Here is a 229,244-nt window from a genome sequence, read left to right as displayed (position 1 = left end):
CTTCAGGGAAAGAACGCCACCGGCGTGGAGATCCCCATCAACGTCTCCGGCGCCCAACTCCATTCCCCCGATTACAAGGGGTGGGCCCAGATGGTGGTGGACGAGGACCGGAAAGTTCTGCTGGGAGTAACCTTTGCCGGGCCCGGAGTTGCTGAGCTGCTGCATTCCGCCACCATTGCCATTGTTGGAGAGGTGCCACTGGGCAGGTTGTGGCACGCGGTCCCCTCCTACCCCACCATCAGTGAGGTGTGGCTGCGGCTGCTCGAAAAGTACGGGCTCTAGAATTCTATTTGAACTGACCAGTCAGTTCAGTTAGACTTTTCGCAGACACCAGTTCTGCGAAAGGCTTCATTGTGCTGTCCGTACAGCAACTTCAGATCAACGGCCGCAGGGACGATCTCCTCCCGGCAACCTCCCTTCAGGTTCGCCGTGGCGAACTCATGCTCGTCGCCGGAGAAGGGCAGGACCAGCGGACCGCCCTGGCCCTGGCACTCAGCGGCCGGATGAAGCCCAGCAACGGAATCCTGAGCTGGGACGATGCCACCAAGACCAAGAAGGTCCGGCTCGCCAGCGCCTTGGTGGACTCCCCCAACGTCAACGAACCCGAGCAACACCTCAGCGTCCGCGACCTTGTCACCGAGGACCTCTCCCTCATCCCACGCCGCTACCGTGGCGCACTGCTCAGCAAGCCGTGGCTGAAGGTCAACAGCTTCGAGGACATCGCCGGCCTCTGGATCGAGCAGCTTGCTCCGCACCGTCGCCTTGAACTCCTGACTGCGCTCGCCTTGGCAAATCCGGCCACCGACCTCCTGGTGGTGGACTCGCCCGATCGCCACAGCGCCGATCCCGCCGCGTGGCTGCCCCGCCTTGAGGCATTGGCGTCCGACGCCGGGCGGCCGCTCGCCGTCGTCGCCGTAGTTGGCGCCCTCCCGGACAACTGGACCGGCCCCTCCGCAGTGATCGGCAACGCAGTGCCGAAGCAGCCTGAACCGGAACCGGCGCCCAATCCCGAAGCAGCGGAACCCCATCCCAAGCACGCGGCCCCTGCCGCGCCGGATACCGCGTTGACGCCGGATACCGCGTTGACGGAAACCCCGGACCCTCAAACCACCACCGTCCAAAGGATCGCAAAGTGACTGTTCTGCGGCTTGCCCGCTCCGAACTCAAGCGCATGACCGGCGGGCTCCTGCCCAAGCTGACCATCCTGGCCCTGACCATGGTTCCGTTGTTGTACGGCGCCGTGTACCTGTACGCCAACTGGGATCCGTACGGGAACCTGAACCAGATCGACGCTGCCCTGGTGGTAGAGGACACCGGCGCCACCGCCAAGGACGGCTCGGAACTCCAGGCCGGCAAGAAGGTGGCAGACAGCCTGGAGGAGGGCCACGTCTTCAACTGGAAGCAGGTCTCCAGCGCCGACGCTGCAGATGCGGGCGTCAAGTCGGGCGAGTACGCGTTTGCCCTGCGCATCCCCAAGGATTTCTCCGCCAATCTGGTGTCCCCGGGCAGCTTTGATGCCGCCAACCAGGCCATGCTCCACGTCACCACGAACGATGCCAACAACTACCTCCTGAGCACCATCGTGGACAAGCTCACCACCGCCGTGCACTCCACCGTGGCCAAGGAAGTGGGCGAAGAAACCGCCAACCAACTCCTCACGGGTTTCGGCACCATTCACGCCTCCATAGTGAAAGCTGCGGACGGCGCCTCGGAGCTTGCCACCGGAGTGGGAAAGCTCAAGGACGGCGCGGTCACCCTGCACGACGGAACCTCCCAGCTGGTCACGGGAGCGGACCAATTGGTAGCTGGACAAACCCAGCTCCGTGACGGCGCCGTTCAACTCAACACGGGCGCGGGCCAACTGAGCTCCGGCCTGACCGAGCTCAAGAACAAAACCGCCACGCTGCCTTCGGATTCCCAGAAACTGGCCGACGGCGCCGCTCAAGTAGCCGCGGGAAACGCCCAGCTGAACGCCAAGGTGCAGGACGTCGTCGGGCAGCTTGAAGCAGCGGACAAAGGCCTCCGGAACCGTGTGGTCGAGTCCAACGCACGCTTGGTCTCGGCAGGCGTTCTGACGCAGGAACAGGCAGACAAGGTGCTGGCCGACTTTGATGCGGCTGCTGCTTCCAGTCCCGTTACTGATGCCAAGGCAAAGATCTCCGGAGACGCCGCCAAGATCCAGCAACTTTCCGATGGGTCCGCTGCAGTCAGCGCAGGCGCCTCCAAGCTGGCTGCCGCCACTCCCACACTGACTGACGCGATCTCCAAGGCAGCCTCCGGGGCGGGCCAGCTCAGCACCGGCGCATCAACCCTTGCCGCAGGTCAGCAGTCCGCCGTGGACGGTGCCGTAAAGCTCGACGACGGCGCACACAAACTCGACGACGGCGCCGGGCAGCTCGCCAGCGGCGCAGTCACCGCAGCCGATGGCTCCAACACCCTGGCCACCGAACTGGCCAAGGGGGCAGGCGACATCCCCAACCCGAACGACGACCAGAAGAACAGCGTCTCCAAAGTCATCGCCGATCCCGTGGCCGTGGACAACGTTTCCCAGGCAAAGGCAGGCTCCTACGGGGCAGGGCTGGCTCCGTTCTTCCTTACACTGGCCCTGTGGATCGGCGTCTTCATGCTGGTCCAGGCCATGCGGCCCATCACCCAACGGGCCTTGGCGTCCAACGCCGCCGCCTGGAAAATAGCCGTTGGGGGCTGGCTGCCGTTCTTCGTGGTCTCCGTCCTCCAGGCCACCATCCTCACAGTGGTGGTGGACGTGGGCCTTGGCCTGAACCCTGCCCACCCCATCGGCATGTGGCTCTTCATGCTGGCTGCCGTCATGGCGTTCAGCGCGATCATCCAGGGCATCGTGGCGCTGCTGGGCACTCCGGGCAAGTTTGTGGTGTTGGTCCTGCTGGTCCTCCAGCTGGTTTCCTCCGGCGGCACGTTCCCGTGGCAGACGACGCCGATGCCCCTGCACGTGGTGCACCAGGTGCTGCCCATGGGCTACGTGGTGACCGGCATGCGGCACCTGATCTACGGCGGTGAGTTGTCCATGATCTGGCCTACGGTCCTGGGCCTGCTTGGATACACTTTGCTGGGAATGGCGTTGTCCACGCTCGCCGTTCGGAAGCACAAGGTGTGGACCCTCAAAACCCTGAAGCCGGAGATCGCAGTATGAGCAGCACCGAGCCCGCCACCTCCGGCGCTGCCGGAACCGCAGGAACCGCTGGAACCGCTGGAACCAACAAGAAGCTCCGCCCCGAGCGGACCAACGCCACCAAACAGCGCCTCTTCGAGGCGTCCATGGAGCTGATCGGTGAGCGCGGCGCGGCAGGTGTGACCGTGGATGAGATCGCCGCCGCAGCAGGTGTTTCCAAGGGAACGGTCTACTACAACTTCGGCAGCAAGTCGGATCTGATCGCGCAACTTCTGCGGCACGGCGTGGACATCATGCTGGTCCGATTGCAGGACGTTCGCGGGCAGAGCAACGATCCCCTGGAGTCCATGACCAACATGGTGGGCCAGGCCATGGAGTTCATGGACGACTACCCCTCCTTTGCGCGCTTGTGGGTCAGCGAGAACTGGCGAACCCCGGGCGAATGGAGCGCAGTCTTCGCCGAGTTAAGGGCCGAGCTGCTGGCCGTCATCGGGTCCGCCGTGGAGAGCGTTGCGGCAGGCTACAAGGTGAACGAGTCCATAGCCAGGGGAAGCCTGGAAGCAGCAATCTTCGGCGCCATCTTTGTGGTGGGACTGGACCGGCAAACATACAATCCGGAGCGGACCCGCGATCAGAGCGTGGCCGCCGTCATGACCATCATGCACGGATATGTGATCAGGTAACCCTGCTCCCGCAACGGTATTCAACTGCAATGTACGACGGCGTGGCGTGGCCGCTTGGTCGGGGATGATTAACCTCATGCGTCACATGGGGAACAGCGGGAAGCTCGCGATAGTAGCGGCCTTTGTGTCGTTGGGCTTGCTGGCTTTGGCCGCAGCGGTGCTGGAGGAACTGGTCCTCTACCTGTTCCTGGGCAGCGTGTTGGTCTGCTACCTGGCGTGCATAGTGCAAGTCTTCAACCGCCGCAGATACCTGGTGGCGTTGCTCGGCGCGGCGGGAACAAGCCTGTTTATCGGCTTCGGCATTGCGTTCCTGCGGATGTGGGGCCTTGCCTTCACCCAGGGGGCCAGCGCAGTGGATGCGGAGTCCGCGGGAGCCTCGGCATTGGCGGGCCTGATCGGCAGCAGCAGCCCCGACACCTACTTCTATTTGGCTGCTGCTTCCGGTGTGGGAACGTTGGCCGTGATGTTCCTGGGGGCCGTGGTGCCGTCCTGGAAGTCACGCGCTCCTGAGCCTGCCAAGCGCGCACCAGCCAAGCGACCGGCGTCGAACGCTTCCGCCCAACGCAAGCCCGCCCAACGCAAGCCCGCCCAACGCAAGCCCGCCGCGAGACGCTGACACCCCCAAGTAACGTTGCGGGGCCGGCTTTGCGTGCTTTGGCAGCATTCAGAGCCGCAGAGCGGGCCTCACAACGGGGGTTCCGGGGCGTTTCCTGCTGACACCCAGCACTGCTGTGGCCACGCCCAGGAGCAGGATGAGTCCACCCACGATCTCCGTCAGCGTGGGAACTTCGTGGAGCACCAGCCACGCGGCCGTCATGCCCACCACCGGGACCAGAAGCGTGAACGGCACGACGTCGGACCCAGGGTAAATGGCCAGCAACCGGTTCCAGATGCCATACCCCACCAGGGACGCGAACACAGCTGTATAGATGGCGCTCAGGATGGTGGCGGGTTGCAGGTCCCCCAGGGTTGTCCACACGGCGTCCGGCCCATCAACCACCAAGGACAGCGCAGCCAACGGTACCGGCACCACTGCGCCGGACCACACCACCAGGCCCAAGCCGGAAGCCGCTTTCGAATGCCGCGCCACCACATTGCCGATCGCCCACGACAACGCAGCCGCCAGCACAATCATCAACGGGAGCACGGGAGCAACCGCGCTGCGCCCCATGGCCACCACTGCCAACCCGGCTACCCCCACAACAACTCCGGCCAATTGGCGCGGACTGGGCTTCTCCCCCAACACCCGCGAGGCCAGCAGGATGGTGAACAGGACCTGCGCCTGCAGCACCAGCGACGCCAACCCCGCCGGCATACCCAACGCCATGCCCAAGTACAGCAGCCCGAATTGTCCTGCGCTCATGAAGAGCCCGACGCCGGCAATCGCCTTCCAGCCCACGTCCGGTTTGCGGATAAAGAAGATGCATGGGAAGACCACCAGGAGGAAGCGCATGGCCACGAACAGCAACGGAGGCACCTCACGCCCTGCGGGGTGGAGACCAAGGTCAATGGCGACGAAGTTGACGCCCCACAGGACGGCCACCAGAACGGCGAGAAGGGAGTGTCGAAGGTTCACCCCTTCACTTTGGACCAGATCAGAATGAAGCACCAGCGTTGATTTCACCATGGAACCACGTAGATTTGCTTCATGATCGATATTACGGCCCTGCGGGCACTGGTAGCCGTGGAACAGCATGGTTCCGTGATCGCTGCCTCCGACGTCATGGGGTACAGCCCGTCGGCAGTTTCACAACAGATCAAAAAGCTGGAGAAACAAACAGGCGTGACGGTCCTGGAACGCAACGGACGCGGGGTGCTGCTCACCGAACGTGGCCTGGCCTTGGCAGAGTACGGACGCCGGATCATGGGCGAGCTTGAAGAGCTCCATGCAACCCTCCTGGCCGATCCCTCCACGCCCTCCGGCGTGCTGCGCATGGCCGCCTTCTCCACGGCATGCCGTGGGCTGGTGGGGCCGGCCTTGGGCCACATGGCCGCAGCCGGGTCTGCCCTGCGGGTTACCGTCCTGGCGGAGGATCCCCGTGAAGCGGTGCAGCGGATTGCGTCCGGTGGCGCCGAGCTCGCCGTGGTCCACAACTGGAATTCAGTGCCCCTGGTTATCCCGGACAACCTCGTTCATGAGGACCTCTGCGTCGACCGCGCCGATGTCCTGGTCAACAGCAGCCATCCCCTGGCGGGCCGGGCCGCCGTCGAACGTGCTGACCTGCTGGACGAAACCTGGATCAGCACCCCCGCGGGGGCCATTTGCAACGAGGCCCTCCTGCAGATCTTTGCAGGGCTGGGCAGGGTGCCGGACATCCGCGTGTACGACCCCGACTTTTCAACCCACATCGCCATGGTGGAGCAGGGCGTGTGCGTCGCGCTGGTGCCCAGGCTCGGGCGGCCAACCTTGCCCCCGGGCGTTGTGGCCATACCGGTGGTCAACCCCGTGCAGGAGCGTTCCGTGGGCGTAGTGTTCCGGAAGACCATGACAGCGAGCCCCAACATCCAGCACGTGGTGGGCCTGCTTCGCGACGTGGCAGCCCGGCAACTCCCGGAGATCTGAACCGGCGCTGGCTGCGTGGAACCTAGCTGCGTGGAACCGTAAAGTGGGTCAACCGCGCGTCTTGGCCATCAAGCTCAGCCCATGGTTTTTCCGTTTCCATGACCGTCAGGGCGCTGGTGGGATACCGGGTGGCGGCGTCCATGTAGGCATCGTGGTCCGAATCCCTGGATGCCAGATGCATGGCCAGGTCCTGGACGCCGGGCAAGTGGGAAATGATCATCAAAGTTGTGACGGTGTCCGGCACATGGTTGATGACCTTCAGCATCCGGTGTGCGGAGGCAGCGTACAGCCCATCTTCGAGCTTTGGGGTGGGAGCTTTCTCGCCCAGTTCATCGCACACCCAGGTGCAGGTCTGCCTGGTGCGCACGGCGGACGAACACAAGATGAAATCCGGGACCACGCCATGGGCCAGCAACCATTTACCGGCCAAGGGCGCCTCGCGGTGCCCACGTTCCTCCAAGGGGCGCTCATGATCCGGAACACCCACCGGCCAGTCGGCCTTGGCATGCCGCATGATCACGAGTCGCTTCAGGTGATGATCACTCATTACCCAACCCTATAGCCGAAAAAAGGCGGCGCCATCCCTCCGTCCGGAGGAATGGCGCCGCCTTCGGAGCCTCAGGCTAGATGGAGTATTCCGGAGCGGCCCAGACAATCACTTCGGGGTGTTCGTAGAACCGGTAGCCCTGCCCACGGACGGTGCGGACGGTGTTGGCCAGGCGGCCCAGCTTGGAGCGGAGGCGGCGGATGTGGACGTCGATGGTCCGCTCGTTGGGAACTTCTTCGGCATTGCGCCACAGTCCCTCAAGGAGTTCATCGCGGCCCACGGTGCGCGTGCCGTTCTCCACAAGGTAGTTGAGGAGTTCGAATTCCTTGAAGGTCAGGTTGAGCGACTCGCCATCCAGGTGCACCTCGCGGCGGGCCAGGTCGATCAAAACACCGGAGGGGCGGGATTCCTGCTGCGGCGCCGGGCGGACGGGCTCCGGGCGCTGGCGGGTGGCAACGGTGGGATCACCGAAGGTGGAGCGGACGACGTCGAGTGCGGACCCGGGTGCGCCGGCGGGGGCCACCGCTACGGCAGCGTAGCTCTCAGCGCCAGTCACCAGGGACTGGGCGTAGGCGCGGATTTCCTGTGCCAGCTTGGCGATGGAGGTACCTGCAGCTGCGGCGGTTTCTTCGTCAATCCCCATGTACAGCACAAATCCGCGGGCCACATTGTCGTTGGCTACGGGACGCAGCCTGTCCGACTGGGCAACCACGGGGGTGGGTGCCGTCATGGGAGCCGGCTCGGCGGCGGGGACGGCGCGCAACTGGCCGTAGGAGTTGGGGTTGTATCCCTGGGGCACGTAACCGGGGGCCTGCTGGCCCGCGCTTTGGGAAGCGGGGGCGTAGCCGGGGCGGTTGCCGAAACCGGGACGAAGCCCTGCGTTTGACGCGGCCTTGTTGGCGTTACGGACGGAGATGTGGACGTATCCGGATGCAACTGACATGGAGTGCTTACCTCAAAAGTGAATAGCCGTCATCGCGGCTTCGAATGCTGGTTGTCCCCGCAATGAGTTTGGGGATGGGCGCCCAACGCTGGGCTAGGGGGCGAATGCCTGAAACTTCTTTGGGGTGGAAAGTTAGGCTTGCATTCGACAACAGCGGGACTCGTCGCCAGCGGGTGCGCTGGACCAGATTGCTGCGGCTGCAGGTGCTGTTGAGTTCTTGTTCACATTGGAAGTGTGCATCGTAACAATGGCAACACGCAAGTAACAAAGCTCAGAACCGTCCACATTTTGAGACACGGAGGTCTATTGTGCCGCGAATCACAATTCACTCGCCCCTCAAAATGAACGCCATTTCATTCGACACGAACCATACAAATACCGCTTCTGGTGAAGATTATTCGGGAATTTGCCCACTCTGGCCATCACACTTCCCGTGAAGTACCCCACCGCGGAATCTCACGATCTGAAACATATGTTGTCCAATCGGAGATCCGGACCGGGCTTCTTCAGGGCCAAAAATCCCCGCCATGGACTCCCACCTCGCTAATGTTGACTTCACAGCGTCCTCACAGGACCGGCATAGCGTTGGCTAACCAGCAGAACGGAGAGTTGTGCCATGGCCTCCCCGCACTCCATGACCAACAACCTGCCCCAACTCACCCACCCGGACGGTTCACCCATCCGCGCCCTGGTGGTGGACGACGAACCCAGCCTTGCCGAACTGATGAGCATGGGCCTTCGCATGGCCGGCTGGTCCGTCGCGGTGGCCGGCGACGGACCTGAGGCCGTGAAGGTGGCCAAAGAGTTCCGGCCGGACGTCCTTGTCCTGGACGTCATGCTTCCCGGCTTTGACGGCGTGGAAGTGCTCACCCGGGTCCGCGCCTTCGCTCCGGAAGTACCAGCCTTGTTCCTGACTGCCAAGGATGCAGTCCAGGACAGGATCGTTGGCCTGGCCGCCGGCGGCGATGACTACGTGACCAAGCCCTTCAGCATGGAGGAAGTCCTCCTGCGGCTTCACCGGCTGGTCCAGCGCTCCGGCGTTGCCGCCATGGACACCGCTGAGCTGGTGGTGGGAGACCTCACCCTCAACGTGGACACCAGGGAAGTGACGCGCGCCGGGGAGGACATTCCGCTCACCGCCACGCAGTTCGAGCTCCTCCGCTACCTCATGGAAAATCCCAAACGGGTGATCAGCAAAGCCCAGATCCTGGACCGCGTGTGGGACTACGACTTTGGTGGACAGGCCAACATTGTGGAGCTCTACATTTCCTATCTGCGGAAGAAGATCGAGGCTAACCACCCACCCATGATCCACACCATCCGCGGTGCCGGGTACGTCATCAAGCCTGCGGACTAGGACTTGAGCACCCTCTCCGGAGTAGCCAAACGCACAGGGCGCAGCTGGCTCAACCCCTCCACCTGGCACCTGCGGACCCGCTTGGTCCTGGTGGCCATGGCACTCCTCGTGGCCATCTGCGGAGCTGTGGGCATTGTCAGCTACGCCTCCATGGACAACGTGTTCAACCGTCAGTTGGACAGGCAATTGGAGCAGGCCTCCAGCCGCGCAAATACTTTCGGCAGGCCGCCGTCGAACTTCCCGAACTCCGGCAGGCCGGATCCCCTGGAGGCCCGCGGACAGGCCGCCGGCACACTGAACGCAAGGATTGACGGATCAGAGGTCAGCAGCTCGGGACTGATTGACGCCAAGGGCAACCGCGTCTCACTGTCCGCCGCCGACCAGCAGGTCCTGCTGAGCCTGCCCACCAACAGCCAGCCGGCGGACCGCTCCCTGTCCAACGGTGATTACCGGCTGGTGGCCGTCGGCACCAACGATGGCGATGTAATTGTTACCGGCCTGCCGCTGTCCGACAAGCAAAGCGCCGAGGCCTCACTGGTGTGGACCATGGTGGTGGTATCGCTGGGCGGCTTGTTGGTGATTGGCCTGCTAGGCACCGTGATCATCCGGCGGACCATGCGGCCCCTGGAACAGCTCTCCGAAGTAGCCACGAAAGTCTCGCGGTTGCCCCTGGACGCCGGTGAGGTGGCACTTGCGGTGCGGGTACCACCATCCGCCTCCCATCCGGGGACGGAAGTGGGCAGTGTGGGCCACGCCCTGAACCTGATGCTCAACAATGTTGCCAACGCACTGGAGGCCAGGCAGGAAAGCGAGACCAAAGTCCGGCAGTTTGTTGCTGATGCCTCGCATGAACTCCGCACTCCCCTGACAGCCATCCGTGGGTACACCGAGCTGATGAGGATGACCGAGACCTTCACCGACGATGGCCGCAAGTCGCTGGCAAGGGTCCAGAGCCAATCGGAGCGCATGACCACGCTGGTTGAAGACCTGCTGCTGCTGGCCAGGCTGGACGAGGGGCAGCCCGTCAAAATGGCGGATGTGGACCTGACACAGCTGGTGATCGAAACCGTCAGCGACGAGAAAGTCATGGCGCCGGACCACACCTGGCAGCTGAAGCTTCCCGATGAACCCATCACAGTGCGCGGTGACGCCACCCAGCTGCACCAGGTCCTGGCCAACCTGCTGTCCAACGCCCGCAAGCACACGGACCGCGGAACCACGGTGGTCACGGGCGTGATGCTCTCCGCCGATGGCAGTGCGGTGGTGACCGTGACGGACAACGGCCCCGGCATTCCGGAAGACTTCCAAACCCGGATCTTCTCCCGTTTTGCCCGCGCTGACGCAGCGAGATCGGGGTCGGAAGGGACTTCCGGACTGGGCCTTTCCATTGTGGATTCGATTGTTGCCGCCCATGGTGGCACCGTGGAAGTGACGTCCCGGCCCGGGCGCACAGAGTTCGCCCTGCGACTTCCCACCGTAAGCACCGGGGAAAGTCAGCCGGGCCTGCAAGGCGACTCACCGGCGTCGTGATCTCTGTTACCTAAATGTGACTTCCGGGGAATCCTCCTGTACCGTCGAAAGGGTGGGTTTCCCCAAGGACCCACATCCGGGATGCGCCGAGCTCTGCCACTTCCCGGAGTCCGTTCTTCTTTGAGGCAGAGACGGGGGACCCACAGTCTCCGGGCCTGGCAATGTGCCGCCCTAGGGGTGAAGCCGCAGCGTGACGCGCGGCCGGATGACCTCATCCGAACCCGACAGCTAACTCCGCAGGCGCTGAGAGGTCACAACACATGTCTGAATTTAACGATCCGGCGCGCCCTTCTGCGCGCCACCGCGATGAAAACAACAAGTCGCAGGCAGTCCTTAAGAACGCCGCCCGCCAGGGTAAGTCCAGCCACCGCATGTCGGTAGTTGCCGGTGTGGTTGCTGCCGCACTGGGCGTTGCATCGCTGGGAACGGCCGCCAACGCTGCCCTGAACCTCCCCGAGGCCACCCGTGTTGCCGGGACGCAGGCAGCTGCCAACGTGAGCACCAACAAGTCCGCCGAGATCTCTGCTTCCATGGACGCCGCCGCCGCAAAGGGTGCCGCCGACCGTGCTGCTGCGGACAAGGCCGCCGCTGAGAAAGCTGCTGCCGACAAGGCCGCCGCTGACCAGGCCGCAGCCGAAAAGGCTGCAGCAGAGAAGGCCGCCGCAGATCAGGCAGCCGCCGCTCAGGCCGCAGCTGACAAGGCTGCTGCTGATGCCGCTGCCAAGCAAGCCGCCGACGCCGCTGCTGCCGCCGCCGCTGAGGCAGCCGCCGCAGCCGCAGCTCCCAAGGCAGTTGACGATCCCGCCGCCGCCAAGGCCTACGCTGCAAGCATCCTGGGCAGCTACGGCTGGGGCCAGGGCGAAATGACCGCCCTGAACACGCTGTGGGAGAAGGAATCCAACTGGAAGACCACTGCTACCAACGCGTCCAGCGGCGCATACGGCATTGTCCAGTCCCTCCCGGCTGGCAAGATGGCCTCGGCCGGCGCTGACTGGCAGACCAACTACCAGACCCAGATCAAGTGGGGCCTGAACTACATCAAGGAGCGTTACGGTTCGCCGTCCGCTGCCCTGGCTTTCCACTTGTCGCACAACTGGTACTAAGCCACACCCTTTCGGATCGCCGCTCCCTTTTCCGCCATTCGCACCGGTTCCCACTGGTGCGGACAGCGGAAAAGGGGGCGGCTTTCGGCTTTTAAGGTGCTCACAGTGGAGTCACAGCTTGCGCCTACAGCACACATAAACGGCGGTTCCATGCTGAATGCATGACGCTCACTCATCCAGCACCCGTTCCCCAGCGGCAACGGCCGGTGAACACCATGGTCCCCGTGCCGGTGGTGGACCTGACCGTGCCCGTCTTCAATGAGGAGAGCCGGATTGAGGATAACCTCCGCCGGCTGCACGGGCACCTGAAAAACTGGCTGCCGTACTCGTTCCGCATCACTGTGGCTGACAATGCAAGCACCGACGGCACGTTGCGGATAGCGGAGCGCCTGGCCCGTGAACTTCCAGAACTGGTGGTGGTCCGGCTCGCGGAAAGAGGCCGGGGAAAGACCCTTCGGCATGTTTGGTTGGCATCCCCGTCACCGGTCCTGGCCTACATGGAAGCCGATATGTCCACGGACCTCTCCGCGTTGGCTCCCCTGCTGGCCCCGCTGATTTCCGGGCACTCCGATCTGGCTATCGGAACCCGTTCAGCCTCATCCTCGCGCGTGACCTGCAGTGCCCTGCGCGCGGTTATTTCCCGTAGCTGCAACTCGCTCCTGCGCGGTACCTTGGGGGCACGATTCTCCGACGCCCAGTGCGGTTTCAAGGCCATCCGTGCAGATGTGGCGCAACGCATCCTGCCGTACACCACGGATGACGGCTGGTTCTTCGACACCGAACTGCTGGTCATTGCGGAACGCTCCGGCCTCCGTATCCATGAAGTCCCCGTCGACTGGACCGAACAGCCCGACCCACGTGTCGACGTCGTACGTACTGCGCTTGCGGACTTGCGCGGAATGGTGCGCCTGAACCGAAGCCTCCGCCGCGGCGATGTCCCCGTCAGGGAGTTGCAGGCTGCTTTTGGTGGGGCCCCGGGCCGGACCGGTTGGCCGGGGCGCCTCCTCCGCGCCGGTGCTTGGGCCCTGATGTACGCGGGAATTTTCCTTGCCTGCGGCAGTTTCATGAGCCCACTCCCGGCCAACCTTGTGGGACTGGCACTGGCCACGTGGGCCGGATATCTGTTGCGGAACCCTACGGGTCGGCCCTAACGGCACCCCGGACCGCTTCGATGGACGCTGCAACATCTTTGGCATCAGTGGTCCAGTTGCTCACCGAGATCCTGAGGATGTCCCTGCCCCGCCATGATGAGCCGGACATCCACACGGCTCCTTCAGCCATGAGCCGCTGGGTGACGCGGTGGGTCCTGTCGTCGCTGCCAAAGCTGACCGAGACCTGCGTGAAGGCGACTTCGTTGAGGACTTCCACCCCGGGAATCGCGGCCAAGCCCTCAGCCAAGGCCCTCGCATTCGACGCCAAGCGTTCAACCATGGCAATCACACCGCTCTTGCCCAACTGGCGGAGGGCAGCCCACACAGGAATCCCCCGGGCCCGGCGCGACATCTCCGGCACCTTCTCCAACGGATCTCCCAGGCCCGTTTCGGTGGCTATCAGGTAACTGGTATGGACACCGAAGGCCCGCCTGAGTGCTTCAGGGCGGGACACGATCGCGAGCCCGCAGTCGTAGGGAACGTTCAGGGTCTTGTGCGCATCCGTGGCCCAGGAGTCGGCGTCCTCCACCCCGGCCAGCCGCTCCCTCATCACCGGGCTGACGGCCGCCCACAAGCCAAAAGCACCGTCCACGTGCACCCACGCGCCACGGTCATGGGCCACAGCAACCGCCTCCGTCATGGGGTCGAAGGCGCCCGAGTGAAGGTTGCCCGCCTGCAGGCACACCAACGATGGTCCGGGTTGTTGGTCCATGGCTTCCGCCAACGCGTCCGGCAGGATCCTGCCCTCCTGATCCGCCTCCACGGGAACGCAGGCACCCAGGCCCAGATAACGCAGCGCCAGATCCACAGCCGCGTGTCGTTCCCGGCCCGCAAAGGTGGTGATGCGGGGCGCGCCCGTGAGCCCCAGGGATTCCAAATCCCACCCGGCCTCATCCATCAGGTGCTGGCGCCCGGCGGCAAGGCCCACAAAATTGGCGGTGGTAGCGCCCGTGGTGAAACCGACGTCGGCTGTCGCCGGGAGTTGGAGAAGGTCCAGGAGCCAGGCCGCAGCAGATTCCTCGATGGCTGCAGCGGACGGAGTGGCGAAACGGAGACCGGCGTTCTGGTCCCACGCGGTGACAAGCCAGTCGGCGGCCATGGCTGCGGGAAGGGTGCCGCCCATGACCCATCCAAAGAACCGCCCGGACTGGATGGCCATGAGCCCGGGCTCCGCCAGCGCGGCCAGTTCATCCACCACGTCGGCCGGATCAATGGCTCCATCCTGCAGCTGCTGATCAATGCTGGAAGCAACGTGATCGGCGTCCATTGCGGGGCGGACAGGACGGGAAGGAACCGACGCGAGCCAATCACCGGCGTGGACCATGGCCCGCTCCAATGCAGCACCGTACGTCTCCGGCATCGCAGACATGGGCACAGCTTACGCCCGCCTGGCTGACCCGAACAGTACTAAAGGGTGAGAGTGATGAGGTTCCCGCCGTCGTCGTCCTTCACCGCGGTGACGGTCACTTCCGAGTAGTCCGGGATCCGCCACATACCCTCCTCCAGCTCCCCTCCGCCGTCTCCCACCACCACGGTGCGCATCCCGGCGGCACGTGCGGCCGCGATGCCTGCCGGGGCATCCTCGAAAACCACGACGTCGGACGGCTCGGCTCCCAGCAGCGCGGCGGCTTTGAGGTAGCCCTCCGGGTGCGGTTTCCCGTGGGTCACGGACTCCGCCGTCACCGTGGTGGAGGGCATGGCCAAGCCCGCGGCGCGCATGCGGATCCCGGCCAGGATGCTGTCTGCGGAGGTGACCAGGGCAATCGCGTCACCCGGAAGGGCGGCCAGGAGCTCCGCGGCTCCGGGCAGGGCAACCACGCCATCGGTCCGTGAGCGTTCCATGCAGCCAAGCTCCGCCGTCAGCGCGTCAAAGTCCGCGCCCGCGGGGGCGTACCGGCGCACGGTATCGCCAGCCTGGACGCCATGGGAGGTGCGCAGAATCTCCTTGAAATCCAGGCCGTAACGCTCTGAGAACTCCAGCCAGACCTGCTCGACGATCGCTGTGGAATCCACCAATGTCCCGTCCATGTCGAAGAGGATGGCACGGACAGTCAGCGAGGGCGCGGCAGGGTGGCTCATGGTTCCATCCTGCCGCACAATGGCACCCCGCGGCGTCCTGCCGCACGGTGACGGGACGTCAGCCGTGCGGCCGCTGCGGGAGGTATTGGATGGCCCACTTGTTGCCGTCCGGGTCAGCGAAATACACAAAGTGCCCCCAATCGAGGACCTCCACATCGCTGACGTCCACGCCGTTGGCTTTGAGCTCGCTGTGGGCTTTGGTGATGTCGCTGACCACTACCTGGAGGTTGGGAGCCGATCCGGGAGGGGCGTCAGTAAGCCCCTCCCCGATCGCGATGGAGCAGGCCGAGCCCGGAGGCGTCAACTGCACAAAGCGGATTCCCTCTGTGGGACGCTCATCAAAATCGGCGTTGAAGCCCACCTTGTTGACGTAGAAATCCTTGGCGCGGTCAACGTCGGATACAGGGACAAATACCAGTTCGAGTTTCCAGTCCATGCGCCACAGGCTAGCGGGCTGGTTTCAAAACCGGTAGGGACTTTCCTAGCCGGCCACGCCGTACAGCCGGTCACCGGCGTCGCCCAGACCGGGAACAATGTACGACTTCTCGTTCAATTTCTCGTCAATGGAGGCCAGTACGATCTTCACGTTGGCGTCGGAAAGCTCTTCTTCAAGCTTGGCCAGGCCCTCCGGGGCAGCCAACAGGCAGATGCAGGTAACGTCCGAGGCTCCGCGCTTGAAGAGGAACTTGATGGCCTCTCGCAGGGTTCCGCCGGTAGCCAGCATGGGGTCCAGAACGAAGATCTGGCGGCCGGTGAGGTCCTCGGGGAGACGCTCGGCGTAGGTGATGATGTCCAGCGTTTCTTCATCGCGGGCCATCCCCAGGAAGCCAACCTCGGCCGTGGGGACCAGCTTGGTCATGCCCTCCAGCATGCCCAATCCGGCGCGCAGGATGGGAACCACCAACGGGGTGGGCTTGGTGAAAGCCGTACCAATGGTTGTTGTCACCGGGGTCTCGATTTCCACCGGCTGCGTCTTCACCTCACGGGTGGCTTCATAAGCCAGGAGGGTGACAAGTTCTTCGGTGAGCTGCCGGAAGACGGGCGAAGGGGTGTTCTTGTCCCGCAGAACGGTGAGCTTGTGAGCGACCAGCGGGTGGTCCACGACGTGTGTGCGCATCCCCCAAAACTATCATTGAGACATGAGCCCCACCGAGCCGTATCACGCAGATCACCTTGCCTGGATGGGCCTTGCCCTGGACCAGGCACGGCTGGCACTGGCCACCGGGGACGTACCGATCGGCGCCGTGGTCTTGGGGCCCGACGGCGGCGTGCTGGGTTCCGGCAGGAATGAACGCGAAGCCCACGGGGACCCTACAGCCCACGCGGAGGTGGTGGCCATCCGGCAGGCGGCCGCAGCGCTGCGTCGTCGTTCCGCTGAGGCCGGTGTTTCCGGTGATGGTTGGCGGTTGGAGGATTGCACCCTGGTGGTCACGCTGGAGCCGTGTGCCATGTGCGCCGGGGCCATTGTCCTGGCGCGGATTCCCCGGGTGGTTTTTGGCGCGTGGGACGCCAAGGCCGGCGCTGCCGGCTCAGTGTTCGACGTCCTCCGCGAGCGCCGCCTCAACCATTGGGTGGAGGTCTACGCCGGGGTTCGCGAGGACGAATGCGCAGTGTTGCTCAAGGATTTCTTCGCTTCCCACCGGACACAGTAGTCCCCGCCCGCGGACTTGTCAGGGCATCCAGGACCGTTCCGGCCGTGGCGTCCCAGCTGTGGAGGTTCCCCCGGGCTTGGAGTGCGTTGCTGCGCCAGCGTTCTTGCAGGGCGGAGTCGGTGACCCAACGCCGGAGTGACCCGGCCAGTGCACCCTCCCGTGTCAGGTCCAGCGCCGCTCCGGCTCCGCTGGCACCGAGCGCTTCAACGGCCCCGGTCCCTTGCCGGACAAGGACCGGAACCCCATGCGCCAGCGATTCGGTCACCACCATGCCGAACGACTCTGACTTCGACAGCAGCACACTGAGGTCGGCTTTATGCCATTCCTCCTCGAGTGCCTGGCCCGTCAGTTCGCCCGTCAAAGTGACACGCTGCTGCAGCCCATAATGTTCGACGACGTCCCTCACCTTGGCTGCGTATGCAGGGTCTGCGTGGTGGGAACCTATCAGGGATGCAGTCCACTCCAGGTCCTGCAGCTGGGACAACGCTTCCACCAGCTCGGTTTGGCTCTTATTGGGAAGCAAAGCAGCCACCGCAACGATGTGTTTCGGTTCAGATCCAGCGCTGACACCGGCCGCTGCCGTCCCCGGCGTGGCCACCACCACCTCCAGCGCCCCATGCTTGGCACGCAGCTCCCCTGCCGAATGGGCGCTGGGGCAAATGATCCCGGTGGCGGCGGCCAAGGATTGTGCTTCCAGGGCGTGGTGGTCCGCCAGCGCCATGTGGGACAGGATCCAGACGTCGGTTCCGCCCATCACGGCACTGGCTACCTCCTCTGGCGCCCCGCTCGCCACCAAACCGTCGGCAATGACTGGAGTGCCGCCGTCGAGCGCTTCTGCCAACCGCCGGCGGTCCTCCGCGCTGCCAACCGGCCAATCGCCGTCCACGGCGACCGTTTCCACGCGTGCGCCCAAAGCAATCAAGTGCGCCGCCAAGCTGGCGTTGTACCTGTTGCCGCCGGAGCCGTGGCGGACGTTCCCGGGAACCAGCAGGCGGAGCTTCACGCTAGTGGCCCTGAAGCTCCAGCGAGTAGGAAGCCCAGGCATCGGGGTTTTCGCGCAACGTGACGTCGATCCCGGCCAGTGCCGGACCGTCGTCTGTGCTTTGGATGCGGGCTGCCATGGCGTCGGCAATGTGCTTGGCGAGCGCCTCAGTGGTGGACAGCTTGCCCTTGAACGCCGGGTGCTCATCCAGGTTCTTGTAGTTCAGGTCTTCCAGGATTTCCTCAAGGATGCCGCTGGCCGCGCCGATGTCCAGGACGATTGCGTCGTCATTAAGTTCACGGCGGCGGAAGCTGACCTCGGCAACGAAGGTGGCTCCGTGAAGGCCCTGCGCTGGCCCGAAAGCTTCGCGCGGCAGGCTGTGGGCGATCATGAAGTGGCGGCGAACGGTAAGGCTGAACAAGCTAGACCTCCGGGGTTGGGTAGGCGACGACGTGGCAGAAGCCACCGGGCTCTTCGAACAATCTAACGAGCGTTGCGGGCAGGTTCTGGAACTGGCATTCGCTGGTGAGGAACGTGTCGAACAGCGGATCCTTGAGCTGGTTGGCCGCTTCCTGCAGGCGCTCCGCGTTGCTCCGGCGGTGCCGGCGCGGCAGGGCAACGGCGCCCACCTGGCTGGAGCGGATGTTCAGCCTGCGGGCGTGGAAATCCTCGCCCAACGGGAGGGTGACCTCCTTGTCCGCAAACCAGGACAGCTCGATCACGTCCGAGTCGTCGCCAGCCAGTTGGAGGCTCAGTTTGAGGCCTTCGTTGGAGGCTGAGCAGTGGAAGACAATGTCGTTGTCGTCCTGCGCGTCTTCGGGCCCGGCGAATCCGATGCCCAGCTTTTCGGCGAGATCTCGCTTTCCCGGGTCCGCGTCCACCAGTTGGAGGCGGGACAGCGGATACTTTCGCAGCAGCGTCGCCAGGACGCCGCCCACCAAACCGCCACCGACCACCGCCACCCGGTCACCCAGGCGCGGCCCGGCTTCCCAGAGTGCGTTGATGGCGACCTCGACGATGCCCGTAAGCACTGCGCGTTTGGCTGGAACGTCCTCCGGGATGACGGTGAGGGCGTTGGTGGGGACCACGTAGAGATCCTGGTGGGGATGGAGGCTGAAGACCGTTTTCCCCATCAGCTCTTCAGGGCCTTCCTCCACTGTGCCCACGCTGAGGTATCCGTACTTGACTGGGCCGGGGAAGTCGCCTTCCTGGTGCGGGGCCTGCATCAGGTCCGCCACGCGTTCCGGCACACGTCCCTGGTGGACCACGCTTTCAGTACCGCGGCTGATGCCTGAGTACAGGGTCCTGACCAGGGATTCCCCGTCCTGGCGTGCCGGCAGGGCCTCCGGGCGCAGCTCTCCATCGCCGTTCTCAGTAACCCAGTAAGCGTGGGCCTTGTGTTCTGCTTCGCTCGGAATAGTCATGATACTTACGAATCTATCCCCATGCCGCTGCGGACGGAAGCCGGCCGCGTTTTGGCCTTTCGTCCTGCGCGGCGGTGGGGCCTCGTTTTGGGGAACCGACCCGAACTCCGGTACCCTATTTCAGTTGGTGACGTGTCCGAGCGGCCGAAGGTGCAACACTCGAAATGTTGTTTGGTGTAAAAGCCAACGTGGGTTCAAATCCCACCGTCACCGCCAATGAAAAAGGCCCTGCTTCCCTGTGTTTATGAGGGAGGCAGGGCCTTTTGCTTTGCCCCGGAACGGTGGCCGACGTTCCGTCCCGGTTCCCTCATCCCCCACCCCGGCCGCGCCCCGGAATTACGCCAGTTCAAGCCTGGCAAGGCGCCAGGAAAACGTGGGTAAGTGGGGAGGAACGCAGCAACGTGCCCACGGCGCCCATCCAGGGCACGGGCGGCGCCGAACTCCCGATAGAATCAAGACGCTGACAACCAGCCGATCCGGGAAGACAGATGGGAGGACCCGTGCGCGCATCACAGCTCCGGGCTCCCTTCCATGCGTTCCGCTCGGGAGCCATCTCGCTGGTGATCGTCCTGTTGGCTGCCGGAGCCCACGTGGTGGGTGGGGGCACTCTTCCCACTGAGCCCGTGCTGCTGGCGCTGATTGCGTTGACGGCACTGGCAACCACCTTGGCCACGCGATTCAAGCTGAACGTGGTCACGCTGGGTGGACTGCTGGGAGCGGGCCAACTCGGATTGCACGAGGCTTTCTCAGCATTGAGTCCAGTGTCGGCCGCAGCGCCCGTCAGTGGGCATCACCTGATGGCCGAGCCCCTGAGCCCGGCCTTGTCGACGGCCCATACCCATGAAATGGGCACCACTTTTGGCACGTTGATGCTGGTGGCCCACGTACTGGCTACGCTCGCGTCCGCTGTGGTCTTGGCCAAAGGCGAAGCTGCGCTGTGGCAGCTGGCAGCATGGCTGCGCCCCCTGGTGTCGCTGCCCACCCTGCTGTTCAGGCCCGACGCCGGGTCCTCACCCCTCGCTGTCGGCACCCCTGACGTCTTCATCCCCCGCCCGTGGCGGAATCTAAGGCAAGACAGCCGCCGCGGCCCACCGGCCGGCGTCGTACTTCCCTAATTCCGCCCGGCACCACAGCTGCACCTCAGCGCATGCCTTTGTATGGTGACGGGCCATCAACCCGTACCCCCGCGCCCCCTTATCAGGCGCACCCGAAAGGCAATTCCATGAAGAAGTCCTCGCTCCGTCGTACCCTGACCGCAACCGCTGCAGCAGGCGGCACCGCCGTACTCATGATGGCTGGCATCGCCGGCGCTTCGGCCCATGTTTCCGTTGACCCCAACAAGACGGCAGCAAACTCCTACGCCCTGCTGACCTTCGGTGTCCCCCACGGCTGCGACCAGTCCGGCACCACCAAGATCGCCATCAGCCTTCCCGACGAGCTGACCGACGCAACCCCCACGGTGAACGCCAACTGGACGGTTGAAAAGGTCACCCAGACCCTCCCCGAGCCGAAGAAGCTGGCCGATGGAACCACCATCACCAAGCGCACCAGCCAGATTGTCTACACGGCGAAGGCTCCGCTGGATCCGCACATGCGCGATGCCCTGGTTCTCTCCGTCAAGCTCCCGGACGCGGCTGGCAAAACCATCTACTTCCCCACCTACCAGACCTGCGAGACGGGCAAGACGGACTGGATCGAAATCCCCAAGGATGGCCAGAGCGAGGATGACTTGAAGTCGCCCGCACCCGCAATCGCCATCACTCCGGCTTCGGCCGACGGCGACCACCACGCGGCCGCCGCGGTGTCCACCGAGCAAGCTGCGTCCGTCACGGACGACGGCTCGAAGGCGATGAGCTGGGCGGGCCTCATTGCCGGCCTGGCGGGCTTGGCCTTGGGCGGCGCTGCGTTCTTCCGCAGCCGTTCAACCAAGCCGGCAGCAGCCAAGGCAGACAGCAAGTAGTCAGCTGAACCCTGCGGATTGGCGCCCGGAAGATCACGATCCGGGCGCCAATCCCGCGTCAGGTCCGTGGCTGAATTGACTCAGGTCAACGCCACGGCAAGGCTGTAGCCCATGTGGACTCAGCGCATCAAAATCGGATTCGTGACAACATCAGCGGCCGCTTCGTTGCTGCTTCTCGCAGCCTGCGGACCCAGCCCCAGCCCCTCAGGCAGCAGCAGTGCCCCGCCGGCATCTCCCAGCCCGTCGGCGTCGGCCTCCGCCACCCCGTCGTCAACAGCATCAACCTCCGCCGCTCCTTCACCGTCGGCTCCGGCTACGTCCGCCGCCCCGGCAGCGCCTGCGCTGTGCAAGGCAGCGTCCTTGACCGCCACCACTGATTCCACGGGCGGGGGCGCGGCAGGCAGCATCTATGAGAAATTGATCCTCACCAATTCCGGCACAGCCGCCTGCATCCTTGAAGGATTCGCCGGCGTCTCCCTGACCGCCGATGCCAACGGAGAGCCGATCGGCGAGCCCGCCACCCGCGAAAGCACCACCCCCGTCACCAAGATCGAACTGGCTCCGGGCAAATCCGCATGGGGTGAAATCCGGTACACACAGGCCGGCAATTACGGCGACTGCACCCGGGTTCCGGCTGCAGGTTTCCGCATCTACCCACCCAACGACACTGCTTCGTTGTTCGTGGCCGAACCGCATGATGCGTGCAGCAATGCAGGGATCAAGCTGCTGACCATCACCGCATTCCAAGCAGTCTGATCATCTCCCCGCGGCTCCGGCTTATTCTGTCGGAGCCGTGGGGCATGATGGAGGGATGCAGGAGCCGCAGGTGCCGGATGGCGCCATCAGCCGTTTCAGCCAGGCAACCAGAGAATGGTTCCTGGGCGCCTTTACCGAGCCCACGCCGGCGCAGGATGGCGCATGGAATGCGATCTCCTCAGGCTCCCACGCCCTGGTGGTGGCTCCAACAGGTTCGGGTAAAACCCTGGCCGCTTTCCTTTGGGCTTTGGATCGCCTTCACGCGAAGCCCAGCGACACCCTGCCTGGCCTCGAATCCGTTCCGGCCAACGGCAAGGGCAAAGCAAAACGCCCCAAAACCAAAACCCGCGTCCTGTACATCTCGCCCCTCAAGGCCTTGGGTGTGGACGTTGAACGCAACCTGCGCGCCCCCCTCATAGGCATCACCCAAACCGCCAAACGTTTGGGACTGCCGGCACCGCTGGTGACGGTTGGCGTGCGCTCGGGAGATACGACGGCGGCAGATCGCCGGACGCTGTTGACCAGCCCTCCGGATATCCTCATCACCACTCCGGAGTCCCTGTTCCTGATGCTGACGTCCCGCGCGCGGGAGACGCTCACCGAAGTGGACACCATCATCATTGATGAAGTTCACGCAGTGGCAGGGACCAAGCGTGGCGCGCACTTGGCAGTGTCTTTGGAACGCCTGGATGCGCTGCTGCCCAAGCCGGCGCAGCGCATCGGGCTCTCGGCGACGGTCCAGCCGCGGGAACTGGTGGCACAGTTCCTTGCAGGGCAGGCACCGGTTGAGATTGTGGCTCCGCCTTCCAAAAAGAACTGGAACCTCACAGTGACCGTGCCTGTGGAGGACATGTCAGACCTCCAGGGAGCCGCAGGAGCTTTCGACTCGGGTCCGGCGTCGGGCCTGCAGCCCCAGGCATCCATCTGGCCGCACGTCGAAGAACAAATTGTGGACTTGGTGTTGTCCAAGCAATCCACCATCGTTTTTGCCAACTCCCGGCGGCTCTCCGAACGGCTGACCGCACGGCTGAACGAGATCTACGCCGAGCGCCAACTGATGGCTGTGGGAGCTGATGCGTCGTGGGCCAATCCCGGGGAAGAACCGCAGGGTTCCAGCGGAAGTCCAGCGTCCACGGCAACCCCGGCGCACATGATGGCGCAGGCCGGCAGCACCACGGGAGCCGATCCCGTGCTGGCGCGCGCCCACCACGGCTCAGTTTCCAAGGATCAGCGCGCATTGATCGAGGACGACCTCAAATCCGGCCGGCTGCGCTGCGTCGTTGCCACATCGTCACTGGAACTGGGCATCGACATGGGGGCCGTGGACCTGGTCATCCAGGTGGAGTCGCCGCCTTCGGTAGCCAGTGGCCTCCAGCGTGTGGGGCGCGCCGGGCACCAGGTGGGCGAAATCTCGGAAGGCGTACTCTTCCCCAAGCACCGCGCTGACCTTCTCCACACCAGCGTCACGGTGGAGCGGATGCTCAGCGGCCAAATCGAGCGCCTGAGTATCCCGGCAAACCCCTTGGACATCCTGGCCCAACAAACCGTGGCGGCCACCGCCCTGGGCAGCATCGACGTAGAGGACTGGTTCAGCACGGTGCGTCGATCCGCACCGTTTGCCGGCCTTCCGCGCTCGGCCTTCGAAGCCACTCTGGATCTCCTGGCCGGCCGCTATCCATCGGACGAATTCGCCGAGCTCCGGCCACGAATCATCTGGGACCGGCACGCAGGAACCATCGAAGGCAGGCCAGGCGCCCAACGGCTCGCAGTCACCTCAGGCGGCACCATCCCGGACCGCGGCCTGTTCGGTGTGTACATCATCGGCACGGAAGTTGAGGGGTCCGCCTCTCCAGCCAGTGCCGATGGCAGCGAACCAACTGCCTCGGCACGTGCGGCCAAGGGAGGCCGGCGCGTAGGCGAGCTCGACGAAGAAATGGTGTACGAGTCCAGGGTGGGGGACGTCTTTGCGCTCGGTGCCACCAGCTGGAAAATCGAGGACATCACCCACGATCGCGTGCTGGTGTCCCCGGCGTTCGGGCAACCCGGAAAGCTCCCCTTCTGGAAGGGTGATTCGCTGGGCCGTCCCGTGGATCTGGGCCGTGCGCTGGGTGCCTTCATCCGCGAATTGTCAGCCGCGGACGAAGGCCCTGCCATGGAACGATGCCAGGCGAGCGGCCTGGACGCCTACGCCGCCGGCAACCTGATCCAATACCTCAGGGAGCAGCGGGAAGCCACGGATATCGTCCCCAATGACCGCACCCTGGTGGTGGAACGGTTCCACGACGAACTGGGCGACTGGCGGGTGGTCCTCCACAGCCCGTTCGGAATGCCTGTGCACGCTCCCTGGGCGTTGGCTGTGGGCCAGCGGCTGCAGCAACGCTACGGCCTGGACGGGTCAGCCATGGCGGCCGACGACGGAATTGTCCTCCGCGTCCCCATGATGGAGGACGAGCCCCCGGGCGCGGATCTGTTCCTGTTCGACCCCGAGGAACTCGAGCAGATCGTCACCAGCGAGGTAGGCGGGAGCGCTTTGTTCGCCTCACGGTTCCGCGAGTGCGCTGCCCGTGCTTTGTTGTTGCCGCGCCAGAACCCGGGCAAACGCCAACCCTTGTGGCAGCAACGCCAACGCTCGGCGCAGTTGCTGGACGTCGCCAAGAAATACCCCTCGTTCCCCATCGTGCTGGAGGCCGTCCGCGAGTGCCTGCAGGACGTTTACGATCTTCCTGCGCTGAAGGACATTGCCTCCTCCGTGGAACGGCGCGAGCTGAGGATTGTGGAAACCACCACCCAACAGCCTTCACCGTTCGCCAAATCGCTGCTCTTTGGGTACGTGGCACAGTTCCTTTACGAGGGCGATTCACCCCTGGCCGAACGCCGGGCGGCTGCACTGGCCCTGGACTCCACCCTCCTGAACGAGCTGCTGGGCCGGGTTGAACTGCGGGAGCTACTGGACGCCGCAGTCATCGACAAAACCGAGATGGAACTGCAGCGGCTTGTCCCGGACCGGCGCGTCCGGGGAATGGAAGGCGTCGCGGACCTTCTTCGCTTGCTGGGCCCGCTCAGTGTGGAAGAAGTTGCAGAACGGCTGGAGGGGGCGGTGGCCCCGGACGCCGCACTCCCCAGCGGGGACACCCTTGAGGGGGACACCCTTGATACCGAAGACGACGAACCAAAGGACTCCCCTGCCCCACCGCACGGGAGCATTGACGACGCCGGAAATCACCTTGCCGCCCTCCTCAAGGCCAACCGCGCACTCAAGGTGACGATCGGCGGCGTCGAGCGTTTCTCGGCCGTGGAAGACGCCGCCCGGTTGCGGGACGCTATCGGCGTTCCGCTGCCCATGGGCGTGCCGCTGGCTTTCATCGAACCCGTCCAGGACCCGTTGGGCGATCTGGTGTCCCGTTATGCCAGGACGCATGGACCCTTCACTGCATCAGAGGCCGCCGCACGCTTGGGCCTGGGTGTTGCGGTGGTGAATACAGCCCTGAAGCGGTTGGCCGACGACGGCCGGGTTGTGGAGGGAGAATTCCGTCCCCATGCCGTGGCCGAGCAGCCCGCAGAGTCCACGGACTCCACCGTCATGTCCCTGGATGCCCCGCCGTCCAGCGAATGGTGTGATGCGGAAGTCCTGCGGAAGCTCCGGCGTCGCTCCCTGGCTGCACTGCGCGCGGAAGTCGAGCCCGTGGACACCGCGGCCTACGGCCGGTTCCTCCCTGCCTGGCAGAACGTGACGGCGCCAGGAAAGTCGCGCAGCCAGGCTCTCCGTGGCCTGGACGGAATCATCACCGCAGTGGATCAGTTATCCGGCGTGCCGATTCCTGCCTCTGCGTGGGAGCCTTTGGTGCTGTCCAGCCGCGTGGCGGACTACAAACCCGCCATGCTGGATGAACTGATGGCCGCTGGCGAACTTCTGTGGTCCGGCGCGGGCTCGTTGCCGGGCAACGACGGCTGGATCAGTCTGCATGTTGCCGACTCCGCGGAGCTGACGCTGAACCCGTCACCGGAATTCGAACCCGGTGACGCGCAACAACGGTTGCTGGATCACTTCAGCGCGGGAGGCGGGTACTTCTTCCGTCAGCTCACGGACGTGGCCGGGGGCATGGACGCTGTCCTCAGCGACGACGCCGTGGTCACAGCCCTGTGGGATCTTGTGTGGGCCGGCCGCGTCACCGGTGACACGTTCGCCCCGGTCCGCGCCATGATCTCCGGCGGCAAAACCGCCCACCGCCAGGTTGCAAAAGCCCCTAGGGCGCGGGCTCCACGCATGAGCAGGATCGGCCGCTCCCACGGGACCGGGCTGCTGGGGTCTCCCGGGCTGACGGGCGGACGTTACGGGGCCACCTCCGGTGGTGTCGCAGCTGCCCCGCCGTCGGCTGTGGGCCGGTGGTCAGCGCTGCCCGCGCCGGAGTTGGACCCCACCATCCATGCCAGGGGAACGGCTGAACTTCTCCTGGACCGGTATGGCGTAGTGACCCGCGGCTCGGTGATGGCAGAGAACATCATTGGCGGTTTCGGGCTCATGTACAAGGTGCTGGCCCGGCTGGAAGAAGCCGGACGGTGCCGCCGTGGCTACTTCATTGAGCACCTGGGCGCGGCCCAGTTCGCTGTTCCGGCAACCGTTGACCGGCTGAGGTCCTTCACCGAGGACGCCCGGATTTCCAAGGCTGAGCCGTACGCACTGGCTCTTGCCGCCACGGATCCCGCGAACCCCTACGGAGCGGCGCTGCCATGGCCGGCGCTGTCCGTCGACGCCGGCTCCGGTCACCGTCCGGGGCGAAAGGCCGGTGCACTGGTGGTGATGGTCGACGGCGCGTTGGTCCTCTACGTGGAACGTGGCGGCAAGACTCTGCTCACCTTCTCCCCCGACGAAGCCGTCCTGGCAGTGGCTGCGCAAGCTTTGGTGGATGTGGTGCGGCGCGGTGCCGTGGACAAGCTGTTCATGGAAAAGGTCAACGGACACGATCTTCTGGACACCCCCATTGCCGGCGCCCTGGCCGCAGCTGGCGCTTACTCCACACCGAAGGGACTAAGGATCCGTGCCTGAAGGCGATTCCATCTGGCGCGCTGCTTCGCGGCTGAACGAGGCACTGGCGGGGCGGATCATCACCGCTTCCGATTTCCGTGTCCCCCGGTTTGCCACGCTGAACCTGACGGGGTGGACCATGGCGGAGGTTGTTCCCCGCGGGAAACACCTGCTCATGCGGCTGACGGGACCCGTGGACGAGGATCCCGGTGCCAGCAGGAAACCGCGGGCGCTCACCATCCATTCGCACCTCAAAATGGAGGGCAGCTGGATTGTGTACCCGCCACGGGGCCGGTGGACCAAGCCCGGCCACACAGCCCGGTGTGTCCTCCGTACGGCGGACGCTGATGCCGTGGGATTTTCCTTGGGGATCCTGGAAGTGGTCCCCACAGCGGATGAGGACAAAATCGTGGGCCATCTGGGGCCCGATCTGCTGGGCCCCGATTGGGATGAAGAGGAGGCCCTCCGACGGCTCAACGCGGAACCGGAGGTCACCGTGGGCTTCGCGTTGCTTGACCAACGGAAGCTCGCAGGCATCGGCAACATCTACCGCAACGAAGCCTGCTATCTATCAGGGGTCCACCCCACCATGCTGGTAGGCGATGTTCCTGATCTGACCAAAATTGTCCGCGACGCCAAGCGTCTGCTGGGCGAAAACCTCGGCCCGGGACGCCGCACCACGCTGGGCCCCCGCGCTTTGCGGCCAGGATACTGGGTGTACGGCAGGGAACGTCAACCCTGCCGGCGATGCGGCGCAACCGTCCGGCGCGGCCTTTTGGCTGCCCCTGACGGGACCGAGGAACGGGACATCTACTTCTGCCCGCGCTGCCAACCGGCACCGTAGCCAACCGGAACCGTAGCCAACCGGCACCTGAAACCGCGGCCCGGCCAGGTACTCCACACCTGCCCGGCCGGGCACAACGGTCACCGCCGCGACGGCAGCGCGCCCCAAGCCCGGCCCGCCGACTACTCCAGGAAGCTCCCCAGCCGCCCCAGCAATAGTCGCCGGCCCCGCAGGACTGCGCGCCGCCGTCGGACGTTTTTTACACCATCCGCCACCATTTCTGGTTGGCGGACCCGGCGCAATCCCAGAGCTGCAAGCGGGATCCATTGGTTGCGGACCAGTCGGCCACGTCCACGCATTTGTTCGCTTGCGGATTCACCAAATCTCCCGCGGAATTCAGCACGAAGTGTTGCGCGGCATTCCCGTTGCATGTGGCGAGCTGGATGCGGGCGCCGTTACTGGTGGAACCCCACGCAACGTCAAGGCATTTGCCCAGGGATCGCACGGTTCCGTTGTTTCCAAAAGTCCATTGTTCCGATGCAGCCGTATCGCAGTCCCACAGTTGAACCTGGGCACCATCGGTGGCTTGGCGTCCGGCGACGTCGATGCACTTTCCTGCATAGCCTTGGATCCGGGAGCTGACGGGACCCGCTGGTGCCGGAGCGGCTGCGAGCTCGTACACGCGGACGTAGTCAACCAGCAGGGATTGCGGGAAGGCCGTGCCTGCGTCGGGAGCCCCTGGCCAGTGCCCGCCCACTGCGAGGTTCAAGAGCAGGAAGAAGTCATGGTCGAAGACCCACGGACCGGGCGTGTCCGCCTTGGTTTTCCGGGAGTAGGGAATGCCGTCGATGTACCAGGTGATGGAGTCCGGGCCCCAGTCGGCAGTGAAGGTGTGGAATGCGTCCCCCAGTGCCTTGCCGTTGGGCAGGGTGTAGCCGGCATTGGCCGCGTTGGCGCCGGAGTAGCCCGGTCCGTGGATGCTTCCCCAGACCGTTCCGGGTTCTTTGCCGATGTTTTCCATGACGTCGAGCTCGCCGCTGTTGGGCCACCCGTCGGTGAATACGTTGTTGCCCAGCATCCAGAAAGCCGGCCACATTCCTTGTCCTTTGGGCAGTTTGAGCCGGGCTTCAAAGCGGCCTTGAGTCTTGCCGAATTTGCCGGCTGTGAGCAGGCGGGCGGAGGTGTACTGGCACGTTCCGTAATGGCATTGGTACCCGGATGGGTTTTCCCGTCGGGCGGTGAGGGCCATGTTTCCCTTCCCATCCAGGGCGGCGTTCCGCGTGCTGCTGGTGTAGTACTGCAGCTCGCCGTTACCCCAGCCCGACCCTCCCGTGTCGTGAACCCATTTGCTGTTGTCCGGAGCGGTTCCGGCGGGGCCGTCGAATTCATCGCTCCACACCAGCGCACCGGGGGCCGGCATGGCAGCAGCCGCCAACGCCGGAGGTTCAGGAGCGATCAGTGTCGCCGTGAGCGTTAATCCGACGATGACCATCACCAGTGGCATGAGTCTTCGCTGCATGAAAGCCACTCTGACGGCCCTCCCACGTAGCGTGCAAGGCTTTCCGGCAAGACACGCAAAACGTCACCGGCAGGAAATAATCAACGCGAAAGTACTTATCAGTCCCGTAACGGCGACGAAATGTGGGCGGGGGAAAGTGGGATAAGGAACCGGTAAATTCCGTTCGCAACTGAGTTCCTTCCTCTGAGCATCGACGATGCATGCTCCAGGCGCGTCAGCCGTGTCCTCCCAACTTTCGCCGTCATGGCGTTTGGACAGCCTGCCGCGCCTTTGCCTTTTCCCCAGCAGTTACCGGAGGCTAAATATGGGCATTCACAAACAGATATTGGTAAGAATCCTTGCCGTCCTGGTGGTTTCCTTTGGTGTGATCTACATCAGTTGGCGGTGGTCAGGAACCGTTGCGTGGGATGCGTGGTGGATCTCCCTGCCCCTTGTGCTGGCGGAGACATACAGCCTGGGCGAGTCGGCGCTCTACGCGGTCACCATGTGGAATGCACGACGGCGGCCCCCTCCCCCACCTGCCCTGCCGGGCCGGACGGTGGATGTCTTCATCGCCACCTACAACGAGCCACTTGAACTTGTTCTCCGGACCGCCATCGCGGCCAGGGACATGGAGTATCCGCACCAAACCTGGATCCTGGACGATGGTGACCGCGGCGAGTTCGCGAGCGCAGCACGGCAGATCGGCGTCGGCTACATTACCCGAGGTCCGGAGTGGGACGGCCGGCAACGGTTTGCCAAGGCCGGCAACGTCAATAACGCACTGTCCATGACCACCGGCGAGTTCGTGGCCATTCTGGACGCGGACCAAGTCCCGGAGCCCCGTTTCCTGGACCGCGTCCTGGGTTACTTTGACGCCGAAGAAGTGGCTTTTGTCCAGACACCGCAGCATTTTTGGAATGTTCCGGACCGTGATCCCCTGGGCAGCCAGGCCGAACTGTTCTACGGTCCCATCCAGCAGGGCAAGGACGGTTGGGACGCAGCGTTCTTTTGCGGTTCGAATGCCGTCCTGCGCCGGGAGGCCCTGATGGCCCTGGGCCTGACGCGCTACACCCGGACGGCCACAGAACACACCTGGAGTGCCCTCCGGAGGGGCCGCTCGCGGTTGCAGGACCTTCTGGGCGAGCTGGGCAGGCGTCATCCGTCAGCCATGCCTGTGGTGGAACAGTCCTTGGAAGCGATCACCCGCGCCGAACAACAGCTCCGCCGGGGCGAGGTGCTTGCGGAGATCACTTTCGAGCTCCGGGTGTCCTTCCATGCGGCCGCATTGGCTGTTCCGGATGCCATGGATGACGTAGTGCCGGAGCTCGATGCGGTCCTGGAATCGGTGGATGTTGCCCATACCGACCAAGCACTGGCCATCCACCCGATGGACACCACCACCATTACCGAGGACATGGCAACCGCCATGCACCTTCATGCCATGGGATGGGGAAGCGTTTACCACCACGAGGTCCTGGTCCACGGGCTGGCCCCGGAGGACGTTTCCACCATGTTGTCCCAACGCCATCGCTGGGCTGCAGGCACCATGCAGGTGTTCTTCAATGACAATCCGCTGTTTCTGCGCGGACTGACCCTTGCGCAGCGCCTCATGTACCTGGGCACCATGACCAGCTACCTCAACGGTTTCGCCGCGCTCAGCTACATTGCGGCGCCGGTGGTGTTCCTGGTGGCGGGCACCTATCCCCTCACGGCGAGCCCGGTGGTGTTCTTCTGCCTGTTCCTGCCGTTCTTCCTTTCCTGCCAACTGCTGTTCCAAGTGGCGGGCAACGGGTCCAAGGGCCTGTGGCGGGGCCAACAATGGTCCTTCGCCCTCTTCCCCACGTGGATTGCGGCTACCTGTTCAGGTGCTGCGGCAGTCTTCCTGGGCAAGCACCTGACCTTCTCCGTCACGGCCAAAAGCAAGCAGGCAACCGGACGGGGCTTCCGCCACGTCAAGCTGCAAATAGTGGCGATGGCCGTCCTGGTGGTCGCGTCCGGCATCGGCATGGCCCGCGCAGCTACTGGCGAGGCGCCGCTCTACCCCACGCTCATCACCCTCGCGTGGGTTGCCTTGGACCTTGCCCTCTTGAGCGTGGTGATCGCCGCGGCAAGGTACCGGGGCCCGGAGGACCATCAGGTGGATCCCATGCCCACGCCCACGGAACTCAGCAGCGTCCTTGCTGCAGGATCGAGCACCCTGCCCCCAAGCAAGGGCTGATCCACTACCTACCCACACATACGCCGTTCCAACCCCCAGCCAGGAGCGACCATCATGTCCACTCTTTCCCCTGTTTCCAACACCATGCCCACGTCCTTGGCTTCCTTGGACCTGACACTCACCGGCGCTTTGGACGCAGCAACCGTCCTCGCCATCCGGCACGACTCCGCAACGGCCGCAACCGATGGGCCCATTGTGGTCCTGCTGGATGTCGCCGCAGTGACCACCGTGGGCGCGTCCGGCGTTGTTGGTCTTCTTGAGGTACTCCACGTGCTCCGCGCCCGCGGCGGAGACCTGCGCCTTTTCGGCACGTCAGAGGCCTTGGAGAATACCCGTCTCCAAGCCCATCTGGGACAGGTGGCCCGCATCTATGGAACCCGTGAGGAAGCCGTCGACGGCGGCACGTCACTGATGCGGGCACGTCACCTGGCGCCGAAGCTTCGTGGGATCAGCCTGTTCGCGCGACGACACCGTACCTTCGGTTGGGGCTGACATGGCCCGGACAGCCCTGCCAACGCCACGCCCGCCCCGGCAGAAGCCGGTTCCGCCCACCTTCACGGGCCACCCGAACCGCAAACGGAGGCGCGCCAGTTTGCTGGTTCCCCTGCTGGCAACAGCGCTGGCGGCTACCGGCCTGGGCTTCGCCTCCAAGGAAGTGGTTCCCATTGTCCAAGCACTGTCCCTGTGCAAGGCCGGGGATGCCTCAACGTTGATACCCAAGGACGGAGTGCTCCTGGGCGTCAACCTTGACTGGGACTCCGAGACCTTGGCCGAACACCGCACCAACCTGGGTCATGGTCCCGCGGTGGTGGTCCAGTTCTCGGACATACCCTATGACGACCAAACGTGGTCCCACACCACCAACGCGGTCACCCAGGTCCGGGCAACGGGCGGCGCGCTGCTCCTGACCCTTGAGCCGCACGGTGGGCTGGCCACCATGAGCGATGACGTGATTGCAAAGCTGGCTGCCGATTTACGTGCCATCAACGATCAGGGGACGCCCGTCGTCGTGCGCTTTGCGCATGAGATGAACGGGTCCTGGTACGCGTGGGGCCAGCAGCCGGGCCGCTACGTGGAGGTTTTCCGCAAGGTGGCGGCAGCGGTGCATAGCCAAGCCCCTGGTTCGTCCATGATGTGGGCGCCCAACTATGGGGGCGGCTATCCGTTCACTGGTGGCCAGTACGCGGCCAAACCGGGCACCCCCGATTTCGCAGCCTTGGACACCGACCACAATGGCGTCCTCACCATGGCCGACGACACCTACGCACCGTACTACCCCGGGGATGACGCCGTGGACTGGGTGGGGGTCTCCTTGTACCACTGGGGCAACCAGCGCCCCTGGGGAAACAACGACATTGCCGAGCCCGGAAAATTCCTGGCCATGCTGACCGGAACGTACAGCGGTACCGCAGGTGATGACAGCCCGGTGCCGGATTTCTACCAGGTGTACGGAGTGGACCATGACCGGCCTGTCGCCATTCCGGAGACCGCCGCGATTTTCACGCCTGCGCGCGGCGGGGCCTCCGAACTGGACGTCAAAAGGACGTGGTGGCGTCAGGTCTTCTCTGCAGAAACGCATGAAAAATTCCCGCAGTTGAAAATGATCAATTGGTTCGAGTGGAAAAAGAACGAGATCGAAATTAACGACGACGTCGATTGGCGGAGCGCTGGATCGCCCGCCATCCGCGATGCGCTGGTCCAGGACCTGCCGGACTGGCTGCGGTACGGCGAGGATCTGCAGGCGTGCCGCTAGGCGGCGGGCGCGGCCTCCACGACTTCCGTGGGGGCCGTTCCCTTCTCCTTTTCGGGCACCATGAACAAGGGCAGCAGCACTTGCACGATTGGCCCGATGGCCAGCGCATACACCACAGTGCCCACGCCCACGGAACCACCCAGGAAGAATCCCACGGCCAGCACCAGGACTTCGATCCCTGTCCGCACCACCCGCACGGACCAGCCAGTGCGGCGGACCAGGCCAGTCATGAGGCCGTCCCGGGCCCCCGGGCCAAAGCGGGCACCGATGTAGCAAGCGGACGCGATGCCGTTGAGGATCACGGCGCCGGCCAACATGGCAACCTGCCCGCCCAGGTGTGAGAACGCGGGAATCAGCAACAGGCCAAGATCCGCGAACAATCCCACCAGCACAGCGTTGGCTATGGTTCCGATCCCGGGCATCTGCCGCAGCGGAATCCACAGGAGCAGGACCAGGAAGCTGACGGCTATGACCACAACGCCAATGCTGTAGCCGGTCTTCTGCGCCAAGCCTTGGTGGAACACGTCCCAGGGGTCCAAGCCCAGGCCTGCCCTGATGAACATGGCCAGGGAAATGCCGTACATGGCCAGGCCGATCAGGAGTTGGGAGATTCTTCGGGTCATCATGGAATACATCATTGCTCAGAACTGGCCTTGTTTTACATAGCCAGTTTGAGATACTGGTCTTATGCCCGCTTCCCTGAATGCCAGTGCCCTCACCCGACTTCTGGGTCCATGGAATTCCGGCGCCCTGCCCGCCTACCGCGAGCTGGCCGACGTCGTGCGTTTGCTGGTGATGGATGGGCGCATCCCGCTGGACGTCGCGCTCCCCAGCGAACGCGCCCTTGCGGAGACCCTGGGGCTGAGCCGGACAACCGTCACCGCAGCCTATGCAAACCTGCGGGAGCAGGGATTTCTCACCTCAGGGCAAGGTAGCCGCGGCCGCACTTGCATTCCCAGCCGATCGGTTCCGGCGAGCATGCCCGGCCTGGCCGCCCCGGAAGGCCTGTTGGACCTCGCCTATGCGTCCCTTCCGGCAGCCGGCGAAATGGTGCACCGGGCTTTCGCCGACGCTTTGACCGAACTTCCCGCCCTCCTGCCGGGCTTCGGGTACGACGCCCTGGGATTGCGCGCGCTTCGGGAGGCGATCGCCCGAAAGTATGCAGCCGAAGGCGTGCCCACCACCCCTGAACAAATCCTGGTGACATCGGGCGCCCAGCATGCGCTGAACATCGTGCTGAAGACCCTGGCATCCAGGCAGGACCGGGTCCTGGTGGACCACCCCACCTACCCCAACGCATTGGATGCCATCCGTGCGGCGGGTTGCAGGCCGCTGGCAGTCGCCCTTCCGGCAGAGGGATGGGACATCGATGCCATGGTGGGCGCCATGAACCAGCAGCGTCCCGCCATGGCGTACCTGGTCCCGGACTTCCACAACCCCACGGGGCGCATCATGACTGACCTGCAACGCCGCCGGCTGGTTCGCGCGGCCGGGTCAGCGGGGACCGTCCTGGTGGTGGATGAAACGCTCCGTGAAGTGAACCTCGACGGCGTCCGGACCCTTCCCTTGTCAGCCTTCGGTCCTGCCGTGGTGTCCATTGGATCGCTCAGCAAGTCACACTGGGCAGGCCTCAGGACCGGGTGGATCCGGGCCGAGGAGTCCATGATCACCAGGTTTGTTGCCACCCGGACCACCATGGACCTGGGCGGCCCCGTGGTGGAACAGTTGGCCGCGGCCCGGCTGGTGGACCGCTACACCGAACCTTTGGAAACGCGCCTGGCGGAGCTCCGCCTGAACCGGGAAGCGCTCCTGGAGTTGCTCCCCGAGCACTTGCCAACATGGGAAGTTGAGCGGCCCCGCGGCGGGTTGACAGTGTGGTGCAGGATCCCCAGCCCCTGCAGCACCGCCCTCACCGTCCTGGCGCCGGACTTCGGCGTGCGGTTGGCAGCCGGGCCCAGGTTTGGCGTGGGCGGGGCTTTCGAGCACTACGTTCGCGTGCCTTATACGCTTCCGCCCGCCAGGTTGGAGGACGCCGTCCTCGCCCTTCGCGACGCACAGCACAGGCTGGACGCCTCACCGCACCTGCGCCGAACCCTGAAGCCCAAGGAGCCGGCCGCCGTCGCGTAGCAACCTACTGGGCGGACCGTCCCGCGGCACCCATCCGCTGCTTGGCGGTATTGCTCCCGGGGCCGATCGGAACATGGGACGTGGCCTTCGCCAGGCCGAACAGAGGCATGCCGTTGTAGATGACCTCGACGCCGGCGGCCGGGACCTGGTAGGTCTCGTGCCACACGCCAATATCGCCGCTGCCCGCGACTTCCTTCATGAATGCCCGCCAGGGTCCCAGGTGCGGCGAGTCCTTGTCCGCAGCGAAGCGCCTCAGGTGCTCGGGGCTCTCCCAGTACGTGAGCATGATGGTGGTCCGCCCGAACCATTGCTCGCTGCCCAGCAGGCCTGATTCCGGATTGTTCGCCAGATGCTGCATCATGACGGGCATGGACGAGGCCACCTTGGCGAGCCGACCCATTTTCCACCAGCGGTTGGCCCGCATGCCGATCAGGAAGACGGTGACGGAATCGCGTTCAATGTCCGCCGTGAATCGGCCCGCAAATACTTGCTGTGCCATGCGAATCCTTTGGGTAGGGAAGCTCTGGAGGAGTCTCCGCGTTCCGCCATGGTGTTCCATAACGGTGTTATGAAACAAGGTTATGAAACAATGGACAGTATGGCAAGACCCATTGTTCACGATCAACAAGTGCGGCAGCGGCTGCTCTCCGTCACCGCGGACCTGGTGGACCGGGACGGCCCCAGCCGCGTCACCCTGCGGGACGTGGCCGCAGCGGCTGAAACGTCCACCACGGCCATCTACTCGCTGTTCGGCGGCAAAGCGCAACTGCTCACCGCCGCCGTCGACGACGGTTTCCGCAGCTTTGGTGCGTCGCAGCGGGAGGCCGCGGACGAAGGGCTGCTGGGACTGGGCCGTGCCTACCGGGTGTGGGCGCTGGATCATCCCGCGCTGTACCGGCTCATGTTCAGCAGTGCGCTGGCGGGCATTGTGGAATGCACCCCGACGCCGGATGTCACCTCTGATGCGATGCTTCCGTTGGTGGAGGCAGTCGGGATGGCACAGGCGGCGGGACAGCTCCGGACTGGAGACACCATGGTGATAGCCATGGCTATCTGGGGTCAGGTCCATGGACTGGTCAGCCTGGAGCTGGCCCGGATGAACCATCCCGCCACCGACTGGGCGGGCATCTACGAGTCCGCACTGAACGCAGTGGCCAGGGCGTGGGCGGCCTAAGCGCCCGCGTAGACCTTGTCAAAGAAGGAGCCCCACTGCTTGGCGGTGGGTTCGGAGTCCCCTGCCCCGCTGAAGTCGTGAACGGTCATGCCCACCGGGGCGCCGAACGCGTTGCGGCCAAAGAACCGGTAGAGGGTGTCCGCCGTGCGGAGGCCCAGGAAGTTCTCATTGGAGAAGTCCACCTCGCCGCGGAGTGGCCCCACGCCGTCAACCTCCACATCAAAGGCTGAACCTGCCGCGAGTCCGTCCACGCCGAGCGCTTGCTTGAACCGCACAAAGCCGTCCGGGGCCTGGGATGCCGCAGGAGCCTGGATGTCGGTAAACACCACGGGCTTGCCATCAAAGTGCTGCAGGTACTGCCCCAGCGTGTGGAGGTAGAACTCGGTGTGCTTGCTGGCGCCGTCATATTGGGCATCCCAGTTGTCCGCAAAGATTCCACTGTGCACGTAGTGCAGCTTGGCGCGTCCGCCGTCCACGGGCTCCACCACGTGCTCAAGCTGGTTGAACCAACCGTCCGGCCCATCCATGCGTGAGACCAAATGTTCGGGGTACTCTTCCACGGTTTTCAAGGCGGGCCATTGGTCCGTGGGGAACATCCAGGCCGGAGTGTCTTCCGTGACGGCCTGCCACACCCGCTCCGGAGTGGCAGGCAGCTCAGTGTCAGCCACGATTTCGAAGTTCCGCTTGTCAGTCATTGCTGTGATCCTTTTCTGCTGTGCGTTCAGTTTCAGTGGTTTTCAGTGCCGGATGAAGTACGACGACGAGCCTGTGCTTGCGTGCCCCGCCCGCCAGTGCGGCAGCACCGCCGTCGTGGTATTTGTCCACCAGATGGGTCACCGCTACTCCCAGTTCCTCCGCGAACGCAGCGCGTTCCGCGGCCGAACGGAAAGTGATTTCGCCGTCGATGGCGAAGCTGGCGAGTTTCTTTTTGGCCAAGGCCGCGCCCGTGATGAGCTTGCCCACTTCCTGCACGGTCCGGGAAGCCAGGGACAGCAGCCAGAAAGCTGAGAACCTGTCGGCGAACCGTCGCGGGTCCGGTGCAACGGAGGCCAAAGCGGCCGGAGAGATGACGTAGGAGGCTGCGGTGGCCCGGAGGATGCGCTCGGTGACGTTGCCCTTCCGGCGCTCCTCCATCAACTCCACCAGCCCATGCCGCTCCAGCGCTTTGAGGTGGTAGTTCACCTTCTGACGCGGGAGGCCCACCTTGGCCGCCAACTGCGTGGCGGAGGCCGGCTCCACCAATTCCTGGAGGATTTTGGTGCGGATGGGGTCCAGCGAAGCTTCGGCCGCGGCGGGGTCCTCGATGACTTCGATATCCAACATGGCCCCATTCTGCCAACCGACAACTTTTATTGTCAAGAACTTTTTTGCGTTCGGTGCGATTGTGGCCACGTAGAATTATCCGGTGATGCAATCCCCTCTCCCCGTGCGCGACGGCGTGAACGCAACCCGCCTTCGGCTCCCGGACGAGGGCCCATGGGACACCGCCATGGACTACATGATGCACCGCTGGGGCCATATCGACCCCCAAGGCATTGAGGACCGCTTCGACGCAGGCGAAATCGTGGGCGAGGGCGGCGTGCCCCTGGACCGCAACACCAAGCTGAAGGACCACACCTTCATCTGGTACTACCGGACCCTTCCCCCGGAAACGCGCCTACCGGTGGAGATCACCATCCTCCACCAGGACGATCACATCCTGGTGGTGGACAAGCCCCATTTCCTTCCCACCACACCCGGCGGGACCTACATCCAGGAATCGGCACTGGTCCGCCTCCGGAATCTTTTGGACCTCCCGGACCTCATCCCCATGCACCGCCTCGACCGGATGACCGCGGGCTTGCTGCTGCTTTCCACCAATCCTGAGACGCGCGGAAAGTACCAAGTGCTGTTCGAAAAGCGGCAGGTCCAGAAGGAATACGAATGCGTGTCCGCCGCGACGCCCGCAGCAGGCTATCCCGCCGTCGAGTTCCCGGCAGTGGTCCGAAACCGCATGACCAAATCCCGCAGCTACCTCCTGGCGGAGGTGGTGGACGGCGACCCCAACGCGGAAACGCGGATTGAACAGACAAGAACGTTCGACGCCGGCTCCAGCCAACGCGCGCTGTACCGGCTGGAGCCGCACACCGGAAAGACCCACCAGCTCCGCGTGCACATGGCATCACTGGGCCTGGGAATAGTGAACGACGCCTTCTACCCGGACCTGCTGGACAAGGCCCCGGACGATTACAGCAAGCCACTCCAGCTTTTGGCACGCGGCATCACATTCGTGGACCCCATCACCAAGCTGCCCGTGGAGTACCGCAGCCAGTTGGAACTGAGCGAAGCCAAGGACTGACCCCGTCAGTCCCCCGGCGTCAGATGGTCAAACACCAGGTTGGTCTGGGTATTGGCGATGGCCGGATCGGACGCCAAATGGACGGCGATGAAGTCGCGCAATTCCTTGGGTGTCCCGCACGCCACATGCATCATGAAGTCCTGGTCCCCGGCCAGGAGGAACACGCTTTGAACATTCGGCAGCGTGCGCAGGCGCTGGCCAATGGCCAACATTTTGTTCCTCGCCTGTGAGTTCACCCGGACCGAGATCAGCGCATAGACCACCAGGCCCAGGGCTTCCAAGTCCACCGCAGCATGGAAGCCACGGATCACGCCGGAGTCCCGGAGGGCGCGGACGCGGCCCAGGCAGGTGGAGGGTGCAACGCCGGCCCTGGCGGCCAGAACATTGTTGGGAATCCGGGCATCAGCCATCAGTTCCCTGAGGATTAGACGGTCGGTTTCGTCGAGCCGAACCCGGTTCGGAAGTGAGCCCAACGGGCGCGGGCTGGATGAATCGGACACTATCCCACCTCAAATACTTTTGTGATTCTTCGAAATCGTTGGCACGGAGTTGAGCCGGATTCTATCTTGAAGCGATTTGTAGAATCGACAAGGAGGTCGGATTGGCCAGTTTCAGCGAGATCCAAGAACGTGAAGGTGGGCTCAAGAGGCAGCTGACATCACGGCAAATGACCATGATCGCCCTGGGCGGCGCGATCGGCACCGGGCTGTTCCTGGGCAGCAAGTTCGCCATAGGTTTCGCCGGTCCCAGCGTGATCATCAGTTACGCGATCGGAGGCTTCATTGCCCTGTTGCTTATGGGTTCCCTCTCGGAAATGACCGTGGCACACCCCACGTCCGGTTCCTTTGGCGCTTTCGCTGAGCACTATGTCAGCCCACTGGCAGGGTTCCAGGTCAAATACATGTACTGGTCCTGCATTGTCCTGGCCGTTGGCACGGAGGTGACCGCCGTGGGCGAATACATGAAACTGTGGTTCCCGGACGTTCCGTCCCTGCTGTGGGTGATCCTGTTCTCGGCCCTCCTCATCGGCGTGAACACCATGAACGTCAAGGTCTTTGGAACCCTAGAGTACTGGTTCTCCAGCATCAAAGTGTTCGCGATTGTGGCCTTCATCCTGCTGGGCGCATACATAGTTTTCGGCGCCCGCACTGAAGGGACCGGTTTCCAAAACTACTCGGCGGAAGGTGGCTTCTTCCCCAACGGCCTGTCCGGGACATGGTTCGCCGTGATCGTCTCCATCTTCAGCTACCTCAGTATCGAGATGATCGCCATCGCAGCCGGCGAAGCAAAAGACCCCGCCACTGCGGTGAAGAAAGCGTTCCGCACCACCATTGCCCGCCTGTTGCTGTTCTACATCGTGACGTTGGCATTGATTCTGGCAATCGCTCCGGTGAGCCAGATTCTCGCAGGAGGCAGCCCCTTCGTCACCGTCATGCAGAACCTCGGCATCCCCTTCGCGGACAGCCTGCTTACCTTCGTGGTGATCATCGCCGCCCTGTCAGCCATGAACAGCCAGCTCTACATCTCCACCCGCATGATTTTCAGCCTCTCCCGCGGCGGAGACGCACCTGCCGTGTTCGGCAAGCTCCGCTCGAATGGAGCACCGGTCAACGCCTTGGTTCTTTCCACAGCCGGCATCGCGATTGCCACGGTGGTGTACGCCATGTTCCCCGAAACGGCCTTCACGTTCATGATGGCCATCTCCATGTTCGGGGCCATGTTTACCTGGTTCATGATCTTTGTGACGCACTGGTTCTTCCGCCGCAGCATCAAACGGTCCGGAAGCGAGTTGACGTTCAAAACCAGGTTCTTCCCCGCCGGCACCATCCTGGGCGCCATCCTCATGCTGGCAATCGCCATCAGCACCCTGGGGACAGAGGCCTTCGGAATGACACTGGTATTCGGGCTGCCTTCCTTGGCGCTGGTCACCGCCCTCTATTACGTGCTGCGGCGACGCAAACGCCAAGCCCTGATCCCAGAGCGGGGTGAGAAGTCCTACGCAGGCTGGGCGGCGAACACCGAGCGGAACACCGCCGTCGTCTCCGCCGAAAACAGCACAAATTCCACCACCTCAAGAGGGCTGCCTGACGCGGCACCCGCGGCATGGGACCGCTCGAACCGGTTCACGGCGTCGAGCGCTGTTTCCGCAACCTGGCGGGCATCCCAGCCGTAGATCCCGGCGCTGATGGCAGGAAAGGCAACGGACCGGGCTCCGAGGTCCGTTGCCACCTTCAGGCTTTCGGCGAAACATGATTCCAGGAGTTCAGGATCCGTCTGGCCGGCGTGCCGGTTGGGTCCCACCGTGTGGACCACCCAGGTGGCAGGCAACAGAAATCCCGGGGTCGCCACGGCGGCACCCACCGGCAAGCCGTCGCGCAGCTCCCCCTCCCGCAGGGCCCGGCACGCCGCCAACAACCCGGGTCCCGCAGCCCGGTGAATCGCGCCATCCACTCCCCCGCCACCCAGCAGGGAGGAATTGGCCGCATTGACGATTGCATCCACGGGCCGTTGAGTAATATCCCCGTGCAGAACTTCTCTCCGCATGCCACCAGTCTTTCGCCGCAGCCGCACAGGTGGCAAGTGCGGTACCTTGTGGCCATGGACATCACCGCCCCGGCCTCGTGGGGATCCGCGATTTACCTGTGGATCGTACCCATTGTGGTGGGCGACGCCATTTTCCCGCCGATTCCCTCCGAAATGGTGGTCATCACCGGCGGAGCGCTGGCCGCCGACGGCCACGCCAATATCTGGCTGGTCCTGGTCCTCGCCGCAGTGGGTTCATGGCTGGGCGACATGGCGGTGTACATGCTGTTCAAACGGCGCATCAGCCACGTCCTGGACCGCTGGGCATGGGGCCGTAAAGTGCACAGCGGGATCCACTCCGCCATCGCCAAAGCCGGCCGGTCGTCAGCGTACGGCGCCATCATCGGTGCACGTTTTGTCCCCGGCGGCAGGCTGGCCACGTCAGCCGCCGCGGGGATCGCCAACGTGTCCGTCCGTGGTTTCAGCCTCTGCGCCGGGCTCGGTGCCGTGTTGTGGGCGGTGTGGCAGGTAGGCCTGGGCTACTTCACCGGCTCCACCACCAAGCTCCCTTTCTGGGCCAGTTCCCTGATAGGCGTGGGCGTGGGCCTGGTGATCGGAGTGGTGGTCGGCTTCATTGTCACCCGCAGGCGCGGCGATCCCTCACCTGTCGAAGAACCTTACGACGGCGAAGCCCCCCAGCCCTGAGGTTGCCCCGCTTGCACGGGTGCTTTGGTTACACGGGCGCGTGGTTATACGGGTGCCCAGCGGCCGCGGTTGCGCCGCAGCACATACATGCTGCCGGTCAGCGCAACACGCTCGACGGCGTCACGCATCATCGCTGCCGACGTTCGGGCGTCGTCATTCTCGCCTGCGTAGTCCCTGTCGTCCACGGTGAACCTCAGGCTCAGCTGCGGGACCCCGCCAACAATGTCGAGTTGGTTCGACTCCACATGGTGGCGGGTCTCCAAGGCCTCCACGGCTGCTGCCATGACGGCCTCAGGAGCATTGCCCGGCTTGAGCCCAGTGATTTTCAACTTGGTCTGGAACGACGGCATCCCACCACTTTAGCCAGTGTTGCGCAGGCCGGCCGCAACACCATTGACGGTGATGAGCATGGCCCGCTGCAGGCGCTCATCGATCTCAGCCCCGGACACCGATTCCTCACGCACGCGGCGCAGCAACTCCACCTGCAAGTAGCTGATGGGGTCCAGGTACTGATCGCGGATTTCCAATGAACGCTTCAACGTGGGCTGCGCATCGAGCAATTCGGTTTCACCGGTGAGGCGCTCGATTTCGGCCACGGTGAGCTCGTATTCGTCACGGATCATGTGGAACAGGCGGTGCAGCTCCTCCGGGACCAGTGAGGAAACGTAGTGTCCGGCAATCTCCATGTCAGTCTTGGCCAGCGTCATCTCAACATTGGAGATCACCGAGCGGAAGAAGTGCCACCGCTCCATCATTTCCACCAGCTGATCCTTGTTACCGGCCTCGCGGGCGGCTTTCAGGCCGGAGCCAACGCCGAACCAGCCGGGAACGATCTGACGGGACTGGGTCCATCCAAATACCCACGGGATGGCCCGCAAGCCACCCAAGCCGGCACCGGAATCGGGTCGCTTGGAAGGACGCGAGCCGATGTTCAGCGACCCGAGCTGCTCCACCGGCGTCGAGGCCAGGAAGTAGGCGGGAAGCTCAGGATCGTCAATCAGTGTGCGGTACCGGTCAAAGGCGGCGTCGGAAATGGTTTCCATGACGTTGGCGTAGCGTTCGCGCTCATCTTCGGAGGTACGGGGAGTCCTGTGCAGCGCGGAACCCTGCATGACCGCAGCCAAGGACAACTCCAGGTTTTCCCGGGCAAGGTCCGGCAGCGAGTACTTATCCGAGATGACCTCGCCCTGCTCGGTGAACTTGATTTCACCTTCCAGGACGCCGTTGGGCTGGGCCATGATCGCGTCATAGGTGGGTCCACCGCCGCGGCCCACGGAACCACCACGTCCATGGAACAACCGGACGCGGACGCCGTGCTTGGTGGCAATGTCCCGGAGCTTGCGCTGGGTCTTGTGGATTTCCCACTGGCTGGTCATCACTCCCGATTCCTTGTTGGAATCGGAGTAGCCCAACATGACTTCTTGGACGTTCCCGCGGAGGCGGACCAGCTCGCGGTAGGACGGATCAGACAACAACTGGTCCACGATCTCCGCCGACGCCCGCAGTTCCTCCACGGTTTCCAACAAGGGGGCGAACCCGATCTTTGCGTGTGGCTTGGAACCGAACAGGTCAATCAGGCCCGCTTCACGGGCCAACACAGCAGCTGCCAGAACGTCATCAGCACCGCGTGTCATGGAGATGATGTAGGTCTCCACAACATCCGGGCCATAGGTGTGCAGTGCCTGGCGGATGCTGCGGAAAACGTCGTAGGTGCCGTCAGCTGTCCCCTCCAGCTTGATGGGGTGGCCGGACAACGGGCGACGGGACGCGAGTTCGGCGCCGAGGTACTCGAAGCGCTCCTCACGGCTCAAATCGCCGTACGGCTTTTCCGTACCAAGCCGGTCCACCAACTGCCCCACTGCATCATGGTGGTAGTCCGCGTGCTCGCGGATATCCAAGGTGGCCAAGTGGAGACCGAACGCTGAGATGGCCCTTCGGACGCGGGCAAGAGCACCGTCTGCCACCAGTTCTGCTGAATGGTTGCGCAGGGACGTCTCCAGAAGGCCGAACTCAGCCAACAATTCAGCTGTTGTGGCGTAGTCGCGGCCAGGCTCATGGTAGGTGGATCCCGCTACGCGGCGGCCGGTGTTGATCAGCTTTGCCTTGATACACGTCAGCTTCAGGCGGTACGGCTCCTGTGCATTCAGTTCCAGGACGCGCTTGTCCAAACCGGGGAGGTTCTTGAGGTCTACCTCGATCGAGTCCAGCAACTCCTGGTCTGCGCCGAAGAGCGCAGTGGAGTTGGACAGCACGGAGATGAGCTCGTCAATCAGGGCGATGCTGATCCGCACTGCGTTCTGGTTCTGCAACTGCAGAATTTCGCGGGTTACCGCTGCGGTGACGTTCGGGTTGCCGTCACGGTCACCACCAATCCAGGATCCGAAGCGCAACGGCGCAGCAGCGGTAGGCAGGGTCACACCGTGCTCAGCCAGCAGTTCGGAGAGGTCGGTCAGCATCTCCGGCATGGCGTCGGTGAGGATGCTGTTCAGGTAGTAGATGGCATTCCGGGCCTCATCAACGGGGGTGGGGCGCACCTTCCGGAGCTCATCGGTTTGCCACATCTGGTCGATGATTTCAGCCAACTGGCGGTCCTGGCGGCGGCGGGCCGAGGTTCCCTCAGCCGTAGGTTCGGCCAGTACGTCGGAAAGCTTGCGGACCTTGTCCAGAACGGATCGGCGCGAAGCCTCTGTGGGGTGGGCCGTGAAGATGGGCCGGACATCCAGCTCATTGATGACGTCCTGCAACACCTGGGGGCCCGCTTGGCCGGCGATCTCCGTGACAGCCTTGGCCAACCAGCCGTCCTTCTCCTGCCGGGTACGCAGGCCACGCACACGGTGAACTTGCTCGGCCGCGTTGCTGAGGTGGAAGTAGAACGCGAAAGCGCGCACCAGATCAGTCGCCTGGTCCAGTGGCAGGGAGGCGAGCAGTTCGCGGACCTGGGCTACGACGTCGTGCGCGCTCCACGGCCCGGTAGCGTCCGCGCCGCCGCGGGCCGCTTCCTTGGATTCCTTGGTCAGCAGCCGTACCTGCTCCACCAATTCGAGCAATTCGGGGCCGTGCTGGCGTACCAAGGACTCGCCCAGCAGGGTGGAAACGCGACGCACGTCGGCCCGCAATTCAGCGGCCAGGTCAGTGTCAAGATGGGCAGTGTGAACCATGGATACAACCTTCGGATCAGGTGTGGCCAGTACACTGCGCTGGATACTGTGAGCCGGATTACTTGTGTTTCCTAGGGATCTTACCTGCTTGAAACACGAGCAATGGAATGCGTCTCAGATTTTGGCATCGCCTTTCCAGACGCTCTTGGAACGGCTGGGCAGGACGATCTTTCCGGCCAGCAGCTCGTCGTGAATACTCCCCGACCCGGCAGACAAGTGCTCGTGCCGGCGTTGCCGCAGCTCTTCCAGCGCAGCGGCAGCTTCCATGCGGGTGGGCGCACCGGTGGCGGGCTCGATCATGGAAAGAACGCTGCCCAGGGTGCCCGTTGCCCCTCTGGCAGGGATTCCTTTCTGCACTATTCGGTTGCCCGCCCAGATAGCCCCACAAATGATAGCCAAGCCGATCATCACTGGAAGTACTGCATCCGTCCCCATGCGGTCAGGGTACTCCGCAGCCAACCGTCGGGCTAGGATCCCCCGGGATTCCACACCTCCTTGAGGACGTCCCAGTGATCTTCCGTCATCAAACTGGCCGGCGTCACGGAGACGGACGCCACCCCACCACTGGCAGCATCCACCAGTGCTGAGCGGAAGCGTTCCGGCGGGATCACACCCGGCTCGGCCCACAGCCCCACGGACAACGACATCCGGTCTCCCCCGCGCTCCACCAGCGTCCGGGAGAGCTCACTGGTCCTGGGCGAGCGTTCCGTGTTCAGTCCGACGTACTCCCACACATGAAGCCGGTCCAGGTTCTTGAGGAGAAGATCGTAGTCCTGCCCGCTGTCCGCCCGGTCCGCAGAAGCTGAATCACGCGGCGAGCGCACGTCCATTTCAAGCCGGACGTTGTAAGGCTCGACGGCGGCCCGCACCTTACGGACGATGTCCGCCATCGCCTCACTCCGCCAGGTGCTGATCCGGGGATCCGATACATCGATGTTCCCGTCGCTTTGCCGAGGCCAGTCCGCGACGTTCAAGGTTGCCCGGTAGTCCGCGAGGTCGTCACTGCCGAACGTGAAGTCATCAAACATCAGTTCCGTGAGGTTGACCGCATCCGGACGATAGGTGGCTGCCACTGCAGCCGCCAGCGACGCCAGACGTGAACCCGCTGCACCGTGCCGCAAGGCTGTCACGCTGGGAAAACTTGGTGAGGATTGCCCGGTGACGCTCCGGCCTGCCAGTGACGGGTCATCCACCAAAGCGCGGCCCAGCAGAACATCGATCGTGAGAATGACCTCCCGGTGTCCGCCCCGAGCCGGGTTCTTCAGCGTCTGGATTGCCTCCGCCACAAAATCCCTTCCAGTCTTGACGGCTACTGTGGAGGTGGCGTCGCCGTGGCCCCGCCAAGGGAAAGCGGTCCAGTCCGTGCGGCCAACAGCAATGGAAACCGCGGTGGCGTCCACTGCATCCACATGCCTCGCCAGCTCATGGAGGTGGGCGGGATCGGTGTTGACTACGTCTTCGAACCCCAGATTCACCATTCGATCTGCCGGGCGGGACGGGGCTGCCGATGGCGTAGAACAGCCGGTCAAGGCAAGCAGCAATCCCAGGGTCACCACTGTGGCAACTGTGGCCACAGTGGAGAGTGAACTCCAGAAGGCGTTCAAGCATTCACCGCCCCGGCTGGCACTTCGGAACTCGCCACGGAGATGATCCCGGTTCGCTGCAGCTTGTTCCACCGGGCCGGGCTCCCGCGAACCTCCTTGATGATCGCGCTGCTGAGGGCCAGCCCCACGAATACTGAATAGAAAGGCCACAGCGGAAGAGTCCACAGGAACCGCAGGTCCCGCCACGAGCGGTTGAGACCAATGGAGAAGACGATCAACAGCAATGAGACGAACAGCCCCAGCCATCCCAAAATGGCCATGATGTCGTTTGGCACGGGTCCCCGTCCGGCCAGATAAAGGAACGGAAGCACCGCCAGGATCACCAACTGCAGCACCGGGATCACCACCATGGTGAAGGCGTTGAAAAGGAGGAAGAATCCGAACATCCCGTAGCGCGGGCGCCCCACCATCCCCCTGTGCTCGCGCAGCGTCTGAAGGAGTCCGCGGGACCACCGGACGCGTTGCCGCCACAAGCCGCCGAGGGTGGAGGGGGACTCGGCATAGACCAACGCCTTGGGTTGGAACCTCACCCGGTATCCCGCCTGGTAGACGCGCCACGTCAGTTCAAGGTCTTCCCCGAGGGTGTCCTCATGAAAACCACCCAGTTGATGCACCAACCCGGCTCGGAATGCGCCGATGTTACCCGAGACAATGGGCAGGCAGTGCAACAGCGAGAGCGCCCTCCGGACAAGCCCGGTGCCCACATGGCTGAGGACGGCCAGCATCATGGTTTGAACGCGATTCAGATTGACGGGCCTGTCGTCACCGCAAACGGCCCCAACCTTGGGATGGTCAAAACCCTCGAGCATCTGATGCAGAGTATCCGGAGCGAACAAGCCGTCAGCATCGACGAACATCAGGATGTCTCCCCGCGCCTTGGAGATCCCGTGGTTGAGTGCCGCTCCCTTGCCGGCGTTCGGCTGTGTATGGAAACGGACTCTCTGGTTCCTCTCAGCCAGTCCGGACATGATCTCCAGCGTGGAGTCCGTGGAGCCGTCGTCCACCAAAATGACTTCCAGGCGCGGGTAGTGGCTGGCCAGGATCGATTCAACGCACTTGGTCAGGACCACGGCCTCGTTGTAGCCGGGAACAATCACTGAGACCAGGGGCTGATCGCTCACCAACGAGTAGCGGTGCCTCGCATCGCTGGCGCGGTACACACGGTTGAACAGCAAGGCCAAGGGAACGTAGGCGATTTTCACCAAGCCGAAGCCCAGGATCATCAATCCACCCCATTGAACAAAGGCCTCGGCACCATCCAGGAATGTCACACGGTTCCTGCCCGCGCCGGCGAGTGAACGTAAGGATAAAGAACGCTGGCCAGCAACTCCGGAGCATGCGCACTGTTGGCGCCGAATCTGGCGTTGACTTCCAGCACCACCGGACGTCCGTCGCTCAGCCGGCGAATGTCCACATCAACGGGCCCCGACAAGCCCAAAGCGGCCACAGCAGCCAGTGCCTGGTTGGCAACGTCCGCGGCAGACGCCGTCTCCACACGCTCGACCGACACTGCGTTACCGATCCGCCCACCCTTCAGTTCCGTCTTCTCCAGCACTACCACCAGATCATCCGGAGACGTTGGTACAGCGGAATGAACCACGGGCGCATACTCGGTGCCGGAAGCGAAGCGTTGGACAATCCAAGAGTCATCCAATGCGGACCAGATGTCGGCTGCGGCCCTGGACCCATCCGCCGAACGTTCCAGGATCTGCACTCCCCGCCCGCCCCGGGATACACGGGGTTTAACCACCAACGTGCCGCCCATCAGGGCCATGGCTTCATGGAGCGAAGCGAAGTCACCCGGAAGCGCGAAAGGAGGAACCGCGACTCCAGCGGCGGCAAGTGTGTTCATGGTCAAATACTTGTCGTTGGCCAGGCGCACGGGGCCGGACTCAGAAATGAGGACGTCCACTCCGGGGGCAAAGCCTTCCCTGGCAGCGGCCACTGCCACGAGTTCGTCGCTCACGGTGGGGATCAGAAGCTGGATGCCATGGGTGGCCACCAAGCCACGCAACTCCCACAAATACTGCGGAGATTCGGACGGTGAAACCACAGCAACCGAATCGGCCGCGGAGGTGGGGACCGGCCGCATATCGACGCCAAGCACCCAATGCCCCAACGTTCTCAATTGCGCTGACAGGGAGCTTCCCGCAGGACCGCCCACACCTGTCACCAGGACACGCACCATCAGAACTCCCCTACTGCGGACCCAAGCAACCGGACTGGTTCAAAGCCCTCGGCGTAGATGGTTTTCACTTGTGAACCACGGAAGGCCGCCAGACTGCGGACCCTTTCGGCGGTCATGTATGGCTTTCCCTTCTGATCACGATGCATGGCCACGGCATGGACTTTGACGTCCACGTACCCGGCAATATCCACGAAAACGCTGGGATCAAATTGCCTTGTTGACGACGGACTCTCAAAGCACAGGATGGACGAGTGCTGCCGTGCGGCCCGCATGGTGGCGCTGTGCACGGCCAAGTGATCCTGGTGGTAATCATGGCGGGAGTGGGTCATCACAACGTCCGGTTGGAAGTCCTCCATGATGGCCTCGATCGCCTGGACCATCTCCAGTGCGTGCTCGGACAGGCTGGTGTCAGTGAAGTCGTGTACTTCCACTGCAGCAGCCCCCATGAACTCGGACCCCGACGCCGCTTCCGCCACCCGGACAGTGCTGTTTCCGCCCTCACTCCCGGAGCTCATCACCATGGTGCGGACTTCGTGGCCGGCGTCAGCCAACTTGGCAAGGGTTGCACCGCATGCCAATTCCAAATCATCCGGGTGGGCCCCAATAGCCAAGACGCGCCTGGGTTGGGCAACGACGCCCGCACGAATCCGGAACGCCGGCGCCAAGAGGCAGGCAAACAACAGCGCAGCCAGTGCCAGGAAAGCTACGATTTGGCCCCAGAGGGGATTCTGGTGCCCCACCATGCAGCAACCCACCGACGTCAGGAGCAGCGCCCCCAGAATCACCGCTGCCCACCGAAGGCGATGCGGCGAATGAAACTTGCGGGCAAACCAGCGCTGGCCGGTCGGAGTCAAGGCCCACACTGCCACCCCAGCGCCCAGCAGGCCAGCCATGGCAACCATGGTTCCCTTCATTTTTCCCCTATTTATTACTTGGAAAGAGCGCGGCCATTTTCACGCCGCCGATTATTGAGTGGCATCAACCGCTCCTTCGTGACGGCACATGCCCGCCCCAACTGAACTAGTACCCGTAAGCGAAGAGGTTGGGCACGATCCGTTCCCCCACCAGTGAGTACGTGAGCAGTCCGTGGTCCTTGTGGCTTTTGGACTCCACAGACACATGGAAGTGGAGGTCAGACCTCCTGGCGTTTTCCGTGCTGCAGACCAGCACCTGCCGTTTTGCCAGCGAACAGCTCCAGCCCTCAGGGGCCCGGACGGAGCCTTCTTTGATGAAGCCAAACGGCCCCACCGAGAAGACCGCCTTGCCTGCGCCCAACGATTCCGATCCGTAAGCATCGAAATCTATGTCCAAGGCTTTATCGCCATCACTGCGGTCGCGGTTCCATTGGGCTGAGCCCGTCACCCTGGTCTTGGCCAGAGGCACAGGAGTTGGTGTGGGCTTGGGAACGGATGAAGGCTGGGGTTGGAGCGTGGGTCGCGGCGTGGAGGTGGGTGCGGGTGGGGTCGGCTTGGGGGCAGCAGGCGACGCTGGAGCGGGCGTCGTGTCCGGGGCAGGCGTTTCCAAGGGATCCGGAGTAACTGGCGCCGATGGGACGGTCGGAGAAACTGACTCCGAGGGAACGACCGGGGAAACCAGCTCCGAGGGAACGGCCGGGGGCAAAGGTCGCTCCGCAACCGGGGGCGATGAATGGTTATCGGGCGCTGAAGCAGCGCTTGTCGTCGGGGTAGGGGCTGTGGTGCTCGGGGCTGCGGTGTTCGAGGACGTGGTGGAAGGAGCCGCAGTTGTGGGTGGGGCAGCCGTGGGTGAGGCAGGGTACTCAACGGGTCTGGTGGAACCAGCGTCCAGGGCTTGGGATTCTGAGTAAGAGCTCGCAGCGGACTGATTGATGATGCCGACCGCGCCGAGTATTACGCCCACACCTGCAGCGGTCATCATGGCTATCACGGCCGGCTGCGCCAACCCCGGCAGTCCCAGCCCCTTCGACTGCAGGACGCCACCAAGTGCACCAATCCCGGCCCCTTTGCCGGCCCACGCTGCCACGGGGATCCCCGTCATCAGCGGAAGAAGGACGGCCCTCATACTGCCTTGGACATCACGCAACTCAGCCACCGCGGCGGTGCAGGATTTACAGCCCCGCACGTGGTCTGCCACCTTCCGGTCAGCGATTCTGGCCAGTCCACCGCGGACGTAGTTGCCCAGCTTGGAGACGTACTCTGCACAGCCGTCGTCCTTGTGGTCCGCAAGGTGCGATTGCAGGTATTGCCGCCTCAGCCCCTCCCTGGCGCGCAGTGCCAGGGCCGATACCGCGTTGGGTGACATCCCCAGGATCGGCGCCACCACTGCGGGCTTCATCCGTTCCACGTCCACGTACCACAGCACGGCCTGCCATCTTTCAGGGAGTGCCCGGAAGGCTTTCGCCACTGTTTCGGATTCGAAGGCATCAATAGCGGGATCATGGGTGGTGAGTACCTGATCCAACACGGTGTCGTCGCTGCTTGGCAGGACCCGGCCAGCCTTGCGGTTCCGTTGGTGGGAAAGCCTCGTGACCGTGGACAGGAGATATGCCCTGAAAAAGGATTCGGGCCCTTTCCCTGCCATCAAACTTTGGAGGACGGATTGGAAGGCCTCCGCCACCACATCCTCCGCATCACTGGGGTTGTCAACATTGCGTCTGGCAACCTTCGATGCGATGGGAACGTGTCGTTCATAAAGCGCGTCGAAGGCAGATATGTCGCCTCCCCTCACCAGAGAGATCAGATGGCCGTCGCTCCCGACGTCCTCATGACTATCCGGATGTGCTTCCCGTGCCATCTACAGTGCCCCCAAAAACATCAACAACATGCCCATGTTTAAGAAGTGCACCTACCTGCGCGGTCGTGACGCGGTTTCTACACTGAATTGAGCAACAATCTTCACGTCACAGCTTCGTCACGAATTGCCCGATTTGTGCACTTTCCGGGTATGACACTGTTCCGGACAAAATCCAACGCAGACTGCACGTTTTCCCGTCATCTCCTTCTCCGCAGGTGGCAGAGCAACAGTTACCGGGCAGGATGGCGTTTCAGGGCAGATTGGTTTCTCCCCGAGGTCCGGACCGTGGTTGCGTCGTTGACCGTGGACTCGACGATCCCGGCTCCCACCGCCAGATCCCTCGGTGCTGCCAGGGCACGGAACGGCGTGAGCATAGGGGAAACCATGACTGATTTCAGGGCTCTGTTTGCTGCGGCCGAACAGAACCTGGACGTCAATGCGTTCCAATCATTGGCTGAAGGATGGGCGGAGGTGGCGGAGGCTGCACCTCCCATCTCCTGTACTGACGTGTATACCGGCCTGGCCACGCCCGCGCACTTCCAGCGGCGCATCCACGAGCTCTCGACCTTCGGATCGGATTCGCCCGCCGGCCATGCCTTGGCGATCATTACCATCAGTGGCCCCTCCGACAGCCGCTGCCACCGCTGGACTGTCTTGGCCAAGCTGGGGGAAACCATCGACCATCAGCTGCGGGGTACGGGCGCCGTCGCCATGTTCCAAAATTCCGCAGTGCACGTCCTCTTCCCCGTCAATGAACAGAACATGTCACGGCTCATGGATTGCAAAACTGCCACAGAGGCCGTGGCCGGCGGGATCCTGGCCCCGGCCCGGATGAAGTTCTACCCGCTGTCCACGGTGGCCCTGGCGCGAGCCACCGCATCCACCAGACAGCGCGACAAGGAAGCAAACTGACGCGCGTTGCCATGGGGCCGCGTCACGAAGTGCAGGGTCCGGACACTCATCTTTCGACGGAACATTTCTCTTCGGATCCAAAGGACCATCCACGCCATGAAGAAACACCACCAGTTGAGGACTCTGTCCTGGACGGCAGCAATCCTGGCAGTTTTCATGACCCTCCTTGGACTGGGCCTGACAGCCGTGCCTGCGAGCGCAGCCAGCATTCCAGGTGCCAGGATCTCCATCACCACTGAGTCCACCGTGACCAGCCAGTGGGACCAAGTGGATCTCTCCTGCCAGTGGTCCGTTCCGAACAATTCACTGGCAGGTGACACGTTCACTCTTCAGCTCCCGGCCGAGCTGCGCTGGTTCGGATCGAAGTCCTTCGACCTGAAGAACCCGGACGGCATTGCGGTGGCTACGGGGATGGCCGACGATTCCGGCTCGGTTGTTTTCACGCTCACTGACTTTGTCACGGCGCATCCCCTCGATATCGGGGGAACATGTCATTTCACCACTCAGTATTCCGTGGACCCGGGGACCGCCGGGCATGAAGAGCTGAGCTTCACAGTGGGCTCCTCCGTGGTCCGCGTCCCCGTCTCCGTGAGCCCCTGCGTAGCCGACTGCGGGCCCTCCGTTCCCACGTCACCGGGCAAGGCCATGTGGTGGGTTGATTCTTCCCAGTCAGAACTGGAATCCATCATTTACATGCCTCCCATGGCGTCGGAATCCAACGATGTCACTGTCACCGACTCACCCTCCCAGGGGATGGTGATTGATTGCAGCAGAGTTACACCCCGGGTTGGCAGGGTTCTGAACAGCATCGGCAACATCGCCGAGCCTTACGACAATGAGCTCTATCCCGCACGCGTTGACTGCACCCCCGGTAAGCTCACGGTTGTTTGGACCGGCCTGCCGGAAAACGAGCACGTGGAGCTGTTCGTTGTCACGCAGGTGGTGGACCCTGCGATGGATACATACACCAACACCGGCATTGTTGAGATAGCCGGGCAGGAAAGCGCTGTGGGAGCGGAAACGCGCAGAACCGACGCGAGTGGGACCGGAAATGGCTCGCCCACAGCGACGCCCAGCCAAACCCCGTCTCCCAGTCAAACCCCAACGCCCAGCCCCGCAGCGACATCGGCGACGCCCGAGCCGACTGCCACCACCAGCTCGCCCACCCCTGTCCCGAGCTCAAGCCCCACCGCCGCCACAGTGGAACCAAGCCCTACCGGCCCCGGAGGATCGGAGCCATCGGTGAACGTGCCGGAATCCGAGGCTGATGGTCCTTCGGCTCCCCTGGCAAACACAGGTCTGGCAGATTCCGGTTTTGTCTTCATGGCGGCAGCCCTCTTGGCCTGTGGATCATTGCTGGCTTTCTACGGCTCGCGAAGGGCAAAGCGGAGGGCCCATTGAAACTTGCACGACGGGGTAGGCCAACTGATGTCCAAGGCAGTGAAACGCCGGGCACGCCTCCATCAGTTGCATCGATCCGGCTCGCGCTGGCATGTTGTGGGGGCCAGCGCGAGCCGCTCCAAAAGGCAGGCTTGGGATCTCCCGCCTTGCCGGGAATGCTGGTCCCCTGCGCATAGTTAGGCGTAGAGCAAGCAGACATCCCGGCCGCAGCGTCTCCCAACGCAGCGCACCAGCACAAGGAGCATCATGAGCACGTCCACCGCCCCCACCGATCTTCAACGTGCCCGTTGGGAAAGGTTCCGCACGGGCAGGAACGGTGCGCTCGCTGTGGAGCATGGATGGCTGACGCTGACCTCGTTCCAGTGGCTTGAATCCCACCCTGCGCGCGTGGAGCTGGCTCCCGGGGACTGGTCCGCAGATGAAACCACGGCCTTCCTGACAGCGCAGGCTGCAGAGGGACTCACCTTGGTGTCCACGGGAGAACCCGTGGACGGCACCATCAGTGCGGAGCTCAGCGATGAAGAATCCCTGATGTGGGTCCAGTACGGCGGTGCGGATGGCAAGCAGGTGGTGGTGGAGCTGGCCATGCGCGCCAACAAGTACGCGATCCGGACCCGGGACAACGGTTCACCGGTGTTGACGGAGTTCACCGGCGTACCCACGTACGACTACAACCCGGATTGGGTACTGGAGGGCACCTTTGACGCCTACCCCGAGCCGGTGGACGTGCCCATTGGCACCGCGAACCCTCTGGTGGACGGCGTGCACCGGTCTGTCGGTGAGGTGGTCTTCCGGGTGCCCGGTGTTTCCCACGAGATCCGGCTCCATGCTGAAGAGGAGAAACTGGGTGCCCTGAACGTCACTTTCCACGATGAAACCAACGGCGACACCACCGACGAGTGGCGGAAGGTGTTTATTCCCCGCCCCCGTCCGGACGGGTCCGTGGTGATCGATTTCAACAGGGCAATCAACTACCCCAGCGCCTTCACGCCGTACGGAACGTGCCCCATGCCGGTCAGGGGCAACTCATTGGACGTCCGGGTTGAGGCTGGCGAGAAAATCCCCGGCGAATAAGCCCGGACCGCGGTCCAACGAGCCAAGCTAGGTGATGGCGGACACTCCGGTAACAGCACGCCCCACGATCAGTGAGTTGATCTCGTAGGATCCCTCATACGTGTAAATGGCCTCGGCATCCGCGAAGATTTTCGCGATCCCGTAATCGGTCACGATTCCGTTTCCACCAAGGATTGAACGGCCCAGCGCCACGGTTTCCCGCATTCTTGCGCTGCAGTACGCCTTGGCCAGGGCCACTTGGGCCATGTCTGCACCGCCGTGTCGCACACCGTGGGCATCGGTGAAGATGTCCTCCTGCAATTGGGCGATCCGGACCATCATGCCCATGCTGGCCACGGCGTTGCCGAGCATATCTACCAGGTGTTGCTGGATCAGTTGGAACCTGGCAAGGGGCTTTCCGAATTGAAGGCGCTCAACCGCGTACTGACGGGCCACATCGAAGGCCGCCAACTGTTGCCCAACTGCTTGCCAGGCCACCATGATCCGCGAGCCCCGGAGGAGGTGGTTGGTGTCGGCAAAGGTGCTGATACCTGCGAAGCGGTCCTTCTCTTCCACTTCCACTTCCTTGAACACGATGTCGGCATTCTGCACGGTCCGGAGGGCAATCTTGTTTTCGATGCGGCTTCGGGTGATCCCGGGCTTCGAAGCGTCCACAATGAAGGCCCGGATAGCGCCGTCGGCTTCGTCCTTGGCCCACACCAGCATGTAGTCGCAGAACGTCCCATTGCCTATCCAGCGCTTGGCGCCGTTGATCACCCAGTAGTCACCGCCGTCGGACTCTGCCCTGGCGACCCGCCGCGCCGTGGTTTCCATGCCGCCGGCAACATCGGAGCCGTGGGCCGGTTCGGTGAGGGCGAACGCGCCGGTGGTGCGCAGGTTGGACGCGTCATCGAGGTAGCGGTCCTGCTGTGAGTCTGTTCCGAAGTCGTAGAGCGACTCGACAAAAAGATCGTGGTGGACCATGAAGAAGGTGGCGATTGAGGTGTCCACGCGGGTCATTTCTGCAATGACCAAGCCTGCGAACAGGTGCGTGTAACCGCGTTGCGCCGGTGCGCTGAGGCGCAGGGCCGCCAACTTGGGGAGGATGTGTTCCGGGAACTCGGCTTTCTCCCACCATTGCCCGGCGTAGGGCGCAATTTCCGTTGCCAGGAACGATCTGAGCTCGTTGAGTTTGCGTTGTTCCTGGACGCTGAGCAGGGATTCGAAATCGAAGAAATCGGCGGTGGGCAGTCCTGCCACGGATGGTGCCGGTCCGCCGCCAGATCCCGCGGGTTGCCCCGGGCCCGAAGCCACCGGATCGCTGTAGTCGCCCATCTATTTGATTCCCATGCGGATGGCGCCGTCCAGGCGGATGGTTTCTCCGTTGAGCATGGCGTTCTCCACAATGTGCGCTGCCAGGTTGGCGTACTCGGCGGCGCGCCCCAAGCGTGCAGGATGAGGGACCTGCTGCCCCAGCGAGTCCTGCGCGGCTTGCGGGAGCCCGGCCATCATGGGCGTCTCGAAGATGCCCGGTGCAATAGTGACCACCCGGACAAGGGATCGCGCCAGTTCGCGGGCCAACGGGAGCGTCATGGCAGCAACGGCGCCCTTGGACGCCGCGTAGGCGGGTTGTCCGATTTGCCCCTCAAACGCGGCTACCGAGGCCGTGTTGATGATGACTCCACGTTCCGGGCCGCCGAGTTCGGTAGTTACGGGCTGGGTTTGGACCATGGCTTCCGCGGCAAGCCGGATCACGTTGAAGGTGCCCACGAGGTTGATCTGGATGACTTTGTTGAACGCTTCCAACGGAAGCACGCCCTCACGGCCCAGCACTTTGCCGGGGGTGGCTATTCCGGCGCAGTTGACCACGATCCTGAGGGGTCCCATGGCGGTTGCGGCATCAACGGCGGCCCGCACCTGGGCTTCGTCGGTGACGTCCGCAGGGACGAACACCGATTGGGGGCCTGCGCTGCCGTCTTTGAGTCCTGCGCTGCCATCGCTGAGTTGGGCGGAGAAACTCTCCCCCGCAGATTGCGGCAAGTCCACCAGCACCACCGACGCCCCGGCGTCGAACAACCGCTTCGCGGTTGCTGCTCCCAGCCCTGATGCCCCACCGGTAACCAGCGCCACCGTGCCCTTGATGTCCATCCATCCTCCTTGATGCAGACTCAGATCCGTTAATGAATGTTAACTGGAATTGTGATTCAGCGCACCCTGGCCTCCCGCTAGGCTGGTCCCATGTCCACACCAGATTCCACGGCAACCACCACCGCGGCCGAGTGGGCGCGCCGAGCCGACCAGGCTGCGCGCTCGGTCACGCGCAACTACGGGCGGCGGCTGCTGTCCCTCCCCGGCACCCACATCGCTGCGGTGGTTCTTCCCGGCGGCGGGTTGAGGAGCCAGTTGGGCACGTGGCACTACTGGTGGCAGGCGCACTACGTGGATTGCCTGGTGGACGCGGGCCGACGCGAGTTGGAGTCGCAGGAAAAGTTCGACGGCGGCTCGCGCCCCAGCGCCGGACGGCTTGCTTCGCGGGTGGTCACTACCATCCGCTTGCGCAACCTGTTCAGGTTCGTGAATGACTACTACGACGACATGGCGTGGTTGGCCTTGGCCACTTTGCGGCTGGACAAGCTCGCCGAGGACACCCGGAACAGGGGCCGGCGGCGCAATGCCTATGTCCGCAAGAGCCTGACACCTCAATTCGTGTCCGCCTCCACCGATGACATGGGCGGCGGAACTTTCTGGAGCACCAAACGGGATTTTAAGAACGCCCCCGCCACCGCCCCGGTTGCGTTGTTCTTTGCCCGGACGGGCCAGCAGCAAAAGGCGCAGGCCTTGGTGGACTGGTTGAATGGCAAGCTCCTGGACCCGGAACGGGGCGTCTATCTGGACGGACTGCGCATCAACAACGGCCAGGAAGTCCAGGATACAGCGGTGTATACCTACAATCAGGGCCCGGTCCTTGGTGCGTTGCTGGAACTGGGCGGCGCGGCCAACCTGGAGCGCGCAGCCAACGTGGTGGACGCCGCGGCACGGGAACTGACCATCAACGGCACACACGTTATCCGCGGCGATGGCACAGGCGACGGCGGCCTGTTCACCGGGATCCTGCTGCGGTACCTGTCCTTGGCAGCCAGGGATGACAGACTCCCGGGCGAAGCAAGGGCCACCGCTCTTTCCTTGGTCAGGAACACTGCCGAGGCGCTGTGGACCACCCGCACCACCCACGGAACCGGATCGTTGCATGCCGGGGGCAGCGGGTCCCGATCACTTGTTTTCTCTTTCGATCCCCAACTGCCGGCGAGCCAGACGTATCCCCAGGGTGCCGCCGTCGAACTTTCCACTCAGCTTCAGGCGTGGATGGCCCTGGAGGCCGCCGCGAGGCTCGGCGACTAGGCCGGCTCGGCGGGAGATGAGCAGCTAATTAGGGCATGCCACAATGCCGTAATTTTAGTGATGCCCATCACTTAAGGGACTTTTGATGCTGTAAGCAAGGCTTGGCTAACCTACGCTTTTTATGCGGGACTCCCCCATTCCCGCGAGCCCGGCTGAGAGCCCCAACCTCGGCAGTCGCGCCCGGTTAGCAGAAAGAAGCCCCATGAAGCTCCCCAAGAACGCTCTGGCAGGAATTGCCCTCCTGGCCACCGCCGCACTCGGCCTCAGCGCCTGCGGCTCCAACTCCGGTTCCACCTCCGCATCCCCTGAACCTGCCGCTGCGGGCGATGGGATCACGGTGTACAACGCCCAGCACGAAAGCCTGACCAAGGAATGGATCGACGCTTTCACCAAGGAGACCGGCATCAAGGTCACCGTGCGTCAGGGCTCGGACACCGAGATGTCCAACCAGATTGTCCAGGAGGGCGCCGCCTCCCCCGCCGATGTTTTCCTTACGGAGAACTCCCCTGCAATGGCGCAGGTCGAGAACGCGGGACTGTTCGCTGACGTGGACAAGGCCACCATTGACCAGGTTCCGGCAGAATTCCGTCCGTCCACGGGCAAGTGGACGGGCATCGCCGCCCGTTCCACCGTGCTGGTGTACGACAAGAACAAAATCAGCGACGACCAGCTCCCCAAGTCCATGCTGGATCTGGCCAAGCCTGAATGGAAGGGCAAGTGGGCAGCTTCACCGTCCGGCGCAGACTTCCAGGCGATCGTCTCCGCACTGCTGGAACTCAAGGGCGAGGCCGCCACTGAGGAATGGCTCAAGGGGATGAAGGAGAACTTCAAGGCGTACAAGGGCAACAGCACCGCCATGAAGGCCGTCAACGCCGGTGAGGTGGATGCTGCGCTGATCTACCACTACTACTACTACGGCGACCAGGCCAAGACCGGCGAAAACTCCAAGAACGTCACGCCGTACTACTTCAAGAACCAGGATCCGGGAGCATTCGTTTCCGTCTCCGGCGGCGGCATCCTCAAGTCCTCCAAGAAGGCCGCGGATGCCCAGGCATTCCTGAAGTTCATCACCGGCAAGGCCGGCCAGGAAATCCTCAAGGATGGCACATCCTTCGAGTACCCGGTGGCTTCACAGGTGGACGCCAACCAGAAGCTGGTTCCCCTCAAGGACCTCCAGGCTCCCACCGTGGACCCGGCCAAGCTCAACTCCGCCAAGGTCACCGAGCTGATGACCAAGGCAGGACTCCTGTAATACGTGACCACTGATCTGACGGCTTCCGACGCTTCGCGTTCGCAAGGAAGCACGACGACGGCGGGCAAGGGCAAGCGCCCTCGCCCGCCTTTCGGCGTTTCCACGGTTTCCCTTTTGGCGATCCTGATTGCGCTGTTCTCCCTTGTTCCCCTGGGATACGTGGCCTACATGACGGCCGCGACCGGGTGGGATACCGCCGTCGAACTGATTGTGCGGCCCCGCGTGGGCGAGCTTCTGCTCAACACCGTCCTCCTGACCGTCATCACGGTCCCGCTGTGCCTGGTTCTGGGTGTCGGAGGAGCGTGGCTGGTGGAGCGCACCACGCTGCGCGGGCACCGGTGGTGGGCAGTGGCCTTGGCCGCTCCCCTGGCCATACCGGCGTTCGTCAACAGCTACTCCTGGGTCTCGGCAGTTCCTTCGCTGGAAGGGCTCTGGTCCGGCGTCCTGATCGCCACTCTGTCCTATTTCCCGTTGGTCTACATCCCGGCAGCCGCCACCCTGGGGCGCCTGGACCCGGCCATCGAACAGTCGGCCGCGTCCCTGGGGCTGGGCTCCTGGGCGGTGTTTTTCCGGGTGGTGGTGCCTCAGCTGCGCATCGCCATGACAGGTGGCGGCCTGCTGGTCGCGTTGCACCTGTTGGCCGAATACGGGGCGTTCGCCATGATCCGTTTCGACACCTTCACCACCGCCATCATGGTCCAGTTCCAATCCACCTTTAATGGCACGGCAGGCAACATGCTGGCCAGTGTCCTGGTGCTGCTGTGCCTGCTCCTCCTGGTGGCGGAAGTGAAGAGTCGGGGAACAGCCCGCTATGCGCGGATCGGTTCCGGCGCGCAGGCCCGCGCTACCCGACTGCCGCTGGGCGGCTACCAGCTTCCGGCGCAGGCAGCACTCCTTGCTCTCACCGTTCTGGCCTTCGGGCTTCCCTTGTGGTTTGTCCTGAAGTGGCTGCTGGCCGGTGGTTCCGAGGTGTGGGCGGCCGAGGAATTCATGCCCGCGCTCCTGCAGACCCTCATGTATGGCGCAGTGGGAGCACTGGTGACAACGGTGGTGGCCTTCCCCATGGCTTACTTGGCGGTGCGGCATCCCAGCTGGTTCAGCAAGATGCTTGAACTCTCCAATTACGTCACCAGTTCCTTGCCAGGGATCGTGGTGGGCCTGGCGTTCGTCACGGTCAGCATCCGGCTTGTGCCGGGCGTGTACCAAACGGCCGGCGTCCTGATTGCCGCCTACATTTTGTTGTTCCTTCCGCGGGCCCTGGTCAACATCCGTTCCGGCTTGGCCCAGGCACCCAAGGAACTCGATGAAGCTGCGCGTTCACTGGGCAAAACGCCCTTGGCCTCCTTCTTCCGAGTGACCTTGAGGCTCACGGCTCCGGCCGCAGCCGGCGGTGCTGCCCTGGTGTTCCTGGCCATCGTGAACGAGTTGACCGCCACGCTGCTCCTCTCGCCGAACGGCACCCGCACCCTGGCCACCGAATTCTGGAGCAAAAGCAGCGAGATCGACTACACCGGCGCAGCCCCGTACGCCCTGCTGATGATCCTCTTGTCGGCACCCATGACCTACCTGCTTTTCCAACAGTCCAAGAAAGTAGCCGGACAGTGACCGAACAATCCCCCTCCAGGCTTCCAGCTCCCCGCGTGGCTGCCTCGGTGGCGTCCACCACCAATGCGCACCTGGACATTTCCGGGGTCACCAAGAACTTCGGCCCGCAACCGGTCCTGAAAGGTGTGAATCTGACGGTGGCCAAGGGTGGCACCACCGCCATTGTGGGTCCTTCCGGCTCAGGAAAAACCACGCTGCTTCGACTGATTGCGGGCTTTGAACACCCGGACGCGGGTTCCATCAAGCTGGGCGGTGAGCCGGTGGCCGGCGGCGACGCGTGGGTGCCCGCCCACAAACGCCAGGTTGGCTATGTGGCCCAGGATGGCGCGCTTTTTCCGCACCTGACGGTGGGGCAGAATGTGGCCTTCGGCCTGGATGCGGCAAGGCTCGACGGCGGCCGGGCAGCGGTGCGGGCAAGGGTCCAGGAACTGCTGGAAATGGTGTCCCTGGACGCGTCCATGGCGAAGCGCCGTCCCCACCAATTGTCCGGCGGCCAGCAACAACGCGTGGCACTGGCCCGGGCCTTGGCACGCGAGCCGGAACTCATGCTCCTGGACGAGCCGTTCTCCGCCTTGGATGCAGGACTCCGCGTAGCTACCCGCCGGGCAGTGGCCAACGTACTCAACGCTGCCGGCGTGACCACCATCCTGGTGACCCATGACCAGGCCGAGGCGTTGTCCTTCGCGGACCAGGTGGCGATCATGCGCGGCGGCAAACTGGCCCAGATCGGCAACCCCTTTGTGGTCTACACCCGTCCCGCGGACAGGGCCACCGCCGAGTTCCTGGGTGACGCCGTGATTTTGGAGGCCTGGATGGAAGGCTCACTGGCAACCTGCTCACTCGGCGGGATCCCTGTCCGGCGTCCCCCAACCCAAGGCAGGGTGCAACTGATGCTGCGCCCCGAGCAGATCCGCATCGCCCCCGATGGACCCATCCGCGGCGTGGTGGTGGACACCGACTACTTCGGACCGGAGACCACGGTCCGCATCAAACTGGGCGACTACACAGCGGCGGACGGCCTGGGCACCGGCAACAGCCACCGCTACCCCGGCGGTGGCGAGATCATCACCATCCGGCACTGGAACGCGTCCATCACCAAGCCGGGAACCGAGCTGTGCCTGCGCGTTGTGGGAGAAGGCGTGGCGTTCCCCGCAACGGACTGACGTCTGTTTTCGGGCCCCTCTGGTTTCCGGGCCGGCCCAATTCAGCTCGCCGGCGTGGCGGGGGGCTTTTTCCGCTGTGGATACGGTGCCTCGTGGCGGGCCAGCATTTCCACGAAACCTGCGATTTTCCGTTCCCGGGTCTCGGCCCGTTTGACCCCGTTGGTTCGGTGGATCAGCGCAAACCGGTTCTGGGACGTCAGCACATCGAACATCGCCTGCGCCTCAGGGACCGCTGCGATGGCCGCGGCAAGATCGTCCGGCACCACAGAATCCGCCGGACCGGCGTAGGCCGCTTCCCACCTCCCATCAGCCTTTGCCGCCTCCACGGCCGCACGCCCGGCGTCGGTCATTTTGCCTTCTTCTTCCAAGCGCGCAATGTGTCCCACGTTCCGCAAGGACCAGATGCTCTTTTTGCCGCGCGGGGTCATGCGTTGGAAGTAGCTCTGCCCGTCACGGCTCCTGGCCTGGCCATCGATCCACCCGAAGCAGAGAGCTTCGTCCAACGCGGCATCGTAGTCCAGCTCAGTGACGTTGCCGCCTTTTTTGTGCAGGATCAGCCACACACCGGGACTGTCCGCGGCGTGCGCTTCCAACCAAGACCGCCATGCGGTGCCGTCGCTGACCAGCAGCTCTTCCAATTCGATGGGCATGGCCCCAGCATAGGCTTTGACCCCGGCTTAGGCTTGGAGAAGGATCCGAATACCCACCAGGAGACCCCATGTTGCGAGCCCGCCCCATCCACTACACCTCCCGCCCGGACGATTGGGGCACCATCCTGCGGGCACTGGGCCTGGTGAAGACCGTTGACCACGGTGAATGGCAGGAATTCGACGCCGGCTCAGGGCGCCTGGCGCTGGCCCATGTGGAACACGGCCATCCCTTGGACGGCTCCACGCTCTTCAGTGTTGAGGTAGGTGATGTGGACGAGTTCGTCCGGCGCACGGTGGAAGCCGGCACGCGGGCAGACATCCACGAGACCCCCGATGCCACCACCGCCCGCATCTCGGCCGACGACGGCTTCGAGTTCTTCGCCTTCCCTGCCACGCGGGCTGCGGATGGTACGTGGGCCACAGCTGCGGTGTCCGGGGCCGGTGGCGCCTTGACCGTCGTCGCCACATGGATCAGCCCGCACGTGGAGCTGTCTGCCGCTGTGCTCCGCGGTATCGGCGCCCGGCCGCGGACCGAGGACGACGAGTCAGCCACTTTCACCACAAAGAACGGCGGCGTCCTGCGGATCATCCACGGAGCGGAAGGCACCAGCGGCGCCCTGGCATTTGAGTACGACGGCGGCCTGGAACCCCTGCTGGACAACGTGACCGGGGCGGGGGTGGAGGCCCGGATCAGCGAGGGCCTGCTGTACGTGGCAAACCCCGACGCCGCGGGAGGCGCGGCGCCGGCGTCGATCGTCGTCGAAAGGCTTGTGGCCGAAAGGCCTGTGGTCGAAAGGCCTGTGGTCGAAAAACCCGTCGTCGAAGGCTAGTCCGCGTAATGCAGGCTGGTGAGCATGGCCTTGAGCTTGGCGAACTGCGCTGACTTCATCCAGGTTTCCGCTTCCTCCTGGGTCATGAACGGGTTGATGTTTGCAGAGGCTGTTGCGCCTCCGTTGCCCATGATGAGGAAGCTTGCGGCGGAGGTACTGTCCGGCCCTTCGGTCATCAGCGTCTCCGGAACAACGCCCACAAAGTAACGGGTTTCCGCCGGGGTGAAGGGGTAGTCGTCGCGGAACACGGCGAACCAGGACGCGCCACGGGCGCTGTCAAAAGACGTGAGTTTCTGCGAATCGACGATGGTACGGCTCACCGGACCGCCCACCACTCCACCTGCCACACCGCTTTGGATGTCTGCCACGTTGTGCCCGTTGTCATCGAAGATGTGGACAATGGCGTAGTGGTCGTCGTACGGATAATCGTCCCCGGGCATCACCGCAGGGACTTCAGCTTGTATGGCCCAACCCGACGGAACGTCGAAGGAGATGTGCCCATCCGGGAAGGTGTAGGTGCCGATCTCCGGGTAGTTCGGTGACACGTGCGGTGTGGAAGGCTGCGACGGCGGGATGGGAGCAACGGCCTCAGACGGCGGGATGGTGGGGGTTACAGGTGCAGGGCTGGTCGGGGCAGGGCTCGCCGGCGTCGGAACCGCCGGAACATCCGCGACCGGGATGGCGGGCGGTGCGGGTTTCTCCTGGACGGGGTATTCCTGAACGGGGTTTTCCTGAACGGGGTTTTCCTGAATTTCCAGGACCGGCTGAACGGGTACCTCGGGTGCTGCCGGAGCTGGGGGCGTTTCGGATGGCGTTGCCATCGGCAGTCCGGCTCCTTCACCAACCGCAGCTTCGTCAACAACCACAGCTTCGTCAACAACCACAGAGGGCGGAGCGGCCGCAGCAGGAGCCCCGGCATCCGGAGCGGGAGGAGTGCACGCTGACAGCATCAGTGCCAAGGTCAGCGATACCAGTGCAGCGTTCCTGGCTTGTCCGGATTGGCGGTATTTCATTGTCGGGTCCTTCCCCCATGGAGTTCCGAGCGGTGGTGTCCCGCTCATACGTCTTGTTTCCGGGAGCGGGGGCGTGGTTACAGCATCTGGAAAGAAACTTTTCGGCTCGCCTGCCTCCGGTCCACAACGGAGTCAAACCCTTCGCCGGGAATACCGCCAAGAGCGTAAGTACCCTGAACCCGGCAGGGCCTCCACGGAACTTCCGGCGGGGATGCGGTAGAACTTAACCATGAGCGTACGTACACCTGACCCGTATCCCGGCTGGCTTTCCGACGAAGATCTCTTCGAGGCCCGCGCCCGTCTCCCCATGGTTTACGTGGAGGCAGTTCCGGTCAGGCTGGACCCGCTGGGTTACGTCAATGAAGTGGGCACACTCCTTCAGGGCGACGCCGACGGCAACATGGTGCGTTACCTCGTCTCAGGACGCGTCCTCTACCGCGAGACCATCCGGGCGGCGCTCCTGCGGCACATGGAAAAGGATCTGGGTCCCCTGGCTTTCCCGCAGCTGCCCATCAGCCCAGTGCCCTTCACCGTGGCCGAGTACTTCCCGGCGCCGTCACAGACAGGCTTCACCGACGATCGGCAGCACGCCGTCTCCCTGGTGTACGTCATTCCCGTGACCGGAGAATGCGAGCCCCGCCAAGACGCTTTGGAATTGACGTGGATGACTCCCCAGGAAGTCCTGGGCGAGAACGTCCAGCAGGAATTCGAAGGCGGACGCGGCAACCTGGTGCGCCAGGCCTTGGCTTTTTCAGGGGTGGTTCTCTAGCGGGTCCCGGCTTCTGCATCAGCCGATCTTTGTAGACTGGACGGCGGACCCCACGAGAACCAAAGGATTTCCGATGACTCACAGCCCAGCCACACAGCAGTACAGAGAAAAGCAGGCTGGGGACCTGCGGCCCGGGGATTTCGTGTTCCCGCCCGGGGACGGACCGGCGGTGGAAATCCGTGGGATTGCCGTTGAGGACGACGATTTTGGTGTCCCCGCTTTGCTGCTGGCGACCATGGCCGACGGCGGCACGGTGCGGATCGCGGTTGGGTCCAGCGTTCCCGTGGGCGACGTCGCTCCCAACAGCGCTGACCCCGGCAGCACCAACACAAGCGACGCTGACCCCAGCACCTCCGCGGAAGGCGATGCCGAGGCACCCGCCGGACCCGCCGTCGTCGTACCTCCGCGTCCTCAGACCCCTCCGGCGCATACCGGACCCAGTGCCGAAGAGCTCGCGCTGATCCCCGAGCCGGACGGCACGCCGGAAGCCGTGGTGAACGCTGCGGCGGCCAACCACAAGGGCAAGAACGGCGTGCAGATCCTGGCCGACAGGCTCGCCAAGGGGATCAACACCAAGTCCGGCAGTTGCTTGCGGGACCTGAGCGACCTTGCGTTTAACCTGTGCATCGTGCTCCGCGACCCGGACCATGCCTTGGCGGTCGCGGACCTGCTGAATGTGCTGCCCTTCGATGGGAACCTGGACCGTTGGGCGTCGATCGAGCGGGCTCTGGCGCTGTCAAGCTTCATTTGCCGGGAAGCCGGCCAGACCGGACGCGCGGCCGTGTACGAGAAACTGCTCCGCGCGCCCGAGTCCCAAGAAGAAGACCCGTTCAAGGCACGGATCAACGCCCGGGTGCGCCAGCGCTCACTCAACGAGCCCAACCTGTACGACAAGGAAATCTTCCGCGCGATCGACAACGGCAACCACGAGGCCGAGCGGGATTGGCGTTTCCTGCGACTCGAAGCGCTGATGTTCCTGCGCGCCCATGGTGGCTCCAAAACCATCGACGAAGACGAGCTTGCCCGCAGGATTGGCAACGAGTTGGAGTCGGTGCGCGCCTGACGCTCGCCAGTGCCCGCGCAGGCCTGTTGCGCGGGCACGAACGGCGGTAGATTCGGGGCCATGACGAACAATCTGAGCGTTGTAGTGAATGCCGACGCGCAGCAGGTTTGGAATATGCTGCGTGAACCGTCGCTGGTTGCCCAATGGCACGGCTGGGAAGCCGATGACCTCGCCGACGAAATCAAACAGATCTACTTCACCACGGACGTGGTGGAGGGCCCCGATCACACCAGCCTGACCGTCAACGGTGGTGACGTCTTTGAACTGCACCCCGTGTCAGGCGGCACCGAAGTTCGGATCACCCGGGCAGCCCTTGACCACGATTCCGAGTGGGCTGAATGGGACGAGGACATCACCCAGGGGTGGCTCACGTTCCTCCACCAGCTGCGATTCGCACTGGAGCGCCACCCGCACGGGCATCGCAGGACGCACTTCCTGTCCCTTCCCGGCAAAGATGGACCTGCCATCGAGAAGCTGGGGCTGGGAGAATTGCCGCCCGTTGGAGAGGAGTATTCGCTCACACTGTCCACGGGAGAGAAGATCTCGGGAAAAGTCTGGTTCAAAAGCAGGCACCAGGTTGGCCTCACCGTCCACAGCTACGCCGACCACGGCGACGGCCTGCTGATCGTGGCGGAGCAACTCCCGATTCCGGACAAGAGGCCCGACGGCGGGTCCATGGTGATTGCCTCCACCTACGATCTGGGGGCCCACACCCTTGCGGACATCAGGTCCTCGTGGGACAGCTGGAAGGAATCCAACTACTCCTCCTGAGCTTCCGCCACCCGGACAATCCTGGAAAGCTGGCACACTTGGTAGCGTGCCAGCTTCTGTTTCCCCCGCGTCTGCCCCTTCTTCCTATGTGCCCTCGCCCGTGCCTGCTCCACCAGGGCTGGCGGACAGGCAATCCGCCTTCTCGTTCGAGGTGGGCAAACGCCTGACCGGCACGTGTTCGCCGTCGGACGCGCAAGTGGATGCCAACGGAGGCGCGTTCCTGGGCCGGACCGGAACCATTACCACGCCGCACGGAACCATCCAGACGCCCGCATTCATCGCCGTCGGAACCAAAGCCACGGTCAAAGCCGTGCTGCCCGAGTCCATTGCGGATCTTGGCGCGCAGGCCGTGCTGGCCAACGCCTACCACCTGTACCTGCAGCCCGGGCCGGACATCCTGGACGCCGCGGGCGGGCTGGGTGCTTTCATGAACTGGCAGGGGCCCACCTTCACTGACTCCGGTGGTTTCCAGGTGATGAGCTTGGGCTCCGGGTTCAAAAAAGTGATCGACATGAAGAATGTGGACAGTTCCGGGCCGGATGACGCTGTGGCTCCGGGCAAGGAACGGTTGGCGCACATCGATGACGACGGTGTCTGGTTCAAGTCGCATCTGAATGGCGACAAGCACCGGTTCTCGCCCGAGATCTCCATGCAGGTCCAGCACCAGATCGGTGCGGACATCATGTTCGCCTTTGATGAGCTCACCACGCTGCAGAACTCGCGGGGCTACCAGGAAGAGTCGCTGGAGCGGACCCGGCTGTGGGCGCTCCGTTGCATTGAGGAGCACGCGTCCCTGACTGCGTCCCGCGTGGGCAAGCCGTACCAGGCGTTGTTCGGCGTGATTCAGGGCGCCCAGTACGAGGACCTTCGCCGCAAGGCCTGCCAGGACCTCGGCGCCATGCCCTTTGACGGGTACGGGATCGGCGGGGCGCTGGAGAAGGAAAACCTGGGCACCATTGTGCGCTGGTGCAACGAGGAACTGCCGGAGAACAAGCCCCGGCACCTGTTGGGCATCTCCGAACCGGACGATATCTTCACGGCGATCGAGAACGGTGCGGACACTTTTGACTGCGTCTCCCCCACCCGTGTAGCCAGGAACTCCGCGTTCTACACACCCTTTGGGCGATTCAACCTGTCCGGGGCGCGCTACAAGACCGATTTCGGACCTCTGCAGGATGGCTGTGACTGCTACACGTGCGTAAATTACTCGCGCGCGTACATCCACCACCTGTTCAAGGCCAAGGAAATGCTCTCGGCAACGCTGATCTCCATCCACAACGAGCGCTTCGTGGTGAAGATGGTGGACGACGCGCGCCTGGCCATCGAAGCCGGGGACTTCTTCGAGTTCAAGGCGGAGACGCTGGGCCGGTACTACTCCTAGGCTGCGGCTACCCCGTAGCTGGGCTCGCGCTTCTTGATCCAGCCCACCACAAGCACAGTGATGGGGACGAACAGGATCTCCACGGCGGTCTTGTAGAGGAAACCGACCAGAACGTAGTTGACGAACGAGCCGGCATCCGTCACGCCAATCACTGACGCCGCGATGCTGCAGAAGATCAGGGTGTCCACGAATTCGCCCACAACGGACGAGCTCACCAGGCGCGCCCACAGGGACTTCTCACCCGTGCGTTGCTTCATCTTCACCAGGATCCACGAGTTGATGGTCTGGCCCACAAGGAAGGCCAACAGCGAGGCCAGCACAATCTGCGGAACGGGGCCCAAGGCGCCTTCGATTGCTGCCTGCTTGGACGTTCCGTAGTCATCATTGAAGCCGGGCAGAGCGATGATGATCCAGTAGCAAAGGGATGCGAACACGCTCAATGCGAACGACGTGATGATCGCCTTGCGGGCAACTTTGAAGCCGTACACCTCGCTCATCACATCGCCCAGAATGTAGGCGAGGGGGAACAGGAAGAACCCGCCGTCAGTGATGATGGGGCCCAGCACCACACCCTTGGAAGCGCCGATATTGGACAGGATCAGCACCACGGCCATGACGGCCAGCATGATGCCGAAGTACGGGGAGCCAATCGAGGCGAAGCGGGGTGCAGGCTTGCTCAGCGTGCTGGAGCCGGAGGGCGAGGGCATGGGTCATCCATTTCTTAGTGGTTTGCGCAGGCGCTTTTGCGTGAGTCGCCCCGCTGTATTAGCACTGGGGTGGTGGGGCACGGGCCCGGCACCGGTTCCATTCTCCCACCCCGCGCCCCTCTCTCACATCCCACCCCCTTTCCCCCATCCCTCTCTCACATCCCACCCCCATCCCCCCATCCCTCTCTCACATCCCACCCCCACCCCCGAGGTTTTGAACGCGTTCAGAAATGTGCAAGACTCTTTCTTGAACGTGTTCAAAAGCAAAGGATGTTCCATGGCAGCCAAGAGCGAGCAGACCCGTCGTCAGATCGTAGACGTCGCACTGAAGATGTTCCGCGAGATCGGCTTTGAGCAAACCACCATGCGTGCCATCGCCCAGGAAGCAGGTGTCTCGGTGGGCAACGCCTACTACTACTTCGCGTCCAAGGACGAGCTGGTCCACGAGCTGTATGTCCAGGTCCAGGTCCAGCATGCGGTGGTCGCGGCCAAAGCACTGGAGGGCGTCCAGGATCTGGGCGGGCGGCTTAAAGCCGTGCTGCACACCGGCGTCGACGTCATGGCGCCGTACCACCAGTTCGGTTCCGATTTCATTGCGACGGCGATCAGGCCGTCGTCGCCCGTCAACCCGTTCGGCGAGGCGTCCACCGCCGCCCGCGAGGCCTCGCTCGCGATCTTTCGATCCGCCGTCGACGGCTCCTCCCCCGCCGTCGCGAAAAAGCTGCGCGCCGATCTGCCCGAATTGCTGTGGCTCGCATACATGGGTGTCACGATGTTTTGGGTCTACGACACCTCCAGCGCGCAACGCCGAACGCGCAGGCTGATCGATGGCGCCGCGCCACTCCTGGCGCGCGGTTTGTCGCTCGCAAGGATCCCCGGCGTCAGTAAGGTATTCGACGACGTCCTGGGGCTGGTCCGCGCCGTCAAGGAGGACGCATAATGCCCCGGACAGTGGTGATCGCCGGTGCTACGGGATTCATCGGCAGCTACTTCAAGCGGCGGTTTCTTGAAGAGGGGTGGCAGGTGCGTACCGTCGGGCGGGACGCTGGGGCGGACGCTCAATGGAACGACGACGGCGCCGTCACCAAAGCGCTGAACGGCGCCGAACTACTGGTGAACCTCGCCGGACGGTCCGTGAACTGCCGCTACGACGAGCGGCATCGGCGGGAAATTCTGGACTCCCGGGTTCTGACGACGCGGACGTTGGGGCGCGCCCTGGCCGCGTGCGCCGAACCGCCCAGGACGTGGATCAATTCCAGCACGGGAACCATCTACCGGCATGCTGAGGACCGCCCACAGTCCGAGCTTTCGGGCGAGTTGGGCAGCGGATTCTCCGTAGACGTAGCCCGGGCCTGGGAGGACGAGTTGGCGGCTGCTGATGCGCCTGGCACCCGCAAATTGCCGCTGCGGATTGCGATCGTCCTGGGTGCGGGTGGTGTGATGGGACCCCTGCGCAATCTGGTAAGGCTTGGCCTGGGTGGGCACATGGGCCCGGGTACGCAGAAGTTCAGTTGGATCCATGTGGAGGACTTGTTCCGAACCGTGCTTTTTATCCACGCCAGCCCTGAGTTGAGCGGACCCGTCAATGCCGCGACGCCCTATCCTGTGGACAACCGCGAGCTGATGGCCATGGTCCGTCAGAGCATGAGAGTCCCTTTCGGCATCCCTACGCCCGCTTGGCTGCTCGAGGCTGGCGCGGTCCTGATCCGGACCCAGACCGAGCTGGTGCTCAAAAGCCGGTGGGTGGAGCCCAGGAAACTGCTCGACGCCGGGTTCGCGTTTCAGCACCCATCGCTGGCCGGCGCGCTCAACCATCTGGCCAAGGCAAAGCGATGAGTTCGAGTACTACGTGGACGTTCTGGCCATACGATTACAGGGATTGCGTTGTTTTGGGCTGGAAAGGACTTCTAGTTGGCGTCCTCGTTGCCGATGTTGCATTCTTCCTTTTCTGGATGATCCCGTCCTTGGGCACAAACCCACGTCATGCCAGCTACATACTGTCCATTACGCTCGCCTCCATGATCATCGGGCTTATCCCCATAGCCGCAGTTGGCTTAGCCGTGGCGTGGCCTTTAGGTCTGGCCCGGACCAACAACCAGCGCCTCCTTCCGCCGACCTCTCACACTCAACCCTGAAGTTGCCGTGTACCAACGAAGAGGACAACTTGCCCGGGGCGAGAGGCCAATCGATATCACAGTTCCCCAGCACAGGAAAGTCAAAATTCGCCAATTCTGGCTTGTCTTCTCCCTGTAAATTGCCGGTAGGCGTCTCACCCCGGTGGAATGCCCACTTTCAAAGTGACGATTGGGGAAATCATGAAATTGAAGAGAATCATCGCAACGGCCGGTGTGACTGTGGCATTGGCAGCTGGACTCGCCAGCCCGGCACAGGCGGCGTCGTACCAATGCGGCTGGAATCAGCAGTGGTACGAAGCATCCGGGGTTTACAACCACTGCGGATCCGGGAACGTAGAGGTCCGGGTCGAGTTCTGGGATCCCTACCTGCAAGACTCGGGATTCGAGTACTACTGCGTTCCTCCTGGGCCAACGGGCATTGTCCGTATTGGGCAGTACATCTACCCAACAGTGACTTACGTGCGTAACTGCTAGGAATCGCACTCTGGCTGGGGCATCGCTGCCTCAGCCAGGGTCTCGCAATTGCGGGCGACCGGGCGGTCACGCATATTCGCCCTTCATGTTTCCGGACACTGCATAGGTAGCCCCCTTGGGACGGAATGGGCGTACGGCCGGCCAACTGGCAAAATGGAAACCATGACTTCAGCCGTTGCCCCTGCCATTGCACTCACCATCGCCGGCTCCGAGGCGACCGGTGGCGCCGGCGCGCAGGCGGACCTCAAGACCTTCCAGGAACTCGGTGTGTTCGGCATCGCGAACCTCACGTGCATCGTGTCCTTCGACCCGAAGGACAACTGGAACCACCGCTTCGTGCCGGCGGACCAGCAAGTCATTGCCGACCAATTGGAAGCCACGACGGCGGCCTATGGTGCCGCTTCAGGCGCCCCTTCGGTGTTGGACACAGTGAAGATCGGCATGCTGGGAAGCCCGGCAACCATCAGTACCGTGGAAAAGGCGCTGACTGACGGCTCGTTCAAGCACGTGGTGCTGGACCCGGTGCTGATCTGCAAGGGCCAGGAACCAGGACACGCGCTGGATACCGATCAGGCGCTGAAGGCCCAGATCCTGCCGCTGGCTACCTTCGTGACGCCGAACCACTTTGAAGCCGAATCGCTGTCCGGGCTCACCATCACGGACGAAGAATCGCTGAAGGCTGCTGCCATCCGCATCCACGAGATCAGCGGAGCAGCAGTCCTCGCCAAGGGCGGCGTGCGGCTGGAAGGCCCGGACGCCGTCGACGTCTACTACGACGGCCAGACGCTGGAAGTCCTGCGCGCGCCGAAGGTTGGCGAGGTCGCTGTATCCGGTGCCGGCTGCTCGCTGGCCGCCGCCGTGACTGCCGAGCTCGCCAAGGGAGCGTCGCCCCTGGAAGCCGCGCGGACTGCGAAGGCCTTCGTGACTGCCGGCATCAAGAACCGGGTGTCCTCCGGCGCTCCCTTTGATGCTCTGTGGCAAGGCGGCGCTCTGTCCTAGCACCTGCTGCACCTGCGAAAGCAGCCGCCCCGGAAGCACTTCCGAGGCGGCTGCTTTCTTTGTGTGGAGGCTAGCGCGAGACCTTGCCCATCAGTGAGGCGATGGGGCGGAGGAACAGGGGGCGTGCCAGGAACCATGCAGCCGCCGTGAACACGATGGATGCTGCGAAGATGCCGAAGCCCCACCAGCTGTAGTCATTGTTGGCCGCGTACATGTGGTTCAGGTTGTTCAACGCGCCGGTAGCCAGCACCAGGGTCACGTGAACTATCACGAAGGCCACGAAGTAGATCATCACCGGGAAATGGATCTTGCGGGCCAGTTCGATCGGGTAGAACTTGTTGATCGCTGCCTTCTTGGGCCATGCACCGGACATCCGGATGCCGGTGATGATGGCCAGCGGCGCGGCGATGAAAACCGTGATGAAGTACGTCAGCAGTTGGAGGCTGTTGTAGTTGTTCCAACCGTTTTCAACAGGCCAGTTCAGCGACGCGTACTGCAGGCCGGCCGAGATGGCATTGGGGAAGACGTCCCAACTTGTGGGCACAATCCTCAGCCACTGGCCCGTGGCGAACAGCAGCACAATGAAGATGATGCCGTTCAGGACCCACAATGCATCCAATGTCAGGTGGAACCAAAGGTCCAGGCTGATCTTGGAGGGTGGGTTCTTGGTTTTGATGAGGCCCTTGTTGTTCCGTGTCCAATGGGCGGCCGGGCGCGTGGTGGTGCGGACCTGCCAGCCGGAACGGATGATCAACACAATGAAGAACATATTGAGGAAGTGCTGCCACCCCAGCCAGGCGGGGAAGCCAGTAGGAGTGCCTTCAGGAATGGCCGAGTGCCCGGGGTAGTCCACCAGGAACTGCTGCACCGGCTGCAGGGTCCGGAGCCATTGCGCCACCAGCACCAGGATGAGTGCCACCACCAAAGCCCCTGCAGTGACGACGACAGGCTTGAACCACCTGTTCGACGTGATCCCGGACGACTTGCTTGAAACGGACATCAGGCCGCGTTCCTCTCTGGCTTGTTTGGCTGCGACCAGTTGGCGCTATACAGCGATTCAACCAGTTGCAGCCCGACGGTGAAAACGGCACCCGGGTTTCGGGGCGTTCGGCGTCAAAAATCGCAGCATTTGGTTACATGCTGCAATAACTATTTCTAGAACCGCTTTCCAGAATTATTTCCCTAGCCAGCAATGATCGTCAAGGATGTCTGATGGCTATGTGGACAAGCCCGGGAGTAGGATTCCAAAAACAAGCCTGCCGACACCCCGTTCAACGTTGCCGCCAGCGAGAGGAGCTTACCGATGGTCCGCAAAACGTCCGAAGTCGCCACCCATCCCGGTTCCTGGCAATGGACCCGCACCGCAGCCACCCAGCGAAAACTTCTCGACGCGGCGGCCTCGGTTTTTGTTGAACATGGCTTCACAGATGCCAGCATCTCCGACATTGTGACCCGCGCGGGGTCCAGCGTCGGCAGCCTCTACCACCACTTCGGTGGGAAGACGGAGCTCTTCCTAGCCCTCTGGGATGACTACCAAAACGAGCACGAGCGCCTGGTGGCCGCAGCAGTGGCGAAGGCCCGCAATGCGGGCGAAGTGAGCCCCTTGGCGCTGTTCAACGTGGGCAGCCGCAGCTACTTCGACTACACCTGGAAGCACAGGGGCCTGGAACGGGTCTTCATTGAAGGCGACACTCCCCCGGGCTTCGAAGTTCTGCGCAGGGAACGCGGACGCGAGTGGGTTCGGCAGAACTCCGTGCTCCTGGGCGCAAGTGACGACACGTTGGGGCGGCTCACCATCGCCGTCATCACGGACATCGTGACGGTGTCGGGGCAGGAAGTGGCTTTGAGCGCCACTAAACGGGACGCCGACGAGGTGGTGGAAGCCGCTGCGGTGCTGGTGGCCCGCCTGGTCCGCCAGGAGAGCCCGCGGGATGTGAGAGCGCAACCCGCCAAAAGCGTAGGGACGTGAGAGAGCAACCCGCAGAAAGCGTCGGGATGTGAGAGAGCAACCCGCAGAAAGCGTCGGGATGTGAGAGAGCGTCCAATCCACGGCGTCAGCGTTCGGAGTGGGCCGCCAGGAAGCTGTACACCTCGGTCTCGTCCACGCCCGGGAAGGCACCCGGGGGCATGGCGGCCAGCAGGTGCGAGTGGGCCCGCGCGGAGGGCCACGCGTTGCCGGCCCACTCGTTCGCCAAGGCAGCCGGAGGCCGTTTGCAGCAATTCGGGTCCGGGCAGTTGGACGTGGCCCGCGCCGTGGTCTCCCGGCCACGGAACCACTTCACATGCTGGTACGGCACGCCAATGCTCAGGGAAAACTCCCCGGCGGCCGAGCGTTCGGTGCGGGCAGTACACCAGTAGGTGCCCGAGGGTGTGTCCGTGTACTGGCTGTAGGCACTGAACTTGTCCGGCACATCGAACACTGCCCGGGAGGTCCAAGCCTTGCACGATGGCTGGCCCTCGATTGCCCCGGTGTGGTCCTGCGGGAAGTTCACGCCATCGTTCTCATAGGCCTTGTAGATGATGCCGGACTGGTGGGTCTTCTGGAAGTGCGTGGTGATGCCCAGGTGCTGGGTGGCCAGGTTGGTGAAGCGGTGCGCGGCCGTTTCGTAGGACACGGCAAAGGCGTCCCGGATGTCCTCCACCGCAATTTCCTTGGCCGCTTTGGCCTTCTGCAGGAATTCAAGGGTGGCGTGTTCAGGTAGAAGCAGTGCCGCGGCAAAGTAGTTGGTGGCAACCCGTTGTGCCAGGAAGTCACCATAATTGCGCGGCGTCTCATGCCCCAGAACGTAGTGCCCCAGCGCCTGGAGCAGCACGGATCGGGGATCGTGGTCCTGCCGCTGGTTCTGCGTGAGATAAATTCTGCGGTTCTTCAAGTCGGTCACCGAGCGCGTCGAGTGCGGCAAATCCCCCACGTGATGCAGGGAGAAACCCAGGTTTTCGGCGATGTCCGCGATCACGTGCTGGCTCAGCGGCCCGGTGGTGTAGCCAACGCCCTTAAGGACCTTTTGCGCCTCGGCTTCATACTCCGGGAAGTAGTTGCCGCGCTCCCGCATCATGGCACGCAGTTCGCCGTTCGCGCGGCGGGCTTCTTCCGGCGTCGCGGCCTGCTCGTTGAGTTTGCGCTCCAGCTCATGGAGCAGACCCACCTGCGATTCGAGGACTTCCAGCGGAAGCCGCGAGCTGATGCGGATTCTGGGGAGATTCAAAGATTCATACAGCGGTCCGCGCTGGTACCTTTCAAGCTCGATTTCCAGGGCCGCGCGGCGGCTCGGTGGCTCCGCCCCCAGCAACTGGTCGATGCTCACATTGAGGGACGCTGCCAGCTGCTGCAGCAGCCCCAGTTTAGGTTCGCGCTTGCCGTTTTCGATCAGGCTCAGCTGGCTGGGCGCGGTCCCGACGGCAGCACTCAAGTCGTCCAGCGTCAGCCCGGCCTGCTTGCGGAGATGCCGCACGCGGCGGCCCAGGCTGATCACATCCAGTTCGGGGGACGCAGGCGACGACGACGGCGACACTACTTCACGATTCCAGCTTGAAGGCGACATTTCTTGAGAATACGCGAAGAAGTGCATTTCTTTCCATGGTTTTCCTCTAGTAACCCCCTTGGAAGTGCAGAAAAGTAGGTCTTACGAAAAAGAAATACAGACCCCGGACAAGCCGGCCGATGCCGCAAAGGCGCAACAGAGGCCGGCCCGGGCACCCATCAAGGAGACATGCAATGACCGCATCGTTTGAACCAGCAGAACGTTCCGCCGAGCAGCAGGCAGCAGAGCTGGAACTTGAATGGTCCGCCAACCCGCGGTGGGAGGGCGTCACCCGTGATTACTCGGCCACCGACGTCGTCCGCCTCCGCGGTCGCGTCTCCGAAGAGCACACCTTGGCCCGCCGCGGTTCGGAGAAGCTCTGGAAGCAACTGACCGAAGAAGCTCCCACTGGCGGCTACACCAACGCCCTCGGCGCACTCACCGGAAACCAGGCCGTTCAGCAGGTCAAGGCCGGCCTCCGCGCCATCTACCTGTCCGGTTGGCAGGTTGCCGCTGACGCCAACCTCTCGGGCCAGACCTACCCGGACCAGTCCCTGTACCCGGCAAACTCGGTACCGCAGGTTGTCCGCCGCATCAACAACGCCCTGCTCCGCGCAGACCAGATCGAGTACGCCGAGGGCGTCAAGACAGTTGACGACTGGCTGGTCCCGATCGTCGCCGATGCCGAAGCCGGTTTCGGTGGCCCGCTCAACGCCTACGAACTCATGAAATCCATGATCACCGCCGGCGCCTCGGGCGTTCACTGGGAAGATCAGCTCGCTTCCGAAAAGAAGTGTGGCCACCTGGGCGGCAAGGTCCTCATCCCCACCCAGCAGCACATCCGGACCCTGAACGCAGCGCGCCTGGCAGCCGACGTCGCCGACACCCCCACGGTGGTCATCGCCCGCACCGACGCCGAAGCAGCAACCCTGATCACGTCCGACGTTGACGAGCGCGACCAGGAATTCATCCTCCGCGAAGGTGGACAGCCGGTTCGCACCGCCGAGGGCTTCTACAAGGTCCGCAACGGAATCGAACCCTGCATCGCCCGCGCCAAGGCCTACGCACCGTACTCCGACCTCATCTGGATGGAGACCGGCACCCCGGACCTGGAACTTGCCCGTAAGTTTGCCGAATCGGTGAAGGCCGAGTTCCCGGACCAGATGCTCTCCTACAACTGCTCCCCGTCCTTCAACTGGCGCAAGCACCTGGACGACACCACTATCGCCAAGTTCCAGCGTGAACTCGGTGCCATGGGCTTCACCTTCCAGTTCATCACCCTGGCCGGCTTCCACGCCCTGAACTACTCGATGTTCGATCTTGCCCACGGCTACGCCCGTGAAGGCATGAGCGCGTACGTCGAGCTCCAGGAAAAGGAATTCGCCTCAGAGTCCCGCGGCTACACCGCCACCAAGCACCAGCGCGAAGTCGGTACCGGCTACTTCGACGACATCGCAACCGCGCTCAACCCGAACGCATCCACTTTGGCCCTGGTGGGATCCACCGAAGAAGGCCAGTTCCACTAACCCACTTGGCCCGAAAGGACACTCCCATGAACAGCTTCACTGACAACTTCACTATCAATGGCATCACCATCACCGCGCAGCCCATTTGCCGGCAGAACGAGGTCCTCACCCCTGACGCCCTTGAATTCATCGGCAAGCTGCACCGGGCTACTGCCGATCGTCGTCAGGAGCTGATGCAGGCACGGCACGCCCGCCGCAACCAGATTTCAGCGGGCCAGGATCCGCGGTTCCTGCCGCAGACCGAGGGCATCCGCAATGATCCGTCGTGGCGGGTCGCTCCCCCGGCACCTGGTTTGGAAGATCGTCGCGTTGAGATCACGGGGCCGGTGGATAGGAAGATGACCATCAATGCGTTGAACTCCGGCGCCAAGGTGTGGCTGGCTGACATGGAGGATTCGTCCACGCCGACGTGGCGCAACGTCATCCAGGGCCAGCTGAACCTGACCGATGCGCTGGAGCGCCGGATCGATTTCACAACCCCCGAGGGCAAGGAGTACAAGCTCAAGTCCGCCGAGGACCTGCCCACCATGGTGGTCCGTCCGCGTGGCTGGCACCTGCCGGAGAAGCACATGCTGATTGACGGGAAGCCGATCGCCGGCGGCATTGTGGACTTCGGGCTGTTCTTCTTCCACAACGCACGCCGCCTTCTGGCCCAGGGCAAGGGCCCGTACTTCTACCTGCCAAAGATCGAGAACCACCTCGAAGCCCGGCTGTGGAACGACATCTTCGTCCTGGCGCAGGATCTGCTGGGTATCCCGCAGGGCACCATCCGCGCCACGGTACTGATCGAAACCATCACGGCCGCCTTCGAGATGGAAGAAATCCTCTACGAACTGCGGGACCACGCGAGCGGTTTGAATGCCGGCAGGTGGGACTACATCTTCTCGCTGATCAAGAACTTCCGAACCCGTGGCCCGCGTTTCGTACTCCCGGACCGTGGCCAGGTGACCATGACCCAGCCCTTTATGCGGGCCTACACCGAGCAGTTGGTCCGGGCCTGCCACCGCCGCGGCGCCATGGCTATTGGGGGCATGGCAGCAGCGGTCCCGAACAGGAAGGACGAGGCCGCCAACACCGCGTCGTTTGAGAAGGTCCGTGCCGACAAGACCCGTGAAGCCAACGACGGCTTTGATGGTTCCTGGGTGGCCCACCCTGACCTGGTGCCCGTGGCACGCGAGGTCTTTGACAAGGTGCTGGGCAACAAGCCCAACCAGTTGGACCGCTCCCGCGAGGACGTCACCCCGGATGACCGCGCGCTGATCGACATCGCCAGCACCGAGGGCACCATCACCGAGGGCGGGATTCGGTTGAACATCGAGGTCGGCATCCGCTACATCGAGTCCTGGCTGCGCGGCAACGGGGCTGTGGCCATCCACAACCTCATGGAAGACGCCGCCACAGCCGAGATCTCCCGCTCCCAGCTGTGGCAGTGGATCCACTCCCACGCCATCACGGACCACGGCGATATCATCACCGCGCAGTGGGTGGAGGACATGTTGGATGAGGAATACGCCCGCCTGGAGAGGTTCGACGGCGACCGTTTTGCCGACGCCCGCGCCATCTTCGAGGAAGTCACGCTGGCAGAGGAATTCCCCACCTTCCTGACCATCCCGGCCTACGCCCGTTTCCTCACCGAGGCCAAGGAAGACGCCACGAATGAGGAACTCGTCGCAGCCTAGGTCCAGGACCTGAGGAAGCGACACATCAAGCCCCGACGCTGGGCTGCCTGCACTCTTCGCAACAAGTGACCCCGACCGCCGGGGAGGCAGCCCAGCAGCGGGGCTAACCCTGCCGGGACACCCAGCGCACGGACAACGTGGTGCATACGCAGAACGCGAGCACCGAGCCGAGGATCACCAGCAGGGGGACAGTCCAGCCGTCGGTCACGCTGTGCACGTAGCCAACAATGGTGGGAGCCAAGGCAGCAAAGCAGTAACCCACCCCCTGCACCACGGCGGACATCCTTCCGGCGGCTGCCTGGGATTGGGCGAACTTGATGATGGCAATGAAGATCACCGTGATGCCACCGCCTTGGGCCACCCCGCCCAGCGAGGACCACACCCACCACAAGCCGGGAGCCAGCAGCAGTCCCACAGGAACCGCCAGCCACAACGCGCTCAAGGTGACCGCAACCGTCGTCGTACTGGCGAAACGGGCCAAGAGTGGCACGCCCAGGCCGCCCACGATCGCGAAGATCTGGAAGAGCGAGGAACCCGCGCCGGCCTGGGCGGTGCCCATGGCGAGTTCGTCGGAGAGAAAACTCGGCAGCCACGCGGTGACGCCGTAGTAGGAAAAGGCCTGGCCGGCGAAGCCGAGTGTCAGGCCCACGGTCAGCCAGCGGACACCCGCAACGGGACCGGACGCGGAACCGACGGGTAATGGAACCGCAGCGGGTACCAACGCGCGGCGAGCACCAACAGTGGGCACCCAGAACACGATGGCGGCCAACGCCAACAGGGCACTCGCCGCCAATGCGAGGCGCCAGCCCACCAACTCAGCCAGCGGCGCTGTGGCCACTGAAGTGAGGAAGGATCCGATGTTCAGCGCCGCCGTGTAGACGCCCATGGCGGTGGCCTGGCGTCGCGGTGCGAAGTCACGCCGGATGATGAGCGGCACGGCGATATTCCCGATGGTGATGGCCACGCCAATGATCACCGTTCCAGCCATCACCAAGGCGCTGCCGCCGCTGGATCGGATCACCACGCCCGCAAGAACACCCAGCAGGGTGAGCATTACCGCGAATTCGGCGCCCAGGCGGCGCCCGGCCAAGGAAGCCAAGGGCGAGGCCAGGGAAAAGCAAAGCACGGGAATGCCGGTGAGCAGCCCCAGCTCAACAGGCGAGAATCCCAGATCCTGCCGCAACGAGTCCACCACGGGCGCCACAGCCACAAAGGGTCCGCGCATGTTGAGTGCGATGAGGCCGATGCATGCGAGGATGAGCCAGCCGCGGGGAATTTTAGCGAAGAAAGTAGACATTGCTTTCATTGCTATCACGCCGGCGCTGGGCGGCCGGTCACAAACAAGACTTAGCCCGTAGCCTGCAGCGTGGACTCGATCACGGCCGGGGAAAGCACGTACTGCGTCACCATCTGGCTGGCGCCAAGGATGGCTGCGCGGTCTCCGGCCATGGAGATGCCGATCCGCAGGTGCGTCGTGGCCAGCGGCAGGGAGCGCCGGTAGACCACTTCCCGGATACCGGCCACCAGGTGCTCGCCGGCTTCTCCCACGCTTCCGCCGATGATGATCATGGACGGATTGAGCAGGTTGACCACGGTGGCCAGCACATCGCCAACATCACGGCCCGCCTGCCGCAATGCCTGGATGGCTTGCAGGTTTCCTTCGCCCACCAGCCGCAGGACATCAGCACCGGTGGAAGCTTCCAGCCCTTGGGCATGCAGTTGACGCGCGACGGCGGGACCTGAGGCGAGCGCCTCGAGGCAGCCGTGGTTGCCACACCGGCAAAGGACGTCGTCGCCCCGGGGCACGCGCACGTGGCCGAGGTCGCCGGCCGTACCGTTGGCTCCGCGCTGCAGCTGGCCGCTGCTGATGATGCCGGCACCGATGCCGGTGGCGACCTTGATGAACAGGAAATTGTCGTGGTCCGGCCAGTAGGATGTTCGTTCGCCGAGGGCCATGATGTTGACGTCGTTGTCCACCAACACGGGAACCGGCAGCGAGCGCTGAACGTACGTGACGACGTCGAATCCGTCCCATCCGGGCATGATCGGCGGCTTCACCGGCCGCCCGGTGTCGTGCTCAACAGGTCCGGGCAATCCTATGCCCATACCGGCGAGGTCGCCGGGTTCGCGGCCCGCCTCCGCCAGGAGCTCGCGGCCTGCGGAGACGACGCGGCCCAGGACCACCTCAGGTCCGTCGGCGACTTCCTGCGCGAGTCGCCGCTCGGCGAGGATGCTGCCGCTGAGGTCAGTGACGGCAACAATCACGTGGGTGGCGCCGACGTCGATGGCCAGGACGACGCGCGCGGCGGGGTTGAAGGCAAAGCGCGACGGCGGCCTGCCGCCGCTGGAGCTGGCCTCACCTGCGGGGCCCACCAGCCCGGAATTGATGAGGGCATCGATGCGTGAGGCGACCGTTGAACGGGCCAGTCCGGTGGTGACTGCGAGCTCGGCCCGTGTGCGGGCTTGGCCGTCGCGAAGGAGTTGGAAGAGATCGCCGGCCCGCGAGAGATTGCCGGACTCCTGGACGGAGGCATTCCCGGCGTCGTGGGCAGTGGCGGTTGTCATGCCTTTAGTGAAGCACGATTGCTTATGCGTGTCATGCAGCAGAAGTTTGTCGGGAATATTTCAACTTTTGCTTGACGCTCGGCAAAAGTCCCCCTAGGTTGTGATGAGCAGCACATTGGTCCGCTTACGAAGAGGTAAATGAACTTGTCCAGCCACACAGACGCCGCCCCACCGCTGGGTGTCGGCATTCTCGGCGCCGGCCCTGTCACCCAAGCCATTCACTTGCCGTCCCTCGCCCGACTGGGCGACATCCTCACCGTCCGCCACATCATGGACGTGGACCCCGCCGTAGCTGAGTCCGTAGCAGCCCGCGTCGGTGCCTCGCACAGCACCAGCATCGATGCCCTGCTGGGCGATCCCGCCGTTGAGATCGTGGCCATCTGCAGCCCACACCAGTTCCACGCCGAACAGGTCATCGCCGCCTGCCGCGCCGGCAAGAAAGCAGTCCTCTGCGAGAAGCCCTTCGCCATGAACGCCGAGGAAGCTGCCCGCATCTCCGCCGTCAGCGAGGAAACCGGAGTACCGATCATCGTGGGTGCCATGCACACGTTCGATCCGGGCTGGCTCGCCGCCCAGGACAACTGGGATGACCTGCCGGAGACGGCACACACCATCCGCTCCTCGATCGTCCTTCCGCCCAACGCCCGGTTTGAAGACTTCGCCACCGAGATCATCACCCGCCCGGCCGGGACAGCTCCGGACTACACGGATCCGGACGTTATCAAGGGCGCACTCCGTGGCGGCGTCATGGGCCTGGCCATCCACGACCTCCCGCTGGTCCGCCGGTTCACCCCCGACTTCCACCAGGTAGAGGTACTTCAGGCCCGCCACGTACGCCCGTTCTGTTACGTCATCTCCCTGCGCACACCCACCCGTTCCATTGAACTGCGCGCAGCCATGAACAACACGTGGAAGCCCGAATGGAGCTTCGAAGCCATCTCGGACCATGAGGCCCTCCGGATCGACTTCACTCCTTCTTACGTGCAGGCAGGCTCAGCGGTTGCCACGCTCTCCCAGGGAACGCGCGCAACGGTGCTGGGTCCCTACGACCACAACGGCTACGAGGGTGAATGGCGTGAACTTGCAGCCCTGGCTACCGGGGAAAAGCAGCCGCCTTCAGCCAAGACACTGATTGACGATCTGACTTTCGCCCTGGCAATTGCGGATGCCACAGTGGCAGCAGTGGAAACCCGCGAAACCACTGGAGCGCGCTCATGAACCGCCCATACACGGTGGGGGCAACCGTCCAGGCCCAGCAGGCAGGCGCCGTAGCACTTGCCATCGCCAGCCTTCCCGAGTCGTTCACTCCGGCCGCCCCCGGTTCGGTACCGGATGTTCAGGTGCTGCACGGAACTCCCGGCTGGGTGACCGAAGCGATCGAAGCCATCACCTCAGGCATCCGCGCGGTGGTGGTGGTCAGCCCTGCCCCGGAAGATACCGGGCCCTTGCAGGCAGTGCAGCAAAACCTGGCAGCCGTCCAGGGCAACGCCGCAGTCGTGGTCCTGGACCAAAAGTGGGCTTCCAATCCCGCCATGGTCCCGGCAGCCGAGGCTGTGCGCAGCATGGCCGGCCGGGCCGCGATGCTGGACAGCGTAGCCACGGCGGCCTTGGGCACAGACCCGGGTGAGCTGTTCGCGGACCATCTTGCCGCCGTCGTACGCCTCACCGGTCCGCTGGACCGCCTCAGCATCCTTCACCGCGGACCGCAGGGCTACACCGCCACCGCGGTTCTCGCCAATGGCGCGCCGGCGGCACTGCAGGGCGTCGTGTCCAACGCCCGCCCGGCGCAGGCAGTGATCACCGTATTGACCGACGACGGCGGCGTCACGGTTTCGCTGCCCGAACCCGTTGCGGCGTGGCCGGCCACGGTCAAGGCCACCGGCGCGCAAGGCGACGTCCTCCTGCCCACCCTTTACGAATCCGCACACCGCAGCACCTGGCGCCGGCTCAAAGAGCACCTCGACGCCGGCACCTCCCCCTCCGATCCGGCCCGCTTCGCGGCGTTGACGGAATCCATAGCCGCCCTTACCTGAACCACCGCACCACCCGCACTACAAACCATTCAGTATCCGTTTGCCCTACTCAAAGTTGAGCTGGACCGGCTACCAGCGCAGTCCGCGTTGCCGGTCCCGAAAGGAATCATCATGAATGTTCAGCCCGCAGCCAACAAGGCATTTTCCCGCCGCGGCTTCCTCGGCCTGACCGCCGCGGCCGCATCCGTGCCCCTGCTGGCCGCCTGCGGTGGCGGTTCCGCCAGCCAGGGTGGCGGCGGTGGCGGTGCCGGTGGCGCCATCAAGTTCTGGGACATGCCGTGGGCCACGCCCGCCTACAACGATTCCGCCAAGAAGATTGCTGAGGGCTGGGCGGGCGCGAACAACAGCAAGGCCAACTACCAGATCATCCAGTGGAACAACTTCTATCAGACCTTCTCCTCGGCCATCGCGTCCAAGACCGGCCCGGCAGTATCCACAGGTGGCGGTTTCCAGGCGTTCCAGTTCGATCAGCAGGGACAGATTGCCTACGCGGACAAAGTGATCGAAAAGATGAAGTCGAACGGCCAGTTCGACGACTTCCTGCCCGGCGTCCTGGATCCGTTCAAGTCGGACAAGGGCTACGTGGCAGTGCCGTGGCAGCTGGACATGCGCGTGTTCTGGTACCGCAAGTCCCTCTTTGAGAAGGCAAACGTTGCCCTCCCCACGGACTGGCCGTCCCTCCTCGAAGCCGGCAAGGCCCTGAAGAAGCTCGGCGCGTTCGGCTTCGCCACAGGCGCGGGTTCGGGCAACAACTACGGCAACCACTCCATGATCATGATGATGGTCAACAACGGCGGCGGCGTCTGGAACAAGAACGGCGAGCTGGACCTGCTGAACGACCGAAACGTCGAAGCCATTGAGTTTGTCCGGGAACTGGTCTCCAACGGAATCGTTGACCCGGCGGCAGTCAGCTACACCACGGACAACATGTCTGCGCAGTGGAAGGACGGCAAGGCAGGATTCGGCTTGTTCCAGGTCAACGTTCCGCAGCGGGTGGGTGACACCTCCGGTGACCTCCTGGTAGCCGATCCCCTGACCGGCCCCCACGGCGACAAAGCCACCATCGTGTTCCCGAACAACATCATGATGTACAAGAACACCCCTTCGCAGGATGCCTCCGAAGAGTTCCTTGTGTACTACATGGGCCAGCTCAAGGAACTGTGGAAGCAGAAGCTGATGTCCGCACTGCCGGTCTTCAAATCGATCACGGAAATGCCCGAGTTCGCCAACGATCCCAACAACGTCAAGATCGTCAAGGACTGGCAGCCGATCGCCAAGACCTTCGCTTCCCAGGGCAGCACCCTGAACGCAAACCTTGCCGCGTTGGACGGTGGCCAGGCACTGAACCAGTTCAGCCAGTCCATCCTCACCGGCCAAGCCACGGACGCCAAGAGTGCTCTGCAGACCTTCCAGTCCGGCCTCGAATCAGTCCTGAAGAAGTAGAACGGCACCTCCCATGTCTTCCACCACCACAGCGTCAGGCCTCTCCCGGGCCCGCCGGGGGCTCGCCCCCGGCGGCTCGGGGGCCTCCCCCGGCAAGCGCAAGAGCAAGCTCAGTGCGCAGACCACCAGGACCTTCTTCTGGCTGTTGCTCCCCTCCGTGGTCCTGCTGGTCCTGATCCACGGCTACCCCTTGATTCACGCGGCCGTCCAGGCAACCCACGATGGCGACCTGCTGCAGACCGGCAACTTTGTGGGCGGCGAGAACTTCGCGTCCGTACTGTCCTCTCCGGCCTTCTGGAAAGCCGCCCAGTTCACCCTCTGGTTCACCATTGTGGGTGTGTTCGGCTCCTGGCTGGTGGGGCTGGGACTTGCCCTCCTGCTCCGGACCAAGATTCCGGCAGGAAACACCTTCAAGGTTCTCCTGCTCCTGCCTTGGGTTGTGCCGATTGTGGTCTCCTCCACGGCCTGGAACTGGCTGGTGGCCACCCCGGACAGCCTGGTTCCCGCACTCTTCCGGAGCCTGGGCCTGGGGACGCCGCTGTTCCTTGCGGATCCAACGCTTGCCTCCATCACTGTGATGGTGTTCAAGGTGTGGGTGTCTTTCCCCTTCATGATGATGATGATTTCCGCGGCGCTGGCTTCCGTGGATGGAACGGTTTACGAAGCCGCCAGCATGGACGGCGCCTCCAAATGGCAGCAGTTCACGCAGATCACCCTGCCGCTGATCGCCCGGTCCACCTACATCAGCTGGATCCTCATGACGATCTTCTGCGTCAATGACTTCCCCACCATCTACCTGCTTACTGGCGGCGGACCCGTCAGCGCCACCACCTCCCTGGTGGTCCTTGCCTACCGCACGGTCTTCCAGGACTTCGCTACCGGCCCAGGCGTTGCCATCGCCTTCCTCATGACCATGACCCTGGTGGTCATCTCGGTCCTCCTGTACCGCCAGATCCGAAAGTCGAGCGTCGAATAATGAGCGCTGTACTCCACGCCCACCCCGAGTCCGGCCCGGCACTGGGCGTCACAGAAACCGGCAAGCCGCGCCGGGTGCTCTCCGAGGCCGGCATGCGCGGACGCTGGTGGCGGTTCGTCCTGATCCTGGCCATCACGGCGATCGTCCTCATTCCCATCATGGTCACCGTGATCCTGGCCTTCACCCCCGGCCCCAACAGCACGGCCACCGGCCTGACGTTCGAGAACCTGGCCAACGTCTTCAACGGAACCCTGGCCGCTACCTGGCTGCAAAACAGCCTGGTGACCACGCTCTCCACCGTGGTGGTCTCCGTAGCAGTGGCAGCACCGGCAGGCTATGTCCTGTCCCGCGGCCGCAGCAAGGCAGTTTCCGGCTACTCACTGCTCCTCTTCGTGATGCAGTCCCTGCCGATCATCACGTCCGTGGTTCCGCTGTTCATCCTGTTCGCAGGGATGGGCCTGGTGGACAACCTGCTGGGCATCACCATCATCTACGTTGGCTCCACCATGACCGTTGCCACCTGGATGATGGCCGCCTACTTCGACTCCATCCCCATCAGCCTCGAGGAAGCCTCCTGGATTGATGGATGCTCGGTGTTTGGCTCGTTCACCAAAGTGGTGCTGCGCAACTCATTGCCCGGCATCCTGTCCACCGCGATCTTCGCCTTCCTCCTGGCCTGGAACGACTACCTGGTGGCCATCGTGTTCCTGCGCTCCAACGAAATCTTCACCCTGCCCATGGGCGTGCAGTCCTTCTTCCAGCAGAACGCCACCGACTGGACCTCCGTCATGGCCCTGGCCGTGGTGATGATGCTCCCGCCAATCATCGTTTTTGCCACCCTGAACAAGTACTTCAGTGTGGGCGGCATCGGTGGCTCCCTCGCCGGCCGCTAACTAGACTGGCGCCAACCCCTCCGCCCCATCAGCAATCCAGCTCCATCCACTCCCGCAAAGGAAACCAATGTCTTACTCACTCCAGCTGTACACCCTCCGCAATGCCATCCAGGAGGATTTGCCTGGAACCATCAAGAAGGTGGCAGAGATCGGCTTTACGCAGGTTGAGCCATACAACTTTGTTGCCACAGCGTCCGAGCTGGGCGCAGCCTTGAAAGAGAACGGGCTGACTGCTCCGTCCGGCCACGCACCCTTGCTGAGCCAGGACCAGGATGAGATCTTTGCCGCCGCCAAGGAACTGGGCATCACCACGGTCATTGATCCTTTCCTTCCTGCGGAGCACTGGCAGGACGCGGAAACCATCCAGGGAACCGCGGCCAAGCTCAACGCTGCGGCCAAGAAGGGCGCTGAATACGGCATCACCGTGGGCTACCACAACCACGCGTGGGAGCTGGAGTCCAGCATCGATGGCCAGACGGCCCTGGAGTACTTCGAAGGACTGCTGGACCCCGAAGTTGTGCTGGAAGTGGACACCTACTGGGTGGCCGTCGGTGGGCAGGACCCCGTTGAACTGCTGGCGCGTTTGGGAGACCGCGTGAAGCTCATCCACATTAAGGACGGCCCGGGCAACACCGACACCAAGGCGCAGCAACCCGCCGGACAGGGCACCATCCCTGTGCTGGACGTCATCGCGGCAGCAAAGTCGCTGGAAGTGGGCGTAGTGGAATTCGACGATTACTCCGGTGACATCTTCCAGGGCATCACCGAGTCCTTGAACTACCTGACCGCAGCAACAAGCGCCGACGCCGCAGAAGGAGCCACAGCATGAGCTTCGCACCGTCCACCCGCAAGGGTCCTGTCGGCGTCGCAGTCATCGGCGCAGGCAACATCTCCAAGCAGTACCTGGACAACCTCACCACGTTCCCGGACGTGAAGGTCCTGGTGATCGCCGATCTCTTCGAAGAAGCCGCCAAGGCACGGGCCGAGGAATACGGCATCCCGGAGTTCGGTGCCCCTGAACTGGCACTGAACCACCCCGACGTCGAGATCATTGTGAACCTGACCATCCCGGCGGCGCACGTTGAAGTGGCCACGGCAGCGGTCAACGCCGGCAAGCACGTGTGGACGGAGAAGCCCTTCTCCCTGGACCGCGAGTCCGGGCTTGGGCTGCTCAAGGCTGCGGACGCCGCAGGGATCCGCCTGGGCACGGCACCGGACACGTTCCTGGGTGCCGGGCTGCAGACGGCCCGCCGGATCATTGAACGCGGTGACATCGGTACGCCGCTGACCGGTTTGACCACGTTCCAGACGCCGGGCCCTGAGTCCTGGCACCCCAACCCGGCGTTCCTCTTCTCCCACGGGGCCGGACCGTTGTTCGACATGGGCCCGTACTACCTCACGGCCTTGATCCAGACGTTCGGATCGGTCCGCAAGGTGGCCGCCGTCGGTTCCGCAGCGAAGAAGACCCGAGTGATCGGTTCCGGTCCCAAGGCCGGCGAGGAATTCGCCGTCGAGGTCCCTACCCACGTCTCCGCCATGGCGCAGTTCGAGGGTGGACAGTCCTCGCACAGCGTGTTCAGTTTCGAATCGCCGCGCCTGCGAATGGGTTTCGTGGAGATCACCGGCTCGGAGGCCACGCTGTCACTGCCGGACCCCAACTACTTCGACGGCGACCTGAAGCTGTGGCGTCCAGGAGCTGAGGAACCGGAGATCATTCCGGCCACGGGACCGGCCAACGGCCGCGGCCTGGGCGTGCTGGACATGGCCCGTGCCCTTCGTGCCGGCACCGCACACCGTGCCACGGGGGACCTGGCCTACCATGTGCTGGACAGCATGGTCTCGATTTCGGAGTCCGTCGAATCCGGCTCGTTCGTGGACGTAACCAGCAACGCGCCCGCGTCGGAGGCCGTCCCTGAAGACTGGGCCCCGGAATCAGCCACCCTCTAGATCCGCACCAAGCCAGCGAGGAAACACACCATGACCACCCCCGCCCATTCATCCGATCCCGCCCCGGCATCGGATGCCCCAAAGCATACGACGCAGCCGCTGGGTGTGGCCGCTATCGGCTACGCCTTCATGGGCAAGGCCCACTCGAATGCGTGGCGGAACGTGGCCAGTTTCTTCGACGTCCCGGCCTTCGAACAAAAAGTCCTCGTAGGCCGGGACGCTACCGGCGTGGCAGAGGCCGCCACCAAATACGGCTGGGCCGAAGCAGCCACCGACTGGCGGGAGGTGATCGAACGCGATGACATCCACATCATCGACATCTGCGCACCCGGCTGGATGCACGCCGAAATCGCCATCGCCGCGCTGGAAGCCGGCAAGCACGTCCTGGTTGAAAAGCCCCTGGCCAACACCCTGGCCGAAGCCGAACTCATGACCGCAGCCGCCGCGAAAGCCCGCAAGCGTGGCGTCCAGTCCATGATCGGCTTCAACTACCGCCGCGTCCCGGCCTTGGCCCTTGCCAAAGAACTCATCGCCGAAGGCCGCCTCGGCACCGTCCGGCACGTCCGCGCCGCCTACCTCCAGGACTGGCTGAGCGATCCCGAATCCCCCATGACTTGGCGCCTCCGCAAGGAGACCGCAGGCTCCGGCGCGCTCGGCGACATCGCCTCGCACGCCATCGACCAAGTCCTCTTCCTGCTGGGTGACGCCGTCACCGAGGTCTCCGGCCGCCTGCAGACGTTCGTGGACAAGCGCCCCGGAACCAGTGATTCCGCAGGCGGGCTGGAGGATGTCACGGTGGACGACGCCGCCTGGGCCACGCTGACACTCGCCTCCGGAGCAATCGCCTCGGTAGAGGTTTCCCGTGTAGCGACGGGCCAGAAGAACTCCCTCAAACTCGAAATCTACGGCTCGGCCGGATCACTGACGTTCGATCTGGAGAACCTGAACGAGCTCATGTTCCTGGACGCCACCGTCCCGGTCCGCGAACAGGGCTTCCGCCGCATCCTGGTCAACGAACCCGAGCACCCCTACCTCGAGGCATGGTGGCCGCAGGGCCACATCATCGGCTGGGAGCACACCTTCACCCACCAGATCCGGGACTTCCTCACCGCTATTGCGGCCGGCGAGGCGCCATCGCCTTCCTTCCAGGACGGCCTGAACGTCCAGCACATCCTCGCAGCCGTGGAAGAGTCCGCCGCCGCGAAAAGCTCACTGATTCAACTGTCCGCACAGCCAACCAGCACCACCAACGAAGGAGCCTGACATGCCCCGCCCGTACACCCTGTTCACCGGCCAGTGGGCCGACCTCCCCTTCGAGGAAGTCGCCAAGCTTGCCTCGGGCTGGGGCTACGACGGCCTGGAAATCGCCGTCTCCGGAGACCACCTCGACGCCTGGCGCTGGGACGAACCCGGCTACGTCGAGTCCAAACTCGCCATCCTGGAAAAGTACAACCTCAAAGTCTGGGCCATCTCCAACCACCTCAAGGGCCAGGCCGTCTGCGATGACCCCATCGACTTCCGCCACGAAGCAATCGTCGGCTCACGCGTGTGGGGCGACGGCGAGCCCGAAGGCGTCCGCCAACGTGCCGCCGAAGAAATGAAACACACCGCCCGCCTCGCCCGCGCCCTGGGCGTGGACACCGTCGTCGGGTTCACCGGCTCCTCCATCTGGCAATACGTCGCCATGTTCCCGCCCGTCCCCGAGAAAGTCATCGAAGCCGGATACCAGGACTTCGCCGACCGCTGGAACCCCATCCTGGACGTCTTCGACGAAAACGGGGTCCGCTTCGCCCACGAAGTCCACCCCAGTGAGATCGCCTACGACTACTGGACCACCGTCCGCACCCTCGAAGCGATCGGACACCGCGAAGCGTTCGGCCTGAACTGGGACCCCTCCCACTTCATGTGGCAAGGCATCGACCCCGTGTCCTTCATCTGGGACTTCAAAGACCGGATCTACCACGTGGACTGCAAGGACACCAAGCTCCGCCCCACCGGCCGGAACACCGTCATGGGCTCCCACCTGCCCTGGGGCGATCCCCGCCGCGGCTGGGACTTCGTCTCCGCCGGACGCGGCGACGTGCCCTGGGAATCCTCCTTCCGCGCCCTCACCGCAATCGGCTACAACGGCCCCATCAGCATCGAATGGGAAGACGCAGGCATGGACCGCCTCCACGGCGCCCCCGAAGCCCTCGCAGCACTCAAGAAGTTCGACTTCCCCGCCTCGCAAACCAGCTTCGACGCCGCCTTCAGCAGCAAGGACTAGCTTGTGGCCGATGCGATCCGCACCCTTCAACCCGGCCAGCACTGCGAGGTGTGGATTGCGTCGGTGACCGGTGAAGCCGAGCTCGTTTACAGCACAGACGAGATCCTCCTCGAAGCACCGAACTGGACCCTGGACGGCAGCTCACTGATCCTCAACGGGGACGGGAAGTTGTGGAGGCTGGACTGTGAAGAACGGACCCTGGAGCACATACCCCTCACGGGCGTCCCGGACCTGAACAACGACCACGTCCTGGCCCCAGATGGCACCACCGTCTTCCTCTCCGCCAACGACGGCCACATCTACCGTGCCGCGCTTTCCGGTGGCCCCGCCACCAGGATCACGGACGACGACGGCTCCTTCCATTTCCTCCACGGCGTCAGCCCGGACGGTGCACAGTTGGCGTACGTGGGCATCGAGTCGGGCGACTTCACGCAGCCGGGGCGCCTGATGACCTTGGCGTCCGACGGCGGTGCGACCGCCCGCGTTGATGTTGGGTCCGGTCACTGCGACGGCCCTGAGTACTCGCCGGATGGAGAGTGGCTCTTCCTGAACACCGAGTCCTTCACCTCGGCGCCCGGCCATGCCCAGCTTGCCCGGATCCGGACCGACGGCAGCGACTTCCAGCAGCTCCTCACGTCCGATACCGTCGACTGGTTCCCGCACCTCTCCCCCGATGGGCGCTTCGCCAGCTACATCCGGTTCCCCAGCGGAACGGAAGGGCACCCCGCCGACTTGCCGGTCGCCGTCGTACTCGTTTCCACCGGGGACTGGACCACTCCCCTCCATACATGGCCACTTTTCGGCGGCCAAGGTACCCTCAACGTCAACAGTTGGTCGCCGGACTCCGGGCGCTTTGCGTTTGTGGCCTACCCGCATTCTGACTCACCAAAGGACTGACTTCGTGACTTTGAACAACGGCACTTCCGACGGCACCATCCGCTGGGGCATCCTGGGCACCGGTTTTATTGCCGGACTGCAGACCAAGGATCTGAAGGAGAATGGCTTCACGGTGCAGGCTGTGGGGTCCCGTTCGCTGGACTCAAGCAAGGCGTTCGCCGGGCAGTACGGCGTGGCAACCGCGCACGGCAGTTATGAGGACCTGGTGGCTGATCCGTTGATTGACGTGGTCTACATCGCCACCCCGCACCCCATGCACCATGCGAATGCCCTGTTGGCCCTGAATGCCGGCAAGCACGTGCTGGTGGAGAAGTCGTTCACCATGAACGCCCGCGAAGCGCAGGAGATAGTGGATCTTGCCGGGTCCAAGGGCCTCGTTGCACTGGAGGCCATGTGGACGAGGTTCCTGCCGCACATGATCCGCATCCGCGAACTGATTTCTGATGGGGCCATCGGCGAGGTCCGGAAGGTGGTGGCCAGCCACAACCAGAGCCTGCCCCAGGACCCGGCGCACCGGCTCAACGATCCCGCCCTGGGTGGCGGGGCACTCCTGGACCTGGGGATCTATCCGATCTCCTTCGCGATCGACATCCTGGGCGTCCCCTCCGGCATCAAGGCCAGCGCCACCATGTCGGCCACCGGCGTGGACCGCCAAACGGCGGCGATTTTTGATTACGACGGCGGCGCGCAGGCTTTGGTGGACTGCGAACTCGATGCGGCCAGCGCCAACCGCGCCATGGTGATCGGTTCCAAAGGCTACATCGACATTGAGCACACCTGGTACAACCCTGTGCCATTCACGGTCTACGGCGCCGACGGAGAGGCGGTGGACCGCTACGACCAGCCCGTTAACAGCCGTGGCATGCAGTTCCAGGCCGCCGAGATGGAACGCCTGGTCAAGGCCGGCGAGCCCGCAGGAACCATCCTGCCACCCAGCGAAAGCGTCGCCATCATGGCGGCCATGGACGAGATCCGCCGCCAGATCGGCCTGAGCTACTCCTCTGACAAAATGGGTGAGGCATGAGCAGCCCCGGGCGAATGGCCGAGCTGAGGGCCCAGGAGGAAGAACTGGTCTTCGCATCGTTCGACAACCACGACGCCTGGCGGCTCGGTTCGCTGATCGCCAACCACGCCATCTCCGCCGGTCTCGGAGTCGCGATCGATATCCGACGCCACAACGTGGTGCTTTTCCGCTGTGTGCTTCCCGGCGCAACGGCTGACCAAGAGGAGTGGATCCGGCGGAAATCCAACGCTGTACTGCGCTTCGAACACAGCACCCAACTGCTGGGCGAGCAGTTCGCAGAACGGGACCCGATGGGCGGCGGCTGGCTTGCGCGGGAGGATTACACCCTTGCCGGAGGCTCATTCCCCCTTCGCGTCCGTGGTGCCGGCGTGATCGGCGCGATCACAGTGTCCGGGTTGAGCTCCGATGAGGATCACCAACTGGTGGTGGACGGGATCCGGAACTACCTGAAGACGGCAGGGGCTTAGTGAGAGCTTCGAATTCTCACCTTCGAAGGCTTTGGTCATGCGTGCAAGGGAATCAGGTTCAGCTCCCAGGCTGAGAGCGTCTTCCCGCCAGTGAGATACGGCGGCTTGCCCGCTCCCATCACGAAAGGTAACCTTCCGCCGTCGTCCCCGGTACCGCCGTGGTTGCGGCACCGTCATTTGCAGTTCGGAGCGCCTCCCTTGGAGCAGTCATGGGCGCCGCCAGCCAGCGCACATCAAGGATTGAGCTCGGAACCGCGGTAACCCCGATGGGTTGGGAAAACCCGTTGCGGCTGGCCGAGGACCTGGCCACCGTGGATCTGCTCGCAGGCGGACGGATCAATCCGGGACTCAGCGTTGGCGAACCGACGCACTACGACACCGTGAAGCATGAGAACGCGAGCTCCGAATGAGCCCGCTGGCCCGACGACTAGCTGCACTCAGCCTAAGGGACTATCATGAGTCAAAACGAACAAAACGATAATTTCGTGGAAAACGGATAGCAAGCAACCCATGGCTACGAGTGCAGCGACCAAGGAAACCTTCCTCGCACCAGAGGTGCCCCAAACTGGCAAGATCTACAGCTTCATGGAAGCCCATGCCGAGAAGAACGGCTCTCGACCTTCTCCACAGTTCTTTCTCTCCGGCGTTGAAGCCGGCGACCAAGTTGAGATCCCCCACGAAATCTATGAAGTGCTCGTTAAAACCGTGGAAGCAATGCGTAAGGGCCTGGCCATTACCATCACCCCCAGTTCCATGACTTTGACTACGCAGCAGGCGGCGGAACTGTTGGGCGTCACGCGTCCGACACTTGTTCGCCTCCTGGATGCCGGAAAGATTCCCTTCGAAAAGCCTGGTACTCACCGGCGCATTAAGCTCGAAGACGTCCTGGCCTTCAAGGAAGTCCGAAAGGCGGAGCAATACGAAGCTTTGGATTCCTTGGGAGCAGATGACGATGAAAACCCTGAGGTAGCAACTAGCAGGATGAAGAGGGCCCGTGCTGTAGCGGCGGAGCGCCGCCGACAGCACAAGCAATGACACCATAGGAACCATGTTCACTGCCCTCCTTGACAGCTGTGTCCTCTGGCCCAGCACTCAACGCGACTTTTGTTGTCGCTGGCATTCGAGGGCGCTTACCGCTTCATTTTTAGCGAGGCCATCCTTATGGAGATCGAGGCAAACGAAGAGATTAAGCGGGTAGAGCGAGGAGACAGTGAGGAAGGCGCGCGGGAAAAGGCCTCTCACCTGGTCGACCGCATGCGCTCCAGTTTCGGAGACTCCGTCGTAACGAATTGGGAAGGGCTCGAGGGGACCTATGGTTTGCCTGATCCCGATGACGAGCATGTGCTGGCTGCAGCAGTTGTGGGCGGCGCTGGCAGCATCGTGACAGAAAATTACCGCGACTTCCCTGAAGAAAAAATCCCTGCTGGCATTCAGGTGGTGAGTGCCAAGGACTTCGCCTTCGATACGGTGTCCATGAGGCCGGATTTGGGACTCCATGCCGTCCTGGCGATGTCCAGCCGGTCAGGGCGTAAAGGTACAGAGTCGTCGCCAGAGGACATTTTGGATACCTTGAACAAGCTGTACGGCATGGATGCGGCAACAGCACTTATTCGGGACCTCTTCTAACGAACTGGCCCACGCCCACAGGCATGACTCGAACTGTCCAGGGCATTCTGAACAATTGGCCGCGGCCGTTTTCCGTCCATTGACCGCGATCCCATACCCGTCATGATCCCTGGCTTGCGCACTTCAAGCCAGGGAAGCGAAGGCCAACTGGAGGGTGAGCCTCTGCCGCGTTCTACTGCTCCAGGTCAGGGAATCGCTTTGAACGGGGTCCAACGGCATCCGTGACTGCACTGTGGTTGGTGGCGTTCCTGATAACCGGGCGGTCCTTTGCCGGAACATGGGCGCCTTTATGCCGTCCCGGTCTGGGTGGCCGCAGGGCTGCGATGACAACAAATGCGAGGATAACTGCTAGAACTGCAGCTAAACCAATAAGGAAACTACTATCCATGCTGCCACTTTATGGGCACATTGGCGTGGGTCACCGAAACTCCGCCCGCAGGATATCCACGTCTGTGGGCTCACCGCCCCTTCAGCACATAACGCCTTTCAGGACGCCCGACGCCGTACTTGAGTCTGACGTCCAGCGCACCTTCGTCGTGGAGGTACTCCAGGTAGCGGCGCGCGCTGACCCGCGATGTCCCCAGGATCTCTGCGACCTCGGCCGCGGAAAGGTCTCCGGGCGCGGACTTGAGCGCGGACTCAACCAGTTCCAGCGTTTCCACACTGCAGCCCTTGGGCAGTGACCTCTCCGAGACGCTGACGCCGAAGACGCGGTTGACGTCCGCCTGTTCTGCCTGGTTCTTGGAGGCATCCAGTCCTTGGTAGGCGCTGAGGTAGTGCTCCAGCCTTTCCTGCAGGTCCGCTTGGGAGAACGGCTTGATCAGGTAATGCACTATCCCTCCACGGAGGGCTTTGCGCACTGTTTCCACTTCCCGGGCGGCGCTGATCACCAGCACGTCCAGGTCCGGGGCTACGTCCCGGAGCTGGTGCATGAGGTCCAGGCCGCTGATGTCCGGAAGGTGGATATCCAACAGCACAAGGTCCGGCTGGAGGCGTTCTGTTTCCATCACGGCGCGGGCTCCGGTGTGGGCCACTCCCACTACTTCGAAGTGGGGTGTCCTCTGGATGAACCCGGCGTGCACCTTGGCCACCATGAAGTCGTCATCAACAATCAGGACCTTGATCACGGCTGCGATGCCTCTTTCCTTGCGTGTGAGTCCTGCTTGGTGAACCGGGCGGTGAAGACTGCACCGTTGTTGTTTGCCACTGTCAGATCTCCACCGCTGCGGCGGCAAATGACCCGCGAGAGCGCCAGGCCAAAGCCCCGCGCATCACCTGGGCCCGGGTCCTTGGTGGAAAAGCCCTGCCGGAAAATGTCCTCCGCGGCATCGGAGGGTACCCCCGGGCCGTTGTCCCGCACGGTGACAGTGACGCCGTCCGGCGAGTCAACCACCAGCACGCTGACCGAGGCCCCGGCGAGTCCAGAGACGGCGTCGAACGCGTTGTCCACCAAGTTGCCTACCACTGTGGTGATGTCGCGGGAGAGTTCCTCGGGCACCGGTGAAAGCGTGGAACCCGGGTCCAGTTGCACATCCACGCCACGCTCCGAGGCCAGGCTGGCCTTGGCGATCAGCAGGGCGGCGAGCGCGGGGTCTTCGATGCGGCTGGTGACGTCGTCGTTGAGCCGGGTGCGTTCCACTGTGGCGCCGTTGACGAACTGCACCACGGAATCGTATTCCCCAATCTGGATCAGGCCTGAGATGACGTGGAGCTGGTTGGCGAACTCGTGCGCTTGTGCCCGCAACGTGTTGGTGACCGTGCGGGTGGCACCCAGTTCGCTCTCCAGGGAGGAGAGTTCTGTCCGGTCCCTCAGGGTTGTCACTGAACCGATGTCGCGCCCGTGCGAGTGAAGGGCTACGCGGTTCATCACCACCAGCCGTTCGCCGACCAGCACCAGTTGGTCAGGGTCGGCTTGGTCGCGGGTCAGGACTGTCTTCAGCGCCGGGTCAACGGAGAGGGATCGGAGTTTCTTGCCAACGCAGTCCGCGGGCAACCCGAGGAGCTGGCGGGCACTCTGGTTGGCCACGGTAATCCGCTCGTGGGGATCCAACGCCACCACGCCTTCTTTCAATCCCTGCAGCATGGCTTCCCGGTTCTCCACCAGGCCGGTGATCTCCCGTGGTTCCATGCCCAGGGTCTGCCGTTTGACGCGGCGGGACAACAAGAGCGAGCCGGCAACCCCCAGGATGCTGGCAACGCCCAGGTAGGTGAGCAGGTTGGGCACGGCGTCCCCCAGGCGTTCCAGTGTGGAGGGATAGTTGCGGCTGATGGAGGCGATGCCGATCATGGTTCCGGAGTCGTCGATGACCGGAACGTGGGCGGAAAGGACTTCGCTGTTGTTGGCGTTGAGTACACCGGTCCAGGCACGGCCCTCCATGACCCGGCTTTCGCCCAGGGGAAGCTTGCGGCCTATCAGTCCGGGGTCGGAGGCGGTGATGACGGTGCCGTCCAGTTTGGCCAAGGCAACGTGGGCTGAACCGGAGACTGTCCGGACGGACTCGGCCACAGCAGGAAGGGCCGAACCGCCACGTGGTTCTGCCGTGGGCAGCAGTGCCCGTACGGTGGGGTTGTTGCCCAGGGCTTCGGCGGCGGATAACGCCCGGCGGCCTTCTGTCCGTTCGAAAGCGGTGGCTGATTGTGCCAGCGAGATTGCCACAACAGCTACCAGGACGGCCAGCACTATGAGCAACTGCAGTACCAGGTATTGCCCTGCGAGGGACATGCCTCTGCGTCGAGTCACGGTGCGGTTCCTTAGGTGGTGCCGGTGACCGGAGCTGGCTGGGGGTGCTCCGCGCGGCGTACGGGAACTATACCCCAGAGGCTTGCAGGACCGTCCCGGTGCGTGAACGCAATGAACTTAAAGATCACTGCGAACACAAGAGTGATCGCCGTCACGCCCCCGCCTAGCATCAGTTCACGGGGCTCAACGTTGACCGCCCTGCACAGAATTAATAACTGAGAAGAGGAACACCATGCGCCAGATCCGCGCATTGCGAGTTGCCGCCGTCGCTGCTGGCCTCGCCCTGATGGCCACAGGCTGCGGTGCCACAGGCAAGAGCTCCACCGGTTCGGAAACCTCCGGCGCAGCAGCCGGCCCCATCAGCGGGCTCCAGATCATGGTGCCGAACACTCCCGGTGGCGGCTATGACACCACGGCCCGTGCAGCGGCCAAAGTCCTTGATGACGAGAAGATCGCCAACAATACCGAGGTCTTCAACCTCGCCGGCGCCGGCGGCACTGTAGGCCTGGCCCGCGTGGTCAATGAGAAGGGCAACGGCGATCTCGCAATGCTGATGGGCCTGGGCGTCGTGGGCGCCAGCTACACCAACAAGTCGCAGTCCAAACTGACGGACACCACACCCCTGGCGAAGCTCATTGAAGAACCGGGCGCCATCATGGTCAGCAAGGACTCCCCCTACAAGACGATCGACGATCTTGTGAAGGCCTGGAAGGCTGATCCGGGATCCATCTCCGTTGGCGGCGGCTCCTCCCCCGGCGGCCCTGACCACTTGCTGCCGATGCAGTTGGCCGGTGCCGTTGGCATCGACGCCACCAAGGTCAACTTTGTTTCCTACGACGGCGGTGGCGACCTCCTGCCCGCCATCCTGGGCAACAAGCTCGGCTTTGCCGCTTCCGGTGCCGGTGAGTACCTGGAGCAGATCAAGTCCGGCGAAGTCCGTGTGCTGGCCACCAGTGGTGAGAAGCGGCTGGACGGCGTGGATGCCCCTACGCTGAAGGAATCCAACATTGACCTGGTGTTCAGCAACTGGCGTGGCGTTGTGGCCCCTCCGGGCATCAGCGACGCCGACAAGCAGTCCCTGATTGCGGCGCTGGAGAAGATGCACGCTTCCGAGGGCTGGAAGCAAGCGCTGAAGACCCACAGCTGGACGGACGCGTTTGTCACCGGCGATGAGTTCAAATCCTTCCTGACCGACCAGGACAAGCGGGTGGCGGACGTCCTCACCAAGCTTGGCCTGGCGTGAGCTCTGCAGTAACAGGCTTGAAAGGCCGCGCCGAGCTGGGGGTAGCCCTCCTGCTCGGCGTGGTTGGCGTCCTTGTTTTCCTCGACGCCAACGGCCTGGTAACCCCGTACTCCAAATCAGACCCCGTAGGCCCCAAAACGGTCCCGTTCATTGTTGCCGGAATTCTCCTAATCTGCGCCGTGATGCTGGCCATCAACGTCCTCCGTGGCGGTAAAGGCGAAGCCGAAGAAGGCGAGGACGTGGACCTGACCCACCCTGCGGACTGGAAAACCATCCTTCCGTTGGCCGGTGCGTTCCTCCTGAACATCCTGCTGATCGACTGGGCCGGCTGGGTCATCTCCGGCACCATCCTGTTCTGGGGCAGCGTCCTTGCCCTGGGCAGCCGCCGCTACGTCCGCGATGGAATCATCTCCGTGGCGCTCTCCCTGCTCACCTTCTACGGCTTCTACCTCGGCCTGGGCATCGCTTTGCCGGCCGGGCTCCTGGAAGGAATCCTCTGATGGACGTCTGGTCCTCCTTGATGGACGGTTTCTCCACCGCCCTGACTCCCATGAACCTGATGTACGCCATGATCGGCGTCATCCTGGGCACCGCCGTTGGTGTCCTCCCCGGACTGGGCCCGGCCATGACCGTGGCACTGCTCCTCCCCGTTACGTATGCCCTTGAACCCACCAGCGCGTTCATCATGTTCGCCGGTATCTACTACGGCGGAATGTATGGCGGTTCCACCACCTCCATTCTGTTGAATACACCGGGCGAATCGTCATCCGTGGTCACGGCCATTGAGGGCAACAAGATGGCCAAGGCGGGTCGCGCCGCCCAAGCGCTTGCGACGGCGGCCATCGGCTCGTTCGTGGCGGGCACCATTGGCACCACCCTCCTCGCCGTCTGCGCGCCGATCGTTGTGAAGTTCGCCGTCAGCCTGGGCTCGCCCAGCTACTTCGCCATCATGATGCTGGCTCTCCTGGCCGTCACCGCAGTCCTGGGCAAGTCACGCCTCCGCGGCTTCGCTTCCCTGGGCCTGGGCCTGGCAATCGGCCTGGTTGGTTTGGACTCCGTCACCGGTCAGAGCCGCCTCACGTTCGGCATTCCGCTGTTGTCCGACGGTCTGGACATTGTGGTGGTGGCCGTGGCCATCTTCGCCGTGGGCGAGGCACTCTGGGTGGCTGCCCACTTGCGCCGCACCCCGTTGCACATCATTCCTGTTGGCCGTCCGTGGATGGGCAAGAAGGACTGGCAGCGTTCCTGGAAGCCGTGGCTCCGCGGCACAGTGTTCGGCTTCCCGTTCGGCGCACTGCCTGCAGGCGGCGCCGAAATCCCCACCTTCCTCTCCTATGTCACGGAAAAGCGCCTCAGCAAGCACCCCGAAGAATTCGGACACGGCGCCATTGAGGGCGTGGCCGGACCGGAGGCTGCCAACAACGCTGCCGCGGCCGGAACGCTTACCCCCATGCTGGCCCTCGGGTTGCCCACCAACGCAACGGCCGCGGTGATGCTCGCAGCCTTTACGTCCTACGGCATCCAGCCCGGTCCGCAGCTCTTCTCCAGCCAGGGACCCTTGGTATGGGCTTTGATTGCCAGCCTTTTCATTGGCAACCTCCTGCTCCTGCTGATCAACCTTCCTCTGGCACCCCTGTGGGCAAAGTTGCTGCAACTTCCCCGCCCGTACCTGTACGCAGGCATCCTGTTCTTCGCTACTTTGGGCGCCTACTCGGTGAACCTGCAGGCTTTCGACCTGGTGATCCTGCTGGTCCTGGGAGCACTTGGCTTCATGATGCGCCGGTTCGGGCTCCCCGTGCTGCCGCTTATTCTGGGCGTCATCCTCGGCCCCCGTTTGGAAGGCCAGCTCCGCAAGACATTGCAGCTCAGTGCCGGCGACCCGGCCGGGCTCTTCAGCGAGCCGATCGCCGTCGGAATTTACGTCATCATCGCGATCATCCTGGCTTGGCCGCTGGTGTTCAAACTCATCCGGCGCAACCGTCCGGCGACGGCCCTGCCCGCTGGCTACGACGACGCTGAACCCACCACGGAACATCCCGTTGCGTCCGTGCCGCCGGCAACCACCACGGAAGCCACCATCCCGACCGATCGGAAGCAGGAGAAACCATGACCATTGTGGTGGGATACGTCCCCACACCGGAAGGCGAAGCGGCATTGACGCAGGCAATCGCCGAGGCCAGGAAGAGCAACAGCACATTGCTGGTCATCAACTCCTCCAAGGGCGATGCCCTGGTGGATAACCGCTACGCGCAGGAACCGGAGATCCAGAGCATCGAGGAGCGGCTTGCTTCGCAGGGCGTGCAGCACGTCATCAAGCAACCCATCCGCGGCCATGATGCCGCAGCCGAAGTCCTGGACGCTGCCGATGAGCACCAGGCGGAACTGATCGTCATCGGCCTGCGCCGCCGCAGCCCGGTGGGCAAACTCATCATGGGCAGCGTCTCCCAACGGATCCTGTTGGAGGCCGACTGCCCGGTGTTGGCGGTCAAGGCAGACTAAGGTTCACAAAGCTCGACGGCGGCTGGTCACTTTGGTGGCCAGCCGCCGTCGTGCCAAGCAATGAACAAAACGATGACTTTGAGCGCCTGCACCAGCTGATCAGCAGCGCCGAAGATCTGAAGGCGTTCCTGGACGGAATGACAGGCTTCGCAGCCACAACGCTCAGCCGTGTCACCGGTACCCGCATTGAATGCGCCGTGACGTTGCGCCGGCGCAAGCGGGCCATGACCATTGCGGGAAGCAGTGACACCGCAATCCTGCTGGACGGGGTGGAACAGTCCATTGGGGAGGGACCCGCCCGTACCGCTTTGGAGACCGGGACCCCTACCCTGCTGGAGGACGCTGCAACGGATCAACAATGGCCCAAGTACGTCAAGAACCTTTCCTTCATGGGAGTCACCAGCGCCTTGGGAGTTCCCATGGCCCTGGGGAACGATGCCGCGGCGGCATTGAATTTTTTCGCCATGGAGCGACGGACCGTCATAGACCAGGTGTGCGGCATGATCATGGCCCAGAACAACTGTTCCCAGGATGAAGCTTTCGCGGTTCTCCAGAAGGCTTCCCAGCACCGCAACATCAAGCTCCACAGCCTGGCCGAGGAAATCGTCCAGCAACGCCGTGATGCCTTTAAGGACAACGCGAGAGAGATCCTCGACTGATATTCGTTGTCACGCCCCACTGTGGAGTTCATGGCTCCATCAGGAGCCGGCTGAACCCGTCGTCGATCTCTTGCGGCCGGGGCATGGCCTGGCGCTGTGCATCCAGGAAGAGCCGGTAGGTAGTGATGGCTGGACCGTGGCTGGCCCCCGTGATGCCATCGAGCCGGTAGATACTCCGGGTCCAGTCAAGGCCCAGAATCGCGTGGAGCCACGCGGTACATTCCGATGACGTCAATGCAGCACGGATCCCGGTATCTTTCCGGTGCCCGGCGATCACGATCGTGACTGCGATGCCGCCAGGACCTTGCCCCGAGGTCAGCAGCCACCCCAGCCCCATCAGACCGGCAACCAGCGTCACTTGGGTTGAATTGTTTTCGATGGAGGCCACGGGGCCAAGCCGCCACGTTCGGCGCGTCCTTCCGTTCCCGGTTTCCCTGAGGGCTGCCCGGAACTCCGGTAGTAATTGCCCGTGCCGGTATTGGATCCTGCCGCTGGTCTCGGACAATCAGTGGTCCCTTGTTAGACCCGGCCGTCCCGGGGGTCGCATGAGGACACAGCATGCGCCCATCCGGTCCCGTAAGCAAGGGATTGCATGAGCGCCCACTGTCCGGATGATCCATCCCCACAGCGGATTACAGGTTCATGTACAGGCAATGGCCCTAGGATTCGTTCTTAGGGACATGAGCTGTGTCCTGCAATTCACCCAGGGGGACACCATGACTGAGACCATCCGCACCGCCACAACGCATGACGCCGGGAAGCTGGCCGAGCTTGCTGCCGTCACCTTTCCGCTGGCCTGCCCGCCAGGGGCTTCGCCCGCGGACATCCAGACCCACGTTGAAACGCACCTCGGCGAGTCCAACTTCAATGGATACCTCACCGATGCCAACATCACGGTCCTGGTCCTGGAAAAGGCCGGAGAACTGGCCGGCTACACCATGCTGGTTGCCAAACCCGCCAGTGACCCGGATGTGGCATCCGTTTTGTCTGCGACTCCTTCAGCTGAGCTCAGCAAGTGCTACGTCCACCCGGATCACCACGGGCAAGGCGTCGCCTCCCGGCTGATGCGGGCGTCCTTGGCGGTGGCCGCCGACAAGGGAGCGGCCGGCGTCTGGCTTGGTGTTAACAGCGAGAATGCCAAGGCAATCCGCTTCTACGAGAAGAGCGGTTTCCAACGCGTTGGCACCAAGTCGTTCACGCTGGGACGGGCCGTTGAGCACGATTTCGTCATGGAAACAGAGCTCTGAGTGGCCAACATAACAACGGGTTCGGGGAATGCTTCCGCAGCGGGACGGGTTGCAAACAGCATGAAGATTGAGATCTGGTCAGACGTCGCGTGTCCGTGGTGCTACATCGGCAAGCGCCGTTTTGAGACCGCCCTGGCACAGTTCCCGCACCGCGATTCCGTGGACATCGAATGGAAGAGCTACCAGCTGGACCCCTCCGTCCCGGAGCACTACGACGGCACGGAGTTGGACTACCTGAGCAACCGCAAGGGCATGGCCCCTGAGCAGGTCAAGCAGATGTTCGCCCACGTCACGGAGACCGCCAAGGGCGAGGGCCTGGACTACCACTTCGACAAAGTGGTGGTGGCCAACAGCTTCACCGCCCACCGGCTCATCCACCTTGCGTCGCAGCACGGCAAGCAGGATGCCGCCAAGGAACAGCTCCTCAGCGATCACTTCGAGCACGGCAAGGACATCGGCAACCAGGAGTACCTCACGGAACTCGGCGCCTCCCTGGCACTTCCCGCCGATGAAGTCACAGAGCTTTTCACCACGGACAAGTTCACCGATGACGTGAACATGGACATCAACGAGGCCCGCGCCATTGGCGTCACCGGCGTCCCGTTCTTCGTGATCGACCGCAAGTACGGCATCTCAGGCGCCCAGCCCGCCGACCTCTTCAGCGAGGCCCTGAACCAGGCCTGGCAGGAAGCCAATCCGCTGATACCGGTGGGAGCTTCCGACGCCGAGGCCTGCGGCCCTGACGGCTGCGCTGTCTAGCCAGCCATCCGCCGTCGTGCGTTAACCCAACTGGGTCGCAGTAGAGCGCGTTTTGAAGGCTCAAAACGTGCTCAGCTGCGACCCAGTTGGGTACGCGGCTAGGCTTTCACCACGTCAAGCTCGACGACGGCCCAGGACAGGGCGGGCAGTGTCAGGCGCAGTTCGGAGCCGGTGGCCTTCACACCTTCCAGTGCCGTCAGGCCAACGCGGCCCTGCTGGTCCTGGCTGTTGATGGTGAACCGGTCGCCACCCTCGGGAATCTCCAGGACCTCTGCGCGGAGCACCTGCCGGGCGTCGAAACCACGCAGGGCCACCTCCACGTCGGCGGCTTCTTCCAGCCCGCGGTTGGCAAAGAACAATGCCACGCGACCCGTTTCCTCGTTCCACGTAGCGCTGACGTCCACCAGATCCGTGTCGCCAAACCGTGCATTCGAGTATTTGTCCGAGTCCACCGCGAGCCGCAGGATCTGGCCCTTGGCGAGCTCGGCCATGCGTGCGAACGGGTGGAAGATCGTCTGCTTCCACGCCGGGCCGTTCTCCTCCGAAAGGATCGGAGCAATGACGTTGACCAGTTGTGCCTGGTTGGCGATCTTGACACGGTCACCGTGGCGCAGCAGCGAGTTGAGCAGTGTCCCCACCACCACGGCATCGGTGACGTTGTACTTGTCCTCGATCACGCGGGGGTGCTCCCGCCAGCCTGCCTTGGCCACGTTGTGCGGCTGGTCCTCGGTGTCCAGGCCGCGCTGGTACCAAACGTTCCACTCATCGAAGGACAGGTTGATGTGCTTCTTGTGCTTGCCCTTGGCGCGCACGGCATCCGCGGTGGCGATCACTGACTCGATGAAGTAATCGGTGTCGACGGCGGAGGCCAGGAAGCTGCCCACGTCACCGTCGTGCTCCTGGTAGTAGGCGTGGAGGGACACGTAGTCCACTTCGTCGTAGGTATGGGTGAGGACCGTCTGTTCCCAGGCACCGAAAGTGGGCATCGAAGAGCTGGAGCTTCCGCAGGCCACCAACTCCAGCGTGGGGTCTACGAACCGCATGGCCTTGGCGGCTTCCTGCGCCAGCCGGCCATACTCATCGGCGGTCTTGTGGCCGATCTGCCACGGCCCGTCCAGCTCATTGCCTAGGCACCAGAGCTTGATGTTGAACGGTTCCTTGTGGCCGTTCTTGGCACGGAGGTCTGAAAGGTAGGTGCCACCGGGGTGGTTGGCGTACTCCACGATTTCCCGGGCCGCGTCCACTCCCCTGGTGCCCAGGTTGATGGCTTCCATGATTTCCGTGCCGGCTTGCTTGGACCAGTCCACAAACTCGTGCAGGCCGAATGCATTGGTCTCCACGGTGTGCCAGGCCCCGTCCAGCCGGCGCGGCCGGTTTTCCACGGGGCCAACCCCGTCTTCCCAGTTGTAGCCGGAGACGAAGTTGCCGCCGGGGTACCGGATCACGGTGGCGCCAAGTTCTTTCACAAGCTTCATGACGTCCTGGCGGAAACCGTTCTCGTCCGCTTCCGGGTGGCCGGGTTCGTAGATTCCGGTGTAGACACAGCGGCCCATGTGCTCCACGAAGGAGCCGAAAAGCCGGCGGGGTACCTCGCCAACGGTGAAGTCGCGGTCGAGGGTGATGCGTGCGCGGGACATGGATCTCCTTGGTTGTGTACTGAAACTGTTGTTGAGAATTGGTACCGGTCAGGTTCCGGCGAGTCCCGTCGTCGCAACGCCTTTGATGATTTGGCGTTGGAAGAACAGGAAGACGACGATCAGCGGCAACGCGGCCAGAAGCGCGGACGCCATGTTCTGCGCGTACTGGATGCCGTAGGCGCTCTTGATGGTCTGCAGTCCCACCGGGAGGGTCAGCAGGTTGCCGTCGTTGGTGGCGATGAACGGCCACAGGAAGTTGTTCCACGCACCGATGAACACGAAGATCGCGACGGCGGCCAGGATGGGCCGGGACAACGGCAGGATGATTTGGGTGAAGATCCGCAAGCGGCTGGCACCATCCATCACGGCGGCTTCCTCGAGTTCACGCGGGATCTGGTCGAAGAACTTCTTCAGCACGAACACCATGGCCGGGTGGATGACCTGCGGCAGGATGATGGCCCACGAGGTATCGATCAGGTTCAGCGCCAGCATTTGGTAGAACAGCGGAATGATCAGCACGGGCGGCGGGATGATGATGGACGCAATGATCACGGTCATCAGCACCTTTTTGCCCTTGAAGTCGATCCTGGAGAGCGCGTACGCCACCAGCGCCGAAATCACCAGCGTGATCGCCGTAATGGCCGCCGATGTGTAGAGCGAGTTCCACGTCCAGAGCGGGATGTTGCCGTCCTGGAACACCTTGACGAACGCTTCAGGAGTGAAGCCCGACGGCGGCAGCCAGGTGACGTCCGGAGCCGCGGCATCCGCCTCGGTTTTGAAGGCGGTGGCGGTGGCCCACGCGAACGGAATCAGCCACAGCACAGCGATGAAGGCAGCGACAACGATGGCGGAGATCCTGCCCACCGTCGGCTTCTTCCGGGGCTGGCGGGGCTTGGGGCTCCCGGCGGTGGTGGCATGTGGTGCTGGACGTGTGAGGGTAGGGATTGCCATGGCTATGCACTCCTGCGGCGGGTGATGACGAACTGCATGATGGAAACCACCACGATCAGTCCGAAGAAGATGTAGGAGATGGCTGCCGAATAGCCCAGCCGGTATCCGGTAAACCCGGTTTCGAAGATGTACTGCACCACCGGCCGGGTGGAACCGGCAGGACCGCCGGCCGTCATTTGGTACACCTGGTCAAAGATCTTCAGCGACGCCAGGATCTGAAGGAGAACGATCATCACTGTGGTGGGCGTGAGCTGCGGAAGCGTGATGGAGAAGAATTGCCGCCAGGCGCTGGCTCCATCCAGTGACGCTGCCTCGTAATGCTGCGCCGGGATGTTCTGCATCGCGGCCAGGTAGAGCAGGAAGTTGAAGCCCACGGTCCACCACAGCGTGGCAATGACGATCGCCCACATGGCAACGTTGGGATCATTGAGCCAGGCAACCCTGGGAAGGCCTATGCCGGTAAGGAACTCGTTGATCAGGCCCAATTGCGGGTTGTACATCCAGGTGAAGAAGAGGCTCACCACGGTGGAGGCCAGCAGGTAGGGCGCAAAATAGCTCAGGCGCCACAGCCACTGGGCAGGCAGCCCGACGTTGAGCAGCGCGGCCATCACCAGGGCCACCAGAACCAGTGGAACGGTGCTGATCACCGTGAAGTAGAGCGTGTTGCCCAGGGAGTGCCACATATCGGCGTCGGCCAGGGCCTCGGCGTAGTTGGCGATACCGATCAGGTTGTCGTTGGCGCCGGTGAGGGACTTACCCGTGAGGCTCATGTAGAAGCCGTAGAGGATGGGCCAGACCAGGAACATCAGGAAGAACAACAGGAACGGGGCGGCGAATCCCCAGCCGCTGAGGTTGCTTCTTGTGCCGCCGGGGTTGCCGGGCCGCACCCTTTGGAGGCTGGGTTTTCCCGGGCTCTTCCGGGACAGGGTAGAGGTACTCATGAAGGACTCCTTTGTCGCTCGGTGTGGAGGGCCCGGCTAGACGGGGTTGGGACGGGAGAGGAGGGTGTTGGTGCGTTGCTCGAAGGCGTCCCAGCCAACAGTTGCTTTGTCCCTTCCCAGGAGCACGTTCTGCACGTTCTCCGCGAAGTAGGTCTGCCAGTCCGAGCCGGAGCCGCTGAACCAAGACTCGGGATCGTAGGCAATGATGTCCGCAGCATTGGCGTAATGGATCTGCGGAGTGAGGTCACGGTACGCCTGTGATTGGACCACCGGCTGGTACCCGGGGATGTGGCCGGCTTCTGCCCAGGACAGTGATCCTTTGAGGACATCAGTGACGAATTTGTACACGTCCCTCCGTTTGTCCTCGTTGTGGTTCAATTGCCGCGGGAGGACAAAGGAGTGCGAGTCCGCATAGGAGGCGGGTGTCCCATACAGCGTAGGAATGGTGGCCGCATCCACGGGAATGCCGGCTTTCTTCATGGTGGGAAGCTCCCAGACTCCGCTGAACAGCATCCCTGAGTCGCCGCGCGCGAACTCCGCGATGCCCGTGCTGATGTCGCCTGCCTGGGCCGCGATGGTGTCGTCGAAGAGGGAGGCCATGAATTCCAGGGACTCGATGGCAGCATCCCTGTCCACTTTCATGGGCTGTCCGGGAGTCAGTTCCATGTCAACGCCGTGCTGCTTGTAGAGCGTGTAGAAGAGGCGCCACATCTGGGACCCGCTGCCAAGGTAGCCAAAGGACAGCCCGTGGGCCTTGGTGACCTTCTGCATTTCCAGTGCCATAGCCTTGAACTCCTGCGGGGAGCTGACTTCCTCAAGCTGGCCGTTGCTTCCCAAGACACCGGCTTTGGCTGCCACATCCGTGTTGTAGAACATGATGAACGGGTGGGAGTCCAGCGCAATGGAGAACACTTTGCCGTTTTGCTGGCTCTTCTCCCAAATCCTGGGGGCAAAATCTGCAGCGGTGACGCCGTTCTCCGCCAGCAAATCAAGGTCCCACGGCTCAATCAGTCCACCGGGCGCGTAGCCGGGAACCCGGCTGGCGTGCATGATGGCCACTTCCGGTGGCCTGCCGCCTGCTGACGCCATGGCCAGTTTGGTGTAATACGGTGGCCCCCAGGCGAGCACTGTGGGGCGCACCGTAAAGCCGGGGTTGGCTTGGTTGGCGGCGTTGATCATGGCCTGCATCTTGATTCCGTCACCGCCGGAGAGCAGGTGCCAGAAGTCGATGTCCTGCACCTGGGCGGCCTGTGCCGTTCCCCCGCAGCCCGTGAGCGTGGCGGCCAGGAGCCCGCCGCCCACAAGGACTGATCCTGCCAATAACTGTCTCCGGGATAACTGTTTCCCGGTCAAAGACTCAAAGTGCTTCACCCGTCACTCCTTTGGATGGGTCCGCTGAAAGGTCACTGCTGCGCTGCATCATTCCGGCTCCGGTGCGCCCCCACGCTCGGGTAAAAGGTGGCCCGGGGGTGACGCAGGTCTCACATTACAACGATGTAATGAATCGGGCAAGAGAAAATTGTTAGCGCACACAATTTGATGGACAACTCTCGGTCCACCCTTTGACGTGGCGATTCAGGGCTGGGTGCTGTCCCGTTCAACAATGCTGAAATCGACGCTCACTACCCGCTGCGCGGAGCCCCTGTCCCCCATGCGCTCGGTCAGAAGGCGCAGCGCTTCGCTGGCGATGGTGCGCTTGTCGAAAGAGACCGTGGTCAGCGAAGGAACGGCGTAGCGGCCATCGGCTATGTCATCAAAGCCCGCTACCGCAATGTCCTCCGGAACCCGCAGGCCCCGCTTCCAGAGCACGCTGAGCGCACCAATCGCCATGGAGTCCGTGAAGCAGAACAATGCTTCGGGAACGGGATTCGCTTCCAAATAAGCGCCCAGGGCTTTCGCGGCGGTTTCCGGTGTCCACTTTTCGCACGGGATCAACAGCGATTCATCGCGCGGAATTCCGAGGCTGTCCAAAGCCGCTTCATACCCTTGGGTACGCTGAATGGCCGCCGCAGATCCCCGCCCCTGGGTGGTGCCCAGCACGGCGATGCGCCGCCGTCCGGAGCTGGCCAGTGCCAGCGTCATGTCCCGCGCAGCAGCGAAGCTGTCCACAAACACCCGGTCCGCCAGCTGCTGCGAGACCTCGCCCAGCAGGACCACGGGAGGCAGCGCCACGCCAACCTTCACGGCACTCTCGTCCAGCACCACGGGGTTGAGGATCAAACCATCAATGAGGTTGGACCGCGCCCGCGTCATGAGTTCCTGCTCGCGCTGCGGATCCGAGCCCGTTTCCTCGATCTGGATAATCCAGCCTTGCTCGTGGGCTACTTCCACAATGTGATGGGCCATCTCTGCCGAGTACGGAGTGCCCAGGTCCGGCAACGCCAGGGCGATGACCCCGGACCGCCCATTGCGCAGGCCCCGGGCCGAAAGGTTGGGAACATAGTCCAGCTCCGCCATGGCCTGCTCAACCCTGAGCCGCGTGGGAGCAGCCACCGGCACAACGCCATTCATCACGTTGGAAACTGTTTTGGGTGAAACTCCGGCACGGAGCGCCACGTCCTTGACCGTTGCGCGCACCATCCACCCCTTACTTGTTGCCTGTTTTCACGATGCTACGCGAATTTTCCCCCACCCCGTGCCGCGCAGCGGCGACCCGAATGCCCCCTCTCCAGCCGACTTGCTGACAGATCACGGTAAAGTGTCTATATGCCCAGGATCACGGCCCCCACCAACGCTGCCCAACGCGCCGAGACCCAACGCCGGATTCTCACCGCCTTTGGGGAGCTCCTCTTTACCCACGGCCTTCCCGGGCTCACCATGACGGACGTGGCCCGGCACGCCGGCGTGGGCCGGACCGCCGTCTACAACTACTACGCGGACATGGAGCAGCTCCTGATTGCGTATGCCTTGGATGAGACCGAGCGCTTCATCGTCGACCTCCGGGATTCGCTGGCCGTCCTGGCGAACCCCGTGGACCGGCTGGCCCTTTACGTCCGCGCCCAAGTGGAGGACCTCAGCCGCCGCCACCTGCCTCCGGGACCCGCCATGGCAGCCGTCCTCTCCCCCGGCTCGTTCGCCAAGCTCGCAGACCATGTGGGGGACCTGAATGTCCTCCTCCAGGACATCCTCCAGGACGGCGTGCGGCAGGGCTATCTCCCGGACCTGGACGTTGCCCAGCTGGCGCGGCTTATCCACGGAACGCTCTCGGCCAGCGCCGCACGGCGCAACCGCACGCCCGACGGCGGTGGTTCCACGCCGTCGCCAGCCTCCGACGTCGGGCTTCCGGACGCGCAAGAGGCCCACACAGCCCAGACGGTCAGGTTTATCCAGCTCGGTGCCGGTGCGCGCCTGGACGACGCCGGGAGGCCGCTCCGGCTGGACGCGCCGGCCCACGAAGCCCTTGCCGGCTAAGAAAACCAACCCGGCCTGAAACCAAACGGCCTACTGCCCCGCCGGCAAGGTGGGCACCACGGGCCACTTGGAGTTGTCCGCAATCCGCTGGTCTTCGCGCGGGCACAGGAGCTTTCCGGGGGTCTGATCCACCAGTTGGGGCTCCACCAAGCCTTCGTACCCGGGGGTGAGGATCACGTCCACGGACCCATCCTCGCGGTTGTCCTGGAAGTAATCGGTGCCGGCGAGGTTGCGCTGGATGTTGAAGGCCGCCGCTTGTCCCTTGGCCCCGGACACCACAGCCCCCACGCCCGAATAGGCCGTTTGGCTATTGGCCACGGAGGCCACCTTGAAGCCGCGGGCGGTGAACTCGGCAGCTACGGTTCCCGCCAGTCCACTCCGGGAGGTCGCATTGAAGACGTTCAGGTTGACCGTCTCATTGGGAAGGTAGTCAAACGTTGCCGTGGGGCACAGGCTGGTGGGGGCCTTGCTGGCAATGGCCGTGGGCACCTTGATGACGCCGTTCATGACAGCCCAGGCACCCACTGCTCCGGCCGCAATCACACCCACCAGCAGCACCAACACAATGCCGTGGAGGAGGCGCCGCCTGAATCGGCTGCGCTCCACCGCCTCATCCTCGGCAAAGGTTGCCCTGAGCTCCGGACCCGTGACCACGTGATGGCCATGAAGCTGCGTCACATCCTTGGGACGCTTACGTTTTTTTGGCGCTGCCGTGTCCTGCTCCGGACCGGCCTGCCTAGCCATCAATCACCAATACGCGTGCATGGATGGCGGTCCGCTGGTGAAGCGCCGTACGGACGGCCCGGTGGAGTCCGTCTTCGAGGTACATGACTCCCTGGTACTGGACCACGTGGGGGAAGAGATCGCCAAAGAAGGTCGAATCCTCGGCCAGCAAAGCTTCCAGGTCCAAGGTCCGCTTGGTGGTCACCAGGTCATCCAGGCGGACCGGCCGTGGCGGCAGGGCAGCCCAGTCGCGCGGCGCAGAATATCCATGGTCCGGGTACGGGCGTCCCTCGCCCACAGCTTTGAAGATCACCATGCAAGCCTATGGAAGTTGTGGCCCTAACGGAACTTGTGACCGGCAGCACAGCCAGGTTGTGGCCAAAAGGTGACTAACCTACCCCGGGCGTCACAGCTGTGGAGCACGGCCTCCGGACTGACAGAATAGGGGCATGACTCAACCGCTCCAAGGTACTGACCGGAATGCCGCCCAGGCCACGCCTCGATTGGCGTTGCTCCTGGACGTTGACGGCCCCATCGCCAGCCCTGTGACGCGCAACGTCAAGCCGGAAATCATCGCTGACCTGGTGGCCTTGGCCTCGGCCGGGATTCCCGTTGTTTTCAACACGGGCCGCTCGGATGCCTTCATCAGCGAGCAGGTCATGGAACCCATGATCGCCGCCGGCATGCCTGAACACACCGTGATCCATGCAATCTGCGAGAAAGGCGCAGTGTGGTTCAGCTACACATCGGAGGGCCCCGGCCCCATCCACGTGGACAGCGAACTCGCCGTACCAAAGGCCTACGGTGACGATATCCGCAGGCTGGTGGCCGAGGATTACGCCGCCCACATGTTTTTTGACGAAACCAAGCGGGCCATGGTTTCCGTGGAGCAGCACGTTGAAGTCTCCAGCGCGGATTACCTGGCCGAGCAGAAGCTCTTTGACGCCGATGCTTTGGACATCATGGGCAAGCACGGCCTCAGTGCTGCGATCCTGGACCACCACTCGCCCGAGTCGGACGATTCCGTGGATTACCGGCTGGACCCCACCATTATTTCCACGGACATCGAATCTGTGCGCTTGGGCAAGGACCTCGGAGCCAGCCGTGCCGTAGAGCTGCTGGCCGCACAGTCCATCGCCCCGCAGGCCTGGCGCACAGTGGGTGATTCCAGAACCGACTACGCCATGGCAGACTGGCTTCACCACAACGGACACGACGTCAAACACGTGGACGTCCGGCCCGCAGACGGCGTACCGGTGAAGCCTTACACCATCCTGACGGCCGCTGACCTGGAACTGGCGGACGATGTCATCCATGACGACGCCGGCGGCGCCTTCCTCCGCAGCTGGCGCGCAGCACTTTCCATCTAGCTCCACCCCGAACGATTCCGGAGAACAGCCATCACACAAGCACAGGTCGACCCGATTTACCACGGCAGCCCGTCAGAAGAAGAAGACACCATCGCCGAGGCGGTTTCGCCTGCCGTTGTTGCACACCTGAAACACCGGCCGGACGTCGTCCGTCACCGCGGGCGGTACGCGCTGGTTAACCGCAACCTCACCCCGCAACAGGCCATGGTGTCCGATCTCCTTGCGGTCCGGGAAGCCCTGGAAAAAGCCGGGGTGGATTTCATCCTGGTCCGTGGAAACGACGAGCGGCCTGTCATTGCGGTTGATTGGGAGGCACGCAGGGAAGTCCGCGAAGCCCTCGTGGCTGCTTTCCAGAACGAGCCGTTCTATTCCATGACCGTGGACGCCAAGAAGAAGACTTCCATGCTGGTGGCCGACGGCGACCTCTCCGCCAACCGGAAAGCCCGCATCTTCCGCTTGTACCGCCCCCGCGTGGAAACAGGCGGCGGCCTTTGGTACGGCCCTGCCCTGGGCGTTCAGCTTGAGCTCTGGAGGTTCGAAGGGGACCAGCTGGAGCTGCCCGTGGAGAACTCCCTGACCCGCCGCACCATGCTCCGCCAGGATGCGGTGCGCGGCACGGTGCAGCGCCACGGACTCTCCTGGCCCACCATTGAGAACATGTTTGCCGATCACGCGAGCGACATCGACTTCGACGTGGACATTGTTTTCTCCTGGGTGGACGGCAGCGATCCCGAGTACATCGCCCGGCGGCGCGCGCAGCAGGCCGATGCCGTGCTGGGCGAAGGCGACGACCATGAGGCCCGCTTCCGCCAGATCAACGAACTGAAATACGCGTTGCGCTCAGTTCACATGTTCGCGCCCTGGATCCGCAGGATCTTCATCGCCACCGACTCCCCTGCCCCGGAATGGCTTGCGGACCACCCTGCAGTGACCATCATGCGCAGCGAGGATTTCTTCGCCGATCCCACGGTCCTCCCCACCCACAACTCCCAGGCCGTGGAGAGCCAGCTGCACCACATCGACGGCTTGTCGGAGCACTTCCTGTACTCCAATGACGACATGTTCTTTGGCCGTCCCGTGGGACCGGACATGTTCTTCACCCCGGGCGGAATCACCAAGTTCATCGAAGCGGACACCCGCATTGGACTCGGTGAAAACGATGCCGAGCGGAGTGGTTTTGAGAATGCTGCGCGGGTGAACCGGAAGCTCCTGTGGGAGCGCTTCGGCCGCATCACCACCCGTCACCTGGAGCACACCGCAGCCCCGCTCCGCCGCAGCGTGGTGGCCCGTATGGAGAAGGAATTCCCGGCCGAGTTCGCCAAGACAGCAGCCAGCCGTTTCCGGGCCGCGGACAACATCTCCGTGACCAACTCGTTCTACCACTATTACGCCCTGCTCACCGGGCGTGCTGTCACCCAGACCAGTGCCAAGGTCAGGTATGTGGACACCACCATGTGGGCAGGACTGCACTACCTGCCCAAGTTGCTGGCGAAGCGCCACATGGATTTCTTCTGCCTCAATGACGGCAGCTTCCCTGAGGTGGACGGCCAGGAACGCGCGGAGCTGGTCACCGATTTCCTGGAGAAGTACTTCCCCGTCAAGGCACCCTGGGAGAAGTAATCATCAAGGCACCCTGGGAGAAATAAGGGGCATGGAGGACGTGTGCGTTCCAGGCGACGTATGCGCCCCCACCCTGGACTCGTGGGGGATCCGGATGCCGGCTTCGGTAAGCCTCCGCTGAACTTCTTCCGCGTCCACCGGTTCACCCACCGTGACTCCCCCGGACATGGGGACCACGGAGTGCACAATCGTATGCTCGTAGACGTGGATCATGTTGTACGACTGCGCGCCGTCACGGCCACGTTGACCGCCGGATTCGACGCCGAGATCCTGGGTGTAGCAGGTGGCTGACGCCACCGAGACCGGGATGCCGGCGAAGCCCGCCGTCGTGGAGTAATGAAGATGTCCGCCCAAGATGGTGCGGACGTCCGTATTGCGTACGACGGCGGCCAGTGCGGCTTGTCCGCGCAACTCCACCAGGACTGCCAGGTCCTGCACGCATGGGACGGGCGGGTGGTGCAGTGCCAGGATGGTGCCGTCCGGCGCGGGCGTGGCAAGTTCTCCGGCAAGCCATTCAAGCTGTGAGGTGGAAAGCTCGCCATAGTGGTGGCCGGGAACGGTGGTGTCCAGGGTAATGATCCGCAGCCCATTCACAAAGTAGCTGCGATCCACCGGGTCCTGGGGTTTGCTGGACTCCGCTGCGTCACTGAACGCTGCCCTGAAATTAGCCCGGTCATCGTGGTTGCCCATGGCCCAGATGGCCTTGGTCCCGAGAGCCTCGCAGACGGGTTCGATCATTTCGCGGAGCCGCTCGTAGGCGTGCAGCTCGCCCTTGTCGGCAAGGTCGCCCGTAAAAATGATGGCTTCCGGCCTGATCCGGGACGCGATGATCTGGTCGCAGATCTCCTGGAGCCTGGTTGCGCTGTCCACGGAGCCATGAAGCGTGCCGGGACCACCTACCAAGTGAAGATCACTCAGGTGCAAAAGCACATGACCTGGTTTGGGGTATTCGGCCTCGATGAGCTCCATAGCTTGCCTTAGCGTTTGTGGGAGGCGGCGCCTCCCGTGTCAATCCAGTAGGGCCAATCCAACCAGACATCAAGCCAACAACGGGCTAATTTCCGGCGGAATGTTGGAAAATAACTTTCCTCCCTTCAGGATCTGCGGTCAGGACAATGCTTCCTCTACAGCCTTCACCAGGTCTTCGGAGTCAGGCTTCACTGTGGATGGGAACCTTGCCACCATTTTTCCGTCACGGTTGATGACGAACTTTTCGAAGTTCCATTTCACCTTCCGTGCACGGCCTTCGCCCTGTTTGGTCAATTCCGCGAACAGCGGATGCTGGTCCTTGCCCCGGACCTTTGCCTTGGTTGTCAGTGGGAAGGAAACGCCAAAGTTGCGCTGGCAGAACTCTGCAATTTCCTGGTCCTCGCCCGGTTCCTGGCCACCGAACTGGTTGCAGGGCACCCCCAGGACTTCGAAGCCCTGCGCCCGGTACTTGCCGTAAAGCTCTTCCAGGCCCGCGTATTGCTTGGTGAAGCCGCATTTGGAGGCCACGTTGACCACCAGCACGGCTTTACCTTCGAAGTGACCGAAGTCGGCCTCGGAACCGTCATTGAACGTGAGGGGAATGCTGTAAAGGCTGGACATGGGATTCGCTTCCTGACGTCTGCTGGCGGGCTTTCCGCAACGAGCTTACTAGGAAGGCTTGGGCGTCGGGAGAATCAGCGAGGACAGCGGAACAACAACACCATCCGGCCGCCGCACCTGATCCAGGCCCACCAACACGTAACCCTGCGGCAAGATCACCGACGGCAGTGCCGAGGGCACAATGGCCGAAGGCAGTGGGGCCGAGGGTACTGGCGCCGGAGTGGTGGGAACCACGGGTGCCACCTTCGGGGCAACGGTCACGGCAGGCGGAACAGTCACGGCAGGCGCAACGGTGGCAGCCGGTGGGATGGTTGTGACGGGGGCCGCTGTCGTCGCCGGGGCAGGTGCTGCAACTGACGGAGCAGCAGTCGTGCTGGGCGACGGCGTGGGCGTCGCGGTGGTGCTCGGGGAAGGCGTCGCGGTCGCAGAAGGTGACGGAGTCGCCGTCGTACTCGGAGAAGGCGTGGCCGTCGCAGAAGGTGACGGAGTCGCCGTCGTACTCGGAGAAGGCGTGGCCGTCCCAGAAGGCGACGGAGCCGTCGTATTCGGCGTGGGCGCGGTGGTCTGTCCCGGCGGCTGTGATGATGCGGGCGGCGCGGTGGCCGGCGGAGTCACTGGGCGGGCCACCGGTTCTTCATGGTCGCCGCCAATCACGGCGCGGTTGGTGCCGTCGGCTACGGGAACCGCCCAGACGGGTGCGGCTGTGGTGGCAGCTCCGGCACCTGGCTGGTAGTTCACCATGGTGATGTTCTGCAGGGGATCCACCTGGCGCATGGGCAGGTAGGTCCATCCATTGGGGTTGGTGTGCAGGCCGTTCACGATCGTCTCGAAGTGCAGGTGGCAACCAGTGGACCAGCCGGTGGTTCCAACCTCGGCGATCACTTCGCCCACGCGGACCGATTGGCCGGTGGTGACCCCGATTGCCTGGAGGTGGTTGTACGTGGTGACCAGTCCGTTGCCGTGCTCGATCTCCACCCTGTTGCCGCCACCCCACACGTGCCAGCCCACGGCCCGGACAATCCCGGCGTCGGCCGCATACACTCGGGTCCCGCAGGCTGCGGCGTAGTCCTGGCCCCAGTGGAATTCGCCGGCCAGCCCTGTGAGGGGGCTGTAGCGGTAGCCGTAGGGAGAGCTGGGGTTGAGGACCTCAAGCGGCGCGTAGAGGGCACCTGCGGGCGGCCGGGACATGCCCGCCGCGGCCACGGTCAGGCCGGTGGACCCATCCTTGCTGACTGTCCGGACCATGGCACGGTCGAAATAGACCATGGGAATTCCGGCTTGCTGCTCCGGCGGCTCCGGCGCGGGATCGATCACCAGCGTTTCAGCTTCCGGCGGCAACAAGGTGCCAAGTGCATTGGGGCCCACAAAACCCTGGGCCAGGGAGCCGCCAACATTGCCGGCCGGGGTTCCGTTGAGGGGTTGGAAGCCGAAGGCGAGGAATGCCAGCATCGCCAAGCTTCCCGCTATCAGGACGCGGTGGAAACCCACTGCGCGGATCAGCTTTACTGCCCGGTCTGAATCATGATGCTTGCCCACAAACACTCCCCAAAAGCCAGCGTCACCAAACCCCAGCCTGGCGTGCAAGCACCATTGTTGCGGGTATCACACCAGAAAGAAAGGCTTGGCAGCGCCCCGACGGCTCAAGGTTTGCTCAGTTTTCGGGCTGCCCTGTACAGCTCAGCCAAAGCACTGTCGAATGGAGTGTATGAGGAACTACCTCACCGAGTACCGGCATGAACTTCAGCGCACATTCACGGGGACGTCAGGGACGCCACCCGAGTGGGTGTCGCGCCTGGCCGAAGGGGACGACGCCGGCTACCACCTTCCCGATTCGGCCGTCTGGGCCGTCCATGGCCACTTGGCCGCGATCGTCGCGGGAATCAGGGTGTTGCTGATGCAGGCACTGCATCCCGGCGCGCTGGCCGGCGTGTACGAGCACTCCGATTTCCAGAAGGATCCCCTGGGGCGCCTGGCCAACACCATCCGGTGGATCTTCACAGTGACCTACGGGTCAAAGGACGCTGCGGAATCCGCAACAGCCATGGTCCGGAAAATGCACCAGCGCGTGCACGGAACCTACGTTGACGGGAACGGGCAGGAGCAGCAGTACTCAGCCAACGATCCCGAACTCCTGCGCTGGGTGCACGTGACCTACGCGGACTCCTTCATCACCGCCAACCGGATCTGGGGCAAGCCACTCCCTGGTGGCAATGACGCGTACGTCCGCGAGTGGGCCGGGGCGGGACGGCTCATGGGAGTGGAGAACCCTCCGGTCACCGAAGCGCAGGTCCGCGAAGAATTGGAGGAGTGGCGGGTGTCCGGAGTGCTGCGGGCGGACGAACGTTTGGCCGAGACCGTTTCCTTCATCCGCAACCCTCCCCTGAGCCCACTGCTCCGGCCGGGCTACCGCATTCTCTTCGCGGCCGCCGTCGCAAGCCTGGAACCCCAGTACCGGGAGATGTTGGGGATGAAGCGGGCGGCCCTGGGTCCTGTCCCCATGCCGGTAGTCACGGGAACCAGGGCCGTGCTGGCCATGGTCCGCTTTGCTCTGGGCCGCCAAGGTCCCAGCGAGCAGGCGGCCCGGCAGCGGCTTCAGAGGCTGGGCTTCGCGTCCTGAAAACCCAAAGGCCGGGCAGGTCGGAGATCATCCGTCCTGCCCGGCCTTGTGTCTCCTGCGCTAGATCAGGTGGTCAGACAAGTGGTTCGGCGTGCCGAAGCGGTGGGCGGTGATGGACACGGCCTGCTCGCGGAGGAACGGCAGCATCTCGATCCGGCCGGCCTGGGTCACAGCACCGTGGTATACCGCCACGTCCGGACGGCCACCCATGGCTGCGCTCAGCGCGGCAAAGTCGCCACCGATCAGGCGGATCCGGCCGGCGTCGAACTTCGCTGCGCGGGCCAGCCACGCGGCGTCGTCCTCGATCCGGACGCTGACGCCCAGGTTCGCAAAGACGGTCACCACAGCGTCGGGAAGTACGACGGCGGAGCTCACTGTCAGCTTCGAACCGGCCACTGCACCGGCTGCTGCAACACGCAGCAACCCAGCGAGCCGCTCGCCTTCGGAGAGGCGGATGGTCACAGGCAGGGAGCGGTAGCGGAAGACGTTGCGCTCTGCGGACAGGGCGGAGACGTCCTTGGTGGTGCCAAACTCGGAGTCCCAAGCAGCCGCATCGCTGAAGAGCGAGTTCTGGAGGGTCTGGAGTTCCTCTGCCGTTACATCAGCGGATTTAGCGGCCGTCAGGATCTGCGAAGCCGCGCCCTGGAGGGTGGTGCCGCGCTTGGCCTTGGCTTCACTGGGGACCCAAGAGCCGAGCCCGATCAGGTAGTTCGGCCCACCGGCCTTGGTTCCGGCACCGACGGCCGACTTCTTCCAGCCGCCGAACGGCTGGCGCTGGACGATCGCACCGGTGATGCCGCGGTTGACGTACAGGTTTCCGGCCTGGATGGTGTCCAGCCAGACGCCCATTTCAGCGGAATCCAAGGAGTGCAGGCCCGCGGTGAGGCCGTACTCGATTTCGTTCTGGATGGCGATGGCTTCTTCCAGGGTTTCGGCCGTCATGACACCCAGGACCGGGCCAAAGAACTCGGTCAGGTGGAAGTAGGATCCACGCTTCACGCCGGACTTGATGCCCGGGGACCACAGACGCCCGGAGTCATCGAGCTGTTCGGGCTTGACGGCCCATGTTTCGCCGTCGCCCAAGGTGGTGAGGGCGTTCAGGAGCTTGCCGTTGGCGGGCTCGATGATCGGCCCCATCTGGGTGGTGGCGTTGTCCGGGTAACCCACCGTCAGGGATCGCGCGGCATCGATCAGCTGGTTGTGGAAGCGTGCACTCTTGGCCACCGAACCCACCAGGATCACCAAGGAGGCAGCAGAGCACTTCTGGCCCGCGTGTCCGAAGGCCGAGTACACCACGTCCTTCGCGGCGAGGTCCAGGTCGGCACTGGGGGTGACGATGATGGCGTTCTTGCCGGAGGTCTCCGCGAGCAGCGGCAGGTCCTGGCGGAAGGAGCGGAACAGTTCAGCGGTTTCATATCCACCGGTGAGTATGACGCGGTCGACGCCGGGGTGCGAGACCAACTGGGTGCCAAGATCCCGCTCTTCGAGCTGGACCAGTGCCAGCACTTCGCGCGGCACACCGGCTTCCCACAGCGCGTCCACCATGACGGAACCGGAGCGGCGGGCCTGCTTTGCGGGCTTGATCACGACGGCGGACCCTGAGGCGAGCGCTGCCAGCGTGGACCCCGCGGGAATGGCTACCGGGAAGTTCCACGGGGGTGTCACCACGGTGAGGTTGGCTGGGACGAACGTGGCGCCGTCGACCGTTTCCAGGTCCTTGGCACGCTCGGCGTAGTAGTGCGCGAAGTCAATCGCTTCGCTGACCTCGGGATCGCCCTGATCGAGGGTCTTGCCGGTTTCGGAAGCCATGACTTCCAGGAGCTCGGCGCGGCGGGCTTCCAGGACTTCGCCGGCGCGGTGCAGGATGGCGGCGCGCTCAGCGGCCGGACGGGCGCCCCAGGCCTTTCCAGCATCCACTGCGGAGGTGATGATGCGCTCAAGTTCGGCGGCATCCGAGACCTTGGTGGAGTCCACGATCTTGTTGCCGACGGTGGAACCGGGGATGCGGCTGAGGATGTCGCGGCCCCACGCACGGTTGGCCGGAAGGGCAGGGTCGGTGTCCGGGGTGTTGCGGAAGCCTTCCAACGGAGCGGGCTCGGCGGGGAGGCGGCGGTCCTGCTTGCGGTTGGGGCCCGGGACCTCGGCCGTCATTCCGGCCAAGGAGTCCAGGAAACGCTGCTGTTCGCGCTTGAACAAGGCTTCATTTTCGCTGAGTTCGAAGACCGCGCTCATGAAGTTTTCCTGGCTGGCGCCCTCTTCCAGGCGACGGATCAAGTAGGCGATTGCGACGTCGAACTCGCCCGGGTGAACCACCGGAGTGTAAAGCAGGAGGCTGCCGACGTCCTTGCGGACCGCGGTGGCCTGGCCGGTTGCCATGCCCAGGAGCATTTCGAATTCAATACCCTCCGTCACACCGCGCTGCTTGGCCAAGAGCCAGGCAAAGGCAACGTCAAACAGGTTGTGGCCGGCCACGCCGATGCGGACGGCGTCCACGTGGTCCGGGGTGAGGGCGTAGTTGATGACGTTCTTGTAGCTGGTGTCCGAGTCCTGCTTGGTGCCCCACGTGGCCAGGGGCCAATCGTGCAGGGACGCTTCCACCTGCTCCATGGGAAGGTTTGCGCCCTTGACCACGCGGACCTTGATGGGAGCACCGCCCTGTGCGCGGCGTTCGGTGGCCCATTCCTGCAGCTCCTGCATGGCGCCGAGGGCGTCCGGAAGGTAGGCCTGGAGGACGATGCCGGCCTCGAGGTTCTTGAACTCGGGCATGTCCAGGATGCGCTTGAACACCGCGATGGTCATGCTGAGGTCCTTGTATTCCTCCATGTCCAGGTTGATGAACTTGGGCTTGGGGAAGGACGCTGCGAGGCGGTACAGCGGGGTGAGCTTCTCCACCACGTGGTCCACGGCTTCATCAAAAGCCCATGGGGAGTGCGGGGCCACGGTGGAGGATTCCTTAATGGAAACGTAGTCCACGTCATCGCGGGCCAGGAGCTTCAAGGTGCCTTCCAACCGGCGCGCTGCTTCATGTTCGCCCAGGACGGCCTCGCCCAGGAGGTTCACGTTCAGGTGGACGCCGTTCTGGCGGATCTTCGCGATGGCCGGGCCCAACTTGGCGTCGGTGGCGTCAACAATCAGGTGGCCCACCATTTCGCGGAGCACACGGCGGGCAATGGGGATGACCACCTGGGGCAGGATGGGAGCCATGACGCCACCCACGCGGACGGCGCTGCGCATGTACCACGGAAGGAACTTGGGGACCTTCGGGGCGAGCTCGGCGAGTTTACGGCCGGCGACCGACAGGTCCTCGGGGCGGATGACGCCGTCGACGAATCCCACCGTGAAATCAAGACCGTTCGGGTCCTTCAGTACGCCGGCAAGGCGCTGGGCTGAGACATCAACGGGGATCTTGCTGGCCTCGGTCAGCCAGTGCCGGACCAAGGCCACGGCTTCGTGGGCCAAAGCATCGAACTGCCCGGAATCCTGGGTGCTCGGGGCGGTGGCATCCGGGATGGTGCTGGTCATGGGGGCTCCTTCTGGGACGGAGAAGTTTGTTTATTTCCCTCAGTATGGATCTACAATCACGTTAGGAAAAGCGATGTTTTCCGACGAATAATCATTAACCATCCCGATCCTTTGGAGGCTGCCGTGCTGGACGTCCGCAGGTTGCGTTTGCTGCACGAGTTGAAGATCCGCGGAACCTTGGCAGAGGTGGCGGATGCGATGCAGTACAGCCCCTCCTCGGTGTCACAGCAGCTGACGCTCCTGGAGAAGGAAGCCGGGGTGGAGCTGTTGCGGAAAGCGGGGCGCCGCGTCCAACTCACTCCGCAGGCGGAGATCCTGGTGGCCCATACGGCGGCACTCCTGGAGACGTTGGAGCGGGCGGAAACCGAGCTGGCGGCATCGCTTTCCGTAGTCACCGGGACCGTCCGCCTGGCCGTCTTTCAGTCCGCAGCCTTGGCGCTCCTGCCGGATTTCCTCAGCATCATGCGCCAGGAATACCCGGAGGTCCGGGTGGAGATGACCCAGCGCGAACCCGAAACCGCGCTCTACGAAACCTGGGCGCGTGACTTTGATCTGGTGGTGGCCGAGCAATACCCGGGCCACGCAGCGCCGCATCACAGTGGACTGGACCGTGTGATTCTCACCAGCGACGCCATCCGGCTGGCGACTCCCCCCGTGGGTCTCGGCGGCGAATCCGTCTCCTCGCTGGCCCACACTGCTTCCATGCCCTGGGTCATGGAACCCCGGGGTGCAGCCTCGCGGCACTGGGCGGAGCAGGCCTGCAGGTCTGCCGGGTTTGAACCGGACGTGCGGTACGAAACGGCCGACCTTCAGGCGCAGATCCGCCTCATCGAGTCCGGTAACGCCGTGGCGCTCATGCCGGATCTTGTGTGGACCGGGCGGACCCGCACGGTCCAGCTCCTGGACCTGCCGGGCTTGCCGAAACGGACGGTGTTCACCTCCACCCGCACCGCCGGCCGCATCCACCCGGCGACGGCGGCCTGCCGGGAAGTCCTGGAGCGCGTGGCCGCTGCGCAGCAGCTGAACGCCGAGCAGCAGGCGGACGCCGACTAGCCCGGTTCGCACCGACGGAGCCCGGATACGCAAAAGGCCCCGGTCCGAAGACCGGGGCCAACCGCGGAGAATGGGGGATTTGAACCCCCGAGGGCGTTAACCCAACACGCGTTCCAGGCGTGCGCCATAGGCCGCTAGGCGAATTCTCCTTGCTTCCTGTTCGGAAGCAGATACTACTGTACCTGAGAATTTCAGCATCGTGTAATCGGCCGAATTTGGCCCCGCGGGACACACCGGGCACCCCCGTATTTAACGGAAAAATGGACGCCCCCAACGCGCCCATTCTTTCGGTATTACCGTTGAGCTGCCGGGTCCGACCCCTCGCTCCCAGGCCCCGCAGCTCACAATCTTGAGATTGCCCCAATCGGTGTACATAACCATGGTCCGTCGGGGTCATCCGATTTGCAATGGTTGAGACCGGTTTGTAGCCGAATTTAGTGACGGGTTGTCCCCATGAAAGGTCTACCAGCTACGGAGAAGCGCCACCTTGGGGTTAAAACCGACATTCACCCAGCCGTCGTCGAGCCTTATCCACACCCTCCGGAAACCGATTCGAACCGCGCCCCGAGTTCGGGTAAGCTTGTCGACGGCCCCTCATGTGGCGTCATCCTGTTGAACTCCCCCAGGACCGGAAGGTAGCAAGGGTAGATGGGCTCTGGCGGGTGCATGAGGGGTCACTTATTTAAATGTCAGTCTCTATAGGTAGGTTTCTCTTGTGACTGTTACAACTGCCCTGTACCGCAGGTACCGCCCGGACTCTTTCGCGGACGTTATCGGGCAGGAACACGTCACGGAACCGCTGATGACGGCGCTCCGCAAGAACCGCGTGAACCACGCCTACCTCTTCTCCGGCCCCCGCGGCTGCGGCAAAACCACGTCGGCCCGCATCCTGGCACGCTGCCTGAACTGCGCCGAGGGTCCCACGGACACCCCCTGCGGAAAATGCCCCAGCTGCATTGAACTTGCCCGCGGAGGCTCCGGCTCGCTGGACGTCATCGAGATTGACGCCGCCAGCCACGGCGGTGTGGACGATGCCCGGGATCTCCGCGAGCGCGCCACCTTCGCCCCTGTCCGGGACCGCTACAAAATCTTCATCATTGACGAGGCCCACATGGTCACGTCGGCCGGCTTCAACGCTTTGCTGAAGATCGTGGAAGAGCCGCCGGAACACATCAAGTTCATCTTCGCCACCACGGAGCCGGACAAGGTGATCGGCACCATCCGCTCCCGCACGCACCACTACCCCTTCCGGTTGGTGCCGCCCGAGCCGCTGATGCAATACCTTGAGCTCCTCTGCCAGCAGGAAAACGTCCCTGTTGCTCCCGGCGTTCTGTCGCTTGTTATCCGCGCAGGCGGCGGTTCCGTGCGCGACACCTTGTCCGTACTGGACCAACTCATGGCCGGCGCAGGTTCCAACGGCCTGGATTACGAGCTCGCCGTGGCGCTTCTCGGCTACACGCACGCGTCACTGCTGGATGACATTGTGGACGCCGTTGCCGCGTCCGACGCCGCCGTGGTCTTCAAAGCCGTGGACCGCGTCATCCAAACCGGCCACGATCCCCGGCGCTTCGTTGAGGACCTGCTGGAGCGTTTCCGTGACCTGATCATTGTCCAGGCCATGCCGGAGAGCGCCCAGGCCATTCTCCGCGGTATGCCGGCAGACCAGATCGCCCGCATGCGCAACCAAGCAACCAACCTTGGCGCCGCCGAGCTCTCCCGCGCTGCGGACGTCACCAACACCGCTCTCACGGAAATGACCGGCGCCACGTCGCCGCGCCTCCACCTTGAGCTGCTGTGCGCACGCATCCTCCTGCCCAGTGCGGAACAGACCGAGCGCGGCATCGCGGCACGGATCGACCGCGTGGAACGTCGCCTGAACTACGCGGCCGACGGCGGAACCCCGGCTGTTGCTGCAGCCGCACCAGCCGAGGACCGCCCGGCAGCCAGTGCGGCTCCATCACCAACTGCCGTTACCCGTGAGCCCATGACACCGCCCCGGGTATCCACCAACGATTGGCCCGTCGAGGACCGCCCGGCAGCTGGCCGCCCCCAACAGGCCGCACCGTCGGATGCTGCCCCGCGCCAACAGCAGCAGGCCCCGACACAGCAGGCACCGACGCAGCAGGCACCAACGCAGCAAGCACCGGAGCAGCACGCCCCAGCTCAACAGGCTCCGCCCGTTCAGCAATCCCCCGCTCAACAAGCCCCGCCCGTTCAACACCCCCCGGCCCAGCAGGCACCGCGAGTACAGCAACCCGCCGCCCAGACCGCACAAGAAGCAGCGCCGCAGCCTGCGGTCAACGCTGCGCCGCACACCGCAGCGCCGGGCGCCGGTGGCGACGTTGAGGCGCTGCGCCGCGCATGGCCGGACGTCCTTCAGGCCTTGACCAAGATCAAGCGCAGCACATGGGCGCTGGTTGAACCGAATGCCCAGGTGGCACACTTCGACGGCCAGGTCCTGACGTTGGCGTTCACCACGGGCGGTCTTGCCGGCGCATTTGGCCGTGCCGACCACTCCGAGAACCTTCGGCGGGCAATCCACAAGACGTTGGGCATCGACTGCCAGATCATTGCGGTGGCTGGCGGCAACAGCTCAGCGAGCTCTGAGCCAAACCCAAAAGCACCTACTAGCCGGGAAACTCCGGCTACCCCAGCAGCGACCACCACCCCTGCGGCCGCCGCCACCGCAGCAGTCACCACCACGGCACCAGCAGCAGGAGTCACCACCACGGCACCAGCAGCTGCGAGCGATCCGGCGCCGGTGTCTTCCGTTGATTCCGCATGGGGTCTTGCCCCGGCCGCAACTGCGACAGCCACCCCAGCAGCAAACCCCGCACCAGCCGCGCCCGCAGAAACAACTACTCCGGCAGTCGCACCCTCAACCCCGGAGCCGGTCCAAGCAACCCCGGAACCGGTCCAGGCAACCCCGGAGCCGCTCCGGGCAACCCCGGAGCCGGTCCAGGCCGAGGCGCCTGCAGCCGAAGCCGCCCAATCGTTTGCCCCGGCTGCTTCGAACTCGGGCGACTACTCGTACCCTGACGACGATTGGGGTCCACCACTGGACGAGGATGCTCCTCCGCTGGACGAGGAGCCTCCTGCCGACTGGGAACCGCCAGCGGGTTACGGCAGCGGCAATTCACAGCAGCCTGAACCAGCAGAGGCCCGGCCCTCAGCGGCAAAGGCACCCACTCCACCCCAGCCCAAGGCCGGCACGCAAACCGTCGATCCTTGGTCCAGGGCAGTCGAGCAAGCCCCTGGCACATGGGTGGTGGGCAGCGAATCCAACGTGGGCAAACCGGCAGAGCCCCAAGAGCCCGTCTCCACTGAATACAAGGACGCCCCGGATTACGAACCCGCGGCTGCCCAAGTACCCTCGGCAGTGCAAGTACCCGCGCCAGCGCACACGATTGACGCTGCCCACACGACTGACGCTGCCCACACGCCAGAGGCTATCCCTTCAGTACCTGCGCCGCGGGTGCCTTCCACCACCACAGCTCCCCCGGTGTGGCCATCCTTGGCTGCCCCGGCAGAGGAGCGGCAAGGTTCTGTCGCCACGCTGGAGGAGGGGCCGCCGTCGGGCAGCCCCAACGGGCGCCAGAGCCTGTACCAGCGGTTGACCAACAGCCCTGAAGCCCAGGCCGGCCGTGTCCAGGCGCCGGTCAGGACCCAGTCCGCGCCTGCAGCGGCAGCGGAGGATATTCCCAGCCCCGAGGATGAAACCATTGAGGAATCCAGGGTGTTCGGACGCGCCGCAGTGGAGCGTATTCTGGGCGGAAAGCTGATTGAAGAGCGCGCATTGGACGGCTCTCCCCTGCAACCCCGCTGATTGCAGCATTGATTTCTACCTAACGAGGACATTGTGTACGAAGGTGCAGTTCAAGAGCTGATTGACGAGCTCGGCCGGCTTCCCGGTGTGGGCCCAAAGTCAGCGCAGCGCCTGGCGTTCCACATCCTCGAGGCGGATCCCGAGGACATGAAGCGCTTGGTCACGGCGATCACCACGGTCAAGGAGCGGGTGAAATTCTGCTCGGTCTGCTTCAACGTCACTGAGCAGGAAACGTGCAATATCTGCCGTGACGCGCGCCGCGATCCGTCGGTCATTTGCGTGGTGGAGGAGTCCAAGGATGTCCTCGCCGTGGAGCGGACCCGGTCCTTCCGCGGCCGCTACCACGTGTTGGGCGGGGCCATCAATCCCATCGCGGGCATCGGGCCTGAGCAGTTGCGCATCCGTGAGCTCCTCACCCGCCTCAACGATGGCGCCATCCAGGAAATCATCATCGCCACCGATCCCAACCTCGAAGGCGAAGCAACCGCCACGTACCTTGCCCGCATGTTGAAGTCGATCGGCATCACCGTGACACGGCTGGCGTCCGGCCTGCCCGTAGGCGGGGACCTGGAGTACGCGGACGAGGTCACGCTCGGCCGGGCCTTCGAGGGCCGCCGCAACGCACTGCTGTAACCACGTCACCACACCATCAACCGCTGGGGGGTCCTGTGCGAGAACTTGTGTACTACGTCGCCGTGAGTCTGGATGGCTACATTGCCGGTCCGGACGGCCAATTCGATGCGTTTCCCGCAGAGGGGGACCATATGGTCGCGCAGGTGGAGCGTTTCCCGGACGCCCTTCCCACAGTGGCTGCAGAGGCCATGGGCCTTGATCAGACCCAGGGCATGTTCGATGCCGTTGTTATGGGATGGAACACGTACGCCGTAGGTCTCCCGGCAGGCATGACCAGCCCTTACCAGCACCTCCGCCAAGTAGTGTTCTCGCGGTCCCGCACCGAGGCGGACATCCCCGGCGAGCACCCGAATCTACAGGTCACCAATGAGGCGCCCGTGGACGTTGTGCGCCGGCTGAAGTCCCAGCAGGGGAAGTCCGTATGGCTCTGCGGAGGCGGGCAGTTGGCAACGCAGCTCGCCGGTGAGATTGACCGGCTGGTGCTCAAACGAAGTCCCCTGCTCTTTGGTGACGGCATCCCGCTCTTCGCCCCGGGCACCTACCGGCCCAGCGCCTTCGAAGAGATTTCGACGACGACGTTCGGCTCCGGCGTCGTTATCTCTGAGTACCTGCGGCGGGCGAGCCCGAGCCAGGGGTGACACGCCGCCTCCGCGCGTCCAACCGGCGTCCCGGAATGACAACCAGCGCGGCGGTGAGGGCCTGAAGCGCCAGGCCAGTGAGGGCAACGGGGATCGAGGGCGCACGGCCATCGCCCGGTACTCCGTCGAGGCACGGGACGTCGCGTGATGGGCCGTCCGCCGTCCGCTGCAGTCCAGCGAGCACCCAGCCCAGGTCACTGCCCGTCGGCACCATGTCCGCGCCGATGCTCCCCAGAATCAGGGCCGGGTTGGCCGCTGCAACCCACACCACGCGATCCGTGTGGGCAACCTCCACCGGACGGAGCTCCCCGACGCACTCGTAGGCCGTAACAGTGCCGGATTCGTCGCGTTGCACGTTGACCGGGACGGACGCTTGGCCCATTCCCACGGTTCCCGGCAGCAGCAGGACAGTGGCCAGGACGTTGCCTACGCAGAGGAAGGCCACCACCAGGGTGGCCAGGAACGCCCCGGGAGCCGCCGCGGCAAAACAGGTCCGGGCGCCCGCTCCGATCAGCCCGAACACGACGACTTCAAGGACAATCACGACGACGGCCGCACCGGTCAGTGCCGCGGGCCCGCCCACCGCGATCCCCACCACCAGCAGAACAGCACCAGCCACCGCAGCGATGGCCAGCCCTCGCCAGGCGCCGGAGAGCAGAACAACGGGTAGGCGCCCACGGGAATGGCGGAAGCCCCAGATCGCACCCAGCACGGCAGCTGGAAGCGCCATGAATACAGCCATGAGCAGATAGCGGGCGCTGGCCAGCGGAACACCGAACCACCCGTTGGCTTCCGCTGCCGCAACCGTGGCAGCAGCTGCGCCCCCAGCCGCGGCAATTCCCAAGGCGCAAGCCGCCCAAAACCGCCAGGAAGCAAATGATGTTGTGGCGTCCTGCCATGAAGCAGCCGCGGTTTGCGCCCTGTGCGCGTGCGGCGGAGTCTGCAAGGCGGGCTTGGCCAAGCCGGACGGTTGATCGTCGATCACGCCGCCGATCATTTCGTACTCAGGTTCGCGGGTTGGACCGCGGGGATCCTCAGGAACGCCTGCCATGGCCGCACCTCATGCATGGATGGTACGCCCGGCACCCCACCACCGATACGCCCCGCGATTCTGCGGGTTTTCCCAGCAGCGGGTGGCAGCATGTCTCCATGGTCCCTGTTCCCGGTTTTTCACGCGTCAAGCGCCCCCGCCCCATCAAACCCAGAGTTGGTCAGGAATCGGTCTGGGACTATCCACGCCCACCCCGGGTGGAGCCCCGGAACGAACGGGTGGTTGTGCGCCTGGGTGGCCGGACCATCGTGGACACTACGGACGCTGTCCGGGTGCTGGAGACAAGCCACCCGCCGGTGTACTACCTCCCCATTGAGGCGTTCCCGCACGGTGTGCTGGTCCCCGTGGACGGCACGACATTCTGCGAATTCAAGGGCCAGGCGGCGTACTTTGACATCGTTGTGGGTTAGGTGGTGATTCCCCGCGGCGCCTGGACGTACCCATCGCCCACCAAGGGTTTCGAGGCTTTGGGCACACGCGTGGCCCTTTACCCGGAGAACATGGACGCCTGTGAAGTGGACGGCCACCAAGTGGGGTTCCAGGAGGGCGGCTTTTACGGCGGTTGGATTACGCCGCAGATTGTGGGCCCCTTCAAGGGCGGTCCCGGCACAGCCGGGTGGTAGCCCATATGACCGCTGGCAGCCGCTATGTGGTCACAATTCCAAAGTGCGCTGCACCCGGCGATAAACTGGGGAAATAAGCTACGCAGGCGTGCTCCAATTCACCATTGGCATGCCGCGTTCGAACCCTAGTGATGCAGTGAGGGTGCGCGCATGACTATGCCCACTACCGAAGTGACGATCGACGAGCTCTCCCACGAGGCTGCCATGACCAAGCAGCTGATCGTGCAAAAGTTCGGCGGTTCCTCGGTTTCCGATGCCGACGGCATCAAACGGGTGGCCCAGCGCGTCGTGGATGCGCAGAAGGCCGGCAACGAGGTTGTGGTTGTTGTTTCCGCCATGGGAGACACCACCGACGAACTTCTGGACCTGGCAGCCCAGGTCACAGATTCCGCCCCAGCCCGCGAAATGGACATGTTGCTGTCCGCCGGCGAGCGGATTTCCATGGCGCTGCTGGCCATGGCGATCAACAAGTTCGGCGCCTCGGCCCAGTCCTTCACCGGTTCCCAGGCCGGCATGATTACGGACGGTATCCACGGCAAGGCCAGGATTATCGACGTCGACCCGCACCGGATCCGCACGGCCCTGGACAAGGGGCACATTGCGATTGTGGCGGGCTTCCAGGGCATGAGCCGCGTGACCAATGAGATCACCACGCTTGGCCGCGGTGGTTCCGACACCACCGCTGTTGCCCTTGCTGCTGCGCTGGAAGCCGACGTCTGCGAGATCTACACGGATGTTGACGGCATCTACACTGCTGATCCCCGCGTTGTGGCGTCCGCCCAGAAGATTGACCGCATTTCCAGCGAGGAAATGCTGGAGCTGGCCGCTTCCGGCGCCAAGATCCTGCACCTGCGCTGCGTGGAGTACGCGCGCCGCTTTGGTGTGCCCCTGCACGTCCGTTCGTCATTCAGCCAGAACGAGGGCACGTGGGTCATCCCGGGTGCCGAAGAAAAGTTCACGATTCAAGAGGGAGTTGCCTTGGAGCAGCCAATCATCTCCGGCGTTGCACACGACCGGTCCGAAGCCAAGGTCACGGTAGTGGGCGTTCCGGACATCCCCGGTAAGGCAGCGGCAATTTTCCAGGTGATCGCGGACGCACACTCCAACATCGACATGATCGTTCAGAACGTGTCCACCCACGGGACGGCCCGTACGGACATCTCCTTCACGCTCCCCATCGTTGAAGGCGCAGATGCCCTGGCGGCCCTTCGTGCTGCTGAGGGGCAGATTGGTTTCGAGAGCATCGAGTACAACGAGCACGTTGGCAAGCTGTCGCTCATCGGTGCCGGCATGCGATCCCACCCGGGCGTCTCAGCCACGTTCTTCAAGGCTCTTTCGGATGCCGGGATCAACATTGACATGATCTCCACCTCGGAAATCCGTATCTCCGTGGTCACCAGCGCGGATGCTTTGGATGACGCCGTCCGCGCCATCCACAATGCGTTCGATCTCGACGGCGATGCTGAAGCCACCGTCTACGGCGGCACTGGCCGCTAAAGAAGCACCCCGGGCGATCAGCCCATGCAAGTAAAGGTAAGGCCGTTCTAAGCACTCAGAACGGCCTTACCTTTAGTTGGTCGGGTCTTTACTTGGTCGGGTGGGTGGCACCAAAAGGACATCGATCAGCTGGCGCAGCCCTTCGGCCATGTCCACGGATTTGTCGTAAAGCCACTGCAGCTGGAGCCCGTCGAAGGCCGCCACGGTCAGCCGCGCAAGCATGGCGGCGTCGACGTCGGCACGAACCTCGCCAGCGCCCTGTCGCCGCTCAATATCAGCGGCGATGTCCCGCACCACGGTCTCGTAGCGCTGCTTGAAGTAGCTGTGGGAATCGTGCCCGGGATCGTTGGCCGTGGCTGACGCGACGGCGTAGAGCGTGGTCAGGCCCGGTTCGCGCTCGTTCCGTTCGGCGATGGGGGGCATGAGGCCCAACCCGACTTCCTGTTGGCCGCTGGCGGCTATGGATCGCAGGTCCCGTTCCGCGAGGACGGCCGTGAGGAGTTCCTGCTTCCCCTTGAAGTAGTGGAACAGGGTGGCTTCCTTCACCCCCACGAGCTCGGCCACACGCTTGAGCGCAGTCCCCTCGAATCCCTCCGTAGCGAAGACGTCAGTAGCGGTTTGGATGATCTGTTCGCGGCGTTCCGCTCCCTTGGCATACTGGCCCCGGGCCCTCGAAGTAGGCATTGGGTCAGTCTATTTCAGGCGTCCTTCACGTGAAAACCTAGTCACACTTGATTTTAGACGTTACAGTTCAAGGAGACCCAACGACGGGCACAGAAGGAGCAGCCACCCATGAATCCCACCCTCCCGGCCGCGGTAACGGCACCACTGGCCGGATCACCGGACGCAGAAGCACGGATCCGCGAGCTCGCCCTGAGCCTGACCTTGGAGCAGCAGGTCCAGCTGCTGACCGGCGCGGACGTCTGGTCAACGCACGCCATCCCTGGGATCGGCCTGTCCCGCGTGGTGATGTCCGACGGTCCGGCCGGCGTGCGCGGCGAAGACTTCGATGAGCGGCACGACTCCGTCTCCTTGCCGTCGTCGTCCGCCTTGTCCGCAACCTGGAGCGTCGAGACGGCCCGGCGCTACGGCCAGATCCTGGGGCAGGAGGCCCGCCGCAAAGGCGTCCATGCCGTCCTCGGCCCCACCATCAACCTGCACCGCTCCCCGCTGGGCGGTCGCCACTTCGAGTGCATGAGCGAGGACCCCCGGCTGACCGCAACCATGGCTGCCGGCTACGTTGCCGGCGTACAGTCCATGGGCGTGGGCTCCACCCCCAAGCACTACCTGGCCAACGAATCGGAAACGGACCGCTTCACAGTGAACTCGGTGGTGGATGAGCGTCCGCTCCGCGAGCTGTACCTGGCCGCCTTTGAGGACGCCATCACCGAGGCCCGCGCCTGGCTGGTGATGAGCTCCTACAACTCCATCAACGGCACCACCGCCAGCGAGAACAAGCTGCTGGAAACGCCACTGTCCACCGAGTGGGGCTTCGACGGCGTCGTGGTGTCCGACTGGACCGGCGTCCGCTCGATCGACGCCGCCAACGCCCATCAGGACCTGGAAATGCCGGGACCCGTAGGCCACTGGGGACCCAAGCTGCTGGCCGCCGTCAACGATGGCCGCGTCAGCCGTGAAGCCATCCTGGAGAAGGTCACCCGCATTCTCCGGCTGGCCGCCCGCGTGGGATCACTGGAAGGGTTCACGCCCGCGGTCACCGAGCTTCCTGCGGAACTGAACGGGGCCGCCGTCGCCCGCGAAGTCGCTGTCCGCGGCGCCGTGCTGGTCCGAAACAAGGGCCTCCTCCCGCTGGATGCCACGGCGCTCAGCAGCGTCGCAGTGATTGGCCACAATGCCGAGGAAGCGCGCACGCAAGGCGGCGGCAGCGCCACGGTGATGCCCAAGTACACCGTCTCGCCGTTGGAGGGGCTGTGGAAGGCACTTCCCGACGACGTCAAGGTCACCTACGCACGCGGCGCCAAAGTGGCCGAAGGCCTTCAGGCCTTCCCCCGCACGGCACTGCACATCCCGGCCTCCAATGTGCCCGGAATCCGGGTAACGTTCCTCGCGGCAGACGGCACGGAGATTTCCGGCGAAGACCGCCTGGCCTCGCACCTGATTTGGTTCGGCATCGGAATTCCCGACGGCGCGGCCTCCATCCGCATGGAGACGGACTGGACCGCCGAAACAGCAGGCATCCACCACGTGGGCGTCGGCACCGTGGGCCGGATCCGCTTCGCCCTGGATGGCACGGAGATCTTCGACAGCGAGCTTGAGGACGATACCAATGTCCTGGGCGCGGCGCTGTTCGATCCGCCCAAGACCGTCCACGCGATCGACACCACGGCGGGCCAGAGTGTTCGGATCGAAACCGAGTACCAGCTGCCCGCAGAACAGGTCATCCCCTTCACCGCAATCCTGCTGGGCGAGGAGACTGTGGTTGCCGATCCGCAGGCCGAGATTGACGCAGCGGTGGAGGCGGCCCGCACTGCCGATGTCGCCGTCGTGGTGGTGGGCACCAACGCTGCCATCGAATCCGAAGGCTTCGACCGCAAGGACCTGGATCTTCCGGGGTACCAGAACCAATTGGTCGACGCCGTTGCCGCAGTCAACCCTCGCACTGTTGTGGTGGTCAACTCGGGCTCCCCGGTGCTGATGCCGTGGCTGGGCCGGGTTGACGCCGTCCTGTTGGGCTGGTTTGGAGGGCAGGAATTCGGAACTGCGATCGCGGACATTTTGGTGGGCAATGAGGAGCCGGGCGGACGCCTGCCCACCACCTGGCCCGCAGCCCTGGAGGACGTTCCGGTCCTCAACACCACACCCACCGACGGCCGGCTGGTCTATGCCGAGGGCATCCACGTGGGCTACCGGGCCTGGTTGAAGCAGGAAGCGGCCGGCGGCGCCTCTCCGGCCCTCCCGTTCGGCTACGGACTCGGATACACCACCTTTGATCTTGGGACCGCCCACGCCCCGCAGGTGGTCACTGCGGGCAACGACGTGGTGGTCCACGTCCCGGTGAAGAACACCGGCACGCGCACCGGCCGCGAAGTGGTGCAGGTGTATGTGGACCGCGCCGATTCCTCCGTTGAACGCCCCGTGCGCTGGTTGGCAGGCTTTGCCGGTACACACCTTGCCCCGAACGGAACGGAGAGCGTGGAGGTCCGGGTCCCGTCCAGGGCATTTGCGCATTACGACGGCGGGTGGCAGTTTGAACCGGGAACGTTCCGTTTGCTGGTGGGCCGCCATGCGGCCGACGACTTCCAGGCGCTGGACATCGAATTGCGGTCATAAGCGGGAAAATTTCGCTGGGTGACGGTAATTTCAGGCCGTCACCCACGTGGTTTTCGCCACAAGATGTGGAACTGGGGTATGGTATGGAATTTTCGTGGCATGCTGTACGTTGCATACCCGGTAACCCCCTAACACGAAGAGGCATTAAAAAGTGGCAGCCGATTACGACGAACTCCGTACCGATGTAAAAGAGAACCAGGAGCAATCCCTCCAGGCTCTTCAATCCGCCAGCGCTCCCACGGCCAAAAGTGTGGTGCTGGAACTGGACGAAACCGATGGCCTTGACGCCAGCGGCCCCGGCGGCGAAATCGTCGCCGAGGAACTGGTCATCCAGGTCATTCCGCAGGCAAGCGATGAGTTCACCTGTAACTCTTGCTTCCTGGTACGCCACCGCTCGCAGATTGCCCGCGAAAAAGATGGCGTCGCCTACTGCACTGACTGCGAAGGCTAAGACGACCCACCACCCCGGCGGATTGAACGTCGTCAGGGGGTGCCGCCGTCGGGATTAAATTGCGGAAGGGCCGGAGCTGCATGCTCCGGCCCTTCCGCAATTAACCCTGGCTTGGACGTTACGGCCGCATCCCTGGCTTGCCGACACCCCGCTGCCTGCGACGGGTAGCTGCCCTGAGCTGCAGGATCCTGGCTCCTCCAGCCAACGCAACCAGGACACCTCCACCCACAGCGGCGATGAACAGCGTGGTGCCCAAGGCGAGTGTTCCCTCAAGCCCAAAGAACCGGACCGTGATCATGTCCTGGTTCTGAACGAAGAACGTTATCAACACCACCAGAACCACCAGGCCGATTGCGACTGCTACCCACAGGGCTGCAGTGCGTGTGGGCCTGGTGGAGCCGTGGGTTGAGGGTTCAGCGACGGGAGGAGTCACCGGCGCAGCCGCAGGCATGGGCGGAACCACCGCGCCCGCGTCGCGCTCCGGTGGTGCGGTGTTTGGCTGCACCCGCGCTGCATCGTCTTGAAAGCTCATTGATGGCCCCCTCATTCCACACCGCATCCGGCGCCTAATAAGCATGCTGACTATTTGCTCAACAGTGGCACGTGGGCGCGGGAGGGTCAAGGCGTGACGGACTCATACCGAATAGTCGGTACTGGTTGGCCCGGGATCATTGTTCCGGACAGCATAGTGATGCCCTTGCGAGTCAGTTTCAACATCAAAGTTCTTCAGATCCAACTCGGAAGCGGTCTCGAAATCGTCATGCTTGTGCATCACGGGGCTGTCCGTATAGCCGTGGGTTGCCGGCCCAAAAACGCTTTGCAGCCGCTCCGTGACGTGCTGGAAACCTTCCAATCTGCGTCCCATCATCTCCACCCCCTTTCGCCAGGAGAGAGACAAAAGCGGCAGGGCTTTTACGTGCCGTTCAGTATGTAAATCCTACGCCCGCGCAAGCAAAAAGGCTCCGTGTACAGGGTCAGCGCAGAGACTTGTCGTCGGGATTCCGGGGCACAACGTAGGTGCTGCCATCAGGGCGCTGCACTGTTTCCCATTGCTGCGCCTCGGCCTGCCGCTGGGCCAGGAGCTTCCGGTTGGATTCGGTCATCTCGTGATCCAGGGAACTGCTGTGGGCCGGCCCAAAAACAATCCGGAACTTGCCGGTGGCACGCATGAACTTCCGTGTCATGGATTCCTTGGCCACGCTGATCGACTCCTTTTTAGACGGTTCAACAAGTTCATAGTACGCTAACTGTTAGTACACTAACTAATCGAGGGAAGCCGGTCATGACCAACGCCAGCGGGACCACTGAAGCAACAGATGACCTCCTGCTGGAGCGCCAGCTCTGCTTTGCCCTGACCGTCGCATCGCGAAGCGTGGTGGGGATCTACAAGCCCGTCCTGGAAAAACTTGGGCTGACCCATCCCCAGTACCTGGTGATGCTGGCCTTGTGGGAGCGGAGCCCCCGGACGCTCAAGGACATCAGCGACAGCCTCCTCCACGAACCCGCCACCTTGTCTCCCCTGCTCAAGAGGCTTGAAGAGGCCAAGCTCATCACCCGCGAGCGCGTTCCCGGCAACGAACGGGCTTTGGCCATTGGCCTCACGGAAAAGGGAGCGGCACTGCGGGAGCAGGCCACGGCGGTTCCCGGACAGATCCGTGACCGTCTCCAGCTCAGCCGCGAAGAGGTTGCCGGGCTGCACCAGGCCATGACCGGACTCATCGCGGCAACCCAGCGGCCACTCCCCTAGCCAAGCCACAGACGCGGTGGTCTCCTTAAAGCGGAGGCCAACGTAAAATGGATGCAACCCAGGAGGACCCCATGCGCTTGCGATTTGCCCGCCCCCTCGTGGCAGTTTTGGCCATAGCCGGACTCGCCGCGTGCTCCGGCACCCCCTCCACCGGGTCAAGCACGTCTCCTTCAAGCTCCGGAACGCCAGGCAGCTCTGCTTCGAGCTCCTCCTCTCCCAGCAGTTCTTCAAGCTCCAGCAGCCAGGCAGCGGCCGGCCAGGGGGCAGCGGAACTTTCCATTACTGTCCTTGAAACCCCGGAAGCCGCCCCCAAGTCCTTTACCCTGGTGTGCGCTGACGGCGTACCGGCGGCAGAGAGCAACCACCCTTCCGCCGCCGCAGCCTGCACCACCATCAAGAGCAGCCCCACCATCCTGAGTCCCGCACCTCCCCGCACTGACCAGGCCTGCACTATGCAGTACGGTGGTCCGGCCACAGCCAAGGTCACTGGATCCGTGGATGGCAAGGAAGTGGTTGCGGCGTTCACAAGGACTGATGGCTGCCAGATCGCGGCGTGGGATGCAGCCAAGAGCATCCTCGGTTCCGATGGTGGTTTCTAGCCTGCGGCACCTCCCCCAAGAGCAATGGCTCGGGCTGGAGGCAGCCCATCACGCGCGCGTGGCGCGGTACGCGGACCCTTATCTTGCGCGGCGCTCGGCGGGTAAGAAGCATCCCGTGGAGGATTTCCTCTTCACCTATTACACCCAGAAGCCCGGCCAGCTGCTTCGGTGGCACCCCGGCCATTCCGTGGTGCTCAGCGGCGAGCGGGCCCTGGAGCGCACCGGGTGGAAGTTTTACCGCACGCTCGACGACGGCGAACTCGCCGAACTCGGGCTGCCTGCGGGCACACCGGCCGTCACTTTCGATCGGGCCGGCTTCCTTGCCGACCGCGCCGAAGCCGTCCGGTTTGCTGGGATCATTCTGGCGGGCACCGCGAAGCGCCCGGCGCAATTCGGTTGCTTCGGGCTTCACGAGTGGGCCATGGTGTACCGGCAGGAGAAGTTCGAGCTGCGGCACGAGTACCTGAAGCTCCGGCTCGGCGGCGAAGGCACGGACACCGTGGTGGAAGAAAACCGCATCCGCTGCTCCCACTTCGACGCCTTCCGCTTCTACACCCCGGACGCGGTGCCGCTGAATGAGCACACCCCCACCCGCGAGAACCAACGGACCATGGAGCAGCCCGGCTGCCTGCACGCCAACATGGACCTCTACAAGTGGGCCTACAAGCTGACGCCAGCGTTGCCCAGCGAGCTGGTGATGGACTGCTTCGAGTTGTCGTGGCGGATCCGGGCCATGGACATGCAGGCCTCCCCTTACGATCTTGAAGAATGGGGCTACCCACCCATCAGGATCGAGACATCGCAGGGCAAGGCCGAGTACGTTGAATACCAGCGGGCTTTCGCGGCCGAATCCCAGGAGCTGCGGACCCGTGTGCTCCAGGCCGTGGGGCCGCTCTTGGACCAGTTGAGCGGTGTGGCTGCCTGAGCACCCGCCGCCACCAGCGAAAGGTCACCATGGTTTCCGCAAACAATTTTGACGCAGTCAAGAGCGAGTACGACGTCGACCTGACAGTCACGCTGACAGAGGCACCTGGCGCTGACAGTCGGGAGTTCCACTTGCGTTCCGCCGCTGGCATCATGTCCCCGGACCCGGAAACGCTGGACTCGAATCTGCCGGACGCACCTGCGGCACTTGCCGCCGTCGAGCAGTTTGGCGAGGAAATCTTCTTTCCCGAGCCCCGACCGGACCGGATCTGCACGCAGCAGTATGGCGGCCCGCAAGTGGCAGTGGTCAAGGGGTGGTTTCGTGGACGCAAAGTACTCAGCCAGTTCAGCCGGACCGACGGATGCGAGATCGCGCGCTGGAAAACCTTGGCCGCACTGCTGGGGAACACCGGAGGCTCCACGGGCGCCGTTTAGGACCCCGAGGCGTCCTGCTCAGCTGGGCGTCCCGCTCAGCTGGACGGCCTGCTCAGCTGTGGGATGACATGCCGTAGACCGCCCCAGAAATAAGAACCACTGCCCAGAAAACGATGTAGATGCAGGACAGCACGGTGACGATCCAGCCGGCCACCTTCCCAAATGTAGCCGGAACTCCATTGGCTTCCGCCCGTCCCGCGTTGCGGATGGCGAGCGGACCAAAAACGAAGCCGAAGACAAAGATCCCGATGATCGCGTACGTGGTGGCTTTCGACTTGAAGTTGGCTCCTTCAAGGTCCGGAAAATAGAACGGCGGACCATCCTGCTCCGCGTAGGGCGACTGGGGATAGGTGGCCTGGGCATACGGTTGCTGGGCATACGGTTGCTGGGGGTATGGCTGGCAGGCGAAGGCATGCTGCCCGTTCAACGGCTGGTCGGGCTGCTGTTCGGATCCTGGCTGCGACATGCCGGCCTCTCGTTGCGAATCATGGGTGGGGAACTGCAACGAACCTATCACCGGGGCCAGCTGGACCTCGCCTGGCCGGCGCCCTATGGGGATAACTCCATCAGGGCGCCGGCCACTGTGTGGGCTTTCTTGAACCCACGCGTGAGGTGACTTAGCTGATGGCCGGTGCGGGCTTGCGGAGGAACAGTCCCACCGCCAGTGCTGTGAGCAGGCACAGGCCCGCATTCACCCAGATGGCTGTGGTGACACCGCTGAGCACGGCCGGGGCATCGTTGTTCCCGATGGCGAGAATCTGTGCGGTGAAGATGGCGCTCATGATCGGGATACCCATGGTGATGCCGACCTGCTGGCTCATGGTTGCCAACCCGGTAGCAAGGCCTTGCTCGTCATCAGGCAGGCCGGAGGTTGCGGTGACCATGAAGCCGACGATGACCACGAGGTTGGCCACGCCCCCTACGAACGTGGCGACCAGCAGCAGGGCGATGGAGGCTGGGTCGGCACTGAGCAACACCAGGGCACCCGTGGCGATTGCCTGGACGATGAATCCGTAGACAATCGCCTTCTTGTTGCCGATCTTTCCGATGACCTTGGGGCCCAGAACGCCGCCCAGCACAGTTCCGAGACCCAGGACCGCGAAGGCCAGGCCGGCACCGAGCGGGGTGTAGCCGAGGACCTGCTGCAGGTACAGGGTCAACAGGAACACCAAGGACGTTTCGGTGACGAAGGCAAGGATGCCCGCTATGTTTCCCCATGCCACCGTGGAGCGCTTCAGGATCTCCAGCGGCACCAGAGGTGACGCGGCTTTGCGTTCGACCGCCACGAAAGCAACGAACAACACCACAGCTGCTGCGAGGGAGCCCAACGTCAGCGGGTCGGCCCAGGAGTGCTCAGCGGCGTTCGTCAAACCAAATACCAGGGCCAGAAGGCCGAGGGTCACCGTGATGGCACCCGGAACATCCAGCCTCAACTTGGTGGCCGGCTTGCTCTCGGCCAGGACAATCGGAGCAATGATCAGCACAGCGATGGCCACGGGAACGTTGATGAAGAAGGCCCAGCGCCAGCTCAGCAGGTCCGTCAGCAGTCCGCCGAGGATTGCCCCTGTGGTGAACCCGGCAGCCATCAGGGATCCATTGAGGCCCAATGCTTTATCGCGCAGCGGACCTTCCGGGAACGAGGCCAGCAGCAGGGACAAGGCAGCCGGAACGACTATCGCCGTCGCAACGCCTTGGCCGACGCGGGCGATGAGCAACAAAGCGGGGTCGGTAGCCAAGCCACCGGCGAGCGATGCTGCCCCCAGCAAGGCCATACCGATGATGAACATCCTGCGGCGGCCCGCGATGTCCGCAACACGCCCGAACAACAACGTCAGCCCGGCGGCGCAGAGCGCGAACGCCGTCGCGATCCATTGGAGGTTCTCGAGGCTGAATCCGACGTCGGCGCCAATCGCCGGGAGTGCGACGTTGAGGATCGAGAAGTCAACGGCGAGGGTAAAGCTCGCCGCGAGCAGGACAATGAGTGCCAGCCGTTGGCGGCCAGTCATCCGTCCCGAAGGTTCGTCCCGTTGTGAAAATTCAGTGGGCCGCCCGGCTTCGGTCAAGGGTGGAACGCCGGGTCCTGTGGTGACATCCGGTTGCGTGGTCATGGGAGTGTTCCTTCTCTGGAGGGGTTGCCGCCCGCGGACGGCATCTTCACAACTCCACACTCACGGAACGCAGGGGGATCAACCACACCCCCTTCTGCCTACCCCTGGCAGTGACAGGCGGGACAGCGCCATACCCGGATTCGGCGCCTTTGTCTTGTCACAAGAACTTGTGCGACGTCGCATCAGGGTGTCACTGGCAGGGACAGGACAGGGCCGCGCAAGAGCGGCAGAATGGGCCCATGAGTAATCTAAGTGAACTTGGGGAGTTCCTTCGCGTCCGAAGAGCTGCCTTACAGCCAGAGGACGTTGGCCTTCTGAATTACGGCATCCGCCGCGTACCCGGCCTCCGCAGGGAAGAACTGGCCATGTTGGCCGGCGTCAGCAATACGTACTACACCCGTTTGGAGCAGGGCCTCAGTAACAACGCCTCCGAAGCGGTCATCGATGCAATCGCCCGGGCACTGAACCTGAACACCGACGAGCGTGCGCATCTTTTCAATCTTGCCCGCCCAGGAACCACCAAAAGGCGAACATTGACCAAGCCGGACAAGGTAAGGCCCGGCACATTGCGCCTTATCCAGTCGATGTCCAACACACCCGCCGTTGTCCTGGGACGCCGCAGCGAAGTGCTCGCGTGGAACCGGATTGGTCATAGGCTTGTGGCTGGTCACCTGGATTTCGCTGCGCCCGAGACGCCTTCAACAAGGCCCAACATGACGCGGCTCTTGTTCCTGGACCGCCACACCCGTGAGCTGTACACACGATGGCTCGAAGAAGCCACCCGTGCCGTGTCATCGCTGCGACTGGTCGCGGGCCGCGCCACCGATGACCCGGAACTCGCGTCCTTGGTTGGCGAGTTAACCATGAACAGTGAAGAGTTCGCCAGTTTGTGGGCACGGCACCCTGTAGAGAACTGCATGTCCGGGCTGAAGTACATGCATCACCCCGAGGTAGGCGATATTGAGCTCAACTTCGAGGTCCTGACACCGCCCGACGAATCGGGACACCGGATCCTGATGTACACCGCTGATCCCGGCACGCCCGCGGCCGAGGCCCTGCAATTGTTGACTTCCAGCGATGCCAGCGTGGTGGAGGAAGCCCAACGCATCTCAGCCAGGTAGTGCTTACAGCACGGACCAGTAAGCCAGAAGGCCCGATCCACCAGGATCGGGCCTTCTTGTTCGTCCGGGTCTACACCACGCTCGCAGTGGCCCGAGCGGGCTCAGGCTGGACCTGCTTGGGTCGCGGACGTGCCCAACGGTCCATCACGGGCTTCTCCACGAGCGCGTAAAGTGCCCATCCGCCCAACAGCGTAGCCACGAAGAATCCGGCCACCACCAGCAATGCGACAGGCGTTGGGTACACCTGGTTGCCCAGGAGGATGCGGCCGTAGAAGATCACCACTCCCTGGCAGAGGTAGAAGCCAAAGGAGATGTTCCCCAGCCAAACCATGGGTTTGGAGCCGAGGAAGCCGGTATGGCCCGCGATGTCCCGGGTTGCGACAGTGCAGATGATCGCTGCGACCGGGACGATGGTGGCCACGTTGAAGGAGTATACGAACGGGACCATCATCGCGGCGACGTAGCCGGCGACGCAAAGAACCAGGGTGTGCCACATCTTCAAGGGAACCCAGCGCCCTGACAGGACGATCCTGGCCAGGATGGAGCCGAGAATGAACTCGAACAGCCGTGCGGGCGGGAAAATGTACCCGAACCAGAACTGGGCTTCAGAGATGGGAGTCAGGGCAGACACCGGCGTGGCGGGAATCAGGTACGTGGTGACCAGCTGTACCGCGATCATCGCGCCGACAGTGGCCCACGCCCACACCCACAAACGGTTGCCGGGAATCTTCCGGATGGGGATCATCAGCAAAGGGAACAGCAGGTAGAAAAGCAGTTCGCTGTTCAGCGTCCATGACGGCGGGTTAACCGCCACGTAGACGGAGGCATCCGGAATGAAGGAGTTCACCAGGAAAAGGTTGCTGATCCATCCCAGTGGAGGGTTGATGGCGGCCGCGAACAGGATCATCGACAGCACCCACATCACCAAGTGGTTGGGGAAGATCTTCAACAATCTGCGCCGCCAGAATTGCCGCTTTGGCTCCCCCGGTTTCGATGCCCACGCCAGCAGGAAGCCACTCAGGACGAAGAAGAAGGAGACCCCAACGTACCCTGCTTTGCTGACCAGCCATTCAAGGGTTGATCCGAGCTCGGCGTCGGCGAACGGGTTGATGGGATCGTTGGGCGGAATGGGTGAGTTGGACAGGGTGATGTGGAAGAAGAACACCAACAGCGCGGCGAAGAATCGCAATCCGGTCAGGGACGGCAATTTACTGAGCCGGGGACGGGCGGTGGTCGCCTCGGGGACAGGGGCGGTCATGATGCACGTCCTGCCGGGAGTTCGATGCCGAGGCTGTGGGTGAAGTAGTCGGTCGGGTCCCAACTGGCCTTGGCACGCTGGAGCCGGGGGTAGTTGCCCTTGAAGTACAGGGTCTGCCAGCCAACACCGGAGCTGTTGTGATCCGTGGTGGCAACATCGACGTCCGGATAGTTGATGTAGCAGCCGTCGAGCTGGTCACCAGGGACGGGAACCCCGCCCGTGGTTTTGAACATGCCTTCGTAGGTTTCCCGTTCCCAGCCCAGGTAGAAGTCGTCATCTGCCGAATCCGACCAAAAGGTTTGGAGGCAGAACTTGAACGCGGATTGGCGCTGGGCGTTTGCTGTGGCGTCAGGGGCTACGGCGTTGACCTGCCCGCCGAAGGAGAAGAGAACCAGCATCGTGTTGGGATTGGTGAAGTCCGGCCGGCTCATCTGCCCGTAGAGCACCGCGATCTGGTCATCGGTGAACTTCCGGTTCAGATAGGCCGATTTGTGGGCGCCGCGACTGGTGGGGTTGGTGATGACGGGATTATCGGTCCCCACCAAGCGGGTTGCTTGCAACCACGGGATTTCCCGGGTCTTGAAAAACTCCGGCATAGCCGGGATTTCCCCGTTGGGCTTCTCCACGGGTTCGGCGGTGATGGCAACCCCGTCGAGGATTGCCGCCACATAGCGTTCCATCACGCCCTTGGCGTCCGGGGCTGCCGCGTCGATCTGGGTGAACATCCCCAGGCTTCCGTGGGCCTTGGAGCTGACGTTGAAGAGGCTGCTCAGATGCGATTCCGGGGTGCCCGGTTGGCGGTATTTCTCGTGCCATGTTCCGAAGTTGGTGATGAGGCGCCGGAATTTGGTTTCATCCAGCTGGTCCCATGGAAGGGAGATGGCACTGACCAAAACGGTGGAGGGTGCCTTGACCAGCTGGTCTGAGGGTTTCTTGCCCTGTGTTCCCGGTGACCGGAACCAGTACTTGGTGACGACGCCCCAGTTGCCGCCGCCCCCGCCGGTGTGCGCCCACCACAGGTCACCGAGCTCACCTTTGTCGTCGCGGGTGGCGGTCACGGTGCGGACTCTACGACGAGCGTCCACCGTCACCACTTCAACGGCGTAGAGATGGTCCACCACCAAGCCGTGCGAGCGTGAGAGCAGACCGTAGCCGCCACCCGCAATGTGCCCTCCCGCACCCACGCTGTAGCAGATGCCTCCGGGAACGGTGACGCCCCAGTTCTTGTACAGCGTTTCGTAGACGTTCATGAGGCGGGCGCCGGGTTCCACCGCAAAGGCGCCCATCTTCTTGTCGTAGTACACCGCGTTCATCGGGGACACATCGAGGATGACCTGGACGGCGGGGTTGCAGACAAAGTCGGCGAAGCAGTGGCCGCCGCTTCGGACCGAGACCTTCTTCCCGGTGCGGACTGCTTCGCGGACGGCATCCTCTGCGTCCTTGGTGCTGGTGATGAGCCGGACGTAGTCGGGATGGGAGACGAAGCGCTGGTTGTTGCCTGTCATGAGGTCCGCATAGCGGGAGTCCCCGGAGGTGATCACCGAGCCGTCAGGCACCGTTGCGGAGCCCGCAGCGGCCTGGGCTTTCGGGGCATTGGCGGTTCCGAGTGCGGCCAAGGAGGCTGCCGCGATGGTGCCGGCGGAACCGGCCATGAAGAAGCGTCTTCCAACACCGGTCTTTTCTGTGGTTGTCATCAGTTGGATCCTCCGCGCTGGACGGTGTTGTTCGGGTGCAGGGTGATTTCGGCTTTGGGGGCAACGAAGTAGTGCTGGACCGAGTAGGAGATGGTGGCAAAATCTTCCGCGCCGTCGCCGTTGAAGTCACCGGCAACGATCCGGGCGATGGATTCCCCGGAGACCTTCCACTTCAGAAACAGTCCCTTGGCCAGATCTACCGCTTTGTAGTAGTACGCGCCTTGCCACGGCTCGGGACCACGCAGGCCGATCAGGAATTCGTCGTCTCCGTCCCCATCGAAATCGCGGCACATGACAGTGTGGCCGGGGCCTTCACCGTTCTCGTTCGGGTCCCCGTAAATGTCCAGCAGGTGCCGGGTCCAGCCCGCAGCCTCAGCGTCTCCCCCACTGCGCACGTACACGGCAACGGTGTTGCCGTGGAAAGGTTCGATGGCTGCGACGTAGGCAAGGGGGTCATCCCCGATGCGTCCGCCGTCGACGTCACCGCTGCCTTTGAAGGTGGTCTTCTCGAATTGGCTTTCTTCACCGTCTCCGATGTGCTGCCACGCCCACGTGCGGTTGTCCTGGTCGTAGTAGAGCCAGGTGACGCCTTCATCGGAGGCCATGAGGATTGAGTCCAGTGGTGAGCCGGGAATCAGCCCGCCCTTCTTGGCGACGCCGTGGATCATTCGGAAGTCAGAGTCGCTGATGATTTCCTTGTCCCATTCGGCGCGAGGGTCATCCGTGGGGGTGAAAAGCACCACGGGAAGGACTGCGTGGACGTCTTCGACGGCAACGATCGGGAACCCGATGATCTGGATTTTGTCAGTGCGCGTGAAGTGACCCACGCGCAGGCGGTGCATGCCGATGGCGCGCCCAACGTAGTGCCGTTTCCAGTTTTCGGTAGCTTCTGACGGGTTGCCGGGGTTTTCCAGCCAGTCGATCTTGCCGCCTTCGGGGTCGGCGTGGTGGATCGTTCCGCCAGGACCGTAAAGCTGGTAGCAAACCACCAGGTCCGTGGTGCCGTCACCGGTGATGTCACCGAAGTCCATGCCGACGGGTTCCTTGATCTTGTCGAGCACCAGCTTCTTTTCCCAGGTGGGGTTCTTGTACCAGTAGATTTCACCGACTTTCAGGCCGTAGCCGACGAGGTCGGGCCTGCCGTCGCCGTCGATGTCTGCCGCTTCCAGCCAATAGCCATCGCGCAGGAAGTCCGTGACTGTCTGGGTTCCGAACTCCGGTTCGGTGACGTCCAAGGTGGGTGTGGTCTTGGGGAGCGCCGTTGAGGTCATGAGAGTACCTTTCGTGTGAGTGCGGGTGATGGTGCTGTTTCCGGCGTGCCGGCGGGTGGGGTCTTCGTTCGTTGCAGCGCCAGCGACGCTGACGCAATGAGAGCTACGGCGATGATGGCCAGGCCTGCGCCTACCCAGATGGGCGAGGCCAGGCCAAACCCAGCCGCGATGGTTGTCCCGCCGAGGTGGGCGCCGATCGCATTGCCGAGGTTGAATGCGGAGATATTGACACCGGAGGCCAGTGTTGGCGCCCGGTGGGCGAAGGACAGGACACGGGTCTGCATGCCGGGCACTGCCGCGAATCCGACGGCGCCGAGGAGGAACAACGTCACCGCTGCACCCCACGGGTTGTGGACGGTCACGGTGAACACCAGCAGGACAAAGGTCAGTGCCGACAGGAGGATCAGCAGGGATTTGTCCAGGTTTCCGTCTGCGGCTTTGCCGCCGAGGATGTTCCCGGTGAACAGCCCGGCACCGAAGATGACCAGCATCCACGGCACGGCCGAGGCCGGCATCCCGGCCAGTGAGGTGAGCATCGGCGCAATGTAGGTGAAGGCACCGAACATGGCCCCGAACCCAAAGACGGTGACCAGAATGGACAGCCATACCTGGCCGGACGCGAAGGCCCCGAGCTCACGACGCAGCTGTCCAGGTCCGCGTTCTACCGCGTCCTGCGCAGGGATGTAGGCGATCAGCCCGGTCAGGGCGATGACCCCCACGATGGTGATTGCCCAGAAGGTGGACCGCCAGCCGAACTGTTGGCCCAGGAACGTGCCCAGCGGAACGCCGATGACGTTCGCGATGGTCAGCCCGGCGAACATGATGGAGATGGCCCTGGCTTTGCGATCGGGCGTGACCAGGTTCGAAGCCAACACGGCACCAATCCCAAAGAACGCCCCGTGGCACAGTGCGGCCACAATTCGGCCGGCAAACATCGTGGCGTAGTCCCCTGCCACTGCCGACAGGAGGTTTCCCAGAATGAAGAGCACCATCAAGGCGCAGAGGACCGTCTTGGGGCGAAGGGCCGCCGTCGCTGCAGTCACCACCACCCCTCCAACGGCCACGCTGAGTGCGTAGCCGGAAACCAGGTGCCCTGCGACCGGGATGCTGACGGAGAAATCCGCGGCCACCTCCGGCAACAGGCCCAGGATGACGAACTCGGTGAGGCCGATGCCGAAGCCTCCCACCGCGAGGGCCAGCAGGCCCAACGGCAGCCTCGTCATGCTGCGGTTCGCGTCTGTGCCGGCACGAAATCTGCACCGGGCACGAACGGCATGGCGGCCGGGCCCAACTTGAAGTAGTGGGCCACCGCAGCAATGGTTCGTTCGGTGGCTTTGCCATCACCGTAGGGGTTAATCGCTGTGGCCATCTCCATGTAGGCGTTCGCATCATCGAGCAGGCGTTCCACCTCGTGAACGATCTGGCCACGGTTTCGGCTGACCAGGCGCGAACTTCCCGTCAGGATCGATTCGCTGCGTTCGGTGATTTCGCGCAACACCAGCGTCGGCTTACCCAGCGCAGGGCCTTCTTCTTCGGCCCCCGAGCTGTCCGAGAGGATCAGATCGCTGCGCTGCAAGAGCCTGCAGAAGCTCAGGTAGGGAAGCGGGTCCACCATGTCCACGTTGGGGATACCGCTCAGGACCGGAACCATGACTTCGCGTACCTTGGGGTTGAGGTGAAGTGGCACAACGATGCGGACGTCTTCCCGTCGCCGGGCGATGTCAGCCAGTGCCGCGGCAATCTCCCGCATCGGACGGCCATGGCTTTCGCGCCTGTGGGTGGTGGACAGGATCACCTTGCGGGGATCATTGTCGAGATCCGCCAACGCCGGTTCCCCGTAGCCGCGAAGGTTGTTCATGCCCCACTGCAGGGCATCAACTATGGTGTTCCCGGTGATCACGATGGAGTGTTCCCGGACGCCTTCACGGATCAGGTTGGCGCTGTTTCCCGGAGTGGGGGCCAGATGCAGTGCGGCGATCTGCGCCACCAGCTTCCGGTTCACTTCCTCCGGGAACGGCGAGTAATTGTTCCCGCTTCGCAGGCCGGCCTCGACGTGGATGATGGGCACGGAGCGGTGCAGTGCGGCCAGGGCGCCGGCAAGGGTGGTGGCGGTGTCCCCGTGGACCATGACGGCGTCGAGGCCTTCCATATGGTCTCCGGAGCAGAGTCCTTCCAGTATCCGGTGGGTCACCTGCGAGAGGGTCTGCTGTTCTTTCATGATGCGCAGTTCAACATCAGGGGTGATGCCGAATTCCTCCAAAGTGCTGTCCAGCATTTCACGGTGCTGGCCCGTGGAAATCAGCACCGGGCGGAAACGCGGATCCTGGATCAGGGCGTGGATGATGGGGGCGAATTTCACAGCTTCGGGTCGTGTACCGAAGACAATTCCAATGTTTTTCATTGCTGCTCTCCTGAAAATGGGCGTGAAGGACCTGCCGGTGGTCGCCGGCGGATATGAGACGGAGTGATTAGCTGAGGTGGTATTCCAGCGCGAGCCAGATACAGTCTGTGTCGGCCCGGTACTGGTGCCACGGGTAGGTGAAGGTACCCTCCCGTTCCAGACAGAACGGCACAGGGTTGGTATTGCCAGGGCTCAACAGCTGGTCCTCATAAAGGGACCCGTGTTCCTGCGAGGTGAACTTCTGCATGCGTCCAAGCCCGGAAATCTGGGTGTGGACCTCGATGAAATCATGCCGGTTGTGTATTCCGCAGTCGGTTCCTGCGGGGCTGAACCACAGATTGGCCTTCACAGTGAAGGCCTTCTCTCCCGGCGTCAGCCCGGGCTGTCGCAGAACCAGGGCGGGGTCCAGCAGGACCGTCCCCAGCGTGTCCTGCGTGGAGCGCAGCAGGACCGGCTGTCCAGCCTCGGCACCATAGAAGTCGGCCCATCCGAGATCCCTTGCGCGCTGTTCCCCGTTCTGGACCGTCTCCACGGACAGCACCGCGAGCAGGGCCCCTGTGATGGAACCACCGTGGAGAATCGTGGAGCTAAAGGCCGGCAATGCCGCCGACTGTCCGTGACCGACGAACGCGTCGCTACCAGCCAGATTCACCACGACGACGGGTCCTGTCACCTCGTACTGCTGGACATCCCGCAGCACGACGGCATGAGTCAACTCGCTGCTGAAGGACAGTTCTTCCAATAGGACAGTTCCCACAATTACCCCCAAGGTCATCATTCAATCTCTGCGCACCTACGGATCGGCACAAAGAAGTGGAACGGTGCGAAACCTTCGCCAGGCCACAACACTGTCCCACTGGAGCAAGTATTGGCAGTGCCAGGCAAAGTTATCCACCCCCTGTCAGTGATAGGCAGAGCAGGGACAGGCGCGGATCCTCCATGGCGTGAAGGATGAAAGCATGACTTCAGATACTTCTGCGCTGCCCGGGGCCCCGCGTCTCCGCGAAAAACGGCCCCCTGCGCCGCGGCCGGACAGCAATGCGCCGCGGCCGGACATCACTGTGCCGTGGTCGGACCTCTTTGTGCCGTGGTCGGACCTCTTTGTGCAGGGGGCGGACGGTGCGGATATCCGGTTGCGCATATATGAAGCCGCAGCCCGCCCGTCCGTAACACTGGTGTGGGCCCATGGCGGCAGCTGGACCCGTGGATCGATTGAGGGCTGGCATGAAGCGTGCGCCGCTCTGGCTTCTCTGGGCACTGCAAGGATCATCAGCGTGGGCTACCGGCTTGCTCCCCGGTGGCTCCACCCCACCGCCGTGATGGACATCGCCGCAGCCACTCTCTGGGCACAGCAAACGTACAACCACCCGGTCCTGGTGGGCGGTGACAGCGCAGGTGGCACCCTGGCTGCGGGAGTCGCACTCTGGTTCCGGGACAATGGACTGCCGCTTCACGGACAAGTCCTGGCCTATCCCCCGTTGGATCCCGAGTGCAGCGCAGCTTCCTACCGGCACAGCAGGTCCTTCCCGCCCCGATCAATGCTGCTGGATGCGTGGGGTGAGTACGCCGGCTCCGAAACTGACCTCCGGGAAAGGCTGTACCTTTCGCCGCTGCACGCCACCAAACTCACTGGGCTCTGTCCTGTCTCACTTATCGTCGGCGCGGCCGACCCGGTGCGTGACGACGTCGAGCAGTTCGCCCAGCGGTTGGCAGCATCATCGGTCCCTGTGGATCTGGAAGTAAGCCCGGCCGTCGCCCACGGACACTTCCTGGACAGCTCGCCGGCGAACCCGGTCCATCGGTGGATCCAAACCCGCCTGAGCCTCAAAGACAACCAACCAGCTACAACTGAAGGAGCATGAGATGAGCACCACCACCAGCCCGGAGGCGGCCTACACCAAAGCCCTGCTGCGGCACTTCGCTGACCTCCGCGATGGAACCCACGGAGAGGCCGTCAGCCGGCAGGACAAGGAAGCGCTCTTCCGATCCGCCGTTGATCTGCTGGAACCCTACGCACGCCAGGCTCTTGATGAAGTCAACAATGCCCTCATGCTGGGGCAGGGCACCGTGGAATCCTCCGGCGTTGGCCGGTCACCGGACACCGGACTGATCTGCTCCTGGACGCTCGGATGGGCAGAACAACGCGCTGCGGGGATCCCCCCGATCACCATTCACGCCTACTACGGACGGGGCTTCCATCATCCCCACCTGCGGGGCGGGACGGTCAAGGAATGGCCGCTGAACGTGTTTACCCCCGAACAGGCCGCGCAGGAACTTCCGATCCTGCGCGCCATCGCCTCGGCCGAGATTCACAACCTCGTCTTCCTGGCCGACTACACGATCGTTCCCTCTTCCAAGCCCGGCACCACCACCTCGACCCGATGAAGCTCTCAGTCCTGGATCAGTCCCCCGTCGCCGCCGGCCACAGCAAGGCCGGTGCCCTGGGTGAAACCATTGCGTTGGCCCGCGCTGCCGAGGAAGCCGGCTACCACCGCTTCTGGCTCGCCGAACACCACGACTCCCCGGGCTTCGCCGGCACCACGCCCTCCCTGATGGCCATGGCCGTCCTGGATGCCACCACGCGGATCACCGTCGGTTCCGGCGGGGTCCTGTTGGGCCTGCACGAGCCGTGGCAGGTCGCTGAGTCCTTCGACATCCTTGCCGCCCTCCATCCGGGCCGCGTGAACCTCGGCGTCGGCCGGGCCGGCAGCGGCGGTACGGGTTCCTTCAACGAGAAGATCATCGAACTGCACGCACGGCTTGGCCTGATGCCCGGAACGGAGGGGCGGGATGACCTGGATATCTGGCTGCTGGGTGCCGGCACCGGCTCGGCGCCCCTGGCCGCAGCCACCGGAGCAGGCTACGCCCACGCCCACTTCCTCAACACCGGAAGCAGCAGAGCAGCGCTCGCGCACTACCGGGAGAACTTTCATCGCGGTAGTGCGCGGAAGGAACCGGAGGCACTGCTTGCGGTACGGGCCATCGCAGCCGACACCGACGCCAAGGCTCAGGAAATCGCCAACCCGGTGCGGCTCTGGAGGGCACGAAAAGACCTCGGCCTGGACGAACCCTTCCCCCTCAACGCCCATCCTTCAGGCTGGTCCGCAGAGGAGCTTCGCCGGACTGAAAACAACGAAAGCCGGCTGATCGTTGGCGCCGCGGAAGACGTCGCCCAGCAGCTCGCCACCCTGGCGGAAGAACTGGGCGTCGATGAACTGATGATCAGCAGTCCTGTTCCTCGGTTGGCGGACCGCATCAACTCCAACTCACTCATCGCCCGCGCCTTTGCCCGCCTGTCCCCCGGAGACAAGCTGTCCTCCCCAGACAACGGCGCCCAGGAAGGGGCAAGGAGTGCATCCCCTCGTTTCAGCCATTCATGACACTGCCAGGCACCACCCCGGCAAGGTGGCGCTTCGGTGGAATTGCCATGACTTCCCGTACGCTGCCGTGCACCGACAGATCACCACCCGTGCACTGGCCATGCAGCTCAAAGGCGTGCGGGCAGGCGAGCTGGTGGCTTTTGGCGCAGTCCCGGGCCCGGAAACCATTGTGGAATCCGCGGCGCTCTGGGCACTCGGGGCTGCAGGATTTCCGCTCCCGTCAAGCGCCGAAGGACCGCTGCATGCTCACGCGGTCCTTGAGCAGGCCACCGGCTTCATGCACCCTGACGGGGACTACCTCAAAGCCGCCGCCGTATCCGGGCCACCATCATCCTTTTCATCCGCCGTATGGCTTCAGGAGGGGTCAGGCGCCGGGACAACCGCGGTGGATCTCCAGCAGTTCGTCGATGTTCTCCAAGGCGCTGAAAAAAGGTTCAGCCTCTCGACGCGCACAGTACTCGGACTCACCAGCATGGTGCACCCAGGGTCCATGATCGATGTGTGGGCGGTTCTGGCCGCCGGTGGAACAGTCGATCTGATCAACCACCACGAATCACTGACCGGAGACTGCTTGAGGCAGCACCTCCGCGAGACCGAAGCGGATCTGCTGGTGGTGCCTTCGGCGCTTCCCCAGCGGCTCAACGACTTCCCGGGGGCCGTGTTCGCCCAGTTCCGGGACGTCATCACCCTCGAACCCTTCGACAGCAATTCCCGCACCACTCTGGCGGATGCATTCCCGTGCGCCATTTTCCACTACTGGGACCCCGCAACAGCTGTTGAGGAGATGTCCGACTACTGCCCGGCAGACTTCGTCGCCGGTAACAACCACAAACCAAAGGATTCCCATGCGTAAAGCAGTCATTCCCGCGGCGGGGCTCGGAACAAGGTTCCTGCCGGCTACCAAAGCGACGCCGAAAGAAATGCTCCCCGTCGTCGACAAGCCCGCCATCCAGTACGTCGTGGAAGAAGCCGTCCGGGCAGGTATTACCGATGTCGTCATGATCACGGGGCGGAACAAGCGGGCTTTGGAAGATCACTTCGACCGCGAGCCCTTCCTCGAGCAAACCCTCATAGCCAAGGGAGATCACGCAAAGCTGGCAGCCGTCCAGGAGTCCTCGTCGTTGGCGGATCTGCACTACCTGCGCCAGGGCGACCCGAAAGGGCTGGGCCATGCCGTCCTTCGGGCGCGGGCACACGTCGGCAATGAACCATTCGCGGTGTTGCTCGGTGATGACCTGATCGACGAACAGGACAGCATTCTGGACGACATGGCCCAGGTCCAGGAACGCACTGGGGGCTCAGTCGTGGCTTTGATGGAGGTGGACCCCGAACAGATCAGTTCCTACGGTTGTGCCGACGTTGCCTCCGGCGAAGTGAACGGGGCCTTCAGGATCCGCGGCCTCGTCGAAAAACCTGAACCTGACCACGCGCCGTCGAACCTTGCCGTCATCGGCCGCTATGTCCTGCACCCGCGGGTTTTTGAGGTCCTTGAGCAGACGGCTCCAGGCCGCGGAGGGGAAATTCAGCTGACGGATGCCCTGCAAACCCTGGCGGTTTCCGACGGCCCGGGTTCCGGCGTGTACGGCGTGGTCTTCCGCGGCCGGCGCTTCGACACAGGCGACAAACTGAGCTATCTCAAGGCCGTGATGACTGTCGCTTTGGAACGCGGGGACACAGGTCCCGGGATGCGCGCATGGCTCCGGGAGAATGTTTGCCTCAGCGCCACAGACCAGCCGGAAAATCTCCTCGCCGGAGAGCTGCCCTTCATACGCGAGCCAGCAGGTGCTTGAGGATTAAGCACAGTGGCCGGTGGGAAACCCCACCGGCCACTGCCGTTATTGGATCAAGCGGGAACTAGCCGGCGTTGTTGCTCTGCGTCGGCTCGTCAGCGCGGATCTTACCGCGGGGCTTCTTGTCCTTTTTGTCCTTCTTGGGATCTTCCTCGTCCGGGACCACTACGGCTCCGCCCGGGTTCACCAGGACAGTGACGAAGCTCGGTTCACTGGTTCCGGCGAAGGTGAGCCGGCCGATGTAGGAGCCCGGCTCCAGGTTCTTCCAGTTCAGCGAAATCTGGCCCGTCTTGCCGTTGGCCAGGCGGATGGGATTCGGCGTCACTGTTGCGTTGCCCTGGTTGGCACCCAGTACTGCTGCATCAACGGTTGCCTTGGTGGGCTGGTTGTTGGGGCTCGCGTAGAGGTTGGCGAAGATGTAGTAATCGCCCGCTGCCGGGTTGGGCACGGACAGCGTTTCACTGGCCGATGCCGTGGCGGCCGGCAACTGCTGACCGGACGGGGTGAGGACCAGCATGTCAAAGTCCGCAGCCTCGTTGGAGGAGATGACCGAGAACTTGGCCAGTGCACTGCCCTGTCCCACAGTGACCTTCTTGACGAAGTTGGACGCGTTGGTTTCACCGGCGAAAGGACCCGGAACCAGTTCCACTGCCGAGGAATCAGCCTTGGAGAGCCCATCAACCGTGACACCTACCGGCAGGTTGGTGCCGGACATGATGTTGATGGTGCCGGAGCCGTTGGGGCCCGTTCCGGTGAAGGCCAGTGCTTTGTCCGCGATCACGGACTGGGGACGGACTGCGATCGGCGAGGTAACCGTCTTGTTGGCACCCTGCCAGCTCAGCGAACCCATGGCGAACTTGCCCAGGGCTGCATTGTTGTTCTCGAACTGGACCTTGAACGTCTTCTTCTCGCCGGCTGCACCGAAGTTCAGCACGGAAGGGGTGACCTTGACGTTCACACCCGGGACGTTGACCGTTGCACGGTAGAGACCCGGGGTAAGGGCCGTCACCGTACGCGTGACCTCGATCTTGCCCGCGAGGTTTCCGAGGGCGAAGGAAGGTACGTTCATGTCGCGCGGCGCCGTGGTGCCCAGGCCTTCAATGCCAAGGTCCATGCCGGTGCCCTGGACGAACTTCAGGTAGTCCTCGGTGGTGTTGTCGTACACCAGTCCGGGTGAGAGGACCTTGGCGGGATCAACCTGGCCTGCGCCGGTTGCGAAGACGTCCTTGTTCACTGCGCCGTTGGCCAGTTTGACCGGACCTGCTGTGGTCATCATGGCTGACTTCACTGCTGCCGGGGACCACTGCGGGTTCTTGCCCAGGATCAAGGCACCAAAACCGGCCACGTGGGGTGATGCCATGGAGGTTCCGGACAGGAAGCCGAAGTTATCGCCACCGGTTCCGATCGGGGAAACGCCGGCCAGGATCGCGACGCCGGGAGCCGAGACATCCGGCTTCAGCAGGTCGGAATCGGTAGCCAGGAGCGGTCCGCGGGAAGAGAAGCCGGCAATCTGCGGCTGCGCCTCAGCGGGGAGGCCGGTAGTGTCGCGGTTGATCAGCGATACCGTGATGGCCGGCTTTGCCTTGACCTTGTCCTTGATGGCCTGGGTTGCCGGCGGGTTCACGTGAACTGTGGGAATGACGTGCTTGTCCGTGTCCAGCGAGGAGTCCGTCAGGTTTACCAGGATCATGCCCACACCGCCGCCGCGGAGAACCTCAGCGGATTTGGCGGTGCGATCAACCACACCGCGGTCACAGACAACAACTTTGCCCGCAACCTTTGCCGGGTTCAGGGAACCCGGCGCGCAGAGTGCAGCGTCACCTTGGCCGCTGGCTGCGTCAGTGGACAGTACGACGCCGGCCCCGCGAACCTCACGGCTCATGATGGACGCACCGCGGTACTTGCTGCCATCGGAGAATTCGATGGTGCCTTGGAGTTCCTGCGAGAAAGATGTTGCAGCCACAGTGGTCAGCCACGGTGCGCCGTGGTTCACGGTGCTGGCGGTCGGGCCGGAGTTGCCTGCCGAAGCAGCAACAAAGATGCCCGCCGAAGCTGCGGACAGGAAGGCCAGCGAGACGGGATCGGTGGTGGAGGTGGTGGATCCGGAGATGGAGTAGTTCAGGACATCCACACCGTCAAGAATTGCCTGCTCGATCGCGTCCACGGAAGCGGACCCGTAGCAGCCGCCCGTGGCGGGATCCGTGTCTTCCCAGCAGACCTTGTAGATGGAGAGCTTGGCCGCGGGTGCAATCCCGCTGGTGATACCAAAGCTGCGGCCATCCACAACGGCTTCAACGTTGGCGTTGCCCGCTGCGGTGCTGGCGGTGTGCGTGCCGTGGCTGTCTACGTCCACGGGGGAAATGACTTCCTCAGGAGCGCGGTTTTCCGGGGCGACCGTTTCCAGGAAGGCATCAGCGAAGTAGTGGGTGCTCAGGACCTTGGAATTGCAGGCGCTGCCATCGTAGTCCGCGCCGGTGTCCGTACCGGCCTGGCACTCGCCAATGAAGGTATCGCCATCGGCTTTGAGCATGGCGATCTTGCCGTCTGCCGTCCGGTAGGGAACGCCCACCTGGGGGTTGCCTACCAGCGGGCCAACCGGCTCGCCTGCGAAGAATGGGTTGGAGGGGGTGTATCCGGTGTCAATGACACCAACCACTGTGCCCTTGCCGGCGTTTTCCTGGCCGCCGTACTGCGTGGCCCACGTGCCGTTGGGGCCGCTGAGCTTCAGGAAATCGCTGGTGGAGTAGTCAGGTGCGTTCTGCGTGTCCGGGGCAACCAACAGAACTTTGGGGTCCTTGGCCAGGTTGATGGCTTGATCTGCGCTCAGGTTGGCGCTGAAGCCGTTAACGGCTGTGGTGAAGTCCCGCTCGATCTTGATGTTTTCCTGCTTGGCCACTTCCTGCTGTTTCTGCTGGAGGTGGGACTGGTACTGCTTCACTTCGTTGCTGTTGGCGTCCAGCTTTTTGCCCTCTTCCGGTTTGGTGGGGGCCAAACCGGCAGTGCCGCCGTCGTAGGTAGCTGCAGGTTTTTCAGCGAGGACCACCATGTAACGGCCGTCTTTGTATGCGCTGGGGTCAAGGTTCTTCTTGGCCACGTTGGCAACGTTTCCCGGCGACTCCGGGGCGGGCGCCGCCTGGGCCGGCATCGCCATGGACGAAAGAAGCAACGGCAAACCCACAGCAAGCGCTGCGGCCTTCCGAAGTCCCCCGCTTCTGACGAAGCTCTTTCCTTGTGATTTCACGAGTGGTTGTACCTTTCACTGAGGGAGGCCGTGGCTCCATCGCCCAGCCCGTCATCCGTTGGATGGTTGAACCTTTGACAGTTCTTGTCAAAACCGCGCAACCAGCCGAGTCACACAGTACATAGTGATAGCGAAATATGACATAAAGCACATTTTGGGAAATTTGTCTTGTCACGGTGCCGGCGGTTCGTCATGGGGCGACAAAAAGCGGACCGCAGGAAATGACCCACGGCCCGCTGCCTGTCCGAACCAGGAAAGATCACCCCTTGGGCGTCACCTGCAACCGGTCAAAGGAGACCTGGGCGCCATCTTTGTCCAAGACCACCACGTCGTCCCGGCCGTTCTTCACATCGGCGGGAAGCGTGAACTTCACCGTGTCATCCGTCCCCGGAAAGTTCCAACCAAGGCGGTACCCCGTCTTATTCAGGTACACGTAGTACCACTGCCCTTGATCAAGGCCATTCAGAACCACTTCCTGGCCCGTGCGGTACTTGTCCTCGGTGCCAAGGTCGAACGGCGGTGTCCCCAGGTTCTGGCGCGTCACGGCCGGTTCAGTGCTCGGCTTGGTCCTCAGCTCCACCGGGTCACCGTTCACGGTGATGGTCTTGGTGGTTTGACCCGCAGCACTGACTTCCCAGGTACTGGTTGGGATGAAGAACCCCTGCGCAGCTTCTTCCGCAGTCACCGCGTGTCGCGGGGTGGTGCACTGGTAGCTCTGTCCGGACGGCAGCACGCTGTAGCGGCAGTTGCCCGGTCCTTCCGGAAGGAACGGGCTGAAGTTGCCGGCAGTCGGGACTACCTTCTCCACCAGCGGGCTCGTGTTCTTCACGGTGAAGGTATAGGGGACCAGGTCACCGGCAGCGTACGGCTGGGTTGCCAGATCACGCCCGACGTCGGCACGCGCCCCGCTGATCTCCGCCGTCAGCAGTCCGTCGCGCAGGGCCACCGCAGCGCCGGTGAACGGGACGGTTTTGGTGAGCGACGGCGTTGCACTGGCTGTGATGCTGAAGCTCGCCTCCGGCACGAAGTAGCCGCGCTCAATATCGGCCGCCGTGATCACATGCTTGGCGGTGGTGCAGTTGTAGTTCGCATCTGCGGCCAGGTTGTTGTACCGGCAGTTGGGGGCCGACGGCGGAAGGAACCCGGAGTCGAACGTCCCGGAAACCGGCACCGCGTTTGCCGTGACGTTGGCAGTGCTCTTGACGTTGAGCGAGTAACTCAGGACCTCGCCCACCTGGTACGGGCTGGCCGCGACATCGCGGGCCGGTGCCGTTCCCGTGATGGTCAGGCCCACCTGCGGGGCCACCGGCACGGTGGCGGTGAAGGTGAACTGCGACACCCGGCCATCCGCCGTCGTGAAGGCTGCGTTGAGGTTCTGCGGACCGCTGGCGCTGGCCGGGGCGGTGAGCGCTACGTTGACGGTTGCCGAGGCGCCGGGTGCGACGTCGGGAACCGTCACCGTGGTGGCTGACCAGCCAGCGGGCGTGTAGACGGTGGCCGTTGCGCCGGACAACGTGACGGCCTCCTGGTTGGTGACGGTGACGGGCACCTGCTGCGTAGCGCCCGGCGCAGTGGTCACAGCCGGGACGGACAGCGGGGCGCAGGCGTAGTTCAGCCAGGCGTCGTCGAACGTCGCGAACGGCATGTTATCCGTGTAGTTGCCCTCATAAAGCACTCCAAATTTGCCTGCTTCCAGGCGGGTCACCGTGGAGTACGCGGAGAAGCCGGAACGGATGGTGCGGACGCCGGGCCAGGTGGAACCGTCGTCGCAGGAAACGCGGGCCGAGACGTTTTCGCGGCCGGTTTTGGAGTTGGCGTTGGTGAAAATCAGCTTCTTTGCATCAGCTGAGCCCTGCGCCGCGTTGGGAAACATGCGTGCGATGGCACCGTTGTTGGCGGGATCCGGGAGCTCGGTGTCCTGGGTGACCGGACCGTACGTAGCGCCGCCGTCCGTGGAGATGGCCACCTTGCGGTAGCCCAGGTTGGCGTTGTCCCGGGAGTTCAAGAGCACCCGGCCGTCCGAGAGTTCCACGGTCTTGTTCTCGTCCATGCGGTCCCCGACGTTGGCGCCCTTGTGCCAGGTGGCGCCGTGGTCATCGGAGTAGACGGAGTACGCCTGGATCTTGTTGGTGCCGTCCGCCTGGCGTATGTCACCGGCGTACTGCTGGATCAGGCGGCCTTTGTACTGGCCGTACTTGAGCTGGATGCCCTCGCCGGATGAAGCGAAGTTGGAACGCACATCGCCTGCTACGGGGCTGGTCTTGCTGGTCCCGGGCTTGGTGACGTTGGTGATGAGCCGAGGCTGGCTCCACGTGACGCCGGCATCCGAGGACTCGATGACGGCTGAGGAAATGACAGTTCTGTCGGCATCGTTGTTGCCGAACTGGCTGCCGCCGAAACCCTGGTCCTTGGAATACACAAAGAAGGCGAAGACCTTGCCGGCCTCAGCATCGTAAATGTAGGACGGATCGCTGTAACCATATTTCGGCCCGCTGGCATCGCCGACGTGTCCGGCGGCAATGACCGTGACGGGGCCCCACGTCCGGCCGCCATCGGTGCTGCGACGCTGCACGATCGAGTTGGGGTTGGGAGCGTCCGCCGCTGACCCCGGGCGTCCGTCCCAAGCAGCGAGCACCACGTCGTTGCCCAAGTAGGTCAGGGCGGGGATCCGGTAGAAGAAGTTGGCTGCCGTGCGATCCGCGGCGATGTTGGCCTCGGTGAACGTGCCCGGGGCTGCTGCGGGACTGTTGGGCGGAATGGGGGCAGCTGTGGCCGGAAGACCGAGCCCAGCCAGGAGGGCAGCGCTGAGGGCGCCGGCGGCTGCTGTTCGCGCAAAGGATGGAGATCTCAAATCGAGGGGTCCTTTCGAGTGGGTGCTACGTGCTACGTCGAACGTCCTACAACCTAGGGACGTTCTCATACCCTAAGGTGTTCGCCGTCACATTGCCAGAGATGAAGCGCAGAAGGCCGTGATCCCCGGCGAAGCGGTAGCCTCAAATTCGAAACCCACCCACCACTGAGCACTGGAGTTGCCGTGAAAATCCTCGTCCCGGACACCATCGAGCTGGACCTCTCCACCCTCGAGGACCAGGTGTTCGTCTACCAGGTGGACCAGCCGATCCCCACCGAACACCAGGACGCCGAGGTCCTGGTGGTCTGGCGGAACACGTCGGACAACCTGACCGACGCCGCCCGCTCGATGCCCAACCTCAGCTTGGTGCAGACGCTTGCCGCCGGTCCCGACTCCGTACTCTCCGCGGGCTTTGCGGACGGCGTGGCCATCACCTCCGGCCGTTCACTCCACGACGGCCCCGTGGCAGAACACGCCCTGGCAATGGTTTTGGCAGCCGTGCGCCGCCTGGATGTCCTGCAGGAATCCCAGAAGGCTGCCACGTGGAGCCAGCCTTACAACGCAGCGCAGTCAGATCCGGCAACGGAACACCTCTACACGCTCGACGGCGCCAAGGTCACCATCTGGGGCTTCGGTTCCATTGCGGGGCGGCTCGCTCCCCTGCTGGCCGCTTTGGGCGCAAAGGTCACCGGCGTGGCCAACTCCAGCGGGGAACGCTACGGCTTCCCCGTGGTCTCAACCGAAGAACTGCCGGATGTCCTCGGAACCACAGATGTCCTGATCTCCATCCTGCCCGCCACCCCGGAGACCACCAACGCCCTGGACGAGGACATTCTCCGCAGCCTCCCGGCGTCGGCCATCTTCGTCAACGTGGGCCGCGGCGCCACCGTGGACGAAAACGCACTGCTTGCGGCGCTGACCGAAGGCCGCCTGCGCGCTGCCGCGCTGGACGTAACCAAAGTTGAGCCCCTGCCCTCCGACTCGAAACTATGGGCCGCCCCCAACCTGATCATCACGCCCCACGTGGCAGGCAACCGTCCCAAAGGCTCTGCGCGCCTGGTCACGGAGAACGTCACCGCGCTCAAGGGCAACGCGCCGCTGACCAATCAGGTGGCGGGCTGACGTACTCGCCCCCTCAGTCCTCCAGCGCCCCGTCACACAGGCGGCCGACCACCTCGGTAAGCATGGTGAGCCCGGCCACGATGTCCTCATCCGTGGTGTATTCGTGCTCATTGTGGGAGATGCCATCCACGCTGGGCACGAAGAGCATCACCGTGGGAACCAGGTCCTTCATATTCGTGGAGTCGTGCCCGGCGAGGGTCATGACTTCCTTGTTGGACAGCCCAAGGTCCGCGGCAACCTTGGCCGCGAGTTCCACGCCTTCGGGCTGGTACGGGGTGACGGCCCAGGAGTGTGAGTGGTGCTTCTCAACGGACACGTTGGCAAGCCGTTCGATCTCCGAGATTCGGGCGTGCAGCAGGGCGTCGGCCTCGGCCAGGACGGCTTCGTCGGCGCTGCGCAGGTCCAGCAGCAGGTTCACACGGGACGGGACCACCACGGGCGAGTTTGGGTACACGTTGAGCTGACCCACCGATGTGTGCAGGGCACCTGGGAAGCGGTCGGCGAGTTCGCGCGCCGCAACCACCAGCATCGAGGCCCCAAGCAGGGCGTCCTTGCGGTCCTCGATCACGGTTGACCCGGTGTGTGCTTGCTCGCCGTGAACCACGAACTCGTACTTGTTCGCGGCCCAGTTGGAGCTGACCAGCCCGATGGTGACGCCTTCGCGCTCCATGCTGCGGCCCTGCTCGATGTGGATCTCGGCGCAGTACGCTGCCTCCGGCCCCTCAAACGTTCCACGGCACCCGATTGCGTCCAAGGCATCGCGCACGGTGACCCCTGCGGCATCCTGGGTATTGAGTGCGTCCTCGAGTTCCAGCTTGCCGGTGTAGACGGACGAACCCATCATGGACGGCTTGAAGCGGCTGCCTTCCTCGTTGAACCAGTTGACGACGGCGAGGTTGAACTTGGGCGCCGTGGCGCCGGCTTCCCAGCGCGCGGCCAAGCGGAACGCGGCGTGGGCAGCAGCGAGGACGCCATATGCGCCGTCGTAACGTCCCGCCGTCGGCTGTGAATCCATGTGCGAGCCCACCACCACGAACGGCGCACCTGGCACGGCTTCGTAGAGGCCCCACTGGTTGCCGGTGTGGTCGAACTTCACCGTGAAGCCGTGCTCCTCCAAGAGACCGGCGAGCCAGCGGCGCTGTTCGCCGTCGGGAATGGTTGCGGCTTGGCGGTCCACGCCGCCGTTCGCCGTGGCACCGAAGGCGCTCATGGTCCGGAAGTCCTGGACGAAAGCGGTGTCCTGGGCGGTGAAACTTGTGGTGGTTGTCATGGTCTCCCCTATGAGTGGGCCGCGAACGAACTTTCAGGGGAAAGTTCAGCGTTGAAGTCGGTTGATTGGTAGGTAAAGCGGCCTCCGACGGCAGTGGCCAGGACGTGCAGTTCGCTGATGGTGGGTGCCGTCAAAGGTGAAGCGGAGAGGACGGTGAAGTCGGCCAGTTTGCCAGCTGAAAGGGTGCCCTTGTCCCCCAGGGACCCCGTTGCTGCGGCAGCTCCGCTGGTGTAGGCGGCGAGAGCCTGCTGCGGGGTGAGGCGTTCGGCCGGGTTGCCAAAGACGGCGCCGGATTCCGTCCTGCGGTCAACAAAAGCCTGCATGCCGCGGAGCACGTTTCCGTCGGCGACCGGCCGGTCCGAGCTTCCCGCGAGCACCACTCCGGCTTCCAGGAAACTGGCTGCCCGGTAGGCCCACGGCAAACGGTCCGGGCCGAGGGACGCGGTCATCCCGTCCCCACCCTCGCGGAAGAAGCTTGCCTGGGGTGTCACGGCAATGCCTGCATCCGCGAGCCTGACCAACTGCTCAGGGCGCGTCATGGAGGCGTGCTCGATCCTGTTGGGCAAGCGGCGCTGCCCATACTTAGCCTGGCAATCCGTGATGATCTCCACCGCGAGGTCCACGGCCCTGTCACCGATGGCGTGGGCCGCGATGGACCACCCGGCGGCGTAGGCGGCCTCGATGCGTTCCCTCAGCTGGGCGGGGTCCGCTTGGAAGTAGCCAACGTTGCCGCGGTTGTCCTTGTGGCCGTGGCTGCAGAACTCGTGGCTCACGGCTGCGGTTTCGCCCAGGAGCGAGCCATCCAGGAACACCTTTGCGGGGCCGAGGGCCAGGTAGTCATTCCCGAATCCGCTGGTGATGCCTAGATCCAGCCCGGCCGGGGCCGCACCAACACTGTCAGATGCATGCCCGCCCAATCCGTGCAGCACATCCAGCACCGGCATGACCTGAGCACGGGCGTGCAACCGGCCATTGGCGGAGGCGCTCTGGTAGGCGGCGAACTCGGCTGGGCTGTGCCCGATCCACCCGCCACCCACCCCGGCCTCGGTGAAACTCGTGATGCCCTCGGAGGCGTAGAACAGCGTGGCCCTCTCAAGGGCGGCCTCGATGTCCTCCAACGAGTAAGGCAGGATCAGCTGCTGAATCAGTTCCTGGGCCGTCTCCTGGACGAGTCCCGTGGGATGTCCCCCTGCGTCGCGGACGATCGCTCCGCCGTCGGGATCCGGGAACGACGGCGACTCGGCACCTGCCAGCCGCAGCGCGGCGGTGTTGACCACGGCCATATGCCCGGAGTTGTGCCGCATGAACAGCGGCCGCTCCCCCGTGATGCGGTCCAGCTCGGCGATGTCCGGGAAGGCCCCGCCGTGCTGGGTCTGGCTGAAGCCGGTAGCGAAAAGCCAGCCCACGCCGTCGGTCCCCGAGTGAGTAACAGCACCGCGGAGAAGCTCATACAGCTCCTCCAGGCCGCGGGCACCGGACACGTCCAGTTCGGCCAGGCCCAGCCCGAACCACGTGGTGTGGCAGTGGGCGTCGATGAAGCCTGGAGTGACGGTAGCACCGCCAAGATCGAGTACCTGAACGGCGTCCAAACCATCAAGGTCCTCGTCCAGGCCCACGATGCGCCCCTGCCAGATGCCCAGCGAACTGGCCACCGGGTGGTCCGGATCCATGGTGATGATGTCTGCGTTCCGCAGGAGGAGGTCTAGTTTCATGTCAGGTTCTAGCGGTGGGAGGTGGTGACGGACTTGATGCGCGTGTAGTCCTCAAGTCCATAGACGGAGAGGTCCTTGCCGGTGCCCGAGTGCTTGAATCCGCCGTGCGGTGCTTCGGCCGGGATCACCTGGTGGCAGTTGACCCACACGGCCCCGAAATCCAGCTCCATGGATACACGAGTGACCACGCCGTGGTTCTCGGACCACACGCTGGATGCCAGCGCGTACTTGGTGCCATTGGCGAGTTCGATCGCTTCTTCCTCGGTGGCGAACGGCTGGACGGTCAGCACGGGGCCGAAGATTTCGTCGCACACCACCTCGTCTGTCTGGAAGACGCCGTCGATCACCGTGGGCTCAAAGTGGAAGCCTGTCCCGGTGCGCTTGCCGCCGGAAAGGACGCGGGCGTTGGCAGGCAGGCGGGACATGAAGCCCTCCACCCGATCCAACTGCGCGGCACTGTTGAGCGGACCGAGGTCGGATCCCACTTTCAAAGCAGCGGCCGCGTCAGCCAGGGCTGCTGCGAACTCCGTATGAATGTCCTGATGCACCAGGACGCGGGTCACCGCTGTACAGTCCTGCCCGGCGTTGAAGAAGGCAGCCAGGGCGATTTCGCTCGCGGTCCGCTGGATATCGACGTCGGCAAACACCACAGCGGGTGCCTTGCCGCCAAGCTCCAGGTGGACGTCCTTGAGCGTCTTGGACGCCGCAGACATGACCTGCGCACCGGCCCGGGTGGAGCCCGTGATGGAGACCATCTCAGGAATGTCGTGCTCCACCATCGCGGCACCGGCCTCGCGGCCGCCGCACACGATGTTCACTACGCCGGCCGGGAAGACGTGCTGTGCCAGCTCACCCAGGACCAGGGTGGACCAGGGGGTGGTGTCGGCAGGCTTGAGGACCAAGGTGTTGCCCGCAGCCAGGGCCGGACCAATCTTCCAGATGGCCATCATGAACGGGTAGTTCCACGGCGTAATCTGGGCCACCACACCAATGGGTTCGCGCCGGATGGTGGAAGAGAAACCTTCCACGTATTCGGTCTGGGCCGTCCCGGAAACCACCCGGCACGCCCCGGCGAAGAAGCGCAGTTGGTCCGCGCCGCGCAGGATTTCAAGCTCTTTGGTGAGTGCGGCAGGCTTGCCGGTGCAGGCCACCTCAGCCTCGAGCAGACGGTCAACGTTCGCCTCGATGAGGTCGGCCAGCTGCAACAGCAGCGACTGGCGTGTTCCCGGCGTCGTGCTCTTGTAGCTTTTGAAAGCTGCGGCAGCGGCCTGGAAAGCGGCGTCGACGGCGGCAGCGTCACTGTCCGGCGCGGTGCCGATCTGCTGGCCCGTGGCGGGGTCGAAAAACGGCAGGCTGGCCGCGGCGTCCACGGACTCGCCGTTGATGATGTTCTGAAGCTGGATCACGGTGAGGGCTCCGGTCAGTTGGCTGAAGTCTTGGGAGAACGCGTGGTGGGATCCTGCGGCAGGTGCAACAGGGCCGGGAGGCCGGAGTCGACGGCGCGGCGGAACGCGGCAGCGAAGTCTTCCGTGCGATCCACGCGCTCGCCGTAACCGCCGTAGGAACGGGCGAGGGCGGCGAAGTCCGGGTTGGTCATGTGCGTGCCGGACGGCCGGTCCGGGTAGTGCGCTTCCTGATGTTCGCGGATGGTGGCGAAGATGCCGTTGTCCACCACCAGGACGATGAACGCGGCGCCGTAGCCCATGGCCGTGGCGATTTCCTGGCCGTTCATCATGAAGCAGCCATCCCCGGCCACGGAGATGACCTGGCGGCCGGGATAAGCCAGCGAGGCTGCCACGGCTGCCGGAATACCCATGCCCATGGCGCCGTTGCGGGGAGCGGCCAGGGAGTTGGCCGAGTTGTGGACCAGATACCGGGCGGGCCACAGGGCGTGGTTTCCGGCACCGAAGGTGAGGACGGCGTCGTCGGCCATTTCCTTTGTGAGGACCTCCATGGCGACGCCCAAGTCGACGCCGATGCCGCCGTCGGGCGCTGGTGTGGAGAAGGTGAGCTGATCGGCGCGGGCGGTGGCGAACCAGCCTTCCTCGCGGCTACCGGTGGCGTTGCCGGTCGCATTGGTGGAGGCCAATGCGCTGGCGAACGCGGTGACGTCCGCGATGATGTGCTGGTCCACCCGGCCGAAGTGACCCAGGAGGTTGGCATCGGCGTTGACCACGACGGTCTCGGCGTCGAGTCCGCGCTTGTAGCCATCGGAGAGGACATCGCCACGGACGCAGCCCACAAAGATGAGCAGATCGGCGTCGTCCAGGCGTTGGGCGTTCGCGTCGCTGCGACCGTAGCCCAGGAAACCGGCGTAGGCGTCGCTGCGGTGCGGCACGGCGTCGTAAGCGCGGAAGTCGGCCACCACGGGGACGCTGTGGCCTCTCGCCCACGCGGCCAGCTGCTCGCCGGAGTCTTGGGTCCAGCCTTCACCTCCGACGACAACCAGCGGCTTGCGTGCCTTCTCCAGCTTCCGGTTCAGCTCATCCAGGTCCGCGGCCGCCGGCTGGGGACGGGCTATCACGCGGGGCTCCACGATGGCGTTCTCCACGACGTGCACCAACACGTCCTCCGGGAGGCCGACCACCACGGGACCGGGGCGTCCGCTGAGGGAGGTGAAGATGGCGTCATCCACCACACGGGCGGCGGAAGCGGCGTCGTCGAGCGTCACCACTTTCTTGGCGGTGCTGCCGAACCAGGCGTTGATGTCGAATTCCTGGAAGGACTCGCGGCCACGGTCGGCCACCGGAATCAAGCCCACGAACAGGATGAGCGGGGTGGCGTCCTGGTAGGCGGTGTGGATGGCGATGAACGCGTTGGCTGCACCCGGACCACGCGTCACCATGGCAACGCCCGGTCGCTCAGTCAGGCGGCCTTCGGCCAGTGCCATAAACCCGGCACCGCCTTCCTGGCGGGCCACCACGTTCTGGATGGGCGAGCCGTGCAAGCCGTCAAGGACATCGAGGAAGCTCTCACCTGGAACGGTGTACACACGCTTGATGCCTGCCCGTTCGAGTTGGCCAACAATCAAGTGGCCGGCGGTGGTAGTGCTCAATGCTTCATTCCTTCTTCTTCGATGGAGAGGGCGGGGAGGAACAGTCCGGAAAGCGCCGTCAGGACGGAAACCACCAGCAGGATGATGGCGCCCGGCCAGAAGGAGTTGTTGGCTGCTACCAAGGCGGTGGCGATCAGCGGCACGAACCCGGAGATGACGCCGGCAGTGTTGGAGGTGATGGCCACGCCGGTGTAGCGGACCTTGGTGGCGAACAGCGCGGTCAGGGCCGTGCCGGAGACGGCGTACGGGATGGAGAGGACGGCGACGCCGATCATCATGCCCAGAACAACAAGGACGGGGTTGCGGCTGTCGATGGCGAGGAAGACCGGGACGGCAATGATGGCCGAGGCAACGCCGCCCCACAGGATGACCTTGCTGGCGCCGAACTTTTCACCCAGGCGGCCGGCCCAGATGAGGGCCCCGATCTCCAAGGCTGCAGCAAGCAACGTGCCCATGAGCAGGAGTTCAGAGGGCAGCTTGAGAACCTTGGTGCCGTAGAAGACCACAAAGCTGGTGATGAGGTAGAAGCCACCGATGCCGAGCAAAGCCGAGCACATACCCACCAGGATCTGGCGCCAGCTGTTCTTCAGGACGCCGCGGATGGGAGCGTGTTCGGTCTCGCCGGACTCCATCAGTGCTTCGAATTCAGGCGATTCGCTGAGGCGGCTGCGGATCCAGAGTGATATGGCCAGCAGCGGGATGGCTGCGATGAACGGGATATGCCAGCCCCAGGCGTCAAAGTTGCTCTGGCCCACCAGGAACAGCATGCCGAAGAATCCGCCGGAGGACAGAATGGTTCCGATCGGGGAACCGATCTGCGGCAGGGCGGCGTAGCGGGCGCGCTTCTCCACCGGCGCATTCTCGACGGCGATAATCACCGCGCCGCTCCACTCACCACCAACTGCGAGGCCCTGAACGATGCGCAAGGCCACCAGCAGGATGGGGGCAGCCAAGCCGATGGTCATGTAGTTCGGGAGGAGACCGATGAGGCCGGTGACAATACCGATTCCCACAATGGTGACCATGAGGATCTTCTTGCGGCCAACCTTGTCTCCCAGGGCGCCGAAGATGAAACCACCGATCGGGCGGGCAACGAAGCCCACCGCCAGAGTAGCGAAGGATCCCATGGCCGCAACAAAGGGGTCTTGGGAAACGAAGAACTGTGCGTTGAACACCAGCGCAGCGGCTGTGGTGAAAAGAAAGAAGTCGTACCATTCCAACGCGGTGCCCACCAGGGCGGCCAATGCCACCTTCTTGGTGACGCTTTCATCGACGACGCGTGCTGCCGCGGGACTGGCGTCCGTGGCTCCGCTGACGGTGCTTGCCATAGTTGCTCCATGAGTGCGAACGGGACCGGACGATGTGGACGCCCGGGAGGATTTGTGTGACTCAATCCATAGTGTCAGTAGTTTTCCCCAAAAAAACTAGCAAATTACCCCGCAATTAAGGCGTTATGATGTGTAAATGCACAATGTTGAAACATCCGGTCACGTTGCTCGTTGGACTGAGCTGGTGGATCAACTCGAAAGCAGGCTCGACGCCTTGGCCCAAGCCTTCACCGCCAAGGTCCGCGAAATCCCCGAATATGGCGAAAGCCAGGTGACCGTGCTGGAAATCCAGGAGACGGCCCGGGAGACCTTCAGGCGGCTCATCAATGGTCTGAGGAACGGCAAGGAAGACAGCCGCCATGGCCTGCTCGACTTCGCTTCCGACCTGGGATCCAAGCGCGCCCGGGCCGGCATTCCACCAGAGTCCCTTACCTCTGCCGTGCGACTGGATTTCAGCATCCTCTGGGCCCAACTTCTGGAAATTGCCACTATCGAAGACGCCGCCCTGCTGGCCACGCGCGTTGACCAAGTGTGGAGCGTGGTAGACGAATTCGCCACCCGGACGCACACCAGCTACCTCACCGAGCGCGTCCGCATGGCCCAGGAGGAATCCAGCATCCAACGGGAGTTCATTGCCCGGCTGTTCAACCAGAGCAACCCCTCAGTGGAAACTTCCGCGCAAGTGGCAGCAGCCTTGGGCATCAAACCAGACTCACGCTTCGCGCTGGTGGCGGCCAGTGGCGAATCAGGGGCGAAGCTAAGATCAGCTGCGTCCCAGTTCGGATCGGGCCAGCACACCAGGCAACGCCTGTTCCTCCACGAGTCCGGCGGAAACACTTATGTTTTCTGGGCCCTGCCCACTGCCAGGTCCAGGGGCCCGGAAATCCGCAGCGAGATGCCCGGCCCGGAAGCTGAAAGCCAGCGGCTGCCACCCGCCGTCGTCGATATCCCATGCGGTTATGTGCCTGAGATCCATGGCCTGCGGGGCTTGCCCCCGGCTGCGCGAACGGCGGAGGTTCTGGCAGCTTTGCTCCGTCCCCGGGACTCCGCCCCACTCTCGGCTGATTCGGCTTGGCCACGGCTGGCCCAGCGGAACCTCCAAGACACCGGTCTGGATCTCGCAGCAGAACTGGAAGAGGCGCTGGCGGAGTGCCGCGGAGGTGAAAAGGAACGCCTCTTGGAGACCGTTCGCAGCTACCTGGCCACGGGCAACGTCACGGTCACGTCCGAGCAACTCTTCTGCCACCGCAACACCATCCTCAACCGGCTCAATCGCTTTGAAGAACTGACGGGCATAGACGTTTCAGTTCCATCAAAGGCCGCGAAGCTCGTGGTCATGTGGGCTTGATTGCCGCTGTGGTTGCTTCGGGCAGCAGCGGCCCGTCCTGGGACGAGGACGGGCCGCCGTTAAATGAAATCCGTCAGGAGTGCTCGTACGTCAGGCAGTCGGCGGCTTCCCGGCCGGGACCCACCTTGACGTCATGTGCCTCGCACATGAGGTTGTTGTTGTGGACGCACTCGGACCGCTGGCACGCGCCAACATGGGCCAGGACCTTGGGCAGACCGCCCATCCGGTTGGTGTCGATGAAGGTTGCGCAGGAAGCGTGATCCTGGGTTCCACCAATGGTGATGCCAAAGGCAGTGCAGCCATCGTGGTTGAATCCGCAGCTGCCAACGCTACAGGCGGATACTTCGGCAACGTGTTCGGTCATTGTTCCTCCTGGCTGGATCCTGAATGGAACGCAGGGCATGCCCCGCATGTAAATCCAAGCTACGCCCCAAAACAGCAGGAAAACCGGTTTGAATAGCGCATTTGTCCGTGCGCTAATACGGACTTACTCCTGAGGCGTCCGCAGGGCCTGGCTGATTTTGGCGCGTGTTTCCGCGTCCAAAGGGGCCGTCACCAGTTTTTCGCGGGCGGCTTTGTCCGCCAACATTTTCTGCACCACCATGCGCCCCAGGCCCGCGAAGACCGCAACTGCCATCACACCCAGCACCATTGAGGTCGGTTTCTCAGCCATGGGCCAATCCTAGTGACCATGGGCACCGGCGGCTAGCGCTATCGGCCTGAATAGGGTATGCGCCCCGGTCCCGGTAGAATGGTGGAGCAAGCTCGCGGAGCGCCCCCATGCCGTTCAAACAGCCGTTTTTACTCTGTGTTCATAACGCTGCTTTGATGCGGTTGAACGGCGTGAGACGGCACCTCCGCGGCAGCCTTATTTAAGGTTCACCCAACTCACCGCACAGGAGTTACCGGATGCCCCGGATCGTCGTTGACGTCATGCCCAAGCCCGAGATTCTGGACCCCCAGGGGAAGGCCATCGTGGGTGCCCTGCCCCGCCTCGGCTTCAACAGCTTCAGCGCAGTCCGCCAAGGCAAGCGCTTCGAATTGACCGTTGACGGCGAGGTGACCGACGCTATCCTGGCCCAGGCCCGCGAAGCTGCCGAGACCCTCCTGTCCAACCCGGTGATCGAGGACGTTGTCAACGTCGAGGTCGTCGAGGCCTGACATGACTTCAATCCCCCTGATTGGCGAGGCCGTGGCTGTCGCCGCAAAGCCCCGTTTGGCCGGCGCCAAAATCGGCGTCGTGACCTTTCCCGGCACCCTTGACGACCGCGACGCCGCCCGTGCAGTGCGGCTTGCAGGCGCCACGGCGGTGCCGCTCTGGCATGCCGATTCCGAACTCGGCGACGTTGACGCAGTCATCATCCCCGGCGGTTTCTCCTATGGTGACTACCTCCGCGCCGGCGCCATTTCGCGTTTCGCGCCGTTGATGTCCAAGATCATTAAGGCTGCAACAGGCGCTGCAACCTCTAATCCTTTGCCGGTTCTGGGAATTTGCAATGGTTTCCAGATCCTCACCGAGTCGCACCTGCTGCCCGGTTCCATGATCAAGAACGACCACCTGAAGTTCATCTGCCGCGACCAGACGCTGCGCGTGGAAAACGCCAACACTGCGTGGACCGTGGACTACACGGACGGCCAGGAAATCATTGTCCCGTTGAAGAACCAGGACGGCCAGTACATCGCGGACGAGAAGACCCTGGATGCTCTTGAGGCCGAGGGCCGCGTGGTGTTCCGCTACGTGGACTTCAACCCGAACGGCTCCCGCCGCGACATCGCCGGCATCTCCAACGCCGCGGGCAACGTGGTGGGCCTCATGCCGCACCCCGAGCACGCTGTTGAGGCCGGTTTTGGCCCGGAGGCCGGCCCCGTCGGGGAGCCCCGCGACACCGACGGCCTCGGCTTCTTCACCTCCGTACTGACCAAGATTGTGGGAGGCGACAAGTGACCACGGAAACCACCAAGAAGTTCAACATCGACACCGTTGAGCACGCTGCCAAGACCCCGGACACGGAACTCCCGTGGGCTGAGCTGGGCCTGAAGCAGAACGAATTCGACGAGATCGTCAAGGTCCTTGGCCGCCGCCCCACCGGCGCCGAGCTGGCCATGTACTCCGTCATGTGGAGCGAGCACTGCTCCTACAAGTCCTCCAAGAACCACCTCCGCCAGTTCGGCGAGAAGGTCACCGAGGAAATGAAGAAGGACATGCTGGTTGGCATCGGCGAGAACGCCGGCGTCACCAACCTCGGGGACGGCTGGGCCGTCACGTTCAAGATCGAGTCCCACAACTCGCCGTCGTTCGTTGAGCCGTACCAGGGTGCCGCTACCGGCATCGGCGGCATTGTCCGCGACATCATCTCCATGGGCGCCCGCCCGGTTGCCGTGATGGATCCGTTGCGCTTCGGTGCAATCGACCACCCGGACACCGCACGCGTCATGCACGGTGCCGTTGCCGGCATCGGTGGCTACGGCAACTGCCTCGGCCTGCCGAACATCGGCGGCGAAATGGTGTTCGACTCCGTCTACCAGGGCAACCCGCTGGTGAACGCACTCGCAGTTGGCGTCATGCGCCACGAGGACATCCGCCTGGCCAACGCCTCCGGCAAGGGCAACAAGGTTGTCCTGTTCGGTGCACGTACCGGCGGCGACGGCATTGGCGGCGCTTCGGTGCTCGCCTCGGAGTCCTTCGACGACACCAAGCCGTCCAAGCGTCCGGCTGTCCAGGTGGGTGACCCCTTCGCTGAGAAGGTGCTCATTGAGTGCTGCCTGGAGCTCTTCAAAGGCTCACTGGTTGAGGGCATCCAGGACCTGGGCGCCGCAGGCATCTCCTGTGCCACGTCCGAGCTCGCGTCCAACGGTGACGGTGGCATGGAAGTGGAGCTGACCTCGGTCCTGCTCCGCGACCCCACGCTGACCCCGGGCGAGATCCTCATGTCCGAGTCGCAGGAACGCATGATGGCCGTGGTCACCCCGGAGAACATCGCAGCGTTCGAAGCTGTGATGGACAAGTGGGCCGTGGAGTACTCCTGGTTGGGTGAGGTCACCGACACCGGTCGCCTCATCATCACCTGGGAAGGCGAAGTAATCGTCGACGTCGATCCCCGCACCGTTGCGCACGACGGCCCGGTCTACGACCGTCCGTTCGCCCGCCCGGAGTGGCAGGACTCGGTGCAGGCCAACTCCTTCACCGGTTCCGTGGAAGACGCAGTCCGTCCGTCCGCTCCCACCGAGCTGGCCGCAGCCGTCACCGAACTGGTGGCGTCGCCCAACATGTGCAGCAAGGCGTGGATCACCAAGCAGTACGACCGCTACGTTGGCGGCAACACTGCCATGGCGTTCCCGGACGATGCCGGCGTGGTCCGCGTTGACGAGGAAACCGGCCTGGGCGTTGCCCTGGCTACCGACGCCAACGGCCGCTACACCTACCTTGAGCCGTACCAGGGCGCACAGCTGGCACTGGCCGAGGCCTACCGCAACGTGGCCACCTCCGGCGCCGTCCCCATGGCCGTCAGTGACTGCCTGAACTTCGGTTCCCCCGAGGATCCGGATGTCATGTGGCAGCTTGCCGAGGCCATCCGTGGTCTCTCCGACGCCTGCATGGAACTCGGCATCCCCGTGACCGGCGGCAACGTCTCGCTCTACAACCAGACCGGCACCACGCCGATCCACCCCTCCCCTGTGGTGGCAGTCCTGGGCAAGCTCGACGACGTCGCCCGCCGCACGCCGTCGGGCTGGCGCGAGGACGGACAGGCCATCTACCTGCTGGGCACCACCGCAGCAGAGTTGGACGGGTCGGAATGGTCCAACCTTCGCGGCCACCTCGGTGGTTTGCCGCCGAAGGTTGACCTCGCAGCAGAGCGCGAGCTGGGCGAGATCCTCATCAACGCTTCCCGCGACGGCATGGTTGATGCAGCACACGATCTCTCCGAAGGTGGCCTCGCGGCTGCTTTGGTGGAGTCCTCGCTGCGCTACGGCGTGGGCGCCCGCATCGCCCTTGAGGAACTCATGGAGCGCGACGGCGTGGACCTGTTCACGGCCCTCTTCTCCGAGACGCAGGCCCGGGCCATCGTTTCCGTGCCGCGCTCCGAGGAAGTCCGTTTCAAGGACATGTGCACCGCCCGCGGCTTCGCCCACCTCCGGATCGGCGTTGTTGACGCTGCCGGTGGAAAGCTGGAGATCAACGGCGTGGACGAGCTCTCCTTGGACGCTCTCCGCGAAGCACACGAGGGAACCCTGCCCAAGTACTTCGGCTAGGTCCTAAAGCAACGCGGGGTCACTTACAGCCCATAAATCCCCTGGGGATGGGCCGTAAGTGACCCCGCGTTGCTTGTTTAAGCGGGCCACACCGTCTGCCGGGACAGTTGCTCCGTGAACTCGTCCTCAGGGACCGGCCGGCCGAAGTAGTAGCCTTGCCCGCTGGTGCAGCCGATGCTTCGAAGCGCCTCTGCTTGCTCCGCAGTTTCGATCCCTTCCCAGATGCCGTCCAGTCCACAGGAACGGATAACCTGCTGGATAGCGGCGAGGAACTCCAGCTGCCGGGGGTCGCTGCCGAGTTCCTTCACGAATTGCCGGTCCACTTTGATCCTGTCCACAGGAAGCTTCCTGAGGTATCCCATGGACGAGTAGCCCGCACCGAAGTCATCAATTTCCAAGCCAACCCCCAGCTTTCGAAGGCTTGCCAAGGTGTAGCGGTCCAGCTCGTTGTTATGGATGATGGCGCTTTCCGTCAGTTCCAGCACCAGCGATTCGGGCGTCAGTGACTCCTCCGCAAGGGCCTCGCTGACGTCATCCACGAACTCCAGGCTTTGCAGATCTGCGGCGGAAACGTTGATCCGCATGGAAAAGTCATGGCCCGCTGTGGCGGGGTCGTGCCGCCATTCGTGCAACTGCCGGACGGCGGTCCGGAGGACCCACCTTCCCAGCTCCGCGATCTGGCCCGTTGCCTCTGCCACGGGGATGAACGAATCGGGCATGATCAAACCATGGACCGGGTGGTTCCAGCGCACCAGCGCTTCGCAGCCCTCGATCCGGCCGGTGGCCAGCTCCACAATGGGCTGATAGAAGAGCACCAACTGGTCTGAACGGATGGCCTCTGGCAGCTCGCCCACGATCTGCCTCCGGAGTTGCCGGGCCAGGAGCGTGGCCGGATCAAAGACCTTGAGCTTGTTCCTGCCCTCCGCCTTTGACTCTTCCATGGCCAGATCGGCCTCCTGGAGGAGGTCTTCGGCGCTGTGGTAGGGCTCAGCTATTCGCAATCCCATGCTGGCGCCGCACCGGACGGCGTCGTTTCCCAGGTCGATCGCAGGTTCCAACGCGGCCAGGATGCGGTTTCCGACGGCGGTTGCCCGCGGTTTGGGGGTGGCCGGCAACAGCACCGCGAATTCGTCGCCGCCCAGACGGAACACCACGTCGCCGTCCCTGACAGCGGCCCGGACGCGCATGGCCACCGTGACCAACACCTGGTCCGCGGCGGCGTAGCCGGCCGCGTTCTTCAATGCAGTGAAACCGTCCAGGTTCATCAGCAGGAGAGCCGGAGGCGCGGAGCCTTGATCGGCGTCGTCCTGTGCCTGGATGAAGGCGTCCACCAGTGCCAGCCGGTTGCCCAAGCCGGTCAGGGCGTCCGTGAGGGCGTCCCGCCGTTGCTCATAGCGTGCCTGGTGGAGTTCGGCAGTCAGCTCCCGGACCTGCCGCTCCAATCGGCCAATCCGGGGGTCAAGATCCGCCGGGAGGCCGGGCGTTGTGCTGGTCACGACTCTTCCATGCGTCGCAACGTGGAATCGGTGATGGACTGCGGCTTGAGAATGGGGTTGCGCCGCTCATCCAGGAAGAGCCTGTAGGAGGCCACATCCAGGCGGTCACCGGGCTCGCCCGGGTTCCCGGCACGGTATACGTGGGGCATCCAGGACTTGCCCAGAATCGCCTCAACCCAGGCGTCGCACTCGGCCATCGGCAGGTGGATACGGGTGCCTGTGCTTCGGCGGTGACCGGCCATGGAGACTGTGATGCAGCTGCCCAGGAGGCCTTTGTCAGCTGTGAACCAGGCCAGCCCTTCAACGTCCGCCACGATCGTCAGGTTTGCGTTGACGTCCTCTACGGACTGCACGGGGCGCATCCGCACAGATCGGCGCGTCGTGTTCGGCGAGCCATGGGAACCGGCAACGTAGGGGGCGCTGGTGATGTCCTGCCGGAAGACCGACACCTCATGGTTGTGCTGGATCTGGATCTTGGTAGTCAGTTCATTCATGATCGTGCCTCGTCAGCGATAGTGGCCGCCTCGAGGCGGTCGGCTCCTACAATCCGGTTTCTTCCTTGCGCTTTGGCGCTGTACAGGGCTGCGTCCGCTACCTCGATCATGAAGCTGAGATCGGCCCCTGCAGGGGCATCGGAGGTGACGCCGTAGCTGATGGTAGGGAAGGTGAATCCCTCTGCCGCAGTCATAGCGGCCATGCGGCGGCTGATCTCACCGGCGATGTTTTCAGCACGTTCCTGGGTGGCCCCGGGCAGGAACAGAATGAACTCTTCCCCTCCGTAGCGGGCAATCAGGTCAGTGGACCTGGCCGATGCCAGGCAGGCGTCGGCGAACGCTTTGAGGGCCGCGTCCCCGGCGCCGTGCCCGTGTTCATCGTTGACCGCTTTGAAGTTGTCCAGGTCTGCCAGCACGATTGCCGCACCGGACTCCGTTGCATGCAGGCGGCCCAGCTCGCTGCCGGCCAGCTCAAGGAACGTGCCCCGGTTGAGCAGGCCCGTCAGGTGGTCCCGGCTGGCCCTTTCCTTCAAACCCTTGATGAGCTGGTCACTGGTGAGTGCCGTCATGCTGAAGGACACCGTCACCAGAAGCACCATGGCCACCAACCCCGAGGGCGCGGGCCCGAACCACGTGCGGAAGTTTTCGCTGCCCGGTCCTTCAACGGAGTACACCACCCACCGCGCCAGGTAGTAGAGGGCAAGCAGTCCTGCAGCTATGGAGAGCGCTTTGGGAGCTCCGGACAGCGAGGCTTTGATAAACCATAGGTCCTTGGCAGCCAAGGCAATGCCCAACGTCATCATGGCCAGGTAGACGAACCCTCCGGACCACACGTTCACCGCCGGCCCTTCAAGGAGGGATGCCACGGCCGTCACTGCGGGGCCCACGGCCAACTGCCAGAGGCGGGGTTTACGGTCCCTCAGGGAGAGCGCGCCGGCCCACACGCTGAAGGCCCCGGCCACCACCAGGACGTTGCCAACGGGGTTGGCCCATTGCTGATGGACTGTGCCGTTGAGCAGGAAGGCCGTGTTGCCCAGCATGAACTCCAGGAGGGCCACACTCCACCACCCCGCGTACGCGGAGCGGGTGCGACGGAAGGATGCCCAGAAAAGGACGATGAGTGTCAATGTGACCACGCCCAGGGAAACCCTCACAGAGAATGCATCGAGAACCATGGTCCAACCCCCTCAGCTGGTTATCCTGCAGCCTTTGACATCAGTGTGGTGCCGTTCGCTCAACCTCTCTGCGGCATTTCCTCAAGATTTGCTCAAGATCAGCCATGTTTCAGGTGCTCAATCACCGGAGTCCCTCCAACAAACGGTGCGCCTGTCACCCTGCCCAGTGCCCGTCGTCGTGATATTCCTCCTCCAGTCCGTGCGGAGTCTTCTCCCACTTGTGGGGGCTGGTGAGCATCTGCCATGCCGCCCGCCACGCCGCCACCGAGTGCAACACCCAGTAGAACGGGTTGAGCAGCGCAAAAATGGCGATCCGCCAACCGTGCCGGCGCCACGTTGCCAAGCCAGAAACGATGATCATCATGGCGTTGCCGAACAGCATGGAAACCACCCCGCCCACCAGCAACCATCCGGGGAGAACCAGCCCCACAATGTCGTAGCCGATGTAGGTGACCACCGTGAATCCCACCACCAGGGGATACGCCAGGAATGCCAAGGGGGTACCCAGGATCAGTCCCAGGAAGCCAACGGCGCCAGGTACCCCGGTCCTTTTGATGTAGCGCAGCGAGTTGCGGGTGTTCACGGCTGAAGTGATCATGTAGCCCTTGATCCACCGTGTCCTTTGCTTGATCCACGCCGGCACCTGGGAGCAGGCCTCCTCCCAGGTGGTGGAGTTGATGACGCCCACACGGTAACCCTCCACGGCAGCCCGCAGGCCAAGGTCCGCGTCCTCGGTGACGTTCCACGGGTCCCACGCGCCGACTTCCTTGAGCAGGGAGGTCACAAAGTGGTTGGAGGTCCCGCCCAAGGGCAGCGGAATGCCGGAATTGTCCAGCCCAGGGAGCATGGAATCGAACCAGTGGGTGTACTCGATGGTGAACATCCGGGTGAGCACGTTCTGGTCCGCGTTGAAGTAGTTCAAGGCAGCTTGGACACAGATCAGTGGCTTACGGTTCGGGTTGAGGTGCTTGCGCTCAAACTCGTCCTTCTTGAACGCGGCGATTGATGCCCTGAGCTGGCCCGGATCCGGGCGGTCCTCAGCGTCGTAGATCACCACGTACTCACCCCGGGCAAAGGTCAATCCGTAGTTGCAGGCCCTGGGCTTGGTTTGCGGATCACCCCGGGGAACGATCAGGATGCGCACGTATTCAGGAGGGCGGGAGGCCTTGGCAGCGGCGATTGTCTCTGCGTCGTCCTCTTCGAGAAGCACCAGGACATCCAGTTTGGACCGTGGATAGTCCAACTGGCCCAGGTTGGTCAGCAATTTATCGATGATGTTGGCTTCACGGAACACCGGAATCAGGATGGTGTACACGGGCAGGTCGGCATCGGGAACCCGGTCCTCCACCAGCGGAGGAAGTCCGCGTTTTGCGCGCTCCTTGTTCCTGGCCTTGCTCACCTGTGCTTCGTGGAACTGGTCGAAGGGCCAGCGAAGGCTGGCCACCGTTTTGAAGGCAATGCTGACCAGGAACACAATGTTGGCCGCGGCCAGGAGCACAATCACCGCGTACAGGGGCGCCACCACCAATGCCACCACTACCCCTGTGAGCAACACTGCGGGGAGGATCCGCTGCCACCTGACCAGGGCAGTCCGCGCTGATTCCCCCGGCCGTTCTTCAGCCAGTCTTTCGGCTGATTCATACAGCAGGTGCCGCCGGAAGGAGCGTTGGACGGACTGGTTGATGTCCCAGTCCGTGGTGGTTCGGAAGTAGACGTGGCTGGCACCGAAGATCTCCGCCGCTTCTTCGGCGATGGCCACCGTGGGTGCAACCGCCGTGGCTACGGTGAGCACCCCATCGTCCATTCGCCACGGCAGCCAGGTGGGCTCGCCGACGTCGTTGTAGCCCAAGGCTTCCATCAACGCGTCGTCCGCCGGTTCCGCCATCAGGTCAACCAAGGGAGCGTCCCAATGCTCGGCCAGAACTTCAAAGACACGACGCCGGTCCAGCCCGGCTTCCAGGATCAGGTGCTGTCCCAGCAGCCCGCCTTCGCTGGAGGCCCGGTCCAGGGCCCGCTGTAGTTGCTCCGGGGATACCAATCCCGCGGCCAACAGTGTTTGGCCGATCGACTGCCGGGCTGCCGGCGGATTGGCCAGATGGGAGAAGGGCGTCACTGGTTTGAGGACCTTTCATAGATCCGATGGGTGGGCGTCGAAAACACCACGGAGTAGCGGACGGTGAAGGAAGGATCTTTGGTGATGGCCCGGTACACCAGGTCCGTGGGCCCGGAATCCCTGGCCCCGGTGCCGGCTTCCACGTTCACGAAAACCCACTGCGCATATTTGGCGGGATCCTCCAGTGCGGGGCCAAAGAAATCACCGGAAGCGCGGTTGTAGATCTCGCTGAGCGGGATGCCCATGGTGGGAAGCACCGCGTTCCCCCTGGCGCTCTCATCCATCAGGATGCCGCCGGAGGTATAGTGCTGGTTGAGCCAGCGGGCGGCCGCTGTGGAGTTGGTGGTTGACTCGGCGGACATCCGCCCCTCGGCCAACACTGCGAGGCGGCCTTGCGGGTCCTGGGACCACCAGGCGTTCTGCATGACCAGGCCGGCCAGCAGCACGCCGGCCACCACTGGCCGCAGGCGTGCCGGCCGGGTGAATTCCTCCACCGCGAAAGCCGCAAGGACCGCAACCAACGGCAGCGCAGTGAGCGCGAACCTGTTGTTCCACCAGGTGGTGGGCAGCGAATGATCGTTGTTGATGGCGGTCTGGCCCAGGAAGAGGCTCAACAGCGCAAAGGCATAGGCGCTCCCGGTCACGGCCACCAGCAACGTACTGTTGGCGAAACCCCTGCGGAAGATCAGCACCGCAGCACCGCATGCCGCCAGCGCGAGGACCAGCACGCCGGAGGTCTCCAGCAACGACCAATGGAAAGTAGACAGCGTCAACCCCAGGTTGCCCTTGGTAGGCAACAGTCCGCCGTCGGTGATGTTCTTCTGCTGGGCGTACGCCGAGTACTGGCCGAACATGAACTCCAGCGGGTTGCCGTAAATAGCCCAGTTGTACGAAATCCACCACAGCACGGCGGCTGCCGGGATCATCACGTAGCCGCCCGCCATCACCAGTGCTTCCCGCCATTGACCGGTCCGCCGCTTGGCCACCACCAGCACCAACAAGGTGCCGGTCATCACCAGGGCCCAGCCCTCATACCGCGACAGCACCGCTGCCGCGGAGGGGATCCCGGCAAAAACGGCCAGCTCACCGGCACTCATACGACGCCGGCTGGTTGCCCAATGCGCCAGGCCCGCCATTCCGCCCACTATGCACATGATCAGCACAGGTTCGGTGAGCGCCGTCGTGTAGACATACAGCACCGCAGGATTCGCCAGCACCACCAAGGTGGTGGCCAGCCGCCCTGCCCGGCCCAGCCCAAGCCGCGCAGCAATCAGGTACAGGCCCGTGGCCGTTCCGGACAGCGCCAGGATGCCCAGCAGCCCGGCCGCCCACCCCGTGCTGAACAACCACATGTTCAGCACAAAGGGCGCCAGCAGCAGGTGGGGCATGGGCAGCCACACGGTCCCCAGCTGCTCGAAGCCCGGGGCCTTGCTGTCCAGGATGCGCCGTGCGATGGTCAGGTGGCTCTGCGCGTCCGAGTAATCCAGGTTGGTGCCGTGGCCGGTTGTGTACAGGCACGCCGCGTACCCCACCACTGCGGCCAGCACAGCGATGATCCTGGTTCCGGGAACCTTGCGGCCCGCCACCGGGGCACCCAGCCGCCCCCACCCCTTGGCCACCAGCGCCAGCGCCGCGGGGACGCGGGCCATGCGATGGGCGGCGGGGCGGGTGGCCAAGTCAGTTGCCATGGCGCGGCTGTGAGTCCTCAGCCCCAGTGGATGATGTGCCGGCGGAGGACGTCTCCGCTGCTTCCTGCTCAGCATCCACGTAGACGTGGGCTGCCCTGGCGCGGCGCCGCATCAACACAATCCGGGCCGCATAGGCGAGCCCCAGGACCAGGATGGCCCCACCGATCCACCAGGCGTAGGGACGGTAGTCATCAGTCACAGCCTTTTGCGGGACCACCACATTGCTTTCCAGCAGCACAGGAGTTCCGGAAGGTTGCGTGACCAGGAGGTTTCGGGAGAGCGAGGCCCATCCGCCTTCAACGCCACTCACGTGGGCCGTCAGGTTTGCCTGCAATGCCTGGCCGGCAGCAGCGTCAGTGTCCGGCGCCCACGCTCCCAGGAGCAGCAGGTTGCGGCCGCCCTGTTCGAACGCTTCCAGCACGCCATACGGTGCTGCCGTACCCACGCCATATTCGACGTCGTCCGGGGAGATGGTGCGGAACTCCGCCAACCGCAGGGGTGCCTTGAGCTTGTTGGCAACATCCGCAGTGGCGCCCACCACCAGGCCCGACTCGCTGGACCCGGCAAGGGCATCCACGCCCACCATCCGGGTATCCAACAGGGCGGCACTGTCGCGCTGCAGGGAAGCAACAATCGTAGCGGCGTTCACCGTGTTGGACTGCGCATCATTGTCGCCAAAAGCTACCGGAACGCTCTGCCCCAGGACCTGCGGGAAACGGGCAAAGCCTGCCTTGGCGGATTCGCCACGGGCAGCAGTCAGGACGCTTCCGGCCGTATCAAGGGTGACTTCCATGGGCATCACTCCGGCCGGTCCGGAGCAGTCCCCACCCGCGGGAAGGGCAGCAAGACGGATCCGCAGGCCATTCCTCGCCTGCAGCTGACCCGCCGGAACGTCCGCGTCAACGGAGAACGTATCCCCGCCATCCAGGTTTTTGGAGCTCAAGAGGTAATCGTTCCAGTACACGGACAGTTGCGCCTGCGCGTTGTCCGGAACCGCGGTGTGGGTTCCCTTGAGCTGCACCTTCACCGAGGAAACCGGGCCGCCGAACTGCGACTGGCTCACCCCCACATAGGATTCCGGGGTGCCATAGCCGGACAGCGTCAGCGTGCTGCTGCCCAGATCCTTGAGGCTCTGCACCAGCCCTGGAGCGCCCGGCAATGCCGAGGTCAGGCCGCTAACGCTGGCGGTGGCCGCGAGCGCGGTGTTGTCGCTGGCCAGTGCACGCGCCGCCGTGCGGAGCTGTTCATCGTGGCCGCTGAGGATCAGTTGCGGCAACCCCGCGGTGGAGGCAAGGGTGGTGCTGGTCTCGCCTTCCCCACGGGTGATGCTGAGGATCCGGCTGCCTGCCGGAAGGCCCGAGGCACGGGCCTGCAACTGGGCCTCCGGGACCACGCTGACGGCTGCCGAGGGGTACCGGTGGGACATGGCGGCCGCCGCTGCCATGACTGCTGCGGAGACGTCCGCTTGCGGATCGGAAGGCACGGGAAGAACGACGGCGGGAATGGTCGCCGGGAAGAACTCTCCCACTGTTGCGGGGGCCTTTGCGGTGCCGGTGAAATCCACGGCCAGATTGTTCAGCGTGGCGCTCGCGGTAGAGACAACGCACATGTTCTGCGTGGCCGGCACGAACTGGAGCCCCACATTCAGCTGCTGGCCTGCCGCTGTGCCGGTGGTGGTGGTGACGTCGTCGCTGGTGACTGCAGCATCAAGCGGAATGGTAGCCGCGGCCTTGGCCTCGAGCACCACCCGGCCGTTGATGGTGGCACGGATGGTGCCTTCAGCTTTGCCGGACAGCACAATGGTTCCCTTGACCCTGGTGGGTTCAAGGCCGGCGGTAACGGGGACGGCCACCATTTGCTCGGATTGGCCAGCCAGAGCTGACACGCTGGACGAGGAGACCACGGCGGATCCCTGAACGGGTGCCGGTGCGGCATTGGCCCCTGGCACGGCCGCCACCGTCAGAGCCAGGCTTGCGGCGCACGTAACAAGTAGTGCGGCAGCGTGGGATCGGTGGCGTTTTCGGGCAGGGGTCAATGGCACGGTGTCAGTCCTGAGTAACTAGCAGCGAATGAGTCAGTCGGCCGCTTTCAGGCCAACCTCATAGACACTGCCGTGTTGAACTCAAGAGGCATTGCTGCGTTTGCTCAAGATTCACTCAAGACTTCGCACCAAGCGCCACTGACCTGCGACGATGCCGTCCCGGTGCCCCGTCAGCCGATGGTCAGTTCGCCCATCCGGTCCCAATCACTGCCGTCCACCTGGCGGCTGATGATACGCGGGGTTTCCACCAAAGCCTGCGGCATGTCCTCCATGGCTTTCTTGAAGTGGGCGCTGTTCACATGGGCCTCGGCGGCATCATCCTGGAAGGCTTCCACCAAAACGAACTCGTTGGGGTCCTCCACGCTGCGCGACCAGTCGAACCACAGGTTGCCGGACTCTGCACGGGTGGACGCGGTGAAGTCTCCCACCAGGCCCATCCAGCGTTCCGACCATGCCGGCTTGACCTTGAATTTGACCACAATGAAGATCACGGCTGCTGCCTTTCGTTGAACTCGTAGGTCTGTTGACCCCAGACCCGTTCCATCCTGTCAGAGATCAACAACCGCTTTCTGCTTAAACGCCGACGGCGGCCCGCACCGTGAGGTGGGGACCGCCGTCGAGCGTGTGCTGTACCGTGTTCCGCCAGGCGGGGCGCTACGTCACTTGGACGTTCCCTGCGAGACGGAACCCTGCAACTGGCGTTGGAAGATCACGTAAACAATCAGCACTGGAATGACAGTGACACTGACCGCGGCAAACAACGCACCGTAGTCCACTGCGTAGCCCATCTGGCCGGCGAAAGCAGCGAGTTCCTGTGACAGAACCCGCGGACCGGCGGCGTTGATGGATACCGGGATAAGGAACTGGTTCCACAAACCCAGGAAGTTGAAGATGGCCACCGAGGCCAGCCCCGGCTTGGCCATGGGCAACATGACCTGGAAGAAGGTCCGCCACTCCCCCGCACCGTCAAGCGCAGCCGCCTCAGTGATTTCGTGCGGCAGCGACTTGAAGAAGGAGAACAGGAAGAACACGGTGAACGGAAGCGCGAATCCCACGTACACCAGGATGAGGCCGGGCAACGTGTTCAACAGGCCCATGTTCTTCAAGACGAAGAACAACGGCACCATGGCAAGGAAGATCGGGAACGTCAGTCCGGCCAGCATCAGGTAGTAGATGGCACGGCTGCCCGGGAAGGTGTACCTGGCCAGCACGTAGGCGCACATGGCACCGAGAACCATGACGATCACCAATGCCACCGCAACCACAATGATCGAGTTAAGGAAAGCGCTGCCAATACCGGCCTCGCTCCAGGCCTTGATGTAGTTGTCCAGCTTCCACTCGCCAGGCAAGGCAAACGGCGAGGCGAAGATCTCGCTGGATGTCTTGAAGGAGGACATGAAGGTCCACAGGAGCGGAAGGATGACAATGAGCGTCCAGATGGTCAGGGCTGTATGGGATACGGCCCCCACCACTTTGTCGCCCGGAGTGGTGGCCGGCGTCCGTGGCTGGAAGTGCAGTGACTTCATTTCCGGAGTTGAGACTTTGGTACTCATTACAGGCTCACATCCTTGTCGCCGCCGGTGAGCTTGTTGGCCAGGAACACCAGGCCGGAGAAGATCAACGTGGCTATTGCCAGGACCACACCCATGGCACTGGCCAGGCCGAACTGTCCCTTGCTGAAAGCAGTGAAGAACAGTTGCTGGGACATCACCAAGGTGGAGTTGTCCGGGCCGCCGCCCGAGTTGAGTGCAGCCATGTAAACGAACGCATCCAACGCCAGGATGCCCATGTAGATGTAGGCCGTCTGGATGTTGTCACGGATCAGGGGGATGGTGATGGAGACGGCGGTGCGGAAGCGGCCGGCGCCATCGATCCTGGCGGCCTCGAACAGCTCGGCCGGAATGCCCTTGATGCCTGCAACGAACAGGACCATGTAGAAGCCAACAAAGCCCCAGACAATCACGAACATGGTGGCCACCATGGCGGTGTTCTTGTCACCCAGCCATGCGAAGTCCTTGAACTGCTCCAGGCCCAGACCGGTCAGGAAGCCGTTGAGCAAACCACCGGAGGGATCGTAAATCTGCCCCCACATGATGCCGATTGCGACTGCGGGGATGGTGTATGGAAAGAAGGAGACCACGCGGTAAAAGCTTGAGTTGCGCAGCCCCTTGATCTGGCCTTTGCTGCTGCCACCAACGGTCACCAGTGATGCGAGCACCAGGCTGAGGATGATGGTGATGATCGGAAGGAAGATCACCAGGACGATGTTGTTCCCCATGGCCTTCATGAAGATGTCGTCCGTGAAGATCTTCACGTAGTTGTCCAGGCCAATGAAGTTCTGGTTCGGCGAGAAACCGGACCAGTCCGTCAGGGAGTACCCGAACGCCTGGATAAACGGCCAGATCACGAACAAGAGATAGATCGCCAGCGGCAGTCCGAGGAATACCGTGAAGAAACTGACCTTGTCCCACGTCAACGGCTTGCGCCGCCGCCTCACCAACTGCTGAGGTGGGGCCGCAGCCGGAACGACGGCGGCAGCACCGTCGTCGTTCCGGCCCTGCTGGGTTTCCACTGCGGTCACTTCACTTCGATCTTTTTAACCGAGCTGTCGTTGCGGACCTTGTCGGTGATGTTCTGCAGTGCGGACGTCAGGGTTGCCACGTCCGACTTTCCGTCCAGGAAGGTGTTCCAGACAACCAGCTGGTCCTTGTTGGTCCCGTAGAGATCAATGAAGTTCCAGGTGTAGATGTTCTCGCCGGCGTCGCTGAGCATCTTGGTCTGTGACACCAGCGCGGTGGAGCCGAAGCCGTCTGCAGGAACGGTGTCCTTGACGATCGTGGGAGCAAGCTTGGTCTTGGCGAAGTTGGTGGCTGCTTCCTTGGAGAGCATGGTGCGCAGCAGTTCCTTGCCACCGGCCACGTTCTTTCCCTGGGACGGGATGATGAACGGTTCGCCAGCTGCGCTGTGCAGTGCGGTCTGCGGCATCTTGGGGCTGGCGCTCACCGACGGCGCCGGGGCGCCCATCATGTTGAAGCCTGCCTTGGTCTGGTCCTTCATCTCGTTTTCGATCCAGGAACCGGACGGGTAGAACACGGCTTCCTGCGCATTGCTCCACTGGGCCTGCGCAGCCGTGAACTGCGTTCCCGAACCGCCCGGCTTGAAGAAGCCGGCCTTGACGATCTTGTCCAAGGCAGCAAACACCGACTGGATGGCCGGGTGGGACCAGCAATCAGCCTTGAGGTTCTCCAGCGCCAGGCGGACGTCATCCCCACCTTCCTTGATGGCGGAGGCGATGGCCAGTTCCTGGTAATAGGTTGCAGCTTCCTTGCCCCAGACAAAGAGGTACTTGCCCTTTGCCTTGGCTTGCTCGCCCAACGCATACATCTCATCCCACGTCTTGGGAACGGTCCAGCCGTTTTCCTTGAGCAGGGCATCGGAGTACCACACGGCGTAAACGGTCAGTACGTAGTTCAGGGCGGCGAGCTTGCCGTCAAAAGTGCCGGGAGCCAGTACGCCGGTGTACAGGGTGTCCTTGATGACCTTGCCCTCAAGGTTCTTGGCCTCCACAACGCTGTTGAGGTCCTCGAGCTGGGCAAGGATGGTGCTGAAACCGATTGACTTGGCGCCGGAGTTGTCGATCAGGTCCGGCGGGTTGCCACCGACGAAGCGCGGCTGCAGCTCCTGGGCAATGTCCGTGGACGGTGCAATCTTGGCGGTTGAACCCGAGTGGTTCTTTTCAAAAATCTTGCCTGCGAACTCGACGTAATCGATCCCGTAGCCACCCTTGAAGATGACGGCGTCCAAGGTGGCTTTGTCAGCCATGCCGAACGGGTTCGCGTCGGAGACTGTTCCGGTTGGACCGGCGTTGGTTCCCCCACCGCCACCTGCTGCACAGGAAGCGATTGAGCCTCCCATGGGAACAAGGACAGCTGCTGCGAGCGCTCCACGCAGGAATCCACGGCGACCAACGGACTGGTGCTGAACGTTCATTTCCAAACCCTCCAGTGACTCGTAATGTCGACTGTTGCGGCAAAACCGTTCAGTCAGACAGTCTGGGCCGGCACTCTGGCAGCACCAACCTTCTGTGACATAATTCACCACGAATGATTGAAAATCAATATTTCGCGGCAGTTTCAATCAACATTTGTCAAAGCGTGATCTGTAGAAGTGCTCTGCCGGGGCCTTCAAGAGCCCCTTGGGGCAGGTAGCCCCTCGCAGGCCTGAGGGCACCTCTTTCCTTGAATTCCCGGGGATTTTGGAGGGTAGTCCTATCGGAAATCCCGGGGTCTCGACGCCCCGGCCACCGTTCAGCACTGCTCACACCGTAACGATCAAAACGATCATCCGCTCATCACTTCGCTCACTAAGTCCCAGAGCCACTGGTTGGCAGCACTCCACTATCAATCTAGCCCCCTGTCAGCGCTGTGGGGAGGGCCGTTATCAGGGTGTTATTCGGACCGCTCATACGTCAGCCGGGCCCAGCCAAGCTGCTCCTGCTGCTTACGGCTGAGGGTGGCCACCACCAGGTCATAGGAATCCTCCACCATGTCCCGGATCATCCCATCGGGCAGGTTCCCATCCAGGCGGACGCCGTTCCAATGGGTCTTGTTCATGTGCCAGGCCCCGGTGATTTCGGGGTGGGCGGCCCGGAGTTGCTCGGCCAATGCGGGCTCACACTTCAGGCTCACGGACCAGTTCTCAGGATTCATGGCTGACATGGCAAACATTTTGGCTTCATGCCGGGCGCCGCCGGATACGGCCGCGCGGACCTTGAACACGGACGTCTCGGGGCCGAAGGGGAAGTCCTCGAATGATCCCGGGAAGGACAGGCAGATCTGGCGGAGGAGGGAAGCATCCATGAGGTGAGCCTACCGGCGTGCTGAAGCCCGGGCTACGCCTCGGAGACTCCCAGGAAGTCTTCCAAAAGCACTACCTCCAGGCCTGCCGCCAACTGCGCAGCGCGGAACGCCGCCAGGTCCGCCGCAAACTCGGCCCGGAAATGCATGAGCACAATGTCTCCGGGCCGCAACGAGTTCCCCACCTGGTAGTCCATTTTTCCGGCATTGGCCTTGGCTTCCCACGTGACGATCGCTTTGAGCCCTGCGGCTGCCACAGCCTGGCGCATCACCGTGGAGTAAGCGCCTCCTGGAGGACGGAACAGCGCGGGACGGCGGCCGTACTGCTGGAAGGCGTACTCCTGCATGCCCGCGATGTCGTTGAGCTGCTGTTGGTAACCCCACTGCCGGACCATGTTGATGTTGTGGCTCACCGTGTGGTTCTCCACCAGGCTGCCTTGGGCATGGAATGCCTTGAAGAACCCGGGATTGTCCGCGATGGTGTCCTTGGTGAGGAACAGTGAAGCCGGATAGTCGTACTCCGTCATCAGTTTCACCGATTCCGGCGTTTTGATGTTGCCGTCATCAATGGTCAGGAACACCACCGGGTGTTGGGTGGGAATCCTGGTGATCACGGGGGCCAGGCCACCTACGACCGGCGGCAATTGGTAATCCGGAACGAACGTCCTGCGGATGCGCTTGGTCGGGACCGGCGCCGCTGTGGGGGTGGGCGTGGGAGCGGCTGAAGCCGGGTACCCGGATGACGTTTCAGCGGGACCCGGCGTCAGCGCCGACGTCGCACCTTCATCCCCCGCAGCGGCGGTACAGCCGCTCAGGCCCAGCACCGCCGAGGCTCCCAGGAACGTGATGGCAGCCCGTCTGTTGGGCGTGGAAAAAGGCGTTGCTGAATGATCGCCAAACATGGCTGTCCCCCGGGCTGAAAAGTTGAGTCAGCAGAAATCTAGCAGAGGAACATGACTGGAAATCACAGGCCGTAATGCCAGCCTTCACGCGCCGGGCAGGAGTTCACTACCACTTCCAGCCCAGCATCCTTGGCCCGTTGCGTGGCGGCTTCATCGAAGACTCCCAATTGCAGCCACACGGCCTTGGCGCCGATCGCAATGGCCTGGTCAATTACCGATCCCACCAATTGCGAGTTCACAAAGCAGTCCACGACGGCGATCGGGTGACGGTCCGCGGGAATGTCGCCCAGGGTTTTGTAGCCCGTCTCACCGTGAACGTCCTCCCCTTTGAGGTTTACGGGGATGATGTCCATGCCCATTTTGTCCCGGACATAGAGCGAGACGTCGTACGCCGAGCGCCATTCGTTGGTGCTCAGGCCCACAATGGCCCAAGTACCTTTGGTTCGCATCAACCGTTCGATGACGGCGGGATCATTGACGTGATTCATTCCCCCAGCCTACCCACGGGTTGGATTCCGGGGGCGCTGCTCATAGGGGCGGGCGCTACTTACCTTGGCGGGGGCGCTTGTCCGGCTGAGGTACCTTTCCGGAATCTTTGCCTTGCTGCCGCGCTCCGTCATTCACGGCCGGCGGCGCAATGGTTGCGATCCTGGCCGCAGGCTTTTTGGCGTCGGAACTTGCTGGGCCGGCGCTGTTTCCCGGTTTGGCTTTGGGTGCCTTGGCGTTGCCTTGGCTGGGTTGTCTGGAACGAGCCTGTCCTGAATCAGCTTGTCCTGAACCTGCCTGACCAGAACCTGCCTGACCAGACCCACCCTTTCCGGAGTTGGGGGCCGCGGGCTGCTGCGGAGCACGCAAGGGGATCTGCGGCGGGGTTGCCTGCGGGGCTGGCGCCGAACCCTGGGCGGGCGAGGGCAGCATGTCCTGCGTCTGGGCCGGGGCTGGGGCCTGGGCTGCCGGTGGTTGGGGCTGCGTCGGATTTGGCTGAGGCTGCGGGGTGGTTGGCTGGGAGGTCGCCGACTGGCCAGGCACGGCGGCTGCCTGGGCAGCGGTATCCGACGCGGGCCCAACCGCAGCCAGTGCCTGGGCGGAGGGCACCGACGCGGGTCCGGACCTCTGCGCCGGGGAAGTACTGGCCTTCGGAGCGCCGGAGACAGGCAGGGCCGAAGCAGCTGCCGGGGTGTGGGGCACAGCCATGGTGAAGATCTGGTGAATGAACGAGTGGTTGTGGTTGGGACCGGAGCCGGAAGCTGCCACGCCGCTGACGCCCAGACCCATGGCGGCCACTACGGCAACACCAATCACGGCCGTGCGGTGCTTTCGACGCCAACGCCGCTTGCTGACCTCGTCGTGGGGTCCATTGATCATGGCAAGGAGTTCGGGGCCGGGTTCAGGTGCGGGCAGGCTGCCCAGCGCCTCAAAAGACTGCAGTGCCTGACGGAGATCGGATGCGCCGGACAGCCCGGCATCGAGCAACACCTCATCCACCACAGGGGTGGGTTCTTGATGGTCGTCTTTGTGCGTCATGGCACCACGTACTCCTTTACTGCCGAATGCCCACGGAGAGTCACAAGAGCCCGACGTTGCAGTTGCTTGACCGCACCGGCGGACTTCCCCATGATGTGTGCCACCTGCTCAACAGTCAGTCCCGCCACTATGCGCAGTGACAAAACCTCCCGCTGTTCCTCGCCGAGGTGTTCCAGCAACGCCATAACCTCTGATGGCGCCAGCCTGACCAACGCTTCGGTTTCAGCCGAGTTCGATTCGCGCGTATCCCGCTCGGGTTCAAACTCCTGCTGTTCCGGCGCGCGGTCCTTCCTCCGGTGCTCGTCCACCATGCGTGCGTGCGCCACCGAGAAAATGAAGGTCCTCAGCCCGTTCACGCCACCGGCCAGATCATCCAAGCGGGGCAGCACCGCCAAGAACACGTCCTGCGTGATCGCCTCGGGGTCGGGAACCCCTTTTGCGGTGAGGTAGCCAAGAACCTGGCCCGCAAAGGCCCGGTAGACGGCACTGAACAGTTCCGCGTTATTGCCCTTGAGCGCATCAAGCGCGTCGTCGGTCAATGCGTCGGTCACAGGATTGAGGCTTTCGATCGGCGGCAGGTCCGTGGTTTAAACCGGGTCTCCCGCCATCAGCGACGGACAACCTCACCAAGAGTAACTGCTTAACCGGATCAGCCACAGGAAGACCTGCCTGCAGTGAAGCGTCCCCAAAGAGACCTGCAGTGAAGCGTCCCCAAAGAGAGAAGAGCCGAGCTGGAACATGATGGGGGACAAATTCCAGCTCGGCCCTTTCAAAGACGTAATCGTCCGGGCACGCCAAAGGGTTACGCGTGGGTAGAAACTTTTTTCAGCCGCTCCACCAGGCGGGTGGGGGCGGCGCCTTCGATTGGTAGGTGTGGCCGGTAGGTGTCCTGAGATCCAGGGTGTGCCTGCTCCCCGGGACGGTGGTGGTGGTGCTCCTCCACCCGGGGTTTTCCTTGGTGTGGTTGCACGCTTCGCAGAGCCCGGCTCCGTTGGCCAGGGTGGTGGGTCCGCCGGAGTGCCACGGGGTGATGTGGTCTATGTGGCGGATGGGCGCGTCGCAGTACGGCGTGCGGCAGGTTTGATCGCGAGTTTCGATGAAAGCCCGTAGCCGTGGCGGGAAGAGCCGGGCTGTGGAGTCCGTGGCGAGTAGCTCACCGCTGCCGGGGGCCGAGTAGAGCCGCCGGACCCAGACCGTGAACTCGTCCAGTCCAGTCTGGTTTCCGATGGGCTCTTGGCGGAAACGGCCCCTGCTGGCGTCCGGGCGGGAGTGGAGGAGTTCGCGGGCCCATGCTGCGGGGACCACTCCGTAGCCGCTCAGTTGTGCGGGTTCGGCATGGCCTGCCAACAGGGTGCGATCGGTCATGAGGAGGTTGAGGTGGACTCCGGCGATCCCGCCGGGGGTTCCGGTGAGACGTTCGGTGAGGGTGTCGGCCATGACCTGGCCGCGGGTGCGGGAATCCCCGGCTGATTGGGCCGTTCCTGCCGCGCGGGTCAGCGCGGCGTACGCTGCAACCCCTTGGGCGACGGGGAGCAGCGCGGTCAGGTAGGTCATGGTGTCCGGTGCCGGACGCAGGCTGACGGTCCGTTCGGTAGCAGCATGCGCGGCGCGTTGCGTGACCGAGCGTGGATCCCGGCGGTAGGCGGCGGCCTTCGCTGCGGCGATGATGGCTTTGTCCCCCGCGCCGTTGAAGGCTCCGGTGTCCGCGGCGAGTTCTTCATCCACGGCGGCGCGGTCCTCAACGGACAGGCAGGCTGTCTCCTTAACCAGAAGTGTGGCCCGCCATTCGTTGAGGTTCCCATTGGTAAGCGCGGCCATGGTGCGGGGCATCTCGGTGACCAGCGCTTTGGCAAGGCCCAGCAGCCGGGATCCCCGGTTGGGCGATTCGCGCCGGGCCAATGCCACTTGGGCACCCACCCCGGAGCCTTGCGAGGCCGCGGGGAGACCGGCCGCGGCCTGCTCCTGGCGATGAGCGAGATCGAAAGCCACAGCGATCCTTGCCTGCAACGCTGCAATGGCCGACTTCATGTCCTCCAACACCCGCAACTGATCAATCAAATCCCGACTGATCAAATCCCGACTGATGGATCCTGATGAAGTGGGGGCCAGGCTACCGGCAGCCCTAGGCGCAGAAGCCACTGCCTCTGCCTTTGGCTCTGCTTGCCCACCCCGTATCTGCTCCATACCCACACCCTGCCAACACCCACCGACAAGATAGGCGCCAAGCACCTGCCCACCGTCCCAGGGAGCATAAACCAAACAGTTTGTACTAATCGGGAGTCTGTATTACTAGTCAGGAATTACTAGTCGGGAGCGTCGGTGGGAGCTTCGTAACCCTCGGGAATCGTGGGAAGCGCAGCGTCCAGGGCGCCGGTGTGGACACGGGCGGACGCCAAAAGACAACCGCTGGCACTGCCCCGGCCCCCGGCACCGCTGGCACCGCTGCCGTCGCTGCCGTCGCTGTCCGAAAGCCTGACTTCCAGAACGCCGGCCGTGGTGACGGGAAGGTGATGCAGGCGGCGGTTGCCCACGGTCATTCCTGCCACCAGCTCAGTGTCACCGGAGTGGACGCTGTGCGCCGTGATCCGCTGCCCTTGCGACAGCTCCTCTACCAGTTCCAGGTGATTGAAGGTCACTGGCGCCGGGAAGCGCAAGGTGGCACCGGCGTCGTGATGTTCGATGGTTGCTTCCACTGAACCGGACAGGCGGCGGTCCAGTTCCGCCCGCCACGCCCGCAACCGTTGGATGTCCTCTTCAGGGAGCAGGCCGCGGGTGTCCGGCGGGAGGTTGAGCAGCAGGTTGGCGCCCATTCCGACGGACCGGTAGTAGATGGCCAGGAGATGTTCCACCGTTTTGGGCCGGTCGTCAGGATGCCAGAACCAACCCCGCCGGATGGAAACATCGCACTCGGGCGGCAGGTAGCGGGGTGCGTCCAGGGATGAGCTGGTCTCCGTATATTGGGTGTCGGCCGTGGCGTCCACGGTGTAGAGGACGGGGTCGGCAGCGAGTCCGTCCTCATTTCCCACCCAACGGATGGTGGGCTGTCCCATGTTGAAAATCATGGCGTCCGGCTGATGTTCCTTGGCCACGGACATGATCCGTTCCCAGTCATAGGACCGCCCCACGGAGCCGGCGCCATCGAACCACAACTCCATCAAAGGGCCGTATCCCGTGCACAGTTCGGTGAGTTGCTGAACGTAGAAATCGTCGTAGGCAGCGGGATCGTTGTAGCACTTGGCGTTGCGGTCCCACGGGGAGAGGTAGAGCCCCAACCCGATTCCTTCCGCGGCGCAGGCGTCCGCGACCTCGCGGACAACATCGCCCCCGCCACCGCGCCACGGCGAAGAGGACACGGAGTAATCCGTGGTGGCCGTGGGCCATAGGCAGAAGCCGTCGTGATGCTTGGCGGTGAGGATCAGGTACCGCGCACCCGCGGCTTTCGCCGCGCGGACCCAGCTACCGGCGTCGAGGTCTGTCGGATTAAAAGTAGAGGCCGGGATGGTGCCATCGCTCCATTCCTTCCCGGCGAAGGTGTTGATGCCGAAGTGGATGAAGACGCCGAACTCCAGTTGCTGCCAGTGAAGTTGGGCGGGTGAGGGTGTCAGCGGGATCACCGTCACATGGTAGCCCTGTAGTTGCGCCAATGGTGGGAGTAGGCTGCACCTACTTGCCCAGGTCACCCAGGAGAGACAATGACGCTTCCTCCAGCCCACGAACCCGAGCCATTCCCGCCGGATCCCGGACCCACAGCGCCGCCGCCGGATCCCACGGGCCCAACATTTCCGCCATCGCCCGGCCCAAATCCGGCACCTGGCCCTCCCCCGGTTCCGGATCCGACGCCTGGCCCCTTCCCTGTTCCCGAACCCGGTCCTGTTCCGCCGAGCCCGGGACCGGATCCCACGTACTAAACTGCGGCCGCCTTCTTAATGAGTTCCACGATCCTTGCTTCAACCTCTGGTGTGAGGCCTGTCAGGGCATAGGACGTGGGCCACATAATGCCGTCGTCCAGCATGGAGTTCTCCTCGAATCCCAGCGTTGCGTAGCGGCTCTTGAATTTGTCCGCGCTTTTGAAGAAGAGGATGTTCTTGCCGTCCCTGGCGTACGCGGGCATGCCGTACCAGGTTTTGGGCGTCAGCCCCGGCGCGTGCTCCTTGACCAGTGCGTGAAGCCGCTCAGCGAGTTCCCTGTCCGCCGGGGGCATCTCGGCGAATTTCTCCTGCACATCCGCTTCGCCATTTGCGCTGGCCTTCTTTCGTGAGGTCTTCTTCAGCTCTTGCGCGCGTTCCTTCATTGCTGCGCGCTCGTCCGCACTGAACCCGTCGTAGGACTTGGTTGTTTCTGCCTGCGCCATGGAGTGTTCCTATTCCTGTGTGTGCCTGAATTCCTGTACTTCAACAGTAAAGAAATCCGGGCTGGGGCACTTCTCCGATCCTGCTGGTTTGGGTTGCGGGAGTCTTGAGGTTTTCCTGAGTCAGTGTTGTGGGTTTGTGGTGGTGGTTCTTGATCCGGTCCCGGGAAAGTAGTTCTTGCCAGCCACACAGGCCGGCACCCAAGGGCACAAAGAACAGGCCGGCCGGAAGCGGTGGCCAACTGAAAGGACACTGATCCCCATGGCCATCAGCTTCAAAACCACCTCCGGCAAAATCCTCGCCTCCGTCGCACTGGTCGGCACCGCAGCCGCCGTCGCCGGCATGGGAACCTACGGCGCGTTCACCTCCTCCACCTCCGCCTCCCAGGCCGTCACCGCAGGAACGGTCACCATCGCCCTGGGCGCCCCCGGAGCCGCGAACACCCTGAACGTTCCCGTCACCAACATCCTGCCCGGCGACAAAGTAGAAAAACTCGTCACCCTGGCCAACACCGGCAACTCAGACCTGAACAACATCACCCTCACCACCAACGCCGGAACCACCGCCTCCCAGCTCACCACCGACGCCACCAACGGCCTGCAACTGACCATCGAAAACTGCAGTGTTGCCTGGACCGGAACCGCAGCCCCCTACACCTGCGCCAGCACCAAAACCACCGTCCTGGCCAACGGCCCCGTCATCGCAGCGAACAAAACCCTGAACAACCTCACCGCCCTGACCAACACCAAAACCGACAACCTCAAAGTCACCACCACCCTGCCCACCACAGCAGACAACACCTTCCAAGGCGCCACCTCCACCATCGCCTTCGCCTTCACCGGCACCCAACGCACCGAAACCACCAAGTAAGAACCAAAGCCAGCCGGGTCTGATCGGATTCTCCACCCCAGCCCGATCAGCCCCGGCAGTAACACCAATCAGTCACCAGATTCGAAACACACAACAAAGGCAAGGAGAACGGCACCATGACCACGCGGATCAGCTTCCTGCGCATTCTGGTGATCATCGCCGTCGTCCTTCTTGGCCTGGTGGCTGCACCCGCCGCAGCGTTCGCAGCATTCACCGGCTCGGATCGGGCAACGCCGCAGTTCTCCGCGGCCAGCCTGGCCGCTCCGGCCGCAGCGAACGTGACCATGAGCTGCTCGTTCGGCCTGCGCACAACAGTGACGGTCAACTCCTTCAGCACGGTGGCCAACGCGAACTACCACGAGATCAAGATCTACGACCGCGCCGGCAGCCTTGAGTTCACCGGCGACCTGAGCAAAGCTGCGGGCAAGACGTACACGTCAGGAATCGAGATCATTGGTACCTGGACCTACGAGATCCGCGGGTACTACAAGGTCCCCGGTACCTCGAACGCCTGGACCGGCAAGGTGCTGAAGGGCAGCATGAGCTGCTGACCACCCGGTGGGAGGTCACCCCAAAAACTCCAACGGCCCCGACACGCTTAAGCAGAAGGCGTATCGGGGCCGTTGGCCCTTTAAGTGGTTCCCACAACTAACGAGTGCCCAAACCGCCTTCTTCGGGGGCGTCGTCGGACCTGACCTCGTTGTTGATGATGCCCAGCTTTTCCAGTTGCTTGGACATGCCGGCGCCGTCGGGGGCGTAGATCCAGGGAATGCCGGGGAGGGCTTGCCCGCCGGACTTGGAGCGTCCGCCGGCCAGCACGGCCTCGCCCGCGGAGAGCTGGCGGATGGCCACGGCCCTGACGTTTTCCGGGTGGCGCTGCGCGAATTCGTAGTAGATCGCTTCGTCGTGCTGGCCGTCGTCGCCCACCAGGAGCCACTTCACGTGCGGGAATTCCGCTGCGAGCCGCTCCAACGAATTCTTCTTATGCTCCTGGCCACTGCGGAACCAGCGGTCCGGGGTGGGGCCCCAATCCGTGAGGAGCTTGGGGCCGGCCGGGTACAGGTTCCGCGAGAGGAACCGGGCCAAGGTGGGGGCCACGTTCCATGCTCCCGTGGAAAGGTAAATAACGGGAGCTGAGGGTTCGGTCCGCGCGATCCGTTCGTACAGGACCGCCATGCCGGGCGTGGGAGTGCGTGCGTGCTCGTTGAGCACAAAGGTGTTCCACGCAGCCAAAAAGGGCCGCGGCAGGGCAGTGACCATCACGGTGTCGTCAATGTCGGAAACAACACCGAAGTCGGCGTCGTCGGCTACAACCAGCAGTGGCGCATCGATGGCCTCCGACTCCCCCGATTGCAGCCTAATGGTGTGCCAGCCCGGCTCAAGCGCGATTTGAATGCGCGCATCCACCACACCGCCACGGTCTGCGTGGACCACGTGGACAGCACCCGCAATGGTCACCTTGACTGTGGCTTGGGCAACCGGAGCGCTGGTGAAGTTGCGCCACCCACGCATGCTTTCCTGCAGGGGCTTGGCGTGGCCGGCGACGTCGCGGGCATCACTGCGCACCACCCGCGCGAGTACCCGGACCCAGGAGGTGCTTCCATAGCCGGTGTACGGTATGACCGTTTCCACTTTGCCCCTGCGGATGGCGAGCTTCGTCTGGAAATCCAGCCACGCGTCGTCGAGCCTCATGGCCAGGTGCCGGGCCTGTTCCCGCGGCGGCTTGGGGCCGGTAATGACACCAGCATCGGATTCCGGGCGCGATTTCTTGGAACGGAAGGACATGGGTCCAGTCTTCCACGGCTGTGGGCCCCTGCATTCTCCGCGTTACGGCAGTGCCGCGTCGATCAGCACTTCTGCGGCGCGCCGCGCTTGGCCGGCGGCCTCGGACGTTCCGGCGATGGCCGCCGTCGTCTGCGCTCCTTCGGCGAGGATGGACAGCTGTGGTGCCAGGTAGTCCGGCGCGCCGGCGTCGCGAGCGAGTTCCGCGACGTACTCCTGGAACGACTCCTTGTGTTGACGCGCGTACGCGGCAACCTCGTTGCTGACTGCCCCCAACTCGGCGAAGCTGTTGATGAAGCCGCAGCCACGGAACGAGTCCTGCGCGAACCATCCGGCAAGGTAGTCGAAGATGGCCAGCAGCCGGTCCCGGGGATCCGCCGCTTGATGGACCGTGGCATCGAGCCCCCGGGTCCAGGATTCATGCCGACGCTCCAGGACGGCCATGACGATGCTGCTTTTGGATGGAAATTCCTGGTAGAGCTTCTTGAGCGAAACCCCCGCCGCCGTGCGCAGCCGGTCCATTCCCACGGACTGGATGCCGTGGGCGTTGTAGAGCTCGTCCGCCGTCGCGACGATGCGGGCGCGGGCCTCGGAAATATCCATAAGCCAATACTACTTGAATTGAGAACGATCGTTCTATAGTATGTGGAACAGGGCGAGAACGATCGTTCTCTACTTCGAGGAAAAGGGAAACAGCATCATGGGCTTTATCAAAGTCGGAACTGAAAACACCACGGACATCGAGCTCTACTACGAAGACCATGGCTCAGGCCAGCCGGTGGTCCTGATCCACGGCTATCCCCTGGACGGCGCGTCCTGGGAGAAGCAGACCGCTGCACTCCTGAAGGCCGGCTACCGCGTTATCACCTATGACCGCCGCGGCTTCGGCAAATCCAGCAAGGTGACCACGGGCTACGACTACGACACCTTTGCAGCGGACCTCAACACCGTCCTGGAAACCCTGGACCTCCAGAACGCCGTGCTGGTTGGCTTCTCGATGGGCACCGGCGAGGTGGGCCGCTACATCGGAACCTACGGCGAAGCCCGCGTGGCGAAGGCCGTCTTCCTGGGCTCGCTGGAACCGTACCTCCTCCAGACGGACGACAACCCCGCAGGCGTTCCTTCCTCGGTCTTCGACGGCATCCGCAACGCCGCCATCGAGGACCGCTACGCCTGGTTCGAGAACTTCTACAAGGACTTCTACAACACGGACGACTTCCTCGGAAACCGCCTCAGCGAAGAAGCACTGCGCAACTCCTGGAACGTGGCCGCAGGCTCCTCCTGGTACGCGTCCTTCGCAGTGGTGGACACCTGGCTGACGGACTTCCGCTCCGACATTGAGAAGATCACCGTGCCGGCACTGATTGTCCACGGCACCGGAGACCGCATCCTGCCCATCGACTCCACGGGCCGCGAGTTCACCAAGCGCCTCCCCTCCGCAGAGTACGTGGAGATCGAAGACGCCCCGCACGGCATGCTCTGGACGCACGGCGCCGAAATCAACGACATCCTTCTGCCGTTCCTCGCCAAGTAGCCCCCGCGTTAACGCACGACGGCGGCAGGTCACCAACGGTTCCATCAGAACCGAAGGCGGGCCTGCCGCCGTCGTTGTATGCCGCTTTGGCGGCCGGGTTGCCTTACTTCTTGGGCGGCAAGGCCAACTTGAAGACCTTGGCCCAGGCCGACCCCACCTGCTTCAACAGCGGGCCGGTGGTGTACTTCAGCCCGTAGCGCTGGCAGATCTCCTGGACCTTCGGCGCAACCTCGGCGTACCGGTGGGAGGGCAGGTCCGGGAAGAGGTGGTGCTCAATCTGGTGCGAGAGGTTGCCGGTCATGAGGTGCATGAACTTTGAACCCGAGATGTTCGCTGAGCCGATCATCTGGCGCACGTACCAGTCGCCGCGGGTTTCGCCCTCCACCATTTCCTCGGTGAACGTGTCCGTTCCCTCCGGGAAGTGGCCGCAGAAGATGACCGCGTGCGCCCACACGTTGCGGACAGCGTTGGCGGTCAAGGTGCCGTAAAGGGCCTGCTTGCCGGAACCGGTCAGCATGGCCACTGCCGGAGTTGCCGCGTAGTCCTTGGCGAACTGCTTCGCGGCCTTGCGTCCCAGGGCCTTGAGGTCCTTGACCATGGACTCCTTGGACTTGAGGCCTTCCTTGTACTCGGGAATCTCAAGGTCGTACACCGCGATGCCCCATTCGAACACCGGCGCCAGCAGCGCGTTGTAGAGCGGGTTGCCCAGGTTGAAGGGTTTCCACTCCTGGTCCGGGTCCATGCGGAGGAGGTTGTATCCGACGTCGCGGTCCTTGCCCACAACGTTGGTCCAGCGGTGGTGGAGATCGTTGTGGGTGTGCTGCCAGGAGCGTGACGGGGTAACGAAATCCCACTCCCACGTGGTGGAGTGGATGTCCGGATCGCGCATCCAGTCCCACTGGCCGTGCAGGATGTTGTGGCCCAGCTCCATGTTTTCCAGGATCTTGGCAACGCTCAGCAGCGCCGTGCCGGTGACCCAGGCAGCCTTGTTCTTGCTGACCAGCAGTGCAGCGCGCCCGGAGATCTCCAGGCCGCGCTGGATCTTGATCATGCGCTTGATGTACGCAGCATCCGTAGCACCGCGCTTGCCCAGGATGTCATCACGGATGGCGTCCAGCTCACGGCCGAGTTCCGCCACCTGCTCATCGCTGAGGTGCGCGGCTGCCGGCGGGCGCAACGTGGGGCTGCCGGACTCGGCAAGCGCGCCCGGACGGGTCTTTGCGGGGCTGGTATTCGGCCTCTTTGCTGAAATTATTGACATGGTTGCACTCTCAGATTTCAAGGTTGACGGGTCCGGCTGCAGCAGACACGCAGGTTTGGATGAGTTGGCCTGGTTCGCCATGGATTTCGCCGGTGCGCAGGTCGCGGACGCTTCCGGACAGGAGCGGGGTCAGGCAGCTGTGGCAAATACCCATTCGGCAGCCGCTGGGCATCAGCACCCCGGCGTCCTCTCCCACGTCCAGGATGGGCACATCGCCGTCGGCCTGCACCTCACGGTCGGACGCCTCAAAGGTGACAAGGCCACCCTCGCTGCCGTCTCCGCCTACCAGTTTGGTGTTAAAGCGTTCGATGGTGAGAGTGCCCTTGGTGCCAGTGCTTTTGGTGCCGGTGCCCTGGTCACCGGAGGTGCCCTCGGCGTCTGCGGAGACGGAGGCGCCCGCCTCCACCGCGGCGCGGTGCCACATTGCCTCTGCATCGTCCAGGAAGCTCTCAGGACCGCAAGCGTAGGCTGCGCGTTCCTGCCAGTCCGGGCAGATTTCGCCGATCTCCGCAGGGGACGTGAAATTGAGGCGTCCGCGGCCATGGGTGAACCACTGCGCCAGGCGGAAGTTGGGGAATTGGTCCGCCAGCTCGGCCAGCTCTTCGCGGAAGATGCTCTCTTTTTCCGTGCGGGAGGAGTGGATCAGGACCACGTCGGCATCCGGACGGCTGGGAATCAGGGTCCGGATCATGGACATCACCGGGGTGATGCCGCTTCCTGCGGTGAGCATGAGCAACGGGCGGGGATGCTCCGGGAGCACGAAGTCGCCCTGCGGCGGGGCGAGGAAAAGGATGTCACCCACTTTGGTTTTCCGGACCAGGGTCCCGGACACCGAACCGACGTCCGTGACGGTGATGGCGGGGTCCTGGCCGGCGGGGGCGCTGAGGGAATACGAGCGCCATTGACGGACGCCGTCCAGTTCAACGCCGATCCGCGCCCACTGACCTGCCAGGTGGGCACGCCAGCCACGGCCGGGCCGGAAGAAGATGGTGGCGGACTGGGCTGTCTCCTGCACCACCTTGGTGACGACTCCACGGAGTTGCCGTGACGAGTACACCGGGTTGAACAACGCCAGGACATCTTCAGGGGCAAGGGGCGTGGTGAGGACCGACGCGAGGCGGGACAGGGGCCGAAAACTGATCATGGGGCCTATCTCGGGAATGGGGTTGGGGTCTCATTCTCCTTTTTCCATAGTGACGGGTTTGGCCCTATTGTCCAAACCCGCTCCCAGAGCCGCTGGTGGGCCGCGGACGGGCAGCTACCCGGGTCTGCGCTTGCCGCTGCGCACCCACGGTGTTCCGGATGGATCCGATTCCTTCAACCGTCATGGTCACAATGTCTCCAGTTTGCAGTGCCGGCGGCGTCCTGGCACCGTTCCGTCCCCACAGTTCCGCCAGGCAGCCGCTGCCGCAGGTTCCCGAGCCCAGGACGTCGCCCGGCCGGACCACGGAGTCCTGGGAGGCGTAGGCAACAAGTTCCGCAAACGGCCAGCCCATGTTGGAGAGCAGGTCCTGGCCAATGGACACGCCGTTGACCTCAACAGACATGGAGATGGGCAGAAACCCCTCCGGGTCATGGAGGGCTTCAAACTCGTCCGAGGTGACAATCCACGGCCCCAGGGTATTGGCGAAGTCCTTGCCCTTGCACGGGCCCAGGCTGACTTTCATCTCGCGGCGCTGCAAGTCCCTGGCGGACCAGTCATTGAGGATGGTGTAGCCAAAAATGTGCCGGTGGGCTTCCTCGGCGGTGAGGTTGCGTCCGTCGCTGCCGGGCACACTCCCGACGACGGCCGCTACTTCGGTCTCGAAGTCCAGTTCATCACAGCCCGCCGGAATCCCAATCACCTCCCCGGTGCCGCTGACGGTGTGCGGATTGGTGAAGTAGAACGTGGGCGCCTGGTACCACTCGGCCACCACCCCGGCCACTCCGTCGATACTTTTCCTTACCCCTTCAACATGCTCCTCGAAGGCAACGAAGTCGCGGATGGTGGAGGGCTGCAGGGGAGCCAGGAGCTGTACGTCTTCCAAGGCCACGGGGCTCGCGGAACGGAGCGTTTCCCCGGCCTGGGCCAGGGTTGCTTCCAGGCCTGCCTCCAGCAGAGTGGAAACAGTCTGTCCGGCCGGGAGCGCGTAGCAGTTCCCGCCGTCGACGAATCCGGAGTACGTACCCTCGCCGTGATTCCAGCGCGCAATCTTGACCATGTGAATCGTCCTTAAACGGTGGTGCGGGTGGGCTGGTCTGTGCTGTTGGGCTGGTCCGTGCTGTTGGGTTGGTCTGTGCGGGTGGCCAGGTCTGCGCTGTTGGTCTGATCCACTGCGGCCGTAATGCCCAGCCTGCCGGCGTTCCCGGCGAGGACCTGCTGTTCGGCACTGCTGTCCAGTTCAGCGCTCCGGACCTCGCCCACGGGATCATCCGAGCCCATATCGAACGGGTAATCCGAGCCCAGCAGGACTTGCCCGGCACCGGAAGCGTTGACAAGCGCCGTGAGTTCTTCCGGGTTGTGGACCAGGGAGTCGAAGAAGATCTTCCGCAGGTAAGTCGACGGCGGTTGGGCGCAGGTTTGCGCTTCGGGCCGCATCTTCCAGGCGCGATCGGACCGTCCAATGGTGGTGGGGAGGTATCCGCCGCCATGGGCTGCCAGGATCTTCAGGTCCGGGTGCCGGTCCAGCACTCCACTGAAGATCAGGTGGGACAGGGCCACCGCGTTCTCCGCGGGCTGTGACACGGTGTTGGCCAGGTAGAAGCGATCCAGCCGTTCGTCCAGGGAGCATCCGAACGGGTGGAGGAACACCAGGGCACCCAGTTCCTCCGCACGGGCCCAGAAGGGCTCCAGACGGGAATCCGAGAGTTCCACGGTGGTGCGCTCAGCAGAAGCGGGCGTGGCAGCAAAGGACCCAATTTCCACTCCCAGCAGTCCACACTCCAGCACGGCATGCTCCAAGGCTTCCACCATCAGGTGCGGATGCTGCAGGGGCACCAGGCCCAGGCCGTTGAGCCGCTCCGGCACCTGGTCCACGTACTCCCGCACAGCGGCGTTGGCCTGCCGGGCCAATTCCAACGCCAACCCTTCGTTGGCGAAGTAGTAGAAGTGCGATGGTGACGGCGAAACCAGCTGGACATCCACCCCCTGGGCGTCCATATCCGCCAAGCGGCGGGAAACGTCGGTGAGCTTGGGCCACCGTTCCTTGATCATGCGGCCCGAGGCAGCCATGGACTCGGGGCCGTTCCTGGTGACCTCCAGGGCCTGCAGCGCCGCAAACCCCTGGGGATCGTTGGCTGACACCAGTTCCTGGAGGGCGGGAAGCAGCACGTGGGCGTGCACGTCCACCACGGGCTGGCCGGGAATCGGGGTGTGGGTGCTCATGCGGGTTCCTTCAGCATGGTGGAGAGGGAGTTCATCAGACCGGGCACATCAGCGTCGCGGACGCCGTCCAGCATCCATTGGCCCAGCTGGACCGAGGACGTGACCACTGCGGCAGCCCTCTCCTGGCGGCGGTCCGTGAATTCCTTCCAGAGGGTTTCCGTCACATGGTCGGCGGCGATCAGGAGTTCAGCCAGGACGGCTGCGTCTTCCAACGCCATGGCCGCGCCCTGGGCAACCGTGGGCGGGCAACTGTGGGCCGCATCGCCAATGATGACGCTCCTGCCCCGGTTCCAGGGTCCTTCAACAAGGTGTGAGGTGAACCAGGTGTAGTTGATCCGGGCACTGTGATCCAGGTTTTCGCGGATCTCCCGCCACGGTCCGCCGTAGGCTGCGGCAAGCCCGGACATGATCTGCGGGCCCTCGTCCGGATTGCGTTCCTGCGCTTTCTCCACGAGGTAGGCGTAAATGCTGTCCTCGCCCGTGGGGCAGTAACCGGCAATGAAGCAAGGTCCGCCGTACGTCAGGTCTGTGCGGACAACCTCTGCGGGCCGCGGAACAAAAGCACGCCAGATGCCCATGCCCGTGGGGGCCGGTTCCACCTCGATTCCCAATGCCTTGCGGACCGAGGAGTGCAGCCCGTCCGCACCGATGAGCAGGTCATAGCGTGAGCTGGCGCCGTCGGCCGTCCGGACGGTGACGCTGCCGCCGTCGTCAATGACCTCGGTGACCGCCCTGCCGTAGGCGATCCTGGCACCGGCCTGGAGTGCGCGCTCGCGGAGAATGGCCGTAAGGTCCGGGCGGTACATGCCCAGGGTGGCGGGAAGGTCATCACCGCCTGTCCGGATATCCTCCAGGACCGCAATCACCGTCCCGGCGGGATCGGGGGCGCGGAGTCCAAGGTTGCTGAAGGAATACCCCTTGGCTTCCACCTGGTCCCAGACGCCCAGCTGGCGGAGGATCCGCAGGGCGTTGCCTTGCAGGGTGATTCCTGATCCCAGAACCTGCGGCTCGCTGGCCTTCTCCAGAATTTCGACGTCCACGCCAGCGTCGGCGAGGAGGATGGCAGCAGCCAGGCCCGCGGCTCCGGCTCCGGCTATTCCCACTGTCTGTACTGCTGCCATCGTTGACTCCTTTGTTGGGACGGCGTGTATTGCATTGTGTGCCCGGTTCCGGGACCGGGCCGGCCACCTGACGGCGATCGGTTACCTGACGGCGATTGGCTACCTGACGGCGATTGGATTGACCGGTGATCCCACTGCACCCGTGATGGGAAGCGGGGCTGCGGTCACCATGAAGTCGTACCTGCCGTCCAAGGCACAGGCTTCCGCCAGTGCGTCCGGATCCCACATTTCGCCCAGGAACAGGCCCAGGTTGGGGATGGCGATCTGGTGGAGCGGCTGGAAAGCGCCCTCGAATTCGTTGGGCCGGACCTCGAAACCCCAGGTATCCGTGGCGATACCCGCGATCTCGGATGCGTGGAGCCACGGAGCCGTGGTGAAGGACAAGCCAGGGGCGGAGCCGCCTGCGTAGTCGCCCCACCCGTCGCGGCGTACCCGGCTGTACTGGCCGGTGCGGATGATCACGATGTCACCGCGCCGTACCTGCGAACTCGCGCCCTGCGCCTGGATGGTCTGTTCGAGGTGTTCGGGCGTGATGGCGAAGCCGTCGGGCAATTCCCCATCGGTACCCAGGACGCGCCCTACATCCAGCAGCACGCCACGGGTGACAATTTTTGCCGCTGCCGTCTCAATACCGGTGACCAAATCACCTTCGGAGGTGACGACGTCGCCCGCGGCCCTGCCGTTCCAGGCCTTGCCGCGATCGAAGATGTGTCCCAACCCGTCCCACTGCGTGGAGCATTGGAGCGGCATGGCGATCACGTCATCAGCCCCGCCAAAACCATGCGGGAAACCCTGGTTTCCGCGTTCGGCGTCCACTCCGGTGTCCGTCATGGTGTGCACCGGGTTGGTGCGGCGCCGCCAGCCCTTTTGCGGGCCGTTGGTGTCGAATGGCTGCGAAAGGGAGAAAGCCTCGCCGGAGGTCACCAGCGCTGCTGCCTCGATCCGCTTTGCGGCATCAATGAAGTTCAGTGTCCCCAGAACGTCCCCTTCACCCCAACGGCCCCAGTTGTTGTACTGCTCCGCCGCTGCCGTGATGCTGGCCAAAGGATCGTTGCGCTGGATCACCGGCGCCTCCACCTGGTTGGACGTCATTTCTCGTCCTGGCAGTGGATGAGCTGTGTTCCCAGGCCGGTGATGGTGCCTTCCATGACGTCGCCGTCCTGGAGGAAGCGGCCCCAGTGCTGGCCGTTGCCAGCCGGGCTCCCGGTCAGGACCAGATCACCGGGACGCAGCGGCATGATCTGCGAGGCTTCGCTGACCAGCTTGGCCACGCCAAAGATCATGTCCTGGGTGGACTCGTCCTGCATTGCCTTGCCGTTGAGTTTCAGGGTCACTTGGACGTCCTGCGGATCACCGAAGAACTTGGCGGGAACCAGTAACGGCCCGGTGGGCAGGAAGCCCCGCGCATTTTTGGCACGGTACCAGTCCGAACCAATGGCCGGCATGTCCTTGCGGAACACGAATTCCCGCGTGGTGATGTCGTTGACCATGGTGTAGCCGAAAACGTACTCCAGGGCTTCCTCCGGGGTGACCCGGAAGGCTTCTTTGCCGATCACGGCCGCCAGTTCCAGTTCCCAATCGTCGGATGTGCTGTAGGACGGCAAGGTGAGGGGGTCCGTGGCGGAGGCGATCGCCGTCGGGAGTCCGATGAAGAAGTACGGCGTTCCCTGGCCGGCGCGCTTGTCCATCATCGCGGCGGTCTTGGCCCGGACTTCCTCCGCGTCCTGGCCGGCGTCGCGGTGTGCCACCGCCAGGTCAACCACGTGCTTGCGGTAGTTGGCGCCGGTCTGCAGGACCTGCGCCGGTTCAACGGGAGCAAGAATGTCGACGGCGGCACGGTCCAATCCCGCGTCCGCACCGGCCGAGGCCGCCAGGGTGTCCAGTTCTGCTTCCATGCTGTCCCAGTGCTGGATCAAGGAATTGATGTCCGGGTCCAGCGGAAGGACGCGCTCCCCCACCAGGAGGCCTGCGCGGGCTTTGTCCGATCCGGCCTCCAGGAAGCGGACCAGGGAGTATGTTGCCTTAGTCATCAGCCGCGGCCCTGCTGGGCGTAGGGGTTGAGCAGTGCTTCCTTCATTTCAGGGGAAGCTCCTTCTTCCGTGGCCGTGAAACCTTCAGCCGGCGGGAAGGACTCGGTCATGGAGTGCGGCATGGCACCGTTCTTGTAGAAGTTGTTGGAGCCCTCGGACGGCTTCCAGGTGTTGGCTTCCCAGTCCGGCACGTAGTTGCGGTAGCCGCCGGAGTTGAGTTCAACGCGCATGCCGGACGGGTCACGGAAGTAGAGGAAGTTCTGTTCTCCAACGCCGTGGATGGAGGGTCCGTATTCCATGGGGGTGCCGTTTTCCATCATGACGTCCGCGGTGCGGAGCAGGTCCTCGGTGGCGTCCACCCAGAAGGCGATGTGGTTGACGCGGCCGGCCCGCTGCGAGGTGTCCATGACCACGCCAAGATCGTGCGACTTCTCATTGGTGGTCAGCACGGAGAAGACGGTGATGGGTGCTTCGTCCAGGTCCACGAACGCCATGACGCGGAAGCCCAAGGCCTCGTTGTACCACTTGGCGAATCCACGGACATCCGGGCTGGCTACCGTGACATGGTCCAGGAAGCGGGGTGCTGCAGCGTGGCTGCTGCGGCGTTCCGGGCGGTCCGGGTAGGTGGATTCGAAGCCGGGCTCGGCCACGAACTTCTCCACCTCGTAGAAGAGGCGCATGTGGTGGCCGTAGGGGCCGGTGAATTCGTAGGCCTTGCCGTAGCCGTGGCCGCCATCGGTCCAGGTGCCCTGGACGCCGGTGGACTCAACGCGGGCTGCTGCCGCTTCCAGTGCGTCCTGGGAGTTGGTACGCCAGGCCATGCGGCCCAGGGTTGCTTCCGGGCCTTCGGTGATGACCAGGCTGTAACGGTAGTAGTCGCCCCAGCAGCGCAGGTAGACGTTGCCATCCACGCGGTCGATGATGCGCATGCCGAACTTTTCCTCGTAGAACCGGGCGGAGGCTTCAACATCCGGCGTGGTGATCTCGAGGTGGGCAAGGTGGGAGAGCGGAGTTTCCACGGTGAATTCCTTTGTACGTGCTGATGACTGTCAACGGACTGCAGCGTCTACAGTCAACAATGATGCAGATCACGTATCCGGGGAAGAGCTACTTACGGATAGGAACTATCTGTCCCGTGAATGGTTGGATACCCTGTAGGAATGAAGAACCTGGACCTCAACCTGCTCCCCCAACTGCAGGTCCTGCTGGAATTGCGCAATGTGTCGAGGGCCGCCGAAAGGCTCCAGCTCAGCCAGCCGGCCACCAGTGCCGCGTTGGCCCGCCTGCGCCGCCATTTCGACGACGAACTGCTGGTGCGCAATGGCCGGAACTTCCACCTCAGCCCCTTCGCGCAATCGCTGGTGCCCCTGGTAGACGAAGCCATGGAGCACGTTCAACGCGCAGCACGCGTCCGCTCCAGGTTCGACCCCTCAACCAGCGAGCGCGAGTTCATCATCGCCGCCTCCGACTATGCTGCCGTCCTCATGGTGAGGTCCCTGCGGGGCATCCTGCAGCGTGAGGCGCCGCACGTCGTCGTCGATTTCGTCCCAACGCCCGGGCTGGAGGGCACCCTGGCGGAGTACTCCAAGATCGATCTTCTGGTGGGGCCCCAGGGCTATGGCATGCCGGGCGACTCCAAGCAGCTTTTCAGGGACAGCTTTGTTGCCGTAGTTGATTCCCGCAACCCCATCCTGGAACTGGAATCCCCCAGCCTGGACGATCTGGTGTCGGCGCCCCATGCGGTGGGCTACTTTGGCGAGGGCATCAGCACCCCGGCGGACAAGATCTTTGAAACCAGAAACGTCCGACGGCGGGTGGCGGCAGTGGTGGCCGGCTTCCTATCCCTGCCGCTCCTGGTTGAGGGAACGGACCTGGTGGCTTTGGTTCCCAGGATGCTGGCGGCAAGGAGCCAGCGCGGTGCGGAGATAGCGGTGCTGGATTTTCACCAGGAGCTGGAGGCGGAGCTGGTGGAGGCCATGTACTGGCACCCCTCACAAACGGAGGACCCGGCCAGCGTATGGCTCAGGTCCGTGGTGCAGCGGGCGTGCTCCCAGCTGCATACCGTCTTTCCCGCCACCACCCAAGGGATGGTGGTGGCGGGAAATGCCGATGGTGGAAAGGCCGGCTAGCTGACCGTCACCACAACTTTGCCGCGGGTGTGGCCTTCCATGTTGAGGCGGAATGCCTCAGCGGCCTGGGCCAGCGGGAAGGTCTGGGCCACTTCCACCTGGAAGTTTTCCTGGTCCACCAGGTCAGCCAGTTCCTGGAGTTCGGTGCCAACCGGGGTCACCCACATCCAGGTTCCACCGTGCTTTTCCACCTCGCCATCGGCGATGGAGGCGTGCCGGCCGCCTTCCTTGAGAACGGCCAAGGTGGCTTCAAGGCTGCCGCCGGCAAAGTCGGCAACGATGTCCACGCCGTCGGGCTCCATGGCTTTGACGCGCTCGGCCAGCCCGTCACCGTAGGTGATGGGCTCGGCGCCCAGGGAGCGCAGGAATTCGTGGTTCTTCTCGGAGGCGGTGGCGATGACCTTCACGCCGCGCGCTGAGGCGATCTGGATGGCCAGTGAGCCCACACCACCGGAACCTCCGTGGATCAAGAGTGTTTCGCCGCTTTTGACGTCCAAACGGCTGAGGACTTGGAAGGCGGTAAGCCCCGTCAGCGGCAGGCCGGCTGACTCGTTCCAGTCCAACGTGGTGGGCTTGCGCGCCAGGACACGCTCCGGCAGGGCGATGTACTCGGCGAAGCTGCCGCCGTGGACGTAATCCTTCCGGGCGTAGGAGATCACTTCGTCGCCTGGCTTGAACTGGTGCGAGTCAATGCCAACGGATTCCACCACACCGGCCACGTCCCAGCCGGGAATGGCCGGGAACTGGATGTCCATGAGGGGGTCCAGGTACCCACCCATGATCTTCCAGTCCACCGGGTTCACGGAGGTGGCTTTGATCTTCACCAGCACCATGCCCGGGCCTACTTTGGGCATGGGCTGATCGGTGAGTTCCAGGACGTGGGGGTTGCCGTATTCGCTGTAAGTGATTGCCTTCATCTTTCGCACAACCGCGGGTTGGGAAGGTCTATTCCTTGAGTGATCAGTGATCAGTGATCAGTGATCAGTGATCACTGATGCGTCACGGTGAAGGCCAACGTCTGGAAGGTGGACCCATCGCCCACCGTGACACGGAACTCCCCTGGCTCCAGGACAAACTCTCCGGCTTCCTTGTTGGTCCAGAACCCCAGATCATCGGCAGACAGTGAGAAGGAGAGGTCCCGGCTTTGTCCCGCAGGAACGTGAATCCGGGTGAACCGGCGGAGCCTGCGTACCGGCTGGGTGATGGAGGCCCGGACGTCCGTGATGTACAGCTGAACCACTTCGTCACCATCCACGTTGCTGGTATTGCGGACCGAGGTGGTGAAGTCAACCGTGCCGCCGTTTTCCAAGGCTGACAGAGCCACGGTGCCCGGCCCCGCAGCTTCGCTCTCAAGGTGGAATGCGGAATAGCTGAGGCCGAAGCCGAAGTCGAACAGCGGGCCCAGATCCAGGTCCAAGTACTTTGACTTGTAGAAGTCATCCGTGTTGTTGGGACCCGTCAACCCCACATCGGGTTGCTCGCTGGTGAGGGTCCCACCATGCCGGGCGGGCCGACCAGTGGAATCGTGGTTGTAGTACACCGGGATCTGCCCCACGGAACGCGGGAAGGACATGGGGAGCTTGCCGCCTGGGTTTGCCTTGCCCGTGAGGACATCGGCTATGGCCGGGCCGGCTTCGGTCCCAAGGTGCCAGGCCAGGAGGACGGCAGCGCACTCATCAATCCAGTCGCTGAGAATCAGTGGCCGTCCGGTCATCAACACCACCGCGAAAGGAGTGCCTGTCTCAGCGATCCGGTGGATCAATGCCGTCTGGTCACCCGGTAACGAGATATCGCTGCGGGAACTGGCCTCGCCTGACAGTGCGCCCGGCTCGCCCACCGCGACGATCACCACGTCCGCGTCCTTGGCAGCCCGTGCCGCCTCGTCCTGAAGTGCGGGGTCGGTCGAGTAAAAGCCGGCGCCGGGAAGAGCGGTGATTTCCGCATCCGGGAGCGCTTCTCCCAGGGACTCCACGATGGACTTTCCGGCAGGAGTGGCAAAGTACTGGACCCACGCGCCCAAATGGTCGGTGCTGTCAGCGTAGGGACCAACAACCAGCACACGGCCTGCCTGCTTCTTCAGCGGGAGCACCTGTCCATCGTTCTTCAGGAGCACTGTGCAACGCGCGGCCGCCTCCCGGGCCTTTTCGCGCTGTTCTTCTCCTGCTGTCACGGGGGCTGCGTCCTCATCCACGTAGGGATTGTTGAACAGCCCCAGATCCTGCTTTAGTTTCAGGATCCGCAGCACGGCGTCGTCAATCCTGCGTGGGTCAACGTCGCCTTCGGTGATGATGGGCATGTCCCCGTTGAACAGGGCCCCGCCCATCTCCACATCAAGCCCTGCAGACAATGCCAGGCGTCCGGCTTCGGGAATGTCCGCAGCGACTCCGTGCTCCACCAGTTCACCCACGCCGCCGGCATCGGCAACCACAATTCCCTGGTGCTTCCACTCATCTTTCAGAACGTCCGTCAGCAACTGCCTGTTCGCGTGCATGGGAACGCCCGAAAGGGCATTGAAGCTGGCCATCACCGAGGCCACGTTATTCTTCACCGCGGCGTGGAATGGCTCAAGGTACACGTTCCTGAGCCGTTGGATGGAAACATCTGTGGTGTTGTAATCCCGTCCACCTTCAGCCGCACTGTAGGCCACAAAATGTTTGGCGCAGGCCGCAATGGATCCAGGCGAGGACAAGTCCTGGCCCTGGTAGCCCCCGATCTTGGCTGCTCCGAAGACGCCGGTGAGGTACGGGTCCTCTCCGAAGCCCTCCACCACCCTTCCCCATCGGGGATCACGGGAAACGTCAATCATGGGAGAGAACGTCCAGTTCACGCCGGTGGCCCGGGCTTCCGCCGCTGAAACACGCGCATCCACCTCGGCCACGTCCGGGTCGAAGCTTGCAGCCTGGGCCAGCGGTGTGGGGAAAATCGTGAACTGGCCGTGGACAATGTCCAGGGCGATCAGGAGCGGGATGCCGTGGGGGCTTTCCTCCACGGCAATCCTTTGGAGCTCATTGGTCTTCGCCGCATCTGCGGGCCAAAAAAGGGCTCCGGCCCCCGTCCTTGCCAGGTGCTGGGAATCTTCATCCTTGGGCTTCCAGACGATCCGGAGCTGGGACAGCTTTTCCTCGAAGCTCATGGCCGCAAGGATCTGCTCCGGGCTTGCTTGTTGTTTCATCATGGTCCGATCCTTCATGTGTTTGCCCTGCCTCCAGCAGCGGATGGTGTCCGGCCGGGGTTGCGGTCCTTGCAGAAGCCCACAATCCCGGCGTGCAGGCTCCCTTCTGTCACAGTCGGCGGGTCAGTTGTTGGTTGCCAACAGACGAACCTTGACCACGCTGATGTGCTCCGCGGAGAGGATCTCCAGACGTTCGTCCCCGTTGATGTACCGGCCTTCACTCAACCCGCCATCGGTCAGCACAAGTTCCCGGATTGAATCGAGCTCAACGTCCGCTCCAGGCTTGTGGAAGTCCACTTGCGCTCCTTGGCCGACCACCACGAACTCATGGGAGTTGATGGCAAGAACCATTCCTAAAGGACGGTCGTCTCCGGGAGTAGGGCCATGGGTAGCGGCAACCGTTTCACCAGGAAGTTCCGGTGCAGGCGGAACCCTCACGCCAGCGTCAAGGAGCATACCTTCAAGCAGCTTTCTGGCGTTTCGGACGGTGATGGTAATACCGGCCAGTTCCGAGCTGACGGACTCGATGTCGTCTTCAAGCGCGAAACCGATAATCCGCCCATCGCGCTGTGCATCCACAATTTCCGGGGTGAGGGCTTTGATGATCCGGCTTGCCGTACTGAACTGGTTGCCTTCCCTGCCTTCCTCGATACCAAAGACGTTGTAGCCGAGGCCTCCGAAGCCGCCGATTGCCAGAAACGCATCGCCGGCGCGGAAACGCGCTTCGGGAATAAACAACGGGTTCCGGTCCGAAGCATACTGGCGCATGATTTCTGCCGAGTTGGGCACATAAATATCGGGCGCCAGGAAGTCGATAGCTGGCGCTGCAGCCTGCCACACCGGGATCATGCGTGCGGTTGGTCCTCCGCTGGGATACTGGCCGGGCAGTTCCTGCCCACGTTGGGGTCCGAGCCAAGCGTTTGTATACGCAGGGAGCGGAAGGATGTCCTTTCCAGCCGCCGCCAAGCCACCCACAAAGGAGGCGAAACCCCACGCCATGAAAGTCTCTTCACCAAGCGGGTGGTTATCACCAAAGAGGTCAGCCCAACTCCTGCGAAGGCCTGCATTCGCACTGAATACGCGCACTAATTCGGGGTCAAAAGAATCCGGTGCTTCAGATACCGCTGTCAACAGCGCTTCGGGAACCGGCGCATTCCAGATGGTCTCGGCCAGGGCGCTACGGTCCCTTCCGGCGCCCAACATGCCAACTTCGTTCTCAACCTGAACCATGATGACTGTATGGTCGGGGTCGATCATGGCCACATGGCGCATCAGCGCAGTGTAAGCAGCCCGGTCCGCTTCAAAGAGATTTCGCGAAAAGACGGAGAGACTTGGCCTCGGCATGGACCCTGGATAGGAAAAGGGTGTTTTCAGGGGTTGGGTACCCTTGTCCGCGCGTGGGAAGCGCACACGGTCGGCACGTACCCAGCGTGGTGCGTAGGTCGAGTGCGCGTTCTTGAACGCCCCAAACCAAATCATCACCAAACGGACCCCGGCGGACCGGGCGTCCTGCACCAAACCGTCCACCACCGAAAAATCGAGACGCCCTTCCACCGATTCCACTTGTTCCCATGTCACCGGAGCTATCACGGAGTTGATACCGGCCGCTGCCAGCTTCTCCCAGACGGGAGACATGTAGTTCCGATCTGATGCACTGGAGTTATGCAGTTCTCCGCCGACGCAAAGAAACGGCTTTCCGTCCACGATGAGTCGGACGTGCCCGCCAGTCCGCTCAAGCCGCGGAAGGTTCCCTCCGGAGGTGATTTCTTCCTGGGCTGCAGGGTTCGGGTATGACATGGTGAATTAGTCCTTTTTGTGGTTTGTGGGCAAGGTGGCGTTATTCAACGGCTGGTACCCGTTCTGTGATGCCCGGATCCTGTCAATGGTTTCCATGATGTCCAACGTGTCCTGCCACGGCATGACCGGGCTTTCTTGCTTCCCGGCGCGAAGTTGCCGGGCGACTTCCATGATTTCGTACCGCAGTCCCGGCCCTTCAATGGGCGTTTTGTAGAGGTGTTCCTCCACTGTGCCCGGCCCATGGGTGTTGTACACGGAGAGGCCCACCTCCTGGGGGCACTGGTGCGGTGCGGGCAAACTGATGTAGCCCGTGGAACCCAGGATCCTGGCCTGGTTGGGCAGGGGACTTGTCACGGACGACCGGATTGTTGCGGTGCCGCGGGAGAACGACAGGAGGGCGGATGTATCAAGGTCCGCACCTGAATCGTTGAGCTGGCTACTGGCCGCAACATCCGTGGGGCGCCCCAACATCCAATGGGCCAGTTGGACGGGATAGACGCCCAGCTCCAAGAGGCTTCCTCCACCCATGCGGGCGTCGTGCACCCGGCTGATCCGGCCGGGTCCCTCCGACGGCATGGGAAAGCCAAAGCTGGCTTCAACCCCACGCACCTCCCCGATGGCCCCGCTGTCCACCAACTGCCGGAGCTTGACGTACGCAGGCAGGAACCGCGACCACATGGCTTCCATCGCAAAGAGGCCACGGCGCCGGGCCGTCTCAACGATTGCCAAGGCTTCGGCGTGGTTGAGGGCGAAAGGCTTCTCGATCAGCACATGCTTCCCCGCTTCAAGGAACATGATGGTGTGTTCCTTGTGGAGACCGGCCGGCGTGGAAATGTACACCACGTCGATATCGGGATCCGCTGCGAGGTCCTCCAGGGATCCGTGGGATTTCCCAACGCCGTGGAGGCCACGCAGTGCGGCAGAGGCGCCGGAATTGCGGGAGGCCACTCCGGCGATGATGGTGCCGTCCAGTCCGGCGAGGGCGCCCGCGAATTCGCGGGCGATCCCTCCGGTACCGGCCAGCCCCCACCGCAAGGGAGAATCACCCATGCTTGGCCTGCAATTGCCGGACCAGCGCGTGCTGGCGACGCACCTGTTCACGTCCGCGGTACGGCTCACGCCGGCCTTCGTATTCGCTGGACAGCCACCCTTCCCATCCTGCGTCCTGGAGGGTCGTCACTATGTCTTCCCATGGCACATGAAGGTCATGCAGGTTTTCATCGATTTCAAAGAACTTGGCCTGGATGAAGTGGACGTGGGGAAGGATCCCAGCCAGGTCAGCCATGGGGACTGCCAGCGGTTCCAGGAAGGCGGGCCGCTTGCCGTCTTCGACTTCAATACCTTCATGCCCGTCATCCACGGCAGCAGTCTGGAAGATGCCGGTATCCACCAGCAGCTTGAAGTGCTTGGAGCCGGTCCGCTCGATGAAATCGATGTAACCCTGCGTTACCGGATGCTTGATGGGTGTGGGGCTGTGGATCTCGGGGCAGATGACGATGTCCAATTCCTGTGCCCGGTCCAGCGACCGTTCAACCACACCTTCCCAGATGGGATGCGGATCCAGCTGGAAGGAGGTCACCCCGAACTTGGGACGGATGGAGCTGAAGCCCAGCTGCGAGGCGAGCCTGAGGTCCAGTTGCAGCTGCGCCGCTCCCTCATCCTCGGTCAGGTCCCGGTCATGCCACATGGCAGTGTCGATCCAGGATCCATAGTTTGTTGGAGTCAGGGAATAGCGCTCCAGCATGGCGTGCCAGTGGTCGATCCATGCGGGATCCGGCGTGGGGTAACCGGGGATGTTCCCTTCGCCCAGGATCTCGATGCCTGTGGCCCCCATGTCGGCAATATCCGCCATCACGTCTTCCAAGCTCATGGACGTGTAGATGTCACCGGAATAGCTGTACGTGGAGACAGCGTGGCGGATTCCCCCGGTGGGGACGGAAGGGACGATCGTGGCTTGCGCAGAAGCGGGGAAGGCGGAACGCGAGACTGCCGGCGGGAAATAGGGCCGGCGGAGGTAGATGGTGACCTCGATCGTGTGGACGCCGGCCGAGAGGCCTCCCGGTTTGGGTACCGTGATGGTTGCGTATTCGTCCAGCTGCCACCGGACATCCGTGGTTGCCTTCAGTGAGTCCAAGGTGTGGGTCTGCCCTTGGAGCGTCCACAACGGCACGTGCGACTCCCAGTGCTCACCATCCACCGTGACCTCGACGCCGTCCAGCAAGCTGGCCGCCGTGCCCCGGTAGTTCGGATTGCGCAGGACAACCTGGAAGCCGGTGATGCGACCGTTTTCTTCAACGTTCTTGAATCCACGGCCTTGAATGATGCTTCGTTCCAACATGGTGCTAATTCCTTTCGGCATGGAGGGCACGGACAATGTCCCGTGCACCCCGGATGGCCAGTGCTACGGAGGTGAGCGTCGGGTTGCAGGCTGTTGCGGTGGGAATGACTCCGTTGCCCGCAACATAGAGCCCTGCAACGTCCCAGACACGGGATTCGGGCGAGCAAACAGAGGTCCCGTCAGGGGTCTTTCCCATCCGGACTGTTCCCTGGTAGTGCAACGAGGCTCCTGCAGGGAGGGTCATGGGATCGGCATTCAGTGGCTCCCCCAGGGCTGCAGCCGCGCGCCGGACCGACCTTCCCGCAGCCGCGATGGACTCCTTGTCCCGGTCCGTCAGCTGGTAGTGGATGCTCATGGCGGGCATGCCGTAGGCATCCACGCGGTCATCGTCAAAAGCCACCCGGTCGGAGGCCTGGATGTCTTTCGCGCAGAACCAGCCCAAGCCAACAATGGATCCCGGGGCCGGCACATCAGCCGAGGCCAACGGCACCGGCGAGGCGTCCAGCTGCATCACTTGGCCGTGAAACGGTTCTTCATCGGTGTAAGGGACCCAGCTGACCCCGCTCTGGGGAGTGATGGCGGTACCGCTCGACGGCGTGGAGGTCACCGCAGCTTCGGGGATGTCCCGCAGCCGGACTGCGAAAACGGTCTGGGGTTGGTCGTTGAGGTAGCGGCCCAGAGCTTCGGGGCGGACTCCGGAGGCCCACAACAGCTGGGGCGTCCGCAAACTGTCGCCAGCCACCACCACGTAATCGGCGTGCACGGCGTGCTCGTCCCCGGAGAGCATGTCCCGGACAACCACACCCCTGGCCCTTCCATCTTCCACCAGCACCCGTGTCACCAAGGCATCGGCGTAGAGCGAGTGGTGTGGGTTGGACCTGCCGGCTTCGCCGTACACCACGTCCGATCCCGCCCAGGTGACCGAACCGTCGTCGCCGGTTTCCACAGCCAGGGGCATGACGCTTACCTTGCGGTCAGCGGGCCGGCCCGGGTCCAGGGCACCGGACAAACGACGCCGGACCTCATCAGCCAGCGGCGCGCCGGCGAAAGCGCTGGTGCTGACCTTAAGGAGTCGTTCGCCTTCCGTGAGGAGGTCATCCAGGTCAGGGATAAAGGGAATCCGTTCCTGGCCGCCGGGACGTGGGCAGGCAGCTGTCCAGTGCGCCCCCATGCCGCCAACGTTGCTGGACATGGCAGCAGCCGGCAGGCCATCCTCTCCGGGCTGGCGGTAGCCGGAGTCCAGGAGGTACGTGCCGGGCCGGACAAGCCGGGGAGGACCGTCCACTTCTCCGGACCGGGCACCCGACAGGGACGGCTCCAAACCCTGCGAGCGGCGCTGGGCCGAGGCGCGTTCTTCGGGGTTTGCAATGTTCTTGACGTGCAGGCCCGGGCGCTCCGTCAGCTGGGGACCAACTTCAAAGGAGGCAATGCGGGTTTGCGGGGATTCTTCACTGATGATGCGCGCATATGCTGCACCGGTGGGGCCGCTGCCCACGATGGCAACATCCACGTGTGAGGGGAATTCTCTGGTCATGAGGTGGTCTTTCCTGGGTTTTTGAGCGCACTGAATCAGCCCCAAGGGTGTTCGTCGCTGGTGTGGACGGCGGATGCCGTGGTGCGTGAGCCGGAGGCCCCGGGCGCATTCGCCCGGAGCCAAAGCCCACCTTCTATGCGGCTTTCATGGACTCCGCCAGTTTCTTGCGTGCAGCGCGGCGCTCAGCCTGGCGGCGGGGGTTGGGAACCGGTGCCGCCAGAAGGAGCTGCTGGGTGTAAGGATGCTGCGGGGTGGACGTCACCTGGGCGGAAGGCCCTTGCTCCACAATGCCGCCGCGGTTCATGACGGCCACCCGTTGGCTGATGTGCCTGACGACGGCGAGGTCGTGGGTAATGAAGAGGTACGCCACGCCTGTTGATTCCTGGATTTCGCTGAAGAGCTCCAGCACCCGGGATTGTGTGGACAGGTCCAGGGCACTCACGGGTTCGTCACAGACAATCAGCTGGGGATCCCGTGACAGCGCCCGCGCAATGGCGATGCGTTGCCGTTGTCCGCCGGAGAATTCCCGTGCCAGCCGCCGGCCGGAGTCGGCAGGCAGGTGCACCCTTTCCAGGAGTTCACCCACTTTCCTTTCCGCCTCCGCTTTGGATGTTCCGGCCACCAGCAGTGGCTCCGTGAGGATGTCCCCCACCACCATGGCCGGGTTCAGGGAAGTGTACGGATCCTGGAAGACCACTTGGATGTCTTTGCTGAGTTGCCGACGCGCACGTTTGTCCACGCCGGAAATGACGCGGCCCTGGAACGTGATGGTGCCCTTGGTGACCGGGGCCAAACCCAGGACGGCTCGTCCCAGGGTGGATTTACCTGAGCCGGATTCACCCACCAGACCCACGGTTTCTCCGCGTCCTACAGTGAGCGAGACGCCGTCCAGGGCACGGAAGGGACGCCCGCGCCATGTCCTGGAGGGGTACTCCACCACCAGGTCTTCAATGGCCAGCAGGGCCGTTGATTTTGCGGATGCCAGGTGCTCGCTCATGGCTGGGGCTCCTTCTGGAGTGCTGGGGTGACGGCTTCCCGGGAGGTGAAATCCATGGTCACGGCGTCGGAGGGCGTCGTGTCCTCCAGTGATGCCGCCAGGAGCTCCCGGGTGTACTCGTGGCTGGGATTGTCAAAGAGTTGATCCGCGCTGGACGTTTCAACAATGAGTCCCTGGCGCATGACTGCCACCCTGTCGGCCAGGTCTGCCACCACACCGAAGTTGTGGGTCACCAGGATGACTCCCATGTTGCCTTCAGATTGAAGTTCACGGATCAGGTCCAGGACTTCGGCTTGAACAGTCACATCCAGGGCCGTGGTGGGTTCATCGGCGATCAAGAGGTCGGGCTTGCAGCTGACCGCTCCGGCGATCAGGACGCGCTGCGCCATGCCGCCGGAGATCTGGTGCGGATAGGAGTCGAACACACGCCGGGGGTTTGCGATTCCCACGCGTTCAAGGAGCGCCAAGGCCTCGGCTTTCGCGGCGGCCCGGGACAAACCCAGGTGGTGCCGCATGGGCTCGGTGAGCTGCGCGCCAACGCGGAAGGTGGGGTCGAGGTTGGACATGGGCTCCTGGGGGATGTACCCGATCCGCTTTCCGCGCAGGGCGTTCATTGCGCCGGAACCCAAGCCCCGCAGGTCCTTGCCATCAAAGGTCATGGTGACGGCGGACGTCCGGGCGTTCACGGGTAGCAGTCCCAGGACAGAGAACGCTGTTTGGGACTTGCCCGAGCCGGACTCCCCCACGATTGCCAGGATTTCGCCTCGGCGCACCGACAGGTCAACACCATGCACCACCGTGGTTTCTGAACCATCGGCCTGGGGGTAGCTCACTTTCAGGCCTTGGACCGCAAGCAGTGCTTTCTCGTCGGCCTTCCCAGCCTGTCCATCCAGAGCGGCCTCCACCAGAGCGGTACCGCCGTTGACCTGCGCAGGCTGGCGCCGCCGTCGGGCCTTTGATACCCGTGACCCGCCCTCCATTGCGTCACGCAGCGAGTTGCCCAGGAGGCTGAAGGCCGTCACTGTGCAAATGATGGCGATCGCGGGCCACAGCAGAAGCTGCGGACTGGTGTAGATGTTCTGGAAAGCGTCGCTAAGCATGCCTCCCCAGCTGGCCTGGTTTGCCGAGCCCAGGCCAAGGAAGTCCAGGCCGGCCTGGATGGCAACCGCTATTCCGGCCAACTGGGAGATCTGGATGATGGTGGGGGCGATCACCACCGGGAGAACGTGGCGGGCCATGATCCGGCCATCGCTGAGGCCGGAAACCCTTGCGGCGTCAACGTAGAGTTCCTCGCGGACAGCAATGACGGATGAGCGCACCAGCCTGAAAACCGCAGGAGCTATCAGCACGCCAAAAACTGTCATGGCCAGTTCAGTGCTGCGCCCGAACTGTGCCAGAACAACCAGCAGGACAACGATTGCCGGAGCGGCCATCAGCAGGCTGCTGAGCCAGTTCGCCACACCATCAAACCAGCCCTTGTAATACCCGGCGATCAGGCCGGCGGGCAGGCCCAGGAGCACTGCCACACCGGCAACAATCAGGGAGCCCGTCAGGCTGGTGCGGCCGCCGTAGAGCAGTTGGGCGAAGACATCGCGTCCCACGCCGTCCGTGCCCAGCGGGGAACCGGGTCCTGCCGGCGCCAGGGCGTTGGCTATCTGTGAGGCGGTCGGGCTTGCGGAGGTGAGCAATGGCGCCGCAATGCTCACCACTGCCACCAGCACCAAGTAAACGAAACAAGCCACAGCGATCGGATCTTTCAGAAGCCTCCGCACAACGCCGGCTCGAGGTGCTGCCTTGGGGTTCACGGCCGGACCGCCGGCCTGGATGTTGGTCACAGTCATGATGCCCGTACTTTCGGATTGAGGAAGCCCAACAGGATGTCCACCAGGAGGTTTACGATGACCACCAGGACCACCATCACCACCACGACTCCCAGTACCACCGGCACGTCACCTTGGCCCGCGGCAGAGGCCGCGCGGTTGCCGACACCTGTCAGGGCAAAAACCTTCTCAATAATCACGGCGCCGCCCAGCAGGGCGATGAACTGAAGTGACAGAACTGTCAGGGAAGCCGGTGCGGCATTCCGGAGTGCGTGTTTGATCAGGATGCTTCGTGAAGGGAGTCCCCTGCTGCGCAGGGTCCTGATGAAGTCCTTTTGAAGAACGTCGATCATGGAACCGCGCGTTTGGGTTGCCACGGTTCCGATTGCCCCGATGGCCAGGGCGAAGGCCGGGAGGGTGATGGAGGCCAACCACTGACCCGGATCATCGGACGGGCTGACGTATCCCAAGGCCGGGAACATCTTCAGTTGGACTGCGAAGACCAGGGAAAGGATGATTCCCACCAAAAAGTTGGGAACCGCGAAGGCGACGATGGAGATGGTCTGGAGAACCTTGTCCAACCAGCCGCCGCGGACGGCTGCCACGACGCCCAGGGCGACGCTGACTACTGCAGTGAGGACGACGGCGGCAATCACCACGGACAGCGACACCGGCAATGCTTGCCCAATGAGCTTGGTGACGGGCTGATTGCTCGCCCAGGACTTTCCAAGATCGCCGGTGATGGCCGATCCCAGCCAGTCGAAGTAACGGGTGAGGACCGGTTGGTCCAGGCCGAGTTCAGCATTCTTGGCCGTTACTTGTGCAGGGGTCGCGTTGTTGCCCAGGATGCGGCGGGCGGGATCGGATCCCGCCAGCGCAGTGAGGAAAAAGGTCAGTGTGGAGACTGCGAAGACCAGGATGAGGCCGGCGCCGAGCCGGCGGAACAGGAACGTTATCATGAGTGGCTCTCAGTGTGATGATGGACGTGATCGTTGCCAGCTCGGCGCCAGTGGACTACTTGGCGGGGGCGAAGTTGTAGAGCGGCGGGACGGTGACGTTGGCTTGGCCGGAGGTCTTGACGTCCTTGGATGTTACGTAGGCGCCTTCTTCGAAGTACCACGGCGCGAACCAGGCTTGGTCCACCACATACTTGTTCAGTTCACGCAGTGCACTGTCCCGGCCGGCGTCGTCAGAGGTCCTTGCGGTGTCCAGCAGTTGCACAATCTTGGGATCGTTCACGTGGTACGGGTTGAACAAGGCATCCGGCGCCACGGCCAACTGTGTGGAGTCCCAGGCTCCGGCCGAGGTGAGGCTGAAGAAGTTCATGGGCCACTTTGCACCGATAATGCTTCCCACCACCTGGTCAGCAGTGATCGGTTCGTAAGTGACGGTGATCCCGATTGCTGCCATGGCTTCGGTCATCGCAGCCTGCGCACCCGGGTACACGGGGGAGAAGTCAGGAAGCTTCATGGAAAAGCCTGACGCGTAACCGGCCTCGGCCATAAGCTTCTTGGCCTTTTCCACGTCGTAAGGATAGGTATTGTCGAGTGCGGCGTCGTAAGCCCCGGTGTTGGGCCCAAATATCTGGGCCGTCTTGGTGCCACGTCCATCGCCCAGGGTCTTCAGGATGGTATCGCGGTCCATCGCGTAGTTGATCGCCTGGCGTACACGGACATCACCCAAAGCCGGGGTGTTTTTGCCTTCCCGATCCCACAACCAGATCCCCTGAACTGAACCGTTGGTGTAGGAGACAACGTTCATTCCGGCGTCTTTTGCGCCTTTTGCGAGATCGTTGGTGGTTGCAGCCACGCCCTGGAGCTGGCCGGCGCGGAGGCCGTTCAATGCCGCGGCAGAGTTTTCGAGAAGCTTGATATCGACTTCGTTGTAGGGGTACGCATCCTTGTGCCAGTAGTTGGCATTCCGGGTGAAGACATATTTGTCTCCGGCGGTGCTCTTGCTCTGGTCAAGGACGTAGGGACCGGAGCCGATCGGGTTGGTCTTCAGGTCTGCGCTGTCCAGCGCCTTGGGGCTTGCCATGAATCCGCTGGACCGTCCCAGGCTTGCCAGGAGGGAGGGATCCGGATCCTTGAGCTTGAGGACCACGTGGGTGGCATCGGTAACTTCAACGGTGTCCAGGGCTTTCAGCGATGACCCGGCTTCGCCCTTGCCGGCCTTTGCCTTGAGCAGGTTGGCCTTGACGGCTTCTCCGTCCAAGGGTGTCTCGTCAGTGAACTTCACGTCGTCCCGCAGGGTGAGGGTGAGGTTCTTACGGGAATCGTCGTAGGACCACTGGGTTGCCACGTTGGGGACGGGCCCACCGTTCTCGTCCAGGTTCAGCAGGGAATCATAGACAGCTTGGTAGTAGTGGTTTTCAGGTCCTGCAGCAGGCATCTCGCCCGGTACGAACGACGTAGGAACCTGCACCACGCCCAGCGACAGCGAGCCGGTCTGGGAGGCAGCCGATCCGCCACTTTGGGCTCCGCTGCAGCCGGAAGCGGTGATCAGGATGGACACCGCCACTGCTGAGGTCAGGAAACTTCTTCTCTTCATGTCTGCTCCATTGGGACTGAGGACCCCCAGGCTTCGCTTGATCACCTGATGATCCAGGCGGCGGCTGTCGGGGTAGAGGAAAGGGGGAACAACTAAACGGTGCTGGTTAGCTTTGCTCCTGCAACAGACTTTAGTTCCGTAGGAACATATGTGTCAATAGTCACTTTAGCCGGTGACCATTTGTTCGTCAGTGGCCCGCGGCCAGGCGGTGAAGGTTCGCCGCCTGCCCCAACGGCGATCCCTGCTCAATCCACAACCCCAACGCGGACTGGGCGAAGAGTTGCTCTACGGCCATGAGGCTGGCCCCCACCACCCCTTCCTGGAAGTCCAGGGAGGCAGTGCGCAGGGTCAGCTTCTCCGTCGCCAGCTTGGTGCTCCGCCTCATCACGGTCTCGGCCAGGGCTTCGAACGCCTGCTCGCCACTGCGGAGCATGCCGCCGCCCACCACCACCACGCCGGGGTTGATGAAGTTGACCAGGCTCGACACCGTTGCGCCTACCGTGCGCGCGCCGTCCACCACCGCACGCGAGGCCAGGCTGTCCCCCCGCGATGCGGCGATGCCGATGTCCTCGGGAGTGAGCTTTCCCCTTTCAGCCAATCGCGACGAGAGATACGGGCTGCTCGAGGCAACCGGCGTCAATTGCTGGACCAGGCCCCACCCGCCGGTTACTGCTTCCAGGCATCCTGTCTCGCCACATCGGCAGTTGAGGCCTGGATCGTCACTGACCTTGACGTGCCCAATATCGCCGGCAGCACCCGTGTCGCCGCGATACACGGACCCTCCGGAAACCAGGCCGGAACCAATGCCCGTGCCCACCTTGACGTAGAGGAGATCGCGCCGATCGGAAGGGTGTCCACGGTGCCACTCGCCCAGCGCCATGAGGTTGACATCGTTATCAACCCACACCGGGGCGTCGTAGCGTTCCCGCAGCCAGGAGCGGACGCTGAAACCATCCCAGCCCGGCATGATCGGCGGTGCCACCAGCTGTCCGGTACCAAAATTGACCGGCCCCGGGACTCCCACACCGATTGACCAGGGCTGCGTCTTTGTCCGCTTGGCAAGCCGCTGGAACATGTCCTGCAGCTGGTCCATGGTGGCTTCCGGACCCTCCGAAATGTCCCAGTCGCGGTGCATCGCTGCAACCGGCGCGCCGTCCAGGTCCGACACGGCCGCCCTTATTTCACCGGCACCCATCAGCCCTGCGTAAACATGCCCGGCGTCGGCCTTGAAGCGGAGCTGCCTGGGCGCGCGGCCACCACCGGAGGGCGCGAAATCACCGTCTTCAAGCAGCCCCACGGCCATCGCCTGCTGGACGCGCTGGGCCACCAGCTTCCTGCCCAACCCCGTGGCCTGCTCCAGGGCAGGGCGGGTCAACGCTTCCCCGGTCCTAACGAGGTTGACCAGCCGGGCATAGATGAATGCGTCCTGCGGGGACGGTTGGGTATTCACGGCGGCCTCCAGAGCTGCGACGGCTTGTTTCTCCACTTTTGTTCCTGTAGAACATATGTTACATCTCACTTCCCAGGCAGGAAAGCGTACGGCTTCTGCCTCAGAGCCTGGAGAACAACACTATGTCCACGCCACCAGTTACCCGGCGCTCCCGGAGCGGAACCACCGGACCGGCGCCGCTGAACACCGATCCCGCTCCGTTGTTCGAACAATTCGTCACGCCCCCGGATGCTGCCCGCCCGCGGGCTTGGTGGCATTGGATGGACGGCAATGTGAATGAAGACGGCATAGACGCCGACCTTGCGTGGCTGAAAGGGATAGGCGCAGGCGGCGTCCAGATGTTCTTCGGTTCTTTTGGGGCACCGGCATTGGTGGAACAGCCAGTGAAGTTCCTCTCCAAAGAATGGCAGTCAGCTGTGCGCAGGGCGGCATCGCAGACCAAGCGACTGGGCATGGAACTGTCAGTGGCAACCTCAGCGGGCTGGAGTGCCACGGGTGGGCCATGGGTTGCACCGGAAGCCGGGATGAAGAAAGTGGTGTGGTCAACCACCGTCATCGAATCAGCGCACCTCCCCTGCCAACTGCCCACGCCACCCACAGCCTCAGGCCCATTCCAGGACGTCCCCTGCGCCGCAACGCGCCACGTCACGGCGGAAATACCGGACTTCTACAAGGACATCGCTGTCCTGGCCTTCCCCGCCAAGGAGGGCCACCGCTCCCTGATTCCCGCCTCCATCACGTGCAGCTCAACGGTGACAGGCGGTCCGGGCCTCGAAGACCTGGCTGACGGCACCTTCTGGCCACCGGTGGTGATCGATGCCAGCCCACGGATCACCATCACTGCTGACTACTCAGAGCCGGTGACCGTCACATCTGCCCGTGTGGGACTCCCTGCGTTCGTCGGATTCGGCGGAGGTCCCCTCCCGGAGGCTGTGCTCGAAGCCAGCAATGACAACCAGGCGTTCTGGCCGGTGGCGGATTTCCAAGGAACCAAGGCTCCAGTCCGCTCCTTGTCATTCCCCGCACAGGAGGCCCGCTACTTCCGGCTGGTGATCACCACGCCCCCTTCAGGCAGCGCCCCCGTTGCCGCAGGCATCAAGCCCTTGACGTTTCCCAGTGCCGGCTCCGGCGTCAAAGTGTCGTGCTTCCAATTGTTCGGCGGCTCGCGGGTTTCCCGCGCTGAGGAGAAAGCCGGCTTCGCCCCCGTTGCTGACTACTACGCGCTGGAAGCTGAAGCAGCCGACGTCCGGGAGGCCGTGCCCGTGGATGAGGTAGTGGACGTCACCGGCTACGTTGACGCCGACGGGATACTCAGCTGGGCTCCGCCGGCAGGACGTTGGACCGTGCTCAGGCTGGGCTATTCACTCACCGGACATGTGAACGCCCCGGCAGCGGCGGAAGCAACCGGCTTGGAAGTGGACAAACTGGACGCCGGCCACGTAACGGATTATCTGCACACGTACCTTGGCTTTTTCCGGGACGCCCTGGGCAAAGAACCGGACGCCCTGGCCGGGATCGATGCCCTCCTCAGCGACAGCATCGAGTCCGGGCCGCAGAACTGGACCCACAACATGCTCAGCGAGTTTCAGACCCGTCGGGGGTACAGCCTCCTGCCATGGCTCCCGGCACTGACCGGAATCCTGATGGAAGGAACCCGGGAAAGTGACGCCTTCCTGTGGGACTTCCGGAGGACCATCTCCGAACTCCTCGCGGAAAACCATTACGGAACCATCGCATCAATCGCCGCCGGCCATGGAATGGATTACTACGCGGAGGCCCTGGAGGATCACCGGCCCCAGTTGGGGGACGACCTGGAGATGCGCTCGCATGCCGACGTTCCCATGGGAGCCATGTGGTGCTACCCGCCGGAGAGTGGACCGCGCCCAACCTTCGTGGCGGATCTCAGGGGTGCGGCCTCCGTTTCGCACGTCTACGGCAAGCCACGGACAGGCGCGGAGTCGATGACTGCCTTTGGACAGCCCTTCCGCTACACACCCGCCATCCTCAAGCCGATCGTGGACATGGAGTTTGCCCTGGGCGTGAACCTGATCAACATCCACACGTCCCCGCATCAGCCCTCAGGTGTGGAGAAACCCGGAATCACCTTGGCGCCGTACCTGGGCCAGTCCTTCTCACGCAATGAAACCTGGGCGCATGCGGCAGGACCGTGGATTGACTACCTGGCACGCTGCAGCCAGCTTCTGCAGCAAGGTACCTACGCTGCTGACATCGCCTATTTCTACGGCGAGGAGTCGCCGGTCACCGGGGTCTTCGGTGATTCCCCCGCAGAGGTCCCCCAGGGATATGGCTTTGACTTCATCAACCTCGATGGCCTCACCAACCACATCACAGTGACACCTGCGGGTGCGCTCCTCAGCAGCGGTGGGACCCGCTACAAAGCCCTCTATCTGGGTGGCACCAGCCAGCGGATGACCCTGGCCATGCTGCGGCGTCTCCAGGAACTGCTCGACGGCGGCGCAACAGTGATTGGGAAACGTCCGGAAGGATCGCCAAGCCATGGGGACGACGCCTTGGCGTGGCGGACAGCGGCGGACAAGATCTGGTACGGCGGTCACAGCCGGTTGCTGGATGGTGGGGACATCCATCACAGCAAGCTGCTGCCTGCGGCCCTGCAGGAACTCGGAATGACACCCGACTGGAGCTTCGACGCCGGCGAGGGACACTGCCTGCCGGCCATCCACAGGACCACTCCTTATGGGGAACTGTATTTCATCAGCAATCAACGGGAACGTCCCGAGAAAATCACCGCGACCTTCCGTGCAAGCTCAGGCTCCGCAGAGCTCTGGGATGCCTGCCAGGTTTCGCGGACACCCCTTCCGTCACGCCACTCGGAAGGCCACACCACAGTGGACATCACCTTGCCCCCCTTCGGTTCCGCCTTTGTGCTGCTGCGGCCGGACGATGCCACCACCTCCAGCGGGGTTGTGTCCGGGGACACCCTGGCCCTCCATGCGTCAGCGGGACTTCGGAGGACAGTGCAACTTCAAGGACCATGGGAACTGACCTTCCGTGACCTTGAGCGTGACCCGGGTTCGCTGACCCTTGATCGTGTGGCTCCGTGGGCCGGCGACGGCGCGTTTGCCCACGGCGATAGCGACATCAGGCATTTCTCCGGGACAGCCGTTTATTGCCACAATTTTGAGGTGCCGTCA

205 protein-coding genes, 2 tRNA genes, 1 other RNA gene, 3 pseudogenes and 1 riboswitch (2 of these 212 only partly in view) are annotated in these 229,244 nt (G+C 63.5%); of the genes and pseudogenes, 99 read left to right on the top strand and 112 right to left on the bottom strand.

Annotated features, from left to right (window positions below; genetic code table 11):
- From JOE60_RS03520 to JOE60_RS03500, 5 genes are all read left to right on the top strand, one after another.
- On the top strand, window positions 1-282 hold the 3' portion of the coding sequence (locus JOE60_RS03520) for a dihydrolipoyl dehydrogenase family protein (RefSeq protein WP_167265029.1). The gene continues 1,170 nt to the left of window position 1, outside the view; 282 of the gene's 1,452 nt are visible here — the last part of the coding sequence; its start codon lies beyond the left edge, outside the window; its stop codon occupies window positions 280-282.
- A gap of 71 nt (window positions 283-353) precedes the next feature.
- Window positions 354-1,136, top strand: a complete 783-nt coding sequence (locus JOE60_RS03515) for a P-loop NTPase family protein (RefSeq protein ID WP_167265030.1) — start codon at window positions 354-356, stop codon at window positions 1,134-1,136.
- Window positions 1,133-3,169 carry a YhgE/Pip family protein gene (locus JOE60_RS03510; RefSeq protein ID WP_167265031.1) on the top strand — a complete coding sequence of 679 codons (2,037 nt, stop codon included), beginning with the start codon at window positions 1,133-1,135 and terminating at the stop codon, window positions 3,167-3,169. Before JOE60_RS03515 ends, JOE60_RS03510 begins: the two co-directional genes overlap by 4 nt.
- Window positions 3,166-3,831, top strand: a complete 666-nt coding sequence (locus tag JOE60_RS03505; RefSeq protein WP_167265032.1) for a TetR/AcrR family transcriptional regulator — start codon at window positions 3,166-3,168, stop codon at window positions 3,829-3,831. Before JOE60_RS03510 ends, JOE60_RS03505 begins: the two co-directional genes overlap by 4 nt.
- A gap of 85 nt (window positions 3,832-3,916) precedes the next feature.
- Entirely contained in the window at window positions 3,917-4,447 is a 531-nt protein-coding gene (locus JOE60_RS03500) for a hypothetical protein (protein WP_239528804.1), read from the top strand.
- Between the two features lie 48 nt (window positions 4,448-4,495).
- On the opposite strand, the gene JOE60_RS03495 is transcribed toward JOE60_RS03500, so the two are convergent.
- A complete protein-coding gene (locus tag JOE60_RS03495) occupies window positions 4,496-5,407 on the bottom strand; it encodes an EamA family transporter (RefSeq protein ID WP_204814824.1) in 912 nt (303 codons plus the stop codon).
- Window positions 5,408-5,479: 72 nt separating this feature from the next.
- Here JOE60_RS03495 and JOE60_RS03490 point away from each other — a divergent pair, with 72 nt between their 5' ends.
- Window positions 5,480-6,394 (top strand): LysR family transcriptional regulator, encoded by a 915-nt coding sequence (locus JOE60_RS03490; protein WP_167265034.1) that lies wholly within the window; start codon window positions 5,480-5,482, stop codon window positions 6,392-6,394.
- Between the two features lie 22 nt (window positions 6,395-6,416).
- Here JOE60_RS03490 and JOE60_RS03485 read toward each other — a convergent pair whose 3' ends face one another.
- Both JOE60_RS03485 and JOE60_RS03480 read right to left on the bottom strand, forming a co-directional pair.
- Complete coding sequence (locus tag JOE60_RS03485; protein WP_167265035.1) at window positions 6,417-6,941, bottom strand: SixA phosphatase family protein; 525 nt, start codon at window positions 6,939-6,941, stop codon at window positions 6,417-6,419.
- Between the two features lie 76 nt (window positions 6,942-7,017).
- Window positions 7,018-7,884, bottom strand: a complete 867-nt coding sequence (locus tag JOE60_RS03480; protein WP_167265036.1) for a winged helix-turn-helix domain-containing protein — start codon at window positions 7,882-7,884, stop codon at window positions 7,018-7,020.
- A gap of 616 nt (window positions 7,885-8,500) precedes the next feature.
- Between JOE60_RS03480 and JOE60_RS03475 the strand changes: the two genes are divergently transcribed.
- From JOE60_RS03475 to JOE60_RS03460, 4 genes are all read left to right on the top strand, one after another.
- A complete protein-coding gene (locus JOE60_RS03475; RefSeq protein WP_167265037.1) occupies window positions 8,501-9,241 on the top strand; it encodes a response regulator transcription factor in 741 nt (246 codons plus the stop codon).
- Window positions 9,242-9,244: 3 nt separating this feature from the next.
- Window positions 9,245-10,771 (top strand): sensor histidine kinase, encoded by a 1,527-nt coding sequence (locus tag JOE60_RS03470; protein ID WP_167265038.1) that lies wholly within the window; start codon window positions 9,245-9,247, stop codon window positions 10,769-10,771.
- Window positions 10,772-10,869: 98 nt separating this feature from the next.
- Window positions 10,870-11,026: riboswitch (cyclic di-AMP (ydaO/yuaA leader) on the top strand.
- Between the two features lie 5 nt (window positions 11,027-11,031).
- Window positions 11,032-11,874: an aggregation-promoting factor C-terminal-like domain-containing protein gene (locus tag JOE60_RS03465; protein WP_167265039.1), complete on the top strand. Its 843-nt coding sequence runs from the start codon at window positions 11,032-11,034 to the stop codon at window positions 11,872-11,874.
- A 161-nt stretch (window positions 11,875-12,035) separates the two neighbouring features.
- On the top strand, window positions 12,036-13,025 hold the full coding sequence (locus JOE60_RS03460; RefSeq protein WP_167265040.1) for a dolichyl-phosphate beta-glucosyltransferase: 990 nt from the start codon (window positions 12,036-12,038) through the stop codon (window positions 13,023-13,025).
- Here JOE60_RS03460 and JOE60_RS03455 read toward each other — a convergent pair.
- The 4 genes from JOE60_RS03455 to upp are packed head-to-tail and all read right to left on the bottom strand — an operon-like array spanning window position 13,009 to window position 16,221.
- On the bottom strand, window positions 13,009-14,394 hold the full coding sequence (locus JOE60_RS03455) for a pyridoxal phosphate-dependent decarboxylase family protein (RefSeq protein ID WP_167265041.1): 1,386 nt from the start codon (window positions 14,392-14,394) through the stop codon (window positions 13,009-13,011). The two genes, JOE60_RS03460 and JOE60_RS03455, sit on opposite strands and share 17 nt — an antisense overlap.
- 38 nt (window positions 14,395-14,432) lie before the next feature.
- Window positions 14,433-15,104: an HAD-IA family hydrolase gene (locus JOE60_RS03450; protein WP_167265042.1), complete on the bottom strand. Its 672-nt coding sequence runs from the start codon at window positions 15,102-15,104 to the stop codon at window positions 14,433-14,435.
- A 58-nt stretch (window positions 15,105-15,162) separates the two neighbouring features.
- Complete coding sequence (locus tag JOE60_RS03445; protein WP_167265043.1) at window positions 15,163-15,540, bottom strand: glyoxalase superfamily protein; 378 nt, start codon at window positions 15,538-15,540, stop codon at window positions 15,163-15,165.
- A gap of 45 nt (window positions 15,541-15,585) precedes the next feature.
- Complete coding sequence (gene upp, locus JOE60_RS03440) at window positions 15,586-16,221, bottom strand: uracil phosphoribosyltransferase (RefSeq protein ID WP_167265044.1); 636 nt, start codon at window positions 16,219-16,221, stop codon at window positions 15,586-15,588.
- A gap of 22 nt (window positions 16,222-16,243) precedes the next feature.
- Here upp and JOE60_RS03435 point away from each other — a divergent pair, with 22 nt between their 5' ends.
- A complete protein-coding gene (locus tag JOE60_RS03435; RefSeq protein WP_167265045.1) occupies window positions 16,244-16,756 on the top strand; it encodes a nucleoside deaminase in 513 nt (170 codons plus the stop codon).
- Here JOE60_RS03435 and JOE60_RS03430 read toward each other — a convergent pair.
- The 3 genes from JOE60_RS03430 to JOE60_RS03420 are packed head-to-tail and all read right to left on the bottom strand — an operon-like array spanning window position 16,722 to window position 19,162.
- On the bottom strand, window positions 16,722-17,759 hold the full coding sequence (locus JOE60_RS03430; protein ID WP_314325637.1) for a glycosyltransferase family 4 protein: 1,038 nt from the start codon (window positions 17,757-17,759) through the stop codon (window positions 16,722-16,724). The genes JOE60_RS03435 and JOE60_RS03430 overlap by 35 nt on opposite strands.
- Window position 17,760: 1 nt before the next feature.
- A complete protein-coding gene (locus tag JOE60_RS03425; RefSeq protein WP_167265047.1) occupies window positions 17,761-18,159 on the bottom strand; it encodes a 6-pyruvoyl trahydropterin synthase family protein in 399 nt (132 codons plus the stop codon).
- A gap of 1 nt (window position 18,160) precedes the next feature.
- Entirely contained in the window at window positions 18,161-19,162 is a 1,002-nt protein-coding gene (locus JOE60_RS03420) for a zinc-dependent alcohol dehydrogenase (protein ID WP_167265048.1), read from the bottom strand.
- A 126-nt stretch (window positions 19,163-19,288) separates the two neighbouring features.
- Between JOE60_RS03420 and JOE60_RS03415 the strand changes: the two genes are divergently transcribed.
- The 3 genes from JOE60_RS03415 to JOE60_RS03405 all read left to right on the top strand — a co-directional run bounded on the left by JOE60_RS03415 (window position 19,289) and on the right by JOE60_RS03405 (window position 21,122).
- Window positions 19,289-19,378 (top strand) — tRNA-Ser (locus JOE60_RS03415).
- A gap of 284 nt (window positions 19,379-19,662) precedes the next feature.
- A complete protein-coding gene (locus JOE60_RS03410; RefSeq protein ID WP_167265049.1) occupies window positions 19,663-20,277 on the top strand; it encodes a hypothetical protein in 615 nt (204 codons plus the stop codon).
- A 107-nt stretch (window positions 20,278-20,384) separates the two neighbouring features.
- Entirely contained in the window at window positions 20,385-21,122 is a 738-nt protein-coding gene (locus JOE60_RS03405) for a YcnI family copper-binding membrane protein (protein WP_167265050.1), read from the top strand.
- 119 nt (window positions 21,123-21,241) lie between these two features.
- Here the strand turns inward: JOE60_RS03405 and JOE60_RS18275 are convergent, their stop codons facing one another.
- A complete protein-coding gene (locus JOE60_RS18275) occupies window positions 21,242-21,472 on the bottom strand; it encodes a hypothetical protein (protein WP_167265051.1) in 231 nt (76 codons plus the stop codon).
- A gap of 10 nt (window positions 21,473-21,482) precedes the next feature.
- Here JOE60_RS18275 and JOE60_RS18270 point away from each other — a divergent pair, with 10 nt between their 5' ends.
- Genes JOE60_RS18270 through JOE60_RS03390 form a run of 3 tightly spaced genes read left to right on the top strand, consistent with a single transcriptional unit; the run spans window position 21,483 to window position 27,745 of the window.
- Window positions 21,483-21,878, top strand: a complete 396-nt coding sequence (locus JOE60_RS18270; RefSeq protein ID WP_167265052.1) for a DUF4232 domain-containing protein — start codon at window positions 21,483-21,485, stop codon at window positions 21,876-21,878.
- A 55-nt stretch (window positions 21,879-21,933) separates the two neighbouring features.
- On the top strand, window positions 21,934-26,922 hold the full coding sequence (locus JOE60_RS03395) for an Lhr family helicase (protein ID WP_167265053.1): 4,989 nt from the start codon (window positions 21,934-21,936) through the stop codon (window positions 26,920-26,922).
- On the top strand, window positions 26,915-27,745 hold the full coding sequence (locus JOE60_RS03390; protein WP_167265054.1) for an Fpg/Nei family DNA glycosylase: 831 nt from the start codon (window positions 26,915-26,917) through the stop codon (window positions 27,743-27,745). The genes JOE60_RS03395 and JOE60_RS03390 overlap by 8 nt, the downstream gene beginning before the upstream one ends.
- 199 nt (window positions 27,746-27,944) lie before the next feature.
- Here JOE60_RS03390 and JOE60_RS03385 read toward each other — a convergent pair whose 3' ends face one another.
- On the bottom strand, window positions 27,945-29,204 hold the full coding sequence (locus JOE60_RS03385; RefSeq protein ID WP_167265055.1) for a glycoside hydrolase family 16 protein: 1,260 nt from the start codon (window positions 29,202-29,204) through the stop codon (window positions 27,945-27,947).
- Between the two features lie 304 nt (window positions 29,205-29,508).
- Here JOE60_RS03385 and JOE60_RS03380 point away from each other — a divergent pair, with 304 nt between their 5' ends.
- The 3 genes from JOE60_RS03380 to JOE60_RS03370 are packed head-to-tail and all read left to right on the top strand — an operon-like array spanning window position 29,509 to window position 33,157.
- The gene (locus JOE60_RS03380; RefSeq protein WP_167265056.1) at window positions 29,509-31,404 is read left to right on the top strand and encodes a glycosyltransferase family 2 protein; all 1,896 of its coding nucleotides are present in this window, start codon (window positions 29,509-29,511) and stop codon (window positions 31,402-31,404) included.
- 54 nt (window positions 31,405-31,458) lie between these two features.
- A complete protein-coding gene (locus JOE60_RS03375) occupies window positions 31,459-31,896 on the top strand; it encodes an STAS domain-containing protein (RefSeq protein ID WP_167265057.1) in 438 nt (145 codons plus the stop codon).
- Window position 31,897: 1 nt separating this feature from the next.
- Window positions 31,898-33,157 (top strand): glycoside hydrolase family 26 protein, encoded by a 1,260-nt coding sequence (locus tag JOE60_RS03370; RefSeq protein WP_167265058.1) that lies wholly within the window; start codon window positions 31,898-31,900, stop codon window positions 33,155-33,157.
- Here JOE60_RS03370 and yczE read toward each other — a convergent pair.
- Window positions 33,154-33,783, bottom strand: coding sequence for a membrane protein YczE (gene yczE, locus JOE60_RS03365; RefSeq protein ID WP_167265059.1), 630 nt, complete (start codon window positions 33,781-33,783; stop codon window positions 33,154-33,156). The two genes, JOE60_RS03370 and yczE, sit on opposite strands and share 4 nt — an antisense overlap.
- Window positions 33,784-33,844: 61 nt before the next feature.
- Between yczE and yczR the strand changes: the two genes are divergently transcribed.
- A complete protein-coding gene (yczR, locus tag JOE60_RS03360; RefSeq protein ID WP_167265060.1) occupies window positions 33,845-35,284 on the top strand; it encodes a MocR-like transcription factor YczR in 1,440 nt (479 codons plus the stop codon).
- Between the two features lie 4 nt (window positions 35,285-35,288).
- On the opposite strand, the gene JOE60_RS03355 is transcribed toward yczR, so the two are convergent.
- A complete protein-coding gene (locus tag JOE60_RS03355) occupies window positions 35,289-35,783 on the bottom strand; it encodes a DUF4188 domain-containing protein (RefSeq protein ID WP_167265061.1) in 495 nt (164 codons plus the stop codon).
- 99 nt (window positions 35,784-35,882) lie between these two features.
- Here JOE60_RS03355 and JOE60_RS03350 point away from each other — a divergent pair, with 99 nt between their 5' ends.
- Window positions 35,883-36,458 (top strand): TetR-like C-terminal domain-containing protein, encoded by a 576-nt coding sequence (locus JOE60_RS03350; RefSeq protein WP_239528803.1) that lies wholly within the window; start codon window positions 35,883-35,885, stop codon window positions 36,456-36,458.
- Here JOE60_RS03350 and JOE60_RS03345 read toward each other — a convergent pair.
- Both JOE60_RS03345 and JOE60_RS03340 read right to left on the bottom strand, forming a co-directional pair.
- Window positions 36,455-37,153, bottom strand: coding sequence for an SRPBCC family protein (locus JOE60_RS03345; RefSeq protein ID WP_167265063.1), 699 nt, complete (start codon window positions 37,151-37,153; stop codon window positions 36,455-36,457). The genes JOE60_RS03350 and JOE60_RS03345 overlap by 4 nt on opposite strands.
- On the bottom strand, window positions 37,146-37,781 hold the full coding sequence (locus tag JOE60_RS03340) for an ArsR/SmtB family transcription factor (RefSeq protein WP_167265064.1): 636 nt from the start codon (window positions 37,779-37,781) through the stop codon (window positions 37,146-37,148). The genes JOE60_RS03345 and JOE60_RS03340 overlap by 8 nt, the downstream gene beginning before the upstream one ends.
- Window positions 37,782-37,866: 85 nt before the next feature.
- Between JOE60_RS03340 and JOE60_RS03335 the strand changes: the two genes are divergently transcribed.
- A complete protein-coding gene (locus JOE60_RS03335; RefSeq protein ID WP_167265688.1) occupies window positions 37,867-38,796 on the top strand; it encodes an RluA family pseudouridine synthase in 930 nt (309 codons plus the stop codon).
- 5 nt (window positions 38,797-38,801) lie between these two features.
- Here the strand turns inward: JOE60_RS03335 and JOE60_RS03330 are convergent, their stop codons facing one another.
- Complete coding sequence (locus JOE60_RS03330) at window positions 38,802-39,296, bottom strand: Lrp/AsnC family transcriptional regulator (RefSeq protein WP_314325659.1); 495 nt, start codon at window positions 39,294-39,296, stop codon at window positions 38,802-38,804.
- Window positions 39,297-39,463: 167 nt separating this feature from the next.
- On the opposite strand from JOE60_RS03330, the pseudogene JOE60_RS03325 reads away from it, so the two are divergent.
- Window positions 39,464-40,654: pseudogene (locus JOE60_RS03325) on the top strand (amino acid permease); the annotation flags it as partial.
- Window positions 40,655-40,791: 137 nt separating this feature from the next.
- On the opposite strand, the gene JOE60_RS03320 reads toward JOE60_RS03325, so the two are convergent.
- A complete protein-coding gene (locus JOE60_RS03320) occupies window positions 40,792-41,340 on the bottom strand; it encodes an O-acetyl-ADP-ribose deacetylase (RefSeq protein ID WP_167265065.1) in 549 nt (182 codons plus the stop codon).
- A 54-nt stretch (window positions 41,341-41,394) separates the two neighbouring features.
- Here JOE60_RS03320 and JOE60_RS03315 point away from each other — a divergent pair, with 54 nt between their 5' ends.
- Window positions 41,395-42,024, top strand: a complete 630-nt coding sequence (locus JOE60_RS03315; RefSeq protein ID WP_167265066.1) for a DedA family protein — start codon at window positions 41,395-41,397, stop codon at window positions 42,022-42,024.
- A 44-nt stretch (window positions 42,025-42,068) separates the two neighbouring features.
- Here the strand turns inward: JOE60_RS03315 and JOE60_RS03310 are convergent, their stop codons facing one another.
- The 9 genes from JOE60_RS03310 to JOE60_RS18265 form a co-directional block, all read right to left on the bottom strand.
- Window positions 42,069-42,374, bottom strand: coding sequence for a hypothetical protein (locus JOE60_RS03310; protein ID WP_167265067.1), 306 nt, complete (start codon window positions 42,372-42,374; stop codon window positions 42,069-42,071).
- Window positions 42,375-42,383: 9 nt separating this feature from the next.
- Complete coding sequence (gene ppc / locus JOE60_RS03305; RefSeq protein ID WP_167265068.1) at window positions 42,384-45,182, bottom strand: phosphoenolpyruvate carboxylase; 2,799 nt, start codon at window positions 45,180-45,182, stop codon at window positions 42,384-42,386.
- Between the two features lie 114 nt (window positions 45,183-45,296).
- On the bottom strand, window positions 45,297-45,482 hold the full coding sequence (locus JOE60_RS03300; protein ID WP_167265069.1) for a hypothetical protein: 186 nt from the start codon (window positions 45,480-45,482) through the stop codon (window positions 45,297-45,299).
- A gap of 167 nt (window positions 45,483-45,649) precedes the next feature.
- Window positions 45,650-46,756 (bottom strand): hypothetical protein, encoded by a 1,107-nt coding sequence (locus JOE60_RS03295; RefSeq protein ID WP_338112545.1) that lies wholly within the window; start codon window positions 46,754-46,756, stop codon window positions 45,650-45,652.
- Window positions 46,757-46,782: 26 nt separating this feature from the next.
- Window positions 46,783-48,057 carry a glycosyltransferase family 2 protein gene (locus JOE60_RS03290; protein WP_338112546.1) on the bottom strand — a complete coding sequence of 425 codons (1,275 nt, stop codon included), beginning with the start codon at window positions 48,055-48,057 and terminating at the stop codon, window positions 46,783-46,785.
- Entirely contained in the window at window positions 48,054-48,974 is a 921-nt protein-coding gene (locus JOE60_RS03285) for an ATP-grasp domain-containing protein (protein WP_167265070.1), read from the bottom strand. The genes JOE60_RS03290 and JOE60_RS03285 overlap by 4 nt, the downstream gene beginning before the upstream one ends.
- Window positions 48,974-49,888 carry a PIG-L deacetylase family protein gene (locus JOE60_RS03280; RefSeq protein ID WP_167265071.1) on the bottom strand — a complete coding sequence of 305 codons (915 nt, stop codon included), beginning with the start codon at window positions 49,886-49,888 and terminating at the stop codon, window positions 48,974-48,976. Before JOE60_RS03280 ends, JOE60_RS03285 begins: the two co-directional genes overlap by 1 nt.
- A gap of 106 nt (window positions 49,889-49,994) precedes the next feature.
- Window positions 49,995-51,746, bottom strand: coding sequence for an RNA polymerase sigma factor (locus JOE60_RS03275; protein ID WP_167265072.1), 1,752 nt, complete (start codon window positions 51,744-51,746; stop codon window positions 49,995-49,997).
- Window positions 51,747-51,976: 230 nt separating this feature from the next.
- Window positions 51,977-52,120 carry a hypothetical protein gene (locus tag JOE60_RS18265; RefSeq protein WP_239528802.1) on the bottom strand — a complete coding sequence of 48 codons (144 nt, stop codon included), beginning with the start codon at window positions 52,118-52,120 and terminating at the stop codon, window positions 51,977-51,979.
- 10 nt (window positions 52,121-52,130) lie between these two features.
- Between JOE60_RS18265 and JOE60_RS03270 the strand changes: the two genes are divergently transcribed.
- From JOE60_RS03270 to JOE60_RS03260, 3 genes are all read left to right on the top strand, one after another.
- A complete protein-coding gene (locus tag JOE60_RS03270; RefSeq protein ID WP_239528801.1) occupies window positions 52,131-52,658 on the top strand; it encodes a hypothetical protein in 528 nt (175 codons plus the stop codon).
- Window positions 52,659-52,754: 96 nt separating this feature from the next.
- Window positions 52,755-54,059 (top strand): Ig-like domain-containing protein, encoded by a 1,305-nt coding sequence (locus tag JOE60_RS03265; protein WP_167265074.1) that lies wholly within the window; start codon window positions 52,755-52,757, stop codon window positions 54,057-54,059.
- A 246-nt stretch (window positions 54,060-54,305) separates the two neighbouring features.
- Window positions 54,306-55,133, top strand: coding sequence for a DUF1684 domain-containing protein (locus JOE60_RS03260; RefSeq protein WP_167265075.1), 828 nt, complete (start codon window positions 54,306-54,308; stop codon window positions 55,131-55,133).
- 27 nt (window positions 55,134-55,160) lie between these two features.
- Here JOE60_RS03260 and JOE60_RS03255 read toward each other — a convergent pair whose 3' ends face one another.
- Both JOE60_RS03255 and JOE60_RS03250 read right to left on the bottom strand, forming a co-directional pair.
- Window positions 55,161-56,447 (bottom strand): acyl-CoA dehydrogenase family protein, encoded by a 1,287-nt coding sequence (locus JOE60_RS03255; protein ID WP_239528800.1) that lies wholly within the window; start codon window positions 56,445-56,447, stop codon window positions 55,161-55,163.
- Window positions 56,448-57,260 (bottom strand): SDR family NAD(P)-dependent oxidoreductase, encoded by an 813-nt coding sequence (locus JOE60_RS03250; RefSeq protein ID WP_167265076.1) that lies wholly within the window; start codon window positions 57,258-57,260, stop codon window positions 56,448-56,450. It abuts the gene before it with no gap.
- A gap of 90 nt (window positions 57,261-57,350) precedes the next feature.
- On the opposite strand from JOE60_RS03250, the gene JOE60_RS03245 reads away from it, so the two are divergent.
- From JOE60_RS03245 to JOE60_RS03230, 4 genes are all read left to right on the top strand, one after another.
- Window positions 57,351-58,511: a glycoside hydrolase family 76 protein gene (locus tag JOE60_RS03245; RefSeq protein WP_167265077.1), complete on the top strand. Its 1,161-nt coding sequence runs from the start codon at window positions 57,351-57,353 to the stop codon at window positions 58,509-58,511.
- 202 nt (window positions 58,512-58,713) lie between these two features.
- Window positions 58,714-59,763 (top strand): iron ABC transporter substrate-binding protein, encoded by a 1,050-nt coding sequence (locus tag JOE60_RS03240; RefSeq protein ID WP_167265078.1) that lies wholly within the window; start codon window positions 58,714-58,716, stop codon window positions 59,761-59,763.
- A 3-nt stretch (window positions 59,764-59,766) separates the two neighbouring features.
- A complete protein-coding gene (locus JOE60_RS03235; protein ID WP_167265079.1) occupies window positions 59,767-61,368 on the top strand; it encodes an ABC transporter permease in 1,602 nt (533 codons plus the stop codon).
- The gene (locus JOE60_RS03230; RefSeq protein WP_204814822.1) at window positions 61,365-62,531 is read left to right on the top strand and encodes an ATP-binding cassette domain-containing protein; all 1,167 of its coding nucleotides are present in this window, start codon (window positions 61,365-61,367) and stop codon (window positions 62,529-62,531) included. Before JOE60_RS03235 ends, JOE60_RS03230 begins: the two co-directional genes overlap by 4 nt.
- A gap of 41 nt (window positions 62,532-62,572) precedes the next feature.
- Here JOE60_RS03230 and JOE60_RS03225 read toward each other — a convergent pair whose 3' ends face one another.
- Window positions 62,573-63,181, bottom strand: coding sequence for a YdeI/OmpD-associated family protein (locus tag JOE60_RS03225; protein WP_167265080.1), 609 nt, complete (start codon window positions 63,179-63,181; stop codon window positions 62,573-62,575).
- A gap of 68 nt (window positions 63,182-63,249) precedes the next feature.
- On the opposite strand from JOE60_RS03225, the gene JOE60_RS03220 reads away from it, so the two are divergent.
- The gene (locus JOE60_RS03220) at window positions 63,250-64,011 is read left to right on the top strand and encodes a hypothetical protein (protein ID WP_167265081.1); all 762 of its coding nucleotides are present in this window, start codon (window positions 63,250-63,252) and stop codon (window positions 64,009-64,011) included.
- On the opposite strand, the gene JOE60_RS03215 is transcribed toward JOE60_RS03220, so the two are convergent.
- On the bottom strand, window positions 64,008-65,024 hold the full coding sequence (locus JOE60_RS03215; protein ID WP_167265082.1) for a hypothetical protein: 1,017 nt from the start codon (window positions 65,022-65,024) through the stop codon (window positions 64,008-64,010). The genes JOE60_RS03220 and JOE60_RS03215 overlap by 4 nt on opposite strands.
- A 229-nt stretch (window positions 65,025-65,253) precedes the next feature.
- Here JOE60_RS03215 and JOE60_RS03210 point away from each other — a divergent pair, with 229 nt between their 5' ends.
- From JOE60_RS03210 to tgt, 4 genes are all read left to right on the top strand, one after another.
- Complete coding sequence (locus tag JOE60_RS03210; protein ID WP_167265083.1) at window positions 65,254-65,793, top strand: NUDIX hydrolase family protein; 540 nt, start codon at window positions 65,254-65,256, stop codon at window positions 65,791-65,793.
- Window positions 65,794-65,866: 73 nt separating this feature from the next.
- A complete protein-coding gene (locus JOE60_RS03205) occupies window positions 65,867-66,856 on the top strand; it encodes a DUF6707 family protein (protein ID WP_167265084.1) in 990 nt (329 codons plus the stop codon).
- A 60-nt stretch (window positions 66,857-66,916) separates the two neighbouring features.
- Complete coding sequence (locus tag JOE60_RS03200) at window positions 66,917-67,627, top strand: SRPBCC family protein (protein ID WP_167265085.1); 711 nt, start codon at window positions 66,917-66,919, stop codon at window positions 67,625-67,627.
- 88 nt (window positions 67,628-67,715) lie between these two features.
- Window positions 67,716-69,008 (top strand): tRNA guanosine(34) transglycosylase Tgt, encoded by a 1,293-nt coding sequence (gene tgt, locus JOE60_RS03195; RefSeq protein WP_420851407.1) that lies wholly within the window; start codon window positions 67,716-67,718, stop codon window positions 69,006-69,008.
- On the opposite strand, the gene JOE60_RS03190 is transcribed toward tgt, so the two are convergent.
- On the bottom strand, window positions 69,005-69,715 hold the full coding sequence (locus JOE60_RS03190) for a queuosine precursor transporter (protein ID WP_167265086.1): 711 nt from the start codon (window positions 69,713-69,715) through the stop codon (window positions 69,005-69,007). The two genes, tgt and JOE60_RS03190, sit on opposite strands and share 4 nt — an antisense overlap.
- A gap of 277 nt (window positions 69,716-69,992) precedes the next feature.
- Here JOE60_RS03190 and JOE60_RS03185 point away from each other — a divergent pair, with 277 nt between their 5' ends.
- The 4 genes from JOE60_RS03185 to JOE60_RS03170 all read left to right on the top strand — a co-directional run bounded on the left by JOE60_RS03185 (window position 69,993) and on the right by JOE60_RS03170 (window position 73,323).
- The gene (locus JOE60_RS03185) at window positions 69,993-70,655 is read left to right on the top strand and encodes a TetR/AcrR family transcriptional regulator (RefSeq protein ID WP_167265087.1); all 663 of its coding nucleotides are present in this window, start codon (window positions 69,993-69,995) and stop codon (window positions 70,653-70,655) included.
- The gene (locus tag JOE60_RS03180) at window positions 70,652-71,551 is read left to right on the top strand and encodes a TIGR01777 family oxidoreductase (protein ID WP_167265702.1); all 900 of its coding nucleotides are present in this window, start codon (window positions 70,652-70,654) and stop codon (window positions 71,549-71,551) included. Before JOE60_RS03185 ends, JOE60_RS03180 begins: the two co-directional genes overlap by 4 nt.
- A gap of 479 nt (window positions 71,552-72,030) precedes the next feature.
- On the top strand, window positions 72,031-72,324 hold the full coding sequence (locus tag JOE60_RS03175; RefSeq protein ID WP_167265088.1) for a DUF6355 family natural product biosynthesis protein: 294 nt from the start codon (window positions 72,031-72,033) through the stop codon (window positions 72,322-72,324).
- A 162-nt stretch (window positions 72,325-72,486) separates the two neighbouring features.
- Complete coding sequence (locus JOE60_RS03170) at window positions 72,487-73,323, top strand: hydroxymethylpyrimidine/phosphomethylpyrimidine kinase (protein WP_420851371.1); 837 nt, start codon at window positions 72,487-72,489, stop codon at window positions 73,321-73,323.
- Between the two features lie 70 nt (window positions 73,324-73,393).
- Here JOE60_RS03170 and JOE60_RS03165 read toward each other — a convergent pair whose 3' ends face one another.
- A complete protein-coding gene (locus JOE60_RS03165; protein WP_167265090.1) occupies window positions 73,394-74,323 on the bottom strand; it encodes a cytochrome b/b6 domain-containing protein in 930 nt (309 codons plus the stop codon).
- A 303-nt stretch (window positions 74,324-74,626) separates the two neighbouring features.
- Between JOE60_RS03165 and JOE60_RS03160 the strand changes: the two genes are divergently transcribed.
- Complete coding sequence (locus tag JOE60_RS03160; RefSeq protein WP_167265091.1) at window positions 74,627-75,292, top strand: TetR/AcrR family transcriptional regulator; 666 nt, start codon at window positions 74,627-74,629, stop codon at window positions 75,290-75,292.
- Window positions 75,293-75,377: 85 nt separating this feature from the next.
- On the opposite strand, the gene JOE60_RS03155 is transcribed toward JOE60_RS03160, so the two are convergent.
- Window positions 75,378-76,892: an XRE family transcriptional regulator gene (locus JOE60_RS03155; protein WP_167265092.1), complete on the bottom strand. Its 1,515-nt coding sequence runs from the start codon at window positions 76,890-76,892 to the stop codon at window positions 75,378-75,380.
- A gap of 146 nt (window positions 76,893-77,038) precedes the next feature.
- Here JOE60_RS03155 and aceA point away from each other — a divergent pair, with 146 nt between their 5' ends.
- Together aceA and aceB are read left to right on the top strand one after the other, a co-directional pair.
- A complete protein-coding gene (gene aceA / locus JOE60_RS03150) occupies window positions 77,039-78,370 on the top strand; it encodes an isocitrate lyase (RefSeq protein WP_167265093.1) in 1,332 nt (443 codons plus the stop codon).
- 26 nt (window positions 78,371-78,396) lie between these two features.
- A complete protein-coding gene (gene aceB / locus JOE60_RS03145) occupies window positions 78,397-80,049 on the top strand; it encodes a malate synthase A (RefSeq protein ID WP_167265094.1) in 1,653 nt (550 codons plus the stop codon).
- A gap of 103 nt (window positions 80,050-80,152) precedes the next feature.
- Here the strand turns inward: aceB and JOE60_RS03140 are convergent, their stop codons facing one another.
- Together JOE60_RS03140 and JOE60_RS03135 are read right to left on the bottom strand one after the other, a co-directional pair.
- On the bottom strand, window positions 80,153-81,346 hold the full coding sequence (locus tag JOE60_RS03140; protein WP_167265095.1) for an MFS transporter: 1,194 nt from the start codon (window positions 81,344-81,346) through the stop codon (window positions 80,153-80,155).
- Between the two features lie 50 nt (window positions 81,347-81,396).
- Complete coding sequence (locus JOE60_RS03135; RefSeq protein WP_167265096.1) at window positions 81,397-82,614, bottom strand: ROK family transcriptional regulator; 1,218 nt, start codon at window positions 82,612-82,614, stop codon at window positions 81,397-81,399.
- Between the two features lie 138 nt (window positions 82,615-82,752).
- Between JOE60_RS03135 and JOE60_RS03130 the strand changes: the two genes are divergently transcribed.
- From JOE60_RS03130 to JOE60_RS03060, 15 genes and pseudogenes are all read left to right on the top strand, one after another.
- Window positions 82,753-83,832, top strand: a complete 1,080-nt coding sequence (locus tag JOE60_RS03130) for a Gfo/Idh/MocA family protein (RefSeq protein ID WP_167265097.1) — start codon at window positions 82,753-82,755, stop codon at window positions 83,830-83,832.
- On the top strand, window positions 83,829-84,647 hold the full coding sequence (locus JOE60_RS03125; protein ID WP_167265098.1) for a hypothetical protein: 819 nt from the start codon (window positions 83,829-83,831) through the stop codon (window positions 84,645-84,647). Before JOE60_RS03130 ends, JOE60_RS03125 begins: the two co-directional genes overlap by 4 nt.
- 111 nt (window positions 84,648-84,758) lie before the next feature.
- A complete protein-coding gene (locus JOE60_RS03120; protein WP_167265099.1) occupies window positions 84,759-86,090 on the top strand; it encodes an ABC transporter substrate-binding protein in 1,332 nt (443 codons plus the stop codon).
- Between the two features lie 13 nt (window positions 86,091-86,103).
- A complete protein-coding gene (locus JOE60_RS03115; RefSeq protein ID WP_167265100.1) occupies window positions 86,104-87,066 on the top strand; it encodes a carbohydrate ABC transporter permease in 963 nt (320 codons plus the stop codon).
- Window positions 87,066-87,959 carry a carbohydrate ABC transporter permease gene (locus JOE60_RS03110; RefSeq protein ID WP_167265101.1) on the top strand — a complete coding sequence of 298 codons (894 nt, stop codon included), beginning with the start codon at window positions 87,066-87,068 and terminating at the stop codon, window positions 87,957-87,959. Before JOE60_RS03115 ends, JOE60_RS03110 begins: the two co-directional genes overlap by 1 nt.
- Before the next feature lie 67 nt (window positions 87,960-88,026).
- On the top strand, window positions 88,027-88,788 hold the full coding sequence (locus JOE60_RS03105) for a sugar phosphate isomerase/epimerase family protein (protein ID WP_167265102.1): 762 nt from the start codon (window positions 88,027-88,029) through the stop codon (window positions 88,786-88,788).
- Window positions 88,785-89,906, top strand: coding sequence for a Gfo/Idh/MocA family protein (locus JOE60_RS03100; RefSeq protein WP_167265103.1), 1,122 nt, complete (start codon window positions 88,785-88,787; stop codon window positions 89,904-89,906). The genes JOE60_RS03105 and JOE60_RS03100 overlap by 4 nt, the downstream gene beginning before the upstream one ends.
- Window positions 89,907-89,936: 30 nt before the next feature.
- Window positions 89,937-91,169, top strand: coding sequence for a Gfo/Idh/MocA family protein (locus JOE60_RS03095; protein ID WP_167265104.1), 1,233 nt, complete (start codon window positions 89,937-89,939; stop codon window positions 91,167-91,169).
- 1 nt (window position 91,170) lies between these two features.
- Entirely contained in the window at window positions 91,171-92,172 is a 1,002-nt protein-coding gene (locus JOE60_RS03090; RefSeq protein WP_167265105.1) for a sugar phosphate isomerase/epimerase family protein, read from the top strand.
- A gap of 3 nt (window positions 92,173-92,175) precedes the next feature.
- A complete protein-coding gene (locus JOE60_RS03085) occupies window positions 92,176-93,069 on the top strand; it encodes a TolB family protein (protein WP_338112547.1) in 894 nt (297 codons plus the stop codon).
- 4 nt (window positions 93,070-93,073) lie between these two features.
- Window positions 93,074-94,093, top strand: a complete 1,020-nt coding sequence (locus tag JOE60_RS03080; protein ID WP_167265106.1) for a Gfo/Idh/MocA family protein — start codon at window positions 93,074-93,076, stop codon at window positions 94,091-94,093.
- Window positions 94,090-94,560 (top strand): heme-degrading domain-containing protein, encoded by a 471-nt coding sequence (locus JOE60_RS03075; protein WP_167265107.1) that lies wholly within the window; start codon window positions 94,090-94,092, stop codon window positions 94,558-94,560. The genes JOE60_RS03080 and JOE60_RS03075 overlap by 4 nt, the downstream gene beginning before the upstream one ends.
- A gap of 159 nt (window positions 94,561-94,719) precedes the next feature.
- Window positions 94,720-94,952, top strand: a pseudogene (locus tag JOE60_RS03070) (LLM class flavin-dependent oxidoreductase); the annotation flags it as partial.
- A gap of 118 nt (window positions 94,953-95,070) precedes the next feature.
- The gene (locus JOE60_RS03065; RefSeq protein ID WP_167265108.1) at window positions 95,071-95,595 is read left to right on the top strand and encodes a helix-turn-helix domain-containing protein; all 525 of its coding nucleotides are present in this window, start codon (window positions 95,071-95,073) and stop codon (window positions 95,593-95,595) included.
- Between the two features lie 69 nt (window positions 95,596-95,664).
- On the top strand, window positions 95,665-96,186 hold the full coding sequence (locus tag JOE60_RS03060) for a PIN domain-containing protein (protein ID WP_338114740.1): 522 nt from the start codon (window positions 95,665-95,667) through the stop codon (window positions 96,184-96,186).
- Window positions 96,187-96,644: 458 nt separating this feature from the next.
- On the opposite strand, the gene JOE60_RS03055 is transcribed toward JOE60_RS03060, so the two are convergent.
- Together JOE60_RS03055 and JOE60_RS03050 are read right to left on the bottom strand one after the other, a co-directional pair.
- Window positions 96,645-97,313 carry a response regulator gene (locus JOE60_RS03055; RefSeq protein ID WP_167265109.1) on the bottom strand — a complete coding sequence of 223 codons (669 nt, stop codon included), beginning with the start codon at window positions 97,311-97,313 and terminating at the stop codon, window positions 96,645-96,647.
- Window positions 97,310-98,908, bottom strand: a complete 1,599-nt coding sequence (locus JOE60_RS03050) for a sensor histidine kinase (RefSeq protein WP_167265704.1) — start codon at window positions 98,906-98,908, stop codon at window positions 97,310-97,312. Before JOE60_RS03050 ends, JOE60_RS03055 begins: the two co-directional genes overlap by 4 nt.
- Window positions 98,909-99,158: 250 nt before the next feature.
- Between JOE60_RS03050 and JOE60_RS03045 the strand changes: the two genes are divergently transcribed.
- From JOE60_RS03045 to JOE60_RS03025, 5 genes are read left to right on the top strand one after another with little or no spacing between them, the layout of a single operon-like run.
- Window positions 99,159-100,169: a Bug family tripartite tricarboxylate transporter substrate binding protein gene (locus JOE60_RS03045; protein ID WP_167265110.1), complete on the top strand. Its 1,011-nt coding sequence runs from the start codon at window positions 99,159-99,161 to the stop codon at window positions 100,167-100,169.
- Window positions 100,166-100,669, top strand: coding sequence for a tripartite tricarboxylate transporter TctB family protein (locus tag JOE60_RS03040; protein WP_167265111.1), 504 nt, complete (start codon window positions 100,166-100,168; stop codon window positions 100,667-100,669). Before JOE60_RS03045 ends, JOE60_RS03040 begins: the two co-directional genes overlap by 4 nt.
- On the top strand, window positions 100,669-102,279 hold the full coding sequence (locus JOE60_RS03035) for a tripartite tricarboxylate transporter permease (RefSeq protein WP_239528798.1): 1,611 nt from the start codon (window positions 100,669-100,671) through the stop codon (window positions 102,277-102,279). Before JOE60_RS03040 ends, JOE60_RS03035 begins: the two co-directional genes overlap by 1 nt.
- Complete coding sequence (locus JOE60_RS03030) at window positions 102,276-102,668, top strand: universal stress protein (protein WP_167265112.1); 393 nt, start codon at window positions 102,276-102,278, stop codon at window positions 102,666-102,668. Before JOE60_RS03035 ends, JOE60_RS03030 begins: the two co-directional genes overlap by 4 nt.
- Before the next feature lie 50 nt (window positions 102,669-102,718).
- A complete protein-coding gene (locus JOE60_RS03025) occupies window positions 102,719-103,327 on the top strand; it encodes an ANTAR domain-containing protein (protein ID WP_338112548.1) in 609 nt (202 codons plus the stop codon).
- A gap of 28 nt (window positions 103,328-103,355) precedes the next feature.
- Here the strand turns inward: JOE60_RS03025 and JOE60_RS03020 are convergent, their stop codons facing one another.
- On the bottom strand, window positions 103,356-103,832 hold the full coding sequence (locus JOE60_RS03020) for a hypothetical protein (RefSeq protein WP_167265113.1): 477 nt from the start codon (window positions 103,830-103,832) through the stop codon (window positions 103,356-103,358).
- A 211-nt stretch (window positions 103,833-104,043) separates the two neighbouring features.
- Here JOE60_RS03020 and JOE60_RS03015 point away from each other — a divergent pair, with 211 nt between their 5' ends.
- Both JOE60_RS03015 and JOE60_RS03010 read left to right on the top strand, forming a co-directional pair.
- Window positions 104,044-104,574 carry a GNAT family N-acetyltransferase gene (locus JOE60_RS03015; RefSeq protein WP_167265114.1) on the top strand — a complete coding sequence of 177 codons (531 nt, stop codon included), beginning with the start codon at window positions 104,044-104,046 and terminating at the stop codon, window positions 104,572-104,574.
- 60 nt (window positions 104,575-104,634) lie between these two features.
- Window positions 104,635-105,333 carry a DsbA family oxidoreductase gene (locus tag JOE60_RS03010; protein ID WP_167265115.1) on the top strand — a complete coding sequence of 233 codons (699 nt, stop codon included), beginning with the start codon at window positions 104,635-104,637 and terminating at the stop codon, window positions 105,331-105,333.
- A 98-nt stretch (window positions 105,334-105,431) separates the two neighbouring features.
- Here JOE60_RS03010 and arfA read toward each other — a convergent pair whose 3' ends face one another.
- The 5 genes from arfA to JOE60_RS02985 all read right to left on the bottom strand — a co-directional run bounded on the left by arfA (window position 105,432) and on the right by JOE60_RS02985 (window position 111,439).
- Window positions 105,432-106,970 carry an arabinosylfuranosidase ArfA gene (gene arfA / locus JOE60_RS03005; protein ID WP_167265116.1) on the bottom strand — a complete coding sequence of 513 codons (1,539 nt, stop codon included), beginning with the start codon at window positions 106,968-106,970 and terminating at the stop codon, window positions 105,432-105,434.
- 48 nt (window positions 106,971-107,018) lie between these two features.
- Window positions 107,019-107,921 (bottom strand): carbohydrate ABC transporter permease, encoded by a 903-nt coding sequence (locus JOE60_RS03000; RefSeq protein WP_167265117.1) that lies wholly within the window; start codon window positions 107,919-107,921, stop codon window positions 107,019-107,021.
- A 2-nt stretch (window positions 107,922-107,923) separates the two neighbouring features.
- Complete coding sequence (locus JOE60_RS02995; protein WP_167265118.1) at window positions 107,924-108,862, bottom strand: carbohydrate ABC transporter permease; 939 nt, start codon at window positions 108,860-108,862, stop codon at window positions 107,924-107,926.
- A gap of 36 nt (window positions 108,863-108,898) precedes the next feature.
- Window positions 108,899-110,233 carry an extracellular solute-binding protein gene (locus JOE60_RS02990; protein WP_167265119.1) on the bottom strand — a complete coding sequence of 445 codons (1,335 nt, stop codon included), beginning with the start codon at window positions 110,231-110,233 and terminating at the stop codon, window positions 108,899-108,901.
- A gap of 204 nt (window positions 110,234-110,437) precedes the next feature.
- Window positions 110,438-111,439 carry a LacI family DNA-binding transcriptional regulator gene (locus JOE60_RS02985; protein ID WP_167265706.1) on the bottom strand — a complete coding sequence of 334 codons (1,002 nt, stop codon included), beginning with the start codon at window positions 111,437-111,439 and terminating at the stop codon, window positions 110,438-110,440.
- A gap of 129 nt (window positions 111,440-111,568) precedes the next feature.
- On the opposite strand from JOE60_RS02985, the gene JOE60_RS02980 reads away from it, so the two are divergent.
- Window positions 111,569-112,273 (top strand): TetR/AcrR family transcriptional regulator, encoded by a 705-nt coding sequence (locus JOE60_RS02980; protein WP_167265120.1) that lies wholly within the window; start codon window positions 111,569-111,571, stop codon window positions 112,271-112,273.
- 30 nt (window positions 112,274-112,303) lie between these two features.
- On the opposite strand, the gene JOE60_RS02975 is transcribed toward JOE60_RS02980, so the two are convergent.
- Complete coding sequence (locus tag JOE60_RS02975; protein WP_167265121.1) at window positions 112,304-112,951, bottom strand: LytR C-terminal domain-containing protein; 648 nt, start codon at window positions 112,949-112,951, stop codon at window positions 112,304-112,306.
- Between the two features lie 58 nt (window positions 112,952-113,009).
- On the bottom strand, window positions 113,010-113,309 hold the full coding sequence (locus JOE60_RS02970) for a type II toxin-antitoxin system VapB family antitoxin (RefSeq protein WP_018778077.1): 300 nt from the start codon (window positions 113,307-113,309) through the stop codon (window positions 113,010-113,012).
- Window positions 113,310-113,445: 136 nt separating this feature from the next.
- On the opposite strand from JOE60_RS02970, the gene JOE60_RS02965 reads away from it, so the two are divergent.
- Both JOE60_RS02965 and JOE60_RS02960 read left to right on the top strand, forming a co-directional pair.
- Entirely contained in the window at window positions 113,446-114,366 is a 921-nt protein-coding gene (locus JOE60_RS02965; RefSeq protein WP_167265123.1) for a Cof-type HAD-IIB family hydrolase, read from the top strand.
- Between the two features lie 30 nt (window positions 114,367-114,396).
- Complete coding sequence (locus tag JOE60_RS02960; RefSeq protein WP_204814975.1) at window positions 114,397-115,986, top strand: stealth family protein; 1,590 nt, start codon at window positions 114,397-114,399, stop codon at window positions 115,984-115,986.
- A 3-nt stretch (window positions 115,987-115,989) separates the two neighbouring features.
- Here JOE60_RS02960 and JOE60_RS02955 read toward each other — a convergent pair whose 3' ends face one another.
- The 3 genes from JOE60_RS02955 to JOE60_RS02945 form a co-directional block, all read right to left on the bottom strand.
- Entirely contained in the window at window positions 115,990-116,955 is a 966-nt protein-coding gene (locus JOE60_RS02955) for a phosphodiesterase (protein WP_167265125.1), read from the bottom strand.
- A 138-nt stretch (window positions 116,956-117,093) separates the two neighbouring features.
- The gene (locus tag JOE60_RS02950) at window positions 117,094-117,576 is read right to left on the bottom strand and encodes a glutathione peroxidase (RefSeq protein ID WP_167265126.1); all 483 of its coding nucleotides are present in this window, start codon (window positions 117,574-117,576) and stop codon (window positions 117,094-117,096) included.
- A gap of 48 nt (window positions 117,577-117,624) precedes the next feature.
- The gene (locus JOE60_RS02945) at window positions 117,625-119,112 is read right to left on the bottom strand and encodes a peptidoglycan DD-metalloendopeptidase family protein (RefSeq protein WP_167265127.1); all 1,488 of its coding nucleotides are present in this window, start codon (window positions 119,110-119,112) and stop codon (window positions 117,625-117,627) included.
- 160 nt (window positions 119,113-119,272) lie between these two features.
- Between JOE60_RS02945 and JOE60_RS02940 the strand changes: the two genes are divergently transcribed.
- Window positions 119,273-120,193 carry an oxygenase MpaB family protein gene (locus JOE60_RS02940; RefSeq protein ID WP_167265128.1) on the top strand — a complete coding sequence of 307 codons (921 nt, stop codon included), beginning with the start codon at window positions 119,273-119,275 and terminating at the stop codon, window positions 120,191-120,193.
- Between the two features lie 60 nt (window positions 120,194-120,253).
- Here the strand turns inward: JOE60_RS02940 and JOE60_RS02935 are convergent, their stop codons facing one another.
- The gene (locus JOE60_RS02935; protein WP_167265129.1) at window positions 120,254-123,715 is read right to left on the bottom strand and encodes a bifunctional proline dehydrogenase/L-glutamate gamma-semialdehyde dehydrogenase; all 3,462 of its coding nucleotides are present in this window, start codon (window positions 123,713-123,715) and stop codon (window positions 120,254-120,256) included.
- A gap of 123 nt (window positions 123,716-123,838) precedes the next feature.
- Between JOE60_RS02935 and JOE60_RS02930 the strand changes: the two genes are divergently transcribed.
- Window positions 123,839-124,768, top strand: a complete 930-nt coding sequence (locus JOE60_RS02930) for a LysR substrate-binding domain-containing protein (RefSeq protein WP_167265130.1) — start codon at window positions 123,839-123,841, stop codon at window positions 124,766-124,768.
- 64 nt (window positions 124,769-124,832) lie between these two features.
- Here the strand turns inward: JOE60_RS02930 and JOE60_RS02925 are convergent.
- A tRNA-Ser gene (locus JOE60_RS02925) sits at window positions 124,833-124,917 on the bottom strand.
- 436 nt (window positions 124,918-125,353) lie between these two features.
- Between JOE60_RS02925 and ffs the strand changes: the two genes are divergently transcribed.
- From ffs to JOE60_RS02905, 4 genes are all read left to right on the top strand, one after another.
- Window positions 125,354-125,450: signal recognition particle sRNA small type (ffs, locus tag JOE60_RS02920), an RNA gene on the top strand.
- A 33-nt stretch (window positions 125,451-125,483) separates the two neighbouring features.
- A complete protein-coding gene (locus tag JOE60_RS02915; protein ID WP_167265131.1) occupies window positions 125,484-128,594 on the top strand; it encodes a DNA polymerase III subunit gamma and tau in 3,111 nt (1,036 codons plus the stop codon).
- A gap of 33 nt (window positions 128,595-128,627) precedes the next feature.
- On the top strand, window positions 128,628-129,227 hold the full coding sequence (gene recR / locus JOE60_RS02910; protein WP_159705643.1) for a recombination mediator RecR: 600 nt from the start codon (window positions 128,628-128,630) through the stop codon (window positions 129,225-129,227).
- Window positions 129,228-129,262: 35 nt separating this feature from the next.
- Entirely contained in the window at window positions 129,263-129,865 is a 603-nt protein-coding gene (locus tag JOE60_RS02905; RefSeq protein ID WP_167265132.1) for a dihydrofolate reductase family protein, read from the top strand.
- Here JOE60_RS02905 and JOE60_RS02900 read toward each other — a convergent pair.
- Complete coding sequence (locus JOE60_RS02900) at window positions 129,822-130,916, bottom strand: hypothetical protein (protein WP_167265133.1); 1,095 nt, start codon at window positions 130,914-130,916, stop codon at window positions 129,822-129,824. The genes JOE60_RS02905 and JOE60_RS02900 overlap by 44 nt on opposite strands.
- A 98-nt stretch (window positions 130,917-131,014) precedes the next feature.
- On the opposite strand from JOE60_RS02900, the pseudogene JOE60_RS02895 reads away from it, so the two are divergent.
- Window positions 131,015-131,539, top strand: a pseudogene (locus tag JOE60_RS02895) (DUF427 domain-containing protein).
- 150 nt (window positions 131,540-131,689) lie between these two features.
- A complete protein-coding gene (locus tag JOE60_RS02890; RefSeq protein ID WP_167265134.1) occupies window positions 131,690-133,036 on the top strand; it encodes an aspartate kinase in 1,347 nt (448 codons plus the stop codon).
- 72 nt (window positions 133,037-133,108) lie between these two features.
- On the opposite strand, the gene JOE60_RS02885 is transcribed toward JOE60_RS02890, so the two are convergent.
- On the bottom strand, window positions 133,109-133,720 hold the full coding sequence (locus tag JOE60_RS02885) for a TetR/AcrR family transcriptional regulator (protein ID WP_167265135.1): 612 nt from the start codon (window positions 133,718-133,720) through the stop codon (window positions 133,109-133,111).
- Between the two features lie 108 nt (window positions 133,721-133,828).
- On the opposite strand from JOE60_RS02885, the gene JOE60_RS02880 reads away from it, so the two are divergent.
- Window positions 133,829-136,327 (top strand): beta-glucosidase family protein, encoded by a 2,499-nt coding sequence (locus JOE60_RS02880; RefSeq protein WP_167265136.1) that lies wholly within the window; start codon window positions 133,829-133,831, stop codon window positions 136,325-136,327.
- A 151-nt stretch (window positions 136,328-136,478) separates the two neighbouring features.
- Complete coding sequence (locus JOE60_RS02875) at window positions 136,479-136,778, top strand: DUF4193 domain-containing protein (RefSeq protein WP_167265137.1); 300 nt, start codon at window positions 136,479-136,481, stop codon at window positions 136,776-136,778.
- 118 nt (window positions 136,779-136,896) lie between these two features.
- On the opposite strand, the gene JOE60_RS02870 is transcribed toward JOE60_RS02875, so the two are convergent.
- The 3 genes from JOE60_RS02870 to JOE60_RS02860 all read right to left on the bottom strand — a co-directional run bounded on the left by JOE60_RS02870 (window position 136,897) and on the right by JOE60_RS02860 (window position 137,977).
- Window positions 136,897-137,310, bottom strand: a complete 414-nt coding sequence (locus tag JOE60_RS02870) for a LapA family protein (RefSeq protein WP_167265138.1) — start codon at window positions 137,308-137,310, stop codon at window positions 136,897-136,899.
- Window positions 137,311-137,412: 102 nt separating this feature from the next.
- Complete coding sequence (locus JOE60_RS02865) at window positions 137,413-137,643, bottom strand: hypothetical protein (protein WP_167265708.1); 231 nt, start codon at window positions 137,641-137,643, stop codon at window positions 137,413-137,415.
- A gap of 109 nt (window positions 137,644-137,752) precedes the next feature.
- Window positions 137,753-137,977, bottom strand: coding sequence for a hypothetical protein (locus JOE60_RS02860; RefSeq protein WP_167265139.1), 225 nt, complete (start codon window positions 137,975-137,977; stop codon window positions 137,753-137,755).
- Between the two features lie 83 nt (window positions 137,978-138,060).
- Here JOE60_RS02860 and JOE60_RS02855 point away from each other — a divergent pair, with 83 nt between their 5' ends.
- The 4 genes from JOE60_RS02855 to JOE60_RS02840 all read left to right on the top strand — a co-directional run bounded on the left by JOE60_RS02855 (window position 138,061) and on the right by JOE60_RS02840 (window position 140,483).
- Complete coding sequence (locus JOE60_RS02855; protein ID WP_167265140.1) at window positions 138,061-138,525, top strand: MarR family winged helix-turn-helix transcriptional regulator; 465 nt, start codon at window positions 138,061-138,063, stop codon at window positions 138,523-138,525.
- A gap of 71 nt (window positions 138,526-138,596) precedes the next feature.
- The gene (locus JOE60_RS02850; RefSeq protein WP_167265141.1) at window positions 138,597-139,124 is read left to right on the top strand and encodes an SSI family serine proteinase inhibitor; all 528 of its coding nucleotides are present in this window, start codon (window positions 138,597-138,599) and stop codon (window positions 139,122-139,124) included.
- A complete protein-coding gene (locus JOE60_RS02845; RefSeq protein WP_204814820.1) occupies window positions 139,111-140,049 on the top strand; it encodes a 3-methyladenine DNA glycosylase in 939 nt (312 codons plus the stop codon). Before JOE60_RS02850 ends, JOE60_RS02845 begins: the two co-directional genes overlap by 14 nt.
- Before the next feature lie 29 nt (window positions 140,050-140,078).
- Window positions 140,079-140,483, top strand: coding sequence for a serine protease inhibitor (locus JOE60_RS02840; protein ID WP_167265143.1), 405 nt, complete (start codon window positions 140,079-140,081; stop codon window positions 140,481-140,483).
- Window positions 140,484-140,535: 52 nt separating this feature from the next.
- On the opposite strand, the gene JOE60_RS02835 is transcribed toward JOE60_RS02840, so the two are convergent.
- Complete coding sequence (locus JOE60_RS02835; RefSeq protein ID WP_167265144.1) at window positions 140,536-140,949, bottom strand: hypothetical protein; 414 nt, start codon at window positions 140,947-140,949, stop codon at window positions 140,536-140,538.
- Between the two features lie 151 nt (window positions 140,950-141,100).
- The gene (locus JOE60_RS02830; RefSeq protein WP_167265710.1) at window positions 141,101-142,489 is read right to left on the bottom strand and encodes an MFS transporter; all 1,389 of its coding nucleotides are present in this window, start codon (window positions 142,487-142,489) and stop codon (window positions 141,101-141,103) included.
- A 341-nt stretch (window positions 142,490-142,830) separates the two neighbouring features.
- Here JOE60_RS02830 and JOE60_RS02825 point away from each other — a divergent pair, with 341 nt between their 5' ends.
- Entirely contained in the window at window positions 142,831-143,712 is an 882-nt protein-coding gene (locus tag JOE60_RS02825) for a helix-turn-helix transcriptional regulator (RefSeq protein WP_167265145.1), read from the top strand.
- 70 nt (window positions 143,713-143,782) lie between these two features.
- On the opposite strand, the gene JOE60_RS02820 is transcribed toward JOE60_RS02825, so the two are convergent.
- The 6 genes from JOE60_RS02820 to JOE60_RS02795 form a co-directional block, all read right to left on the bottom strand.
- On the bottom strand, window positions 143,783-144,970 hold the full coding sequence (locus tag JOE60_RS02820; protein ID WP_167265146.1) for an acyltransferase family protein: 1,188 nt from the start codon (window positions 144,968-144,970) through the stop codon (window positions 143,783-143,785).
- Window positions 144,967-146,664 carry an FAD-binding oxidoreductase gene (locus tag JOE60_RS02815; RefSeq protein WP_204814819.1) on the bottom strand — a complete coding sequence of 566 codons (1,698 nt, stop codon included), beginning with the start codon at window positions 146,662-146,664 and terminating at the stop codon, window positions 144,967-144,969. Before JOE60_RS02815 ends, JOE60_RS02820 begins: the two co-directional genes overlap by 4 nt.
- Window positions 146,664-147,935 carry an FG-GAP repeat domain-containing protein gene (locus JOE60_RS02810; RefSeq protein WP_167265147.1) on the bottom strand — a complete coding sequence of 424 codons (1,272 nt, stop codon included), beginning with the start codon at window positions 147,933-147,935 and terminating at the stop codon, window positions 146,664-146,666. Before JOE60_RS02810 ends, JOE60_RS02815 begins: the two co-directional genes overlap by 1 nt.
- Window positions 147,932-149,149: an MFS transporter gene (locus JOE60_RS02805; RefSeq protein WP_167265714.1), complete on the bottom strand. Its 1,218-nt coding sequence runs from the start codon at window positions 149,147-149,149 to the stop codon at window positions 147,932-147,934. Before JOE60_RS02805 ends, JOE60_RS02810 begins: the two co-directional genes overlap by 4 nt.
- A 5-nt stretch (window positions 149,150-149,154) precedes the next feature.
- Entirely contained in the window at window positions 149,155-150,336 is a 1,182-nt protein-coding gene (wecB, locus tag JOE60_RS02800) for a non-hydrolyzing UDP-N-acetylglucosamine 2-epimerase (protein ID WP_167265148.1), read from the bottom strand.
- 67 nt (window positions 150,337-150,403) lie between these two features.
- A complete protein-coding gene (locus JOE60_RS02795) occupies window positions 150,404-151,093 on the bottom strand; it encodes a hypothetical protein (protein ID WP_167265149.1) in 690 nt (229 codons plus the stop codon).
- A 202-nt stretch (window positions 151,094-151,295) separates the two neighbouring features.
- On the opposite strand from JOE60_RS02795, the gene JOE60_RS02790 reads away from it, so the two are divergent.
- The 5 genes from JOE60_RS02790 to galU are packed head-to-tail and all read left to right on the top strand — an operon-like array spanning window position 151,296 to window position 155,506.
- Complete coding sequence (locus JOE60_RS02790) at window positions 151,296-152,198, top strand: alpha/beta hydrolase (protein ID WP_167265150.1); 903 nt, start codon at window positions 151,296-151,298, stop codon at window positions 152,196-152,198.
- A gap of 1 nt (window position 152,199) precedes the next feature.
- Entirely contained in the window at window positions 152,200-152,721 is a 522-nt protein-coding gene (locus tag JOE60_RS02785; protein WP_167265151.1) for a hypothetical protein, read from the top strand.
- Window positions 152,718-153,716: an MsnO8 family LLM class oxidoreductase gene (locus tag JOE60_RS02780; protein ID WP_167265152.1), complete on the top strand. Its 999-nt coding sequence runs from the start codon at window positions 152,718-152,720 to the stop codon at window positions 153,714-153,716. The genes JOE60_RS02785 and JOE60_RS02780 overlap by 4 nt, the downstream gene beginning before the upstream one ends.
- Window positions 153,688-154,569 carry a hypothetical protein gene (locus JOE60_RS02775; protein ID WP_167265153.1) on the top strand — a complete coding sequence of 294 codons (882 nt, stop codon included), beginning with the start codon at window positions 153,688-153,690 and terminating at the stop codon, window positions 154,567-154,569. The genes JOE60_RS02780 and JOE60_RS02775 overlap by 29 nt, the downstream gene beginning before the upstream one ends.
- Window positions 154,562-155,506, top strand: coding sequence for a UTP--glucose-1-phosphate uridylyltransferase GalU (gene galU, locus JOE60_RS02770; RefSeq protein WP_167265154.1), 945 nt, complete (start codon window positions 154,562-154,564; stop codon window positions 155,504-155,506). The genes JOE60_RS02775 and galU overlap by 8 nt, the downstream gene beginning before the upstream one ends.
- Window positions 155,507-155,570: 64 nt before the next feature.
- On the opposite strand, the gene JOE60_RS02765 is transcribed toward galU, so the two are convergent.
- Together JOE60_RS02765 and JOE60_RS02760 are read right to left on the bottom strand one after the other, a co-directional pair.
- Window positions 155,571-158,747, bottom strand: coding sequence for a S8 family serine peptidase (locus JOE60_RS02765; RefSeq protein WP_420851370.1), 3,177 nt, complete (start codon window positions 158,745-158,747; stop codon window positions 155,571-155,573).
- Window positions 158,748-159,006: 259 nt separating this feature from the next.
- Window positions 159,007-161,667, bottom strand: a complete 2,661-nt coding sequence (locus JOE60_RS02760) for an exo-alpha-sialidase (protein WP_239528796.1) — start codon at window positions 161,665-161,667, stop codon at window positions 159,007-159,009.
- A 114-nt stretch (window positions 161,668-161,781) separates the two neighbouring features.
- Here JOE60_RS02760 and JOE60_RS02755 point away from each other — a divergent pair, with 114 nt between their 5' ends.
- Entirely contained in the window at window positions 161,782-162,720 is a 939-nt protein-coding gene (locus JOE60_RS02755) for an NAD(P)-dependent oxidoreductase (protein WP_167265156.1), read from the top strand.
- Between the two features lie 13 nt (window positions 162,721-162,733).
- On the opposite strand, the gene JOE60_RS02750 is transcribed toward JOE60_RS02755, so the two are convergent.
- The 5 genes from JOE60_RS02750 to JOE60_RS02730 are packed head-to-tail and all read right to left on the bottom strand — an operon-like array spanning window position 162,734 to window position 170,085.
- The gene (locus tag JOE60_RS02750; RefSeq protein WP_167265157.1) at window positions 162,734-163,990 is read right to left on the bottom strand and encodes a M20 family metallo-hydrolase; all 1,257 of its coding nucleotides are present in this window, start codon (window positions 163,988-163,990) and stop codon (window positions 162,734-162,736) included.
- A gap of 8 nt (window positions 163,991-163,998) precedes the next feature.
- On the bottom strand, window positions 163,999-165,702 hold the full coding sequence (locus JOE60_RS02745; protein ID WP_167265158.1) for an amidohydrolase: 1,704 nt from the start codon (window positions 165,700-165,702) through the stop codon (window positions 163,999-164,001).
- Window positions 165,703-165,710: 8 nt separating this feature from the next.
- A complete protein-coding gene (locus JOE60_RS02740; protein ID WP_204814818.1) occupies window positions 165,711-167,108 on the bottom strand; it encodes an aldehyde dehydrogenase family protein in 1,398 nt (465 codons plus the stop codon).
- Window positions 167,109-167,122: 14 nt separating this feature from the next.
- Complete coding sequence (locus JOE60_RS02735) at window positions 167,123-168,757, bottom strand: thiamine pyrophosphate-dependent enzyme (protein ID WP_167265159.1); 1,635 nt, start codon at window positions 168,755-168,757, stop codon at window positions 167,123-167,125.
- On the bottom strand, window positions 168,754-170,085 hold the full coding sequence (locus JOE60_RS02730) for an MFS transporter (protein WP_167265160.1): 1,332 nt from the start codon (window positions 170,083-170,085) through the stop codon (window positions 168,754-168,756). The genes JOE60_RS02735 and JOE60_RS02730 overlap by 4 nt, the downstream gene beginning before the upstream one ends.
- A gap of 136 nt (window positions 170,086-170,221) precedes the next feature.
- Here JOE60_RS02730 and JOE60_RS02725 point away from each other — a divergent pair, with 136 nt between their 5' ends.
- Window positions 170,222-171,433, top strand: coding sequence for a PucR family transcriptional regulator (locus JOE60_RS02725; protein WP_167265161.1), 1,212 nt, complete (start codon window positions 170,222-170,224; stop codon window positions 171,431-171,433).
- A gap of 73 nt (window positions 171,434-171,506) precedes the next feature.
- On the opposite strand, the gene JOE60_RS02720 is transcribed toward JOE60_RS02725, so the two are convergent.
- Window positions 171,507-171,797 carry a DUF1540 domain-containing protein gene (locus tag JOE60_RS02720; protein WP_167265162.1) on the bottom strand — a complete coding sequence of 97 codons (291 nt, stop codon included), beginning with the start codon at window positions 171,795-171,797 and terminating at the stop codon, window positions 171,507-171,509.
- A gap of 123 nt (window positions 171,798-171,920) precedes the next feature.
- The gene (locus tag JOE60_RS02715) at window positions 171,921-172,106 is read right to left on the bottom strand and encodes a hypothetical protein (RefSeq protein ID WP_167265163.1); all 186 of its coding nucleotides are present in this window, start codon (window positions 172,104-172,106) and stop codon (window positions 171,921-171,923) included.
- Window positions 172,107-172,342: 236 nt separating this feature from the next.
- Here JOE60_RS02715 and purS point away from each other — a divergent pair, with 236 nt between their 5' ends.
- Genes purS through purL form a run of 3 tightly spaced genes read left to right on the top strand, consistent with a single transcriptional unit; the run spans window position 172,343 to window position 175,684 of the window.
- Window positions 172,343-172,594 (top strand): phosphoribosylformylglycinamidine synthase subunit PurS, encoded by a 252-nt coding sequence (purS, locus tag JOE60_RS02710; protein WP_011773385.1) that lies wholly within the window; start codon window positions 172,343-172,345, stop codon window positions 172,592-172,594.
- Between the two features lies 1 nt (window position 172,595).
- Window positions 172,596-173,378, top strand: a complete 783-nt coding sequence (purQ, locus tag JOE60_RS02705) for a phosphoribosylformylglycinamidine synthase subunit PurQ (protein WP_167265164.1) — start codon at window positions 172,596-172,598, stop codon at window positions 173,376-173,378.
- Complete coding sequence (purL, locus tag JOE60_RS02700) at window positions 173,375-175,684, top strand: phosphoribosylformylglycinamidine synthase subunit PurL (RefSeq protein ID WP_167265165.1); 2,310 nt, start codon at window positions 173,375-173,377, stop codon at window positions 175,682-175,684. Before purQ ends, purL begins: the two co-directional genes overlap by 4 nt.
- Window positions 175,685-175,761: 77 nt before the next feature.
- Here the strand turns inward: purL and JOE60_RS02695 are convergent, their stop codons facing one another.
- The 18 genes from JOE60_RS02695 to JOE60_RS02610 form a co-directional block, all read right to left on the bottom strand.
- Window positions 175,762-177,180 (bottom strand): EAL domain-containing protein, encoded by a 1,419-nt coding sequence (locus JOE60_RS02695; protein ID WP_167265166.1) that lies wholly within the window; start codon window positions 177,178-177,180, stop codon window positions 175,762-175,764.
- Entirely contained in the window at window positions 177,177-177,674 is a 498-nt protein-coding gene (locus tag JOE60_RS02690) for a hypothetical protein (RefSeq protein ID WP_167265167.1), read from the bottom strand. The genes JOE60_RS02695 and JOE60_RS02690 overlap by 4 nt, the downstream gene beginning before the upstream one ends.
- Window positions 177,671-178,849: a GGDEF domain-containing protein gene (locus JOE60_RS02685; RefSeq protein ID WP_167265168.1), complete on the bottom strand. Its 1,179-nt coding sequence runs from the start codon at window positions 178,847-178,849 to the stop codon at window positions 177,671-177,673. Before JOE60_RS02685 ends, JOE60_RS02690 begins: the two co-directional genes overlap by 4 nt.
- 154 nt (window positions 178,850-179,003) lie before the next feature.
- Window positions 179,004-180,962: a glycosyltransferase gene (locus JOE60_RS02680; protein WP_314324899.1), complete on the bottom strand. Its 1,959-nt coding sequence runs from the start codon at window positions 180,960-180,962 to the stop codon at window positions 179,004-179,006.
- Window positions 180,959-182,650 carry an ArnT family glycosyltransferase gene (locus JOE60_RS02675; protein WP_167265169.1) on the bottom strand — a complete coding sequence of 564 codons (1,692 nt, stop codon included), beginning with the start codon at window positions 182,648-182,650 and terminating at the stop codon, window positions 180,959-180,961. Before JOE60_RS02675 ends, JOE60_RS02680 begins: the two co-directional genes overlap by 4 nt.
- Complete coding sequence (locus JOE60_RS02670) at window positions 182,640-184,598, bottom strand: cellulose biosynthesis cyclic di-GMP-binding regulatory protein BcsB (protein WP_204814817.1); 1,959 nt, start codon at window positions 184,596-184,598, stop codon at window positions 182,640-182,642. Before JOE60_RS02670 ends, JOE60_RS02675 begins: the two co-directional genes overlap by 11 nt.
- A 263-nt stretch (window positions 184,599-184,861) precedes the next feature.
- The gene (locus tag JOE60_RS02665) at window positions 184,862-185,182 is read right to left on the bottom strand and encodes an antibiotic biosynthesis monooxygenase (RefSeq protein WP_167265170.1); all 321 of its coding nucleotides are present in this window, start codon (window positions 185,180-185,182) and stop codon (window positions 184,862-184,864) included.
- A 168-nt stretch (window positions 185,183-185,350) separates the two neighbouring features.
- Window positions 185,351-186,244, bottom strand: a complete 894-nt coding sequence (locus tag JOE60_RS02660; RefSeq protein ID WP_167265171.1) for a carbohydrate ABC transporter permease — start codon at window positions 186,242-186,244, stop codon at window positions 185,351-185,353.
- Window positions 186,244-187,272, bottom strand: coding sequence for a carbohydrate ABC transporter permease (locus JOE60_RS02655; RefSeq protein WP_204814816.1), 1,029 nt, complete (start codon window positions 187,270-187,272; stop codon window positions 186,244-186,246). The genes JOE60_RS02660 and JOE60_RS02655 overlap by 1 nt, the downstream gene beginning before the upstream one ends.
- Window positions 187,269-188,681, bottom strand: a complete 1,413-nt coding sequence (gene ngcE, locus JOE60_RS02650; RefSeq protein ID WP_167265172.1) for an N-acetylglucosamine/diacetylchitobiose ABC transporter substrate-binding protein — start codon at window positions 188,679-188,681, stop codon at window positions 187,269-187,271. Before ngcE ends, JOE60_RS02655 begins: the two co-directional genes overlap by 4 nt.
- A gap of 458 nt (window positions 188,682-189,139) precedes the next feature.
- Window positions 189,140-189,550 carry an MmcQ/YjbR family DNA-binding protein gene (locus tag JOE60_RS02645; protein WP_167265173.1) on the bottom strand — a complete coding sequence of 137 codons (411 nt, stop codon included), beginning with the start codon at window positions 189,548-189,550 and terminating at the stop codon, window positions 189,140-189,142.
- Between the two features lie 32 nt (window positions 189,551-189,582).
- Window positions 189,583-190,449, bottom strand: a complete 867-nt coding sequence (locus JOE60_RS02640) for a polysaccharide deacetylase family protein (RefSeq protein WP_167265175.1) — start codon at window positions 190,447-190,449, stop codon at window positions 189,583-189,585.
- Window positions 190,450-190,511: 62 nt separating this feature from the next.
- On the bottom strand, window positions 190,512-190,937 hold the full coding sequence (locus tag JOE60_RS02635) for a CoA-binding protein (RefSeq protein ID WP_167265177.1): 426 nt from the start codon (window positions 190,935-190,937) through the stop codon (window positions 190,512-190,514).
- Window positions 190,938-190,992: 55 nt separating this feature from the next.
- Window positions 190,993-191,973 (bottom strand): hypothetical protein, encoded by a 981-nt coding sequence (locus JOE60_RS02630; protein WP_167265179.1) that lies wholly within the window; start codon window positions 191,971-191,973, stop codon window positions 190,993-190,995.
- A complete protein-coding gene (locus tag JOE60_RS02625) occupies window positions 191,970-192,524 on the bottom strand; it encodes a sigma-70 family RNA polymerase sigma factor (RefSeq protein ID WP_167265181.1) in 555 nt (184 codons plus the stop codon). Before JOE60_RS02625 ends, JOE60_RS02630 begins: the two co-directional genes overlap by 4 nt.
- 274 nt (window positions 192,525-192,798) lie before the next feature.
- Window positions 192,799-194,157: an HNH endonuclease gene (locus JOE60_RS02620; RefSeq protein WP_167265183.1), complete on the bottom strand. Its 1,359-nt coding sequence runs from the start codon at window positions 194,155-194,157 to the stop codon at window positions 192,799-192,801.
- A gap of 119 nt (window positions 194,158-194,276) precedes the next feature.
- Window positions 194,277-195,653, bottom strand: a complete 1,377-nt coding sequence (locus JOE60_RS02615; RefSeq protein WP_476739287.1) for an alpha-L-fucosidase — start codon at window positions 195,651-195,653, stop codon at window positions 194,277-194,279.
- 224 nt (window positions 195,654-195,877) lie between these two features.
- Window positions 195,878-196,324, bottom strand: coding sequence for an iron chaperone (locus JOE60_RS02610; RefSeq protein ID WP_167265187.1), 447 nt, complete (start codon window positions 196,322-196,324; stop codon window positions 195,878-195,880).
- Between the two features lie 259 nt (window positions 196,325-196,583).
- Here JOE60_RS02610 and JOE60_RS02605 point away from each other — a divergent pair, with 259 nt between their 5' ends.
- A complete protein-coding gene (locus tag JOE60_RS02605) occupies window positions 196,584-197,192 on the top strand; it encodes a TasA family protein (RefSeq protein ID WP_167265189.1) in 609 nt (202 codons plus the stop codon).
- Window positions 197,193-197,308: 116 nt separating this feature from the next.
- The gene (locus JOE60_RS02600; RefSeq protein ID WP_167265191.1) at window positions 197,309-197,743 is read left to right on the top strand and encodes a hypothetical protein; all 435 of its coding nucleotides are present in this window, start codon (window positions 197,309-197,311) and stop codon (window positions 197,741-197,743) included.
- Between the two features lie 97 nt (window positions 197,744-197,840).
- Here JOE60_RS02600 and JOE60_RS02595 read toward each other — a convergent pair whose 3' ends face one another.
- On the bottom strand, window positions 197,841-198,977 hold the full coding sequence (locus JOE60_RS02595) for an App1 family protein (RefSeq protein WP_167265193.1): 1,137 nt from the start codon (window positions 198,975-198,977) through the stop codon (window positions 197,841-197,843).
- A gap of 42 nt (window positions 198,978-199,019) precedes the next feature.
- Entirely contained in the window at window positions 199,020-199,577 is a 558-nt protein-coding gene (locus JOE60_RS02590) for a TetR/AcrR family transcriptional regulator (protein ID WP_167265194.1), read from the bottom strand.
- A gap of 97 nt (window positions 199,578-199,674) precedes the next feature.
- On the opposite strand from JOE60_RS02590, the gene JOE60_RS02585 reads away from it, so the two are divergent.
- The gene (locus tag JOE60_RS02585; protein ID WP_167265196.1) at window positions 199,675-200,508 is read left to right on the top strand and encodes an alpha/beta fold hydrolase; all 834 of its coding nucleotides are present in this window, start codon (window positions 199,675-199,677) and stop codon (window positions 200,506-200,508) included.
- A gap of 103 nt (window positions 200,509-200,611) precedes the next feature.
- On the opposite strand, the gene JOE60_RS02580 is transcribed toward JOE60_RS02585, so the two are convergent.
- The 8 genes from JOE60_RS02580 to JOE60_RS02545 all read right to left on the bottom strand — a co-directional run bounded on the left by JOE60_RS02580 (window position 200,612) and on the right by JOE60_RS02545 (window position 209,303).
- Entirely contained in the window at window positions 200,612-201,769 is a 1,158-nt protein-coding gene (locus tag JOE60_RS02580) for a fatty acid desaturase family protein (protein ID WP_167265198.1), read from the bottom strand.
- Between the two features lie 10 nt (window positions 201,770-201,779).
- Window positions 201,780-202,913 carry a ferredoxin reductase gene (locus JOE60_RS02575; protein ID WP_167265200.1) on the bottom strand — a complete coding sequence of 378 codons (1,134 nt, stop codon included), beginning with the start codon at window positions 202,911-202,913 and terminating at the stop codon, window positions 201,780-201,782.
- 64 nt (window positions 202,914-202,977) lie between these two features.
- Complete coding sequence (locus JOE60_RS02570; protein ID WP_167265202.1) at window positions 202,978-203,970, bottom strand: fumarylacetoacetate hydrolase family protein; 993 nt, start codon at window positions 203,968-203,970, stop codon at window positions 202,978-202,980.
- Between the two features lie 11 nt (window positions 203,971-203,981).
- Window positions 203,982-205,133 carry an amidohydrolase family protein gene (locus tag JOE60_RS02565; RefSeq protein ID WP_167265204.1) on the bottom strand — a complete coding sequence of 384 codons (1,152 nt, stop codon included), beginning with the start codon at window positions 205,131-205,133 and terminating at the stop codon, window positions 203,982-203,984.
- Window positions 205,130-206,254 (bottom strand): FAD-dependent monooxygenase, encoded by a 1,125-nt coding sequence (locus JOE60_RS02560; protein WP_167265205.1) that lies wholly within the window; start codon window positions 206,252-206,254, stop codon window positions 205,130-205,132. The genes JOE60_RS02565 and JOE60_RS02560 overlap by 4 nt, the downstream gene beginning before the upstream one ends.
- A gap of 99 nt (window positions 206,255-206,353) precedes the next feature.
- Window positions 206,354-207,346 (bottom strand): cyclase family protein, encoded by a 993-nt coding sequence (locus tag JOE60_RS02555; RefSeq protein WP_167265207.1) that lies wholly within the window; start codon window positions 207,344-207,346, stop codon window positions 206,354-206,356.
- On the bottom strand, window positions 207,343-208,284 hold the full coding sequence (locus tag JOE60_RS02550) for a fumarylacetoacetate hydrolase family protein (RefSeq protein WP_167265209.1): 942 nt from the start codon (window positions 208,282-208,284) through the stop codon (window positions 207,343-207,345). Before JOE60_RS02550 ends, JOE60_RS02555 begins: the two co-directional genes overlap by 4 nt.
- Window positions 208,284-209,303, bottom strand: a complete 1,020-nt coding sequence (locus JOE60_RS02545; RefSeq protein ID WP_167265211.1) for a VOC family protein — start codon at window positions 209,301-209,303, stop codon at window positions 208,284-208,286. The genes JOE60_RS02550 and JOE60_RS02545 overlap by 1 nt, the downstream gene beginning before the upstream one ends.
- A gap of 141 nt (window positions 209,304-209,444) precedes the next feature.
- Here JOE60_RS02545 and JOE60_RS02540 point away from each other — a divergent pair, with 141 nt between their 5' ends.
- Window positions 209,445-210,413 carry a LysR family transcriptional regulator gene (locus JOE60_RS02540; protein WP_167265213.1) on the top strand — a complete coding sequence of 323 codons (969 nt, stop codon included), beginning with the start codon at window positions 209,445-209,447 and terminating at the stop codon, window positions 210,411-210,413.
- Here JOE60_RS02540 and JOE60_RS02535 read toward each other — a convergent pair.
- The 11 genes from JOE60_RS02535 to JOE60_RS02485 all read right to left on the bottom strand — a co-directional run bounded on the left by JOE60_RS02535 (window position 210,410) and on the right by JOE60_RS02485 (window position 226,107).
- Window positions 210,410-211,330 (bottom strand): NADP-dependent oxidoreductase, encoded by a 921-nt coding sequence (locus tag JOE60_RS02535; protein WP_167265215.1) that lies wholly within the window; start codon window positions 211,328-211,330, stop codon window positions 210,410-210,412. The genes JOE60_RS02540 and JOE60_RS02535 overlap by 4 nt on opposite strands.
- A 71-nt stretch (window positions 211,331-211,401) precedes the next feature.
- A complete protein-coding gene (locus JOE60_RS02530) occupies window positions 211,402-213,588 on the bottom strand; it encodes a glycoside hydrolase family 3 N-terminal domain-containing protein (RefSeq protein ID WP_239528795.1) in 2,187 nt (728 codons plus the stop codon).
- A 120-nt stretch (window positions 213,589-213,708) separates the two neighbouring features.
- Window positions 213,709-215,382 (bottom strand): GH35 family beta-galactosidase, encoded by a 1,674-nt coding sequence (locus tag JOE60_RS02525; RefSeq protein WP_167265217.1) that lies wholly within the window; start codon window positions 215,380-215,382, stop codon window positions 213,709-213,711.
- Between the two features lie 6 nt (window positions 215,383-215,388).
- Entirely contained in the window at window positions 215,389-216,432 is a 1,044-nt protein-coding gene (locus JOE60_RS02520) for a Gfo/Idh/MocA family protein (protein ID WP_167265219.1), read from the bottom strand.
- Window positions 216,425-217,720, bottom strand: a complete 1,296-nt coding sequence (locus JOE60_RS02515; protein WP_204814815.1) for a C-glycoside deglycosidase beta subunit domain-containing protein — start codon at window positions 217,718-217,720, stop codon at window positions 216,425-216,427. Before JOE60_RS02515 ends, JOE60_RS02520 begins: the two co-directional genes overlap by 8 nt.
- A gap of 4 nt (window positions 217,721-217,724) precedes the next feature.
- Window positions 217,725-219,254 carry a GMC oxidoreductase gene (locus JOE60_RS02510; RefSeq protein ID WP_167265224.1) on the bottom strand — a complete coding sequence of 510 codons (1,530 nt, stop codon included), beginning with the start codon at window positions 219,252-219,254 and terminating at the stop codon, window positions 217,725-217,727.
- A 133-nt stretch (window positions 219,255-219,387) separates the two neighbouring features.
- A complete protein-coding gene (locus JOE60_RS02505; protein WP_167265226.1) occupies window positions 219,388-220,251 on the bottom strand; it encodes an ATP-binding cassette domain-containing protein in 864 nt (287 codons plus the stop codon).
- The gene (locus tag JOE60_RS02500) at window positions 220,248-222,092 is read right to left on the bottom strand and encodes a dipeptide/oligopeptide/nickel ABC transporter permease/ATP-binding protein (RefSeq protein ID WP_167265228.1); all 1,845 of its coding nucleotides are present in this window, start codon (window positions 222,090-222,092) and stop codon (window positions 220,248-220,250) included. The genes JOE60_RS02505 and JOE60_RS02500 overlap by 4 nt, the downstream gene beginning before the upstream one ends.
- Complete coding sequence (locus tag JOE60_RS02495) at window positions 222,089-223,030, bottom strand: ABC transporter permease (protein WP_167265231.1); 942 nt, start codon at window positions 223,028-223,030, stop codon at window positions 222,089-222,091. Before JOE60_RS02495 ends, JOE60_RS02500 begins: the two co-directional genes overlap by 4 nt.
- Before the next feature lie 55 nt (window positions 223,031-223,085).
- Window positions 223,086-224,621 (bottom strand): ABC transporter substrate-binding protein, encoded by a 1,536-nt coding sequence (locus JOE60_RS02490; protein ID WP_167265233.1) that lies wholly within the window; start codon window positions 224,619-224,621, stop codon window positions 223,086-223,088.
- A gap of 187 nt (window positions 224,622-224,808) precedes the next feature.
- Window positions 224,809-226,107, bottom strand: coding sequence for an ROK family protein (locus JOE60_RS02485; protein WP_167265235.1), 1,299 nt, complete (start codon window positions 226,105-226,107; stop codon window positions 224,809-224,811).
- Between the two features lie 86 nt (window positions 226,108-226,193).
- Between JOE60_RS02485 and JOE60_RS02480 the strand changes: the two genes are divergently transcribed.
- A protein-coding gene (locus JOE60_RS02480; RefSeq protein ID WP_167265237.1) for a glycosyl hydrolase crosses the window boundary here: on the top strand, window positions 226,194-229,244 show its 5' portion. 321 nt of this gene lie beyond the right edge of the window; 3,051 of the gene's 3,372 nt are visible here — the first part of the coding sequence; it begins with the start codon at window positions 226,194-226,196; the stop codon falls past the right edge of the window.

It is taken from the genome of Paenarthrobacter ilicis (assembly GCF_016907545.1).
Lineage (GTDB): Bacteria > Actinomycetota > Actinomycetes > Actinomycetales > Micrococcaceae > Arthrobacter > Arthrobacter ilicis.
The sequence above is the reverse complement of the archived record's forward strand: the minus strand, read 5'-3'. Positions and strand labels throughout refer to the sequence as shown.

What these genes read in the sequence shown, in the direction of transcription:
- JOE60_RS03505 (WP_167265032.1), top strand. Translation starts at nt 3,166, where the DNA reads ATGAGCAGCACCGAGCCCGCCACCTCCGGCGCTGCCGGAACCGCAGGA.
- JOE60_RS03500 (WP_239528804.1), top strand. Translation starts at nt 3,917, where the DNA reads ATGGGGAACAGCGGGAAGCTCGCGATAGTAGCGGCCTTTGTGTCGTTG.
- JOE60_RS03490 (WP_167265034.1), top strand. Translation starts at nt 5,480, where the DNA reads ATGATCGATATTACGGCCCTGCGGGCACTGGTAGCCGTGGAACAGCAT.
- JOE60_RS03485 (WP_167265035.1), bottom strand. Translation starts at nt 6,941, where the DNA reads ATGAGTGATCATCACCTGAAGCGACTCGTGATCATGCGGCATGCCAAG.
- JOE60_RS03480 (WP_167265036.1), bottom strand. Translation starts at nt 7,884, where the DNA reads ATGTCAGTTGCATCCGGATACGTCCACATCTCCGTCCGTAACGCCAAC.
- JOE60_RS03475 (WP_167265037.1), top strand. Translation starts at nt 8,501, where the DNA reads ATGGCCTCCCCGCACTCCATGACCAACAACCTGCCCCAACTCACCCAC.
- JOE60_RS03465 (WP_167265039.1), top strand. Translation starts at nt 11,032, where the DNA reads ATGTCTGAATTTAACGATCCGGCGCGCCCTTCTGCGCGCCACCGCGAT.
- JOE60_RS03460 (WP_167265040.1), top strand. Translation starts at nt 12,036, where the DNA reads ATGACGCTCACTCATCCAGCACCCGTTCCCCAGCGGCAACGGCCGGTG.
- JOE60_RS03455 (WP_167265041.1), bottom strand. Translation starts at nt 14,394, where the DNA reads ATGTCTGCGATGCCGGAGACGTACGGTGCTGCATTGGAGCGGGCCATG.
- JOE60_RS03450 (WP_167265042.1), bottom strand. Translation starts at nt 15,104, where the DNA reads ATGAGCCACCCTGCCGCGCCCTCGCTGACTGTCCGTGCCATCCTCTTC.
- JOE60_RS03445 (WP_167265043.1), bottom strand. Translation starts at nt 15,540, where the DNA reads ATGGACTGGAAACTCGAACTGGTATTTGTCCCTGTATCCGACGTTGAC.
- upp (WP_167265044.1), bottom strand. Translation starts at nt 16,221, where the DNA reads ATGCGCACACACGTCGTGGACCACCCGCTGGTCGCTCACAAGCTCACC.
- JOE60_RS03435 (WP_167265045.1), top strand. Translation starts at nt 16,244, where the DNA reads ATGAGCCCCACCGAGCCGTATCACGCAGATCACCTTGCCTGGATGGGC.
- JOE60_RS03420 (WP_167265048.1), bottom strand. Translation starts at nt 19,162, where the DNA reads ATGACTATTCCGAGCGAAGCAGAACACAAGGCCCACGCTTACTGGGTT.
- JOE60_RS03405 (WP_167265050.1), top strand. Translation starts at nt 20,385, where the DNA reads ATGAAGAAGTCCTCGCTCCGTCGTACCCTGACCGCAACCGCTGCAGCA.
- JOE60_RS03395 (WP_167265053.1), top strand. Translation starts at nt 21,934, where the DNA reads ATGCAGGAGCCGCAGGTGCCGGATGGCGCCATCAGCCGTTTCAGCCAG.
- JOE60_RS03385 (WP_167265055.1), bottom strand. Translation starts at nt 29,204, where the DNA reads ATGCAGCGAAGACTCATGCCACTGGTGATGGTCATCGTCGGATTAACG.
- JOE60_RS03380 (WP_167265056.1), top strand. Translation starts at nt 29,509, where the DNA reads ATGGGCATTCACAAACAGATATTGGTAAGAATCCTTGCCGTCCTGGTG.
- JOE60_RS03375 (WP_167265057.1), top strand. Translation starts at nt 31,459, where the DNA reads ATGTCCACTCTTTCCCCTGTTTCCAACACCATGCCCACGTCCTTGGCT.
- JOE60_RS03370 (WP_167265058.1), top strand. Translation starts at nt 31,898, where the DNA reads ATGGCCCGGACAGCCCTGCCAACGCCACGCCCGCCCCGGCAGAAGCCG.
- yczE (WP_167265059.1), bottom strand. Translation starts at nt 33,783, where the DNA reads ATGATGACCCGAAGAATCTCCCAACTCCTGATCGGCCTGGCCATGTAC.
- yczR (WP_167265060.1), top strand. Translation starts at nt 33,845, where the DNA reads ATGCCCGCTTCCCTGAATGCCAGTGCCCTCACCCGACTTCTGGGTCCA.
- JOE60_RS03355 (WP_167265061.1), bottom strand. Translation starts at nt 35,783, where the DNA reads ATGGCACAGCAAGTATTTGCGGGCCGATTCACGGCGGACATTGAACGC.
- JOE60_RS03350 (WP_239528803.1), top strand. Translation starts at nt 35,883, where the DNA reads ATGGCAAGACCCATTGTTCACGATCAACAAGTGCGGCAGCGGCTGCTC.
- JOE60_RS03345 (WP_167265063.1), bottom strand. Translation starts at nt 37,153, where the DNA reads ATGACTGACAAGCGGAACTTCGAAATCGTGGCTGACACTGAGCTGCCT.
- JOE60_RS03340 (WP_167265064.1), bottom strand. Translation starts at nt 37,781, where the DNA reads ATGTTGGATATCGAAGTCATCGAGGACCCCGCCGCGGCCGAAGCTTCG.
- JOE60_RS03335 (WP_167265688.1), top strand. Translation starts at nt 37,867, where the DNA reads ATGCAATCCCCTCTCCCCGTGCGCGACGGCGTGAACGCAACCCGCCTT.
- JOE60_RS03320 (WP_167265065.1), bottom strand. Translation starts at nt 41,340, where the DNA reads ATGCGGAGAGAAGTTCTGCACGGGGATATTACTCAACGGCCCGTGGAT.
- JOE60_RS03315 (WP_167265066.1), top strand. Translation starts at nt 41,395, where the DNA reads ATGGACATCACCGCCCCGGCCTCGTGGGGATCCGCGATTTACCTGTGG.
- JOE60_RS03310 (WP_167265067.1), bottom strand. Translation starts at nt 42,374, where the DNA reads ATGCCGTCGTTCCAGACCAAGTTGAAAATCACTGGGCTCAAGCCGGGC.
- ppc (WP_167265068.1), bottom strand. Translation starts at nt 45,182, where the DNA reads ATGGTTCACACTGCCCATCTTGACACTGACCTGGCCGCTGAATTGCGG.
- JOE60_RS03300 (WP_167265069.1), bottom strand. Translation starts at nt 45,482, where the DNA reads ATGATCGAGCCCGCCACCGGTGCGCCCACCCGCATGGAAGCTGCCGCT.
- JOE60_RS03285 (WP_167265070.1), bottom strand. Translation starts at nt 48,974, where the DNA reads ATGGTGCGTGTCCTGGTGACAGGTGTGGGCGGTCCTGCGGGAAGCTCC.
- JOE60_RS03280 (WP_167265071.1), bottom strand. Translation starts at nt 49,888, where the DNA reads ATGAAGGGAACCATGGTTGCCATGGCTGGCCTGCTGGGCGCTGGGGTG.
- JOE60_RS03275 (WP_167265072.1), bottom strand. Translation starts at nt 51,746, where the DNA reads ATGGCACGGGAAGCACATCCGGATAGTCATGAGGACGTCGGGAGCGAC.
- JOE60_RS18265 (WP_239528802.1), bottom strand. Translation starts at nt 52,120, where the DNA reads ATGCTCACGCCGTTCCGTGCCCTGGCAGCACCGAGGGATCTGGCGGTG.
- JOE60_RS03270 (WP_239528801.1), top strand. Translation starts at nt 52,131, where the DNA reads ATGACTGATTTCAGGGCTCTGTTTGCTGCGGCCGAACAGAACCTGGAC.
- JOE60_RS03265 (WP_167265074.1), top strand. Translation starts at nt 52,755, where the DNA reads ATGAAGAAACACCACCAGTTGAGGACTCTGTCCTGGACGGCAGCAATC.
- JOE60_RS03260 (WP_167265075.1), top strand. Translation starts at nt 54,306, where the DNA reads ATGAGCACGTCCACCGCCCCCACCGATCTTCAACGTGCCCGTTGGGAA.
- JOE60_RS03255 (WP_239528800.1), bottom strand. Translation starts at nt 56,447, where the DNA reads ATGGGCGACTACAGCGATCCGGTGGCTTCGGGCCCGGGGCAACCCGCG.
- JOE60_RS03250 (WP_167265076.1), bottom strand. Translation starts at nt 57,260, where the DNA reads ATGGACATCAAGGGCACGGTGGCGCTGGTTACCGGTGGGGCATCAGGG.
- JOE60_RS03245 (WP_167265077.1), top strand. Translation starts at nt 57,351, where the DNA reads ATGTCCACACCAGATTCCACGGCAACCACCACCGCGGCCGAGTGGGCG.
- JOE60_RS03240 (WP_167265078.1), top strand. Translation starts at nt 58,714, where the DNA reads ATGAAGCTCCCCAAGAACGCTCTGGCAGGAATTGCCCTCCTGGCCACC.
- JOE60_RS03225 (WP_167265080.1), bottom strand. Translation starts at nt 63,181, where the DNA reads ATGCCCATCGAATTGGAAGAGCTGCTGGTCAGCGACGGCACCGCATGG.
- JOE60_RS03220 (WP_167265081.1), top strand. Translation starts at nt 63,250, where the DNA reads ATGTTGCGAGCCCGCCCCATCCACTACACCTCCCGCCCGGACGATTGG.
- JOE60_RS03215 (WP_167265082.1), bottom strand. Translation starts at nt 65,024, where the DNA reads ATGAAATACCGCCAATCCGGACAAGCCAGGAACGCTGCACTGGTATCG.
- JOE60_RS03210 (WP_167265083.1), top strand. Translation starts at nt 65,254, where the DNA reads ATGAGCGTACGTACACCTGACCCGTATCCCGGCTGGCTTTCCGACGAA.
- JOE60_RS03205 (WP_167265084.1), top strand. Translation starts at nt 65,867, where the DNA reads ATGACTCACAGCCCAGCCACACAGCAGTACAGAGAAAAGCAGGCTGGG.
- JOE60_RS03200 (WP_167265085.1), top strand. Translation starts at nt 66,917, where the DNA reads ATGACGAACAATCTGAGCGTTGTAGTGAATGCCGACGCGCAGCAGGTT.
- JOE60_RS03190 (WP_167265086.1), bottom strand. Translation starts at nt 69,715, where the DNA reads ATGCCCTCGCCCTCCGGCTCCAGCACGCTGAGCAAGCCTGCACCCCGC.
- JOE60_RS03185 (WP_167265087.1), top strand. Translation starts at nt 69,993, where the DNA reads ATGGCAGCCAAGAGCGAGCAGACCCGTCGTCAGATCGTAGACGTCGCA.
- JOE60_RS03175 (WP_167265088.1), top strand. Translation starts at nt 72,031, where the DNA reads ATGAAATTGAAGAGAATCATCGCAACGGCCGGTGTGACTGTGGCATTG.
- JOE60_RS03170 (WP_420851371.1), top strand. Translation starts at nt 72,487, where the DNA reads ATGACTTCAGCCGTTGCCCCTGCCATTGCACTCACCATCGCCGGCTCC.
- JOE60_RS03165 (WP_167265090.1), bottom strand. Translation starts at nt 74,323, where the DNA reads ATGTCCGTTTCAAGCAAGTCGTCCGGGATCACGTCGAACAGGTGGTTC.
- JOE60_RS03160 (WP_167265091.1), top strand. Translation starts at nt 74,627, where the DNA reads ATGGTCCGCAAAACGTCCGAAGTCGCCACCCATCCCGGTTCCTGGCAA.
- JOE60_RS03155 (WP_167265092.1), bottom strand. Translation starts at nt 76,892, where the DNA reads ATGCACTTCTTCGCGTATTCTCAAGAAATGTCGCCTTCAAGCTGGAAT.
- aceA (WP_167265093.1), top strand. Translation starts at nt 77,039, where the DNA reads ATGACCGCATCGTTTGAACCAGCAGAACGTTCCGCCGAGCAGCAGGCA.
- aceB (WP_167265094.1), top strand. Translation starts at nt 78,397, where the DNA reads ATGAACAGCTTCACTGACAACTTCACTATCAATGGCATCACCATCACC.
- JOE60_RS03140 (WP_167265095.1), bottom strand. Translation starts at nt 81,346, where the DNA reads ATGTCTACTTTCTTCGCTAAAATTCCCCGCGGCTGGCTCATCCTCGCA.
- JOE60_RS03135 (WP_167265096.1), bottom strand. Translation starts at nt 82,614, where the DNA reads ATGACAACCGCCACTGCCCACGACGCCGGGAATGCCTCCGTCCAGGAG.
- JOE60_RS03130 (WP_167265097.1), top strand. Translation starts at nt 82,753, where the DNA reads ATGAACTTGTCCAGCCACACAGACGCCGCCCCACCGCTGGGTGTCGGC.
- JOE60_RS03125 (WP_167265098.1), top strand. Translation starts at nt 83,829, where the DNA reads ATGAACCGCCCATACACGGTGGGGGCAACCGTCCAGGCCCAGCAGGCA.
- JOE60_RS03120 (WP_167265099.1), top strand. Translation starts at nt 84,759, where the DNA reads ATGAATGTTCAGCCCGCAGCCAACAAGGCATTTTCCCGCCGCGGCTTC.
- JOE60_RS03115 (WP_167265100.1), top strand. Translation starts at nt 86,104, where the DNA reads ATGTCTTCCACCACCACAGCGTCAGGCCTCTCCCGGGCCCGCCGGGGG.
- JOE60_RS03110 (WP_167265101.1), top strand. Translation starts at nt 87,066, where the DNA reads ATGAGCGCTGTACTCCACGCCCACCCCGAGTCCGGCCCGGCACTGGGC.
- JOE60_RS03105 (WP_167265102.1), top strand. Translation starts at nt 88,027, where the DNA reads ATGTCTTACTCACTCCAGCTGTACACCCTCCGCAATGCCATCCAGGAG.
- JOE60_RS03100 (WP_167265103.1), top strand. Translation starts at nt 88,785, where the DNA reads ATGAGCTTCGCACCGTCCACCCGCAAGGGTCCTGTCGGCGTCGCAGTC.
- JOE60_RS03095 (WP_167265104.1), top strand. Translation starts at nt 89,937, where the DNA reads ATGACCACCCCCGCCCATTCATCCGATCCCGCCCCGGCATCGGATGCC.
- JOE60_RS03090 (WP_167265105.1), top strand. Translation starts at nt 91,171, where the DNA reads ATGCCCCGCCCGTACACCCTGTTCACCGGCCAGTGGGCCGACCTCCCC.
- JOE60_RS03075 (WP_167265107.1), top strand. Translation starts at nt 94,090, where the DNA reads ATGAGCAGCCCCGGGCGAATGGCCGAGCTGAGGGCCCAGGAGGAAGAA.
- JOE60_RS03065 (WP_167265108.1), top strand. Translation starts at nt 95,071, where the DNA reads ATGGCTACGAGTGCAGCGACCAAGGAAACCTTCCTCGCACCAGAGGTG.
- JOE60_RS03050 (WP_167265704.1), bottom strand. Translation starts at nt 98,908, where the DNA reads ATGTCCCTCGCAGGGCAATACCTGGTACTGCAGTTGCTCATAGTGCTG.
- JOE60_RS03045 (WP_167265110.1), top strand. Translation starts at nt 99,159, where the DNA reads ATGCGCCAGATCCGCGCATTGCGAGTTGCCGCCGTCGCTGCTGGCCTC.
- JOE60_RS03035 (WP_239528798.1), top strand. Translation starts at nt 100,669, where the DNA reads ATGGACGTCTGGTCCTCCTTGATGGACGGTTTCTCCACCGCCCTGACT.
- JOE60_RS03030 (WP_167265112.1), top strand. Translation starts at nt 102,276, where the DNA reads ATGACCATTGTGGTGGGATACGTCCCCACACCGGAAGGCGAAGCGGCA.
- JOE60_RS03015 (WP_167265114.1), top strand. Translation starts at nt 104,044, where the DNA reads ATGACTGAGACCATCCGCACCGCCACAACGCATGACGCCGGGAAGCTG.
- JOE60_RS03010 (WP_167265115.1), top strand. Translation starts at nt 104,635, where the DNA reads ATGAAGATTGAGATCTGGTCAGACGTCGCGTGTCCGTGGTGCTACATC.
- arfA (WP_167265116.1), bottom strand. Translation starts at nt 106,970, where the DNA reads ATGTCCCGCGCACGCATCACCCTCGACCGCGACTTCACCGTTGGCGAG.
- JOE60_RS03000 (WP_167265117.1), bottom strand. Translation starts at nt 107,921, where the DNA reads ATGGCAATCCCTACCCTCACACGTCCAGCACCACATGCCACCACCGCC.
- JOE60_RS02995 (WP_167265118.1), bottom strand. Translation starts at nt 108,862, where the DNA reads ATGAGTACCTCTACCCTGTCCCGGAAGAGCCCGGGAAAACCCAGCCTC.
- JOE60_RS02980 (WP_167265120.1), top strand. Translation starts at nt 111,569, where the DNA reads ATGCCCAGGATCACGGCCCCCACCAACGCTGCCCAACGCGCCGAGACC.
- JOE60_RS02965 (WP_167265123.1), top strand. Translation starts at nt 113,446, where the DNA reads ATGACTCAACCGCTCCAAGGTACTGACCGGAATGCCGCCCAGGCCACG.
- JOE60_RS02955 (WP_167265125.1), bottom strand. Translation starts at nt 116,955, where the DNA reads ATGGAGCTCATCGAGGCCGAATACCCCAAACCAGGTCATGTGCTTTTG.
- JOE60_RS02950 (WP_167265126.1), bottom strand. Translation starts at nt 117,576, where the DNA reads ATGTCCAGCCTTTACAGCATTCCCCTCACGTTCAATGACGGTTCCGAG.
- JOE60_RS02940 (WP_167265128.1), top strand. Translation starts at nt 119,273, where the DNA reads ATGGAGTGTATGAGGAACTACCTCACCGAGTACCGGCATGAACTTCAG.
- JOE60_RS02935 (WP_167265129.1), bottom strand. Translation starts at nt 123,715, where the DNA reads ATGACCAGCACCATCCCGGATGCCACCGCCCCGAGCACCCAGGATTCC.
- JOE60_RS02900 (WP_167265133.1), bottom strand. Translation starts at nt 130,916, where the DNA reads ATGGCAGGCGTTCCTGAGGATCCCCGCGGTCCAACCCGCGAACCTGAG.
- JOE60_RS02890 (WP_167265134.1), top strand. Translation starts at nt 131,690, where the DNA reads ATGACTATGCCCACTACCGAAGTGACGATCGACGAGCTCTCCCACGAG.
- JOE60_RS02885 (WP_167265135.1), bottom strand. Translation starts at nt 133,720, where the DNA reads ATGCCTACTTCGAGGGCCCGGGGCCAGTATGCCAAGGGAGCGGAACGC.
- JOE60_RS02880 (WP_167265136.1), top strand. Translation starts at nt 133,829, where the DNA reads ATGAATCCCACCCTCCCGGCCGCGGTAACGGCACCACTGGCCGGATCA.
- JOE60_RS02870 (WP_167265138.1), bottom strand. Translation starts at nt 137,310, where the DNA reads ATGAGCTTTCAAGACGATGCAGCGCGGGTGCAGCCAAACACCGCACCA.
- JOE60_RS02865 (WP_167265708.1), bottom strand. Translation starts at nt 137,643, where the DNA reads ATGGGACGCAGATTGGAAGGTTTCCAGCACGTCACGGAGCGGCTGCAA.
- JOE60_RS02855 (WP_167265140.1), top strand. Translation starts at nt 138,061, where the DNA reads ATGACCAACGCCAGCGGGACCACTGAAGCAACAGATGACCTCCTGCTG.
- JOE60_RS02850 (WP_167265141.1), top strand. Translation starts at nt 138,597, where the DNA reads ATGCGCTTGCGATTTGCCCGCCCCCTCGTGGCAGTTTTGGCCATAGCC.
- JOE60_RS02845 (WP_204814820.1), top strand. Translation starts at nt 139,111, where the DNA reads ATGGTGGTTTCTAGCCTGCGGCACCTCCCCCAAGAGCAATGGCTCGGG.
- JOE60_RS02840 (WP_167265143.1), top strand. Translation starts at nt 140,079, where the DNA reads ATGGTTTCCGCAAACAATTTTGACGCAGTCAAGAGCGAGTACGACGTC.
- JOE60_RS02835 (WP_167265144.1), bottom strand. Translation starts at nt 140,949, where the DNA reads ATGTCGCAGCCAGGATCCGAACAGCAGCCCGACCAGCCGTTGAACGGG.
- JOE60_RS02830 (WP_167265710.1), bottom strand. Translation starts at nt 142,489, where the DNA reads ATGACTGGCCGCCAACGGCTGGCACTCATTGTCCTGCTCGCGGCGAGC.
- JOE60_RS02825 (WP_167265145.1), top strand. Translation starts at nt 142,831, where the DNA reads ATGAGTAATCTAAGTGAACTTGGGGAGTTCCTTCGCGTCCGAAGAGCT.
- JOE60_RS02820 (WP_167265146.1), bottom strand. Translation starts at nt 144,970, where the DNA reads ATGACCGCCCCTGTCCCCGAGGCGACCACCGCCCGTCCCCGGCTCAGT.
- JOE60_RS02815 (WP_204814819.1), bottom strand. Translation starts at nt 146,664, where the DNA reads ATGACAACCACAGAAAAGACCGGTGTTGGAAGACGCTTCTTCATGGCC.
- JOE60_RS02810 (WP_167265147.1), bottom strand. Translation starts at nt 147,935, where the DNA reads ATGACCTCAACGGCGCTCCCCAAGACCACACCCACCTTGGACGTCACC.
- wecB (WP_167265148.1), bottom strand. Translation starts at nt 150,336, where the DNA reads ATGAAAAACATTGGAATTGTCTTCGGTACACGACCCGAAGCTGTGAAA.
- JOE60_RS02790 (WP_167265150.1), top strand. Translation starts at nt 151,296, where the DNA reads ATGACTTCAGATACTTCTGCGCTGCCCGGGGCCCCGCGTCTCCGCGAA.
- JOE60_RS02785 (WP_167265151.1), top strand. Translation starts at nt 152,200, where the DNA reads ATGAGCACCACCACCAGCCCGGAGGCGGCCTACACCAAAGCCCTGCTG.
- JOE60_RS02780 (WP_167265152.1), top strand. Translation starts at nt 152,718, where the DNA reads ATGAAGCTCTCAGTCCTGGATCAGTCCCCCGTCGCCGCCGGCCACAGC.
- galU (WP_167265154.1), top strand. Translation starts at nt 154,562, where the DNA reads ATGCGTAAAGCAGTCATTCCCGCGGCGGGGCTCGGAACAAGGTTCCTG.
- JOE60_RS02760 (WP_239528796.1), bottom strand. Translation starts at nt 161,667, where the DNA reads ATGAGAACGTCCCTAGGTTGTAGGACGTTCGACGTAGCACGTAGCACC.
- JOE60_RS02750 (WP_167265157.1), bottom strand. Translation starts at nt 163,990, where the DNA reads ATGACAACCACCACAAGTTTCACCGCCCAGGACACCGCTTTCGTCCAG.
- JOE60_RS02745 (WP_167265158.1), bottom strand. Translation starts at nt 165,702, where the DNA reads ATGAAACTAGACCTCCTCCTGCGGAACGCAGACATCATCACCATGGAT.
- JOE60_RS02730 (WP_167265160.1), bottom strand. Translation starts at nt 170,085, where the DNA reads ATGGCAAGCACCGTCAGCGGAGCCACGGACGCCAGTCCCGCGGCAGCA.
- JOE60_RS02725 (WP_167265161.1), top strand. Translation starts at nt 170,222, where the DNA reads ATGCACAATGTTGAAACATCCGGTCACGTTGCTCGTTGGACTGAGCTG.
- JOE60_RS02720 (WP_167265162.1), bottom strand. Translation starts at nt 171,797, where the DNA reads ATGACCGAACACGTTGCCGAAGTATCCGCCTGTAGCGTTGGCAGCTGC.
- JOE60_RS02715 (WP_167265163.1), bottom strand. Translation starts at nt 172,106, where the DNA reads ATGGCTGAGAAACCGACCTCAATGGTGCTGGGTGTGATGGCAGTTGCG.
- purS (WP_011773385.1), top strand. Translation starts at nt 172,343, where the DNA reads ATGCCCCGGATCGTCGTTGACGTCATGCCCAAGCCCGAGATTCTGGAC.
- purQ (WP_167265164.1), top strand. Translation starts at nt 172,596, where the DNA reads ATGACTTCAATCCCCCTGATTGGCGAGGCCGTGGCTGTCGCCGCAAAG.
- JOE60_RS02690 (WP_167265167.1), bottom strand. Translation starts at nt 177,674, where the DNA reads ATGAATGAACTGACTACCAAGATCCAGATCCAGCACAACCATGAGGTG.
- JOE60_RS02685 (WP_167265168.1), bottom strand. Translation starts at nt 178,849, where the DNA reads ATGGTTCTCGATGCATTCTCTGTGAGGGTTTCCCTGGGCGTGGTCACA.
- JOE60_RS02675 (WP_167265169.1), bottom strand. Translation starts at nt 182,650, where the DNA reads ATGGCAACTGACTTGGCCACCCGCCCCGCCGCCCATCGCATGGCCCGC.
- JOE60_RS02660 (WP_167265171.1), bottom strand. Translation starts at nt 186,244, where the DNA reads ATGAGTACCAAAGTCTCAACTCCGGAAATGAAGTCACTGCACTTCCAG.
- ngcE (WP_167265172.1), bottom strand. Translation starts at nt 188,681, where the DNA reads ATGAACGTTCAGCACCAGTCCGTTGGTCGCCGTGGATTCCTGCGTGGA.
- JOE60_RS02645 (WP_167265173.1), bottom strand. Translation starts at nt 189,550, where the DNA reads ATGGATGCTTCCCTCCTCCGCCAGATCTGCCTGTCCTTCCCGGGATCA.
- JOE60_RS02640 (WP_167265175.1), bottom strand. Translation starts at nt 190,449, where the DNA reads ATGTTTGGCGATCATTCAGCAACGCCTTTTTCCACGCCCAACAGACGG.
- JOE60_RS02635 (WP_167265177.1), bottom strand. Translation starts at nt 190,937, where the DNA reads ATGAATCACGTCAATGATCCCGCCGTCATCGAACGGTTGATGCGAACC.
- JOE60_RS02630 (WP_167265179.1), bottom strand. Translation starts at nt 191,973, where the DNA reads ATGACGCACAAAGACGACCATCAAGAACCCACCCCTGTGGTGGATGAG.
- JOE60_RS02620 (WP_167265183.1), bottom strand. Translation starts at nt 194,157, where the DNA reads ATGGAGCAGATACGGGGTGGGCAAGCAGAGCCAAAGGCAGAGGCAGTG.
- JOE60_RS02610 (WP_167265187.1), bottom strand. Translation starts at nt 196,324, where the DNA reads ATGGCGCAGGCAGAAACAACCAAGTCCTACGACGGGTTCAGTGCGGAC.
- JOE60_RS02605 (WP_167265189.1), top strand. Translation starts at nt 196,584, where the DNA reads ATGGCCATCAGCTTCAAAACCACCTCCGGCAAAATCCTCGCCTCCGTC.
- JOE60_RS02600 (WP_167265191.1), top strand. Translation starts at nt 197,309, where the DNA reads ATGACCACGCGGATCAGCTTCCTGCGCATTCTGGTGATCATCGCCGTC.
- JOE60_RS02595 (WP_167265193.1), bottom strand. Translation starts at nt 198,977, where the DNA reads ATGTCCTTCCGTTCCAAGAAATCGCGCCCGGAATCCGATGCTGGTGTC.
- JOE60_RS02590 (WP_167265194.1), bottom strand. Translation starts at nt 199,577, where the DNA reads ATGGATATTTCCGAGGCCCGCGCCCGCATCGTCGCGACGGCGGACGAG.
- JOE60_RS02585 (WP_167265196.1), top strand. Translation starts at nt 199,675, where the DNA reads ATGGGCTTTATCAAAGTCGGAACTGAAAACACCACGGACATCGAGCTC.
- JOE60_RS02580 (WP_167265198.1), bottom strand. Translation starts at nt 201,769, where the DNA reads ATGTCAATAATTTCAGCAAAGAGGCCGAATACCAGCCCCGCAAAGACC.
- JOE60_RS02575 (WP_167265200.1), bottom strand. Translation starts at nt 202,913, where the DNA reads ATGATCAGTTTTCGGCCCCTGTCCCGCCTCGCGTCGGTCCTCACCACG.
- JOE60_RS02570 (WP_167265202.1), bottom strand. Translation starts at nt 203,970, where the DNA reads ATGGTCAAGATTGCGCGCTGGAATCACGGCGAGGGTACGTACTCCGGA.
- JOE60_RS02565 (WP_167265204.1), bottom strand. Translation starts at nt 205,133, where the DNA reads ATGAGCACCCACACCCCGATTCCCGGCCAGCCCGTGGTGGACGTGCAC.
- JOE60_RS02560 (WP_167265205.1), bottom strand. Translation starts at nt 206,254, where the DNA reads ATGGCAGCAGTACAGACAGTGGGAATAGCCGGAGCCGGAGCCGCGGGC.
- JOE60_RS02555 (WP_167265207.1), bottom strand. Translation starts at nt 207,346, where the DNA reads ATGACGTCCAACCAGGTGGAGGCGCCGGTGATCCAGCGCAACGATCCT.
- JOE60_RS02550 (WP_167265209.1), bottom strand. Translation starts at nt 208,284, where the DNA reads ATGACTAAGGCAACATACTCCCTGGTCCGCTTCCTGGAGGCCGGATCG.
- JOE60_RS02540 (WP_167265213.1), top strand. Translation starts at nt 209,445, where the DNA reads ATGAAGAACCTGGACCTCAACCTGCTCCCCCAACTGCAGGTCCTGCTG.
- JOE60_RS02535 (WP_167265215.1), bottom strand. Translation starts at nt 211,330, where the DNA reads ATGAAGGCAATCACTTACAGCGAATACGGCAACCCCCACGTCCTGGAA.
- JOE60_RS02530 (WP_239528795.1), bottom strand. Translation starts at nt 213,588, where the DNA reads ATGATGAAACAACAAGCAAGCCCGGAGCAGATCCTTGCGGCCATGAGC.
- JOE60_RS02525 (WP_167265217.1), bottom strand. Translation starts at nt 215,382, where the DNA reads ATGTCATACCCGAACCCTGCAGCCCAGGAAGAAATCACCTCCGGAGGG.
- JOE60_RS02520 (WP_167265219.1), bottom strand. Translation starts at nt 216,432, where the DNA reads ATGGGTGATTCTCCCTTGCGGTGGGGGCTGGCCGGTACCGGAGGGATC.
- JOE60_RS02515 (WP_204814815.1), bottom strand. Translation starts at nt 217,720, where the DNA reads ATGTTGGAACGAAGCATCATTCAAGGCCGTGGATTCAAGAACGTTGAA.
- JOE60_RS02510 (WP_167265224.1), bottom strand. Translation starts at nt 219,254, where the DNA reads ATGACCAGAGAATTCCCCTCACACGTGGATGTTGCCATCGTGGGCAGC.
- JOE60_RS02505 (WP_167265226.1), bottom strand. Translation starts at nt 220,251, where the DNA reads ATGAGCGAGCACCTGGCATCCGCAAAATCAACGGCCCTGCTGGCCATT.
- JOE60_RS02500 (WP_167265228.1), bottom strand. Translation starts at nt 222,092, where the DNA reads ATGACTGTGACCAACATCCAGGCCGGCGGTCCGGCCGTGAACCCCAAG.
- JOE60_RS02495 (WP_167265231.1), bottom strand. Translation starts at nt 223,030, where the DNA reads ATGATAACGTTCCTGTTCCGCCGGCTCGGCGCCGGCCTCATCCTGGTC.
- JOE60_RS02490 (WP_167265233.1), bottom strand. Translation starts at nt 224,621, where the DNA reads ATGAAGAGAAGAAGTTTCCTGACCTCAGCAGTGGCGGTGTCCATCCTG.